This window comes from Hyalangium ruber, from assembly GCF_034259325.1.
Taxonomy (GTDB): Bacteria; Myxococcota; Myxococcia; order Myxococcales; family Myxococcaceae; genus Hyalangium_A; species Hyalangium_A rubrum.
In genome coordinates this window covers 1038090-1268775 of sequence record NZ_JAXIVS010000001.1, presented here as the reverse complement: position 1 = coordinate 1268775, position 230686 = coordinate 1038090, and the positions used below count along the sequence as shown (strand labels likewise).

At 68.2% G+C, this 230686-nt stretch carries 174 protein-coding genes and 2 pseudogenes (1 of these 176 running past the window's edge); 96 read left to right on the top strand and 80 right to left on the bottom strand.

The window, feature by feature from the left end; translation table 11 throughout:
• Nucleotides 1–13: 13 nt before the first annotated feature.
• Complete coding sequence (locus SYV04_RS05100) at nt 14–2626, top strand: hypothetical protein (RefSeq protein ID WP_321544448.1); 2613 nt, start codon at nt 14–16, stop codon at nt 2624–2626.
• Between the two features lie 662 nt (nt 2627–3288).
• Here SYV04_RS05100 and SYV04_RS05095 read toward each other — a convergent pair.
• The 4 genes from SYV04_RS05095 to SYV04_RS05080 all read right to left on the bottom strand — a co-directional run bounded on the left by SYV04_RS05095 (nt 3289) and on the right by SYV04_RS05080 (nt 9767).
• Nucleotides 3289–5106: a DUF885 domain-containing protein gene (locus SYV04_RS05095; RefSeq protein ID WP_321544447.1), complete on the bottom strand. Its 1818-nt coding sequence runs from the start codon at nt 5104–5106 to the stop codon at nt 3289–3291.
• Between the two features lie 271 nt (nt 5107–5377).
• Complete coding sequence (locus SYV04_RS05090; RefSeq protein WP_321544446.1) at nt 5378–7066, bottom strand: potassium channel family protein; 1689 nt, start codon at nt 7064–7066, stop codon at nt 5378–5380.
• 462 nt (nt 7067–7528) lie between these two features.
• Entirely contained in the window at nt 7529–9169 is a 1641-nt protein-coding gene (locus SYV04_RS05085; protein ID WP_321544445.1) for a M14 family metallopeptidase, read from the bottom strand.
• 61 nt (nt 9170–9230) lie between these two features.
• On the bottom strand, nt 9231–9767 hold the full coding sequence (locus tag SYV04_RS05080) for a PQQ-binding-like beta-propeller repeat protein (protein WP_321544444.1): 537 nt from the start codon (nt 9765–9767) through the stop codon (nt 9231–9233).
• A 65-nt stretch (nt 9768–9832) separates the two neighbouring features.
• Between SYV04_RS05080 and SYV04_RS05075 the strand changes: the two genes are divergently transcribed.
• The gene (locus tag SYV04_RS05075; protein ID WP_321544443.1) at nt 9833–10294 is read left to right on the top strand and encodes an AAA-type ATPase lid domain-containing protein; all 462 of its coding nucleotides are present in this window, start codon (nt 9833–9835) and stop codon (nt 10292–10294) included.
• A gap of 767 nt (nt 10295–11061) precedes the next feature.
• On the opposite strand, the gene SYV04_RS05070 is transcribed toward SYV04_RS05075, so the two are convergent.
• The gene (locus SYV04_RS05070; protein ID WP_321544477.1) at nt 11062–12876 is read right to left on the bottom strand and encodes an ATP-dependent nuclease; all 1815 of its coding nucleotides are present in this window, start codon (nt 12874–12876) and stop codon (nt 11062–11064) included.
• 334 nt (nt 12877–13210) lie between these two features.
• On the opposite strand from SYV04_RS05070, the gene SYV04_RS05065 reads away from it, so the two are divergent.
• The 4 genes from SYV04_RS05065 (at nt 13211) to SYV04_RS05050 (ending at nt 18955) form a co-directional block, all read left to right on the top strand.
• Complete coding sequence (locus tag SYV04_RS05065; protein ID WP_321544442.1) at nt 13211–14494, top strand: putative sensor domain DACNV-containing protein; 1284 nt, start codon at nt 13211–13213, stop codon at nt 14492–14494.
• Between the two features lie 192 nt (nt 14495–14686).
• Nucleotides 14687–14887 carry a hypothetical protein gene (locus SYV04_RS05060; protein WP_321544441.1) on the top strand — a complete coding sequence of 67 codons (201 nt, stop codon included), beginning with the start codon at nt 14687–14689 and terminating at the stop codon, nt 14885–14887.
• A gap of 502 nt (nt 14888–15389) precedes the next feature.
• Entirely contained in the window at nt 15390–17789 is a 2400-nt protein-coding gene (locus tag SYV04_RS05055; protein WP_321544440.1) for an ATP-dependent helicase, read from the top strand.
• Nucleotides 17789–18955, top strand: coding sequence for a PD-(D/E)XK nuclease family protein (locus SYV04_RS05050; protein WP_321544439.1), 1167 nt, complete (start codon nt 17789–17791; stop codon nt 18953–18955). Before SYV04_RS05055 ends, SYV04_RS05050 begins: the two co-directional genes overlap by 1 nt.
• Before the next feature lie 181 nt (nt 18956–19136).
• On the opposite strand, the gene SYV04_RS05045 is transcribed toward SYV04_RS05050, so the two are convergent.
• From SYV04_RS05045 to SYV04_RS05030, 4 genes are all read right to left on the bottom strand, one after another.
• Nucleotides 19137–19475, bottom strand: a complete 339-nt coding sequence (locus SYV04_RS05045; protein WP_321544438.1) for a helix-turn-helix transcriptional regulator — start codon at nt 19473–19475, stop codon at nt 19137–19139.
• Between the two features lie 326 nt (nt 19476–19801).
• On the bottom strand, nt 19802–21001 hold the full coding sequence (locus SYV04_RS05040; protein WP_321544437.1) for a serine/threonine protein kinase: 1200 nt from the start codon (nt 20999–21001) through the stop codon (nt 19802–19804).
• Between the two features lie 602 nt (nt 21002–21603).
• Nucleotides 21604–23550 (bottom strand): serine/threonine protein kinase, encoded by a 1947-nt coding sequence (locus SYV04_RS05035; RefSeq protein WP_321544436.1) that lies wholly within the window; start codon nt 23548–23550, stop codon nt 21604–21606.
• Between the two features lie 22 nt (nt 23551–23572).
• A complete protein-coding gene (locus SYV04_RS05030) occupies nt 23573–24478 on the bottom strand; it encodes a DUF2381 family protein (RefSeq protein WP_321544435.1) in 906 nt (301 codons plus the stop codon).
• 833 nt (nt 24479–25311) lie between these two features.
• On the opposite strand from SYV04_RS05030, the gene SYV04_RS05025 reads away from it, so the two are divergent.
• The 3 genes from SYV04_RS05025 (at nt 25312) to SYV04_RS05015 (ending at nt 28414) form a co-directional block, all read left to right on the top strand.
• Nucleotides 25312–25488, top strand: a complete 177-nt coding sequence (locus SYV04_RS05025; protein WP_321544434.1) for a hypothetical protein — start codon at nt 25312–25314, stop codon at nt 25486–25488.
• 1517 nt (nt 25489–27005) lie between these two features.
• Nucleotides 27006–27230 carry a helix-turn-helix domain-containing protein gene (locus SYV04_RS05020; protein WP_321544433.1) on the top strand — a complete coding sequence of 75 codons (225 nt, stop codon included), beginning with the start codon at nt 27006–27008 and terminating at the stop codon, nt 27228–27230.
• Nucleotides 27227–28414: a tyrosine-type recombinase/integrase gene (locus SYV04_RS05015; protein ID WP_321544432.1), complete on the top strand. Its 1188-nt coding sequence runs from the start codon at nt 27227–27229 to the stop codon at nt 28412–28414. Before SYV04_RS05020 ends, SYV04_RS05015 begins: the two co-directional genes overlap by 4 nt.
• A gap of 159 nt (nt 28415–28573) precedes the next feature.
• On the opposite strand, the gene SYV04_RS05010 is transcribed toward SYV04_RS05015, so the two are convergent.
• Nucleotides 28574–29302: a hypothetical protein gene (locus SYV04_RS05010; protein WP_321544431.1), complete on the bottom strand. Its 729-nt coding sequence runs from the start codon at nt 29300–29302 to the stop codon at nt 28574–28576.
• 17 nt (nt 29303–29319) lie between these two features.
• Nucleotides 29320–29973 carry a hypothetical protein gene (locus tag SYV04_RS05005; RefSeq protein ID WP_321544430.1) on the bottom strand — a complete coding sequence of 218 codons (654 nt, stop codon included), beginning with the start codon at nt 29971–29973 and terminating at the stop codon, nt 29320–29322.
• Between the two features lie 711 nt (nt 29974–30684).
• On the opposite strand from SYV04_RS05005, the gene SYV04_RS05000 reads away from it, so the two are divergent.
• The 7 genes and pseudogenes from SYV04_RS05000 to SYV04_RS04970 all read left to right on the top strand — a co-directional run bounded on the left by SYV04_RS05000 (nt 30685) and on the right by SYV04_RS04970 (nt 41437).
• The gene (locus SYV04_RS05000) at nt 30685–32202 is read left to right on the top strand and encodes a 5'-methylthioadenosine/S-adenosylhomocysteine nucleosidase family protein (protein WP_321544429.1); all 1518 of its coding nucleotides are present in this window, start codon (nt 30685–30687) and stop codon (nt 32200–32202) included.
• Nucleotides 32203–33051: 849 nt separating this feature from the next.
• Nucleotides 33052–34573, top strand: a pseudogene (gene istA / locus SYV04_RS04995) (IS21 family transposase).
• A 132-nt stretch (nt 34574–34705) separates the two neighbouring features.
• Nucleotides 34706–35459 (top strand): annotated as a pseudogene (istB, locus tag SYV04_RS04990) (IS21-like element helper ATPase IstB).
• A 591-nt stretch (nt 35460–36050) separates the two neighbouring features.
• Nucleotides 36051–38213 carry a CTQ-dependent glycine oxidase GoxA gene (goxA, locus tag SYV04_RS04985; protein ID WP_321544428.1) on the top strand — a complete coding sequence of 721 codons (2163 nt, stop codon included), beginning with the start codon at nt 36051–36053 and terminating at the stop codon, nt 38211–38213.
• Nucleotides 38204–39304: a glycine oxidase maturase GoxB gene (gene goxB, locus SYV04_RS04980; RefSeq protein ID WP_321544427.1), complete on the top strand. Its 1101-nt coding sequence runs from the start codon at nt 38204–38206 to the stop codon at nt 39302–39304. Before goxA ends, goxB begins: the two co-directional genes overlap by 10 nt.
• A gap of 15 nt (nt 39305–39319) precedes the next feature.
• Nucleotides 39320–40150 carry a DUF4198 domain-containing protein gene (locus tag SYV04_RS04975; RefSeq protein ID WP_321544426.1) on the top strand — a complete coding sequence of 277 codons (831 nt, stop codon included), beginning with the start codon at nt 39320–39322 and terminating at the stop codon, nt 40148–40150.
• 21 nt (nt 40151–40171) lie between these two features.
• A complete protein-coding gene (locus SYV04_RS04970) occupies nt 40172–41437 on the top strand; it encodes a DUF4331 family protein (protein WP_321544425.1) in 1266 nt (421 codons plus the stop codon).
• A gap of 503 nt (nt 41438–41940) precedes the next feature.
• On the opposite strand, the gene SYV04_RS04965 is transcribed toward SYV04_RS04970, so the two are convergent.
• The 3 genes from SYV04_RS04965 to SYV04_RS04955 all read right to left on the bottom strand — a co-directional run bounded on the left by SYV04_RS04965 (nt 41941) and on the right by SYV04_RS04955 (nt 46195).
• Nucleotides 41941–44322 (bottom strand): galactose oxidase early set domain-containing protein, encoded by a 2382-nt coding sequence (locus SYV04_RS04965; protein WP_321544424.1) that lies wholly within the window; start codon nt 44320–44322, stop codon nt 41941–41943.
• 296 nt (nt 44323–44618) lie between these two features.
• The gene (locus SYV04_RS04960; protein ID WP_321544423.1) at nt 44619–44876 is read right to left on the bottom strand and encodes a hypothetical protein; all 258 of its coding nucleotides are present in this window, start codon (nt 44874–44876) and stop codon (nt 44619–44621) included.
• 150 nt (nt 44877–45026) lie between these two features.
• A protein-coding gene (locus SYV04_RS04955) for an IS3 family transposase (RefSeq protein WP_321544422.1) occupies nt 45027–46195 on the bottom strand; the annotation gives its coding sequence in 2 pieces (ribosomal slippage) (nt 45027–45928 and nt 45928–46195; 1170 coding nt in all).
• Between the two features lie 15 nt (nt 46196–46210).
• Between SYV04_RS04955 and SYV04_RS04950 the strand changes: the two genes are divergently transcribed.
• The 18 genes from SYV04_RS04950 (at nt 46211) to SYV04_RS04865 (ending at nt 67382) form a co-directional block, all read left to right on the top strand.
• The gene (locus tag SYV04_RS04950; protein WP_321544421.1) at nt 46211–48658 is read left to right on the top strand and encodes a pentapeptide repeat-containing protein; all 2448 of its coding nucleotides are present in this window, start codon (nt 46211–46213) and stop codon (nt 48656–48658) included.
• Between the two features lie 591 nt (nt 48659–49249).
• Nucleotides 49250–49747, top strand: coding sequence for a glycosyltransferase family protein (locus SYV04_RS04945; protein ID WP_321544420.1), 498 nt, complete (start codon nt 49250–49252; stop codon nt 49745–49747).
• Between the two features lie 506 nt (nt 49748–50253).
• Nucleotides 50254–52599 (top strand): DUF1588 domain-containing protein, encoded by a 2346-nt coding sequence (locus tag SYV04_RS04940; RefSeq protein ID WP_321544419.1) that lies wholly within the window; start codon nt 50254–50256, stop codon nt 52597–52599.
• A gap of 5 nt (nt 52600–52604) precedes the next feature.
• Nucleotides 52605–54002, top strand: a complete 1398-nt coding sequence (locus SYV04_RS04935; protein ID WP_321544418.1) for a DUF1552 domain-containing protein — start codon at nt 52605–52607, stop codon at nt 54000–54002.
• Nucleotides 54003–54503: 501 nt separating this feature from the next.
• Nucleotides 54504–54881: a hypothetical protein gene (locus tag SYV04_RS04930; RefSeq protein ID WP_321544417.1), complete on the top strand. Its 378-nt coding sequence runs from the start codon at nt 54504–54506 to the stop codon at nt 54879–54881.
• Nucleotides 54878–55060: a hypothetical protein gene (locus SYV04_RS04925; RefSeq protein WP_321544416.1), complete on the top strand. Its 183-nt coding sequence runs from the start codon at nt 54878–54880 to the stop codon at nt 55058–55060. Before SYV04_RS04930 ends, SYV04_RS04925 begins: the two co-directional genes overlap by 4 nt.
• A 713-nt stretch (nt 55061–55773) precedes the next feature.
• Complete coding sequence (locus tag SYV04_RS04920) at nt 55774–56862, top strand: MBL fold metallo-hydrolase (RefSeq protein ID WP_321544415.1); 1089 nt, start codon at nt 55774–55776, stop codon at nt 56860–56862.
• A gap of 92 nt (nt 56863–56954) precedes the next feature.
• A complete protein-coding gene (locus tag SYV04_RS04915) occupies nt 56955–57509 on the top strand; it encodes a TetR/AcrR family transcriptional regulator (protein ID WP_321544414.1) in 555 nt (184 codons plus the stop codon).
• On the top strand, nt 57506–58168 hold the full coding sequence (locus SYV04_RS04910; RefSeq protein WP_321544413.1) for a Rossmann-fold NAD(P)-binding domain-containing protein: 663 nt from the start codon (nt 57506–57508) through the stop codon (nt 58166–58168). The genes SYV04_RS04915 and SYV04_RS04910 overlap by 4 nt, the downstream gene beginning before the upstream one ends.
• Nucleotides 58165–58908 (top strand): TVP38/TMEM64 family protein, encoded by a 744-nt coding sequence (locus tag SYV04_RS04905; protein WP_321544412.1) that lies wholly within the window; start codon nt 58165–58167, stop codon nt 58906–58908. Before SYV04_RS04910 ends, SYV04_RS04905 begins: the two co-directional genes overlap by 4 nt.
• Complete coding sequence (locus tag SYV04_RS04900; protein ID WP_321544411.1) at nt 58905–59780, top strand: SDR family oxidoreductase; 876 nt, start codon at nt 58905–58907, stop codon at nt 59778–59780. The genes SYV04_RS04905 and SYV04_RS04900 overlap by 4 nt, the downstream gene beginning before the upstream one ends.
• A 65-nt stretch (nt 59781–59845) precedes the next feature.
• On the top strand, nt 59846–61108 hold the full coding sequence (locus SYV04_RS04895; RefSeq protein WP_321544410.1) for an aldo/keto reductase: 1263 nt from the start codon (nt 59846–59848) through the stop codon (nt 61106–61108).
• A 433-nt stretch (nt 61109–61541) separates the two neighbouring features.
• A complete protein-coding gene (locus SYV04_RS04890) occupies nt 61542–61724 on the top strand; it encodes a hypothetical protein (RefSeq protein ID WP_321544409.1) in 183 nt (60 codons plus the stop codon).
• A gap of 108 nt (nt 61725–61832) precedes the next feature.
• Nucleotides 61833–62603 (top strand): SitA6 family polymorphic toxin lipoprotein, encoded by a 771-nt coding sequence (gene sitA6 / locus SYV04_RS04885; protein WP_321544408.1) that lies wholly within the window; start codon nt 61833–61835, stop codon nt 62601–62603.
• Nucleotides 62604–62609: 6 nt separating this feature from the next.
• On the top strand, nt 62610–63326 hold the full coding sequence (gene sitI6, locus SYV04_RS04880; RefSeq protein ID WP_321544407.1) for a SitI6 family double-CXXCG motif immunity protein: 717 nt from the start codon (nt 62610–62612) through the stop codon (nt 63324–63326).
• Nucleotides 63327–63372: 46 nt separating this feature from the next.
• Nucleotides 63373–65052: an RluA family pseudouridine synthase gene (locus SYV04_RS04875; protein ID WP_321544406.1), complete on the top strand. Its 1680-nt coding sequence runs from the start codon at nt 63373–63375 to the stop codon at nt 65050–65052.
• 87 nt (nt 65053–65139) lie between these two features.
• Nucleotides 65140–66321, top strand: a complete 1182-nt coding sequence (locus SYV04_RS04870; RefSeq protein ID WP_321544405.1) for an epoxide hydrolase family protein — start codon at nt 65140–65142, stop codon at nt 66319–66321.
• On the top strand, nt 66318–67382 hold the full coding sequence (locus SYV04_RS04865; RefSeq protein ID WP_321544404.1) for an alpha/beta hydrolase: 1065 nt from the start codon (nt 66318–66320) through the stop codon (nt 67380–67382). Before SYV04_RS04870 ends, SYV04_RS04865 begins: the two co-directional genes overlap by 4 nt.
• Before the next feature lies 1 nt (nt 67383).
• Here the strand turns inward: SYV04_RS04865 and SYV04_RS04860 are convergent, their stop codons facing one another.
• Nucleotides 67384–68535 carry a phytanoyl-CoA dioxygenase family protein gene (locus SYV04_RS04860; RefSeq protein ID WP_321544403.1) on the bottom strand — a complete coding sequence of 384 codons (1152 nt, stop codon included), beginning with the start codon at nt 68533–68535 and terminating at the stop codon, nt 67384–67386.
• Between the two features lie 289 nt (nt 68536–68824).
• Here SYV04_RS04860 and SYV04_RS04855 point away from each other — a divergent pair, with 289 nt between their 5' ends.
• Both SYV04_RS04855 and SYV04_RS04850 read left to right on the top strand, forming a co-directional pair.
• Nucleotides 68825–69391: a hypothetical protein gene (locus SYV04_RS04855; RefSeq protein WP_321544402.1), complete on the top strand. Its 567-nt coding sequence runs from the start codon at nt 68825–68827 to the stop codon at nt 69389–69391.
• 41 nt (nt 69392–69432) lie between these two features.
• Nucleotides 69433–69843 (top strand): GIY-YIG nuclease family protein, encoded by a 411-nt coding sequence (locus tag SYV04_RS04850; RefSeq protein ID WP_321544401.1) that lies wholly within the window; start codon nt 69433–69435, stop codon nt 69841–69843.
• Here the strand turns inward: SYV04_RS04850 and SYV04_RS04845 are convergent.
• From SYV04_RS04845 to SYV04_RS04785, 13 genes are all read right to left on the bottom strand, one after another.
• Nucleotides 69830–70792, bottom strand: a complete 963-nt coding sequence (locus SYV04_RS04845) for a helix-turn-helix transcriptional regulator (protein WP_321544400.1) — start codon at nt 70790–70792, stop codon at nt 69830–69832. The genes SYV04_RS04850 and SYV04_RS04845 overlap by 14 nt on opposite strands.
• A 38-nt stretch (nt 70793–70830) precedes the next feature.
• Entirely contained in the window at nt 70831–73113 is a 2283-nt protein-coding gene (locus SYV04_RS04840; protein WP_321544399.1) for a sensor histidine kinase, read from the bottom strand.
• Between the two features lie 114 nt (nt 73114–73227).
• A complete protein-coding gene (locus SYV04_RS04835) occupies nt 73228–74295 on the bottom strand; it encodes a sulfate/molybdate ABC transporter ATP-binding protein (RefSeq protein WP_321544398.1) in 1068 nt (355 codons plus the stop codon).
• On the bottom strand, nt 74292–75140 hold the full coding sequence (gene cysW / locus SYV04_RS04830; protein WP_321544397.1) for a sulfate ABC transporter permease subunit CysW: 849 nt from the start codon (nt 75138–75140) through the stop codon (nt 74292–74294). The genes SYV04_RS04835 and cysW overlap by 4 nt, the downstream gene beginning before the upstream one ends.
• A gap of 9 nt (nt 75141–75149) precedes the next feature.
• Nucleotides 75150–75989 carry a sulfate ABC transporter permease subunit CysT gene (cysT, locus tag SYV04_RS04825; protein WP_321544396.1) on the bottom strand — a complete coding sequence of 280 codons (840 nt, stop codon included), beginning with the start codon at nt 75987–75989 and terminating at the stop codon, nt 75150–75152.
• Nucleotides 75990–76003: 14 nt separating this feature from the next.
• Complete coding sequence (locus SYV04_RS04820; protein ID WP_321544395.1) at nt 76004–77038, bottom strand: sulfate ABC transporter substrate-binding protein; 1035 nt, start codon at nt 77036–77038, stop codon at nt 76004–76006.
• Nucleotides 77039–77041: 3 nt separating this feature from the next.
• On the bottom strand, nt 77042–78730 hold the full coding sequence (gene cysI, locus SYV04_RS04815) for an assimilatory sulfite reductase (NADPH) hemoprotein subunit (protein WP_321544394.1): 1689 nt from the start codon (nt 78728–78730) through the stop codon (nt 77042–77044).
• Nucleotides 78731–78744: 14 nt separating this feature from the next.
• Entirely contained in the window at nt 78745–80583 is a 1839-nt protein-coding gene (locus SYV04_RS04810; protein WP_321544393.1) for an assimilatory sulfite reductase (NADPH) flavoprotein subunit, read from the bottom strand.
• A complete protein-coding gene (locus SYV04_RS04805; protein ID WP_321544392.1) occupies nt 80580–82313 on the bottom strand; it encodes a sulfate adenylyltransferase subunit 1 in 1734 nt (577 codons plus the stop codon). The genes SYV04_RS04810 and SYV04_RS04805 overlap by 4 nt, the downstream gene beginning before the upstream one ends.
• Entirely contained in the window at nt 82313–83224 is a 912-nt protein-coding gene (gene cysD, locus SYV04_RS04800; RefSeq protein WP_321544391.1) for a sulfate adenylyltransferase subunit CysD, read from the bottom strand. Before cysD ends, SYV04_RS04805 begins: the two co-directional genes overlap by 1 nt.
• Nucleotides 83217–84011, bottom strand: a complete 795-nt coding sequence (gene cobA / locus SYV04_RS04795; protein WP_321544390.1) for a uroporphyrinogen-III C-methyltransferase — start codon at nt 84009–84011, stop codon at nt 83217–83219. Before cobA ends, cysD begins: the two co-directional genes overlap by 8 nt.
• Nucleotides 84008–84658 carry a precorrin-2 dehydrogenase/sirohydrochlorin ferrochelatase family protein gene (locus SYV04_RS04790; protein WP_321544389.1) on the bottom strand — a complete coding sequence of 217 codons (651 nt, stop codon included), beginning with the start codon at nt 84656–84658 and terminating at the stop codon, nt 84008–84010. Before SYV04_RS04790 ends, cobA begins: the two co-directional genes overlap by 4 nt.
• 19 nt (nt 84659–84677) lie before the next feature.
• A complete protein-coding gene (locus SYV04_RS04785) occupies nt 84678–85418 on the bottom strand; it encodes a phosphoadenylyl-sulfate reductase (RefSeq protein WP_321544388.1) in 741 nt (246 codons plus the stop codon).
• A gap of 290 nt (nt 85419–85708) precedes the next feature.
• On the opposite strand from SYV04_RS04785, the gene SYV04_RS04780 reads away from it, so the two are divergent.
• The 3 genes from SYV04_RS04780 (at nt 85709) to SYV04_RS04770 (ending at nt 90156) form a co-directional block, all read left to right on the top strand.
• The gene (locus SYV04_RS04780; protein ID WP_321544387.1) at nt 85709–86695 is read left to right on the top strand and encodes a PrsW family intramembrane metalloprotease; all 987 of its coding nucleotides are present in this window, start codon (nt 85709–85711) and stop codon (nt 86693–86695) included.
• A gap of 169 nt (nt 86696–86864) precedes the next feature.
• Nucleotides 86865–88169: a porin gene (locus SYV04_RS04775; protein WP_321544386.1), complete on the top strand. Its 1305-nt coding sequence runs from the start codon at nt 86865–86867 to the stop codon at nt 88167–88169.
• 64 nt (nt 88170–88233) lie between these two features.
• Nucleotides 88234–90156 (top strand): potassium transporter Kup, encoded by a 1923-nt coding sequence (locus SYV04_RS04770; RefSeq protein ID WP_321544385.1) that lies wholly within the window; start codon nt 88234–88236, stop codon nt 90154–90156.
• 3 nt (nt 90157–90159) lie between these two features.
• Here SYV04_RS04770 and SYV04_RS04765 read toward each other — a convergent pair whose 3' ends face one another.
• Nucleotides 90160–90609 (bottom strand): SRPBCC family protein, encoded by a 450-nt coding sequence (locus SYV04_RS04765; protein ID WP_321544384.1) that lies wholly within the window; start codon nt 90607–90609, stop codon nt 90160–90162.
• Between the two features lie 118 nt (nt 90610–90727).
• Here SYV04_RS04765 and SYV04_RS04760 point away from each other — a divergent pair, with 118 nt between their 5' ends.
• Nucleotides 90728–93490, top strand: coding sequence for a TonB-dependent receptor domain-containing protein (locus SYV04_RS04760; RefSeq protein ID WP_321544383.1), 2763 nt, complete (start codon nt 90728–90730; stop codon nt 93488–93490).
• A 1-nt stretch (nt 93491) separates the two neighbouring features.
• On the top strand, nt 93492–94769 hold the full coding sequence (locus SYV04_RS04755; protein WP_321544382.1) for a hypothetical protein: 1278 nt from the start codon (nt 93492–93494) through the stop codon (nt 94767–94769).
• Here the strand turns inward: SYV04_RS04755 and SYV04_RS04750 are convergent.
• Nucleotides 94766–96778, bottom strand: coding sequence for a serine hydrolase (locus SYV04_RS04750; RefSeq protein WP_321544381.1), 2013 nt, complete (start codon nt 96776–96778; stop codon nt 94766–94768). The two genes, SYV04_RS04755 and SYV04_RS04750, sit on opposite strands and share 4 nt — an antisense overlap.
• 2221 nt (nt 96779–98999) lie before the next feature.
• Between SYV04_RS04750 and SYV04_RS04745 the strand changes: the two genes are divergently transcribed.
• From SYV04_RS04745 to SYV04_RS04730, 4 genes are all read left to right on the top strand, one after another.
• Nucleotides 99000–101909 (top strand): NACHT domain-containing protein, encoded by a 2910-nt coding sequence (locus SYV04_RS04745; RefSeq protein ID WP_321544380.1) that lies wholly within the window; start codon nt 99000–99002, stop codon nt 101907–101909.
• 130 nt (nt 101910–102039) lie between these two features.
• Complete coding sequence (locus SYV04_RS04740) at nt 102040–103170, top strand: hypothetical protein (RefSeq protein ID WP_321544379.1); 1131 nt, start codon at nt 102040–102042, stop codon at nt 103168–103170.
• A gap of 36 nt (nt 103171–103206) precedes the next feature.
• The gene (locus SYV04_RS04735; RefSeq protein WP_321544378.1) at nt 103207–103746 is read left to right on the top strand and encodes a hypothetical protein; all 540 of its coding nucleotides are present in this window, start codon (nt 103207–103209) and stop codon (nt 103744–103746) included.
• 393 nt (nt 103747–104139) lie between these two features.
• On the top strand, nt 104140–104880 hold the full coding sequence (locus SYV04_RS04730) for a hypothetical protein (protein ID WP_321544377.1): 741 nt from the start codon (nt 104140–104142) through the stop codon (nt 104878–104880).
• A 28-nt stretch (nt 104881–104908) separates the two neighbouring features.
• Here SYV04_RS04730 and SYV04_RS04725 read toward each other — a convergent pair whose 3' ends face one another.
• Together SYV04_RS04725 and SYV04_RS04720 are read right to left on the bottom strand one after the other, a co-directional pair.
• Nucleotides 104909–106462: a mucoidy inhibitor MuiA family protein gene (locus SYV04_RS04725; RefSeq protein ID WP_321544376.1), complete on the bottom strand. Its 1554-nt coding sequence runs from the start codon at nt 106460–106462 to the stop codon at nt 104909–104911.
• A complete protein-coding gene (locus SYV04_RS04720; protein ID WP_321544375.1) occupies nt 106463–108739 on the bottom strand; it encodes a DUF4139 domain-containing protein in 2277 nt (758 codons plus the stop codon).
• 102 nt (nt 108740–108841) lie between these two features.
• Here SYV04_RS04720 and SYV04_RS04715 point away from each other — a divergent pair, with 102 nt between their 5' ends.
• The 5 genes from SYV04_RS04715 to SYV04_RS04695 all read left to right on the top strand — a co-directional run bounded on the left by SYV04_RS04715 (nt 108842) and on the right by SYV04_RS04695 (nt 118480).
• A complete protein-coding gene (locus SYV04_RS04715; RefSeq protein ID WP_321544476.1) occupies nt 108842–113917 on the top strand; it encodes a hypothetical protein in 5076 nt (1691 codons plus the stop codon).
• A 78-nt stretch (nt 113918–113995) separates the two neighbouring features.
• A complete protein-coding gene (locus tag SYV04_RS04710; RefSeq protein WP_321544374.1) occupies nt 113996–114652 on the top strand; it encodes a (2Fe-2S)-binding protein in 657 nt (218 codons plus the stop codon).
• Between the two features lie 15 nt (nt 114653–114667).
• Nucleotides 114668–115654, top strand: a complete 987-nt coding sequence (locus tag SYV04_RS04705; protein ID WP_321544373.1) for an FAD binding domain-containing protein — start codon at nt 114668–114670, stop codon at nt 115652–115654.
• Nucleotides 115651–117867 (top strand): xanthine dehydrogenase family protein molybdopterin-binding subunit, encoded by a 2217-nt coding sequence (locus SYV04_RS04700; protein ID WP_321544372.1) that lies wholly within the window; start codon nt 115651–115653, stop codon nt 117865–117867. The genes SYV04_RS04705 and SYV04_RS04700 overlap by 4 nt, the downstream gene beginning before the upstream one ends.
• A 16-nt stretch (nt 117868–117883) precedes the next feature.
• The gene (locus SYV04_RS04695; protein WP_321544371.1) at nt 117884–118480 is read left to right on the top strand and encodes a GNAT family N-acetyltransferase; all 597 of its coding nucleotides are present in this window, start codon (nt 117884–117886) and stop codon (nt 118478–118480) included.
• A 4-nt stretch (nt 118481–118484) separates the two neighbouring features.
• Here SYV04_RS04695 and SYV04_RS04690 read toward each other — a convergent pair whose 3' ends face one another.
• The 3 genes from SYV04_RS04690 to SYV04_RS04680 are packed head-to-tail and all read right to left on the bottom strand — an operon-like array spanning nt 118485 to nt 121099.
• The gene (locus tag SYV04_RS04690; protein WP_321544370.1) at nt 118485–119225 is read right to left on the bottom strand and encodes an iron-containing redox enzyme family protein; all 741 of its coding nucleotides are present in this window, start codon (nt 119223–119225) and stop codon (nt 118485–118487) included.
• Nucleotides 119226–119228: 3 nt separating this feature from the next.
• Nucleotides 119229–120143 (bottom strand): GNAT family N-acetyltransferase, encoded by a 915-nt coding sequence (locus SYV04_RS04685; protein ID WP_321544369.1) that lies wholly within the window; start codon nt 120141–120143, stop codon nt 119229–119231.
• Complete coding sequence (locus SYV04_RS04680) at nt 120140–121099, bottom strand: DUF3419 family protein (protein ID WP_321544368.1); 960 nt, start codon at nt 121097–121099, stop codon at nt 120140–120142. Before SYV04_RS04680 ends, SYV04_RS04685 begins: the two co-directional genes overlap by 4 nt.
• Nucleotides 121100–121201: 102 nt before the next feature.
• Between SYV04_RS04680 and SYV04_RS04675 the strand changes: the two genes are divergently transcribed.
• Together SYV04_RS04675 and SYV04_RS04670 are read left to right on the top strand one after the other, a co-directional pair.
• On the top strand, nt 121202–122134 hold the full coding sequence (locus SYV04_RS04675) for a fatty acid desaturase family protein (RefSeq protein WP_321544367.1): 933 nt from the start codon (nt 121202–121204) through the stop codon (nt 122132–122134).
• Nucleotides 122127–122987: a phosphatase PAP2 family protein gene (locus SYV04_RS04670; RefSeq protein ID WP_321544366.1), complete on the top strand. Its 861-nt coding sequence runs from the start codon at nt 122127–122129 to the stop codon at nt 122985–122987. Before SYV04_RS04675 ends, SYV04_RS04670 begins: the two co-directional genes overlap by 8 nt.
• Here the strand turns inward: SYV04_RS04670 and SYV04_RS04665 are convergent.
• Entirely contained in the window at nt 122984–124009 is a 1026-nt protein-coding gene (locus SYV04_RS04665) for an isopenicillin N synthase family dioxygenase (RefSeq protein WP_321544365.1), read from the bottom strand. The genes SYV04_RS04670 and SYV04_RS04665 overlap by 4 nt on opposite strands.
• Entirely contained in the window at nt 124006–125319 is a 1314-nt protein-coding gene (locus tag SYV04_RS04660) for a hypothetical protein (protein WP_321544364.1), read from the bottom strand. The genes SYV04_RS04665 and SYV04_RS04660 overlap by 4 nt, the downstream gene beginning before the upstream one ends.
• Nucleotides 125320–125464: 145 nt before the next feature.
• Here SYV04_RS04660 and SYV04_RS04655 point away from each other — a divergent pair, with 145 nt between their 5' ends.
• Nucleotides 125465–126313 (top strand): hypothetical protein, encoded by an 849-nt coding sequence (locus tag SYV04_RS04655; protein ID WP_321544363.1) that lies wholly within the window; start codon nt 125465–125467, stop codon nt 126311–126313.
• A gap of 98 nt (nt 126314–126411) precedes the next feature.
• Entirely contained in the window at nt 126412–129516 is a 3105-nt protein-coding gene (locus SYV04_RS04650) for an alpha amylase C-terminal domain-containing protein (protein WP_321544362.1), read from the top strand.
• Here SYV04_RS04650 and SYV04_RS04645 read toward each other — a convergent pair.
• The gene (locus SYV04_RS04645; RefSeq protein WP_321544361.1) at nt 129500–130687 is read right to left on the bottom strand and encodes a cytochrome P450; all 1188 of its coding nucleotides are present in this window, start codon (nt 130685–130687) and stop codon (nt 129500–129502) included. The two genes, SYV04_RS04650 and SYV04_RS04645, sit on opposite strands and share 17 nt — an antisense overlap.
• Before the next feature lie 60 nt (nt 130688–130747).
• Between SYV04_RS04645 and SYV04_RS04640 the strand changes: the two genes are divergently transcribed.
• Both SYV04_RS04640 and SYV04_RS04635 read left to right on the top strand, forming a co-directional pair.
• A complete protein-coding gene (locus SYV04_RS04640; protein ID WP_321544360.1) occupies nt 130748–131497 on the top strand; it encodes an AraC family transcriptional regulator in 750 nt (249 codons plus the stop codon).
• An 89-nt stretch (nt 131498–131586) separates the two neighbouring features.
• On the top strand, nt 131587–132504 hold the full coding sequence (locus SYV04_RS04635) for an NAD(P)/FAD-dependent oxidoreductase (protein WP_321544359.1): 918 nt from the start codon (nt 131587–131589) through the stop codon (nt 132502–132504).
• A 19-nt stretch (nt 132505–132523) separates the two neighbouring features.
• Here SYV04_RS04635 and SYV04_RS04630 read toward each other — a convergent pair whose 3' ends face one another.
• On the bottom strand, nt 132524–134086 hold the full coding sequence (locus SYV04_RS04630; protein WP_321544358.1) for a hypothetical protein: 1563 nt from the start codon (nt 134084–134086) through the stop codon (nt 132524–132526).
• Between the two features lie 82 nt (nt 134087–134168).
• On the opposite strand from SYV04_RS04630, the gene SYV04_RS04625 reads away from it, so the two are divergent.
• Both SYV04_RS04625 and SYV04_RS04620 read left to right on the top strand, forming a co-directional pair.
• Nucleotides 134169–135110 (top strand): 1-phosphofructokinase family hexose kinase, encoded by a 942-nt coding sequence (locus SYV04_RS04625; protein ID WP_321544357.1) that lies wholly within the window; start codon nt 134169–134171, stop codon nt 135108–135110.
• A gap of 26 nt (nt 135111–135136) precedes the next feature.
• Nucleotides 135137–136252: a hypothetical protein gene (locus tag SYV04_RS04620; protein ID WP_321544356.1), complete on the top strand. Its 1116-nt coding sequence runs from the start codon at nt 135137–135139 to the stop codon at nt 136250–136252.
• A 19-nt stretch (nt 136253–136271) separates the two neighbouring features.
• Here the strand turns inward: SYV04_RS04620 and SYV04_RS04615 are convergent, their stop codons facing one another.
• Entirely contained in the window at nt 136272–137576 is a 1305-nt protein-coding gene (locus SYV04_RS04615) for an SGNH/GDSL hydrolase family protein (protein ID WP_321544355.1), read from the bottom strand.
• A 100-nt stretch (nt 137577–137676) separates the two neighbouring features.
• Here SYV04_RS04615 and SYV04_RS04610 point away from each other — a divergent pair, with 100 nt between their 5' ends.
• Nucleotides 137677–138285, top strand: a complete 609-nt coding sequence (locus tag SYV04_RS04610) for a DUF2378 family protein (protein WP_321544354.1) — start codon at nt 137677–137679, stop codon at nt 138283–138285.
• Nucleotides 138286–138291: 6 nt separating this feature from the next.
• Here the strand turns inward: SYV04_RS04610 and SYV04_RS04605 are convergent, their stop codons facing one another.
• Nucleotides 138292–138975, bottom strand: coding sequence for a hypothetical protein (locus SYV04_RS04605; protein WP_321544353.1), 684 nt, complete (start codon nt 138973–138975; stop codon nt 138292–138294).
• 87 nt (nt 138976–139062) lie between these two features.
• Here SYV04_RS04605 and SYV04_RS04600 point away from each other — a divergent pair, with 87 nt between their 5' ends.
• The 3 genes from SYV04_RS04600 to SYV04_RS04590 are packed head-to-tail and all read left to right on the top strand — an operon-like array spanning nt 139063 to nt 143567.
• Complete coding sequence (locus tag SYV04_RS04600) at nt 139063–141849, top strand: beta-propeller fold lactonase family protein (protein ID WP_321544352.1); 2787 nt, start codon at nt 139063–139065, stop codon at nt 141847–141849.
• Nucleotides 141850–141890: 41 nt separating this feature from the next.
• Entirely contained in the window at nt 141891–143249 is a 1359-nt protein-coding gene (locus SYV04_RS04595; RefSeq protein WP_321544351.1) for a DUF4032 domain-containing protein, read from the top strand.
• Nucleotides 143250–143258: 9 nt separating this feature from the next.
• Entirely contained in the window at nt 143259–143567 is a 309-nt protein-coding gene (locus SYV04_RS04590) for a hypothetical protein (RefSeq protein ID WP_321544350.1), read from the top strand.
• A 6-nt stretch (nt 143568–143573) separates the two neighbouring features.
• Here the strand turns inward: SYV04_RS04590 and SYV04_RS04585 are convergent, their stop codons facing one another.
• Nucleotides 143574–143945 (bottom strand): DUF423 domain-containing protein, encoded by a 372-nt coding sequence (locus tag SYV04_RS04585; protein ID WP_321544349.1) that lies wholly within the window; start codon nt 143943–143945, stop codon nt 143574–143576.
• 102 nt (nt 143946–144047) lie between these two features.
• Between SYV04_RS04585 and SYV04_RS04580 the strand changes: the two genes are divergently transcribed.
• On the top strand, nt 144048–144668 hold the full coding sequence (locus SYV04_RS04580) for an SET domain-containing protein (protein WP_321544348.1): 621 nt from the start codon (nt 144048–144050) through the stop codon (nt 144666–144668).
• A 3-nt stretch (nt 144669–144671) separates the two neighbouring features.
• On the opposite strand, the gene SYV04_RS04575 is transcribed toward SYV04_RS04580, so the two are convergent.
• Genes SYV04_RS04575 through SYV04_RS04560 form a run of 4 tightly spaced genes read right to left on the bottom strand, consistent with a single transcriptional unit; the run spans nt 144672 to nt 149333 of the window.
• Nucleotides 144672–145883: an ABC transporter permease gene (locus tag SYV04_RS04575; RefSeq protein ID WP_321544347.1), complete on the bottom strand. Its 1212-nt coding sequence runs from the start codon at nt 145881–145883 to the stop codon at nt 144672–144674.
• 6 nt (nt 145884–145889) lie between these two features.
• The gene (locus tag SYV04_RS04570) at nt 145890–147281 is read right to left on the bottom strand and encodes an efflux RND transporter periplasmic adaptor subunit (RefSeq protein ID WP_321544346.1); all 1392 of its coding nucleotides are present in this window, start codon (nt 147279–147281) and stop codon (nt 145890–145892) included.
• A gap of 34 nt (nt 147282–147315) precedes the next feature.
• Nucleotides 147316–148008, bottom strand: coding sequence for an ABC transporter ATP-binding protein (locus tag SYV04_RS04565; protein ID WP_321544475.1), 693 nt, complete (start codon nt 148006–148008; stop codon nt 147316–147318).
• Nucleotides 148009–148058: 50 nt separating this feature from the next.
• Entirely contained in the window at nt 148059–149333 is a 1275-nt protein-coding gene (locus SYV04_RS04560) for a TolC family protein (RefSeq protein WP_321544345.1), read from the bottom strand.
• A 231-nt stretch (nt 149334–149564) separates the two neighbouring features.
• Here SYV04_RS04560 and SYV04_RS04555 point away from each other — a divergent pair, with 231 nt between their 5' ends.
• Together SYV04_RS04555 and SYV04_RS04550 are read left to right on the top strand one after the other, a co-directional pair.
• Complete coding sequence (locus SYV04_RS04555; protein WP_321544344.1) at nt 149565–150953, top strand: dihydrolipoyl dehydrogenase family protein; 1389 nt, start codon at nt 149565–149567, stop codon at nt 150951–150953.
• A gap of 50 nt (nt 150954–151003) precedes the next feature.
• The gene (locus SYV04_RS04550; RefSeq protein WP_321544343.1) at nt 151004–151927 is read left to right on the top strand and encodes an acyl-CoA dehydrogenase family protein; all 924 of its coding nucleotides are present in this window, start codon (nt 151004–151006) and stop codon (nt 151925–151927) included.
• Between the two features lie 27 nt (nt 151928–151954).
• Here SYV04_RS04550 and SYV04_RS04545 read toward each other — a convergent pair whose 3' ends face one another.
• Complete coding sequence (locus SYV04_RS04545; protein ID WP_321544342.1) at nt 151955–152671, bottom strand: hypothetical protein; 717 nt, start codon at nt 152669–152671, stop codon at nt 151955–151957.
• 88 nt (nt 152672–152759) lie between these two features.
• Here SYV04_RS04545 and SYV04_RS04540 point away from each other — a divergent pair, with 88 nt between their 5' ends.
• The 7 genes from SYV04_RS04540 to uvrA all read left to right on the top strand — a co-directional run bounded on the left by SYV04_RS04540 (nt 152760) and on the right by uvrA (nt 165494).
• Nucleotides 152760–153542 carry a hypothetical protein gene (locus SYV04_RS04540; RefSeq protein ID WP_321544341.1) on the top strand — a complete coding sequence of 261 codons (783 nt, stop codon included), beginning with the start codon at nt 152760–152762 and terminating at the stop codon, nt 153540–153542.
• 10 nt (nt 153543–153552) lie between these two features.
• Entirely contained in the window at nt 153553–154863 is a 1311-nt protein-coding gene (locus SYV04_RS04535; RefSeq protein WP_321544340.1) for a M18 family aminopeptidase, read from the top strand.
• Between the two features lie 178 nt (nt 154864–155041).
• A complete protein-coding gene (locus SYV04_RS04530) occupies nt 155042–155404 on the top strand; it encodes a hypothetical protein (protein WP_321544339.1) in 363 nt (120 codons plus the stop codon).
• A 53-nt stretch (nt 155405–155457) separates the two neighbouring features.
• Complete coding sequence (locus tag SYV04_RS04525; RefSeq protein WP_321544338.1) at nt 155458–158508, top strand: TonB-dependent receptor domain-containing protein; 3051 nt, start codon at nt 155458–155460, stop codon at nt 158506–158508.
• A 209-nt stretch (nt 158509–158717) separates the two neighbouring features.
• Complete coding sequence (locus tag SYV04_RS04520; protein WP_321544337.1) at nt 158718–158915, top strand: hypothetical protein; 198 nt, start codon at nt 158718–158720, stop codon at nt 158913–158915.
• Between the two features lie 100 nt (nt 158916–159015).
• A complete protein-coding gene (locus SYV04_RS04515) occupies nt 159016–160134 on the top strand; it encodes an MvdC/MvdD family ATP grasp protein (RefSeq protein ID WP_321544336.1) in 1119 nt (372 codons plus the stop codon).
• Nucleotides 160135–160193: 59 nt separating this feature from the next.
• The gene (uvrA, locus tag SYV04_RS04510; protein ID WP_321544335.1) at nt 160194–165494 is read left to right on the top strand and encodes an excinuclease ABC subunit UvrA; all 5301 of its coding nucleotides are present in this window, start codon (nt 160194–160196) and stop codon (nt 165492–165494) included.
• A 7-nt stretch (nt 165495–165501) separates the two neighbouring features.
• Here uvrA and SYV04_RS04505 read toward each other — a convergent pair whose 3' ends face one another.
• From SYV04_RS04505 to SYV04_RS04495, 3 genes are read right to left on the bottom strand one after another with little or no spacing between them, the layout of a single operon-like run.
• Nucleotides 165502–166035 carry a hypothetical protein gene (locus SYV04_RS04505; RefSeq protein WP_321544334.1) on the bottom strand — a complete coding sequence of 178 codons (534 nt, stop codon included), beginning with the start codon at nt 166033–166035 and terminating at the stop codon, nt 165502–165504.
• A 25-nt stretch (nt 166036–166060) separates the two neighbouring features.
• Nucleotides 166061–166585 (bottom strand): zf-HC2 domain-containing protein, encoded by a 525-nt coding sequence (locus SYV04_RS04500; protein ID WP_321544333.1) that lies wholly within the window; start codon nt 166583–166585, stop codon nt 166061–166063.
• Complete coding sequence (locus SYV04_RS04495) at nt 166582–167220, bottom strand: RNA polymerase sigma factor (protein ID WP_422723906.1); 639 nt, start codon at nt 167218–167220, stop codon at nt 166582–166584. Before SYV04_RS04495 ends, SYV04_RS04500 begins: the two co-directional genes overlap by 4 nt.
• A gap of 176 nt (nt 167221–167396) precedes the next feature.
• On the opposite strand from SYV04_RS04495, the gene SYV04_RS04490 reads away from it, so the two are divergent.
• The gene (locus tag SYV04_RS04490; RefSeq protein WP_321544332.1) at nt 167397–167981 is read left to right on the top strand and encodes a TIGR02265 family protein; all 585 of its coding nucleotides are present in this window, start codon (nt 167397–167399) and stop codon (nt 167979–167981) included.
• Here SYV04_RS04490 and SYV04_RS04485 read toward each other — a convergent pair.
• The gene (locus tag SYV04_RS04485) at nt 167978–168436 is read right to left on the bottom strand and encodes a peroxiredoxin (RefSeq protein ID WP_321544331.1); all 459 of its coding nucleotides are present in this window, start codon (nt 168434–168436) and stop codon (nt 167978–167980) included. The genes SYV04_RS04490 and SYV04_RS04485 overlap by 4 nt on opposite strands.
• Nucleotides 168437–168530: 94 nt before the next feature.
• Between SYV04_RS04485 and SYV04_RS04480 the strand changes: the two genes are divergently transcribed.
• Entirely contained in the window at nt 168531–169694 is a 1164-nt protein-coding gene (locus SYV04_RS04480) for a YcaO-like family protein (RefSeq protein ID WP_321544330.1), read from the top strand.
• Complete coding sequence (locus SYV04_RS04475; protein ID WP_321544329.1) at nt 169691–170863, top strand: TfuA-like protein; 1173 nt, start codon at nt 169691–169693, stop codon at nt 170861–170863. The genes SYV04_RS04480 and SYV04_RS04475 overlap by 4 nt, the downstream gene beginning before the upstream one ends.
• Before the next feature lie 8 nt (nt 170864–170871).
• On the opposite strand, the gene SYV04_RS04470 is transcribed toward SYV04_RS04475, so the two are convergent.
• The 4 genes from SYV04_RS04470 to omp85 form a co-directional block, all read right to left on the bottom strand.
• The gene (locus tag SYV04_RS04470; RefSeq protein ID WP_321544328.1) at nt 170872–171282 is read right to left on the bottom strand and encodes a hypothetical protein; all 411 of its coding nucleotides are present in this window, start codon (nt 171280–171282) and stop codon (nt 170872–170874) included.
• Nucleotides 171283–171353: 71 nt separating this feature from the next.
• Nucleotides 171354–172013 carry a TolB family protein gene (locus SYV04_RS04465; RefSeq protein WP_321544327.1) on the bottom strand — a complete coding sequence of 220 codons (660 nt, stop codon included), beginning with the start codon at nt 172011–172013 and terminating at the stop codon, nt 171354–171356.
• A gap of 12 nt (nt 172014–172025) precedes the next feature.
• The gene (locus SYV04_RS04460; protein ID WP_321544326.1) at nt 172026–172619 is read right to left on the bottom strand and encodes a Uma2 family endonuclease; all 594 of its coding nucleotides are present in this window, start codon (nt 172617–172619) and stop codon (nt 172026–172028) included.
• A 95-nt stretch (nt 172620–172714) separates the two neighbouring features.
• A complete protein-coding gene (gene omp85, locus SYV04_RS04455; RefSeq protein ID WP_321544325.1) occupies nt 172715–174130 on the bottom strand; it encodes an Omp85 family outer membrane protein in 1416 nt (471 codons plus the stop codon).
• Between the two features lie 184 nt (nt 174131–174314).
• Between omp85 and SYV04_RS04450 the strand changes: the two genes are divergently transcribed.
• From SYV04_RS04450 to SYV04_RS04435, 4 genes are read left to right on the top strand one after another with little or no spacing between them, the layout of a single operon-like run.
• Nucleotides 174315–175034: an endonuclease III domain-containing protein gene (locus SYV04_RS04450; RefSeq protein ID WP_321544324.1), complete on the top strand. Its 720-nt coding sequence runs from the start codon at nt 174315–174317 to the stop codon at nt 175032–175034.
• Between the two features lie 60 nt (nt 175035–175094).
• Nucleotides 175095–175943, top strand: a complete 849-nt coding sequence (locus tag SYV04_RS04445) for an SDR family oxidoreductase (RefSeq protein WP_321544323.1) — start codon at nt 175095–175097, stop codon at nt 175941–175943.
• 20 nt (nt 175944–175963) lie between these two features.
• A complete protein-coding gene (locus SYV04_RS04440; RefSeq protein WP_321544322.1) occupies nt 175964–176200 on the top strand; it encodes a hypothetical protein in 237 nt (78 codons plus the stop codon).
• A gap of 34 nt (nt 176201–176234) precedes the next feature.
• Nucleotides 176235–177005 (top strand): DNA-methyltransferase, encoded by a 771-nt coding sequence (locus SYV04_RS04435; protein ID WP_321544321.1) that lies wholly within the window; start codon nt 176235–176237, stop codon nt 177003–177005.
• A 4-nt stretch (nt 177006–177009) separates the two neighbouring features.
• Here the strand turns inward: SYV04_RS04435 and SYV04_RS04430 are convergent, their stop codons facing one another.
• From SYV04_RS04430 to SYV04_RS04420, 3 genes are all read right to left on the bottom strand, one after another.
• The gene (locus tag SYV04_RS04430) at nt 177010–178419 is read right to left on the bottom strand and encodes a hypothetical protein (protein ID WP_321544320.1); all 1410 of its coding nucleotides are present in this window, start codon (nt 178417–178419) and stop codon (nt 177010–177012) included.
• 68 nt (nt 178420–178487) lie between these two features.
• A complete protein-coding gene (locus SYV04_RS04425; protein WP_321544319.1) occupies nt 178488–178949 on the bottom strand; it encodes an OsmC family protein in 462 nt (153 codons plus the stop codon).
• A gap of 25 nt (nt 178950–178974) precedes the next feature.
• Complete coding sequence (locus SYV04_RS04420) at nt 178975–179613, bottom strand: 2OG-Fe(II) oxygenase (RefSeq protein ID WP_321544318.1); 639 nt, start codon at nt 179611–179613, stop codon at nt 178975–178977.
• A gap of 94 nt (nt 179614–179707) precedes the next feature.
• Here SYV04_RS04420 and SYV04_RS04415 point away from each other — a divergent pair, with 94 nt between their 5' ends.
• From SYV04_RS04415 to SYV04_RS04405, 3 genes are all read left to right on the top strand, one after another.
• A complete protein-coding gene (locus tag SYV04_RS04415) occupies nt 179708–180988 on the top strand; it encodes a dicarboxylate/amino acid:cation symporter (RefSeq protein WP_321544317.1) in 1281 nt (426 codons plus the stop codon).
• Nucleotides 180989–181130: 142 nt separating this feature from the next.
• Nucleotides 181131–181616 carry an FKBP-type peptidyl-prolyl cis-trans isomerase gene (locus tag SYV04_RS04410; RefSeq protein ID WP_321544316.1) on the top strand — a complete coding sequence of 162 codons (486 nt, stop codon included), beginning with the start codon at nt 181131–181133 and terminating at the stop codon, nt 181614–181616.
• A gap of 61 nt (nt 181617–181677) precedes the next feature.
• Nucleotides 181678–183591, top strand: a complete 1914-nt coding sequence (locus SYV04_RS04405) for an OPT family oligopeptide transporter (protein ID WP_321544315.1) — start codon at nt 181678–181680, stop codon at nt 183589–183591.
• A 3-nt stretch (nt 183592–183594) separates the two neighbouring features.
• Here SYV04_RS04405 and SYV04_RS04400 read toward each other — a convergent pair whose 3' ends face one another.
• From SYV04_RS04400 to SYV04_RS04390, 3 genes are all read right to left on the bottom strand, one after another.
• Nucleotides 183595–185718, bottom strand: coding sequence for a serine/threonine-protein kinase (locus SYV04_RS04400; RefSeq protein ID WP_321544314.1), 2124 nt, complete (start codon nt 185716–185718; stop codon nt 183595–183597).
• A 168-nt stretch (nt 185719–185886) separates the two neighbouring features.
• Nucleotides 185887–186870 carry a hypothetical protein gene (locus tag SYV04_RS04395; RefSeq protein WP_321544313.1) on the bottom strand — a complete coding sequence of 328 codons (984 nt, stop codon included), beginning with the start codon at nt 186868–186870 and terminating at the stop codon, nt 185887–185889.
• A gap of 114 nt (nt 186871–186984) precedes the next feature.
• Nucleotides 186985–187425 (bottom strand): hypothetical protein, encoded by a 441-nt coding sequence (locus SYV04_RS04390; protein ID WP_321544312.1) that lies wholly within the window; start codon nt 187423–187425, stop codon nt 186985–186987.
• A gap of 236 nt (nt 187426–187661) precedes the next feature.
• On the opposite strand from SYV04_RS04390, the gene SYV04_RS04385 reads away from it, so the two are divergent.
• Both SYV04_RS04385 and SYV04_RS04380 read left to right on the top strand, forming a co-directional pair.
• Nucleotides 187662–188042: a TFIIB-type zinc ribbon-containing protein gene (locus SYV04_RS04385; protein WP_321544311.1), complete on the top strand. Its 381-nt coding sequence runs from the start codon at nt 187662–187664 to the stop codon at nt 188040–188042.
• A 138-nt stretch (nt 188043–188180) separates the two neighbouring features.
• Nucleotides 188181–188864 (top strand): hypothetical protein, encoded by a 684-nt coding sequence (locus SYV04_RS04380; protein WP_321544310.1) that lies wholly within the window; start codon nt 188181–188183, stop codon nt 188862–188864.
• 45 nt (nt 188865–188909) lie between these two features.
• Here SYV04_RS04380 and SYV04_RS04375 read toward each other — a convergent pair whose 3' ends face one another.
• Together SYV04_RS04375 and SYV04_RS04370 are read right to left on the bottom strand one after the other, a co-directional pair.
• The gene (locus tag SYV04_RS04375) at nt 188910–189824 is read right to left on the bottom strand and encodes a flagellar motor protein MotB (RefSeq protein WP_321544309.1); all 915 of its coding nucleotides are present in this window, start codon (nt 189822–189824) and stop codon (nt 188910–188912) included.
• Between the two features lie 25 nt (nt 189825–189849).
• On the bottom strand, nt 189850–191472 hold the full coding sequence (locus tag SYV04_RS04370) for an ABC-F family ATP-binding cassette domain-containing protein (RefSeq protein WP_321544308.1): 1623 nt from the start codon (nt 191470–191472) through the stop codon (nt 189850–189852).
• A gap of 216 nt (nt 191473–191688) precedes the next feature.
• On the opposite strand from SYV04_RS04370, the gene SYV04_RS04365 reads away from it, so the two are divergent.
• The gene (locus SYV04_RS04365; RefSeq protein ID WP_321544307.1) at nt 191689–194142 is read left to right on the top strand and encodes an ABC transporter permease; all 2454 of its coding nucleotides are present in this window, start codon (nt 191689–191691) and stop codon (nt 194140–194142) included.
• Between the two features lies 1 nt (nt 194143).
• On the opposite strand, the gene SYV04_RS04360 is transcribed toward SYV04_RS04365, so the two are convergent.
• The 3 genes from SYV04_RS04360 to fusA form a co-directional block, all read right to left on the bottom strand.
• Nucleotides 194144–196078 carry an ABC-F family ATP-binding cassette domain-containing protein gene (locus SYV04_RS04360; RefSeq protein WP_321544306.1) on the bottom strand — a complete coding sequence of 645 codons (1935 nt, stop codon included), beginning with the start codon at nt 196076–196078 and terminating at the stop codon, nt 194144–194146.
• Between the two features lie 15 nt (nt 196079–196093).
• Nucleotides 196094–197572: a DEAD/DEAH box helicase gene (locus tag SYV04_RS04355; protein WP_321544305.1), complete on the bottom strand. Its 1479-nt coding sequence runs from the start codon at nt 197570–197572 to the stop codon at nt 196094–196096.
• A 128-nt stretch (nt 197573–197700) separates the two neighbouring features.
• Nucleotides 197701–199815, bottom strand: coding sequence for an elongation factor G (gene fusA, locus SYV04_RS04350; protein ID WP_321544304.1), 2115 nt, complete (start codon nt 199813–199815; stop codon nt 197701–197703).
• Nucleotides 199816–200031: 216 nt separating this feature from the next.
• Between fusA and SYV04_RS04345 the strand changes: the two genes are divergently transcribed.
• The gene (locus tag SYV04_RS04345) at nt 200032–200394 is read left to right on the top strand and encodes a nuclear transport factor 2 family protein (RefSeq protein ID WP_321544303.1); all 363 of its coding nucleotides are present in this window, start codon (nt 200032–200034) and stop codon (nt 200392–200394) included.
• Here the strand turns inward: SYV04_RS04345 and SYV04_RS04340 are convergent.
• From SYV04_RS04340 to SYV04_RS04310, 7 genes are all read right to left on the bottom strand, one after another.
• Nucleotides 200391–201179: a LamG domain-containing protein gene (locus SYV04_RS04340; protein ID WP_321544302.1), complete on the bottom strand. Its 789-nt coding sequence runs from the start codon at nt 201177–201179 to the stop codon at nt 200391–200393. The genes SYV04_RS04345 and SYV04_RS04340 overlap by 4 nt on opposite strands.
• 110 nt (nt 201180–201289) lie before the next feature.
• On the bottom strand, nt 201290–207145 hold the full coding sequence (locus SYV04_RS04335) for a DUF3320 domain-containing protein (protein ID WP_321544301.1): 5856 nt from the start codon (nt 207143–207145) through the stop codon (nt 201290–201292).
• 40 nt (nt 207146–207185) lie between these two features.
• Nucleotides 207186–208664, bottom strand: coding sequence for a radical SAM protein (locus SYV04_RS04330; protein WP_321544300.1), 1479 nt, complete (start codon nt 208662–208664; stop codon nt 207186–207188).
• The gene (locus SYV04_RS04325) at nt 208652–209443 is read right to left on the bottom strand and encodes a lysophospholipid acyltransferase family protein (protein ID WP_321544299.1); all 792 of its coding nucleotides are present in this window, start codon (nt 209441–209443) and stop codon (nt 208652–208654) included. Before SYV04_RS04325 ends, SYV04_RS04330 begins: the two co-directional genes overlap by 13 nt.
• Nucleotides 209434–210051 (bottom strand): hypothetical protein, encoded by a 618-nt coding sequence (locus SYV04_RS04320; protein WP_321544298.1) that lies wholly within the window; start codon nt 210049–210051, stop codon nt 209434–209436. The genes SYV04_RS04325 and SYV04_RS04320 overlap by 10 nt, the downstream gene beginning before the upstream one ends.
• The gene (locus tag SYV04_RS04315) at nt 210051–210884 is read right to left on the bottom strand and encodes a ferritin family protein (protein WP_321544297.1); all 834 of its coding nucleotides are present in this window, start codon (nt 210882–210884) and stop codon (nt 210051–210053) included. The genes SYV04_RS04320 and SYV04_RS04315 overlap by 1 nt, the downstream gene beginning before the upstream one ends.
• A 48-nt stretch (nt 210885–210932) precedes the next feature.
• Nucleotides 210933–211700, bottom strand: a complete 768-nt coding sequence (locus SYV04_RS04310) for an SDR family NAD(P)-dependent oxidoreductase (protein ID WP_321544296.1) — start codon at nt 211698–211700, stop codon at nt 210933–210935.
• A 28-nt stretch (nt 211701–211728) separates the two neighbouring features.
• On the opposite strand from SYV04_RS04310, the gene SYV04_RS04305 reads away from it, so the two are divergent.
• From SYV04_RS04305 to SYV04_RS04295, 3 genes are all read left to right on the top strand, one after another.
• Entirely contained in the window at nt 211729–212331 is a 603-nt protein-coding gene (locus SYV04_RS04305; protein WP_321544295.1) for a hypothetical protein, read from the top strand.
• Between the two features lie 123 nt (nt 212332–212454).
• Nucleotides 212455–213009 carry a hypothetical protein gene (locus SYV04_RS04300; RefSeq protein WP_321544294.1) on the top strand — a complete coding sequence of 185 codons (555 nt, stop codon included), beginning with the start codon at nt 212455–212457 and terminating at the stop codon, nt 213007–213009.
• 33 nt (nt 213010–213042) lie between these two features.
• Nucleotides 213043–215001, top strand: a complete 1959-nt coding sequence (locus SYV04_RS04295) for an esterase/lipase family protein (RefSeq protein WP_321544293.1) — start codon at nt 213043–213045, stop codon at nt 214999–215001.
• 25 nt (nt 215002–215026) lie between these two features.
• Here the strand turns inward: SYV04_RS04295 and SYV04_RS04290 are convergent, their stop codons facing one another.
• Nucleotides 215027–216616, bottom strand: coding sequence for a radical SAM protein (locus SYV04_RS04290; protein WP_321544292.1), 1590 nt, complete (start codon nt 216614–216616; stop codon nt 215027–215029).
• A gap of 27 nt (nt 216617–216643) precedes the next feature.
• Between SYV04_RS04290 and SYV04_RS04285 the strand changes: the two genes are divergently transcribed.
• Nucleotides 216644–217633 carry a phosphatidylglycerol lysyltransferase domain-containing protein gene (locus SYV04_RS04285; RefSeq protein ID WP_321544291.1) on the top strand — a complete coding sequence of 330 codons (990 nt, stop codon included), beginning with the start codon at nt 216644–216646 and terminating at the stop codon, nt 217631–217633.
• Between the two features lie 37 nt (nt 217634–217670).
• On the top strand, nt 217671–217982 hold the full coding sequence (locus SYV04_RS04280; protein ID WP_321544290.1) for a hypothetical protein: 312 nt from the start codon (nt 217671–217673) through the stop codon (nt 217980–217982).
• Nucleotides 217983–217994: 12 nt separating this feature from the next.
• Here the strand turns inward: SYV04_RS04280 and sthA are convergent, their stop codons facing one another.
• Together sthA and SYV04_RS04270 are read right to left on the bottom strand one after the other, a co-directional pair.
• A complete protein-coding gene (gene sthA, locus SYV04_RS04275) occupies nt 217995–219395 on the bottom strand; it encodes a Si-specific NAD(P)(+) transhydrogenase (RefSeq protein ID WP_321544289.1) in 1401 nt (466 codons plus the stop codon).
• 75 nt (nt 219396–219470) lie between these two features.
• Nucleotides 219471–221258, bottom strand: coding sequence for an alpha/beta hydrolase family protein (locus SYV04_RS04270; protein ID WP_321544288.1), 1788 nt, complete (start codon nt 221256–221258; stop codon nt 219471–219473).
• Between the two features lie 161 nt (nt 221259–221419).
• On the opposite strand from SYV04_RS04270, the gene SYV04_RS04265 reads away from it, so the two are divergent.
• Nucleotides 221420–222139 carry a hypothetical protein gene (locus tag SYV04_RS04265; protein WP_321544287.1) on the top strand — a complete coding sequence of 240 codons (720 nt, stop codon included), beginning with the start codon at nt 221420–221422 and terminating at the stop codon, nt 222137–222139.
• Here the strand turns inward: SYV04_RS04265 and SYV04_RS04260 are convergent.
• From SYV04_RS04260 to SYV04_RS04250, 3 genes are read right to left on the bottom strand one after another with little or no spacing between them, the layout of a single operon-like run.
• Complete coding sequence (locus SYV04_RS04260; protein ID WP_321544286.1) at nt 222096–222386, bottom strand: PilZ domain-containing protein; 291 nt, start codon at nt 222384–222386, stop codon at nt 222096–222098. The genes SYV04_RS04265 and SYV04_RS04260 overlap by 44 nt on opposite strands.
• A 57-nt stretch (nt 222387–222443) precedes the next feature.
• The gene (locus SYV04_RS04255; protein WP_321544285.1) at nt 222444–223292 is read right to left on the bottom strand and encodes a pseudouridine synthase; all 849 of its coding nucleotides are present in this window, start codon (nt 223290–223292) and stop codon (nt 222444–222446) included.
• A gap of 43 nt (nt 223293–223335) precedes the next feature.
• The gene (locus tag SYV04_RS04250; protein WP_321544284.1) at nt 223336–223554 is read right to left on the bottom strand and encodes a hypothetical protein; all 219 of its coding nucleotides are present in this window, start codon (nt 223552–223554) and stop codon (nt 223336–223338) included.
• A 161-nt stretch (nt 223555–223715) separates the two neighbouring features.
• Between SYV04_RS04250 and SYV04_RS04245 the strand changes: the two genes are divergently transcribed.
• Nucleotides 223716–224711 (top strand): DUF1028 domain-containing protein, encoded by a 996-nt coding sequence (locus tag SYV04_RS04245; protein ID WP_321544283.1) that lies wholly within the window; start codon nt 223716–223718, stop codon nt 224709–224711.
• 4 nt (nt 224712–224715) lie between these two features.
• Here the strand turns inward: SYV04_RS04245 and SYV04_RS04240 are convergent, their stop codons facing one another.
• Complete coding sequence (locus SYV04_RS04240; RefSeq protein ID WP_321544282.1) at nt 224716–225438, bottom strand: RNA methyltransferase; 723 nt, start codon at nt 225436–225438, stop codon at nt 224716–224718.
• Nucleotides 225439–225477: 39 nt separating this feature from the next.
• Between SYV04_RS04240 and sitA6 (SYV04_RS04235) the strand changes: the two genes are divergently transcribed.
• The 3 genes from sitA6 (SYV04_RS04235) to SYV04_RS04225 form a co-directional block, all read left to right on the top strand.
• Complete coding sequence (gene sitA6 / locus SYV04_RS04235; protein WP_321544281.1) at nt 225478–226185, top strand: SitA6 family polymorphic toxin lipoprotein; 708 nt, start codon at nt 225478–225480, stop codon at nt 226183–226185.
• A 6-nt stretch (nt 226186–226191) separates the two neighbouring features.
• Nucleotides 226192–226908 carry a SitI6 family double-CXXCG motif immunity protein gene (gene sitI6 / locus SYV04_RS04230; protein WP_321544280.1) on the top strand — a complete coding sequence of 239 codons (717 nt, stop codon included), beginning with the start codon at nt 226192–226194 and terminating at the stop codon, nt 226906–226908.
• A gap of 243 nt (nt 226909–227151) precedes the next feature.
• Nucleotides 227152–230686, top strand: the 5' portion of a protein-coding gene (locus tag SYV04_RS04225; RefSeq protein WP_321544279.1) for an alpha-2-macroglobulin family protein. It continues 2207 nt past the right edge of the window; the window shows 3535 of its 5742 coding nt (coding positions 1–3535); it begins with the start codon at nt 227152–227154; its stop codon lies beyond the right edge, outside the window.

The following is a 230686-nucleotide window of genomic DNA, read 5'->3' as shown; positions in this document are numbered from 1 at the left end:
GTGGCCACAGATCGTGGACCGCCTGCCAGATCAATTCCGCGAACGACTCCAAAGCCGCGCACTGTATGGTGGGCCTTATAAGCCAGAGGAAGGCTGCGCTGCCATCCAACGCCGCGCATATGAAGTAGGCATCGCGCTTTCACCGATGCAAGCGGCAGAGATGGCTTCATCCTTAGGTCAGGACCCACTGCTGATTGCGCTGCACGAGCCAGATAAAGCCGTCAGGTCTGATGCTGTGATTTCGAGGTTCATCACACGGAGTCTTCAACGTACTGCAGCGAGTGTGGAGGATGGTCTCGGACTGTCGAACTTCAAGGATGCTTTATCCCGGCTAGCTAACGTCATGCTGGAGCAGCGAGTGCTCTCCCCTCGCTGGTCGGACCTGCAGCGATGGTTTCCTGACGACAACAAAATGGCCCTGCAGGCGCTCGGCCGCCTTGCGTCTAGGCGGGAATTGATACGGCGGGATCCACAGGGTGACGACGACATACTGGCCTTCCGCCATGACCGTGTCCGCGATCAGCTTTTGAGTGAAGCGATAGCATCCGGCCTGCAGACTGGAACTCTGTCGCACTCTGTCTTGGCGGAGCCATTTTACGCTGAACTGGTGGGTACCGCGCTGCTCGCCGACCGGAACATAGGGCACAGTTGGGTTACGCAGGTTCGAGAAGCTAATCCGCTTGCGCTTTTCCATGCGCTCAAGTTGTTCCGGGAGCCGTCTGTCGAGCTGCACCAAGCTATATTGGCAGAGATTGAAGTCTGGCTCGTGGATCCTGTCACGTTCGATCAAAGAAACAGCCATTTGCTATGGGCCGTTCAGCAGAAACTCGCAGAGACCGACTCGCCGCTGGTGCTTCAGTTGACGAAACGGATGCGTCAGAAATCTTGGCCTGTAGTTCAGGCGCGCTTTCGCAACGGAGATGCTCAAGCTGGAGCTTTGTTTTGCACGATGGTAGGCCCTGGCTCCAAAGCTGAGTGGCGAGATCAGCTAATCGATCATGCCACCGCTCATTATGGTGCGCGAATCATTACAGATCTCGACCAGATGCTGAGAACCCTGCCGCCGGGAGAACAGCGAATAGGCGCACTGAACCTTGCAGGACACCTTGGAATGCCAGTTTTTGCGGCGTCAATTGCGAATGCGTGGACAACCAATACTCATCTGCCCGAGGAGTTGTCGGCTTTTATATGGGCTGCGGCTCGCTGCGGTAGCAACGATCCTGCCTCTCTCCTCGAACCAATATGTACTGCTTGGGCTGCTCTACCAGAAGAACGTAATACCAAGGGAGCCCCTGAATCACGCTATGAAATTGCTGAAACCGAAGTGCAGTGGGCAATGGCTCGAGAAGGCCTTCCAAGCACGGTCATCCACTATTTCATCACGCGCGCAGAGTTAGAGGATCTCGCATCGCCTATCACTTACATGCTCCATGGGCTCGATCACCCAGATGTCATGGAGTTTTTGGTTCGGTCCGCTACCGCGAGGTTGAGGTATGATTTTAGTACACTCTGCGAGCCTTGGGACGTGCATCGTAGGAGGGGGCGCAAGCTTGGGCCTGCCTCGCTAGCCCGGTTGCGAGACATTTGGCTGGATGTCAACCAAGAGGTTGATGTACGCTGCCGCTCCATTTGTCTATGGGGGGGGAGCGCTGAAGTTGCGGATTTGGACACCCTCCGGAAGATCGAGCCCACCAGCCCGCTCTATAAGGACGCCATCCGGATACGTATGCTCTTAGGCGATCCAGATAGCCACACCGGCTTCCAGGCAATGTTGGCCGCAGGCCAACGACGAAGTTACTGGTGGCAGTTCGCGCGGCATGTTTGTTCCCCGGATTTCCTGAGGTCCTTGGACGCAGAATTAGCGCGGCGTGGTCAAGAAACCACACGGGAATGGTACCAAGAGGGGAGCGGGTTGGACAATTTTCTCTCTGAGATTATCCAGCGGTTGCCTTCATCTGAGGCGGAAGTTCTCTTGGATCGGCACTGGGAGCACTTGCGATTCAGCTATTTATTTACTGCCGCTGCTCTGTTCGTGTCGACTCCGCTAACCTGTCAACTTGTGGCGCAGAGTATCAGCAAGTGTCCTGAACCGCGACAACTGCTGCGTTTCCTAGGTGGCCACTATGGGCTTGTTTGGGAAGGTCACGGCCCGCGCGCTGCCCTGAAGCAACTTGAGAGCCTTACCCCATATTTGGAACATTTAGGCGAGGTCGACATCCTGCAACTATGGACCCATTGTAACCGCATGGGCTTCCACGCTTGGCGCCAGAAGCACCTAGACCAATACGTTAGTACTAAGTATCGCATCAGACATGGACTTGATGACGATGCACTAAGCAAGGGGTTGGACGATATTGTTGCTAAGCGACACGGGTACATTCATCACTGGATAGAACAGTTCGAAGAACGCGGTGACTCACCTCGACGCGCAGTAATGGTAGTAACAGCGTGGTTGCGAGGAAGGCAGACTCTTGAAGCGCTGAAGGTAGCGGCCGAAGTCATTGTGTCCCTTGGAGCCAGAGCTGACTTGGGCCTATTAGATCTGAAGGCTATTGAACCTGCGGACGCCGCAGCTAAAGTCCTGGCTGACAGCTGCTTTGCGTTGTTCCGTCGCTCGCTACAATAGCCTTGGTTGTTTTGCTTGGCGGCGGCGGCAATCGAACCCGCCGCTTGGAACTCCTGGCGAGAGCGCTCCAACTCGGTCGAGCTCAGACATAAGTTCCCCCAAGATCCCCCAAGCAGGTGAGGAGGAGGCGAGAGCGGGGAAGGAGGCAGCGGCCAGAACGGGGCGGATGAAGCAGAGGACGCCGCGAGTGGACTGGGCCGAGTTGCTGGGGCGGCTTGGGCAGCAGTGTGCCCTATGGAGGTGCTCGGCCCCCTACACCGGCCTGGCACACAGTTCGGGCGGCTCCCGTCCGCGGCTCTCCTCGGCCCCTTCGCTCCAGCCCTCACCTTCAACCGGCCTCCCATTTTTCTTATGCTCAGAGGATGTCGAGGCTCCGGCCGACGAACGGATGCCCGGTCCCGAGCGCCTTCCGCAGCCTCGCGATGGCCTCGCGCAGAAGCGTGCGCCGTGAGGCGATGGGCGTGCGGCACTGTGAGCGCGGCGGCGGGAGGGGGGCCTCGTCCAGGTGGGGCTGCAGTCGGGGCCAGCGCGAGGAGCGGGCGTGAAGGTGCCTCGTGACGGCGGCTCGTCGAGGCGACAGAGCCTGCTCGGGAGAGCTCCTCACGTCACCCGCGGGAGAAGCCGTGCCCCCGTGCCGTGCCGACCCGATGTGCGCCAAGCGCTCAGGGAAGTCCGAGGTCCGCGGCCACCACGCGCTCGAGCAGCTCCAGCGGGAGGCTCCCGTGCGAGAGCACGGCGCGGTGGAATGCCTTGAGCTCGAACGCCTCACCCTTCGTCGTGCGCACGCGCTCCCGCAGGGCGCGCAGGCGCAGCGCGCCCGTCATGTAGGCGGTGGCCTGACCCGGCCAGGCGGCGTAGCGGATGACCTGCCCGTTCGCGGCACCCTGGGAGAAGCCCACGTTGTCCTGCATGAACTGGATGGCTTGGGCCTGGGTCCAGCGGCGGTCGTGAATGCCCGTGTCCACCACCAGCCGTGCGGCGCGGAACGCCTCCGCCTGCAGCCGGCCCACGTCCCCCAGCGCGTCATCCTGGTACCAGCCGAGCTCGCTCGCGAGGCGCTCCGCGTAGAGGGCCCAGCCCTCCGTGGAGCCCGTGAAGCCCACCACCCGCCGCACGAGCGGCAGCGCGAGGTCCTGCGCGACGCCGAGCTGCAGGTGATGGCCGGGGACGGCCTCGTGATAGGCGAGAGTGCGCATCCCGAAGCGGGCCTCGGGCCGGGTTGCGGCGGCGAAGAAGGCACCGGGCCGCGAGCCGTCGAGCGACGGGGGGACGTAGAAGCCGCCTGCCTCGCCGCCGACCACCTCCACCGCGGCGCTCGGCACGAGGTCGAAGGCTTCACCGAGCCGCGCCTGGGCCTGCTCGATGATGAGCGTGTACGTGGAGACGACCTGGCTTGCCGGGACCGTGCCCCCTGCCTGGGCCGCGCGCTCGAGGCCCTGGGCGATGGTCTCCCCCGCCGGGAAGCCGAGCGCGGTGAAGCGCGCGCGCATCTCCCGGTGGAGCGCCTCGAGTTCGCGAAGCCCGAGCTGGTGCAGCTCCTCCGCCGTGACGTCCGCGGTCACGTGCCGGCGGAGGGTGTGGGCATAGTAGGCCTCACCGTCCGGCAGCTGCCAGACGCCGAGCGCGGTGGGGGCCAGGGGCTCCTGTGCTGCCAGGAGCCGCGCGAGCGAGGCGTACGCGGGCTGTACCGACGTCCGAACGAGCTCCTCTGCGCGCCCGAGGAGGCGCTCCCGGTCAGGCCCGGAGAGAAACGTGCCGCGCTCGAGGAGTGACGCGTAGAAGGGCGTGCTGTGCGGGCTCATGGTGGACAGCGACTGCAGCTGCGGGCGCACGATGCGCAGCAGCGGCTGGGGCAGGCGCACCCCCGCGGCTTCTTGCCTCCGCAGCGTCTCCTCCACCTGGCCGAGCTTCTCCGCGACGCGCCCGAGCCTCCCGACGTAGGACTCCACGTCCGCCACGTCGCGCAGCGGGTGGACGTCCGTGAAAAACAGCTCCATGCCGCCGTTGACCGAGGCGAGGGTCGGGTTGATGCGGTAGTCCTGCGCCTCGAAGCGCGCGTCTCGCTGGCGCTCCTCGAGCCACCACGCGTACACGTCGTACGTCACCTGCTGGGTGCGCGAGAGGGCCGCACGGTCGTGGCCCTTCAGCAGCTCGAGCACCACACCCTGCTGGGCCCGCGTCTCCGCGGCGAAGGCGTCCGACACGTCGTCGAGGAACGTGCGGCCGACGTCCAGCTCGCGCTCCAGGCCGAGCTCCACCACGCTCTCCGGGCTGCGCCTGAGCAGGATGCGGAAGGAGCGCTCCACGAAGGCGTCGAAGGCGAGCGGCGCGAGCTCCTCGCGCACCTCGTCCGCCGTGGGGAGCCGCGGCCGCTCCTCCTCGGGCGGAGCGGCGGTGTCGCGGCACCCCGCGGCGAGGAGGAGCACGAGTGCGAGGTGGCCGATGGCGGCCGGGAAAGAAGCAGTGGAGACGGGACGCATGGAGACCTCGACCGTCCGGCCCTGACGGGGGAGTGGAGGGAGTGAGCAGTGCGTGCCGCACCTCCACGGTGCTCACTCTGATGCAGCAGGCACCCCGCGCTCAAGGGGGGAGGGGCTGATAGAACACCACCTCGCGCGTCCGCAGAGGCTGGCGCCCCGTTGCTCTCAAGCGCTTTCCCTCTGAGAAAGGGGGCGGGGCTTACACTCCTACGAGAAGCCCGGCCCCCCTCCACTCTCCCCGCGTGCCCGAGGTGATCGACACAGGCGTGGCTCAGGTGAACCGCTGCTTGAACCGCCGCTCCCCGTCCGCAGTGCCGACGAGGATGAGCTCCGTCCCTTCCACGATCACGGTCCCGGGCTCCGGGTTCACCGAGGTCCCGCCGCCAGTCGTCTCGAGCGCGATCACACTGCACCCCGTCTCCTCTCGGATCCGGGTGTCCCGGAGTGACCGGCCGATCAGCTCCTTCCCCGCCGGATAGCGGAAGACGTCGAGCCCCTCGGCGAGCATCACCACGTCATCCCTCTCGAGCAGGTTGATGATGGAGTTGGCGCCCATCGAGGCGTAAGACATGACGAAGTCCGCCCCGGCACGATGGAGCGTGGAAACGTTCCGCTCCATCGTGGCGCGGGTGATGATCTGCATGTCCGGACGCAGGCGCCGGCAATAGATGGTCAGGTAGATGTTGATACCGTCATCGTTGGTGGTGATCAGCGCGGTGGGTGCTTCGTCGATCCCCGCGCGCTTGAGCACCTCCAGATCCGCGGCGGAGCCGAGCACCACGTGGTCCAGATGTCTGGCCTGCTCCGGATCCTTTTCGACGATACGATACGGCACCTCCCGCTCTCGGAGGGTCGCGGCTACCGCCTGACCCACACGGCCACCGCCGAGGATCAGCACCGGGCGATCGAAGACGTTGTAGATGACGAACAGGCTGTCGAAGTGCTCGAGCTGGGAGGTGGTCCCGGCCAGCAACAGCACGGTGGTGGGTTCGATGCGGGTGTTCGGGGTGGGCAGGATGAACTGTCCACGTTGCCAGACGCCCACCACGTTCACCCCGGTCACCTCCCGGAGCCGGGACTCGGCCAGCGTCTTGCCCACGAAGGGAGTTCCGGTGACCGGCGCCTCGGCGATGATCAGCTCGCCGAATCGGCCGATCACGTTGGCCCGGACCTCGCCCGCCATGGTCCGCCGCGCCAGCGACCGGCCGAGCATCACCGGCAACTGCACCACATGGTTGGAGCCGGCCAGCTCCAGCACGTCCACCGACTCTGGCTTCTGTGCCATGGTCACGATGGGCACCGTTTCGGTGAGTTCGCGCACCGTGAAGGCGATGTTGGTGTTCAAGAAGTCATCGCCGCCGGCGACCAGCATCGCCGCGCGGTCGATGCGCAGGTTCCGGTACGTCTGCTGATCGTCCCGGGCACCGACCATCACCTTGATCCCCCGATCATGGAGCTCCAGGGCGCGGGCGAGATCTTCCTCCAGCACCACGTAGGCGCGCCCATAGAATTCCAGGCGGGAGATGAGGGAGATCGTCACCGGGCCGTAGTGGGTGAGCACCACGTGCCCGGAGGTCGTCTCTGGCAACTGGCGAGGTGCCCGCTGCTGCTGCTGCGCCTCCATCCACGGGGAGTAGAAGAACTGGATGAAGGTGAAGGGGAGCAACACCAGCAGGAAGATCACCCCCGACAGCAGCACCACGATCGAGAAGAAGCGGCCGAGGTCCGACTGAAAGGTGATGTCCCCGAAGCCGAGTGTGGTCATCACCGTGAGGGTCCAGTACAGGCCGGTGAGCCATGAGTGCTCCTGGCCCTCCCACGCCATCACCACGTGGAACACCACCGTGTAGCTGACGACGAGCACCGCCAGGAGCAGGAGCAGGCGCAACAGCGCACGGATGTTGCGGCGGGCGGTGGCGTCGGCGAAGAAGTACGCGAGCTGAGAGGACAGGAACTTCATCCCCCTGAAGACTGGAGGAGGTTGGCGGAGGCTGTCGAGGGATTCTCGTACCCACCCCAGCGCTACGATGGCGCCGAGTTCAACCACCGCTTCCTCACGGCGGGCCGCGGACGTCCTGCCGCGTCTCTGGTGCAGGACACCCTCAGAAGGGAGTCCAGGAAGGACCTCTCCTCCTGTTCTGGGTTCCCGTGTACGAAGGGCGACACGCACCTCGGCGGTGCGCGCCTGTGAGGCCTCCTCGGTCCGCCCCGCCGCCTCCAGCAGGACCGCCGCGCGCGCGTAGTGGTCCGCCGCCTGCTCCAACGGCAGCACCTGCTCCTCCGAGCGAGTCGCTGCGAGGAGGTAGGGAAGGGCGCGCTCCACCCAGCCCGCCTCCAGCCAGTTCCACGCGGTCGGCCGAAGCCTGGGCATTGAGCGTGATGAGGACCCTGCGCGGCGGATGACGCAGGGCCCCACCCGGGCCTACTGCACGTTCAGGAAGATGGCGGTGGGCACGCCCCAGTTGCCGTTCGCGTCCTGGCTCTCGACGAAGAGCGTGTGCCGGCCCGGCGTCAGCCCCGAGGTGAAGACCGTGGCCTGCACCGACTCGATGCTGCTGCTGAAGGCGCCGTCCACCGGGCTCATCGCGTACGTCGGGATGCTCGGCACCCACGACGGCAGGTCGATGCTGTAGCGCGCGGCGGCGATGGCCTGTGAGGCCTCGGTGCCGCCGTTGGTGCCGTATCGGGTGTCATTGGCCTGAGCCGTGAGCGTCACCGGCGTGCCCGCTGTCACCGTGCTGGCCGACAGCGTGAGGTTGACGGAGTCCGGGCCCGCGGCCACCTGGTACGGCCGCCGCGCCGCCTTGAAGGCGTACCACAGCGCCGGCATGTTCTTCGGGACGATGGTGTTCTCGAAGGTGCTGCAGCTCTCGAAGAACGACCCGCCCATCTCGAAGGTGTATGAAGCGATGCCCAGCCGCCCGTAGGCGAAGGCGTCCGTGGAGCCCGAGGCCGCGTAGAGGCAGCTGGCCACCTGGCAGGCCTGGTAGCCGTTGAAGTAGTTGAACTTGCGCCCCAGCGTGCGCAGTTGCGTGGCGTTCGGCGGGGGCGTGGTGCTCGTTCCCCACGGGTAGAGCACGTAGCCGCCGTAGCTGTGCAGGCTGATCATCACGCCCGTGGCGTCCGCCGGCGCCGGATCCGTGGAGTTCGGCCCGCGCTGATCCGGGAAGATCGACAGGATGTAGTTCTCCAGCGCCTGCGTCTCCGGCTCCGAGCCCGCCGCGCTCCCCCGGTACGTCTCATTGCAGTGGCTGGTGCTCGAGCCCGAGCCGCCCCAGTCGAAGGTGCTGTTGCGGTTGAGGTCCACTCCCCACGTGGTGGTGTTGCAGGCGCCCTGGGTGGTGTTCGTGTTCTTGCGCTTGCTCAGCCCCGTCTCCGCAATGCGGCGGCCGTCCGGGTTGGACTGGACGATGACGTGCAGTTCGTGGTGATCCAACAGCCAAGTGGCGTCCGCGTCCGTGCCGTAGCGGCTGGCCACCTGCTCGGCGAAGCGCGCGGCCATCTCCGCGGTGGTGTACTCGCGCGCGTGGATGGCGCTCATCAGGAACAGGCGCGGCTTGGGCCCCAGGAGCCACTTGTTCGTGAGCACCAGCACCCGCATGTCATCGCCGGGGTTACCGCCGGCCGTCACCTTGTCCCAGCTGTCGCCAATGTCCTGCCACTCGGCGATGTTCGGGTAGGTGGCGGCCAGGTTCGCCATGCTGGTGTACGTCTCGTTCACCGTGCGGTAGCACGGGTAGCCGGAGATGCTCGTGGTGGAGAAGCCGTCGCGCGGTGCGTTCAGTTGCTGGGTCTGCTCCTCGAGCCGCTCCACGCGGCGGCCTTCCTTGCGCAGCACCTCGTACTGCTCGGGCGTGAGCAGCGCCTCCACCGTCTTCTTCTGGTTGTCCACCGCCGCCGTCAGGTCCAGCGTCTCCGCCAGGCGGTTGAGATCCTCGCGGGACTGGAACGAGACCCGCGCGACGATGGTCTCCTGCGTCTCTGGCGAGGGGCCAGCCTGGGCGGCGAGGGGGGAGAGGGACAGCGCTGCAACTGCGAAGACACTTGCGACGGACTTCGACATGGGAACCTCCGTGAGCGCTCGGTGCGGGCGAGGGGGGACACACTAATGCCAGGAATTCTGATTAATCCAGCTTTCTTGTGAAAGGGTGCTCAGCGCAGGCCGTGGATCCACTGTCCTCGGGTGGCGAGCACCGCCATGTCGCCGAAGATGGCGGGAGAGGCCTTGATGAGGCCGCTGAGCTTGGGCGAGTCCAGCTCCTCGCCGGTGCGCCCGTCGAGCAGGGCACGGTGCCGAGGAGGTCGCCCTGGAGGATGAAGGTGTGGCTCTGCTCGTCCTTGCAGGCGGTGGGCGAGGACCAGGCGTAGTTGTCCAGGGGCTTGCGCCACACCTCCTCGCCGGTGGCCTTGTCGAGCGCCACCATGAGCCCGTCGGTGAAGCCTGGGCAGCGCGAGAGGGTGAAGATGACGCGGTCACTCACGTCGCCCGAGCCCACCAGCGGCGTGGCGAACACGCCCGCGTCCACCTTCTTCGGCTCGCGCGCGCCCTGGCACGGATAGGAGCGCTCCCAGAGGACGCGGCCGGTGAGCCCGTCCAGCTTGCGCAGCCAGGACTTGCCGCTGGGGCCCGTCTTGTCCACCTCGGTGCCAGTGTAGAGCACGGGTCGGCCGTCCTCGAGCTCCACGGGGATGCTGGCGTCGGTGTCGTCTCCGGCGGGGAAGGCCCATGCCGCTGGTGCTGCCGCCGCTGCGCAACCGGCGCGGAGACCTCCGGCTGCTGGCGGAGCACTTCGTGCGGGCCCACGCTCCGCGAGCGCAGGCGGTGAAGTTCACTCCGGCCGCCCTGGCCCGACTCGAGCAGCACTCCTGGCCTGGGAACATCCGCGAGCTGCGCAAGGTGGTGTGCCGCGCCCTGCTCGTGCGCCAGGGCCCCAGAATCGATGCCCGCGACATCTCCTTCGATGAGGAGTTGCACCGCGCGCCCGAGGAGACGGCGGTCCCTGCACTGGAGCTGCCGGCGGGAGTCACGCTGGAGCAGATGATGCAGCGACTGGAGCGACAGCTCATCGAGAGCACCCTGCGCCGCTGCCGCAACAACAAAGACCGCGCCGCCCGAGAGCTGGGGCTGGCCCGCTCCTCCCTCTTCAAGCGTCTGAAGGAGTGGGGCCTCGGCCAGGCGGAAGAATGAGAGCCGCGAGGGAGCAGAAGCCACAGGTTCCAAGGGAGCGGGGCTGAGCGCCGCTGGGGACTGGGAAGGCGGCGGGAATCGAACCCGCATCAAGGCGAGAGCAAAACCCCAAGCAGGTCGCGCTGTTACCGGCTAACGCCTTGATCTCTCATAGGTTCGTTCTGCTGCCTCATCCCGTTTCGTCCCGTCTCGTCCCGTTCTCATCCCCGCTGGAGGGGCACACTGGGGGCACATGCGGCTCAACAGGGTAAATTCGCTCACGGATGAGAGCGGCCCGAGTTCCTCGTCTCCCAGGGTTCACAAGAAACTCCGCCCAGCGCCTTTCGCAGCGGCGAAGGCTGAACCGAAGAAGGAGCGGCCGCCGCGACAGGATGGGGCCGGGGTGCTGCGCAGGACGTTCGCGTTGGTCGTCTTCGCCAGTAGCCGGTGTGGAGGCAGGCGCCGGGTGTTGGCGTCCCTGACGGGCCCCACCGCTGGCGTAAGTGCAGGGGCCACCCCAGCAGGCATGGGGATGAGCCTCAACCAGTAACGCTGCCCCAGACGCCCATTCCCTGCTGGCTTTTGGCTGGGTGGGCCCATCGTGTGCCCAAAGAGGACTGCGCCGCCTCTCTACTGGCCTAGCGCCAAGCCCTTGGCTCACCCGGCAGCGGCCCTCCTCGGCCGGGTGCGTCCGCCCGCGCCACTCTCAAAAGCGCCCCCATCTTTTCTAGGCGTCCCAGCACACACCGGCCAAGACTCCCGGGCTCGGGACAGAGCGTATGGCGTGATCAAGCCCTGTCGGCGAGGAAGTCCAAGAACTCCACAATCTCTACTGGGAGCACGATTTTTTGAAATGATTCACGAGGGATCGCATCCAAGAGCTTGGAGACGTTCGCTCCGATGTTGTGCTGCTTGGTCGGCAGGTGGGACCCGATGTGGCGGAGCACGAAGTTGGCGCGGTCCTTTCCCCTTTGCCAAATCTCGGGATTCGCCCGCACGGCTTGCCGCGCCTCTTGTTGCGCAGCCTTTCCATAGTACTTCCGGGTACGGCGGTACACCTCAGCAAACTCGTCCTCCGTAGCCTCGTTCAGCGTAACATCACGATCTGCTGCGGTGATCGCATCTCGAATCAGCCCTTCGAGATCCGAAGGGGTTGCGTCGCCGAGCAGCGCTCTGAAGATAGAGGAAAGGACCGGCACGTCGATAAACAAGGATTCAATGCTGTGGCGATGCCACACCTGTTCGACCCGTTCCACTTGATTCCCGGTGTGCATGCTTCTTCCAGGCTGGCGCTCGTAGTCGCGATCCTTGACATCCACCACCACGAGGGCCTCCGAAGGCCCGAGTGTTGGTAGCAGCGAAGAAGAAACCAGTCGTTCCACAAGTTGAGTGGTAGGCGTGTTCGCCACGCCCTGTAGCGGGATGATCATCCATCTTTCGAAACGCCCATGACGTGCGGGCGCTGAGTGGAAGTGCGCCAGAGCGCACCTTTGCAGAATCGCCTTGTCGCTCTTTCCTTCACAGAACAACACACGGCGGGAGCCCAGGAAGTTGATTGAGGCGAACTGCATGAGGTCATGCGTGTCGGAGAGGGCGCGCAGCAGTTCATGCTGTGAGTCCAGGCGGCGCGGCTTGCTGAAGGGACGTTCGAACGTGAGTACCGCAGTATCCGCACGCCAGGACACCTCGCTGGCAATGTCCACGGAGTGGGTCACAAAAACGATTTGAGCACCTTTCTCCCGGGCTCGATCCGAGAGATGTGCCGCCAGGGCTCTTTGGTTTCTGGGATGGAGGTGCAGTTCAGGCTCGTCAAGGAGGAGGAGCTTTTCTCCGGTTGCAGAGGGCCGAGACAGGAAAGTCTCCATCTCCACCAGCAGGGACACCATGCTGATCAGCGCATGATTTCCGGCACCCAGTTCGTGAGTGCTCCCGTCTCGACGGAAGTGGACGGCCAAGGGCAGGAACGGTGTCGCTTCACCGAGGGCCGGGGGCCTTACGATCTCCGCGTTCGCCAAGGCACGGAGAGTGCGATTGATTCGCTCCAATCCCGCGTCGCCGAGCCGGTGCAACCGGTTCCGTAGGATGTCCGATTGCAAGCCGCTGCGCGAAAGGCCCTCCACCTCCGCCTCTGAGCGAATGGGCTCGTCAATGAGGATCCGGCTGACGTGCTGAATCAGTGCTGCACTGGCCCCCTGCATCGACGCTGGCGGTGAGTCAGGAACCGGCCCAGAGTCCAGGTGCACAGTCAGCGACCCGTTCGCAGAGGGGCGGGCAAGCAGCCGCACATGACCCAAGGTGGCTCTGTCGAAATCTGCCGCCACGGAGAACTCTGGCGCAATCGAAGGTCCCTCGCGGGTCAAGATCGCTTGAACATTGGGAACGGCCGATTCGAGCACGCCAGGCGAAGCTTCCGCCGATGATGGAGTTGCGTAGGTTCCCCCGCGTCGCCTCGAATCATCAAGTGCCGCCATCAGGAAGAGACTTGCCTCCAGCAGCGTCGACTTTCCATAGCCGTTTCGCCCAATGATGACCGTCAAAGGCGCGAGTTCGAGCTGCAAAGAGCGGAACCCGCGGTAGTTGGAGAGTTCAAGCCGAGTGAGCATCAAGGCGGGATATACGAAGGGCCCAGGGCCATCTGACGGACGGAATCCCAACTGTGGAGTAGGCAACCAACCCGACACCGTGTGGCTCACGTACTGTGCGGCAGTATGCAGGCCCCAGCGTGGGAGCCAACCTCCCAGGCTGCCAAGGGAGTCCCAGGTGCTTCAGGATGAACTCCGGCGTGAACTCTCGGCGCTTCCTACGCGGCTTCTTCAGCTTCTCTTCGTTCTCGGACATTCCCGTGCTCCTTCAGCACATCTCAGGTGTCCACGGAACTGGGGCAGTCTCAGGGCTTCAGTTGCACGCTGCCGCAGACATGAGCGGCACGGCGAGCTTATGGCGCCCTCTGAAGCCGGAACGACGTACACTAAGGGCATGGCCAGTCCTCACAAATACCCGCGTGATGTCGTCAAGGCGATGCTCGACGACGAGGAGTTCCTGAGAGAGGTTCGTGAAGAGATGACGGGTACTCCAGAGCCGTCTCAAGGACCTTCTTCCGAGGTGCTGGAACAGCTTGTCGAGACGATGCTGTTTGCGTCAATGGCGACAGAAGAGGGTCGCATCGAGCCGGTGGGAGTCGTCTTTGCGGAAGCGAAAGACGACTTCGAGGCTGGGCCCCGGGAGCGCATGTGGGACCTAATGACCCTCCGTGTGCCGCGGGCATTTACTGTCCCAGAGGTTACGAAGCTTGCATCTATCTGCGACATTCCACGCTCTTTTCTTGCAGTTGTACGAGTAGGAGGAGAACTCAAGATCCTTGGGGTCGCGACTCCTGGAGTCCGCCTGTTCCTGAGCGAGGACAGGTTAGTTCGCGTACTCGCCCCACGCACCGGAACAGTCGTTGTGTACCGAGGGCCCTCGGAGACAGTTCGCTATGAGCGCGGAACGATATACGTCTCTCCCCCGCCCTACCTAGGGACTGCCCAGCGGCGGCGCGAGGAGCAGATGACGTCAATTGCTAGGGACCTGCTCAGCAGCAAGACACGACATTCTCCCTTGAGAATCTTTACAGAATGCAGCCAACTCGTCGCTGGCATGAGCCAGCGTGGCCACGGAGGCATTATTGCGATTCTCGGACCAGATGATGACCCAGCACCTCTGATCGAAGGCTCACGCGAGCTGGCGCAGCCAATTCGGTTTGGCGCAGCCATTCGTGAGCATCAGGATCTTGAGGATGAGGAGAACCCACTCGCCCATGCTGAGCGAGCCATCCATCTGGGGACTGAAATTCTGCTTGCGCTACCAGGAGAGCAATCACGGAGTGAGCGTGTCGCCGACCGGCTTGACCAACTACGCCAGCAGATTGTGCGACTCGCGACCGTTGACGGAGCAGTGGTCATGAGCCATTCGCTCGACGTACTTGCATTCGGGGTCAAGTTGCCCGCTGGGCATGACGCTGCTCCGGAGGTCTGCTCGGTAAACGCCAACGGAGAGCTAGGGGCGAGATGGCCAAGCGAGCGTCACGGGACTCGTCATCGCGCTGCTGCTGCATTTGCGAGCATGTTTCCGAAGGGATTGGCCCTGATCGTCTCGCAGGATGGAGGTGCAGCGGTGTTCCACACCTTCGAGTCCAAGGTCGTCTGCTGGCCGCTGAGCATCTCGGTAGCAGGCAGCAGGTAGCCACACAGCCAGGGCGAGTCTCTAAGGCGTGTCCGGGAAGTACCGAACCCGGACAGACCACCTAGATGCTGCGCGCTCCGAGGGAGGAATGTACAAAACCGGGCTAACTCTTTCGGACACCGAGCGAACTAAGCGCGGGCCGCGCTATCTCCAGCGGGCCCAACCTGTCGGTGGGCGAGCGAGGGGAATCGCATGCCAGTACGCCTCGAAAAAGAGACCGTACAAGATCTCGTAGCCAAGGCAGACGCACAGCCGGAGTCGACGCTCGCGTGGGAGGCGCGACGCATTCTCGCCAACTGGCTCAAAGAACAAGGCCTCGACATGGACGCCGCCACCCGAAAGCTGATTCGCGACACCCTCACGCGGTGGGGCATGCCGCAAACGGTCGAATGAGGAACGCTCCCTCAAGCGGGGGAGGAACCGGGGCTGGAGCGAGGAGAGCCCCGCCTTTGCCGCGACGGCGGAGGAACCAAGGAAGGAGCGCACACCCCGTTTGGACTGGGCCGGGCTGCTGCGCAGGAGGTTCGCCCTCGACGTGTTCGCGTGCGGCAGGTGTGGAGGCAGGCTGAGGGGGCTGAGGTATGTGAGGGCTCCCGGTGGAGTGCGTGCCCTCTTGGAGCACTGAACGTAAGGAGCCAGAGAAGCCGCGCGCAAGGCGAAGTGCAGGGTCGGAAGATGGCTCTCGCTGCGGCTCATCAAAGGCGGGAGTGTCCCCTGTTGGCGCCCTCGTAACCCCTCGAATCACGGCCCTCGGCGCCTTCCGGCGGCTCAGCGGAATCGAATTCGAATCCCGCCCTGGGCACGCCAAAAGAGCCTCCAAGTCCTTGGGATTTGGGGGCTTTTCCCTTTGCCGCGGGGCGCTGGTGTCGTACCGTTGGTGGCCCCCTTCCGTCTGATGCAGACCGTGCTGCCCCTCAACGACTTTATCCCCACGCTCCGCAAGGTCATCCCTCGGTTCGCCTCGCACCCGCCGGATCCCCAGCAGGAGCAGTGTGTCCATCACGCTGCGGACGTTCCGCTCCAGATCGTCGCCGGTCCGGGCAGCGGGAAGACGACCGTGCTCGTGCTCCGCGCGCTGCGACTCGTGCTCGTGGATGGGCTGCTACCCGAACAGATCCTCCTGACGACCTTCACGAACAAGGCTGCGGACGAGATCCGGACTCGGCTCATCGAGTGGGGTTTCCTCCTCGTCGATTACCTCCGGGCGCACGGCTCCTCCACCCTCAAGGCGCACCTAGCGAAGGTGGACGTCAACCGGTTCTTGACAGGAACGCTCGACAGCATCTGCGAGGACGTGCTGCGGAGACTGCGCGCACCCACGGACACCGCGCCGGTCCTGCTGGAGGGCTTCGCGGCGAACACGCTCATGCACCGACGGGGCTTGACCGGAACGGTCTACAATGGCGGCACGATCGCCCCGGATGTGGCGGCGTACCTCTCGGGATTCACCTTCGATCGGGCGAGCCCCACGAACGTGGCCGAGCTCGTCAAGACCGTGCGCCCGCTGTTCGACCGCTTCTCGCACGACGTCATCGACCTGCAGCAATTCCGGACGCTGGCGACGCATACCTCCGCTCGCGATCTCCTCAAGAGCGGTTACGAGGCCTACGTCCAAAACCTGCGCGCCGACAATCGCCTGGATTTCGCTCTGCTTGAGAAGGAGTTCCTCGATCGGCTCTCCGCCAACCGGCTCGATAGGTTCACGGACGGACTCCGCGCCGTTCTCGTCGACGAGTATCAGGATACGAACTTGCTCCAGGAGAGCATCTACTTCCAGCTCTTCCGGAAGTGCACCGCGTCGTTCACCGTCGTCGGAGATGATGATCAGTCGCTGTATCGCTTCCGCGGTGCAACGGTGGAACTCTTCCGGGACTTCCGGAATCGGCTCGCAAGCGCCGTTCCCGGCACGAATGCTCAGCGCATCGACCTGTTCCTAAACTACCGCTCCACTCCCGAGATCGTCACCTTCTTCAACTCGTTTATCGACAACGATCCCGATTTCCGCCCGGCGCGGGTCACTCCCCCGAAGCCGACGATCCAGGCACGGCTTCCCTCGAAGGGCGCACCCGTTCTGGGGATGTTCCGCGACACAGCTGAGACGCTGGCGGCGGATCTCGCGTCGTTACTCAACGATGTGTTCCGGGGGAACGGGCGCGTCGTTCAGGGCCAAGCGGGGCCTGTCGCCATCACCCGGGATCCGAACGGAGGTGACTTCGGCGATGCCGTGCTGCTGGCCCACTCCGTCAACGAGTATCAAGCCGGGTTCAAGGGGAACCCGCCCCGGCCTCGTCTGCCCTGTTTCTTGCGGCAGGAGTTGGTCTCCCGGAACATCCACGTCTTCAATCCGCGCGGTCAGGCCCTGCGCGACATCCCGGACATCCAGCAGTTGATCGGCGCGATGCTTGAGTGCCTGGATCCAGCTGGGACGGTGCAGACCTCGATGCTCCTGCGCCTCGAAACCAAGCAACACCTCACTACGTTCCGGAACGCGTACGCGCAATACGCCGCCACGACCCCGCATCCGACCAACCCTCGAGGCCTCTCGGCATTCGTCACAGCCTGGGGAAGCCGCCAGCCACAGTCCACCGCCACCTGGCCGCGCGAGTGGCCAATCCTCGAATTGTGTTTCAAGCTCCTCTCGTGGTTCCCGCGTCTCCGGGACGATCCCGAGGGGCAAGTGCATCTTGAGGCGGTATCGCGCGCTATCAGTCAGTCCGCGACCTTCTCGCCCTACAAGTCGCTCGTGCTCTTTGGTTCGGGGCCTCACGACCGCCGCAGCGTGGAGAGTGCCCTGCGCGACATCTTTGCGCCGCTCGCCGAGAGCCTGATCGACGTCGACGAGGAGATCATGCCGGCGGTGCCACGGGATCGCTTCTCGATGATGACCATCCACCAGGCGAAGGGGCTTGAGTACCCGCTGGTCATTGTGGACGTCGCCTCCGACTTCAAGAAGGACCACCACAAGAACCGCTTCAAGCGGTTTCCCGACCAGCCGAGCAACGTCGCCGAGATGGAGGACGATCTAGCGTCCGCCTGCATGGTCGGATCACTCCGGCAGCAACGGACGGCCTTGCAACGCACCTACGAGGATCTCATCCGGCTCTACTACGTCGCGTACAGCAGGCCTCAATCGGTGCTCCTCCTCGTGGGCCTGAACCCCTGCTTGAGGTATTCGACCACGATCCACAACATCGCCACGTTCTGGAGACGAGACGGCTCTTGGCCCTGGGCAGCCCCCTACTCAAGCCGGAAGCCCCCCGGCATGGCCAATGCGATTCCCCTGGAGTTGATCTGATGCTGGAGCGACGTCGAGAGCGCGAACTGGTCCCCAACTACTCCCTCACGGGAGATCTCCTCTCGTTCATGCGCTGCGGGCTGCAGTACCGCTACCAAAACGGCAGCGCCCTGCCGCCCTCGCGACCCGTTCAGATGTGGTTCGGCGAGTTCATCCACGGCGTCATGGAGACGGCCTACCGGCTCTGGAAGTCGAGCCCACCGGCGTTCCCCTGGCCTTGCACGAAGACGCCCTACAACGCGAACCCTCCTTCCAACCGTGCGGCCCATGACATCGGCGTCATAGGAGATGTCGTCGAGGCAACGCTCGCTGCGGCGGGGAAGAATCCCAGGAGCAGGGACCTGCGAGATAGCGCCTACGAGCGCGCCGAACGCGCGGTGAACGAGATTGGCCCCCAGCTCTTCCCGCTGGTGCAGTCAGCCGAGGAGCGGGTCATCGGGACGCGCCCGCTCACCATGCCCGCGGGCATGAAGGCGCGCGCCCGGATGTACGAGCTCCACGGGATTATGGACGTGCTGTCCTCGGTGACGGTGGGAGCCACCGGCAACAACGCGCTCTGCGACGCGGTGAGGGCGGTGGTTCCCAACCTGCCGTCCGGTGCCGAGATCATCGTTGACTACAAGGGCGCGGCTCGTCCCTCGACGAATCATCCGTACTGGAAGCAGGGTGACTGGCAGTTGCAGATGTACGCGTGGCTTCGTTCGAAGCAGCCGAACGCGGCTCCGGTCGTGGCAGGCGTGCTGATCTACATCAACGAGCTCGCTCTCGGTCAGGCCGGCCTCGGCGAACTCCAGCGTGACGTCAAGCACGGTCGCACGGACGTGAAGCCCGTGCCGGGGTCTCGCGACGATTACCTACTGAGGACGTGGACTCCCGGCGCGCAGATTCCGGCCTTCTCCCTGGAGTTCCGGATGCAACGCGCCATCCGAGCGGTGCCCATAACCGATCCGAGCATGACTGCGGCGCTCGCCGAGTTCGACAAGGTCGTTGTCGACATCGAGTCGTGCGCCGCGCGAGAGGCCCAGCACGGGAAGATCATGGCCCACTGGCCAGCGGGCGGAGATGATCCGACCTGCGACGCCTGTGACTTTCGTCACTTCTGCCCGTCGCCCGCCGCCGCTCGTGCCAAGCCGGGCTACCAGCCTCCCGCCCCGGATACCCCGTAGGGTCTCTCGCCGTGTTTGGAAAAGGTGACCGCGGGCCCCATCTCCGCGCGCTCCCAAACGGGGGCAGAGCCGAAGCCGCAACTGTGCTCTGAAACTGGGACCGGTGGAGCCCGCGTGTCCAGGCTCCCCTGCTAGCTGGGCAGAAGCCCGCGACGACGGGGGGCTCCTCAGCCTTGGGCGTTCAGCGCACCGGCAGAAGTAAGGCGACCAGCCGCGCCAGTGCCTTGATCCTCAGACTGTCCAAGCGAGCGAGGCGGCGCAAGAGGCGGCGCTTTTCAGGCGTGTCCATCAGGCCAGGCGGCACCGTGTTTACCCCGGGAACGCTTTTCCCCAGTTCCACTTCAGCAAACCCCATCAGTTCATCGGGCCCGCTGCCGAGAATCAGGCACATGCGCAACAGCGTTGGAACGCTCGGCAGCACTCCCCCCCGCTCCATTCGTCCATACACCTCGGAAGCGATGCCGATGCCCTCGGCTGCTTCCGCCTGAGTCATGCCCGCTCGCTTACGTGCCTGCTTCAAGGCCGCGCTCAGGGTGGCGGGTAATCGGCGCTGCCGGATCTCGATGTGTCGCGGCAGTGGGGAGGGCTTGCGGTTGCGCTCCGTGGGGCGCCGGGAGCGTGCAGCGGCGGGAGGTTTCGCGGGGGCTCTTGGCATACGGAACCTGCGGGCGTTGTCCTGTCGGACGGGTGAAGGCCCCAAGGGCCAGAGGCGGACGGCTAGGGTCAGAGGGGGAGACGCGCATAGGGGGCTTGTCTGCCGTCAACCTCGAAGACAAGCCGATCCCATCCTCGGCACGACGCCGAAGCAGGGCCTGCGGGGAGCGTGAGAGAGGGCGCGGCGGGTAGCTAGGGAGTGCTGTCCCGCTCGTTGATGATGTCCTCTTCCGTTACCATGTTGGGCGGCAGCTGGCTCTCGCTCGTGGGCCCGAGAACGCCCCGGCTCATGCTGGCCCCCGTCAGAGAGAGCTGCACCTCGTCTAGCGCCTCCTTGGGCCCGTAGGGGGCTCCCAGCGCAGCAAGGCCCGCCCGCAGATCGGCCTCCACCTCAGCAGCCGACTGATAGCGATCTTCCGGGTTCCGCTGGATCAACTTGCGGACGATGGAGCGCAGCGGATGCGCGAGAGGCTCGGTGATCTCGTCCACTTCTTCCCGGGTGAACGTGGCAGCCCGCAGGATGCAGTCTTCCGCATGGTCCGGTAGCTCTGCCTCCATGGCCGTGATCGCCGCGTCTAGAACCTGCGCCTTGACCTTCGTGGTTAGCTCCTCCTCCAAGTCGTCGGGCCGCACGGTGGCGGTGCTGTAGAGGTGGCGCCACGTGGCCAGTTCCAGCAGCACCAGCCCCAGCGAGAACAGATCCGAGCGCGGATTCGTCTCCTCGCAGAGCAACGCCTCGGGGGAGCAATAGAACACGTCACCATGAGGGCGCGGCAACGTCGATGCCACTCGGCCCGGGAGCAGGGAGCGCGCGCGGGCAAAGTCCGTCAGTATCACCCCTCCCTCTGGCTCCAGGAAGATGCGGGCGGGGTTCAAGTCCCGATGAACGATGCCCAGCGGGGCGCCGTTCTCGTCCTTGCAGGTGTGCGCGTAGTGCAGCGCGCCCGCAACCTCGGCGCCCACGTAGAGGCAGAACGCCGGGGAGAGGAGCTTTTCGCGCATCTGCGAGTAGGTGATCAGAGTGTTGATCGAGGTGCCCTCTACACGGTCGGACACGATGTAGAGGACGCCTTGAACTTCGTAGGGCCCAAGAGTGCGGGCGATCCTCGGATGTTGCAGGTACGTGGCGAGGTGCGCCTCTTCTCGGAGCCGCGCGCGCATCCTTTCCAGCAATTCGGGATCGTCAGACGACGTAGGCGGCAGGCTGCGGACGATGACTTCCCGCAGGCGCTTCTTCTCGGTGCGTTCATAGGCTGGGACGGTCATTTCCCCGAGCCTGGATTGGGCCAACTCTTCGACCAACGGTCGAAACAGATCGACCTCATACGAGAGATCGCCATGAGAGAAGAGAATCACCCCCGGGACGCTCCAGGGTTGGCGAGCAGTGGCCATGTGGGATCGACTCCTGGCAGCGCGAGAAAGGGCGCCACCCAACGGAGGAAACACTACCCGGCATGTACTGGGACATGGAACGACGCTCCAGGTTAGGCGCGGCGCGATCCCTGGCTACAGCGTCAGCGGAACGACCCAGCAGGGCCACCTCGACGCGGGAGGGCTCCACCCGGCCCAACTTCCCCTGTCCGACGCGGCGCGGGCGCTCCACAGGCACAGCAGGCCCGCCTCGACGTGCTCACCGGCCCGCGCTGCACCTGTCCGACGTGCGTGAGCGCTCCACGGGCCCAGCAGGTGAGCCCGGACGCGCGGGGCTCCACCGCGCCCGCTGCACCTGTCCGACGCGGCGCGCGCGCTCACGGGCCCAGCAGGCGAGCCTGGAGGCGCGGGGGCTCCACCGCGCTCGCTGCATCTGTCCGACGCGGCGCGCGCGCTCCACGGGCCCGGCAGGTGAACCTGGAGGCGCGAGGGCTCCACCGCGCCCGCTGCACCTGTCCGACGTGCGCGCGCGCTCACGGGCCCGGCAGGTGAACCTGGACGCGCGAGGGCTCCACCGCGCCCGCTGCACCTGTCCGACGCTCACGCGCTCTATCGGGCCCCCCTCACCGCCACCGCTCAACGGCTCGCGTACTGGACACCTTGTCTCCTACGGTGTGGCCGGGCTTCGAGCCCTCGCGCTTGGCCGAGCCCAGATCGCCCGCGTTCTCCAGTTCGAGGCAGATCGGCACGGTGCGCCCGCCTGGAAGGTGGGCGCGGACGTAGCGTCCGTAGATGCGATCACCCGTCGTCCACAGGTGCCCATCTATCCGCATCCCCGCAGGCGCCTTTCCTTGCGGCTCGATCAGCGCACCCGTCACGGGCCCATCCTTCCAGACGGTCAAGGGTTGCTCGCGAGCCTCTTCAACGCTCCCCTTGGTCACGTCCAGCAGGATGAAGGGCGCATCGTTGCTGCCGATCTTCCACCCTAGCTCTTGCCGCATCGCCTTAACGGCTTCCTCGGGGCATGGCTCGGGATCCGGGCGCGTCTGCATGCCAGTGCAGCCCGCTTCAAGCCATGCGACGGAAGCCACGAGCGCCGCGCACTTCTTGATCAGGGCGCGCCGCGCGCTGCCTCTCTGAGCTTGCTGCGGGTCGGGTACGCCGTTGGTGAGCGTTGGGGAGTTGTCGGGCAGCTTCACGGACAGGCTCGCCTCCTTCTGGGTAGGGAGAGGGGAGGCTAACCGTTCGGGGCGGCTTGTCGGCTTTTCGGCCAGGGTGCTTGAGGCTCGGGGTTGCTCCGCTGGTGCGCTCCTGGCCACGGGGGACGGCTCGGGTTGCGCTGGTATGTGCAGCAGGGAGGCGGCCACGACTGCCGCGAAGACAGAGAGCACCAGCGGCCCGACGAACACCGAGCGCAGCCACGCACGGCGCGCGCTGTGCTGCGCTCCAGCCCCCGCAGCAGAAGGCACGGGCGCCGCATCCGCTGGCGCTGGCGCTACCTGCACCGGAGAAGGCACGGGCGCCGCATCCGCTGGCGCTACCTGCACCGGGAGCGGATGGAAAGGGATCGGCTCCTGCGGGCCCTGGGGTCCTCGCGCTTCGACTGGCACCGGTTCCTCTTCGCCGGGTTCTGGCGGTAGCTGCGCGGATGCCGGGTGAATGCCGCTCTCGCGCCAGTCGTCCCCCTCGAAACGCACCAAGTCCACCAGCGGGCGCCGCGCATCCTTGGCCGTCGCGGGCCGCACCTCCAAGTCGCGACTGATCAGCTTCATCGCGTAGGCGCTCAACTCCACCGGAACGCGCCCCTTGGTTGCCCGGTGCGGGGTGGGCTGCTCGATCAGCGCGTTCCCGAGCAGGGGCCGAGTCTCGCCGCGCGTCGGCGTCGGGTTCGTCAGCACGTCGTACAGGTCCGCCCCGAGCGCGAAAATATCGTCCGTCGCCTTGAACGTGTAACGGGCCCCGGGCTTGAGGCGGTTTTCATCCCAGAAGGCTTGAGCCTCGGGGCTGCGGATGCGCGGCGTTCCAGGGGGAAGCGGCCCATCCGTCAAATCCTCGGCGGTCGCGTGGTCCGCCGCTCCAAAGTCGATGATCACCGGCTCGCCGTCCTTGGTGACCATGATGTTTCTCAGGCTCAAGTCCCGATGGAACACGTTCTTACCGTGCATGTGCTCCAGGGCTTCAAACAGCTTGAGGAACAGGACGACGACTTCATGCGGCGTCGGGTTGGTCCGCTCCACCCAGCGGGCGAGCGTGTAGCCGTCCACGAAGTCTAGAACGATGTAGTGGAAGCCTGAGAGCGTGTCCGGCCACCGGCCTTGTCCCCGCATACGGATGATGTGGCGGTGGTTGAGTAGCTGGAGACAGGCTGCCTCGCGCCGCGCGCGCGCGTCCGTCTGCTTCGGATCAAGGCTGCGCTCTGTCTGACAGGCCAGCTTGAGTGCGAAACGCTGGCCATCCTTCTCCACCTCGTAGACGACGGCATACCCGCCCCTTCCGATGCGTCGGACAATGCGCCAGTGGCTCACCATCTGGCCGGGCTTCAAGTCCAAGGGATCAAAATCCGCGAACATGCTGGGCACCTCTCGCCAGTGGCTACAGCGTCACCTCGGGAACGGACAGACAGCGGCTCGCGTCACCGTTGCACACCCGCACCGCGTGCAGCGCCTCTAGCCATTCTTCGGGCTTCTCACGCGCGGGCATCTCCACCTCCACGGCCACACTCACCACACCGCCCGGGGGGATGCCTGCTTGCCCAGAGAGCAGCGCGCGAGCGCGGCGCGGCTCCCCTCCTGCGGGCGTGACTTCGGCCCACGCGGGCGCCCACGGCTCCCCCCCGGTGTTGCTCACCTCCAGCACAACGACGCTCCACGTTGGCCCCCCGACGCCCCAGCACCTGACGGGGTGAAGCTCACCCCCGCGCGCCTTGAAGCACCCTTGCCTAAACTCTTCTCCCCTCATGCCGTCCTTATCCACGAACCCCGCGAGCGCCACGGTTGCCGGACTCAGCGCTGCGGGCCGTGCCTTTAGCGCTTCCAGCTCCTTGGCTAGCGCTTCGCACCGATCGCGCGTGGCGGACAGTTCCACGCGGCACGCCTCGAAGGTCTGCTGCGGGCGGCTCACGTTGACCACACCATCCGCCGCGCCCGGCTGCCCGGTGAGCAGGAACACGACGCTTGCGGGCGAGCCCTCGCGGTAGGTGACTCGCAGCGCGAGCCGTTCGCTAGTTCCGAGTGCCACGGCAGGCGAGAGCGTCACGCCCTGATCACCCACCACGAACACAGGGAAGCGGGCGCGGCCCTCCACCTGGACAGACTCACGCAGGATCGGCGCGTCCAGCAGGATCGCCGTGACAGTGCCAGGCGCCAGGTAGATCAACGGGGACTCGCCAGCCTTGCCCGTGAGAACGACGGAGCGCCCTGCGGGCACGGCCTGTGCCGCAGCGGTGAAGCCCACCAGCAGAGAGGCGAGCGCAAGACTTGGGGCGAACGGTCGGAGCAAGACGGGGGAACCTCCCAGGTAGGCTCCCAGAGTAGCAGACGGGAGAGGCCCGCCGCGTTGGAGTCAGACGCGCTCCATTCGCCGGGCGCCCGCGTCCTTTCCGCGCGCCCTTCACGGGCCCAGCACACGCGCCACGCCTCCTAGCAACCCCGGCTCGAGAATGGCGCCGCGCTGGCTCCGGGAGCCCTCCGGATTAGCGCCCACCCGCGCGCCCTTTCGCGCTGCGCGCCGTGCCCTTTCGCGCGCCCTTTGGCGCCGTTCGTCGCTGCCCTTGGGCGCCATTCCGCGCGGCGTTTCGCGCGCCCTTCCGGCCTTGCTCGCGCACCCACCGCGGGCGCTCCACGGGCCTAGCAACACCCCTCCGATGCTCGCGCGCTCTACCAGCTCAGCAGGCGACCCTGGACGCGGGCGCCGCATTCGCTCCCGCGCGCCTTTGGCATTCGCTCCCGCGCGCCATTCTCGTAACTGATCGCCGGGCCCCGTCTGAGACGACCCGTGTCCAGCGCGCGTTACACGTGCCCAGCAGGGGAGCCTGGAGGCGCGCGGGGCTGCACCGGCCCAGTTCCCCATGTCTGACGCGCGCGCTGCACGGGGCGAGCAGGCGAGCCTCGACACGGGCCCAACTCCCTATGTCCGACGTGGCGGAGCACGCGAGGCCAGCAGGGGAGCCTGGAGGCGCGCGGGCTGCACCGGCCTAGCTTGCGTGTCCGACGTGGCGCGCGCTGCACGGGCTCAGCAGGCGAGCCTGGAGGCGCGTGGGCTGCACCGGCCTAAGCCCCTGGACATGGATATTGTCCACCCCAGCAATCAGGCCACGTCGGAGTGGAGGAGAGATGCCAGGCAAGAACCGAGACAGAGTGACAGGCGCTGTGAGCGATGTTGTAAAACCCAAGACGAACGCGGACGCCGCGCGCGCCCAGGAAATGCGCAAGGAGGGTAACTCTCTTGCCACGATCGCCAAGGCGCTGAAGGTGAGCGAGTCAAGAGTCCGCGAGTATCTGATGAAGTAGGGCCCAGCAGGCGAGCCTGGACGCGCGAGGGCTCCACTGGGCCCGCTGCACCTGTCCGACGTGCGCCAGCGCTCCATGGGCCTAGCAGGCGAGCCTGGACGCGCGAGGGCTCCACCGGGCCCGCTGCACCTGTCCGACGTGCGCCAGCGCTCACAGCCCGGCAGGCCCGCCTCGACGTGCCCACCGAGCCCGCTGCACCTGTCCGACGTGCGTGAGGGCTCCACGGGCCCGGCAGGCCCCTGGTGGGCCCGGGGTGGCGCCGGGCGTGGCGCCGGGCGTGGTGCCGGGGTGGCCCCGGCCGTGGCGCCGGAGAGAGTCCCGCAGAAGTCCCGTTGTCAGCCCCGCATCAGCGCCGCGCCCGCGACACGGCCACCGATTCCGCTGTGCCGCACGGCGGTTGATCCGCCCGCGCGCATTGGCCCTTGGTTGCCCGTCTGCATGCTTGCCGATCTGCTGTCACGTTTCGCTCGTGGCCTGGACACCCGCCGATGCCCTGTGTCACTTCTGCCCGGGTCATTGTGGGCTGTTCGGTAGGGTCGGGAAAGGGCGGGTTAGGTGATGGTCGGGATCGACTCCCAGGAGGGGCAACCCTCCATGTGCGGCGCATTTATGCGCCGTTGTTGGCTGCCGGGTGACAACGCCGGGAAATCCGGTGACAACGCCAGGAAAAACGCCAGGGCGCGCCGCTGGTCACTCCAGGCGGCGACGGTAGTCACGCCAGGGCGCGCCGCGCGTTCCGGCGCTTTCGCTGTCTCCCTTCTGCTTTGCCTGTGTGCAGGGCTAGCGAGCGCCAACGCTGCCCGCCGTCCTGGCCTGCTCCACGCACCGGAGCGCCCCCTGTCCGACGCGGGCGCGCCCCACGGGCTGATCACTTCCGCCGCGACCATGCCCGCAGTCCTCGCGCACTCCACCGCGCCGCGCTTGTCTGGTGTCCGTGCGTGCTTCAGCATGAAACGCGGAGATTGTCGGGATCCGCCTGGATCCGCCTGGATCCGCCTGGATCCGCCTGATCTTGCCCAATGTCCACGCGCGCCGGTTTTGGGCACCGTGGGCGGCATGAGTCACGCCACACAGAACGCCCCGCAGCGGACGCGATGGGCGCCCGCGCTTCCCGGGCGGGAAGCACGCGCCACCTGTCCAGCGGTGGCCAAACCTGCCCAGGAGTGCCCAACGCGGCCAGTCGCGTTGCTGGTGCTCGGGAGGATGCGAGACAATCTCTCCAGTGCAGTGAGGCACGATGGCGGCCCCCGGTACGTGGGGCGGCTCGACGTGGACAGCACCCGCAGCGCAGCGTTCCCCCTCCGCCCCCCGGATGCGCTCGGGTCGCCGCATGGCTTCCAGCTTCGCGGCTCCCCTCGTCTCACGGCATGGCGCCGCGCGTCCTGGAGACAGGCCCGCAGCGTCGGACACTCGGCAGTCGGGAGCGTTTCACCCATGCAGGGGCAACACGAGACACAGAACCATCAACGAAACAGAGCGACGCGATCCGCCGCGTCGATGCTGGCGGGGGATCAGCTATGAGCGCGCCCCCTCTGACCGCGAGCAACGCGCCCGCCTTTCTCACCGTGGAGGAAGCCGCCGAATTGCTGCGCGTGAACCGGAAGACTCTCTATGAGGCGATCCGGCTCGATCAGGTGCCCGGTGTTGCTCGCCTCGGTCGAATCCTCCGCATCCATCGGGACACGCTGCTAACATGGCGCCCCGGTAACAGCAGGCCTGCGCTCGGAGACAAGAAGCCATGAGCGTCAGACTGCGGCAGTGGAAGACCCAGGAGGGCAAGGTGCAAGAGGCGTGGTGGGTGGACGTCAAGTACCAGCACCCCAGCGGCAGGGTGGAGCGCATCCGCAAGGCTTCGCCCATCAACACCCGCCGTGGGGCTGAAGAGTACGAGCGCCAGATCCGCCATGCACTCCTGACCGGAACCTTCGGAAAGGAGAACGGCGCGGGTCGGGTTCTCACCCTCGGGGAGTTCGTCCCGCGCTTCCTGACGTACAGCGAGAACAACAATAAGCACTCAAGCGTCGTCACCAAGCGGCAGATCCTGGATGATCATCTGATCCCCGCGTTCGGCAACATGACCCTTGATGCCATCGGTCCAGCGGAGATCGAAGACTTCAAGGCGGCCATGCGTAAGAAGCCCTCGGGGGCGCGCGCACGGAAGGAAGCTCCCACGCGGGCGGCCCTCCTCAAGCGCAAGGGCTCCGGTGCGGTGAAGCTGCTCTCCCTCAAGTCGATCAACAACGTTCTGACGGTCCTGCACAAGTTGCTGGCACTGGCTCAAGAACAGGGCGTGCTCCAACACGTCCCGCGCGTCAAGTTGTTCAAGACGGACAAGCCCGCCTTTGACTTCCTCTCCTTCGAGGAAGCCGAGCGCATGAGCAATGCCGCTGAGCCGGAGTGGCGGACGTTGATCCTCGTGGCGCTCAAGACGGGGCTGCGGCTTGGCGAGTTGATCGGGCTCCAGTGGGCAGACCTGGACTTGCAGCGCGGCAAGCTCAACGTGCGCCGAACGATCTGGCGCGGCGTGGTGGGACTGCCCAAGGGTGGACGGGAAAGGACCGTGGACCTGCCCACGTCGGCGGTGGAAGCACTCAAGGCACACCGCCACCTGTGCGGCCCTTACGTGTTCTGCCAGACGGACGGTCGCCCGCTCACCGCTGGGATGACCAAGCACCCGCTCTTGCGAGCGCTGCGTAGGGCAGGAGTCAGCCGCCCGGAGGGTTCCATCGGCTGGCACGACCTGCGGCACACCTACGGCAGCCACCTCGCGATGCGGGGCGTTGCTCTCAAGGTCATCCAGGAGTTGATGGGCCACGCGACCATCGAGATGACCATGAGGTACGCGCACCTGTCGCCCGAGGCGCGCGAGAGCGCGGTGCAGGAACTGGATCGTCCCATCCCCCAGCCGCGCGCCGCTCTGGGCTAGAGACGCCAGAGGGGCACACTGAGGTCACATGAAGAAAACGAGGACAAAGAAAAACCCAGCAACCCGTTAAGATTGCTGGGCTTCTCGGGATGGAGGCGGCGGGAATCGAACCCGCCACCGCTGCGCAGAGGCGTTCACTGCGTCGGGTAGGCCCCTGCGTCAGAAGTTCTCCCGGGCCTGGGCCAGGGTGAGTTCCTCATGCGTGGGTGCTACCGGACCTGACTTCTCCACCAGCCAGGCGGGGGCGCCCTCTGGCAGGAAGAAATCCTCCTCGAAGGGTGCCAGCCCCAGGTGATGCAGGTACTGCTTAAGCATGTCGAAGGTGAACCGGTCCCTCACCCGGCGCGCCTGGTACTGCTCCACCTTCTCGAAGGAGAAGGGCTCGCCGAATTGCTCGAAGACCCAGCGGCCCCCATCATTGGACGCGCTCACAGCCCGCACGTAGTTGAGCCAGGTTGTCTGGTGCGGGCCGTACACCTCGAGCATCACGGCACCATAGCGGCCTTTGGCCTGACGGTAAGTGTCAGGCACGGCCACGACTCGCAGCCCACGGCAACCGAGCGTCCGCGCCATGTGCCGCATGACGCTCGCCGCATCGGTCCCGCCCCACCCGTTCTCGACGTACGCCGTCCAGGAACTGCGCGTCGGAATGAAAAGATCCCGCCGCGTCTCCGGACGGGTCAGCGGCAACAAGGCGGAGAGCGCCTGCTCCAAGCTGCCGTGAATCGGGCGCATCCCCACAGAGATGCCACGTGGCGTCATCAGCTCTGTGTGCCAGGCCGCGAAGGCGCGGGCGGCATACTCCGCGCGGGCCTCCAGAAAGCCCATCTCCGAGGTGACGGGCGCCCAACGGTCATCCAGCAGCAGGCCCTTCAGGTGCTCGGTCATTCGCTGTGCCTTGCCCCTCAGGGCACGATCAAGAGGATGATCTCCGCGTTCGGGTCATTGGACCTGAGGCGCGACTGATGGGCGGAGGCACGGCCTGACATAGGGGTGTCGTACTCCACATGGTAGCGGCGGCCGTTATAGTCGAACTGCATGTCCGGCCGATTGATTCCAACGCGCTGGCCGTCGCGCACCGTCACCTGCTGTTGGTTCACCCGGATGTTCTTGGCGCCCATGCTATCCAGGTATTGGATGTCCACCTGAAGCTGCGCGTTCTGGTTGGGACTGGGACCGATAGGACGGGTTGCGGGTTTCAGCTTGGGCACATTCGGGCTGACAGCGACATCCTGAGGCAGGCGTGGACCTGCTGTCACGGGCCGCGTTGGGTTGTTACCTGTCAGCGCCTGGACCAGGCCTGGCGATGGCGTCAATGCACCCGCTGCGGGAGCAGGCGCCAGCGACTCAGGGGCGGGGGCAGCGGGGCGCGGCCCGGGCTGTCGCGAGGCTGGAGCCTCCCCCCGGTGCATTTCCCCTCTCGCGAGGGGACGCGCCGCTGGCTCCGGGCCCACCCGCACCACTCGCGAGAAGATTCCCTGGAGGATCCGGGTCCCCGTCAGGTTCAGCAACAGCACCTCCAGCTCCCGCTGGGTCGTCTCACTCAGATGCTTGCGCACCTCGAGCATCGTCCGGGCAATGCGCGGGGTGGTGGCCGGAGAGAAAGTTGAAGCACAAGCCGCCACAGCCAGCCAAGAGAACCAGGCCCCTGCCGCGCTCCTCCTGGGAAGGCGGCTGGGCTGGGCAGGCGTGTGTCTGCTGGAGATGAAAGGCTTGTGCGCCGGCCCGGAGTGCGGCTCATGGGCTCCCCGTCAGCGTCCCTCACCTCCCGCTCTGCTCCCGCCCGCTACGTCCAAGAGGGCTCCTGTCCTTCCTATGCTCCACGTCGAGCCCCGCCACCGCGACGCCCACGGGCCGCAGGCCGCCCCCACCGCCGGCGCCGAAGCCCGCACCGTGAAGCGCGGGCCAGAGCAACCTACCTGCAGGAGTTTTCACAGCCCGTGCGGAACGTGCTGGAGTGGACAGTGCTCCTGGAGTCGCGTGCAGCCAGTCTTCCGTCTGCGATGTCACGTCGCGGCTGCTAGCGATACCCATTGAAGAACGACGGAGGACGAGTTCCGCCTGCGGGCTTTTCGAACTTGTCTCTGCATCTGCCGTGCAGGTGGCGGCGACCCCAGGAGCGCTGTGCCCCTCACAGAGCTGCGGCGTCATGCTCGCTGCCGTGAAGCTTCGAGGCTGGACGACGAGCGCCTCTCGTCCCAGTCGGCACCCAGGGCTCTCGGAAGGCTTGCACGAGTGCTCGTTCTCTTGAGTACAGGTAGAGTGGCCCCGTGAATCAAGCTCCTGATGATCCTTCCTTATTGGGCACGGTTCTACCGAGGCTGTTACTCGCTGTTCCGGAATCGTTCGAGAACTGGCCGGGACTGTCGAACGCACTGAGCGTGACTTACGGTGCACACTTCACGGTTCCGAGCCGCGCAGGTCTCAGGAGCTATTCGCTCGTTCTCGACATCCCGCAGTATTCGCTCCTACGGCTCTTGAAGGATGCGGAGCGGGGGCAGCTCGACGCAATGGTGGCGATGCTCGGTGCTCGGTTCGTCCAGGAGATTTGCCTGGGGAGTGAGTGTGTCTACAACCATGTCCCCACCGCGGTTCTGGAACCCCAGCCTCCCTACGAGGACGTCTCCACGGCTGAGTTGAAGACGCTTCTGCAGCGGCACAAGGTCCAGGTGCTCTTGCTGACGTCGACGGACACGGAACGGAAGGCGCTTCACCTGAGGATGGCTCCTCTCGCTGGACGGAAAGGACTGGTCGAAGGAGCCATTCACCGCGTCACCTACCGCCTCGGCCGGCTCGGCCGCTACCCGGTCGCCCATGTGGAGAGCACGGCGGGGAGCCAGGCTCGTCATGGGGCCGCGCTCACGATCCACGATGCCCTCAACGAATTGGAGCCCAAGGTCGTCCTATCCGTCGGGATCGCCTTCGGTCTCGACCCCAAGAAGCAGCGGCTCGGAGATGTGATCATCGCCGAATCCGTCACCCCCTACGAACTGCAGCGGGTGGACATGAAGGTGACTCACCGCGCGCAGCCCATCCTTTGTGGCTCGCTGCTGTCCGAGCGATTCCGGACGCGCAGGGCGGACTGGAGGTTCGCCCGCGGCGAAGAGTTCGTGAATGTCTTCCAAGGAGTGATGCTCTCGGGCGAGAAGCTTGTCGACAGCAAGGAGTTCCTTGGGCGCCTCATCGAGGCTTTTCCTCAAGCGGTCGCCGGGGAGATGGAGGGCGCTGGGCTCTACGCCGCGACAGCTCGCCAGAGCGTTGAGGTCCTCCTGGTCAAGGCGCTCTGTGACTGGGGCGACGGAAGCAAGACGGACAGGGTGCAGGCTTTTGCCGCCCAGGCCGCCGTCTCGCTTGTCGAGCACGTCCTGAACAAGAAGGACGTGCTGGCTCCTCTCATCGTGGATGACGTGGAACGTGAGCCGCGCGCGGAGCCCCCGCCCGCCAACGGACCGGCGGTGCAGCAGCCCCCCACCAGCATCATCACGGACCTACTCTCCATCTTCGAGTCAGGAGAGGAGCGACACTCCTGGAGCGAGGCTGACGATCTCGTCGCCTTCTACCTGTACAGATTCGGTGCGGCGTTGCTCCCGTTCGACCTGGACACCATCGCGGAGCGGCGGGGAATCAAGCCGGGCAGCATGAGGATGCGGATCAGCAACTTCAAGGCGCTCGCGGGAAAGGGCAAGCTGGGAAACATCGCGAAGCAATCCAAGGAAGTCTTCGAGCGATACAAAGACACCCCCGAGCCCGAGCTTCGGAACCTCGCATTCCCTGAACTGGTCCGATGAAGTCGCGGATGATCCGCGGACGGGAGTTCCCCCAAGCAGAGGAGGCGAGAGCGGGGCGTGAGGCAGCGGCGAGGAAGGAGCGGATGAAGGAGAGGACGCCGCGAGTGGATGGGGCAGAGTTGCTGAAGAGGACGTTCGACTTCGACGTGTTCGCCTGCGTGAGGTGTGGGGGCAGTCGGTGGGTGTTGGCGTACGTGAAGGCAGGCAGGGCAGTGCGAGCAATACTGGAGCACCTGGGCTTGCCCACGGCAGGTGAGAGCCTGGCCCCGGCGCAAGAGTCAATCCAGGCCGCGGGGTGTTGAGGCTGACGCCTCCCCAAAGCCAGAAGGCCCAGTCCCCTACCGTGCATCCCATGGGAGGGCGGCCTGGGCAGTCGTGTACCTCAAGGGGCTGCGCGGCCTGTCCACACGCTTGGCGCACGGCTCGGGCGGCCCCTGGCAGCGGTTCTCCTCGGCACCTGCGCTCCCACCCCCACCCGCAACATGGCCTCTATCCGCCTATACGCACCGAGCAGGCGACGGCTGGCGAATGCGACCGACAGCGCCGTTCCATTCGCGCTGGACAGACCGAGGGCTGCTCTCGGCCAGAATGCGTGCTCCGGGCCATGTTGATCACCGATTCCGGGCCAAGCCGAACACCGATTCCGGAGCAAGCCGATCACCTGTTCCGGAGCAAGCCGATCACCGATTCCGACCATGCCGATCACCCGCTTGGAGGGTGACCCAGGCCGGAACAGGGCTGTAGCAAGCTCAGGGTGAAGGTAGAGCCGGAGCGTTGACGACGCTGGACAGAGAGCCGAGCACACCGCCTCCCGAACAAGGAGGGGCTGTGGCGGCAGAGAGGCTGTCCATGCGGAAGCTGAGAGAGATACTGAGGCTGCACCTGGAACTGGGGATGAGCGCGCGGGCGATCGCGCGCAGTTGTTCGCTCTCGCCGAGCACGGTGAGCGGGTACCTGGGCCGGGTGAAGGTAGCGAAGCTGAGCTGGCCGCTGCCGGCGGAGTTGGACGAGGACGGGGCGCTCACGCGGCTACTGTTCTCCACGGAGGGGCACCCGACGCGCAACCGGCCGGAGCCGGACTGGGCGCGGGTGCACCTGGAGCTGCGCAAGAAGCACGTCACCAAGCAGCTGCTGTGGGAGGAGTACAAGACGGAGCAGCCGGGGGTGCTACCAGTACTCGCAGTTCTGCGAGCGGTACGCCCAGTGGGCGAGCACACTGAATGTGACGATGCGGCAGACGCACCGCGCAGGCGAGAAGCTGTTCCTGGACTTCAGCGGGGATGGAGTGGACCTGGTCGATCCGACCAGCGGGCAATGTACGAAGACCAAGCTGTTCCTGGCGGTGCTGGGAGCCAGCAACCTCACCTACGCCGAGCCGGTGCTGAGCGAGGACTTGCCGACGTGGGTGGGCTGCCACGTCCGGGCGCTGGAGTTCATGGGCGGAGTGGCCGAGGTGTGGGTGCCCGACAACTTGAAGAGCGGGGTGAAGAGCCCGGACCTGTACGAGCCGGACATCAACCCCAGTTACGCGGAGCTGGCGCGGCACTACGGCGCGGCGGTGGTACCGGCGCGGGTGCGCAAGCCCCGGGACAAGGCCAAGGTGGAGCAAGGCGTGCTGCTGGCAGAGCGGTGGATTCTGGCCGCCCTGCGCCACCGCACGTTCTTCTCGCTGGAGGAGCTGCGCCAGGCGGTGAAGCCACTGGTGGACAAGCTGAACCAGCGGCCGATGAAGAAGCTGAAGAAGTCGCGCTGGCAAGTCTTCGAGGAGCTGGAGCGCGCGGCGCTGCGGCCTCTGCCCGCTCGGCGCTACGAGTTCGCCCAGTGGGCGCGGCCTCGGGTGCACATCGACTACCACGTGGAGTTCGACGAGCACTTCTACAGCGTGCCCTACCAGCTGGTGGGCAAGCAGATGGACCTACGCGCCACCGCCACCGTCGTCGAGCTCTTCCTGAGCGGACGCCGCGTCACCTCGCACCCTCGCAGCACCGAGAAGGGCAAGCACACCACCCAGCCCGAGCACATGCCCAAGGCGCACCAAGCTCAGGCGGAGTGGACACCCACGCGGCTCATCGAGTGGGCCAAGAAGACGGGCCCTGCCACCGCCGCGCTGGTGGAGGAAATAATGCGGCGCCGGGTGCATGCCCAGCATGGCTTCCGCGCCTGCCTGGGAGTGCTGCACCTGAGCCGCAAGTACGAGACGGCCCGGATTGAAGCGGCGTGCGCGCGGGCGCTGGGGCTGCGGGCATGCAGCTACAAGAGCGTGGCCGCCATCCTGAAGAACAACCTGGACCGAGAGCCGACCCCGGAGCAGCCGCAACTGATGGCCCTGCCTGCGCACGGCAACGTCCGCGGCTCGGACTACTACCACTGAAGTGCTGACTGAGCACCGCTGGTGGCCTCACGGTGCTCAGGGGGCGGCCGTCGCGCAGCGTGCGCGCCGGCCGCCCGCGACGACAACGAGGCCGCACACCCGCAGCCCCTGAAGGCTGCCACGGAGACCCCCATGCTTGTAGAGCAGACCCTCGAGAAGCTCGAGGCGATGAAGCTGAACGGAATGGCCAAGGCCATGCGGCGCTGGCTGGAGCAGCCCCAGGAGAAGGAGCTGGCACCAGCGGATCTGCTTGGCCTGCTGGTGGACGCCGAGCACCTGCACCGGGACAACCGCCAACTGCAGCAGCGGCTCAAGAACGCCAAGCTCAAGCAGCAGGCCTGCATCGAGGACATCGACTACTCGCACGCCCGAGGCCTGTCCAAGACCGTAGTGCTGGACCTGGCCTCCTGCCGCTGGGTGCACAGCCACCAGAACGTCCTGATCACCGGGCCCACCGGCGTGGGCAAGAGTTACCTGGCCTGTGCGCTGGGGCAGAAGGCCTGCCGCGAGGGCTACTCCGTCCTCTACCGCCGCACCTCCCGGCTCTTCGACGAGCTGGCTCAGGCTCGCGCCGACGGCACCTACCCCCACCTGCTACCGGCTCGCCAAGGCTCAGGTCCTCATCCTCGACGACTTCGGTCTGGAGCCCCTGGGCGCCGCGCAGCGCAAGGAACTGCTCGAAGTGCTCGACGACCGCTACCAGCTCGGCTCCACCGTCCTCACCAGCCAACTGGAGCCCAAGGACTGGCATGCCATCATCGGCGACGCCACCTTGGCTGACGCCATCTGCGACAGGCTCGTCCACAACGCCCACCGCCTCAAGCTCGGCGGTGAGTCCATTCGAAAGGCCGAGAGTTTGACCACGGCCAAGAAGGCGGCGAAGTAGAGAACTCCAGCGTCGTCACGCAGGTGATCGGCTTGCCCGGAATCGGTGATCGGCTTGCCGGAATCGGTGATCGGCTTGCTCCGGAACGGGTGTCCGGCTTCGCCGGAATACGCACCCTGGGCATGCAAGGCCTCCAGGGCCCGCGCCAGCCCGGCCAGCACCCGCAGCACCTGGGCGGGGCCCGGCTGCTGCTTTTGCGCCCAGTCGTAGAGCGGCACGCCCTCCACCCACTGCATGGCAATGTACGGATGGAGCGAGCCGGCCGGGTGCCTCCACTCGCCACTGCCCACGAAGCGTGGAATGTGGGGGTGCGCCAGGCCGGACAGCAGCTTCACCTCGCGAGCGAAGCGCGGATCCGCCGGGTACAGGGCCAGCTTGAGGGCGATGGCAGGAGTGTGAGGCTCAGAGAGAGGCACGGCGCGGAAGACGGCCCCGTAGACACCACAGCCAGCCCAGCCCACCACGCGCCAGTGCCCCACCTCGATGCCCATCGGGAGCAGGGCAGGGTGCCCGGCGCTCGAGTGCCCTGTGTCCATCCTGTGCTCCTGTGGCGTGCTCAGCCCTGCCTCCTGTCGCCAGAGCGTACCAAAAATGGTCGATGATTCCTTCCGTGCACCCGGCGGCTCGCCTAAACAGGGAGCCATTCTTTCGGGCATCGATGGAGACAACGCGATGAGTGAGAACGATCCGAAGTCGGGTGCTTCCAACATCAAACGGCGCGACTTCCTGGCGGGTGCGCTTCTCTCCCCGCTGGTGCTGCCGAGGATCGCGCAGGCGGCAGTGGACCGCACTCGCACCGCGGCGCCGGCCGACACCCAGATCGCCCGCCTGGCGGTCTACCCGCCCCTGGGGATCAGCCGCGTGGGCAACAGCAAGGAGTACTTCCTGGCACCCGAAGTCCCAGGGATCTCTCCGGTGCCCGATGGCCGCTACAAAGACGGCTCGCAGAAGATCAAGAAGCAGGTCCAGCGCTTTCGCGTCTATGCCTTCAACAAGGCAGGCGAGGTCATTCGAGAGATCTCCGTGGCCGATGGCCATCGCATCGAGTGGACAGTCCACGTCGCCAACACCAAGGCGGCCTGGTATGGCTTCAACAATCCGCTCGACAACGGCGAGCGGGCCCCGGGTCTCCCAGGCCAGTTGCGCAACCAGTCCATCACGGACGATGCCAGGCGTGCCAGGATGCTGGTTATCAACCCGGGGGCGAAGAAGATCTCTGGAACCAATATCAATTCCAAGGGCAATACACCGGACTTCGACATGACCGGCTGCTTCTGGGAAAAGATGCCGGTCAAGTTGGGCCACCTCCAAACCGACGACGCGGGCCGCCTGCTGGTGTTCCCTGGCGATGGTGTCTCCGCATCGGCCTTGCCGAACAACCCCATCAGCAACTTCTCCGACAACGATGGCTGGCATGACGACTGGTGCGATGGTGTCGTGCAGGCGAAGGTGCATCTGAAGGGCGGCAGCACGATGGATGCGGAGAACGGCTGGGTGGCGTGCTGCGGCCCTGATTTCGCGCCGGACATCCCGCCCTTCATCTCGCTCTATGACGTCATGTGCGATGTCAACATCGAGGCCAACTGGTCAATGCCTCCCGCACTGCCGTTGTCGTTCACCAAGTACATCTACCCGTTCTTCCAGCGCATGGCCCTGATGGAATGGGTGGCCTCCGCCGCCAACCTGCAGCAGGGCTGGATCAAGACCGGTGATTTCTCCGACCCGGCCTATATCGTCAGGTTGGCCGACCCGAGCCCCGAGAACGAGGCGTGCCGGCAGGAGGTGTTCAAGAAGTTTCGCAACCCCCATTCGAAGGAGCTGCAGCAGTACGCGCTCCCCTACATGCTGGGCGATGGCATCAACTACAACAATTCGCCCCTCAGATGGTTCCACATCCCCAAGCAGCAGTACGCGCTTCTCCAGTGCTGGGCGGCCGGACAGTTCATCAACGATTTCAACTCCAACCCGGGTAACGACATCACCCGCCTGAATCAGGTCCCCCTCGCCGAACAGCCCGAGGCGCTGACCCGCGCCGCGCTGGAGCCCTGCTCGGGCGGCGCATTCCACCCCGGTGTGGAGCTGACCTGGCCGCTGCGTCACAAGGAACTGTACCGGGGGCCGTTCCGGATCGCGCTCGCGACCGGCCGAAGCCCCGATCTGATCCAGAACCTGGGCCTGCTCCTGACCCCCGAGAAGGCGTTTGGCGGACACTGTGGCACAGCATCGGCCATCGCCCCGCAGATGCCGGGTGACCTCACGCGCTGGATGGGGCTGCCCTGGCAGTGCGATGCCTTCAGCTGCCAGCAGGTAAACTTCGCCAACAGCGCCAACGACGACTCCTCCCTCGACATTGCCGACGACTTCCCCGTCGCCACCTGGTGGCCCGCGCTCTTGCCCATTGATGTCCTGCCGCAGGACTTCTATGCCTCGGTCCTCAGGACCGAGCTGTCTGCGGCCGAGCGGATCAAGTTCTTCCAGAACCGCGTCTCATGGTCGCGTGGAGTGGCAGGGATTGGCTACCACGCCAATGCGAGCTACACCGACGGGCTCAACCGGATGGTCTACTTGTGGGATCGCATGGGCTTCGTGGTGAAGAAGGTCGCCGCGCCCGATCCAAGCTGGCCCGAGGAGATACCCAAGGTCCTGTATGTCGAGGTGGATCGCGGCTCCATGGATCTGTCCGCCCTCTCGAAGGAGCCACCCAAGGATCCCTCTACCCCCACCCCAGCCCCCAAGAAGTCGGCGTGCCAATAATCGTGCCGACGAGGGTCGATATCGCGATCATCGGGGCGGGGATCGCCGGGGCCGCTGCGGCATTGACGCTCGCTGGCCGGGGCCGCTCGGTGATCATGGTGGCACCTGCCTCGAAAGAGAGCCCCCGGACGGGAGAGTCCTTGTCCCCAGCGGCCCATGGGCTGCTTCGGGACCTGGGGCTCACCGAGGCGTTCCAGGCCGGGCCGCATCGCCCGTCTCACGCCACCTATGCGGCCTGGGGGATGGCGCTGCTCGCCCAGCGCAACTCCATCATTCACACCGAGGGGCCGGGCCATGTCATCGACCGTCGAGCGTTCGAGCGGATGCTGGGCGAGGCCGTCTCTGCTCAGGGGATGGAGACGGTGCCGGACACGCTCGCCGACGCAACCCGCGCCGGGGACGGCTGGTCGCTGACGCTGTCCGGTGGAGCGCGGGTGGAGGCAGGGTTCGTATTGGATTGCAGCGGCCGGGCGGCGGTCTTCGCCCGGCGTGTCGCCCGGCGGCGGCGTGCGGACCGGTTGGTGGCGGCCTATGACTTCGTGACACAGCACGACGAGACGGTGGAGCCGACGCCCGCGACCCTCATCGAGGGGGTGGCGGGGGGCTGGTGGTACGCCACCCTGCTGCCGGATCGACGGCTGAGCCTCGCGTTCTTCACGGATCCCGACTTGATGCCGCGCGAGGTGACGCGTGAGGCGGGCGCGTGGCGGACCCTGGCGGCCGAGACACACTTCATCCAGCGCTGGCTGGACAGTGCGGGGTACGCCATCCGCGAGCCCGCGCGGCTCACCAGTGCGGGCACGGCGTGGCTCGATCCAGCCACCGGGCCGGGCTGGGCCGCGGCGGGCGATGCGGCGGCGGCCTTCGATCCGCTCTCCTCTCATGGGCTGACCTCCGCCTTGTGGGGGGGGAGGCAAGCAGCCCTGGCGGCCCTGGCCTCGCTCGGTGGCGATCCCGGCCCCCTGCGCCGCTACGCAGCGACGCTCGAGAGCGCGGTGCGGAACTTCGTCGTACAACGGCAAGCGGTCTACTCCCAGGAGCGTCGCTTTCGAGGGCAGCTCTTCTGGAAGCGCCGCGCGGCCCCTCCATGACAGGAGATGTGCACGATGAAGAGGACCCTCTGTCTCGCAACGGCCTGCCTGGCGGCACTGCTGTCCGCAGGCGCAGCCCAGGCCCATGACTTCTGGCTCGAGCCGGGCAGCTTCCGCGTGGCCAGGGGGGAGACCGTCGGGCTGTCGTTACACTACGGGGAGGAGTACGAGGCAACCGTCGCCCCGCGTGACAATTTCTTCATCGAGAAGTTCGTGGTGATGGGTCCCGAAGGGACGCAGCCTGTGCCTGGCGAGGACAAGCAGGAGCTGGCTGGCCGTGTGACACCCGCGAAGGATGGCCTCTACCTGGTCGCCTACCGCGGTAAGCGTCGGCCCATCAGGCTGGAGGCCGCGCAGTTCGAGGCCTACCTGAAGGCCGAGGGACTGGAGCACGTCTCGAGGCTTCGTGCCGAGCGGAACGAGACCGGCAGGGGCGTCTCCGAGGTCTACTCGCGCTGCGCCAAGACGCTGCTCGAGGCGGGGAGGGGCGCGACAGAGGGCCATGACCGCATTGCCGGGCTGCGCCTGGAGATCGTCCCGGAGACCAACCCTTACCTCGTGGCCGCGGGCTCGGAGCTGACGTTCCGTGTCCTGTTTGAGGGCAAGCCGCTGGAGAATGGCCTCGTCATCGCGCGTAGCCGCGCCGAGCCGAAGCAGTTCGTCGCCGCTCGCACCAACGCGGAGGGCCGCGTGCGGCTGAGGCTCCAGCATGCGGGCGCATGGCTCGTCAAATGCACCCACATGGTCGCGGCGCCGGAGGAGCTGAGCATGGACTGGGAGAGCCTCTGGGCCTCGCTCACCTTTGAGCTCGCGGCGCCCGCCGGGCCGGACGTTGGGAAACAGTAGCCTCACTCCTGGAGAAGCAACATGAAGAAGGTCTTGAGACGTTCCCTGCGCCGAAGCGGGCTTCGCGCACTCAGCTTGGCCCTTGTCTTGTTGGTGGGGGTGAGCGCCCTCGCCGCCGATCATAAAGATGGGTCCATCGTGACGAACCGTCCGTCGGCGGATGTCACGGACGTCTTCGTCTTCCCAAGGCTGGATCAGCAGAACAAGAAGAGGCTCTCGCTCATCCTGAGCTCTCGTCCATCCGCGGCGCCCAACGAGGTCTTTGATACGGCTTTGAACTACAGCCTCAGGTTCCGCCCCGTGACGGGCTTCACGAGCGCCCCGTTCAGGGCAAGCGTGTCGAACGAGGAGTTCAGGATCGACTGCAGGGCGAAGGGGCGTGAGCCGCAGACCATGAACTGCAAGTTCACGCGTTCGAGCGGAAAAGGGCCGCCCTCGCTTCTGCAGGAGATCAGCGTGAACACCCGGGATCTGAGCGGGGGTGGCAATCCTGACTTCAAGGTCTTCGCGGGGCCCAGGGCTGATCAGCTGTTTACCGACCGAGCACGGGTGAGGATGCCGGTCTGGCGCAACACGGAGCTGAGCAGTGGGACTGACTGGCCGGGCGTGAACACCTTCAACGGCAAGAACGTCCTCAGCATCGTCGTGGACCTGAGTGTCGACAGGTATTTGAGGGCCACCCACCAGACGACGGGTGCCAAAGGCGAAGCGCAGTATTTCGCGGCGGTCGGTGAAGTGGCGGAACTGGACCTCTCGAATCCTGGCGCTGGGGCTATGCGCCGGATTGATCGGATGGGAAGGGTGGAGATCACCGTGTTCATGGTGCGTGAAGACGAGGTGAGGGACCTCTGGAATGCGGAGGATGCCTTTGCGCTCGATCCCAAGAACGTCGAGAAGTACCGGGAGGCCTTGCGCAGAGGGCTGAAGCGGCTGGATGGGTTCGAGATGCTCGAGGAAGGCTCGCCGGAGACCTCCGTTCTCGATTGGCCCGTGCCCCATCCCTGGGTTGATCTCCTGATGGACGACTTTCTCATCTTCGATCTGGCTCAACCGACGAAACCCTCCAGCACGCAGGTGGGCTATCTCGGCATCGAGATCGCTCGTTTAACCAGGGTGGCCGGTGGGGGAGTCGGGGGACGGCTCCCCAATGAAGATGTCATCGAGAGGACGCTGACCGTGTTCATCAACGGCCTTGCGCGTCCGACGCCCCTTCGAGGCGTGGGCGTTCCGGCGCCGGCGCGGCTGACCGTGGACGAATTCCCCTTCGTGCCGCCGCCGTTCGAGTGAGGCCGCTCTTCTTCGGCGAGGATGGAGTTGCGAGCTACCGCCACCAACTCCATCCTTCCCATGCTTCGCCAGGTCGCCGGTCGAGCCGACAGCGGTGATGCGCTGGGTCCCCCAAGCAGAGGAGGCGAGAGCGGGGAGTGAGGCAGCGGCGAGGAAGGAGCGGATGAAGCAGAGGAGGCCGCGAGTGGATGGGGCAGGGTTGCTGAAGAGGACGTTCGAGTTCGACGTGTGGGCCTGCGCGAGGTGTGGAGGCAGGGGGCGGATGTAGGCGTACGTGAAGGCAGGCAGGGGAGTGCGAGCGATACTGGAGCAGTTGGGCTTGCCCACGGCAGGGGTGTGAGCCAAGCTCGTGAACCCGGCTTCTACTGATGCGTCGAACGGGCGAGCACGAGAGCGACACGGCATTTTTTTCTTTTTCAGGGCTGCTAAGTGCTTGAAATCCCTGGCCTTATGGCGAGCGCCGCAAGTTGAGGAGGAGAGGCTCGCGGCGCACTCCTCACCTTTCAAGGCTCCTTTGCGGTGTCGTCGAAGCGCACCATCTGTGCGATCGAAGGCTTGCCCTGACAGTCCACGTAGAACAGCATGTAATAGCCCGGCGGAGCGTTGGCGCTCTTCAGCTCCGGCGTCTGGAAGCGGAGCCGTTGGGGATCGCCGTCGCGCTCCGTGAATGGCAACTCGACGAACTTCTGGCCGTTCTCCCAGCCATGTGTCGCGGAAGGCAGCTTGATGAGTGAGAGCGAGGCCTTCCCCTCCATGCACATCGAGCCGTCCGTACACGCCTGTCCATCCCCGCAGGCCTGGTTGTTCTTGCAGACCCACTGCCGCGCGCAGCGAGGCGGCTGCTTGTCGAGCTCGAGGTCGTAGCCCCGGTTGCCCCGGAGCAGGAAGTAGGGCTTGCCGCCGATCTGCTTGCTGAACGTGTAGTCCACCTTCTGGGCAGGAGCCATCCGCGCGATGCGGACCTGAGGGGCGTCATTGCCGCTGAACATGTAGGGGGGAGAGAAGATCTCCGCCGTCCAGTTCTCGGTGGGCACGACCATCATCCCCTGCTGGCCCTTGGCCATCGGGCCGTCGTCGAAGAAATAGACGTCGGTCTCGACGAGGCTCAGGTCAGGTTTGGGTTGTGAGTCGGCCGGCTGGGGAGCCTGGCTGGTGGAGAGGTGGACCGTCGCGCGCGACGTGTTGCCGCCGGACACGAAAATGCGTCCGTCCGGGAGGAGCATCGCCACGTTGTGATAGAGCCTGGGCTCCACCGCGTCCGCCATCCGCGTCCTTTCATAGCCGAGGAGGACCTTCTCCGGCTCTCCGGCGCCCCGCCCTTTTCGGAACCTGGGCGTCAACAGCAGCGGGTAGTGGACGGGCCCGTAGAAGTCATAGTTCCCGCCGTTGATCATCAGCACCTGCCGCGTCGGAAGGATGATGGCGTAGTGCATCGTGCGGTCGTCTTGCGGCTCGTCCCCGAGGAAGTCCTTGTCGATAGGCATCCACTTTCCATCGGGTGCCGCCGAGGAGATCTGGAACGACTCGAGCTGCCGGCTGCCGCGTCCCCCCGCGAAGTGGTTGTGCTTGACCGAGTTGATGGGCAGCAGCGTCCCTGCGGAGGTCGGCTGACCGCCCAGGATGTGCATCTCGCCGTTGTTGGGGTCAAGGAATGACGTGCCGTAGGACGTGACGTCATGGGCCCGCTCAGGCCCAGCGGCGAACGACATCGTGGGGGCGTCCGGCGTGCCTCCGATGGTCCCCCAGTACGTGTGTTTCGTGCGGCGCATGAACGCGGTGTCACAGGTGCGCAAGCTCACCCAGTCGCCTTCCCCGGTGAAGAAGATGCGACCGTCCGGCATCAGGTAGTTCACCGGATAGAGCTTGAAGGCGTCGAACTTGTTCTCCTGCTGGCAGCGATCACCGCAAGCTTCTGATTGGCCGCGTTTATTGACGCCGGGGGTCGGCTTGAAGTCGGGGTTGATCTCCACCGTGAAGGGGCTGTTCTGGGTCTTGCTGACGTCCACGGACCTCCAGGCCGCCTGGGGCTGCGCAGGGTTGAAGCGGGAGGGATCGAAGAACTCGACGAAGGAGTTGATCTCGAACATGTACATCCGTTCCTTGTCGGACTTCTTCTCCTGCCACTTCTTCAGGTCGAGATCGACGAAGCCGCTGAAGAGCGCCAGCCGGCCATCCAGGAGCGGGACGAGCGTCGGGTACCAGCGCCCCCGCTCCATGAAGCCCGCGAAGGTCCACGGATCGTTCTTCGGCTGAGGCAGTTGCCGCCAGTCGACCTTCGGCCAGGAGATCTCCACTTCCTTGCGCCAGTCGAAGATATAAGTCGAGCGATTCCCCGTGCGGAACGGCGAGTAATACTGCGTGCCCCCGGTGAACAGGACGTTGCCATCCGGCAGGTGCTGATGGCCCGTGCAGAACAGATCGTTGGGTGCGAAGTGATCCTTGCTCTGGGGATCATCCACTGGCACGGGGTGAGGGATGCGATAGAACGTGTTGTTGGCCGGATCATAGATGGCGGCGTTGTTGACGACCTCGTAGTACGCCGCGAGCTTGCTCTTGTTGAAGGGGTCGTCGTACGCGAAGCAGCCGCTCGGGGGCTCGGGGTTTGCGTACTTCGGGTAGTACTGGATGGGGTCCTTTTCACTCCAGAAGTTGCGCCAACTGCTCCCGCTGACCAGGAGGATCTTCCCGGAGGGGAGCATGACGGAGTGCATCGTCTGCATCCCGAGGATGTTGCCGATGGCGGCCCCATCCTGCCTGGGGATGACCGTCTCCCAGGCACCGACGAGCTGCTGGGGAGGGCTGTGCGCGTACTGCCGGAACTGTCCTTTATGGAGACGGCATTCCAGCGCGGGGTCCTCCAACTCCGTCTGAGTCCCAGAGGCCACCAAGACCGCCTGATGCTCGGCAGGGCTTGAAGGAGCCAGTGGCGCCCGCGCGCATCCGGCCAGGGCGGCGAGCGTGACGGCGGCAAGTCGATGAAGCACGCGAGAACGATGCAAGGGATTCTCCTGAAAGGATGAGCGTCTCCAATCATCAGACTTGAAGCAATATGTTCGCGTGGACATGGCCAAGGGCCCCTGTTTGTGTCAGGCGCTCCCCCAAGCAGGTGTCGAGACTTGAGAGCGGCGGGTTACTCTGCGTGGATGCGGGGCGATCGAACCCGCACACAGCCGTGAGCCTCCTACTGGGAGGCCATGCACGTGGCGGCGCGCAGCTGCACGGTGGCGAGGATGCTCTGCAGCGCTTGGGTGAGCGCCTCCCCGCTGTCGGTCGAGTAGTAGAGCCAGCCAGTCACCGCCGCCGTGTTCTTCAAGAGGTTGCTGTTGATGCCGAAGCCCACCGCGTACATCGTCAGGCTCTGCTGGCCCGCGGTGTTGAACTGCCCCACCACGGCGGGCGAGGACATCTGCAGATCCTGGGTGTAGAGCAGCCTCGCCACGACGCATACGCATAGGCGGAATAGAGGGCAAGTTGAGGGTGAGACTGTCCCAGTTCCGTGGACACCCGAGATGTGGTGAAGGAGCCCGGGAATGTCCGAGAACGAAGAGAAGCTGAAGATGGGCTTGCCCCGGTTTAGTGGACACGGGAGTTATGCTGCCAACCTATCAGGTAGTGCGGCCCGTTCATAGTCCCTCGGGCTCAGGTAGCCGAGGCTCGAGTGTCGGCGCTTGCGGTTGTAGAAGACCTCGATGTACTCGAAGAGTTCGGAACGAGCTTGGTGCCGGGTGGCGAAGTCGGTGGGGTAGACGAGTTCCTGCTTCAGGCTGCTGAAGAAGCTCTCCACCACGGCGTTGTCCCAGCAGTTGCCCTTGCGGGACATGCTGCATTGGATACCCCGGGAGGCCAGAGCTTGCCGGTACTCGGCGCTGGCGTACTGGCTGCCGCGGTCGGAATGGTGGATAAGCCCCTGGGGCGGCTGTCGCCCTTCCAAGGCCATCTCCAGCGCTCCAAGCACCAGCTTCGTGTCGATGTGCTCGCTCATGGACCAGCCCACCACCATGCGTGAGAACAAGTCGAGCACCACGGCCAGGTACAACCAGCCTTCGCCTGTCCACACGTAGGTGATGTCCGTGGCCCAGGTGCTGTTGGGCTTGTCGGGGGAAAAGTCGCGCTGCAGCACGTTGGGGGCCACCGGGTTGGAATGGTTGGAGTCGGTGGTGCGCACCGAGCGGCGCTTCTTGCGGGCCGCCAGCTTCTGCTTCTTCATCAGTCGGGCCACCCGCTTTCGGCTCACCTTGCGTCCCCGTGCTCGCATCTCCGCATGCACCCGAGGGCTGCCGTAGGTACCACGGCTCTCCTGGTGCACCTTGGCCACCTCCTCGGCCAGCTGCTTCTCCTGCTGCTGGCGCGCAGACTCCGGACGCTGCTTCCACGCGTAGAAGCCCGAGCGCGACACCTCCAGCTGCTCGCACATGAACTCGATGGGGAAGTGGGCCTTCTGCGCGTCGATGAACTCGAACCTCACTTCGAGTCCTTCGCGAAGAAGGCCGCTGCTTTTTTTAGGAAGTCACGCTCCATCAGCAGTTGCCGGTTCTCTCGCCTCAGCTTCAGCAACTCCTCCCGCTCGGCCTGGCTCAGCGCTCCAGCAGTGCCCTTGCCCTCCGCCTCCTCTGCCTGCTTCACCCAGAGCCTCAGGGCTGACTCGGTCAGATCCAGGTCCTTGGCTACCTGGGGCAGCGACTTCGTCCCCTCTCTCACCAGCCGGACTGCCTCCGCCCTGAACTCGGGCGTGAAACTCCGCCTCTTCCTTCGTCCCATGGGACACATCCTCTCGTGTTTCGACTCATCAGGGGTGTCCACAAAATCGGGGCAGGCTCAGCCCTGAGCACCTCGGAAGGGCAGCCGCTCCAGGAGTACCTGCAGCGCCTGTCCAGCGACTACCTGGGGCGCCTGTTGAGAGAACTGCTCCTCAAGGACATGGCCACCTGGGGAGAGCGCCACATCTTCGGCAATGTGGAGCGGCGCAACTGGCGGGCCGACTCGGGAATCCCCTTCCTGTCCCTGACGCAGCTGTACGTCGAGCCGAACGCCTGGACCACCAGTGCCAGCTCTGAGGACGGGGAGCCGGTGATCAAGCTCATCGAATCCCTGCTGAAGGAGCCGAAGAAACATGTCGTCGTCGTCAAGGCGGACTTTGGAATGGGCAAGTCCCTTACCGCTCGAAGTCTGGCGCAGCGCTGGGCTCAGCAGTTCCTGACGGGGAGGGAGACTTCCTCCGAGCACATCCTGCCCGTCTTCATCCGCTGCGCCGAGGACCTGCCCAGTGACGACTTCGATCTTGAGAAGGCTGTGCGCAGGGCATGGAAGCGGCAGGCAGGCGATCTGGACGTGGGACTGAAGACGAGTGACACGTCATTGGCTCTTCCCGAGAAGGACCAGCGGACGGTCTTCCTGATCGATGGACTGGATGAGGTCATCCTCGATGAGCGGCGCTTGAAGGTTTTCTTCGAGCACATTCGTGATCAAGCCACCCCCAACCATCGCTTCATTCTCCTCTCGCGTCCCGGCGCACTTCCCTCTGAGCAGGACCTGAAGAACATCCCCGTGGTCGAGATTCTGCCCTGGCGTGAGGAGCAGATCGACAAGTGGCTCAGGAACTGGCGTCAGGCCCATGAAGGACAAGGGCTGAGTTTCCAGGAAGTGAAGGCTCGCGGGCTGGACAGTCTTGCGGGCACGCCTATCCTCCTGTTCATGATCGCCCAGACGTGGAGCCGCCATACCCAGGGAGAGGGCACGAGCCAGGCTGCGCTGTACGAGGAATTCTTCTGGCAGATCGCCAAGGGGAAGCACGACGACGCGCGAGAGCACCATCAAAACATCGCCGAGTCGTCCGAGAAGCTGCTCAAGCAGCTGACGAAGCAGAAACTGCTCGATGAGTCCGCCAGCGAGCCCGATGCCATGCTCTGGCTGATGGGCCGGGTGGCATGGGAAGCCACGAAGCGCCAGCAGCGCAGCAAGTACTTCGATCAGGAAGCTCTCGAGGAGCTGACCGAGCGCGAGATCGAAAACCTCATCGAAGATGAGCTGGGACTCCGGTCGGCTCCGGATACCCTCAAGGCGATCCAGGGGGGGCTGCTGCTGAGCATGCAGGCCCACTTGAGAGCAGGGAGGGCCAGCCGACTCCTGTTTGGCCACAAGACCTTTCGGGAGTACCTGGCAGCCCGCTACTGGGCGGACCGCTTGAAGGCGCTCGCTCAGGCGAGAGAGAAGGAGTGGAAGAAGATCGAGGAGCCGCTCCTCGACGGACGACTGCTCAGTCGTGAGGACCGGACCTTCGAGTTCCTGATGGAGATGTTGAACGGCGAGCCTCTGACTCAGCACCCGAATGCACCCTTTGGGCTGGCCAAGGAATATCAGCGGGAACTGCTGGCGTGGGCTCAAGACCGCTTCGAGTCAGAGGAACACCGATACCCTGCGCGCCGTCCCGAGGCGCTGCGAGAGGACCGGATGCCTTGGCTGCGGGAGGGCGCGCTGGCCATTGGGAGTTGCCTCCACGGAAGTCCTGGCATGCAGGTCAAGGACAGCCTCACGGTTCGCGCGATGCTCGCGTGGTTCTGGCTGATGCGAGTCGGTCCCATCCTCATTGCGCCCAAGGCCCGGTGGGAGGGCTCCGTACTGTCGGAACTGAGCTTGCGAGGAGCCAACTTCCGGGAGGCGGACTTGCGGGGAGTTCTATTCACGGGCGCCAATCTCATGCGCCGTCGTGTCGGCAGTGCTGAACCGTGCGATTTTACCAAGGCTCAGCTCGATCGAGCCCGCCTGTTCGGAGCGATGTGCACAGGGAGCCTTTTCGTGGGCGCCTCCCTCAAGAATGCTCTCCTTGACAGGGGAGATTTCGAGTTCGCACAGTTTTCATCTGCTTGCCTTCGTAACGCTTCTTTGGAGAGAGCCAACCTTAGAAGAGCCGTTCTCCACGAGGCAGATTTGACCGACGCCGTGCTGACGTTCGCTAAGCTGGACGGCGCTGATCTCAGGGATGCAAAACTCAGATCCGCAAACCTGTTGAACGCTTCACTTAAAGGCGCTGTGCTGGACGGCGCTTCGCTGGAGGGCGCTTTGCTCCACGGTGCAAATCTCTCGGAGGCCTTGCTCCATGGCGCCAACCTGAAAGGCGCGATCTACGACAAGAGCACGCAGTGGCCCTATGGATTCAACCTCACGGACACGGGGGCGATCTTGGCGGATGAACCTGATACGGACGTGCTTGCTGTACTCTCGTAGATGACCCTGCTTGAAGGCGGGGCGTGGGCTCGGATAAGCACCCCAGCCATGCGAGCCCGGGGGAGGTCCAGCCAGAGGCAGTGCCAGTGAGGGGGAAGCGGCGGGAGTTCCTCCGGAAGGTGGCGCGCGAGGCGCTGCGCCGGCTGCGCGCGGCGCGGGGGCTGGATGGCGGCCCGGTGGTGCCACCACTGAAGGTGGACGCCTCTCGCCGGGCCGGAGCACCCACGGTCTACTACCTGAGCCCGGACTTCGACGAGGCGATCGGAGGCATCCGCACGCTCTATCGCCACGTGGATCTGCTCAATGCGGCCGGAGTCTCCGCCGCCATCCTGCACACGCGCGAGGGGTTCCGCTGCACCTGGTTTCCCCATGACACCCGCATCGCCTACGCCGCCCAGGTCACGCTGAAGGCCTCGGACGTGCTGGTGCTCCCCGAGGTGTACGGCGCCAGCCTGCGCAGCCTCCCCCGGGGCCTCCGCCAAGTCATCTTCAACCAGAACGCGTACCTCACCTTCTCCCGGGCGACGCTGGAGTCCTCGGGGGGAGCGTGCGCCCTACCAGGACAACCCGGACCTCGAGGCCGTGCTCGTCATGTCCGAGGACAACGCCGAGTACCTGCGCTTCGGCTTCCCGCACCTGCGCATCGCGCGGGTACACCAGGGGCTGGACCCCACGGTGTTCCACCCTCCAGCACAGCCCGCCGGGCGCCGCATCGCGCTGATGACCCGGAACTACGCCCGCGACACGGTGCAGGTGGTGCAACTGCTCCGGGCGCGCGGCAGCCTTGCGGGGTGGGAACTGGTCATCATCAAGAACCGCACTCCACAGCAGACGGCGGACCTGATGCGCCAGAGCGCCATCTTCCTGGCCCCGAGCAACCAGGAGGGCTTCGGACGCATAGGCGGAATAGAGGGCAAGTTGAGGGCGAGGACAGGAGAGGAGGGGCCGAGGAGGGCCGGGGACAGGAGCCGACTGAGCAGTGAACCCGGTGGTGAGGGGAGGCCGCGCAGCCCCTCGAGGTACACGCCAGCCCAGGCCGCCGTTGCAAGGGGGGCGCGGTGGGTTGGGGGGCTTGGGCCTGTTGGCTGAGTTGAGTACCGCAACACCCCGCCCGCTGGGTTGGCCCCTGCGCCGGGGCCCGCTTCGCAGGCCGCGAGGGCAATCCCCGGTGCTCCAGAATGGAGCGTACCCCACAGGGAGCCATCAGATACGCCAGCACCTGGCGCCAGCCTCCAGATCTGCCGCACACGAACATGTGGAGCGCGAAGCTCTTGCGCAGCAGCCCTGCCCAATCCAGTCGGGGCGTTGGCTCCTTCTTCGTTTCCGCCTTCGCCGCTGCCTCGGGCGGTGCGCTCGCCTCTTGTTCTTTCGGCTCGGCCTCCGCAATGGGGAGCAGAAATGGCCGGAGCTTCGCAGCACCCGATGGCTCACCACCCTCAGCAACCGCTCCACCTCCCCTTGCGTGGGTCTCACGCTCGCCCTCTGCAACGCCGCATTCAGGCAGCCGCCTGATCAGGATGGGAGCCAGTCCCGGCTGAGCCCGTTTGGCAGAACCCGCTTGCGATTTCACCCGCGGTCCGTGCCAGACTGGCCGGATGAACCGCGTCCTCCTGCTCGCCGGACTGTTGAGCCTCGTTGCGTGCAAGGGCTCCATCGAGCCAGACCCCAACGACGGAGGCCCCAACAACCCAGAGGATCCTGGTGGGCCCGGGGAGCCCGGTGGGCCCGGGGGGAACGTGGGCGCCGCGTGCGTGGTGCAGTCGGTGCTCGCCAATCGCTGCGCCAGCTGTCACGGCGCGCTGCCGACCCAGGGGGCGACGATGCCGCTGCGCACCCTGCACGACATGCGGGTGAGCTCGGCGATGGATGGGAAGCTCAGCAACGCCCAGCGCGCGCTCATCCGCATGCGCGATGACGCGTCTCCGATGCCGCCAGCCCCGCATGAGCGCGCGAGCGCGGCCGAGCGCACCGCGCTCGAGACCTGGATCCAGGAGGGGATGCCCCTCTGCAGTGGCACGGGCGGGCCGCCCGTGACCGCAGTGCCCGAGCCCAACCTGCTCGATCAGTCCGCGCTCTTCACCTGCACCGAAGGCGTGCGCTCGGATGCGCCGACGCGCATCCGCCGCATGAACCGGCGCGAGTTCACCCGCAACGTCGGTGGCTCGGTCGAGCGCAGCTGGACCGGGTTCAGCTTCTACGACAACCCGCTCGATCCCAGCGCCATCGAGCAGTACAGCTCCTGGGCCACGGACGAGACGCTGGACGAGGCCACGGTGGAGCTCTTCCTGCCGGTGGTCAGCGAGGCTGCCGCGCCGTGGACGATGAACTACCCGGACGGCAACCGGATGGAGCGTGTCTTCACCAACAGCCGCTTCAGCTGCATGTTCAACGACGCGAACCCGAGCGACACCTGCAAGCGCTTCCACCTCGGCCAGATGCTCGAGTTCGGCGTCTTCTTCCGCCCGCCCACCGAGGATGAGCTCACCCACCTCACCGCCTTCGCGACCGCGGTCATCGCGCAGGAACCGAGCTACTCCCCACGAAACCGCGCGGACTCCATCACGCGGATCTCCAACGCTGCGTGGATGATGACCGGCGCCATGTTCCGCCGCGAGATGGGCGGCGATCCGGCCGACGGTCGCGTGGGATTGACCAGCCTCGAGTTGGGCTCGCAGCTGGCCTACGCGCTGGCAGGGCGCGCGCCCTCGGCCACGCCGAGCTTCGTGTGGCCGTACTACTCCGCGCCCCTCGAGGGGCATCTGGCGGACGTGGCCATTGCCGCGAAGGATGGCTCGCTCACGCAGGATGCGACGACCACCGCCCTGATCAAGAAGCACCTGGGCGGCGTCGACGCCAACCAGAACGGGACACCGCGCTTCGATCTGGTGCAGGACTACAACGAGGAGCAGCGCTCCAAGCGCGGGCAGTACTGGCTGGGTGACGGCGTCGCGGGCTTCTTCCGCGAGTGGCTCGGCTACGGGCACGTGTCCGCGGTGTTCAAGGAGTCCCCGGCGGCGACCTCGCGTTTCGAACTCGAGGGGCTCGGCTACATCAGCTCGGTCTCGTATGACAACCTGCTCACCAACTTCCATCCGCTGGAGCCGACCTTCATCCAGCAGTTCGACGATCTGATCGCGCGGGTGGTGGTAGAGGATCAGGACGTGCTGGCGAACCTGCTCACCACGCGCACCTTCTACGTGCCCTCCATGCAGAACGCGGCATACGACTCGCATAAGGGCCTCTCGCACCCCTACAACGTCAGCGAGATCCTCCCGGCGACCGTCGCGGGCCGCTGGAAGACGCTGCCTGCCACGGAGCGCGCGGGGGTGCTGACCCACCCGGTGTGGCTGGCCGCGCACGGCGGCAACTTCGAGGACGATCCGTCCATCGTCCACCGCGGCAAGTGGGTGCGCGAGAACCTCCTGTGTGGCTTCGTCCCGCCGCTCAGCAGCGTGCAGGTGGCAGCCCAGGTCGGCGCTCACGCCGCCGACAAGAACGCGCGCCGCCGCCTGCAGGAGGCGACCGCCGGATCGCAGTGTCAGGGCTGTCACCGGCTGATGGAACCGCTCGGCCTGCCCTTCGAGATCTACAACCACGCGGGCTTCCTGCGCGCGCGGGATCACTCGCCCAGCGGAGGCTGGACCGCGCCGGACGGAAGCTCGACGCTCACGTCGATGCCGGACCCCGCGCTGGACGGTCCGGTGCGCGACGCGGTGGAGTTGAGCCAGCGCCTGGCGACCTCGCGGCACGTGAAGCGCTGCTTCGTGCGACAGGCCTTCCGCTACTTCATGGGACGCCCGGAGAACCTGAGCGACGCCTGCACGCTGACGCAGATGGAGCAGGCCTATGATCAGAACAACGGCTCGTTCTCCAAGATGCTGACCACGCTGATGACAAGCGACACCTGGAAGACGCGGCGTGTGCCGCAGGCTGGAGAGTGACTGCCATGTTCTCGCGACGAACCGTCCTGAAGGGCATGGCCGCCGGCCTCTTCGCGCCCTACTTCCACGACGTCTACGCCCAGTCGTCAGCGTTGCCGGCGCGCCTGGTGCTGGTCCTCGAGTGCAATGGCGTCTACCCCCGCGCGCTCCTGAGCACGGGCACCCGCGCGGCGCTGGGGGGACGCGCCAACACCTCCGACCGCCTCTTCTGGGACGCGTACAAGGACACGCCGCTGGTGCGTGAGGGGGACAATCTCGCCAGCGCGATCAGTCTCGGGCCGCTGGCGGCGTCTTCCGGCAACATCGACCTGGTGAACCGCTCCGCCGTGCTGCTGGGGCTCTCGAACCTCATCGCGGGCGGCGGGCACTCCAGCGGGACGGGCGGGCTGAGCTGCGCGGTGAACGGCGCGGGCGGGACCTTCGACGCGGTGATCGCACCTCGCCTGCGCCGGGGGGCACCGTTCGACGTGCTGCGCCTGGGCACCAGCTCCGCGCGCGTGTCGATCGTGTACGAAACCTGCGCGCTCGGACCCCGCAAGCCCGCGGGCATCATCGTCAACCCGTCGCTCGCGTTCGACAGCACCTTCGGCTCGCTGCTCGGCGGCTCGACGAATGGGCGCGATCGCAAGATGCTCTTCGACTTCGCGCTGGCCGACTCGCGCAAGGCGCTGGCGGAGTTCAGGGGCAACTCCAACGAGCGGCTGAAACTGGAGCGCTACCTCTCCTCGCTCGAGTCGCTGCGCACGCGGGAGGATCAGCTCGCGGGCATGGCGGACCGCGTGCGGCCCTACCTGCCGCTGGCGCCGAAGGACAACCCGCTCCTCACCGGCGCGGGCTCACCGCCCGACTCGCTGAAGTGGTTCGAGGCGCAGTTCCAGATCGCCACGGCGGCCCTCCTGGGCGGGCTGACGAACACGGTCGTGCTGGCGACGGGCACCTCGGGCTTCGACGTGGCCTACGGCCCGGACGTGAGCGACATCCCGCGACACAGCTTGCAGCACGGCCTGGATGCGGGGCAGAACTGGGATCGCGTCGCCGAGGTCACCCGCCGCCACGTGCAGTTGGTGGCGAACCTGGCGAGGACGCTGGCCGCCACGCCCGAGGTCGGCGCGAGCGGCTCGATGCTGGATCACACGGCGATCGTCTTCATGTCCGACAACGGCGAGCAGCACCACTCCACCTCGCGTGAGTGGCCGAAGCTCGTGGTGGGCGGCAACGCGCTGGGTCTGAAGACCGACGGGCGCACGGTCGTGTACCCGAAGTACGACGCGGCCCGGAACCGGCAGGTCTCCAACCTCTTCAACACGCTCGGCCACGCGTTCGGAGACGCGGACTTCAACACCTTCGGGCAGGAGGGCAGCACGCGCATCGCGCCGGGACCGCTGGGCGAGCTGTATGGCTGAGCCGCGAGAGCGGGCCGCGGAACCTGTCAATGTGAACGAGACAGGGCATGCATCGGCGGAATAGAGGGCAAGTTGAGTGCGAGGACTGGAGAGGAGGGGCCGAGGAGGGCCGGGGACAGGAGCCGACTGACTGGATGAAAGAGAGGGCTCCGAACCGTCCCCTCCGGCCGCCTGCGCCGGTACTCCCACGGAACTTCGCCAAGCCCACTCTGCCGCTGACGCTGGTACCGTTGCCGCATGAACCTCTGTCGGCTGTTACCCCTCCTGTTCCTCGCCTGCGCCTCGCCCGCAGGCTCCGAGTACCACAGGGGCACAACGACGGCCCGACCTCCACCAGCACCTGTTCGTCCCGGTGTTGGGGCCCCGGTTGTTGGGCAGCCTGGCGCCGCCACCGTTCCCTTTCCTCGTTCGCCCAACACGCGGGTGCTGCCGCCCAGCAACGAGCCGGGCCTGTGGAGCGCTGACACTCCAAGGGCGAGCGGGGCTACCGAGGGAGCGCCAGTGCTCTACGGCATAGAGATGCCTGCACCGGACGAGATGGACGCGGCTGCCCGCTTCCATGCCGCGATGTGCGCTCGCTCCCTGGAGGATGCGACGCAGCAGGCCGGGAAGGTGAGCCTTGTAGCGGGGCTGTCACGTCAGCAGAAGACCTGCCTCGCGCTACAGTTACAGGTGCTCTGCCTCGTCACGGTGCGCAGTGAACTCCCAAGGGCTCAGCGCGAGGCATTGAACGGCCTCGTCGACGCTACCTCGCGCGCCGAGACAGAAGCGTGTATGGGGGTGGCGTACGGCAAGGGTGCGCTGAAGAAGGCGTTTGACGGCATCGCGCCGCAATGGTCGTTTGCGCCCAACACGCAGAGGTGGTGGAGGTCCCAATGAAGGAGGAGGTGAATCCGGAGGACGTAAGCCTGATGGGGATATGGGCTTGGTGGTGGATCAGGTCGCGGAAGCCGGGCACCCGTATCGAGATTCCTCCCATGCCCCCGCTGGAGGAGTGGCCGAAGGAAATCCTCGAGACACTCAAGCGCATCAGCGGGAAGACCATCGTGAAGAAGTAGCACGCCGGGGCCCAGGCCAAGGCGCAAGCGGGCAAGAGAGATGACGTAATCCGCTCCGGCCCGACTGGTATGAACCCTATCCATGTACCTATATTTTCCGCACGGGTGATCGCGCAGTTGATGGACCAGATGGTCTGGTGCCGCCCGGCTCTGTGTAGCTGCAGGAACTGAGGCATCCCCTCATCTTGCGGGCAAGCAGGCAAGCGGCACCCCGGCCGTTTGATGCGATAAGTAGGGTGTAATCCGTACTACTCGGCCGGTGACATCCTCCGCCATTACCCAGCCGCGCTCTGGGGTGGCCCTCGCGCAGGGGCCAGGTGCGCACTCGCCGTGGGCAACCCCAACTGCTCCAGAATCGCTCTCACCCCTCCTGCTCCCTTCACGTACGCCACTACCCTTAAGCCTGCCTCCACACCTCAAGCACGCGAACACATCCAGGGCGAACGTCCCGCGCAGCAGCCCGGCCCAATCCGAACGGGGTGTGCGCTCCTTCCTCGGCTCCTCCACCGTCGCGGCAAAGGCGGGGCTCTCCTCCTCCAGCCTCGGCTCCGCCCCTGCTTGAGGGAGCGGGCTATCAGCGATGCACGCTCGGCCGCTCGGCAAACGAACTCGGCGCGATCCTTGGGGCATTTTGACAAAAAATGCGCTTATTGTCATAACGTCTCCATGTCGTGAGCGGGTGGTCGCCACCGCTCGCCGCTCAGGAGAACGTCATGAAGGTCTTTGGCAGCAAAGCCCGCGGCACTCGCCTCGAGCGCATCCAGTCGTCCCCCCGCTATGTGAACGGCACCTTCCAGAACACCCCGGTCCCGGGGCCGGGGGAGGAGGGAGCGGCGATGCTCCCGATGCTCGCGGAGTACCTGTTCGGGGGCGATCGACGAGTCCCGTCGGCGCCGCTTCCCATGGTCAATCCGCTGGACGGGTGGCGGCGCCCGCCGGACACCGGGCTGAGGGCGACTTGGCTCGGACACTCGACGGTGCTGCTCGAGATTGACGGGACGCGCGTGCTCACGGACCCGGTCTGGGGGCAGCGCGTCTCGCCGCTGTCCTTCGCAGGCCCGAAGCGGTTCCACCCCGCTCCGGTGGAGATTGAGCAACTGCCCGCGCTCGACGCCATCCTCGTCTCTCACGACCACTACGACCATCTCGACTACCCGAGCATTCAGCGCCTGCTCTCGACCGGCGCCCCGTTCGTCACCTCTCTGGGCGTCGGCGCCCATCTGGAGGCGTGGGGCGTGCCGACGGAGCGGATCTTCGAGTTGGACTGGTGGGAGTCCGTTCAGCTCGGCGACCTCTCCATCACGGCGGCGCCCTCGCGGCACTTCTCGGGACGGGGCCTGGTCTCACGCAATCGAACCCTGTGGTCGTCTCTCGTCGTCCGAGGACCTCGGCACTCCGTCTTCTTCAGCGGCGACACGGGGCTCACCCCGGAGTACGCGGAGATTCGCGAGCGGCTCGGCGCCTTCGACCTCGTGATGCTCGAGGTCGGCGCATGGCACCCGGGTTTCAGCCACATTCACCTGGGAGCCGAAAACGCGCTCCGCGCGCACGCGCTGTTGGGTGGAGGCGCGCTGCTCCCCGTCCACTGGGGCACTTTCAATCTCGCGATTCATTCCTGGGACGAGCCCGCCGAGACGCTCGTCAAGGCTGCGTCGGCGGGCGCGCCCCTCGTGATGCCGAGGCTCGGTCAGCCCATCGAACCGGCCAGGGTGGAGTCCGTCGACGCATGGTGGCGCGAGGTGGAGCAGACGGCCATCGCCGCGCCCGTCCCGACCGCGGCCTTCACCCAGGCGATCGACTGACTCCAGCGCTCGCGCTCTCCCTGAACACCGTTCAGCAGTGCCCCGCCCGCGTTTCCCCAACCAGACGTCACGAGGTCCACGTGCCAAGTCCATTGAAAGACGACGAAGCAGCAGCGCGGCGCGAAAAGATTGTGGCCGCCGCGCAGTGGTGCTTCCTCAACTTCGGCTTTTCGAAGACCGCCTTCGAAGACATCGCGAAGCGCTCCAAGCTCTCTCGGACGCTTTTGTACAAAGTCTTCAAGGACAAAGAGGACATCTTCAAGGCGGTCTTTGAGGACTGGCTCGTTTCGCGGCACCCAGCGGCGAAAGCGGCAGCCGCTGGGCCCGGCACCTCTCTCGAGCGGTTGCTCGAGGTCTGCCGCCTGATCGCACTCGATCCATGGGCCGAGATGGTCAGCGCGCCGATGGGCCGAGAATTCTTCGAGGCGTGTGACCGCATTGATCCGAAGCTCGACGCTCGGCATCGGAAGGTCGCGCACGAGTGCGTCGCGACCATTCTGCGCGACGACGCGAGCGCCGAGGTCTTTCTCCTCGCCCTCGACGGCCTGCTCGCGGACGCCCCAACACCGAAAACCCTCGAGAAGCGGACGCGCCTGCTGGCAGCCCGTTTCGTCGCGGCCATCAAGGAAACGGAGAAACAACAGTGAAACTCATCGTCTTCGGAGCGACCGGCATGGTGGGCACCGGCGCCCTCCGCGAAGCCCTGGTGTCGCCCAACGTCGAGGCGGTGCTCAGCATCAGCCGGAGCGCGACAGGGGTCGTGCATCCGAAGCTGCGCGAGTTCCTCGTCCAGGACCTGTTCGACATCGCGCCGCTCGAGCCCCAGCTCATTGGCTACGACGCGTGCATCTGGGCGATCGGAATCAGCGCGGTCGGCCTCGATGAGGCGGCCTACGCCCGGGTGACCGAGGAGCTGACGCTCGCTTGGGCGCGGACGCTCCTGCGGCTCAACCCCGGCCTGTCGTTCTGCTACTGCTCCGCCGGCGGCGCGGGCGGTCCCGGGATGTGGGCGCGCGTTCGCCAACGCGTCGAGGGCGCCCTGCTCGCGATGCCGTTCCGGCACGCGGGCGCGGTCCGCCCCGGCTTCATCAGGCCGGGCCCCGGCATCCGGAGCAAGACGTGGGGCTATCAGCTCGGCGTCATATTGTTGAAGCCGCTGTTCCTGATGACGCCGCTGCTGGTGCGCGCGATGCCGTTCCTCTTCACCACGTCAGAGCGGCTGGGCCGCGCCATGCTCGGCGTTGTCGAGGGACGAGCGGACCGGTTCATCCTGGAGTCCGCCGACATCAACCGGGTCGGCGCATGACCCCGGCGCCTCGCTCGCTCCGAAGCGCACGCATCGCCGCCGTCCTAGTGGTGCTGCTCATGCTCGCCAGCGCCTACCACTTCGGGCTTCTGGCTCGGGTTGATGAGCCGAAGGCCCTCGCCGACGCGCTCGTCGCGATGGGGCCGCTGGGCTACCTCGTCTTCGTCCTCGCGTACGCCGTGCTGCAGCCCTTCGGGGTCCCGGGGACGGTCTTCATCGTCGCGGCGCCGCTCATCTGGCCGTGGCCCACGGCGTTCGCGCTGTCGATGGTCGGAACGATGGCCGCGAGCGTGGTGGGGTTCGCCTTCGCCCGCTTTGTGGCGAGGGACTGGGTCGCGTCGCGCATCCCCTCTCGGCTCCGCAAGTACGAGGCGTCCCTGGAGCGAAGCGCCTTCCGGATGGTCGTCCTCCTCCGGCTCATGCTCTGGATGCCGCAGCCTCTGCACTGGTTCTTCGGGGTGTCGCGGGTCGGCTTCTGGACCCACTTCTGGGGCTCGATAATCGGCTACGCGCCGCCGCTGCTTGTCGTGAGCTACCTCGGCGCCGAGCTCTTCGACGCCTCCGGGAACCTCCAGCCAGGCGCGTGGCCCATCATGGCGGGCCTGCTCGCGGCGTCTATCTCCATCGCCCTGTTGGCCCACCTCGCGGAGCGGCGCCGCAGCTCATCGCGAGCGCGCGACAGCGCCAGCGACCCAACCAGCAGTTCACGCTTCACCAACCCGCAGAGGAGCAACCCATGAGCAAAGACCTCGTAGGCAAAGTCATCCTCGTCACCGGCGCGACCGACGGCATCGGCAAGGCCGCCGCGACCGAGTTCGCGAAGCGCGGCGCCAGCCTCACCATCGTCGGCCGCAATAGGGAGAAGACCGCGCAGGTCCTCGCCGAGCTCAAGCAGGTGAGCGGGAACGAGGACATCGACATGCTCCTCTGCGACCTATCCCGCATGGCGGACGTGAAGCGGGCCGCGAAGGAGTTCCGGTCGAAGCGCGACCGACTGGACGTCCTCGTGAACAACGCGGGCGCGACCTTCAAGAAGCCCACGATGGGCCCTGACGGGGTTGAGCTGACGTTCGCGCTCAATCACCTTGCGTACTTCCAGATGACGTCGGAACTGCTCGACCTCATTCGGGCGACGCCGGGCGCTCGCGTCGTCTCGACCTCGAGCGGGATGCAAGCCCGCGGCAATCTCGACCTCCAGCGGACGCCGACCTCGGTGGAAGGCTGGGGGCCAAGCGCCTACGCGGCGTCGAAGCTCGCGAACGTCGTCTTCACGAAGGAGCTCCAGCGGCGGCTGTCCGGAACCACCGCAACGGCGAACTGCTTCGAGCCCGGCGCCGTCCGCACGCAGTTCGGTGGTTTCGGTTCAGACCAGGGCTTCCTCCTGAACATCGTCTACACCCTGGCGAAGCCGTTCTCGAGCACGCCCGAGCAGGGCGCCGACTCGCTCATCTGGCTGGCCACATCGCCGGAGGCGGCCTCCCTCAAAGGAGAGTACGTCTCTAAGCGCCGTCCGGTGACGCCCAACAAGCAGGCGCTGGACGAGAAGCTGGCCGCCGACCTCTGGACGCTGAGCGAGAAGTTGTGCGCGCAGGCGACCGCGCGCCCGGCGTGACCTTCAAACGAAACGATACCGGCCCCGTGGGCAGCAGCCGCCTCGGGCCGAAAGCGGAGAAACAGATGCGCAAGAACACCGAAGAAAGGCCTGCCATCCAGGCCCCGCTGAAGGCGACCGACCAGCGGCGTCCCGGGCCGAGTCGTCGTGAGGTCCTCGTCGGCGCGGGCGGCATCGCTGGCGCCGCCATCCTGGCGAACATGACGGGCTGCGCGACGTCCACGCGCTCTCCGTCACCACAAGGCGTCGAGACGTCAGCGGATGCGCGAGCCGTCCGCAGCCTTGGGCCGCTTAAGGTTTCGGCCCTGGGGTTGGGGTGCATGAACCTCACCGGCACCTATGGTCCTCGGCTCGAGCGGGCGCAGGCCGTCGCGCTCATCCGCGCGGCGTACGACCGTGGCGTCACCCTCTTCGATACGGCGGAGCTCTACGGGCCGTTCTTCAGCGAAGAGGTCGTGGGCGAAGCGCTTGCGGACCTTCGGCAGCGCGTCACGATTGCGACGAAGTTCGGATACGAAATTGACCCGGTCACGAGGCAGGTCTGCGGCCTCAACAGTCGCCCCGCACAGATAAGGCGCAGCGCAGAGGGGTCGCTTCGGCGGCTCCGAGCGGAGACAATCGAGCTGTTCTATCAACATCGGGTGGACCCGGCTGTTCCGATCGAGGACGTCGCCGGCGCGGTGCAGGACCTTATTCGAGAAGGGAAGGTCCGGCACTTCGGGCTGTCGGAGGCGGGTGCCGCGACCATCCGGCGCGCGCATGCCGTTCAGCCCGTGGCCGTCGTCACGAACGAGTACTCGGTCTGGACGCGAGATCCCGAGCACGAGGTGCTGCCTGTCTGCGAGGAGCTCGGCATTGGCTTCTCGCCCTGGAGCCCGCTCGGCCCGGGGTTCTTGACTGGGACGGTCACGGAAGCCACGCCGCTGGACGCGAGCACCGATATCCGCGCCCGCTACAACTTCCCCCGCTTCACGGTCGAGGCGCGCCGAGCCAATCGACCCATCGTGGAGCTGCTCCGCCGAATCGGTGACCGCCACCAGGCGAGCCCCGGTCAGGTTTCGCTCGCGTGGCTTCTCGCGAAGAAGCCCTGGGTCGTCCCAATCCCAGGGACAACGAGCTTGAAACACCTCGACGAGAACCTTGGCGCCACGCGCGTCCGGCTGGACGCGGAGGACGTCAGGGAACTCGACGCTGCCGCCGCCCGCCTCGGGGTCGTGGGCGCCCGCTTCCCTCCAGAGGTGCTCTCCCTCAGTGACACCGGCGCGGTTCTCGGGACGAGCTCTTTGGGTGGCCACGGCAAATCGCCCCTGCCAGAGCCCGCGCGTTAGTCCGTCAACCGGTCCCCAGACGAGAGCACCGCGACGCGACGCCCTGTCGCGACGACGACTCCAATTTTCACCGCCGCACCATCCGCCGCACCGAAAGGAACAGACATGCATTCACCTCTCAAAGGCAAAGTCGTGCTCATCACCGGCGGAAGCAAAGGCACGGGGCTTGGCATCGCGCGGGCGTTCGTGAAGGAGGGCATCGCCGTCGCTGGAAACGATCGTTGAGGAACGTGGGATTCCGCTCGGAGCAGAGGAAGGACAGGAGCCCTCTTGGGCCCCTGTTGGGCTGCATGTGCCCCAGTGTGACCCACCAGCGCGGAATTGAACGGGACGAGACGGGACGAGGCGGGACAGAGCAGGGGAACGATCTGATGTGAGATCAAGGCGTTAGCCGGTAACAGCGCGACCTGCTTGGGGTTTTGCTTCCGCTCTGATGCGGGGTCGATTCCCGCCGCCTCAAAGCGGAGCAACCCGCCGCTTTGAGCTGAAGATCGGCAAGGCGCACAGCCTCTTCGCCTACGACCGCGAGGTGCCGACGCCCAGGGATGTGGCGGGCAAGCTGTCAATGGGCGTGGGCGGCCTCAACGCCTGCGTTCTCTCGCACGTCTGGCGCTGAGCCTCACCTTCTCTCTTCAGGAGGGGGCAGGGGTGAGAGTGCATGGCCACCCTCTGTACCTCAATCCCTGCGGTATCAGTAGATTCCCACCCAGGGAGCGGAAACCTCATGCGCGGCTTCAAGGAGTGGTGCCTGTTCTTGGCGTGCTGCCTGCTGGCGGCCTGTGTAGCCACCCGGCCCATCGAGGGCACCGACGAGGGCTGCGAGGTGGCTTCGGAAGCAGCCTCGTTCGAGCAGCTCTGTTCCGAAGACGGCACCCTGGGGGTGTTGTGCGATGAGAGCCAGTGTGGCGCGTACCGCTGCCGTGAGGTCGTGGAGCGCCTGACGGCGGGGCAGAGGGTGCTCGCCCGCCATCTACGGCCCCCATTGCCCACCAGCCCGGGACAAGGGGGAACGAGTACCAGGCTTCCCCCGCTGCCCAGTCCGGGGCCGGGAATCGAGCGCTACCGGGGCAGTGCCCAGGAAGTGTCCGGTGATACCCGGCCGGTGTTCATCATCCACTGGGGACCTCAACCCAAGTCCGAGCTGCTGCCCAGCCAGAAACAACTGCTGGCCGAAGCCGAGGCCTACCGCAAGAAGCCCCACGAGGGGCACCATATCTACCCGCAGGCCTTCAGGCAGTGGTTCACCGAGAAGGGCATCGATATTGATGCGTACATCCTTCCGCTGGAGGTGCCAGAGCACCGGCGCATCCACCGAGGCGCGAATGGTGGCCCGTGGAATGCGGCGTGGGACAAGTTCATCAACGAAAATCCCGGGGCCCCAAAAGAGGAGATACACCGGCATGCAGGACAGCTCATCTACGAGTTCGGCCTGTTCGGCGTCATCCTCCCGTACAAGCTTTGGACCCTGCACCCACCGCCATTCCGGAACCCCTGAGACTCCATGCGCTTCTACTGGCTGCGTCGTGTCGAGCATCCCCGCTATTCGGGTGGCTATGACGACGAGCACAAATGGGGCTTGCCTGGCATTCACTGTCCCTTGTGCCAGGCCATCTGGTCCACGGCAGGGCTTGCCTTCCCCTCCGTGGATTTGTCGCATGTCCCGGAGCAGGAGAAGTACTCCGCCCGATTGGAAGAGGACTACTCGGAGTTCGAGCGGCTCCGCGAGCAAGTACGCCCCCTGGCGCCCTCTGGCGTCCAGCTCCAGCCGGGAATCAAGTTCGGTCCTCTCGTAGGTGCTGCTCGGGGAGAGTTCGGTCCGCTTTGCCTTCAGATTTCCTGGATGCTGCTCATCAGGCCCGAGCCGCTGGCGCGCCTGACAATCGAGGGACTCCAGGGCTTGAAGGGCTGCCGCACGGAGATGCGCTTCCGCGGGAAGAACCCGCCAGCGCTCCTGGAGTTGGAACTGCTGCCACGCGGACGCCTTCATCCGGACTGTCTGCCTGCGGATCGTCTTCCCCCCTGCACGAAATGCGGGCGGTTCGGGGTGAAGCGGCCGGACGAGCCCATCCTGGACACGGCCACCCTGCCCAGCCACCTGGACCTGTTCAGAATGGAAGACCTCGTGACGATGATCATCGCCACCGAGCGCTTCGTGGAGGCCGTGCGCCGCCTGGGCTACGAGCAGGACATCCTCTTCCGCGAATTGCCCTTGCGCTGAGCGCTTGAAGGAAGGGTGGCCCGGGTTTCGTGGTAACGAAGAGCCCGTGGAGACGTGGGTCACCTTCTTCGAGCCGCGGCCGGCCCCGCACGAGCGGGACGAGGCCTTCCCGAGCCCCTGGGACGAGCATGGTCCGCAGGGGCTGGCGCGTCGGGCCGCGGAGGAGATGCAGGCGCACCTTCGGAAGGGCTTCATTGCCCCCGGCCTCCCCACCGCCACGCTCGAGGGCCCCGAGGGCGGCAAGATGTTCGGCGTCCTGGTCGTGCAGGCGCCGGACGGACGCATCGGCTACCTGCGCTCCTTCTCCGGCATGCTCGGCGGACGGTGGGAGGTGGAGGGCTTCGTCCCGCCACTCTTCGACCGCGAGGCGCGTGCTCAGGTGGAGCCTCCGGGCGAGCTGACAGTGAAGGGGCTGATCGCCCGCTCGGAGGCATTCCAATCCTCGGCGGAGCTTCGTGAGAGCCGCGCCGCGCATGCGGCACTGGAGGCTCGCCACACCGAACAACGCGCGGAGCTACGGGCTCGCCATGAAGCGAACCGGCGCGCTCGGCACGCCCGACGGGAGGCCCTCGCGTCCGCGCCTGCGCTCACGGAAGCCGGCAGGCGCGAGGCGCTCCATGCGCTCGATCAGGAGAGCCGAGGAGACAAGGCGGAGCGGCGCCGAATGGAGGCGGCCCAAGAGCAGGAACTGCATGCGGTGGAGCAGGGGAGGGCACGGCTCGAGCGGCGTCTGCAAGCCCTCGATCGTCTGCGGCGGATCGTCTGCCGCGCGCTCATGCGGCGCATCCACGACACCTATGTCGTCCCCAATGCTCGGGGCGAGCGCCGTCCCCTGCGGGCCCTGTTCACGTCCGGAGCGCCGCCCTCGGGGACGGCGGACTGCGCGGGCCCGAAGCTGCTCGCCCATGCCTTCACCCACGGCCTGCGCCCGCTCGCGCTGGCCGAGTTCTGGTGGGGTGCTCCCCCGTCCTCGGGCGGCCGCGTCTCCGGCGCGTTCTATCCCGCCTGCAAGGACAAGTGCGGGCCCCTGCTGTCGTTCATGCTGGAGGGCCTGCGGGTCGCTCCCTCCAGGGCCTTCGCGCCGCCGAGCCTCGTGGACGACACGCTGCCCGTCCTCTTCGAGGATGCGTGGATGGTAGTCGTCGACAAGCCCTGTGGCCTGCTCTCCGTGCCCGGGCGCGACGCCTCGGTGACAGACTCGGTGCTCGCCCGGCTGCGCGCCCGGTATCCGCACGCCACGGGCCCGCTCCTGGTACACCGCCTCGACCTGGACACCTCGGGGCTGCTCGTCGCGGCGCTCGATCCGCGGACGCACGCCTCTCTGCAGCGGCAGTTCCTCCAGCGCGAGGTCCACAAGCGCTATGTGGCCTGGCTCGACGGTCCGGTGCGCGGAGAGCGGGGGACCATCGAGCTGCCGATGCGCGTGGACCTCCAGGACCGGCCCCGGCAGATCCACGACCCCGTACATGGGAAGGCCGCGGTCACGGAGTGGCAGGTCCTCGAGCGTCGCGGAGCCCGCACGCGCGTGGCCCTCTTTCCCCGCACCGGCAGAACGCACCAGCTCCGGGTCCACGCGGCACACCCCCTGGGCCTGGGCACGCCCATCGTCGGAGACCGCCTCTATGGGCACCCGGAGGGGCGCCTGCTCCTGCACGCGGAGGCGCTCTCCTTCAGCCACCCAGCCACGGGCCAGCGGCTCTCCTTCGAGCGCCCCGCGCCGTTCTGAGGCCCGTGAGCGCACGAAGCGCACGGAGTGCATCGTCTCCCACACGCTAACCGGGATAACGTGCTTTCCTGTCCATCAGGGGGAGTCATGCACAAGGAACGCTTCGAGATCCACATCCCCGACGAGACCCTCACCGACCTGCGCGATCGCCTCGCGCGGACGCGGTGGCCCGGGGATTTTGCCAATGAAGGTTGGGCCTATGGCACCGAGCAGGGCTACCTGTCCGAGCTGGTGCGCTACTGGCAGGTCCACTTCGACTGGAGGGTGCAGGAGCGCGCCATCAACGCCTTCTCCCACTTCCGCACCCAGCTGGAGGGCGTTCCCGTCCACTTCATCCACGAGAAGGGCAAGGGGCCCAACCCCCTGCCGCTCATCCTCACGCACGGCTGGCCCTGGACGTTCTGGGACCTGAACAAGGTCATCCGCCCGCTGACCAACCCGGCCGCGTTCGGCGGAGACCCCCGGGATGCGTTCGATGTCGTCGTCCCCTCGCTGCCGGGCTTCGGCTTCTCCACGCCCCTGACGAAGACGGGGTGGAACTACTGGAACACGGCGGACCTGTGGTCGCGGCTCATGCGCGAGGTGCTGGGCTACGAGCGCTATGGTGCCCATGGCGGTGACTGGGGCTCGGCGGTGACGACACAGCTCGGTCACAAGTACCCGGAGCAGCTCATCGGCATCCACCTCACCATGCTGCTTCCGCTCGCGGTGCTGACCGAGGGCTTCCCGTCGCCCTCCGAGTACACCGCCGAGGAGCAGGCGGGCCTCCAGCGCTTCCAGGCCTACCAGCGGGAGGGCAGCGGCTACTCGAACATCCAGATGACGCGCCCGCAGACGCTCACCTACGCCATGAACGACTCGCCGGTGGGCATGTGCTCCTGGATCCTGGAGAAGCGTCGGGACTGGAGCGACAGCGGCGGCAATGTGGAGAAGGTCTTCTCCAAGGACGAGCTGCTCACCACGATGACGCTCTACTGGGCCACGCAGAGCTTCGGGACGGCGGCGCGCTACTACTACGAGGCGGCGCACAATCCCTGGAAGCCCTCGCACTCGCGCACGCCGGTCGTCGAGGTGCCCACCGCCGTGGCGGCGCTGCCCAAGGAGATCATCCAGATGCCGAAGCGCTGGGCGGAGCGCTACTTCAACCTCCAGCGCTGGACGCCCTTCCCGGAGGGCGGACACTTCGCGCCCATGGAGCAGCCCGAGCGCCTCGTCGAGGACCTGCGGGCCTTCTTCCGTCCGCTGCGAGGCGAGGAGTCGCCACGATGAACCTCCTGCCCGGCATCGCGTCCCTGAAGCTCACGACGGATCGCCTCGAGACCCACTTGCTCGTGAGCGGCCCGCTCGACGGTGAGCCCGTGGTCTTCCTGCACGGCAACGTCTCGTCCTGTCGCTTCTACGAGGAGACCCTGGCCGCGATGCCCTCGCGCTACCGGTGCCTTGCGCCGGACTTCAGGAGCTACGGCGGTTCGGCTCGGGCGCCCATCGACGCGACCCGGGGCCTGCGGGACTTCTCCGACGACCTGCTCTCGCTCCTGCGCCACCCGAAGGCCCTGCCGTCGCCTCGGAAGGTCCACCTCCTCGGCTGGTCCGCGGGCGGTGGCGTGGCGATGCAGTTCGCCATCGACCACCCGGAGCTCGTGGCCTCGCTGGTCCTCATCGCTCCGGTGTCTCCCCACGGCTTCGGCGGAACCCGAGGCCTGGAAGGGACGCCCTGCTTCCCCGACTTCGCGGGCTCGGGCGGCGGATCGGCCAACCCGGAGTTCGTCAGGCGCCTCGCCGCGGGGGACGCCTCCCAAGAGAGCGACTTCTCGCCGCGCAAGGTGATGCGGCAGTTCTATTTCAAGCCTCCCTTTCGGTTGGACCGCGCGCGCGAGGATGTGCTCGTCGCGGAGATGCTCCAGATGGCGGTGGGGGAAGACGCCTATCCCGGAGGAGGAGTGCCCTCGCCGCACTGGCCGGGAGTGGCTCCGGGGCGCGGGGGGATGAACAACGCCCTCTCTCCTCGCCACTGCGACCTCACCGCGTTCTCGGAGCTCCCCACGCGTCCGCCTGTGCTCTGGATTCGCGGCGCGGACGATCAGATCGTCTCCGACGCGTCCCTCTTCGACTTCGGGATGCTCGGCAAGCTGGGGGCGGTGCCGGGCTGGCCGGGGGAGGCGGTGTACCCGCCTCAACCCATGGTCAGCCAGACGCGGGCGATGCTCGAGCGCTACCAGGCGCGGGGAGGCAAGGTCCGCGAAGAGGTCCTCCCCAGCGTCGGCCACTCGCCCCACCTCGAAGCGTCCGAGGCCTTCCGGGCGCTCCTCCTCGGCTTCCTGCCAGGGTAGGTCAGGCCTTCACGCCGACGCCCGCCGGATCGCCCGAGAGGTCGTGGTAGCAGATGACGTTGCTGGCGTAGAAGTGGCACACCACCGACTTGCGCGAGTGCTGGCGATCGCGCCGCGGCGAGCCGCCGTGGAGCAGGTTGTGGTGCCAGATGAGGACGTCGCCCTTCTTCGGCGTGAAGTAGGCGGGCTTCAGGCCCAGCTCGTCGATCTTCTTCTGGATGAAGGGCTCGTACTTGGCGGTGTACGGGTTGCGGCCCTTCTCCTTGAACTCCGTGGGCCCGATGCCCGCGTCCCTCGAGAGGAAGTAGGGCAGCCGGTGGCTCCCCGGGTAGTAGACCAGCGGCCCCGAGTCCGGGTGGATGTCCTCGAAGGCGACCCAGGCCGCGGACAGGAAGCCCAGCGGGTAGGTTGTCATGTGGATGGCGTCCGAGTGCGGCGGCTGCTCCGAGCCCCGGAACGAGGGGATCGTCTGGAAGGGGATGGCCTCGCGCCCCACCAGCAGGGAGATGCGCTGCTTCAAGCGCTCGTGGAAGAGCAGCTCCGCCATCTCCGGCACGTAGTTGTGGATGTTGAGCACGCGCCCCCACTCGGAGCGGTCCTCACCCGGCTTCTCCGGCTCCAGCGGAACGCGGCCCGACTTGATGTCGCGCAGGAACGCGTCCCAGAGACGATCCAGGAACGCGTCATCGAAGAGCTTCTCCACGACGACGTAGCCATCGCGCGCGAACTTGCGGCACAGCTCGGCCTCGTCGGCGGTGATGAGGCCCGCGCGCAGCTTGTCTTCGATGCGCTGAGCGGCGTCCGGCGCGTCGAGCCACATCTTCGGCCCGTCGTGGGGGAAGTTCTCCCGCCGGAATGACTGGAGCTGCCGGAGCTGGATGCCCCGGGCCGCGAGGATGTCGGTGACGGGGGTGGAGTCATCCTCCACCACGGGACCGGGGGCGCCGATCATGCTCCGGAGGCGCTCCTTGATGGCAGGAGGAATCCGCTCCCGGAGGGCACTGGGGACCATGCCCTTCACCAGCGGGAGGGCCTCTCCCAGGTTGCGCGGAACGGCATCCTTCACAGCAGGGGGAATGCGGTCGATGACGAAGCGCGGGACAACGCTCTTCAGCAGATTGAGTGCTGGGGGAAGCGGTTGTTTGGAGTTCATGTGCTTGGGAGCACGCTCTCCGGCCAGGCGTGCTGAGGCGGGACGTACAGGGAAGCTGGCCCGGGTGTTTGCCCGAGTACGGGGTGAAAGTCCATACACCGGGAGCCTCCATGGAAAAGGCTTGCCAGCTTCCCGCGTCCTTCGTTAGCTCTAGGGCAGGTGCCGAGGGGCGCCTGTACCCGAAAAAGACGACGTCACCCTCGCTTCACTCGGTAGCCCGACATGGTGTTCTCGATGAGTTCCTTCCACGGCCCACAATCGGGTGAGGGCCGGCAACGAGGGACTATTCATGGGAACAGCTCCTGGCGCCGCCACACCCCGCAGCCTCCGCGAATGCAAGGTCCGAGCGTCGTTCCTGCTCAAGGACCTGTTGTCCTCGGATCCGTCGCGCGCGACGCGGGCCGCTGAGCGGCTGCGCGTCTTGCCCGCCTTCGCGCGTCTGTCTCCTGGCGAGCTGCTCAGCCGTAAGGACTCGGTGCGCCGCAAGCACGCACTGGCTGTCATTGCCCAGGAGCAGGGGCATGCCTCCTGGGCGGAGCTCAAGCAGGTGCTGGGCGAGGAGGAGCGGCCCCGCTTCGACGCGGAGGCCTTCTTCGTCCCGGGGACGAGCGTCTTCCTCAACCGCTGGTTCTCCACCTACGCGCAGGCCCTCGCCTCGCTCCGGGAGGAAGGGGGCTACCTCTTCCCCTTCCGCGAGCAGTTCTTCATCGCCGAGCCTGGCTTCCTTGTCTCACTCGGGGTGGACCTCGCCGATCCCGACTGGGCACGGATGGGGTTCAACTGGGTGGAGCCGAGCGATCCGGCCGCCCGTGAACGGCTCGAACAGAAGCTCATCGCGCTCGGCTACGTGAGCTGAAGCGCGCGGTTTTCCCGCACTCCCCAACAGAGAAGGTCCCCATGTCCTCGAATGATCCTGGCGCGCGGCGCGGCAGCTCGACGCGCCGTGCGGAGCTGAAGCAGAACTACAAGGAGAAGCCTCCCCCGATGGGGGTGTTCGTCGTCCGCAACCGGGCCAACGGCAAGGTGATGGTGGGTTCGAGCCTCAACCTGCCGGGCGCACTCAACCGCGTCCGTTTCGAGCTGACGACTGGGATGCACCGCACCTACCCGGCGCTGCAGGAGGACTGGCAGCACCACGGCGCCGATGCGTTCTCCTTCGAGGTGCTCGACGTGCTGCCTCCCCCGGAGGAGCCGGGCGCGGACCTGAAGGAGGAGCTGCGGGTGCTGGAGTCGCTCTGGCTGGAGCGGCTCCGCCCCTACGGAGAGGCCGGCTACAACACCTTGCCGGACGAGGTCACGGCGCGTTGAGCGCCGCCATCCGCGTGCCCACCGTGAACAGGCGCTGGCGCAGGGCTGGGGGGTCGAGGACCACCACGCCCGCGCCCAGGCCCGTGAGCTGATCGGCGGCTACCTCCTCGCTCTCCATCTGGAGCTCCACCGTGCGCCAGCCCTCGGCGTCCGGTGGGCCCGCTTCGGCGAGCATCCGGTGAACGGCCTCATGCGGGAGGAGGCGGGGCAGGTGTCTCTGGGCCTCGGGCGAGAGACGGACGCGACAGGGATAGATGAGCAGCGACTTGTCGAACGCGGCGGAGGATTCGGCCCACCAGGTGGCGAGCTCGAAGCCGTCGGGGCGGAGGAACGTCTCGGCCAGGACTTCCGCCTGGCGGATCCGGCTGAGCCGGTACGTCTTGATGGCCTGTCGGTGCCGCGCCACGAGGTACCAGGTGCCCGCCTTGAGGACGAGGCCGAGCGGATCCACGCGCCGGCTGCCCGGCGGCTCCCCGTAGCGGAACTCCAGCCTTCGCGTCGCCCAGACCGCCTCGGCGGCGGCGGGCAGCGCCTTCAGCGGCTCGGGCCGGCTGAACCAGCCGGGCGCATCGAGCAGGAAGCGCTCGCGGATCCGCCCGGCCCGGCCGCGCAGCTCCGCTGGAAGGGTGGCATCCACCTTGGCCCTGGCGCTCACGGCGACCGTGGCCAGGCCCAGGTCCGTGACGGCCTGCGGAGCTCCGGACAGGAACAGGGCGCTCGCCTCATCGGCGGTCAGGCCATCGAGGCGCGTGCGCCAGCCCTCCATGAGACGGATTCCTCCCTGGGGGCCCGGCTCGGTCCACACCGGCACCCCAGCGGCCAGCAGCGCCGCCACATCGCGGTAGAGCGTACGGACCGAGACCTCCAGCTCGGTGGCGAGCTGCGCCGCCGTGGCATGGCCACGCCGCTGGAGGATGAGGAGGAGGGCAAGGAGCCGGCTGGACCGCATCGCCCTCCACCATGCCAGAAAGTCCCTGACAGGGGCTGTCAGGGATTCGCCGGGAGCCGGACAGTGGCGACGGCGCCGCCGCCCTCTCGGGAGGCGAGGTGGATGGTGCCGCCATGTCGGATGACGATCTCCCGACTCAGGTAGAGCCCCACGCCCAGCCCCTCCACGCGGCTGATGCTGATCAGGTTGCCTCGGCTGAAGCGACCGAAGAGCTCCTCGCTTCCCCCGGGCCCCAGTCCCACGCCGCGATCGCGCACCTCCAGCACCGCCGCGCCTTGCTCGCGCCGCAGCCGCACCTCCAGGGGACCGCCCTCGGGGCTGTAGCGGATGGCGTTGTCCATCAGGTTGTAGACGACCTGCTCCAGGCGCGTTCCGTCCCAGCAGCCCTCCACCGGCTCCAGCGCCAGCTCCAGCCGGTGCTCCGGGGCGGAGTTCGCGCGGGCCTCCGCCACCCGGCGCACCAGCGCGGACAGCTCCAGCGGCATCGGGGTGAGCGCCAGCTTGCCGCCGGCCAGCTCGGACACGTCCAGCATCTGGTTGATCTGCCGCGCCAGCCGATCCACCTGCCGGTCCAGCACCTCCATGCTCTCGGCGCGCACGCCATCCATGCGCAGCCGCTGCAGCCGGAGCTTGAGGGTGGCCAGGGGCGTCTTGAGCTCGTGGCTGGCGATGGAGAGGAAGGCGTCCTTCTCCTGGTTGGAGCGCTCCACCTCTTCCAGGTGTCGCACGAGCCGCTCGGCCATCTGGTCGAAGGCCGCGCCCAATTGCTCCAGCTCCATCGCGCCCGTGAGGTGGGGGCCGATGGAGGCGTGTACGTGGCGCTCACCCGAGGCCAATCGCCCCGCGGCCTGGGAGACGGCGGCCACGGGGCGGGACAGCAATCTCGCCAGCATCCGAGTGGCGGGGAAGGTGAGGACCAGCGCCAGCCCCAGCGTGGCCAGCAGCGCGCGGTAGGCGCTGACGACGCCCCGGTCCAGGTTGCTCAAGGGCTGCTCCACCACCATGCGCCAGCCCGGCTGGAGAAGGGGGGCCACGGCGATGTGGCGCCTGCCCTGCACCCGCTTCATCATGGCCGCCTTCGGCTCCAACTCGTAGGTGCCCGAGCCCCTTCCGGGGTGTGCTTCCAGGGCCACGCCCAGGGGCGTGCCCCGCAGCGATTCCACCTCCAGCGAGGGAGGAGCGGCGGTGTCGAAGGCCACCTGATCCGAGGGGTCCAGCAGCAACGCACGCTCCCCCGGCTCGAGCTGTTGCCGCGCCAGGGCTCGCATTCGGGCCAGGTCGAAGGCCAGCACCGTGTAACCCTCGAACGTGCCCCGGCGGAGCAGGGGAGAGACGGCCACCGCCACGGGCCCGCTCACCGCACCCCGGCCGGAGAAGAGGTTGCTCACCAGGGGTTGGTGCGTGCGGCGCACTTCTTGGAAGTACTCTCGATCGGAGAAGTTCCTGCCCGCGACGGGAAGTCCTTCCAGTCCCAAGGGGGGCCAGGAGGCCAGCACCTGGCCCTGGGCGTCCCCCACGGAGCCGGTGAACGCGGAGGGCGAGCGGCGCACCCAGTCCTTCACCAGCACCTCCATCTCTTCCGGGGAGGGCCGCGCGCCTTGCTGCTCCCAGCGCGCGCGGAGCACGTCCGCCAGCAGCTCGGTATCGGCGACCGTGGAGTTCAGCTCGGCCGACACCGTCTCGGACAGCAAGTGGGCGGTGAACATGCCCTGGGAGTCCATCCGCTGGCGCTCGGCGGCATAGCGCGCTCGGCCCTCGGAGACGCCCACCACCAGCAGCGGCAGCGCCAGCACGAGCACCAGCGCCGAGCCCACCGCCGAGGTGAGCGAGAAGGAGCGCAGCGACGCGGGCAGCAGTGGCCCGAGCCGGGCGCGCCCCGCCGGCGTCATCAGCGCCACCTGGGTCAGCAACGCGGGCAGCAGGCTGTTGAGGGCATATTTGAGGGCGATGCCGAGCGCGTTCTCCAGGGAGACGTCCAGGCCCAGCCAGTAGGTGAGGGCGACGGCGGGGATGCCCGCCAGCCAGAAGAGGGCATCGGCCTGCAGGGGCCAGTAGCGCCGGGTGAGCGCCCCCAGCACCGCCGCCTCCACCATGGTGGTGATCCAGCCCCAGGGATGGCCCCACAGCTCCAGGGTGAACGCCCCAGCGAGTCCAGCCGCCAGCGCCGCCGCCCAGGGCCCCAACAGCAGGGAGGCGGGGATGACGATGAAGAAGCCCAGCAAGATGTGCATGCCGGGCAGGACTTCCACCGGCAGCCGGTTGAGGCCGTAGCCCAACACGCCTACCGCTAGCGCTCCGGCGATCCGTGCGCGCCCGGTCATTGCCTGCGTCTCTAGCGTGGCGCGAGGGGCCCTCCAACCTCCTTTTCGGGAGAGTGTTGGCCGCCCTGCCTGGGCTGTTCGCAGACGGACGATGACGCGGAGGGCTAGGGGCGCCTAGATGGAGAAGTCCCCCACGAAGACGCGGGCCGAGCGCACGTCGGCGTGGACCGAGTCGCCCTCCACCACGCCGAGCTCCTCGAACTCGCCGCGAGGCACCTCGACGGCGACGGTGTCCCCGTTGGGCAGCTTGAGCAGCACCTTCACGTAGCCGCCCACGGACTTGAGCCGCTCCACCCGCACCGCCGCGTTGCCGTTGAGGCCGTTGCCCGCGGGCTTCTTCGCCAGCTTGATGTCGTGCGGCCGGACGAACGCCTGGACGGCCTGGCCCTCCCGCGCGCTCTGCGGCGCCGCGACGATGAGCGCGCCCATCTCGGCCCGGCCCTCGCGGACCTGGCCCTTGAGCATGCTGTTGCCGCCCACGAACGAGGCGACGAACGGCGTGGCCGGCCGGTCATAGATGTCCGCGGGTGCGCCCGCCTGGGCGACGCGCCCTTCGGACATGATGACGACGTGCTGGGAGATCTCCAGCGCCTCCTCCTGATCGTGCGTCACCAGCAGCGTGGTCACCCCCGTGAGGGTGTGGAGCTCGTGCAGCCACTCGCGCAGCTCCACGCGCACCCGCGTGTCCAGCGCGCCGAAGGGCTCGTCCAGCAGGAGCAGCCGGGGACGGATGGCCAGCGCCCGGGCGAACGCCACGCGCTGCCGCTGCCCGCCCGAGAGTTGCGCCGGGGTGCGCTGCCCCAGCTCCTCGAGCTGCACCAGGCGCAGCATCTCGTCGACGCGCGCCTCCACCTCGGCCTTAGACTGCCGGCGCACGCTCAGGCCGAAGGCGATGTTCTCCCGCACCGTCATGTGCCGGAAGAGGGCGTAGCTCTGGAACACCACGCCGATGCCACGCTGCTGCACCGGCAGCTCCGTGCAGTCGGTGCCATCGATGAGTACCCGCCCCGTGTCGGATGTCTCCAGCCCGGCGATGAGCCTCAGGATGGTGGACTTGCCGGCGCCCGAGGGGCCCAGCAGGGTGGTGATGGCGCCTGTGGGGGCCTCGAAGGAAACGTCCGCCACCGCGGGCGAGCCTCCGGCGGTGAAACGCTTGGTCAGCTTCTCGACGATGACGCTCATGATTCCTGCGCCCTCCACTCGACGTACTTCTTGATGGCCAGGGTGATGAGGGCCAGCACCGTCAGCAGTGAGGCGACGGCGAAGGCTCCGACGTAGTCGTATTCGTTGTAGAGGATCTCCGCGTGCAGCGGCAGCGTCGTGGTGACGCCGCGCACGTGCCCGGAGACCACCGACACGGCGCCGAACTCGCCCATCGCCCGCGCGTTGCAGAGGATGACGCCGTAGAGCACGCCCCACTTCACCTTGGGCAGGGTGATCTGCAGGAAGGTGCGCAGGCCGCTGGCGCCCAGCGTGAGAGCCGCCTGCTCCTCGTCGCTGCCTTGGGCCTGCATCACCGGCAGCACCTCACGGGCCACGAAAGGGAACGTGACGAAGAGCGTGGCCAGGACGATCCCCGGCACCGCGAAGATGATCTGCAAGTCCCGCTCGGCCAGCCACGGGCCCAGCCAGCCCTGGCGTCCGAAGAGCAGCACGAAGATGAGCCCCGCGATAACGGGCGAGACGCTGAAGGGCAGGTCGATGAGGGTGAGCAGCAGGCTCCGCCCCGGGAAGCGGAAGCGGGCGATGAGCCAGGCCGCCGCGAGGCCGAAGACGAGGTTGAGAGGTACGGCGATGGCGGCGGCGAGCAGCGTCAGGCGGATGGCGGCCCAGGCCTCGGGCTCCAGGAGCGCGTCGAGGTAGGGCCCCACGCCCTTGGCGAAGGCGTGGTTGAAGACGGCCACCAGCGGCACGACGAGGAACAGGCCCAGGAAGAGCAGGGCGGTGCCGATGAGCAGCCAGCGCACCAGCGGGGTGCTGGCGTGGGCGTGCTTGCGTCGGCGGAGCTGGAGCGAGGAGACGTGCATGGCGGCGTGCTATCCCGGCCGGGTTTCCAGCCGGCGATAGCTCCAGCGCTGGAGCAGGTTGATGGCGAGCAGCATCACGAACGAGGCGACGAGCATGACGATCGCGATGGCGGTGGCGCCCGCGTAGTCGTACTGCTCCAGCCGGGTGATGATGAGCAGCGGGGCGATCTCCGTGCGCATGGGCATGTTGCCGGAGATGAAGACGACCGAGCCGTACTCCCCGATGGCCCGCGCGAGCGCCAGGGCGAACCCGCTCAGCAGCGCGGGCAGGATGCTGGGGAAGATGACGCGGGTGAACGTCTGCCACGGGGTGGCACCCAGGGTGGCGGCGGCCTCCTCCACGTCCGCGTCGATGTCCTCCAGCACCGGTTGCACGGTGCGCACCACGAAGGGCAGTCCGATAAAGGTGAGCGCGACGGCCACGCCCAGGGAGCTGAAGGCCACCTTGATTCCAGCCGCCTCCAGATAGCGCCCATACCAGCCATTGCTGGAGTACAGGCTCGTCAGCGTGAGCCCCGCCACGGCGGTGGGCAGGGCGAAGGGCAGGTCCACCAGGGCGTCCACCAGGCCCTTGCCCGGGAAGCGGTAGCGCACCAGCACCCAGGCCACCAGGAGGCCGAAGACGGCATTGACCGACGCCGCCACGAAGGAGGCGCCGAAGGTGAGCCGGTACGCGGCGAGCGCGCGAGGCGCCGCCACCGTGGCCCAGAACTGCTCCCACGTCAGGGTGAACGTCTTGAGGAACAGCCCACAGAGCGGGATGAGGACGAGCAGGCCCAGGTAGAGCCAGGTCATCCCCAGCGACAGCCCGTAGCCCGGGAGGATGCGGCGTTGTGCGCGCCTGGCCATGGTGGGACTCCGGCTCACTTCGCGCTGGGCGTGTAGATGAGATCGAACACGCCGCTGTCATCGAAGTGCGTGCGCTGCGCCAGGCGCCAGCCGCCGAACACCTCATCGATGGTGAACAGGCGCACGGAGGGGAAGCGGCTCGCGTACTTCGCGGCCACGGCCGGAGAGCGCGGGCGGTAGTGGTGCTTGGCGGCGATCTCCTGGCCCGCCTCGCTGTAGAGGTACTGGAGATAGGCCTCGGCCACGGCGCGGCTACCCCGCTTGTCCACGTTCTTGTCCACCACGGTGACGGGCGGCTCGGCGAGGATGCTCTCGGACGGGACGATGATCTCGAAGCGGTCCTTTCCGACCTCCTCCGTCAGCAGGAACGCCTCGTTCTCCCAGGCGATGAGCACATCGCCCAGGCCGCGCTCGGCGAAGGTGGTGGTGGAGCCCCGGGCGCCCGAGTCCAGCACGGGCACGTTGCGGAACAGGCTCGTGACGAACTCGCGGGCCTTGCTCTCGTCACCGCCCGCCTTGTGCAGCGCGTAGCCCCAGGCCGCCAGGTAGTTCCAGCGTGCGCCGCCCGAGGTCTTCGGGTTGGGGGTGATGACCGAGATGCCGGGCTTGATGAGGTCCTCCCAGTCGCGGATGCCCTTGGGGTTGCCCTTGCGCACCACGAAGACGATGGTGGAGGTGTAGGGCGAGCTGTTGTTGGGCAGCCGCGCCTGCCAGTCCTTGGGGATGAGGCCTGCCTTGTCGTGGAGCATGTCCACGTCGTAGGCCAGCGCCAGCGTGACGATGTCCGCCTCCAGTCCGTCGATGACGGCGCGCGCCTGCTTGCCGGAGCCGCCGTGGGACTGCTTGAGGGTGAGCTTCGTGCCCTTCGTCGCCTCCCAGTGCTTCACGAAGGCGGCGTTGAACTCCTCGTAGAGCTCCCGGGTCGGGTCATAGGAGACGTTGAGCAGGGTGACGCTCTCGGTCGACGCGCCATCCGGCTTCGAGCAGCCTCCCAGGAGGGGGAGCAGGGTTGCTGTCAGCAGCAGGAGCGTGAAGCGCAGGGGGGACATGGGTTACCTCGAAGCGGAGGCAGCGGGGGAAGGGACGTGGCCGGCGCGCACGGTGAAGTCACCGAAGCCCTCGCCGGGGCGACGCTCGCGGGCGTAGGAGGCGAACAGCGGCTCGAGCGCCTCCAGGATGCCGGCCTCGTCGATGTTCTCGCGGTAGAGGCGGTTGAGGCGCTGGCCGCGCACGTCTCCGCCCAGGTGGAGGTTGTAGCGGCCAGGCGCCTTGCCCACGAGGGCGATCTCCGCCACGTACGGCCGGGCGCAGCCGTTCGGGCAGCCGGTGATGCGCAGGAAGATCTTCTCGTCCTGGAGCCTGTGCGCCTTCAGGCGCTCCTCCAGCAGCCCCACCACGCGGGGCAGGTAGCGCTCGGCATCGGCCATGGCCAGGCCGCACGTGGGCAGCGCCACGCAGGCCAGCGCGTTGAGGCGCAAGGGGCTGGCGGTGCGGAAGCCCGCGAGGCCGTGAGCCTCCACGAGGGCCTCGATCGCCGGCCGCGCTTCGGGAGTCACCCCGGCGATGATGAGGTTCTGGTTGGGCGTGAGCCGGAAGTCGCCCTGGTGGATGCGAGCGATCTCCCTCAGCCCCGTCAGCATCGTCGCGCCTGGCCGGTCCGCCACGCGGCCGCTCTCGATGCGCAGCGTCAGGTGCCACTTGCCGTCATGGCCCTGGCGCCAGCCGAACAGGTCCCCGTTGTGCTCGAACTGGAAGGGCCGCGCCGGCTGCAGTGAGAAGCCCAGCCGCTTCTCCAGCTCTGAGACGAACCAGGCGATGCCTCGGTCCTCGATGGTGTACTTCAGGCGCGCGTGCTTGCGGCTGGTGCGGTCCCCGTAGTCGCGCTGGACCTTCACCACGTTCTCCGCGACGGCCAGGAGCTGCTCGGGAGCAATGAAGCCGATGACGTCCGCCAGGCGCGGGAAGGTGGCGGCGTCTCCGTGCGTGGCGCCCATGCCTCCGCCCACCGTGACATTGAAGCCCGTCAGCTGGCCCTGCTCGAGGATGGCGATGAAGCCCAGGTCCTGCGAGAAGACGTCCACGTCATTGATCGGCGGCACCACGATGGCGGCCTTGAACTTCCGAGGCAGGTAGGTGGGCCCGTAGATGGGCTCCTCCTCGCCGCCGGACACCTTCTCCCCGTCCAACCACACCTCGTAGTAGGCGCGCGTCTTGGGCAGCAGGTGCTCGGACAGGCGCGCCGACCAGCGGTACACCTCCTCGTGGACCCGCGTCTCCACTGGGTTGGGGTTGCACATCACGTTGCGGTTCACGTCACCGCACGCCGCCAGCGTGTCGAGCAGCGCCGTGTTGATGCCGGCCATGGTGCTCTTGAGGTGGTTCTTGATGACCCCATGGAGCTGGAAGGCCTGGCGCGTGGTGAGCCGCAGCGTGCCGTTGGCGTACTTGCTCGCCAGCGCGTCCAGCGCGAGCCACTGGGTGGGAGTGGCCACGCCTCCCGGCAGGCGCGTGCGGATCATGAAGCTGTAGTCCGGCTCGAGCTTCTGCTGCCGGCGCTCCTCGCGCAGATCCCGATCGTCCTGCTGGTAGCTGCCGTGGAACTTGATGAGGCTCGTGTCGTCAGGGGCGATGCTCCCGGTCACCGGGTCCACGAGGCTCTCGGTCAGCGTGCCGCGCAGCAGGTGGCTCTTCGCCTTGATGCGCTCCACCTCGGTGAGAGTGGGGGACTTGGGCGTGCTCATGGTGCGTGCTCGTCTCAGTAGATGTCGCGCTGGTAGCGCTGCTGCTCGCGCAGCGTGTCGAGCCAGGCCGCCGCGTCCTCGCGGCTCCGGCCCCCGTGGGTGGAGATGATGTCGATGAGCGCCGCGTGGACGTCCGGCGCCATCTTCTGGGCCTCGCCGCACACGTAGAGGGAGGCGCCGCCCTCCAGCCACGCGTACACGTCACGCCCCGCCTCGCGCAGGCGGTCCTGCACGTAGATCTTCTTCTCCTGGTCCCGCGAGAAGGCGAGCGAGAGCCGGTTCAGGCTTCCCTGCTTGAGGGCCTCCTGCCACTCCGTCTGGTAGAGGAACTGCGTGCGGAAGTGCTGCTCGCCGAAGAAGAGCCAGTTGCGGCCCTTCGCCCCTGACTCCGCGCGCTCCTGCACGAAGGCCCGGAAGGGCGCCACGCCCGTACCAGGGCCGATCATGAGGATGTCGCGCTCGGACTCCCGGGGCAGGCGGAAGCGCTCGTTGTGCTCGACGAAGACGCGCACCTTGTCCGTGTCCCCGTTCCGGGTGGACAAGTAGCTCGAGGCAGCGCCCAGGTGGCGGGTACCGAAGGCCTGGTAGTCCACCACCGCCACGGTCAGGTGTGCCTCGGCGCCCACGCGCTTCTGGCTGGAGGCCAGCGAGTACATGCGCGGCGTGAGGCGGCGCAGCGCGCGCACCAGTTCCTCCGCGCTCCACGGCGCCGACCACTGGCGCAGCAGATCGATGACCTGGTGGCTCTTGAGCAGCGCACGGAACGCCTCGGAGCCCTCTGGCGTGAGCAGGCGCTGGAGTTCCGTGCTGCGAGCCAGCGCCGCGTGGCGCTCCAGGAACGGGCGGCTGAGCTTGGTCAGCTCCAGCTCCTCCGAGAGCCACAGGCGCAGCGGCAGGGTGCGCCCATCTCGGGAGACCTCGGCCTCGCCCTGGAGCTTCAGCTCGGCCAGGAACTCGGCGACCAGCTCAGGCGGGTTGTGGGGCCACACGCCCAGGGAGTCTCCCGGCTCGTAGCTCAGGCCGGAGTCCCCCAGGGACACCTCGATGTGGCGCACGTCCTTGAGCGCCCCACGTCCGGTGATGCGCTGGTTGGCGAGCAGCTCGGCCGCGTAGGGCGCCTCGCGGCTGAAGGTCGGAGCGGGAGGGGCGCTCCGAGGCAGCGTCACCACGTTGGTCGTGGCGCGGGCCTTGAGCGTCTCGGTCGCGTGGTTCACCGCCTGGTCGATCCAGCCCTTCGCCACCGGCTCGAAGTCCACGTCGCAGTCCGCCCGGTCGAGCAGCCGCGTGGCGCCGAGCTCCGCGAGGCGCGCATCGAGCACGCGGGAGACCTCGCAGTACTTGGGATAGCTCGAGTCACCCAGCCCCAGCACCGCGAAGCGCAGCTGCTCGAGCTTGGGAGCGCGCTTGCCCAGGATGAACTCGCAGAAGCCGCGCGCGTCATCCGGCGGATCCCCGTCGCCCTGGGTGCTGATGACCACGTAGAGCAGGCGCTCCTCGCGCAGCTCCTTCACCGGGTACTCCCCGGCGCGCAGGGTGCGCACCGTGAGCCCCGAGGACTCCGCATGGCGCTTGAGACGCTCGGCCAGCAGCCGGCTGTTCCCCGTCTGGGTGCCGTAGACGATGGTGAGCCGCGCATCCGGCACCGCCTGAGGCACCGGAGTGGGCGCGGAGGCCTGGAGCGGCGCCTGGGCGGCGACGCCCGCGAGGTAGCCGCTCAGCCAGTGCAAGGTGGTCGAGTCGAGGCCCTCCACCAGGCGGGACAGCAGGGCGCTGCGCTCCTCGCCCAGCAGGGCCTTCACGAAGGGCGAGGTCTGTGGCGACGGCGCCGTGTTCGAGGCAGGCAGGGACGTCATGACGTCTTCTCCTGCGCCGCCGCGATCTGACCGAGCCAGCCCTCCAGGTTCGCGGAGGCGTCGAGCTCGACCCAGCTGAGGTCTCCGTCGCGAAGCTGCGCGTGAAGGGCCCGCCGGGCCTGGAGCGAGGGCGCGTGGACGATGGCCAGCAGTCCCGCCTCCGCCAGCGCCAGCGCCACGTCGGTGTCACCCCGGACGACCGACACGTGCCGGCCCAGGTCGAACAGGCGGCGCTCCAGGGCGAACGCCTGCTGCTCGGCATTCGGAGCGTCCGGCAGGACGATGACGCCGCCGGTCTGGCCGAGCCGCTCGCGCCGCTCCTTCGTCGTGACGAGGGAGCCCGCCGAGGCCTGCTCCGCCTCCGAGCCCGCCGGCCCGAGGATCATCCCCGCCGCCACCGTGTCGTTGGTGAGCGCGTCGATGACGATGAAGGCGCCGGTGTTCCGGTTGGCCTGGTACGGGTCGCAGACCAGGGGCCGCTTGCACACCAGGCGCACCTTGCCGATGTCATTGAGGCCCAGGGCCTCCGCGGAAACCTCGGTCAGGTTCTCCAGGTCCTTGCGCCAGAGGATCTGCTCGACGTGGGCCGGCACCGTGCGCGTGGAGTGCTTCACCAGGTAGCGGCGCGTGTGGTCCAGGGGCTGCTCGCCGAACCACACCAGCATCGCCTCCAGCCGGTGCAGCACCTGCGGCAGGTGCTCGGGGTGGGCAATCACGTCACCCCGGCTGATGTCGACCTCGTCGGCCAGCAGCAGGGTGATGGAGGAGGGCGCGCTCTCCTCCGCGTGCGAGCCCGAGAAGGTGTCGATGGCCGCCACCCGGCTCCGGCGCAGGGAGGGCAGCACCACCACCTCGTCTCCCAGCTTCACGGTGCCCGAGGCGATCTGTCCCGCGAACCCCCGGTAGTCCAGGTGCGGGCGGAGCACGTACTGCACGGGGAAGCGGAAGGGCGCCTCGTCCAGCCGGCGCTGGTGGGGCAGGGACTCCAGCCACGACAGGAGCGTGCCGTTCTCGTTCCAGGGCGTGCGCGTGCTCGGGCGGGTGATGTTGTCGCCCGCGCGGGCGCTCACGGGGAAGAGCCGGACCTGGGTGAAGCCGAGCTCCTTCGTGAACGTGGTGAACTCGGCGCCGATGCGCTCGAAGACCTCGCGATCGAAGTCCACGATGTCCATCTTGTTCACCGCCACCGCCAGGTAGGGGATGCCCAGCAGCGAGGCGATGTACGCGTGGCGCCGCGTCTGCGGCAGCACGCCCAGGCGCGCGTCCACGAGGATGACCGCCGCGTCCGCCGTGGAGGCGCCGGTGGCCATGTTGCGCGTGTACTGGATGTGTCCCGGCGTGTCGGCGGCAATGACCTTGCGGCGCGGCGTGGAGAAGTAGCGGTACGCCACGTCGATGGTGATGCCCTGCTCACGCTCGGCCTTCAGGCCGTCGGTGAAGAGCGAGAAGTCGATCTCCTCCACCTCGGCGCCCGCCGCGGCCTTGAGCCCCTGGGCCAGCGCCTCCGTGGGTACGCCCTCGCGGGCCGCCGCCGCGCGTTTGGCGGTGGCGCGCCGGACCGCGGAGATCTGATCCTCGAACAGGCTGTCGCACTCGTAGAGCAGCCGGCCCAGCAGCGTGGACTTGCCGTCGTCCACCGAGCCCACCACCACCAGTCGCAGCAATTCCTTGTCCGCGTGCTCGCTGAGGAAACGCTGGATGTCGTTCGCGGGTTGCAGTGCGGTTTCCATCAGAAGTAGCCCTCGCGCTTCTTGGACTCCATCGAGCCCTCTTCGTCGTGGTCGATGAGCCGGCCCTGCCGCTCGGACTGGCGGGCATTCACCATCTCGTCGATGACCGCTTCGACCGTGGTGGCGGACGACTCGATGGCGCCGCTCAGCGGGTAGCACCCCAGCGTGCGGAACCGCACCCGCTTCATCACCGGGCGCTCCCCCGGCCGCAGCCGCATGCGCTCGTCATCCACCATCAGCCACGTGCCGTTGCGATCGATGACGGGGCGCTCGGCGGCGAAGTACAGCGGGACGACCGGGATGCGCTCCCGGAGGACGTAGTGCCACACGTCCAGCTCGGTCCAGTTGGAGAGCGGGAAGACGCGCATGCTCTCGCCCTTGTCCACGCGGCCGTTGTAGAGGTTCCACAGCTCGGGCCGCTGCCGGCGCGGCTCCCACTGCCCGTGTCTGTCTCGGAAGGAGAACACCCGCTCCTTGGCGCGGGACTTCTCCTCGTCGCGCCGCGCGCCGCCGAAGGCCGCGTCGAAGCCATGCTCCGCCAGCGCCTCCAGCAGCGCCTGCGTCTTCATGGCGTGGGTGTACTTCTGGCTGGTGTGGTCGAACGGGTTCATGCCCTCGGCGAGTGCCCGGCGGTTCTGGTGAACCAGGAGCCGGAAGCCATGCTGGGCGACGAACCGGTCGCGGAAGGCGTACATGTCCCGGAACTTCCACGTGGTGTCCACGTGCAGCAGCGGGAAGGGCAGGGGCGCCGGGTGGAAGGCCTTGCGCGCCAGGTGCAGCAGCACCTGCGAGTCCTTGCCGATGCTGTAGAGCATCACCGGGTTGGCGAACTCCGCCACTGTCTCGCGGAGGATCTGGATGCTCTCCGCCTCGAGCACCGCCAGGTGGGAGAGCTTCGGGGAGTTACTCATGAGCCGCCTCCGCGGTCAGGGGCAATGCCGGCTCCGCCACGGGGCGGGCGGCCAGCGAGCGCAGCTGCGAGCGCAGGGAGACGACCTCGCCCACCACGAGCAGCGCGGGCGAGGCCACCTCGGCCTCCTGGGCCCGCGTGGCGATGTCGGTGAGCGTGCCTTCAAGCACGCGCTGGTGTTCCCAGGTGCCAGCCTCCACGACGGCGGCGGGCGTGGTGGGCGAGCGCCCTGCGGAGAGCAGCGCGCGCGTCGTCTCCTCCAACCTGCCGCCCGCCATGAAGAGCACCAGGGTCTCCGCGCCGGCCAGGTGTACCCAGTTCGGAGCGCCCTCGGCGCGGTGCGCGGTGGCGAACGTCACCGAGCCCGCGAGGCCCCGGTGGGTGATGGGGATGGCCGCCGCCGCCGGCACCGCCGCCACGCTGGAGACGCCCGGCACCACCTCGTAGGGAATGTCCGCCGCCTCCAGCGCGAGGGCCTCCTCGCCGCCGCGACCGAAGACGAAGGGGTCCCCGCCCTTGAGGCGCACCACGGTGCGGCCCAGCCGGGCCTGGGTGATGAGCAGGGTGTGGATGTCCTCCTGCCGGACCGACTCTCCGCCGCCCTCCTTGCCCACATAGAGGATGCGGGCGTGGGGGCGCGCGTGCTCCAGCACCCCGGGGTGGACGAGGCGGTCATGCACCACCGTGTCCGCGCGCGCGAGCAGCTGGGCCGCCCGCAGCGTCAGCAGCCCCGGGTCTCCTGGACCCGCGCCCACCAGGTACACACAACCTCTACCGCGTCTGCTCATCGCGTCTCTCCCAACGTCTCGATCTCCGTGCGGAGCCGGGCCCACGCATCCCGGCGCTGGCCTCGGGCCAGCCGTCCGCCAAACTCGTCTTCCACCAGCAGGCGCAGCACCCGGCTCCGACCGGGAGTCCGGGGCAGCCGCTCGCGCAGCCATCCGCTCAAGCGCGCGAGCCGCACGTGGTGGCGCGACACCTGCTCCACGAGCTGCCGGCGCAGGGTGCGCGCCAGGGCCGGTGCCAGGCCCGCCGTGGAGACCGCCACGGTGATGGGGCCACGCCGTCCCACCGAGGGCAGGGTGAAGTCGCACAGGTCCGGCTCATCCGCGGCGTTCAGCCAGATGCCCAGCGCCCGGGTCTCCTCCGCCACCGCCAGGCTCACGCGCCGATCATCCGTGGCCACGAAGACCACGGCATGTCCGGCGACGTCACCGGGGACATAGGCGCGCTCCACCAGCTCCAGGCGCCCCTCGGTGGCCAGGTGCCGGAGCGTGTCGGTGGCGGCGGGGGCGATCACCCGCAGCCGCACGCCGGCCTCGAGGAGCTGGAGCGCCCGGCCCTCGGCGATGCTCCCAGCCCCGATGAGCAGCACGCGCTTGCCCTGCAGGCGCAAGCAGACGGGGTAGTCGATGGCGGTAACGGCGGAAGACATGACTCGGTGCGCTCGTGGCTCAGCCCCGGACGTGCAGGCCGCACTCACGGTTCTCGGCGGACTCCCACCACCAGCGGCCAGCGCGCTCGTCCTCGTAGGGCTTCACCGCGCGTGTGCAGGGCGCGCAGCCGATGGACGGGTAGCCGCGATCGTGGAGCGTGTTGTACGGCAGGCTGTTCTCCTGGATGTACGCCCACACGTCCTTGGAGCTCCAGGAGACCAGGGGGTTGAGCTTGAGCAGACCGCCGTGGTCCGCATCGAACTCCACGGCGGCCACCGAGGTGCGCGTGACGGACTGTTCCCGGCGCAGCCCCGTCACCCACGCCTGGCGGCCGGCCAACGCGCGGTTGAGCGGCTCCACCTTGCGGATGCCGCAACACTCCTTGCGCGCCTCGATGCTCTTGCGAAAGGAGAAGTAGCCCTTGCTCGACTCGAGCGCCTCCACGCGCTCGCGCTCCGGGAAGAACGTCTCCACGGTGAGCCCGTAGCGGTTGCGGAGCACCTCGATGAGCTCATACGTCTCCGAGGGCAGTCGGCCGGTATCGAGCGTGAACAGGCGCAGGCTGGGCGCGTGCTTGCTCGCCAGATCGATGAGGACCACGTCCTCGGCGCCGAAGCTCGAGGCGATGGCCGCCTGCGCTCCGAATCGCTGCTCGGCCCAGGCGAGGATCTGCTCGGCGGAGGCGTTCTTCAGCGACTCCGTAGCGGCCAGGAACTCCACCTGGGACGGGGTTTCAGGGATGGGGCGCGCCAGGGACATCCGGGACTCCAAAGGCAAAGCGAGGCCGCTCCCCTCGAGGGAGAGAGGACGGACCGTGCGGGAAGATTCGTCGGCGCTACGCCTCGGAGCGGAGCGGGCTGCTCCCCCGGTCACCGCAGCGGTGCGAGACGGCGGCGGTGGTCGGAGAGAGGAGCAGCATTGACGTCGTCCGTTATAACGGACGGGTATCTGTCCGTCAACGACAGCACGGTCCAGCCCGTTGGAGCGGCAGAAGGGCCGGGGGCCAGGGGAGGAGGCGTTGAGAGGTGAGGGGCTGTTAGCGTGTACCCATGGAAGTGTTTCTCCTGGGGGGCTCGGCGGTCGTCCCGTCGCTGCTGCTGTTTTGGTACATCCGCGCGCGGGACAAGAACCCCGAGCCCCATGGAATGTTGCTGAAGACATTCCTGCTGGGCGCGCTCATCTGCGCTCCGGTCATCCCCTTGGCGATCGGCCTGGAGTCGATGGGGCAGGGGCTGGCGGTGGGCATGTGGGGCGCGGCCCTGGTGCAGGCCTTTCTCGGCGCCGCCATCCCCGAGGAGCTCTTCAAGTACCTGGTGCTGCGCGGGTACGTGTGGCGCAAGCACCACTTCGATGAGCCGCTGGATGGCGTCGTCTACGGCGCCACGGCCTCGCTCGGCTTCGCCACGCTGGAGAACATCCTCTATGTGAACAAGTACGGCCTGGGCACCGCCGTGGTGCGCGCGATCAGCGCCGTGCCGGGCCATGCCTTCACGGGCGTGGTGATGGGCGCCTTCGTGGGCCGTGCGCGCTTCGCCCCGCCGGAGCAGCGCCTGCCGCTGCTGCTGACCGGGCTGGGCTCGGCCATCCTGCTGCACGGCGCCTACGACGCCTTCCTCTTCACCCACTCCAGCTATGCCTTCCTGGCCTTCGCGGTGCTGTTCCTGGAGATCCACTGGGGACGGCAGCTCTACAAAGCGCTCCAGGTCGAGCAGGTGGCGCTCCAGCCGGTGGCGGTGGCCGGGAGCGTACCCGTGGCGATGACGGTGGACGCCCCGCGCCGAAGCCGGCCCCTGCGGACCTTCGGCTCCTGGTGCAAGCTGGGCATGGGAGGCCTGGGCCTGTCGGCCTGTGGCCTCTGGTGGCTGGCCGTGGCCGCCGCGCTCTTCCTCGACACCTCGGGAACTCCCCTGAGCCAGGGCGAGAAGGCGGGGCTGGTGATCGTCTCGCTCGTCCCCACGGGATTCTTCCTGTGGCTCTTCCGCTCGGGACTGCGCGGTCCCTTCGAGGTGGCTTCATCCGTCATAACGGATGGCTGAGGCTTGTTCAGGAGCGGCATCCGTTATATTGGAGGCGCACATGGTGAAAGCCGGACGCTGTTGTTGCCTCACACCTTGTCAGCAGTGACTCGCCGCCTGGACACGAACTCCGTGTCGGAGCGGCTCGAAGTCCATGTTGCACACCCGCGGTAACCCCTCGAAAGCCTCTATGTCTTCGAACGTCTCCCTGCGCCTCTTTGGCGCCGTCCCTCTCTTTCTCGTGCTGTGGCTTGGAATCGGAACCTCCGCCTGGAGCCAGGAGGTGCCTGCCCCCGCGAGCGAGCCTGGCGCCGCGCCGGCCCCCGAGCCGGCACCGCCGCCTCCTCCTCCTCCAGCACCTCCGCCAGCGGAGGCCCCCGCCAACCCTCAGCCCATCATCACCGTCGAGCCCGGGCGCGGCATCGTGGTGAAGACGCCCGACAATCGCTACTCGTTCGGAGTCCGGGCGCGGCTCCAGTTCCGGGACACGTTCCAGCACTTCGAGGAGAGCAACACCAACGAGATCCAGATCCGGACGGTCCGCCTCATCCTCTCCGGCAACGTGCTGTCGCCGGACCTCCGCTACACCGTGCAGCTCGCCTTCGGCGGCAATGACTTCGACACGGGCAGCAGCTCGCCGATCTTCGACGCGTATGTGGACTACACCCGCTTCCGGGACCTGAACATCCGCGTCGGGCAGTTCTTCGTGCCCTTCGATCGCGCGCGCACCATCCGCGAGTTCGCGCTGCAGATGGTCGATCGGCAGATCGCCGTGCGCGAGCTGAACCTGGACCGCGACGTGGGCGTGATGCTCTCGTCCAACAACCTCTTCGGCTTGAAGGAGCTGCTCGGCTACCAGTTCTTCCTGGGCGGAGGCGACGGGCGCAACCGCTTCACGGCGTATGCCCCCGGAGTGCTCTCCACCCTGCGGCTCACCGTGCGTCCGTTCGGCGCCTTCGATGATGACCAGGAGGCGGACCTGACGCGCTCGGCGAAGCCCCGGTTGGCCCTGGGTGTGGCGGGCGCCTACAACTTCCAGACCTCGCGCCGCAACAGCACGCACGGCACGGCCTTCACCGCCGGGACGGCCACGTACACGCATCTCGCCGCGGACCTGGTCGTCAAATACCGGGGCTTCTCGCTGCTCGCCGAGGGCCTGTGGAGGGATGCGCGGGAGGATGTCCTGGAGCGCGTCATCAACGGCACCCTCACCCGCGAGCAGACCCGCTCGGGGCATGGCTACTTCGTGCAGGCGGGCATGATGGTGAACTCGCAGGTCGAGGTGACGGCGCGCTGGGACAAGCTCTTCGCGCGGGGAGCGACGGACCCGCAGCTGGTGCAGCTCGTGCAGACCCAGGGCAAGCAGCTCGGAGCCGGGTTCAACGTCTACCTGAATGGCCACGCCTTCAAGGTGCAGGCCGACTACTTCCACATCTTCGGCTCCGTGGACGGCTCGCGTCAGTTGGCCCGTGTGCAGCTCGACGCCAGCTTCTGACACTTCTGAGCACTTCGCTGGGGCTCCGTTGCACCCGGCCACGGGTTCCGCCTAAGCGGGAGCCGTGAGCACGACCCTGCCGGCACCGGGTGCGCCTCCGGTGGAGCCCGACATCTCCCGCCGCACAGCGGCGCTGGCCCTAGGGGCCCTGGGTGTCGTCTATGGGGACATCGGCACCAGCCCGCTGTACTCGCTGCGGGAGTGCTTCAGCGGGCCGCATGGCATTACCCCGACGCCCGCCAACGTCATGGGCGTGCTGTCGCTCATCTTCTGGGCGCTGTTCATCATCATCTCGGTGAAGTACCTGCTCTTCGTCCTGCGGGCGGACAACCGGGGAGAGGGGGGCATCCTGGCGCTGTTGGCGTTGGTGATGCAGCGGCCCAAGGGCAGCCAGGCGTCGCGTCCGGGACGACCGCTGCTGGTGATGTTGGGGCTGTTCGGCGCGGCGCTCCTGTACGGGGATGGCATCATCACGCCAGCCGTCTCGGTGCTGAGCGCCGTTGAGGGCCTGAGCGTGGCCACGCCCATCTTCAAGCCCTACATCGTTCCCATCACGCTGGTCATCCTGCTGGCGCTCTTCTTGGTGCAGCGGCATGGCACGGGCGGCATCGGCACCGTGTTTGGACCCGTCATGTGCCTGTGGTTCGTCACCCTGGCGGTGCTGGGGGGGAAGGAACTGGTACACAACCCGGCCGTGCTGGGCGCGCTGTCGCCGGTGCAGGGCGTGCGCTTCTTTCTGGAGAATGGGAAGCAGGGCTTCCTGGTGCTGGGGGCCGTCTTCCTGGTGGTGACGGGGGGCGAGGCGCTCTACGCGGACATGGGCCACTTCGGGCGCCGTCCCATCCGCTGGGCGTGGTTCTGCATGGTGCTGCCGGGGCTGATGCTCAACTACCTGGGCCAGGGAGCGCTGCTGCTGCGTGCGCCGGAGGCCGCGCATAATCCCTTCTATCTGTTGGCCCCGAGCTGGGCGCTCTACCCGCTGGTGGTGCTGGCCACGGTGGCCACGGTGATCGCCTCGCAGGCGCTCATCTCGGGGGCCTTCTCGCTCACCCGCCAGGCCATGCAGCTGGGCTACTGCCCGCGCATGGAGGTGGTGCATACCTCGGCGGAGGAGATGGGGCAGATCTACCTGCCGACCCTCAACCGGATGTTGTTGATCGGTGTCTTCATCGTGGTGCTGGGCTTCCGCAGCTCCACCGCGCTGGCCGCGGCGTACGGCATCGCGGTGACCGCCACCATGGCCATCACCACGGTGCTGGCGTATGTGGTGGCGCGCGAGCGCTGGGGGGCGAGCCGGGCGGTGGCCCTGCCCGTGGCGGGGGTGTTCCTGGCGGTGGATCTGGCCTTCTTCGGCTCCAACGCGGTGAAGATCGTCCACGGGGGGTGGTTCCCGCTGCTGCTGGCGGTGGTCATCTTCACGCTGCTGACGACGTGGAAGCGCGGGAGGGAGATCCTCGGGGGCAAGATGCGCGTCGGCAGCATGGACCTGGGGGACCTGCTGAAGAGCCTCGACGGTGTCCACGCACCGATGCGAGTGCCGGGCACGGCGGTGTTCATGACGGGCAGTCCGTTGGGGACACCGCCCGCGCTGCTGCACAACCTCAAGCACAACAAGGTGCTGCACGAGCAGGTGGTGCTGCTGACGATTCTCTCGGAGGACGTGCCGCACGTGCCACCGGAGGAGCAGTTGGAGGTGGAGACGCTGGAGCAGGGCTTCGTACGGGTGATTGCCCGCTACGGCTTCATGGACAACCCCAGCGTCCCGAACATCCTCCAGCGATGCCGGGAGAGGGGGTTGCAGTTCCAGCTGATGCGTACCTCGTTCTTCCTGGGGCGGGAGACGTTGATTCCGTCGAAGAAGCCGGGGATGGCGATGTGGCGCGAGGCGCTGTTCTCGTGGATGAGCCGCAACGCGCGCAGCGCCACGGCGTTCTTCCGGATTCCGCCCAACCGCGTGGTGGAACTGGGCGCGCAGGTGGAGCTGTAGCGGCTACTTCTCGGCCTCGAGCTTCAGCGCCGCGTTGCGTGTCTCCAGCAGGCGCTTCATGTGGCGCGCCAGGAAGAGGCGATCCGCGAGCCAGCCCAGCGGCCCCAGGGGCGCGCGGTGTTCCCACTCGTCCACCATGCGCGTGCCGCCCTCCGTGGGCTCGAAGATGTGCCGGTGCTCGAAGGCGGAGAACGGACCTCGCACCTGGACATCGGTGAAGCGGTGGGGACGTTCCAGGGAGGTGATGCGGCTGCGCAGTCGCCAGACCCAGCCCAGGTGCCGGGCCTGCCACTCCACCTCTTCGCCCAGCTCGATGAGGCCTCCCTGTCGCCCACCGACGATCTTCTCGCCGGTGTCGGCCAGGGAGTGCTGGTGGAAGTCCAGGTCCCGGGAGAGGTCGAAGACCCGCTCCGGCGGTGCGGCGATGAAGGTCTCCAGACGGAAGCGGGCCATGGACGTTAGGTAGGAGAGGGAACCATATCCTCTCCCGTGCCGGCGCTGTACGGGCTGTGGTGCTCTTTCGTCTACGAGGGAAGTGACAGTTTCTGGCGGGCGTGGTGTTTGCGGGCCCATGTCTTTGCCGCGCCACCTGCCATGGCTCCCGCTCGTCCTGCTCCTGCTGCCCTTCGCGGCGGGGGCCCAGGGCGTTCCCTCGGAGGCCAGCGCGCCCCGCGCCGTGGAGGTCGAGGTTCAGGCGGGCGATGGAGGCACTTCGATCTCCTCCGAGGATGCCCGGCGTCTGGGCCTCGTCACCGATGGGGGAGAGGCCCCGCTCGTTCCTCCCGTGTTGCTGGCGGACTCCCCTGCCGCTTGGCCGGAAGGACTGGAGGGCACGCCCGGCGAGGTGACGCTGGAATTGCTCGTGGATGAGCAGGGCGCGGTGGCCGAGGTGAAGGTGGTTCAGGCTCCCTCCGAGCCACGCCTCGCCGAGGCCGCACAGAAGGCCGCGCCCGGCCTGCGCTTCCAGCCGGCCACGCTGGGCGGCGTGGCCGTGTCGGTGCGCCTGCCCTTCGTCTACCGCTTCGAGCCGCCTCCGCCACCAGCCCCGGTGCGGGTCCGCCTCTCGGGAGAGGTGCGGGCCCGAGGTACCCGGCGTCCGTTGGCGGATGCAGCCCTCTTCATCGATGGCGAAGCCACGCCGGCGGCCACTACCGATGCCCAGGGACGCTTCACGCTGGAAGTTCCCCCGGGCGCCCACCGCATCGAGGTGCGTTCGCCCGGCCATCTTCCCGCCACCTTCGAGGAGACGCTCGCGCCGGGACAGACGCTGCAGGTGGTCTACCGGCTGCAGCCCGGCGTGGTGAACCCATACGAGACGGTGGTGCGCGACGACAAGCCGCGCACCGAGGTGACGCGTTTCTCCCTGCATGAGCAGGAGATCCGCGAGGTGCCTGGCACCCAGGGAGACCCCTTCCGCGTCGTCATGCTGATGCCGGGCGTGGGCAGCCTCGCCTCGGGCGTCAGCTACCCGGTGGTGCGTGGCAGCCAGCCGGCCGCCACGGGCTTCTTCCTCGATGGGGTGCGCATCCCCATGCTGTACCACCTGCTCCTCGGACCAGCGGTGGTGCATCCGGACTTCATCGATACCGTGGACTTCTACCCGGGCACGCCCTCGGTACAGTACGGGCGGCTACTGGGCGGCGTGGTGGAGGGCCGCCTGAGCCGGCCTCGCGAGGACCGGCTGCACGCCACCGTCTACGCGGACTTCATCAACGCGGGCGGCTTCGTCGAGTACCCCTTTGCCTCCACCGGCACCAGCATCAGCGTGGCGGGACGGATCAGCTACACGGCGCTGCTCATCTCCACCATGGCCAACGTGCTGAATCTGGCGGAGGACGCCAACCGCACGCGAGCGGGCTTCTGGGACTACCAGGCCCGCATCGAGCAGAAGGTGGGCAAGGGCCGGCTGCGCCTGTTCGCGCTGGGCAGCTCGGACGATGTGGGCCTGTCTCCGGACGAGAAGGTCCTGGACTCGGCGGGAGGCGGAGTCTTCCAGCGCTTCCACCGGGTGGACCTGCGCGGCACGTACCCGGTGGAGGGAGGCGAGCTGGAAGCGGGCATCACCGTGGGACTGGATGGGGCGGGCCTCATCGGAGATGAGACGCGGGTCATCCAGGAGCAACAGCAGGTGGTACGGGTGGGCGAGTACCGGATGGATCAGGCCCTGGTATCGGCTCGGGCTGGCTGGCGGCAGCAGCTCGGCCAGCGCCTGGAACTGCGGATGGGCGGGGACGTGGAACACCGGCGGGCAGCGGTGGTGCTGCGAGGCACCGGCGTGCCCCCCGGCACCCGCCCGGGTGACCCGAGCGATCCGCTCAAGAGTCCCTCCACGCTGACCACCTTCAGCGGGGCCTTCGCCGAGCTGACGTGGAACCCGAGCGAGCGCTGGACGCTGGTGCCGGGGGTGCGCGTGGATGCCTACCACCTGGTGCCCGGGCTCACCTTCACCGGGGTAGAGCCGCGCCTGACCGTGCGCCACGCACTCTCGGAGACGCTGACGCTCAAGGGTGGGGCGGGCCTGTTCCATCAGCCTCCCACGGTGCTGTTGCACCTGCCCGTGCTGGACAGCGCGGGCCTCCGCTATGGACTCCAGGAGGGCGTGCAGATGGATGTGGGCGCGGAGTGGCGACCCTTCGATGGGCTGGAGCTGAGTGCGGACGCCTTCTACAACCCGCTGTCGCGCACGGTGGAGTTCGACCTGGCCGAGGTGGCGGAGAACCGCCGCCGCGCGAGCGTGTCGAGCGAGGACCCGAGCGAGAGCGGCTATGCCTACGGCTTCGAGCTGATGGCGCGCCACCCGCTGGGGCGGCAGTGGTTCGGCTGGGTGTCCTACAGCTTCTTGCAGAGCAAGCGGCGGGTGCGCTTCGACCGCTACGACGACAACAACCGCGTGCTCTCCTCGGGCGAGGCCACGCTGCCCTTCGCCTTCGAGCAGGCTCACGTCCTCAACACGGCCCTCAGCTACAAGTTTGGCAACAACTACACCGTGGGCGCGGTGGTGCATTTCAACACCGGTCGCCCGGAGTCCGGAGAGATCACCTCGCACACCCAGCGTGTGGCGACGGATCCTCAAGGCAACGTCACCTGGGTACGCGCGGATGGGGACCGGCTGGGGCGGCTGCCGCCCTTCTTCCGCGTGGATCTGCGCGCCGCGAAGTCCTGGGCGAAGGATGACTACACGCTGGACCTCTCCCTGGACATCCTCAACGTCTCCGTTCAGTCCGAGGTGTATGGCTACACCTACGGCTTCGACGAGGGGGGCGGGCTGCCGGAGCGCCGGGCGATCAAGATTCCCCTCGTCCTGCCCATGCTGGGCTTGAAAGGAACCTACTGACATGGCGCCGCGACGCGGTCTCATCCTGATGCTGGCGCTGGCCATGGGCGGGTGCGAGCGTTACCCCGAGGATCCCATCTTCGCGTACGGCGAGGTGCAGCGCGCCGATGGCTTGCCTCTGTCCGGCGTGACCCTGCCGGTGGAGCGGACGGTGGAGCCGCTCAACCCGAGGCGGAACCGGCCCCCACCTCCGTTTCAGCCCTATACGGAGGTGACGCCCGGCGCGGACGGCCACTTCACGGTCGAGGTGCTGTCGGGCGACAGCGGCTACTTCATCCAGGGCACGGAGCAGTTCAAGGCCCGCTTTCGCATGTCCACTCCGATGGAGGAGGGGCGCGCCGCCTTCTTGAGCTTCGAGCCAAGCGATGACGTGGAGCTGCCCGTGCTGCGGACCTGGGCCGCGGGGCTCTCGCGGGTGGAGAGCCCGGACGGTGCGGCGCTGGCGTTCTCCGTGATGCCTGCCGCTCCCCAGCTCCCGCCTTCGGGACGGGTGCTCGAGCTCTACAACCCGGATGGGACGGTCACCGATCTGCTCTCACCCGAGCCCGTTCCCATCGTCCAGCTCCTCAGTGGAGGGCAGTTGATCTGGCAGAGGAAGGGAGCCGCTTCGCCCTGGGCGCCGACACCGTGGATGCTGGAGGACTTCACGGCTCCCGAGATGCAGGTTCGCGCGGTGAGCGCGGGCATCTGGAACTTCGAGCCCCTGGGGGGCTTTTCCGGGGGCCTGGAGTTCCGGGTGGAGTGGCGCAGCGAGCGGCTGCCCTGGACGGCGGGGGCCCTTCGGCCGCTGAGTCGCGGAGCCGCCTGTTGGCCCCCCACCGAAGGTGCCTGTCCGTGGACGGATGGGCAGCTGACCTCCACGCTGTTGCGCAGGGAAGACGCCGAGGAGTCCGTCGAGGAGGTGGGCGTGACACTGGAGGCCCCCGCGCGCGTGTCGCGGGTCGTCATTCGCGGGCTGGGCATTCCCCCGACTTCCGACTTCGAGTCGGTGGATCTCGTGGTGATCGAAGGCAGCGAGGATGGCGAGCAGTGGATGCGTCTGGGGAGCGCGGCGCCGTTCCTGGACGAGGGGGCCGATGCGCGCTCCTTCGTCTTTCCGATCGAGCAATGGGCCGTGGACAGCCCCTTCGACGCCCCGCTGCGCACGGACGAGCGCTTCCTGTTTCTCGATGTGCCGCTGGTGGATGCGCCCCCGGTGCGTCACGTCCGGGTCGCTGTTCGCCCGGCCAGTGGGCGCCTGGTGGCGTTGGAGTCCCTGGCCGAGCTGTCCCTCTATTAGCCAGTTGTTGACCGCCGCGCGATGCCGGGGCCGCGAAGGCCCCACGCCACCTCGACCTGGATCAGATAGGTCCGGTCGGTCGAGGACGAGAACTCGAACGAGGGAGCATTCGCGCCGGGGGTGAACCACACCCGACCGCCAAAGTTGCCCTTGCCGCGGTCCTGCGGGGCGTCGGGATCGAGCTTGAACGCGATGGTGCCAAGCTCTTTCTGGTGAAAGCCGATCCGGTCGCCGGCCTTCACGGCGATGGGGCCAGTGAAGAACGTGTTGACCGAGTACGGGCGCGGGGTCACGTAGTCGGTCTTGGCTTGGAGCTCGTAGCTATTGCCATAGGGTCGGTACACCACCAGCGCCACCGGCTGGTCGGTGAGCGCGACGAAGGTCCACGACCGCAGCATGGCGTCGAATCCGATCACCAGGCTGGTATCGAGAAAGTAGACGTCCTGCCAGGTGTCTGCGACGTAGCTGGGGAGTGCGTCGGACGGCGGGAACTCATTGCCGACGGTGTAGGGCTCGAACAGGTGTTCGATCTCCACGCCGGTGATCGGTCCGTTCGGCGACGACGCGAACGCGACTGCGCTCTGACCGCCGCCGTTCTCGCCTTGCGGCTCGTACAGGAACGTGTCGCCGCCGTAGAGCGCGAGCCGGTTGAGTTGCGGCGTGGCGAGCGGCCCCATCGCGATGTGGAACGCCGAGTGGATGTCGCCCCCCTGCCCGCTGCCGTCGACGGTGAACGGCCCATAGAACGGGTGGGTGTAGGTGCCCTTGTAGTCGTCGGCGATGCGGGCGCCGTGCGACGGGCGCGAGGGGAGCGGCTCGTGTACCTTGTAGATCCCGTCCTGCATCATGGCCGCGGCCGTTTGGAGGATCGCGTCGAAGTCGACGCTGTCCGAGAACGCGTCTTCCATGAAGGCGCGGCAGATCGCCTCGGGCACACCGATCGGCTGGCCGTTGGTGAGCACGACGATGCCGGTCTGGCACTGCGGCAGGAGCATCACGGCGGTCGCCGCGCCCAGCTCGAACGCGCCCGAGTGACTCCAGCGAACAGGCCGAGGCGGCTGGCCGTCGCTGCCGTCGGAGCCGAGATCGACGTTCCATCCGAAGCCATAGCCCGTGGACGACGGAAGGTAGGGCTGGTGGGTCAGCGCGAGTTGGGCGCGGAACGCCCCATCGAAGTGTCCGTCGTTGATGAGCCCGAGCTGGAGCCTCAGCCACTGCGCCAGGTCGCGCGTGGTCGAGCACACGCCACCGGCCGGCGACTGGGCATCGGCATTGCGCACCGGGGAGGTGGCTTGCCAGCTCGGATTTGCGGGCAAGGGCGGAGTGCCGGCCAGCGGCGCGGGCGTGCGCTGGTGCGGGACCGCGGCCGTTCCGGCGCGCAGCGCGGCCTCGAACGCGCTGAACCGCGAGCTGGTCGAGGTCATCCCCAACGCTTGGTAGAGCACGCGCTCTGCCAGGACCGGCCAGTCGCAGCCTCCAGCGCGGGCCACGGCGAGCGCGGCGGCGGTGAATCCAAAGTTGGTGTACGCGTAGCTGCTGACGAAGCGTCCACTTGGGGCTATGTGCCCGGGCGACAGCGGAAGGAGGCTCAGCCTGCGCAGGATCTCCTCGTGGCCGTAGCCCATGTCCTCGAGCAGATCGCCGGCGTGATCGGGCAGGCCGCTACGGTGGGCGAACAGCGCTCCGACGGTCACCGCCTGATTGGCCAGAGAGAAACCGGGCAGTTCGCGGGCGATGGCCGCGTCCCAGCCCCACGTAGCGCCATGGCTGAGCTGCCAGGCCGCGATGGTGGTGGCGATTGGCTTGGACAGTGACGCGAGCTGGAACACCGTGTCGCTATTGATCAGCGTCGAGCCGCCAGCGGTGGTGCTGCCGGTCTGCGCGAAGGCGATGGTTTCGTCTGACACGATCGCGATGGCGATGCCGGGTACGCCGGTCAGAGCTTGTGCGCGGCGGGCGTGACCGGCCACGTTCTTCAGGGCGCGATTGATGTCGAAGGTGAGGGTCATGGACGTGCGAGCCTCCGTCACGGGCTTGGGAGACGCTGGTGTATGCGCGACGCGTTTCACTCAGCGTGCGTCTTAGCATCGGCCCAGCCTCCATGCCGACCTATCGAAACTCGGTCGACTCCGTGCGTGGAGGCGGCGGGAATCGAACCCGCCGCTCGGAACTTCTGTCGAGCGCGATCCAACTTGGTCGAGCGCGGTTTCCGTAAAGACTTCCCAGCACGGCACTCCCAAAGAGGGCTTGGGCCATCAGCCGAGAGGGATGGGCCAGCGTGTCTGGAAAGTGAAGAGGAGGACATGCCCGACCCGGACGGCGAGCAGAGGTTGAGCAGGGCCGTCCGGTTACTGCTGGAGGCAGCCCAGCGCGTCTCGTCGGCACGAGGGATGGGCCCCGGGGCTGCCTCGTGCAACCAGCAGCTCACGCTTGGACAGGCCCTCCCCAAGTAACGACAAGGCAAGGCGAGGGCAGCGTTATCGCGACGGTCTGGCCCTCCTCCGCGACAACCCCAAGAAGGCGCTACTGCGGAGCATCCTTGGGGGGAGCTGCTCCCTTGCAATCAATCGTTATCATCAGGAGCTGCTTCTGTAGGACAAATACCACTCCAGGGTTGAAGACGGATTGCGTCCCAGTGACATCAAGAAGCGTACCCACCGCTTCTGGCCCTGCCCTGACGAAATACCCTGGCTGGGGAGTTTGTGCCCTCTCGAGGCACGGCTTTATCGCCTTGGCGTCGTTGCACGAAGTGAGTGACTGCGCCAAAGGTGTACCTGAAGGGTTCTCCTTCATCTGCAAGCACGGCTTTGTGGCCCCGGGGCTACAGGGCTTGAGTTCCTGTTCCATCCCCATGCGAATCACCATGGGCCCGTAGTAGCGAGTCGTCACTCCAGTCATGCTCTGACTGCTGAATTCCAGGAAGCACTGGGACTCCCAACGGGCCGCTGCAGCCACGGCCAGCGCAGGATCTATCTGGAGATTCTCGCCCGGCTTCACCTCTGGCTTCATCCTTTCGGAGCCGCGCCCACATCTTCGTTCGGGGTCGTGCGCACAACTCATGAGGAGCACGACACTCCCGATCAGGTGCAAGGAACGTAGCACTTGCATCCTCCCTTTGAATTGAATCAGGCAAGGCCTATTCGCCAGTGAGCGGTAAGGATCGACAAGAGATGGCGACCCTGCAAGAGCCCACCCGCAGCCCTGGGGTAGGGAAGCAGCGTCCCCCCGGCGACATCCACTCCGCCATGACTTGGATTCTCCAAGAGCCGTGGGCATCGTCGCTCGGGGAACCTCGGATATCCAAGGAACTGCATGGCCGAAATCGCTGCACGAAGAGCAGGCCGCAAGTCCATTCTTTGGACGCAGCTGTTTCTGGCGGGAGTCTGTGGGCTGATCACCTGCGGACGACAGGTAGCGGACGTGAAGCCCGAGGTGAGCGGCAGCAACTTCTGGCCGGTTCCCGTGGCAAGCACCCGAGCGCACCTCGCTCCCTTCGGCGATGGCGCGCATGCCTGGGTCCTGGACCAGGGCGCTGTCTCCATGATCGATCACAGAGGAAACCGCCTTTTCCCTGGCAGCCTCTGGCCCCAAAAGGGCATCCACGCTTCGGAACTGGTCCGAACGAACGTTCCTGGCAGAGCCTGGGTCATCGGACACACGGCGGATCCGAGCGAAACGCAGGCCCCAGGTCAGGTGTACCTGATCGATGCCACGCAAGATCCTCCCAGAAGGCATGTCGTGCTCGAAGCACATCCACTCCAGCGCATCAGCGAGCAGCCCCCCGCAGCGCTCTACAACGTGTATTGGAACTCAGCCCTTCCACAGGATTGGAGGCCTCACGCGTACCTCTGGGTCCTCTTCCATCGGGCCGGTCGGTCCTTCCTTGCGACAGTCGATGCATCGGGGAGCCTCTCTCCACCCGTTCTGCTCGACATCGACACATGGGGGAGCCCGAACGACTTGGATGCGTTGCGTGTCATTCCTGTCAACGGTGGACAACAGGCCTGGCTCAAGACGAAGGACCGGCTCTTCTTCGTGGATGCCCAAGCCGCCAAACCTCTCGGGAAACCGCTTCTGAGGGCGGAAAAGATTCATTGGGTGCTCCCCAGCCCCCAAGGTACGAGCGCCTGGGTGGTGATGGACGCGCCTGCCCAGACAGGAACGGTCGGCACACGGCAGCTTTATCGGGTCCAAGCAGATTCCTCCTCGGGCCTGCCCCCCATTCTCCTTTTGAAGGGTGAAGAGATCCGACAGGTCGTCCCCAGCGCGGATGGCACTCGCATCTGGGTTGCCGCGGCAGCGTGGAGCAACACGGCGGACTCGGGAGGAGTCTACCTCCTGGACATCGAGGGACGCTCGCTACTCCCCGGCGGGGCACTGCTTCGCGGAGAAGAGGTGCTCTCGGTCGTCACGCGCTCGGGCCTCGTCTGGCTGATGACGCAGTCGGGCAAGGCTCGCTTCCTGGACGAGAATGGAACGGTACTCGGCAGCAAGGACCAGGCGCTCCCCTGGGCCCAGGCCCCTCCCAAGGCCTTCCATGGCATCTTCCCGTTTCTCCTGGGCTCCGATGACATCTTGCTGTGGGAGACCCAGGCCTTCCATGTCCGGGGGGTTCATGGCTCTATTGAAGTGACCCCCCTCCTCAAGGGTCTGGAGCTCTTATCAGCGGATGCAGAGCCCACGGGTGATGGGGCCTGGCTCCAGTCGGCCCAGGACAACAATCTCTACTTCATCTCCCTGCGAAAAGAGCGGTACCTCGAAGAGCACCTGGTGCTGAAGTCAGCGAATGCCGCCTACGTCTTTCCAGCGGGAGATGGTCTGCATGGCTGGATTCAGGGCATTCCCACCAGCTTCGCCTATGTTCCCCTCTCGGAAGTAGGAGCGGCGTTGAAGCTGGAGGGAGGCTCCCTCGAGGTCAAGAACGGGCGGGACGTCACCCTCCAAGGGCGGCTCAACATCCGCGCACCCCTTCGACAGAATGAAGCCTCCAGCATCGAGCTGAGATGGCCGGGCCGTGACCACGCCACCCAGGCCGCTGGAGTTCTGGAGTTCTCCCTCTGGGATGAGCGCACTCCCCACAGGCTCGTCGCTTCCGGCACCCGGCGGTTCAGCCAGGGGGCCCCTCCTCCCCAGCTCCAATGGAACCTGGATGACTTGTTCGTTCAGGACGGCCTCTACCGGATCGTCTTCCGGTATTACGACCAGACGGGGATCGACACGACCCTGGTGCTCCACCACATCCCCTTCCGCACTCCCCTCATCGAACAGGTCTGGTTCCGCACGGGTATCGCCTGCGTGATGGCGACGATGCTCTTGGGGATCCCCCTGGTCCTCCTGCCTCGCACGCGGTCCGCCCGGAGCTGGCTTCCCTTCATCGGATGGACCCTCCATGTCCTGGCGGGCAGCGGACTGGCGTTCTCCGACGTGGCCCACCGCCTGAAGATCCACTTCCCCACCTTCGTCGGGGTGCTCTTCGTGGAGGTGCTCCTCGGACTGCTCCTGGGAGCGTTCTCTCCTCCTGTCTTCCGCTTGCTTGCCGGGATCAAACCCTTTCAATGGCTCACGCCCCTGGCACTCGCCGTGCCAGGAATGCGTCGGCGGCTCTTCGCCAACTATGTCGCGCATGGTTGGCGCAAGCTCATGTCCCAGCGTCGCCAGGCCAACAACGAGCGTTACGTCTCCCTCCCCGCGGACCTGCGCGAAGGAGGAGTCCACCCCGGTCAGCCTGACTCACCCGAGGCACCGCGTCCCCCGGGCCCTGTGACTTCCCCCGAGACACACATCCGCGACTTTCTCACCGTGTCCGAGTGGCACCCGCAGGCCAGCGTCCTCATCGAGTCCCCTGGAGGCAGAGGCAAGAGCGCATTGCTGAGAGAGTCCATACGACAGCTCCTCCTTCGCTTCGAGCAGGATCCTTCAGGCCCCCTGCCCGTGTTCTGTGACGCGCGGAGTGGCACGCTGCTCGAAGCAGTGCAGCGGGCCCTGGAGGCCGATCCACTCCTCTGCGAACTCCAGGAAGCCATGCTGCAGCGAGGGGACTATGTCTTGGTGGTGGATGGACTCACGGAGTCCTTGCTGAGCTCTGAAGCGATCCAGAGCTTCCTCGATGGAAAGTATGGACGAACCGTGAGACTGCTGTGTACCAGCCGCCCGCATGATGGGTTCCGGCACGCCATCGAGAGTTCCTCTCGCTGGTTGCACGTTCAGCCCAGGCGCCTGGATGAAGAGACGTTGGGCTGGTTCATCGACGCTTACCGCCCCGAGGGAGCGCCCGAGCTGCGCGCGGAACTCCTGGCCGCGTGCCGGGGACCGGACGGAACCTACCTGCCCATCCTCGTCCGGCTCGCACTCATGTTCGGCCACGGTCCCGCCAGTAATGTCTCCGAACTCTATGAGGCCGCCTTCCGCGGCCTGCTCCGAAGGCAGGATTCGAGCCTCCACGACGCCGAGGACAGTGAGCTGCTGGCCTGGAGCAGCGCACTCTGCCTGAGGACGTATTGGGCCAATGGGGTCCGCGCGTTGCGCTACCGCAATGCCCCAGAGCGGCCCCAGCTCGAGAAGCTCTTGAAGGCGGGAGTGCTGATCCCCGACGAGCCCTCCCTCGAACGGAGCCAGACGCCCCTGCAAGTGCGGTTCTTCCACGACTCGATGCAGAGCTATCTCACGGCCTGTGGTCTCTTCGCCCAGGAGCACGCCAGGCCCACGTGGGAGGTCCTCTGGCGAGCCGCCGCGGATCCCCTCTTCACCAGCGCCCAGTCCGAGCTCCTCGCGGGGGCCGGGTCCGAGCTGTTCCAGATGTGCCTGGAAGTGTTTGGCCCCGAGGAACGCCTGCGCAGGGAACTCCAGCGGCAACTCCTGGAGTGGAGCCGTCTCTACGATGACTCGCTCACGAAGAGAGACATCATCCAGGCAGTGCCCACGCCCTTGCAGCGGCCGTTTCATCAGCGCCTACAGGACAGCTCCGCCCTCGCACCGCGGGACGTGCTGGGCACTGCCACCGCCGTCTGCGCCCAGGCCGGGCTGCCCATGCTTGGCGTGCTCTACATGCGCATCGCCACGTTGGTCTGGCCCTTCCGAGAGTCGAAGCCACGGGTGGACGAAGGGGGAGTACCTCCGGAGTCCCCGGAAGCGCCGCATTGATGTGCCCACATCAAGACACCGGAGCGCTCCTGGGGGGCGGTAACCGATTGCACACTTCGGTCTCATCCCGATTGTGCGTCCTTCCTTGGGAAGCCCACTATGCGACCGCCTGCTTCAGGGGGGACTATTTATGATGAGCGCGCGTCCAAGCCGCGGCACGCGGGGACTTCTCTTCCATGCGTTCCTGTCTGCCGTTGCGGCTGGAGCCCTGGGCTGTGCATCCGCCAGCGTGTTCGCCCACCATTCTCCGATGCATCCGTCCAGCGCGGAGCCAGTGACTTTCAAGGCAGTCGCGACCGGGGACATCGACAGGGTCATTCTCTCCTACGAGCGCTTCACACTCTCGGAGTCCGCTACCGGAGACCTTGTCCAGGTTCTGGATGGTCCACCCGTGGAAGTGAAGACGTGCCAGGCTTCGGGCGTCAAGTCGTTGGAGTGCATGCACACCATGACTTCGGCGTTCCCCGACAACTCGCTCATCACCTTCACCGCCAAGGTGATCGACACGGGAGGGGGCTCCGAGATGGAGGCCTATTCGTTCGCTGCGGGCGAGTACCCCCTGCGGACAGCTCCCATCCCTATCCGTCTCAAGGGAGGCACGGCGGAAAAACTCGATGTGATCTTCATCCGGGACACGGACATCGCCGAAGCTTCCTTCAGAAGCGAACTGGAGAACCTCATCCAGGGAACTTATTTCAGATACAGCGAAATCAAGACCTGGCGTGGCCTCTACAATTTCTATTACTCGAAGTGGGATGGGGACTACGAGGCGGATTGCCTTTTCACGGCGCCGGGTAACTTCGCCGAGCTGGATGTGTTCGGGGATGCCCTCGTCCTCCTGCATCAGGCCGAGCTGCGTGACTGCCGTGCTGGCAAGTGGATGTCCTCGGAGATTCAATATGACAAGAGCATCCTCCACGAATCGGGACATGTCCTGTTCAACCTCCAGGACGAGTACTGCTGCGATTCCTTCTACTCTCTCCAGAGCTGCAACCAAAACCTCTGGAGCAGCCTGGCCGACTGCCAGGCCGAGGCCTCGAAACTCAAGTATCCGGCGGCGAGTTGCACTCAGCTCTCTTCAGACCAAGGAACACTCGCGCTCTGGCGCATCGATCCCGCGACGAGCGCTCAGGGATGCATCATGGGCCCCTCTCAGCACTCAGACGGCTCGACGTTCGGCAAGGCCTGCGCCCGGCGCATCCACTTCCGCTATGAGCAATGCACCCAGGGCGAGTGCTTCCCATCCCCCGAGTGTCCCTGAAGCGCGGAGGGCCCCATCATGAGAGGAGTGAAGCCCATGTGTTCGAAATCCTTGCAGCCCGTCTTCACCGCGGGACTCGCCCTCCTGTGCGCGGCGTGCGCCACCGCGCGTCTCCCCCAGGAGCAGCCATCTGCCGCGCTGGCGGCCAATCGCACCAGCAACCCCCTGCGGGTCGAGGCGCAAAAGCAGACGCTGCTGGCCGTCAAGGTGGTGATCACGGCGAGTGGCGTTCAGCCCGTGAACTCCACCATCGTGCGAGCACCGCTTCCGTCCAACAGCGCGATCCAGGATCTGAGCGTCAGGACCAAGGCGAACCAGACCGTCTTGTTCGACTACACCATCGCGGATCCCCGGCTTGCGGAGGTGGAGGGACGCCAACCTCTGATCCTGCCGAGTGCTCAAGCCATCCTCTATGCACCTCTCTCGGAGCAGGTGACGACCCTCGAGGTCATCGCCCTACCAGGCCGCCCGAACGTGTCCAAGGGCGGAGCCTTTCCGATCGAGGAACTCGCCAGACGAGCGTGTCGGGAGCGCAGGGTCCTCGAGGAGTGCCAGGCGCTCTTGAATGAACGATAGAGGCCTTGAGTCTCCTGAATCTCCTTACGGAGTGAGCAGCATGGACCGCGGCACAAGTCGGCGGGACGACACGCCATCTCCCAAGGTGTCAGACAGGTTGGAGCCCCAGCCTCTGAGCGTGCCGTCCGAGCGCAGCACCCATGAGCTGCCCGAGCCGGTGGCCAGGACGGCCTGGGCGTTATCCACGCCCTGCACCTGTGCCGGAGTCTTGCGCTGGGTGGTGACAGCACAACCTGGGAGACCAGGCCGCCGTGAAGGGGCCTGGGACCCAGGGTGCGCCCCCGGTGCTCAGGGACGACGTGAGGTGCGGAGTGGGGCAGTGCCCTTTCGTGGCTCGGTGTGTTGCCACGATGCCCCTTGCTCAGGTGGCTCCTTGCGGTAGAGAGAATGCCCATGAGCAAGAGTCGGTGTACCCACTGCAACGCGCCCTTGGCCGAAGGCACTACCTTCTGTGCCTACTGTGACCTGGGCCCGGGAGGGGTCGCGCGTCCTCCTCCGCCTGCGCCCTCCGCGGTGACGGAGGCCGCCAGCAGTGGGGTGACTTTCCTCATCGGCCTCGTGCTGTTCCTCTTCCGCCAGCTCGTGCGCCTGGTCGTGTGGCTCGTGCCGCCTTGGTCCCGGAAGACGAAGATCGCCCTGGGTGTCGTGGGGCTGGTGTTCGTCGGATTCGTGGCAGTCGTGCTGGTGCTCAACGCGACGGTGTACTCCATCCATATGGATGCACCGCGGTACAGCGCCAACCCGCTTCCTCCCAGGCAGCGTCCGATCGAGTCCTTCAATGTGGCGCAGGTGGTCCTGGACATGCGCGACACTCCCGACCGGACCCTCGACCAACGCAAGCAGGCGTGGCGGGAGAAGTATGAGGGCCGCTGGGTGTCCTGGAAGGGCACCGTGGATACGGTGTACCCCAATATCGGGCACCTCAAGTTGCTGACCGTGGACGACCCGCGCATCCAGCTGGAGGTGAAGTTCGACCCCATTCACGCTCCCCAACTGGAGAAGCTCCAGGAGGGGCAGGAGGCCCGCGTGAGCGGCATGCTGTGGGGTTACGACTTCACGCTGAACATGCCCCAGCTCTCGGAGGGCGCGCTGGTGGGTGAGCGCGCACCGGGACACGTCATGGACGTGCCCTGACGTCACCCACCCCGCGGTGGACCTGGAATCAGAGCCCCGCCACCTTCGAGGAGCTGGACACCGTGTAGGTGAAGGAGAGCTCCTGCTGGGAGCGCGGCGAGGCGTGTACCTCGAAGCGGACGATGCCGTCCTGGCTCACCTTCGCTGGCGCGGGCTTCGTCTTGTCCTTGAGCAGCTCGATCTCCACCGCCTCCACCTCGGAGACGGGCATCCGCTCCTCGATGGCGATCTGCTCGGCGCGGTTGCCGGTGTTGGACACGAAGAGCTTCACGAAGTGCGTGCGCGTACGCCGACCGGTGAGCCGGTTGGTGTCGAGCTTGTCGTCCACCTGTCGGGCGATGCGCAGGGTGTCCTCGCTGCCGAAGCCCAGCTTCACCCGCTCGCCCAAGCCCGCGAAGGACAGCTGCGCCCGTCCCACGTAGCCGCTCGTGCGCACCAGATCCACCGGGCCCGCCAGCAGCACCGAGGCTCCCTTGTTCTCGAAGCGCGCCACGCGGTGAACCAGTGGCGAGTGCTCCGGCGTGCCCACCAGCTCCGAGGTGGCCGGCGCGGTGAACTGGAACAGCGGCACGCGGTGCGGCGCGCCGTCCGAGGGCAGGGTGACGCGGTGGAGCGCCTTGAGCGTCAGCGGCTCGCCGCCATCATCCAACCCCGGCATGTCCTGGGTCGGCTGCGCGCCGCCCTCGCCCGTGGTCTGGATGGTCTCCTCGCGGATGGACACCTCCACTACCTGCTTCTCGTGCTGCGTCTTGTCGCGCAGATACAGCCGGTCCTCCACCAGTCGCGGCGGCGAAGCGCCCAGGGTGGGGCGCGCCGTCGAGAAGGCCATCTCCACGTCCTTCCAGTCCTCCTCGGTGCGCTGCCACACCACGGCCTCGCACTCGAGCGTCACGGCTTCGCCGCCCTCCGTCGGCCGCAAGGTGGCCCGGTATGCCGGGCGCCACACCGCGCAGGGCACCAGGTACGCCACGCCCACCGTCACCGCTCCGCCCGTGGGGTGGTTCAGCTCCATCTCCGCCGAGGTGATCAGCTTCGTCTCGGGTTGCTCTCCCTGGGCGAACGCGCTCTGGGCTTCCTCCAACTGCCGCTGTGCCCGGGCCTCGCGTTTGCGCGCCTGGCGCAGTGCCTCCTCCGTGGAGGCGATCTCCGCCCGCACCGCCGCCAGGTTCTGGCGCCACGTGTCCAGCTCCGCCTTGCCAGCGCCTGTTCGCTCCGAGATGGAGCGGAGCACGTCCTGCTGGGCGGCGGTCGCCACGTTCAGCCGTGCCTCCAGGCGCAGCACATCGCCCTCGGCCAGGCGCGCGGCCTGTTCGAGCGACTCGACGCGGCGGCCGAGCTCCGTGCGGTGCTCGCGCAGTCCCTCCTTGGGCTGCTCCTTCCAGACGCGGCTCACCCGCGCGCCGACGAGCGCGCCTCCGGAGAGGGAGATCTGCAGTGAGCGATCCACCGCGAGCGGCGAGAGGCCCTCCACGCGCAGGCGCTGCGGGCCGGCGGGCAGGGTGACTTCGCCTCGGCGCTCCACGAGCGCGCGGTCCTCGAGGACGGTGACCTTGATGACGGGCAGGGTGACGGTGGTGCTCACTTACGTCCTCCGGTTGCCACCCTGGAGCATCTTGCTCGAGGGGATCTTGACGAGCCACGTCGCATCCAACGCCTGCTTCTCTCCCGCCTGCAGCGTTACCCGCCACGCCCGCTCGCCCTCCACCGGTGAGTCTCCGGGCAGCGGCGTGGGCGCGCGCCAGGCGGGCTTCACCTCGGCCTCCTCCACCTTGATGTCCTTCTCGGAGACGGGGACCACGGGCACGCGCTCGCGGATCTCCACCGTCACCGGGCGGCCCAGCCGGTTGGCCACCTCCAGGGAGACGCGGTGCGTGAGCACGGTGGCGCCGCCGAACACGCCGCCCGAGGCCTCATCGAAGCGCGTGTTGCGCGACACCTTGATGGACTCCTCGACGCCCAGTCCCAGCCGCTGGGTGGCGCCGGGGGCAAGCGTGGGCAGGGGCGAGGTCATCAGGAACTCGTCTCCCAGCGTCACATCCACGGGACCGGCGAGCAGCGCGTGGGGCGTGCGGTTCTCCACCTTCACCGTGCGGAAGACCTGCGACTCCATGGACGGCACGCAGAGGTACTCGGCCGTAAGCCCCACCGGCGCGGAGAACACCGACACGGTGTGCCACGCACCATCCGAGGGCACGTCCATCCGCGTCTCCACGTCATAGCGGTAGTCGAAGTACGGGGTGGACTGGCGCGGAGGCACCGCCCAGGTGGGCGGGGAGACATGGTGGACGGCGTCCATGGACTGCTGGCTCACGGCGAGCAGGGTGACGATGTCGACCTGGACGTGAACCGCCGTCAGCGCGACCAGCTCCAGCGAGGAGTAGACGGGGCGGGGCTGGAGCTTGCCGCGGCTGCCCGGTTGGTGGGCGGGGAGCAGCTCCAGCCGGTCGTAGTCGAGCAGGTTGCCCGCGGGCTCGAGTCCAGCGGGTGCCGAGGGCTCCAGCTCGGAGGGCGCCGCTCCGCCGAAGGCGGCTCCATCCAGCAGCTCCTCGGACTCGTCCATCCCCAGGTCTTTGCTGGGCCTGTTACGGGGCGCCGCCTTCTTGGCGCGTTCCAGCCCACCTCCGCCCCGAGAGCGCATGGGCATGGCGGCCGTCGGCGCGGGAGGAGGGGGCGCGCCCGGCGCGAAGAAGCCACCCGAGGACTTGGGCGCGGGTATCGCCTGCATGGACGGAGCCATGGCGTCCTCGTCCATCTCCGGTTCCTCGGACTGGGGGGCCATCTCCGGCACTGCCTCGCGGTACCCGGGCTTGGCGGGAGCGGCGATGCTCCCGGTCGGCATCTCCAGCCGTGGCACTCCGCCGGTGATGCTGCGCCGCTGTTCCCTGGGCGCTGGAATGGAAGGGCTAGGGGGAGGAGGGGGCGGGGGAGGGGAGGCTCTGGCCGCGGCGTCATAGCCGCTGAAGAGCTCATCCAACCCAGGAGGCGGCTCGCGCCAGCCCGAGCGGGCCGGGGGCGGCTGGCGCCGGCCGATGCGCAGGGCCTTCAGCTCGGGCACGTCCGCGCGCCGGTGCAGCTCGGCGGTGGACAGGGCCAGCTTCACGTTCGTCCAGTCCTCGCCGGTGCGCTGCAGCACGGAGGCGCGCATCCGCAGCGTCCCGCCGTCCAGCGAGCGCGGCATCCGCAGCTCGTACCCAGGAACCCAACGGGCTCCGCGCACCGCGTACTCCAGCGCCAGGCGCGTCTCCCCGGCGGCACTGTCCGCCTCGGAGAGGGTGATGATGGCGGCCCGGTACAGGACCGCGCGCTGGCCGCGGATGGACGACGAGCCCTCATTCAGCCGTCGCCGGCGCAGCTCCACCTCGGCGATCGCGTCCCGCTGCTGCCGCTCCAGGTCGAGCTTCCGGGAGTAGAGCGCGGCCAGCTCCTCGTCCACGAAGCTGGCCAGGGTGAGGAGTGTGGAGGGGGAGGCCTGACGCGGCTCCTCTCCCAGCTTGGGCTTGGGGTAGGAGGGCCCGAGGCGCTGGGTGGCCTCGATGTTCTGCTGGATGCGCTGGAGCTCGGCGCTGAGGCGCATCAGGGAGTCCTGGGCCTCCTCGAGCGCGCGGTACTCGGCGGGGACATCCGGCTCGGGAGGCAGCTGGATGTCGAAGCTGGGCCGGATGTCGCGGACCGCGAGCCCCGAGGGCCCTTGGAGCACGGAGGCTCGGAGCGAGCCGGTGTTGAGCCCTAGCGGCAGGCCATTGATGCGCAGCTGCGTGGGCAGCCGGCCGTCGGCGGCGGACACCGTGGCGACACGGGTGCAAAGCGCGCCGTCGGCGTGGACCGTGACCGCATCCAGGACGGACGGGACAACGAGCATGAAGGCCCCCTCCAGTGAGAGGCACACAGGCTAGCGAGCCCTCGCCCAGATCGCGAGGGCTCACTGACGTATGCTCCGGCCCAAGAGGTGCTGGTGAGTCCGATGATCTGCCCTGCCTGCGCTGCGTTCCGTCCCCAGGACGTCGGAGCCGAGTGCCCCACCTGTGGGGTCGCGCTCGTCTCCCCCTCCGAGCCGCACCTGGAAGAGCTGGTCCGCACCCGGCTGCGCCACCGGATCGACGATTGGCGCGAGCGGGAAGTCATTGACGCGCGCACGGCGGTGAAGCTGCGCGCCTCGTTAGAGACACCCCCGGCAGAGAGCCCGGCACCACCGCCGAGGGGCTCGGCCCCGGACGTGGAGAAGTGGGCGGATGAGGTCGCCGGCTCGCTCCAACGTCTCGCGTCCTGGAGGCCGGGCTGGGGCGCGGCGTTCTTCCAGGCCATGGAAGAGGCGGCGAAGGCGGAGCGAGAGGCTGCTGCCCGGCAGGGAGCGCGAGGCCCGCATCCGGGGGGAGACTCCGGAGCGGAGGGTCTGGGCCTGGCGATGAACTCGGGGGGAGCGCTGTTCTCCTCGGCGGGAGCGGGGGCGCTCGGCGCGGGCCTGGAGGCCATGGTGGCCCTCGACGCCTCCGGCGACGCTCGTGGGCGTGAGGGCTCGCTCAAGCTGCATGAGTATGTGTGGTGGTTCCTGGGCGCCCTGCTGGTGCTCGGAGGCTCCCTCATGGGGGTGCGCGAGGCGTGGCGGGCGCTGGGCGGTGTGCCCCGCCAGCTCATCGTCACGGGCGCGCTCTTCGTCTACCACGCGGGGTTCATCGGGCTGGGGGTGTTCCTGGGCCGGCGCTCGCTCTCGGCGGGGCGGGTGTTGGCGGGCATCGGCCTGGCCCTGCTGCCCGTGGTGTTCGTCGCGCTCGCCGCGCTGACGGCCATGGCGCCCGGGGTGGGAGTGGCCGGAGCGTTCCTGGTCAGCGGACTGGGCCTGCTCACCTTGCGAGCGGCTGGGAGGCTGTTGCACGGCGCTTCGGTGGGCTCGCTCGCGGTGGCGTTGTTCCCCTCGCTGCTAGCGGGGCTGCCGCTGATGTGGCTGGGGGAAGAGCCCTGGCCGCGTGTCTTCTGCGCCTTCGCGGGAGTGGTAGCGGTGGCGGCCTCGCTGTGGCGGTCGGAGAAGGCGGGGCAGGGGATGGCGCCGCTGGTCAGCGTGGGCGTGGCGCTCTATGGCGCGCTGGCCCTGGCCCTCTTCGCCATCACGAGCGCGCCCGAGGGCTTCGATTCGCTGGAGCCGGGAAGTCCCACCTTCGCGGGCATGGTGCTGTGGGCAGTGGCGCTCGCGGCGGTGGTCGCGGGGGCGGCCACGCGAGAGGCCATCCGCGAGGCGTATCCGCGTGCCGCGCCCGTGCTGGAGGTGCTGGCGCACGCGGTGCTGGCGGGCGGTGTGCTGGCGGGAGCGGCTTCCGCGTTTGCCCTCGTGCCGGGGGATGACCCTTGGGTGGACCTGGTTTCCGCACTCACTCCGGCAGCGGCCGCGCTGGCGTTCTTCCTGCTCGAGCCCCGGCGGCGCGCGCTGGTGCATCTGGGCGTGTTGGCGGTGACGCTGACGGGCTTCTTGCTCGCGCGCGCGCAGATGCCGGGAGAAGTGGCCTGGTGGTGCGTCGGCTCCGCGGCGGTGGCGTCCGGGTTGATGCTCGTGGCGCGGCAATGCGAGCGCGGAAGTTTGCGACTGTGGCTGCTGGGCTGGGGCGTTGTCCTGTCCCTGGCGTCGATGCCCCTGGTCTCGGTGGCGACGTGGATCTCGGGACAGGGGAGCGCGTGGCCGAAGTTCGTCACGGGCACGCTGGTGGCGGTGGCGGCCCACCTCGCCGCGGGCCATCGGTGGAGGAGCCTGCACTACCTAGGTGGAGTGGCGGTGCCTTTCGCGATGCTCGCGGCCCTCATCGAGTTCCCCCTTTACGGCGGAGACTGGGCGACGGTGGCCGTCTTCACGCTGGGAGCGGCACTCTATGGGGGCGCCGCGCTGCTCCACGGGGGCTGGGCTCGCCGCTCCGGGGGGACGCTGGATCTCTCGCCGCTGGATGACCTCTCCCTGGTGGGGGCCTCGCTCGCGGTCGTGCTCCTGACGGGGCTGACGCCGGTGGCGCCCGAGGCGCTCGGTGTCTCCGGAGTCCTGGGAGAAGGCCTGCTCTCTTGCGCGCCGACCGTGCTCGCCTCGGCGCTGTTGCTGCTCAGGGCCAGGCGGGACCGGAGCCGGCTGGTGTCGTTCCTGGCGGCCTTGGGAGGCGTGGCCGCGGCCATGCAGTTCTGCCGCTTCGCCTGGGATGCCTCCGACGTCCGAATGCTGCTCGTTGCCCCGGCGCTGGTGCTGGGGCTGGCGGTCATCTCCGCAGGGAGAGGGAGAGGCCTGCTCGATGCCTCGGGAGCGGCAGAGGCTCTTCGAGGAAGGAAGATGTTCGGGGGCCTTCCGCTGCCGTTCCCGGAGACAGGGCGTCCGCTCTTTACGGATGGGTTTGCCAGCGCGGCGCTCCTGGTGGCGCTCTACGCCACGCTGCCGCTCATCGCCTGGATCTCCAACCCCGTCGCCACCGAGCGCTCCACGGTCCTGCTCGCCAGCGGCCTGCTCGTGGGCAGCGCGTTGCTGACCTTCTTCTCGCGCGGCTTCGTCGCGTGGCGCCTGCGGGGCTCGGTGGTGGCGCTGGCCGCCAGTGGGGGACTCATCGTCCTGACCTCCCAGCTCAACCGCGCGGGGCGTCCCCTGCCGCCCGACGTCACCGCCTGGCGCCTGCCGCTCATCGGCGTGGCGCTCTGGGGGCTGGCGCTGGTGGCGCGGCGCTTCGGGCCATGGCTGGCGCGCAAGCTGGAGAACGAGCCGCAGGGGCGCCTCTATCACTTCGTGCCGCATGCCGGCGTGGCGGCGCTGATCCTGGTCCTCATGAAAGGCCCCTTCCAGTTGGTGGGGCTCGACGAACCTTCCCGCGCGCTGGGGTTGGTGCCACCGCTCATGCCATTGGGGGCTGCGCTGCTCTCGCTGCTGCTGGCGGCCTCCTTCCGTCGAGTCGGGCTCGTACACCTGGGACTGTTGATCGGACTCCAGGGTGCCGGGCTCTGGGCCGCGCAGCAGGCGCTGCTCGGGCCCGAGCTGGTCGCGATGCCGCTTCCAGACGGCCCATGGGTGCGAGCCGAGGCCGTGGCGACGTGGCCGGGGCTGTGGTGGGAGCAGCCCGAGGCGTGGCTGCCTCCGGGGGCGACGCGCTTCCTCCTGTGGCAGCGGGCGTTCGCCGGAATCGCCGCCGCGGGGCTCGTGTATGCCGCCGCGGCGCTCCTCCAGGTGCGGGCAGGGGCGAGACTGGGCTTCCTCCGGCGCCTGCTGTCTCAGGTACAGGAAGAGCTGCGAGAGGTTCATGCCCAGAGTCTCGATACCTTCCGCGATGCGCTGCCGCGGGCTCTGCGTCGCTGGGCGACCCTGGCGGCGGTGCTGGTCTTCGCCGCGTCGTTCTTCCTGCCGGGAGTCCCGTCGGCCGCGCTCGTCCTGGGAACGGGCGTCGTGCTCTTCCTGAGCGGCGCGCGCTCTCAGGGGAGGATCATCTTCGGCGCGGGAGTCCTGTTGCTCGTCCACGCCGTGGCGCACCTGGCGCCCGTGGTCGCGGCCTGGCCCGGTCCGCTCCTGGCCGCCGTGGCGCTGGCGATGGTCCTCCTGGCACCCTGGGTGGCCCGGAGGCGCGGGCTGAACGCGGATCGGGTTCGACTCAGCGCCCATCTGGCCGCGACGCTCTATGCGCTGGCCGGCACGGTGTATGCCCTGGCCGCTGGAGGAAGGACCGAAAGGGACTTCGCGGTGCCTCGGCTCCTCGAGGAAGCGCTGACCCGGTTGGATGGGCGTTGGATGCTCTCGCCCGCGTTCCCCGTGACGGTGGCGCTCGTGGCCGCGCTCCTGCTCGTGGGCGCGTTCCAGTGGCGGGGGGCGCTGGCCTCGGTGGACGCGCTGGCCGGCACGGTGCTCGCGGGCTTCGCCGCCGTCTGCGGCCTGTCCGTGGTGATGGTGGCGCGGGAGGGCTGGCAGCGGCCTTCCTATGAAGAGCTGGTCACGGCGTATGGCGCGGCCCTGGCGATGGGGGCCGCGGTGAGCGCCACGCTCGTGCATGCCGCGGGGCAGTGGCTCCGCGAGCGGCGCCTGGACGTGACGTTGGGCCTGCGCTGGGGACGGGATGTGTGGCTGCTGGGGTGTGGCGGGCTGCTCACCCTCGTGGCGCTGCTGCTCCAGAGCCCGGAGGCGGACACGCTGCCCCAGGCCCTGGCGGCGCTGGGGCTGACGGTGCTGGTCTGTCTGCACTGTGCCTGGAGTGAGCACACGGGTCGGCACGTGTACTTCGTCCAGGTGGCCGTGGTGGGCGTCTACGCGCTGGTGCGCGCCCTGTTCGCCACGGACCTGCGCCCCGAGCACGACGCGCTCTTCGCGCTGGTGCTGGGCTTCGCGCTGGTGGGCGTCACGGTGCTGGCGCGGCGGGCGGGCATTCCCCCGGTGGCGAACGCGACGCGGAGGTTCGCCGCCCTGCTGCCCCTGCTGGTGTGGGCGGTGCTGCCCTCGGAGGCGACGGGAGAGGCGGCGCTGCTGGCGGGCGGCTCGGGCCTGCTCTACGCGGCGATCGGCGCGGTGGAGCACAGCCGGTGGTTCGGCTCGCTGGCGGCGGCGGCCTGCAACCTGGCGCTGCTGATCGCCGCGCTGTCCTACGGGCTGGACGGGCTCGAGGTGTACCTGGCGCCGCTCGGGCTGTTGCTGTTGATGCTCGCGCAGCTCTTCTCCCACGGCCTGCCCCAGGCGGCGCGCAACGCGGTGCGCCTGCTCGGAGGCTTCCTGCTGTACGTGCCGGCGGCGGCCAAGCTTTCACTCCAGGTGGGGCTGGCGGCGGATGGGACGTATGCCCTCATCTTCGGAGGCGCGTGCCTGTTGGGCGTGGCGGTGGGAATGGCGCTGCACATCCGCGCCTACCTGGCGCTGGGCACGTTGTTCCTCACACTGGATGTGGTGGCCAACCTGGTGCATGCGGGGTTGAGGGACCACCGCGTGGGCTTCGTGGTGATGACGCTCACGGGGCTGGCCATCGTCGGTGGCCGGGTGCTGGCGACGTTGCGGCGCCAACAGTTGGAGGCGCTGATGCGCAGCGTGCGCGTCCAGCTGCGCGGCTGGGACTGAGGCGGCAGCGGAACATGCTGCGCGGTGAATCCCACTCGCGTTAGCTTGCGGGCCGTCGTCTTCTAGGACGGAGCTGCCATGACGGACCCGAAGCAATCCTTACCGGACGCGCCCGCGACTCAGGCGGTCGATGCGAACGAGGCACTCGGTGGAAGCACCCGGCGCGAGTTCCTCGTCACGGCCACGGTAGGCAGTGCCTTGCTGGCGGAGGCCTGCCGTCATGCGCCTCCGGTAGAGGATATTCCTCCGGGAGCGCCCCCACCCTCGGAGCTCGAGGTGACGCTCAAGGTCAACGGTCAGGCGCAGACGGTGAAGGTGGACCCGCGCACCAGCCTGCTGGATGCGCTGCGCGAGCGCATGGGGCTCACCGGCACCAAGAAGGGCTGTGACCACGGCCAGTGCGGTGCCTGCACGGTGATGGTGGATGGCCGGCGCGAGCTGAGCTGTCTGACGCTCGCCGTCATGCAGCAGGGCGCGGAGGTGCTGACGGTGGAGGGGCTGGCGAAGGGAGACACGCTGCACCCGCTGCAGCAGGCCTTCCTCGAGAAGGACGCCTTCCAGTGCGGCTACTGCACCCCCGGCCAGCTCATGAGCGCGGTGGGCCTCATGTCCGAGCCCTGCGGGGCGGCGGACGCGGACGTGCGCGAGGCGATGAGCGGCAACCTCTGCCGCTGCAGCGCCTACCCCAACATCATCGCCGCCATCCAGCAGGTGCGGCGGACCCCGAAACTGTAAGCCCAGGGCACGAACATGAATCCCTTCCACTATGTGCAGGCGCAGGAGGTCGACTCCAGCGTCGACCGCGTCAGCCGCGCGCCGGATGCGAGCTTCCTGGCGGGCGGTACGGGCTTGTTGGACCTGATGAAGCTGGGGGTGCAAACCCCCGCCCAGTTGGTGGACGTGCGCAAGCTGCCCCTGGCGAAGATCGAGCAGCTCCCCGACGGTGGGGTGCGGCTGGGCGCCATGGCGCGCAACAGCGAGGTGGCCCACCACCCGCTCATCCTCGAGCGCTATCCGATGCTCTCCCAGGCCTTGCTGGCGGGCGCCTCGGGGCAGATTCGCAACATGGCCACGGTGGGCGGCAACCTGCTGCAGCGCACCCGCTGTCCGTACTTCCGTGACACGGCCACCGCCTGCAACAAGCGCGAGCCCGGCACGGGCTGCTCCGCGCTCGAGGGCATCAACCGTGGACACGCGGTGCTGGGCGGGAGCGAGGCCTGCATCGCCACCCACCCCTCGGACATGTGCGTGCCGCTGGCGGCCCTGGGCGCCACCGTGCGCGTCAAGGGTCCCAAGGGTGAGCGCTCCATCCCCTTCGCGGACTTCCACCTGCTGCCGGGCAAGACGCCGCAGCGGGAGTCGGCGCTGGAGCACGGCGAGCTGGTGCTCTCGGTGGACATTCCGGCCCTGCCGGCCGCGCGCCGCTCGCTCTACATGAAGGCGCGGGACCGGGCCTCGTACGCCTTCGCCCTGGCCTCGGTGGCGGCGGTGCTGGAGGTGGAAGGCGGCCGCATCCGTCAGGCGCGACTGGCGCTCGGCGGCGTGGCCACCAAGCCCTGGCGCGCCCTGGAGGCGGAGAAGCAGCTCTCCGGGCAGGCCCCCACGCCCGAGGTGTTCCTGGCGGCGGCGAAGGCGGCGCTCCAGGGGGCTCAACCCCGTGAGCACAATGGCTTCAAGGTGGAGCTGGCGCAGCGGCTGATCGTCCGTGCCCTGGCGCGGCTGGGAGGTCAATCATGAGCAGCAAGGTCATCGGCAAGCCCGTAGACCGGGTGGACGGCAAGCTGAAGGTCACCGGCAAGGCCCTCTACGCCGCCGAGCACAACCCGCCCGGCATGGTGCATGCCGTCATCGTCCAGAGCACGGTGCCGCGCGGCAGCGTGCTGCGCATGCAGACCTCCGAGGCCGAGAAGTCCCCGGGCGTGCTCGCGGTGCTCACCCCGAAGAACATGCCCAAGCTGGCCGGGCTGGAGCAGTACGCCGGCGTCTCCGTGCTGCCCCGGCTCACGGCGATGCAGGACAGCGAGGTGCTCTTCAACGGCCAGCCCATCGCCCTGGTGGTGGCCGACACCTTCGAGCGCGCCACGCACGCCGCCTCGTTGGTTCGCACCTTCTATATGGACAAGCCCGCGACGCTGGACATGGAGGCGGCGCTAGGGCGCGCGGAGGCAGCCGTGGGGGTCTTCGGCGGCCCGCCTCCCGGGCACACCCGCGGAGACGCGGCGGCGGCGCTCTCCTCGGCCCCCGTGCGTGTGGAGGCCACCTACCGCACGCCCACCGAGCACCACAACCCCATGGAGCCGCACGCCTGCATCGCCTCCTGGGACGAGGCCGGGAGCCTCACCCTGTACGATACGAACCAGGGCGTCTACTTCATGCGCCAGTTCCTCTCGGTGGCCCTGGGGTTGCCGCCGGACAAGCTGCGCGTCATCTCGCCCTACGTGGGCGGAGGGTTCGGGTGCAAGGCGCTGCCCTGGTCCCACGTCATCCTGAGCATCATGGCCGCCAAGGCCGTGGGCAAGCCGGTGAAGCTGGTGCTCACCCGCCGGCAGATGTTCTCCCTGGTGGGCTTCCGGCCGCGGACTCTCCAGAAGGTGGAGCTGGCGGCCAACGCCCAGGGCAAGCTCACCGCTATCCGCCACACGGGCTACTCGGAGACCTCGGAGAAGGACGGCTTCACCGAGACCTTCACCAACGTCACCAACATGCTGTACGCGTGCCCGAACGTGACGACGTCGCAGCAGCTGGTGCGGCTGAACACGGGCACGCCCACCTTCATGCGCGCTCCGGGCGAGGCCACCGGCACCTATGCCTTCGAGAGCGCGCTGGACGAGCTGGCGCACGCGCTGAAGATGGATCCGCTGGAGCTGCGCCGCATCAACCACGCGGACAAGGACCCCGAGCACGGCAAGGAGTGGTCCAGCAAGTCGCTGCTCGAGTGCTACCGCTGGGGCGCCGAGCGCTTCGGTTGGAAGAAGCGCTCGCTGCAGCCGCGCTCGATGAAGGACGGTGACATCCTCATCGGCTGGGGCATGGCTACCGCCACCTTCCCCGCGTTCCGCCAGCAGGCCTCCGCGCTGATGAAGCTGATGGCGGACGGCACGGCGGTGGTGCAGTGCGCCGCGGCTGATCTGGGCACGGGCGCCTACACGGTCTTCACCCAGATGGCGGCCGAGACGCTGGGGCTGGCTCCGGAGAAGATCCGCATGGAGATGGGCGACACGGCGCTGCCGCCCGGCCCGCTCGCGGGAGGTTCTTCCTCGACCGCCACCGTGTCTCCAGCCATCCATGCCGCGGCCAACGACGTGCGCGGCAAGCTGGTGAAGCTCGCCATGGCGGACAAGGCGTCGCCGCTGCACGGGCTGGCCGAGAAGGATGTGCTCGCGGAGGACGGTCGGCTCTTCTCGCGGCAGGACAAGGCGCGGGGTGAGACGTTCGCCCAGTTGCTGGGGCGGCAGAAGCTGCCGCATGTGGAGGGCAAGGGCGACGCGGCGCCTGCTCCGTCCGAGCAGAAGTACTCCGCGCACGCCTTCGGGGCGCACTTCATCGAGGTGCGCGTGGACGAGGCGCTGGGCACGGTGCGCGTCAGCCGCATTGTCACGGCCATGGGGGCCGGTCGCATCCTCAATGCCAAGACGGCGCGCAGCCAGATCAGCGGCGGCGTCATCTTCGGCCTGGGTATGGCGCTCACCGAAGAGACCCTGCGAGATCCCCGGATGGGCCGTGTCATGACGGCGGATCTGGCCGAGTACCACGTGCCGGTGCATGCGGACGTGCCCGACATCGACGTTCACTTCGTCGAGGAGAACGATCCGCACGTCAACCCGCTGGGCATCAAGGGCATCGGCGAGGTTGGCACCACCGGAGTGGCCGCCGCGGTGGCCAACGCTGTCTTCCACGCCACGGGCAAGCGCGTCCGAGACCTGCCCATCACCCTGGACAAGCTGCTGTAGGAGAGCAAGGAGCCTCATGTCTCGCGCGATGCCGGAACTGCGAACCGAGAGGCTCCTGATCAGGCCCTTCGTCCGCGAGGACCTCGACGCCGTCTTCCGTCTCTTCGACGTCGAGCTCGCGGACGCCAACATGGGGAACGAGGGCCCTCAGCGCCGCGAGGGCCGGAAGGCGTGGCTCGAGTGGACCCTGCTGGGCTACGACCAGCAGGCCCACCTGCTGCAGCCTCCGTATGGGGATCGCGCCATCGTCCTCGCGGACACCGGCGCATTCGTGGGGGCCTGCGGCCTGGTGGCCTGCCTCGACGAGTTCGACCGGATCCCCGGCTTGCGTCCCGCGGGCACCCTGCCCACGGGCAGAGCCTCGGCGGAGGTGGGGCTCGACTACGCCATCTCTCCGGCGCACCAGGGGCGCGGCTATGCCTCCGAGGCGGCCCAGGCCCTGGTCGACTACGCCCTGGGAGAGCTGCGCCTGACCCGGATCATCGCCACCACCTCGCGTGACAACGCCGCCTCGATTGGGGTCATGCGGAACCTGGGGATGCGAATCGAGGAGAACCCCTTCCCGGAGCCTCCCTGGCTCCAGGTGGTGGGGTGGCTCGCGGCGCCGGGGTGAGCGCTCAGCGACGCTCGCTCTCGGGCAGCACCCAGCCATCCGCGAGGCTGTGGGGGCCGGTGACCTGACGGAATACGCGCCGCTTCCGCGCTCGGAAGAGGTCCTCATAGAGCCGCAGGAAGAGGTAGGCCCCGAGCTCCAGGCCTTGCTCCACCTGGTAGGCGGCCCGCTGCTCGGCCCGGGCGAGCGGCTCGACCAGCCGGTAGAACCCCTCTGCATGGCCGACATCGAGCAGCTCGTGCGCGGGGTAGTGCGTCAGCTCCTCCGCGCGAAGCCAGCCGCGCTCCACGATCGATCGGCCAATCCGCGCCGAGATGCCGGAGAACAGATCCTCGATGACGCCGAGCGCGGAGAGGGCCGTGGGGATATCGTCGTGCGCGCAGACGCCCAGGAGCGCGGAGTTGAACGCGCGGACCTCCGGCCACTGCGCGCGCCGGTCGAGCTCGGAGGGACTCATGCCCAGCCGCGCGAGCAGCGTGAGGAAGGTGCGCTCGTGGCTGCCGGTGAGCTCTCCGCCTCCGTGCTCGTCATGCACGTTCTCGAGGAGGCTGAGCCGCTGCTCGGCCCGTGGGAGCCGCGCCGCGAGCACCGCCATGGGACGGGAGAAGTAGGCGACGGCGTGGAGGAACTGAATCTGGGTCTCGACGAAGTCCTCCCGCTCGAAGGAGCCGTCACCCAGGGCGCGGAGGTACGGGTTCTCGAGCGGAGCCACACGAACCTTCAGCGCCTGGAGGTAGTCGCGCATGCTTCAAATCTCGGAGGTGGGCAGATGCACCCAGGTGACGGAGGCTGGAAGCAGCGAGAGTCGGAGTGAGTAGACGGTGCAGACCGCTCCTGGAGTGACGCCCTGCGCGGACAGCCAGGAGATGTGGTTCTCCATGCGCTCATCGATGGCGAAGCAGGCACTGCCCTGAAGGCCCCGGCTCACGATGGCCTCGCCACACCGGCGAAGGTAGGCGCCCCACGAGGGCCGCCAGGCCTCGGGTCCCAGCGGCAGGTGGATGAGCGGCCAGGGCTGACCCGAGGAGACGAGGCGCAGGTCCTTGCTCCCGGCCGTCGAGAAGAGTCCTGGTTCTTCGGTGGGAGTCGCGGGGCCCAGCACCGCGCCCTGCGAGCGAGGGGGAGGGGGTGCCTGCTCGAGATCCAGTCGGGCCAGGGCTTCCGGCGCGGCGAAGTAGAGCCGCAGCCGAGCGTTCGAGCTGCCCAGCTTGAAGGGGTGCGCGCCTTGAGCGCTGCGCATCACATCGCCCAGGGAGCCTCGCATCGCCGCGCCATAGAAGAAGCGCGTCTGCCGCAGGTCCCGGTCTTGAATCACATGCCTGAGCCCGACCTGGATGAGCCTGCGTGACAGGCCCTGGCCGCGCTCCTCGGCCGCCACCTTCAGGTCACAGATGTAGAGGGCGCGAGTCGGGCGGCCCCCGACCGAGACGGTCCGCATGACACCGGCGACGGAGCCGATGACGCGATCTCCGCGAAGCGCCAGGAGGAAGCGAGCCTCGCCGAGGTTCGAGAAGAACGGGTGGTAGCGCGGGCCGTGGTCGATGAAGAAGTGATCGGCTCCATCCGAGATGGGATAGCGGATGGACTGTTCCAGGCGCCGAAGCTCCGGCACGTAGGGAGCGATCCCATTCGGGTCGGTGAGGACGAAGCGGACGCGGCTCATCGAGCTTCTACCTTGGTGCCGATCTCGAATCGCTCGTAGAAGAGGCTGCGATCCCGCTCGAGGAAGTCGGCGCTCAGCGCATCGTCGAACGTGAAGGCGGGCTCGAAGAAGCGGCGCAGGTTGCGTTGGTTGTTCAGCTGGCGGAGGAGGATTCGCGCTCCAGGCTTCGCGTCACGGATGAGCCGCTGGGCCCAGGCCGCGACGAGCGCGTCATCGGACCAGTCGAAGATGTTCGAGAGGTGGATGAGCTCGAAGCGACCGAGGTCCGGCACGTCGAGCAGGGTGCCTTCGCGCAGCGTCACCGGCAGCGCCCGCCCCGCGTGGATGTAGGCGGGGGCATCCTCCGGCCGGTAATGGCCGAGGAGCACGTGCTGGAGGAAGGGGTTTCGGGGACCGTCGCTCCGAGTCAGCCCTCGCTCGAAGGCTCGCTGGAAGTAGCCAGGATAGGAGCCTGGCGCGGCGTGCTGGGTCGCGGCGGGGCCGAACATCGCGTGGAGGAAGCCATCGGCGAAGGTGACGGCGAAGGCAGCGGGCCAGTACGGCGAGGCCTGCCAGCATTCGAGCAGGGCGCACCGGGCCTCACGCGGTGTGGCGGGCGTGAAGAACGCCTCGAGCTCTTCGTGCGTCAGCACGAACTCGAGCAGGAAGGCGCGGAGCGTCCGGAAGAGGCCTTCGAAGTCGCCGCACTGATTCAGGCCCGAGCGCGAGGCGTCTCCGACATTGAGTCTGAGCAGCTCGCCTCGCTCGACGGCCGTGGCCTTCTCCCGCACCTGCGCGAGCTGGAGCGGGTTGAAGTCGAAGGCGACCACGTCGAGCTGTGGGAAGGCGTGCTTCAGCGAGAGCGCGGTGCAGCCACCCGAGGCGACCAGCAGCACGGCCCGAGCCTCGGTCGCGCGCACGAGGTGTGCTTCCAGCTCGGGATCTTCTCGGACGACCGCGAACTTGAGTCGGCCCAACCTCCACTCCTCCCAGCGATTTGAAAGAGGCCACGTCATAGCATGGGGGGACGCTCGACGGACGAGGGGAGCGCGTGCCACCATGTGCGCGGGAGTTCCTCCATGCGCGTGGTTTCACTGCCGGCGGAAGCGCTGAACGAGCTACAGCGAATCGACCATCGGCACCTCACCCGGGTGCTGCTCTTCGCGGTGCTCTACCTCGGTGCCGCTGCGGCGGTGACCGTGTTGGCGGAGCAGGGGAGCGGGCTCTGGAGCTGGCTCGCGCGGGTTCCGCTCTACGTGCTCGCGGCGGCCTCGCTGCACGGCATCAGCCTTTTCACCCACGAGGCGGTTCACGGAGCGCTCGCGCGTCACTCGGGTTGGAACCGCGCCCTGGGAGCGATCTGCGCGTGGCCGGTGTTGCAGAACTTCGCGGCGTACAAGGTGCTGCACCTGAAGCACCACGCGGACCTCGGCGGTGGCCACGATCCGGACCACTACACCAACTACACGCCGCGCCCGTGGCTGGTCTTCCTGATGAACTGGGGCCGGCTGCTGCTGGGCTATCCCGCGTACATCACGATGATCCCCATCCTCGGGTGGCGGCAGGGCACGGCGTCCGACCGGAGGTGGATCGCCTTCGAGGTCGCCTCGGCCTACCTGTTCCTGGGGCTGGCGATCGCGTTCTTACCGGGTGCGGCGCTGCTGCACGGCTGGGTCATCCCGATGATCATCATCAACACCCTGGTGAACATCCGGGGGATGAGCCAGCACACCCTGCTGCCCGAGGCGGACCACCCGATTCGGGGCAGCCGTACCATCCTCACCAATCCGGTGACGACCTTCTTCATGTGCAACGAGAACTACCACCTCGAGCACCACCTCTTCCCTCGGGTGCCTTGGTACAACCTGCCGCGCCTGCACGCGCTGCTGAGGGAGGAGCTGATCGCCCAGGGCGCCCCGTTCATCCCCTCGTACTTCGCGTTCGTGCGGCAGTGGGTGGCGCACTCGCTCGGGCGGAGAGCGCCGACGCAGGGCCTGTCGGCGCATGGCTGAGTCGTCGCGGCTCTGGGTACACGAGCGTGCGCAAGGGCTCCTCGCGCTGGTGCTGTTGGGGTGGCTCCTGGTGGGGGCGGGGCCCCTGCACCCGGCGACGCTGATGATCGCGGGCGTGGCGGCCTTCCAGATCGCGGTGGTCACGGCGCTGCGGAACTCCACGTCCACGTTGCTCCAGAAGCTTCGGCTCGCGAGCTCTTACGTCGTGGCGCTGGCGCTATTCAGCGCGCCCAAGTGGGTGGTGCCTGCGCTCGGACTCACAACGCGGGATGACTTGTTGTTGTCGGTGGATCTCGTGCTCTTCAGTGAGACCCCGGCGCTTCGGATGGCTCCGTATGCGCGGCCGTGGCTCACCGAGCTGATGAGCGCGTGTTACCTCTCGTACCACCTCTACTTTCACGGGGCGCTCGCGTACGCGCTGCTGCAGCCTCTGGAGAAGGCCCGGCGTCTGTTCGAGTGGATGTTCACCGCGCTCCCGGCGGGAGTCGCTGGCTACCTGCTGGTGCCCGCGGTGGGGCCGCTCAAGGCCCTGGCGAGGGACTTCACGCAGCCCCTCGTGGGAGGCCCGATCACAGCCTTGAACGACTGGGTCGTGCGCAACGGGAGCGCGGTCTACGACGTCTTCCCCAGCCTGCACGTGCTGATGACGTGCGTGTTGCTCGACCACGACTGGCGGGAGCATCCGCTGCGCTTCAAGCTGATGCTCCCCGTGGCGGCGGGGCTTACTGTGTCGACGGTGTACCTGCGCTACCACTACGCCATCGACCTGATCGCTGGCGGTGTCTGGTTCCTCGCCGTGCGGCTCTGGTGGAACCGGCGTGAACTCGGGTTGTCCTCCAGGTTCGTGCGCTAGGCGCAGCACTCGGCGCACCAGATGCCGCGCCCCTTGCGCTTCCACTCGGCCTCTCCGAAGACGAACGGCGCCAGGGGGTGCTCGGCCCGGGGCATCCGCTCCAGCGGGACGACTCGGTGTACGTGGGCAGGGTCCACGCAAGGGGGCGCGGCCCATTCATGGGGCACGGGCAGGGGAGTGACTCGGGAGCGCAGGTTGGGGCAGAGGAAGACGGGGATGGAGGTGCGTGCCTTCTCGTGCGAGCGGTTGGTGACCCGGTGGGGCGTGGCTTGGAACACGCCCCGTGTCGCCATCTGCATCAGCTCCCCCAGGTTGACGACCAGCGCGTCCGGCCGGGGTTCCACGTCCACCCACTCGCCGGAGGAACTCCGCACCTGGAGCCCGCCCAGCTCGTCTTGCAAGAGCAACGTCAGCCAGGAGAAGTCACAGTGCGACGCGACTCCCGAGCGGGGTGGTGCCTCCGCTCCCGGCTGGGGGAGGTAGTGGATGAGCTTCATCACCAGGTAGGGCTCTTTCGCCAGCTCCTCGGCGAACGGGTTCCCGGTGAGTCCCAGCCCCTGGGCCAGCGCTTCGAGGAGCTGATGCCCCACCGCTTCCACTGCGTGCAGGTAGGTGAGGAAGACGCGCCGCCAGCGCTCGTCACGAGGCCACGGGTTGGGACCCTGGAGCCGGAGGTACGTGGGCTCCGAGTCCAATCCACCGGGCGGCTCCTCTCGGCCCAGGTGCAGCTGCTCGCGCCAGTCCCGGCCGTTGCTCATGCGGCTGTAGCCCCGGAAGTGCTGGGAGTGCGCGATGTCGAGCGCGAGCTTCTCTTCCAGGGGCAGGGCGAAGAAGTCCCGCGCCGCTTGGAGCGCCTCCCGCGAGAGGCCGGAGGGAAGGGGAGGGTGGAGGAGCTGGAAGCAGCCCGTTCCCCGACATGCCTCCACGAGCTGCGTGACGAAGCGCGCCCGCGCCTCCGGGCCTGCCTCCAGGAGCCGCGCATCCAGGATGGGTACGGCAGCCGTGGGCTCGATCATCCTCATGGACGCAGCTGCCGCGAGAGCCAGTCCCGCGCCTCCGCCAGCCTTCGGGGCACTGCTTCCGTCACCGCGCCCTCGCCGTAGAAGTCCGCCCGGAACTTCGCCTCCAGCTTCACCGGGTGGCGCTCTTGCCCGAGCTGCTCGCGGAGCACCGGATCCTCCAAGGGGAAACCCTTCTCATGAAGGATCTCGAAGAGGAGCCAGCTGGCCGCATCCCCGAGCACCGGATCCGTATCGCTCAAGTGCGCGAGCTTCGCGTCCAGCTGCCGCGCGCTCCGCTCGCGTGCTTCCAGTCGCGCCGGTGCTTCGAGCCCATGGGACTTCACCGCCCCCGCGGCCACGTCGAGCAGGGTGCGGTGCCGGCCCCGCGCCGCATCCCAGGTCGAGGCGGGGGTGTAGGGATCCGCCGAGCGGTACACATCCGGGATGTCCAGCCCTCGGGCCAGCAGCTCCTCCCGCACGAGGAAGCGCACGTGGTCCACGTCGTGGAAGAAGTACTCCGCGGGAGAGCACTGCTGCCCGTCGGCGTACAGCGGGCCGGTGAGCAGTCCCAGCGCATGGAGCGGCACGGGCCGCGTCCTCCAGAAGTACCGCCGGTCCAGGGCCGCGAACGTCGGGAACACGATCACCTCGGGCCAGAGGTGCAGCAGGGGCTCCAGCTCCTCTCGGCACTTGGGGACGAAGACGTCGGGAAGCCCTGGATGCTGGGAGCGCACCTGCTGCTCCAGGACCTCGACGGCGGCCAGCGTGAAGCGCAGGAGCTCCGGGTAGGGCGTCCCACTCGACAGCAGCGCCTCAGCGCGGGCCTCGAGCTCGAGCAGGCGTTCCACCTCCGCGCGCATCCGGGGCTCGCGCATGGCGCGCCTCAGGTGGCGCAGGTACCGCCGCATCCGCTCCACCGTGGGCGCCAGCTCGGGGAAGACGAACGATTGCTCCCTCCGCCGAGCGGCCTCGCGGGCCCGGTGGCGCAGACGCGCGTAGACGACCAGCGGCTCGCGCTTGAGCTCCTGGACGAACGGATCCGATGGAGGCACCCAGCAGTCGCCCACCAGCACGTAGCTCGCGGCTTCCAGCAGCTCCAGCTCCCGGGCGAAGGCCGTCTTCCTCCAGGCCGTGCCGCTGCGCACCCAGAGGTTCTCCGGGGACAGGGGAGAGATGACCCGGAAGCACTGGCGCGCGGCGATGCCCTCCTGGATCCAGCGCGCGTTGAGCGCCTCGGACCACTGCTCGTCCGGCACGTCCAGCACGTCGCACCCGGGCCATGGCCCCGTGGACGCGATGTCCGGACGCCGGCCGATCACCTTGAGTCGCATCCGGCTCCCCTCACGCGGGCTCGTCGCACCTCCGGGCCCACGCCTCTCCCAGTCTACAAGGATCCAAGGACAGGCACTTCAGCCCCTTCCCCTGGCAGTGGGCGGGATGCGGTATCCTCTCCCGCGTCCCTCTTGGAGAACGACGATGGCGTCCCGCCTCCGTGTGTCATCCCCGCGGGCCGCTACGCCGTGGCAGGCGCTGCGGCTGTTCGCGGCCCTGCTGCCCCTGCTGTCCACCGCCTGCGTCCTCGACGCGGCGCGCCTGCGCGCGGACTGCGATGCTGGGCTCACCTCCTCCTGCGGCGAGTGGGGCCATCAGCTCCTCGCGGAGGGCGAGAAGCAGCAGGCCGAGAACGCCTTCGCCCGCTCGTGCGAGGGCGGCAACTCCGATGACTGCGTCTACCAGGGCCAGCTCATGATGGAGCGCGGCGAGCTGGACGGCGCCGAGCCCCCGCTGCTCAAGGGCTACGAAGCGGAGAGCGCGGAGGCCACCTGGGCGCTGGCGGAACTCCACCAGTCTCGCGGCAATCTCCAAGACCTGGAGCGGGCCGAGCACTTCCGCTGGGACGCGCCCGCCATCGACAAGCCGGACCGCGAGTTCATGTTCTGGGTTCGCCCGTCGCTCACCAACGACGTCTCCTACGCCGTGGCCTACCATTTCCAGCCCATGGAGTTCTGGTCCCGCCGGATGGCTCTCGGCGTCCATTCCTCCTTCAACGGGCGTGGCATCGATGAGCTCAACGCCGCCGTCAGCTACCAGTACTTCCTCACCCCCGAGCTCGTCCCCTACGGCACCGTGCTCGTGGGCGGCACCTTCCAGAAGCGCACCGTCAATGCCGGCGCTGAACTCGGGATGAAGTTCTGCCTGGGTCCCTATGGACACCTCAACGCCGCGGTCGGCTCCTCGGTGGGCAGCCCCCTTCATGCCTCCATCGGCATTGGCATCAATTCACTGCCAGTCGACCTGCTGCTTTACATCGCGGCACATCTGTAGCGTCCGGCACTCTTTCTTCGGGGGGGTACGCAACTTCGCGAGCAGCCCATGCGAAGATACGGGCACCGTACATTCTCCCACATCATGTGGAGGCGACCATGAGCGACAACAAGATCCACCGCCCCGGCAGGGCTCCGGCCCCGGCCCCGACTTCGACCAAGGGGGGCACCAGCCCCGCGGAGTCGCGCAAGGAGACCGCCTCGGCGAAGAAGACGCCCTCGGGGACGACGAACCGGGTGCAGGACGGCTTCGAGTCCACCTCTCGGGCGAGCACCCGGGGCACGGATGGCTTCGAGGCCACCTCTCGCGCCGCCTCGCAGAACGTGACGAGCGCGCGCGGCACGACGGCCGTGTCCACCGCGACGGCCACCGCGGCGGCGCCGGCCAAGCGCTCCATCACCTTCACCTATGACGCCGGGCCGCACAGGAACCTCACGGACGTGAAGCTCAAGGGCAGCTGGGACGCGAGCGGCAAGTTCAACAGCGACTGGTCGAACGGCTCCATCCCCATGCGCTCGCTGGGCAACGGCAAGTGGGAGGCCACCGTGGAGCTGCAGGACGACGGCCTGCCCCGCAACTGGGAGTGGGGCGTCACCGTGGACGGCCCCGCGGGCGACGACAAGTGGGGGGTGATGGGCGAGGGCAACCTCAAGCTGGACCTGAGCAAGCCCGCGGCGCGCTACGCGCCGACCACGTACCACGACATGGGCTCGCAGAAGCGCGGCGATGACCTGTCCTTCAAGTTCTGGGCGCCGGACGCGCGCGAGGTCCAGGTCAAGGTCACTGACAAGGAGGGCAACGTCCAGCGCATCCCCATGCAGCGGGCGGAGAACGGCGACTGGGCGGCCGAGGTGAAGAACGGCTGGAAGGGCCTGGAGGGCAAGTCCTACGTCTACGAGGTGGTGGACTCCACGGGCGCCAAGAGCGACCGGCCGGACCCGTACGCCCGCGAGATGATGGGCGAGCAGCGCGGCGTGGACCGGCTGTACCTGGACCCGGTGCGCGGCAAGGAGGAGAACCGCTACTTCCCCGGCGCCACCGAGCTGATGCGCTTCACCATCGACGACGAGGAGGACGCCGACAGCGCCTACCTCGTGCTCAAGGACGAGAGCGGTCGGCAGCTCACCCGCGACGAGCTCCTCTCTCGCCTGGGCGAGATGGACTCCTCGCTCATCGACAAGCTGCACGAGCACAAGCACAACGACCTGTGGTCGGAGAACATCGAGGCCGACGGCCGCATCAAGATGACCAACCAGGGCGGGGCGTGGGTATCGCTCGTCAACAACCCCGAGAAGCTGGCGGGCCTGCGCTACGAGTTCCAGGTCTTCGAGAAGGACGGCAAGGGCGGCCTGCAGCTGCGGGACGACACCAACCGTGACGGCAAGTACAGCGACGTGGAGCGCCGGAACTCCTCGCACAATGACGCGTGGAGCAACCTGCTCACGCCCGAGAGCGGCGTGTCCTTCCGTGGCTCGATCATCAGCGACCCGAGCACCTTCGCGTGGAAGAACGACGCCGCGCCGCGCGAGAAGGACCAGAGCAAGTGGGTGGTGTACCAACTGCACGTGGGCAGCTTCCTGGGCGAGGCGAAGAACTCGGACCGTTCGACGCTCGAAGACCTCATGAAGAAGCTCGACTACTTCAAGGAGCTGGGCGTCAACACGCTGGAGCTTCTGCCCACCAACGAGGTGGAGGGCAGCCGCAACTGGGGCTACCTGGGCGTCAACAGCCTGGCCTCGGAGAGCTCGTTCGGCTTCGAGGACGAGAGCGGCAAGTGGGTGAGCGGTACCGAGGCGCTCAAGCGCTTCATCGATGAGGCGCACGGCAAGGGGCTCAACGTCATTTCGGACGTCGTCTACAACCACGTCCACGGCGACCACAACGGCCTGTGGAACCTGGGCGGCCCGAGCAACCCGTACTTCAACTGGTCGAAGGAGCCGGGCAAGTTCGAGCAGCGTGACACGCCGTGGGGCGCGGTGCCCGCGTACCACAACCCCAAGGTGAAGCAGTTGTTCGTGGACCACGCGGTGCAGCAGGTGGCGGAGCTGAAGTTCGACGGCCTGCGCTTCGACTTCACCGAGCCCATCAAGGGCGTGGGCGGCAAGGACGGCTGGGAGATGCTGCGGGAGATCAACCGCCAGGTTCACTTCCTCAACCCGGACGTGTGGACGGTGGCGGAGCAGTTCGACTACGACCCGTCCATCTCGCGGCCAGCGCAGGCGGACGGCACGGGCGGTGGCTTCGACGCGCAGTGGTACACCGAGTACCAGCACCGGCTCATCAACGACAACAGCAAGCCGGGCCTCATCCAGGCGGCCGCGCGCGGGATGAAGACGGACATGGACGCCTTCGTCGACCTGCTCACCGCGCCGCGCGGGCTGGACGAGTGGAAGAAGGCGCTCACCATCATCTCCAACCACGACGAGGTGGGGAACGCCCAGCGCACGATGAACACGGCCGAGGGCGCGAAGCCCACGGACTTCCCGGAGCAGTGGTCGCGCAACGCGGCGCGCTTCGCGGCGGGCATCGGCTTCGCCTCGCCGGGCATCCCGATGTTCTTCCAGGGTGACGAGTTCGGCGCGCAGAACGACTTCCGCTGGGGCAACCCGTCCACGTGGGACAGCGACTGGAGCTGGGAGAAGCAGGGCCAGGACTGGAAGTGGGACAAGGTGACGTTCAACGACGCGCAGAAGAGCACCTACGAGCGGCTCTTCACGCTCTCGCCGCAGGCCCGCGAGAAGGACGGGGCGTACAAGGCGCTGTCGACCGAGGACCGCAAGGTGTTCAACCACCTGGTGGGCCTGGCGCCCGAGCACCGCAAGGAGGCGATGCTGGACATCACCCAGCGCCAGCAGTTCCAGTTCTTCAAGGACGCCATCGCGCTGCGCAACTCGAGCCCGGCCTTCGCCGCCGACGCCGAGGTGAACCGGGTGTACACGCACAACGACAACTCGGTGATGGCCTTCACCCGCAAGTCCGGCAACGAGGAGTTCCTCGTGGTCGGCAGCCTCAACCGGCAGAACCTGGAGGGCTACAACATGCCGCTGCCTCCGGGGAACTGGCAGGAGGTGCTGAACAGCGACGCCGCGGCGTATGGCGGCGGCAACTTCGGCAACTTCGGCGCCACGCTGAACGGCGGCGGCGGGAACACCAAGGTGAACATCCCCTCCGCGGGCTACGTGGTGTTCAAGAAGGTGTCCTGAGACCGGGTTTGAAGCGGATGGGCAGGTGGGTCGGGCCATGAACGTGGAGCGCCTGGCGGGGTTGCCAGGGCTCCTCGCTCACGAGCTCGAAGTCCGCCATCCGCTCCAGGAGCGCCGAGAGGGCGATGCGGGCCTCCAGGCGTGCCAGCGGCGCACCGATGCAGAAGTGGATGCCGTGTCCGAACGCGATGTGCGGGTTGGGATCGCGCGTGATGTCGAACCGGTTCGCGTCCTGGAACTTCCGAGGGTCCCGGTTCGCCGCGCCGATCATCGGCATCACCATCTTGCCCGAGGGGATGAGCTGACCGTGTAGCGGGACCTCCCGCCTCGTCACGCGCCACATCGCCTGTACCGGCGAGCGGTAGCGCAGGACCTCCTCGATCGCCGAGGGGAGGAGCTCAGGCGCCGCCCGAAGGCGGGCGAGCTGGTCCGGGTTGTCGATGAGGCACAGGACCGCGTTGCTGATGAGGTTCGTGCTCGTCTCGTGGCCCGCCACGAGGAGGAGCTGGAAGAAGCCCAGGATCTCCTCTTCGGTCAGCCGCTCGCCATCCACCTCGGCCTCGACGAGGCGGGTCAGGAGGTCGTCCTTCGGCGTGGCCCTCCGCTGCTCAATCAAGCCATGGAGGGAGGCTGCCATCTCGGTCGTCACGGCGCGGAACTCGCGGTGCGCCCGCTCCGCTTCCTCGCCGCCCGAGGTGGTGGAGCTGAGGGTGAGGATCATATCGCTCCAGCGCCTGAAGCGTGGCAGGTCCTCGATGGGAGCGCCGAGCACCTCCGAGATGACCATCAGGGGCAGGGGGACCGAGAAGTCCGCGACCAGGTCCAGCTCGCCCTGCTCGAGCGTCGGGGCCAGCAGTGCGTGCGACAGCTCGCGGATGCGGCTCTCGAGGCCCGCCACGGCCCAGGAGGTGAAGGCTCGCATGATGAGGGCGCGCAGCTTCGTGTGGCGTGGCGGATCGGAGAAGACGAGCCACTGGGAAGTCTGGGCCGTCGGGGGCGCGATGACGGAGCTGAACGATTCATGGTCGTGGAGCACCCGCTTCGCACCCTCGTAGTCGAAGACCATCCACAGGTCCGCGTTCGGCTCGTGAAGCACGGGGGAGTGGCCACGGATCTGGTCGTAGGCGGGGTAGGGATTGCGGCGCGTGTCGTCGGAGAAGAAGTTCATCATCGCTCACAGCCTCCAGGTCTCGGAATCTCGGGGCGTGAGGAAACGCTACGGTGATGGCGAATGGAGCGCTTGAACGAATCTCGGATTGGGGCCGTGCTCAAGGAGGCGTACGCGGTGCGCGCCGCGACCTCGATGGTCTCGACGCCGCACGCCCAGCACGGCGTCGGGCTCCTCGTCGGGCTGGACAGCGACGTGACCGTGGTGGAGCCGGGCCGTGCGCCCGTGCGAGGGCGTGTGCTCGTGGTGCCTCCCCAGCTGTGGCACTCCGCCTCCTGTCCTGGGCCCAGCCTCGGGTTCCTCTATGACCCGCAGGCGGCGCCGCGACTCGCGGACTACTCGCGCGCACCGGGCGGAGCCTTCCCGCTCGAAGGTCGCCTCGCGGCGCGGCTCGGCGCGGCGATGGCCTCGCACCGCGCCTCCCTGTCCCATCCCGAGGTTCTCGATGGGCTCTCGCGCGAGGCCGAGGGCTGGCTCGGCAAGGACTCCTCCCACCGCGAGCTGGACCGGCGCGTCGCGCGCGTCCTCGAGGCCTTGCGCGATCCGAGCGTCGACCGGCGTCTCGTCCTCGCGCACAGTGGCATCTCCCAGGCACACCTGCAGGCGCTGTTCGTCCGGGACGTGGGCCTGCCCATTCGCACCTTCCTGCTCTGGCGCAGGCTCCTCGTCGCGCTGGCGGCCTTCTCGCGCCTGGATGCGACGAGCGCCGCTCACCTCGCGGGGTTCGCTGACCTGGCTCACTTCTCGAGAACCTGTCGCCGCATGCTCGGCTATTCCCCGACAACGCTGCGCGGCAAGCTCCTCCCGGCGTAGACCTCGTGACCGCGCGGGGGAGCGGCGCTACTGTGCCCGCCCTGGAGTTCTGACGGTGGCGCTCTGGCCACCCCACGCCTGCGGACCCTATGCGCGACGTCATCATCCTCGGAGCCGGTCCGGCGGGATTGTCCGCCGCGCTGTGGTGCGATGACCTGGGGCTCGACGCGCTCCTGCTGGAGCGCGGACAGGAGCCGGGTGGACAGCTTCCGTGGGTCCACAACCCCATCGGCAACTACCTCGGGCTGGAGGCCGCCAATGGGAGCGAGCTGCGGGAGAAGTTCACCGCCCAGCTCGCGCGCAAGAACCTCTCCCCTCGGACGGGGGTTGAAGTCGAGCGAGTGGACCTGAAGACCAAACAAGTGCGGCTCGCGAGTGGCGAGGTCTTGGAGGCGCGCAGTCTCATCCTCGCCACGGGCCTGCGCCGCCGCCGTCTGGGGATTCCCGGTGAAGCGGAGCTCATGGGGCACGGCGTGCTGGGGTCCGGTAGGACGGAGCGCTTCTCGGTTGCGGGGGAGTCGGTCTGCGTCGTCGGAGGAGGCGATGCGGCGGTGGAGAATGCCCTCCTGTTCGCCGAGGTCTGTCCCGCGGTCACCCTCATCCATCGGGGCCCTCGACTGACGGCACGCCGGGAGTTCCTGGAGCGCCTCGCGGCCGAGCCCCGGATCCAGGTCTTCACCAAGGCCGTGCTCGAGCGCGTCATCGGGAGCCAGCACGTCGAGGCGGTCGAAGTCCGGCACGGAGAAGCCCGAGAGCTGCTCCGCCTGGCCGTGCGGAATGTCCTCGTCCGCATTGGCTTCGAGCCGAACAGCGAGCTGTTCGCGGGCCAGCTCCGGACGGACTCGCACGGCTACATCGCCGTCAACCTCGAGCAGGAGACGGACGTGGAGAACGTCTTCGCCGTCGGGGATGTGTCCAACCCGCGCGCGCCCACTGTCAGCAGCGCCACGGGGGCGGGAGCGACGGCGGCCAAGGTGATCGCCTCCCGCCTCAACAGCGGCCTCTGAGGGTTACCCCAGCCCTCGGCTACGGAGCGTGCAGCACGCTGGTGACGGACTCGGCCAGGGCGTAATCCACCAGCGTGTTGAGGCGGTACGGCGTCCGCGTCAGGTCCACGCCCGGCGTGTGCATGGCGCCGATGCGCACCACGTAGGACTCGCCTGTCCGGAGCACTCCCGGAGGCACCCGCACCCGTCGCTGCGCCGTGAGGAAGGTGGCCACGGTCTCCGCGAACGTGACGGTGGGCGCGGTGGGCTCGGTGTACAGCCGGAAGATGCGCAGCTCGTACGCGTCCGCGGTGCCTAGCATGGGCGGCTCCCAGGTGAAGAGCGGCGTCAGCGAGGCCAGATCCTGCTCCTCCTGTGCGTTGCGGCCATTCACCTGGAGGCTGTTGGGAGGCGAGAGGCGCGCCTGCACCGGTCGCGAGAGGAAGGTACCCAGCTCCGCCTGGTCCTTCAGCGACACGCCCACCGTGCCCGTTGTCCCCGGCAGCCGCAGCGGCACCTGGTAGCGGTGGACGACGCTCGCCACCACGCCCCACGTGGCCGGGTAGGGGTTGCCGTACTCCATGGGAATGGAGACGTCCTCATTGCCTGCGGTGATGTTGCCGGACAGCAGCTCGCCCGCGTAGCCCACCGCGCCCTCCGCGGTGCCTCCCACCGCTGGCGCGAGGATGAGGCTCTGGCGCACCGAGGACGCGGTCAGGGGGACCGCCAGGGGATGGGCCGCTGCTCGGTGCGCCTCGAAGCTCGAGCGTCGCCAATCGAGCGTGATCGGCTGTGGAGCGACCGCGCTGAACGTGCCACTCACCGTCGCGGCCTGGCCATCCGCGCGGAACGTCACCTCATTGAGAATCAGGGCCCGGACGACGCTCTGGTAGTTGAAGGCACCCTCGGTGCGCCGCAGGTGCTGGAGGAGGTAGAGGCGGTCTCCCTGCGTGCCGTCGATGACCTCCTGGCGCCCGAAGGCCGAGCGGTACTCCACGCGCTGGCCGGTAATGGCCGTGGCTCCCGCGGAGGCCGCGCTGCCCAGATCCAGGGTGCCGGCCGCGCCCGCGTTCGGCGCCACCACCTCGAGATCCTGGCCGGCGTCCATGGGCGCCAGTCCGTCCACGCTCAGGGTGACGGGGATGTCCGCCGCCACCGTGACGACGCCCTCGCGGCCCAGCACGGACTCATCGAGGTCCAGCTCCCGCTGCTCGGTGATGACGTAAGAGCCCGTGCCGCGCCGCAGGTAGTAGGTGCCCTGGGGCACGTTTTCGAACTTGAAGGTGTCGGCGTCCATGGAGATGACCTGCCGCGTCTCGAAGGTGTCGCCCGTCGGTACGAGCACCGTCAGCGTGCTCAGCACGCCCGTGGCATCCGTGGTGCGCACGTCCCCCGACTCCAGGCGGCGGTGGAGGGTGCGATGGCCGGTGACCGCGTTGGGGTCCTCCACGGGCGGAGACGGGGGCGGGTCATCCTCGGGACAGGCGAGGGACAGCAGGCACAGGGGAACGAGCAGGGCGACGAGACGGCCCGGAGCGGACCAGGGGCGGAGGAAGGACATGGACATGACGGGCCGAGCGTAGCCCACCGGCTGGCCTCCCATTCGCCGAGCCCCACTCACCCGGAGGTGGAACGGCGGGTCACATCCGGGTACACCCTGAGTTCTCAGGGAGGAGCACGCCGCCATGAAGCCCATCGTGACGTTGACCATCAACCCGACGATCGATCTGGCCACCGCCGTGGCCGAGGTGACTCCCGAGCACAAGCTCCGGTGTGATGCGGAGCGCCGCGATCCCGGAGGGGGTGGGCTCAACGTGGCGCGCGTCATTCGCGAGCTGGGTGGGGAGTCCCTGGCGCTCTACCCCCGAGGGGGCTCCACGGGAGAGCTGCTCGAGCGGCTGCTGGAGGAGAAGCGGCTGCGGCGCTGGCCCATCTCCATCTCGGGCCACACGCGCGAGAACTTCACGGTGACGGAGAGGAAGAGCGGCCGGGAGTTCCGCTTCGTCATGCCGGGGCCCACGCTCACCGAGGCCGAGTGGAAGACGGTGCTGGACTCACTGTCCACCGTGGCGGCGGACGTCGAGTTCATCGTCGCCAGCGGCAGTCTGGCGCCGGGCGTGCCCGTCGATTTCTATGCCCGGGTGGCGCACATCGCGCGCGAGCAGAACGCGAAGCTGGTGCTGGACACCTCTGGCGAGCCGCTGCGCGCGGCCCTGGAGGAGGGCGTGTTCTTCGCCAAGCCCAACCGCAAGGAATTCCGGGACATGATGGGCCCCCAGGTGGACGAGCCGGCCGGCATGGCCGCGGCCGCCCGGAGCTTCCTGGAGAAGGGGCGCGCCGAGATCCTGGTGGTGTCCATGGGAGCCGACGGCGCCATGCTGACGACGCGCGAGGGGCAATACCGGGCGGTGCCGCCGCCGGTGAAGACGGCGAGCTCGGTGGGCGCGGGTGACAGCTTCGTGGGAGGCATGACGTTCGGACTGGCGCGGGGCCTGCCGCCGCACGAGGCCTTCCGGTGGGGCATCGCCTCCGGCACCGCGGCGCTCATGTCCCAGGGCACGGACCTGTGCAGCCGCCAGGACGTCGAGCACCTCCTGACGCAGGTGCAGCCCACGCGCCTGGCTTGAGGCCCCCTCGTTCCGGAGAACTCCCCATGCGCTCCTTCCTCATCGTGCTCGCCCTGGTGGTGGCCTCGGGGGCTCGCGCGCAGGAGTCGGCTCCACCCGCTCCGGCCGTGCCCCAGACTTCACCGGCGCCACCGTTGATTCGGGCTCCCGATGAGCCGGAGCCGGAGCCAGAGCCGACATCGCCGACCGCGGCGCCCGTTGCCCTGACGGATGTTCCGATCGCTCTCGTGCCCGGGGCGGACGTGCGAATCGAGACCCGGACCGAGCGCTTCTCCGGGCCGCTCGCGGTGCTGGAGCCCGGCGCGCTCTCGCTCCAGTCGGAGCCTCAGCGGGTGGCGAACATCCTCCTGGAGGATGTGCAGCGGCTGTCCGTGCGGAAGCGCGCCGTCCTCCCGAGCGCGCTGGTGGGAGCGGGCACGGGCGGCGTGGCGCTCGCGCTGCTGGCCTCGGTGGCCTGTGTCGCCTCGGAGGATCTGGGCTCGGTGGCCGCGGTCTGTGGACTGGTGGGAGGGGCGGTCGGGACGGCGTTCGGGGCGGCGGCCGGGGCACTGGTGGGGCTCGCGGTGCCGCGATGGTCCACCGTCTACGAGAGGGAGGCGCAGGGGGGACGCTCTCCGCGCCTGGTGGAGGACGAGACGGAGCAGGACTCGGCGCTGGGGTGGCTCTTGCACCCCGGGCCCCTGGGGGAAGCGGGCCTGCAGGTGGGCTACGGGCGGAGGATCGACAGGGACGGGGCCGCGACGGATGCGGGCATGGGGGTTCGGCTCCACCTGCTGGCGCGGTTCGGCCCCTATGTCGCGTTCGGTCCGGAGGCGGCCGTGTACAGCCACGTCGGCACCACGCGCTTCGTCGGGCCGGGAGTTCCGACCTTCGTCCGGGATCAGCCGCTGTTCCAGCTGGGAGGCTTGCTGCGCGTGGGCGCGGAGTTCGGTCGTGTCCGCCCCGCCGCGCTGCTGGGCCTGGCCTGGTACGAGGGCGATTTCAGCCATGTGGCGTACTCCGTGGGCGCCGAGGTGGCGGTGCGCCTCGTGGAGGACTGGCCGCCCCTGGTCGTCGACGGGCGCTACCACGACAACCTGCAACGGCTGGGGGAAGACCCACGCTACCTGTCGCTGGGCGTGGGCTCGCGCGTGGTGTGGTGAGGCGCCAGCCGCTCGGGCTTCAGGGGCAGGGCAGCGAGGCCTCGTAGTCGGAGAACTCGGAAGGGCTCGCGGGGAGCCCCTCGCGTTGCAGCTTCCAGGTGCCCACGTAGCGATCGTGGTTGCGCGGGTTCTCGTAGCGGGCCAGGCCCACCAGTCCCTCGGAGGTGAGCACCGCTTCGTGCTCCACCGTGCCGCGCCCATTGCCCAGGAGCGGGGTGGCGAAGCGCAGCCGGGAAGGCTCCACCGCGAGCGCCTCGAGCGGGAAGGGGCCCTCCTCCTTGCCGTTGGGGAAGACGATGCGCACGGTGCCGCCCAGGTGTTCGGCCTCCTGCTTCAGCGCGAGGTGGAGCGTGGCGGGAGATTGGCCCGCCTCCTGGGAGTAGAAGCGCAACTGTCCCTGCCATGTCCCCTGCAGCAGCACCGTCCCCAGGGGCTGGCCCTCGGGCAGGGTCGGCAGCGCTGGGGCGGGAGGCTCGACCTCCACATAGCCACCGCTCTGGCGCAGCTCCTCGTAGGTGGTCCAGGCCACGCGTTGGAGGGGCTCAGCCTCCTCGGGAGACAGCGTGGCCAGCTTCACCGTCCTTGCGGGGTTGAGCACGCCTTCGGGCATCGGATGTCCGGTGAGGGTGGAGGCCAGGCCCACCGGGGAGCGCCCCGTGAGCGTCGCGAAGAGCGCGGAGGCGGTGAGGTAGGTGCCCGCGGGTGAGGGGTGGCTGCCGTCCTGGTGGTACAGGGCGAGCTGTGGGGACTCCTGGCGCGCGCGCGCCCAGGCCAGCCCCGCGGGGATGATGGGGGCTCCCAGCTCCCGGGCCACGGCCATATAGGCCTGCGTCAGCCGCGCCTGGGACTCGGGGGTGTCCCGCCGGGCCCAGGTGAGCAGGAAGAGCGGTTGGGCCCCCACCCTGCGGGCCTCCTCGGCGAAGCGCCGCGCGTAGGGGTGGAAGGCCAGCTCGGGATCATTCACCTCGTGGCGGCCTTCGATGAGCAAGAGGCCCAGCGTGCTCTGCTCCTGGAGCACCACGTAGTCCCACCGGCCCTGGCGCAGCGCCGCGAGCGCCTCGCCCCGGTCCCAATGCTGCTGCAACCGGACACCGGGGCGGGCCACGGTGCGCGTCTCGATGGGGACGGGGGGCTGGGCCGAGCGGGCCAGGCCCTCCAACTGGGCCGGGAGGTTGTTGTTGTACGTGTAGCTGTTGCCAATAAAGAGGACGCGGAGGGGACGGGGAGGCGTGGCCGCCGTTGCCGGGGGGGCCCAGGTCAGGCCCCATACCCCGAGTATCAGCAGCAGATGGACGCAGAGGCGAGAATGGGTCAGGGGGTTCATCGCGGTGGCGGCGCGGCGTATCCTGCCAGGATTTGCCATCCCCTGCCCAGACGTGCCTACCCTATAGGTCTCATCCGTGGGAGCAAGAGGTACGGCTGCAATGGACACCCTCCGCGACGCACAGAGACAGCTCGATCAACGCCTCGCCCTCGCAGGGCCAGAGGACACGTGTCGGGGCCTTTTCTTCAACGTCGTTCTGGACGGTCTGAAGGACCTGGCAGGTCATGACGTCGAGTTCATCTGCCGCCGGGCCGCGGGGGAGCGGAAGTTCACCGACTTCTTCAGCTACCCGGTTTCGGGCTTCATCCGGCTGGGGATCGCCGCGCTGCCGCTGGTGGGGGCTCGGCTGGGGGGGGATGAGGCCGTGCTGCGGTGGATGGGGACCCACTCCACACGCAGCTTCCTGAACAGCGTGGCGGGGAAGACGGCGCTGAAGCTGGCGGGCAATGACATCAAGCGCTTCGTCAACCAGGTGCCTATCAGCTACCGGGCGGCGGTGAGCTACGGGGAGCGGCAGGTGGTGTGGACGGGAGAGACCCAGGGTCGTGTCATCTTCAAACGCGACTTCATGCCGCCCGCCTACCACGAGGGGATATTGAGCCAGGTGCTGGAGACGCTGGGCGGGCGCAACGTGCGGGTGCGCGGCCAGGCCACCAGCGCGCTCGACTCGGTGTACGAGCTGAGCTGGGACAAGGCCGCGGGGCGCTGAGGCGCCTCAGAGCACCTTCTCGATGGCGTGATGCAGGTCCTCCCGGGACATCCAGCCGATGGGGGACACCGTCGTCACCAGCAGCAGCGAATGGTCCTGGCGCGTCACTTGCGCGCTCAGGCCCACGAGGAGGCGCACCTTGCGCACGTTGGCGCGCAGCGCCTCCAGCGCCATCAGCTCCCGGGTCAGATCCTCCAGCACGCCCAAGGCCCGCGAGCTGAGCGCTTCGATGGCCGCCAGGGCCTCGGGCTCGGGAGGCAGCCGATCCCAATCCACTTCTACCTCCACGGGGGCGCCCAGCGCCGAGGCCAGCGAGGTCTGGCGCTCGGCCAGCTTGCGCTTCATCACCAGCCGAGAGGGAGGCGGAGGCGTGTCGCGCGGCAGCTGGTAGAGCGAGGGCAGCTCATGCACGGTGAGGGCCTCGATGGAGTCAGTCCGGATGAAGATGGCATCCGGCTCGGAGCGCCGTGCATCCGCGCTCAGCGCGTGCAGCACCACGCTCTTGCCTCCGTTTCGCAGCTCCAGCAGGAAGCCCTGAAGCTCGCGACCGCTGCGCAGGTGGAGCGTCACCCGAGGAGCGGTCACCGGCGTGCCTTTGGCTCGAAGGGCCTGAAGCTCGGCGAGCCTCGAAAGCAGCTCCTCGAGGGTTTGGGCCTCCAGGCCCTTCAGCGCTTTCTCCAGGGGATCCATGGGGTGCTTCCTCCTTGCCCGAATCGTGGCGATACACAGGACGACATGGCGAGCATCCCACAGCTGGTGTGAAGGAGAGTTGCCCCCGTGCGAGCTCCCCTTTATGGACCGGCGATGATGAATGCTCGAGCCGCGTACCTGCTGGGTTCCGCCGTGTTCCTCTTGTTGGGAGCTTGCGGGGACACACTCCCTCCGGAGCCTCAGTGCGCGGAGGCGCCCCTGCCGCTCCAGAACGCCCGCGCCCACACCTTGGGAGAGACGTTCTATCTGCCGGCGACCCTGCGCAATGAGCAGTGCTCCGACAAGCTCGAATGGCGGGTCGCTTCGTCCCCCGAGGGGAGCGACAACTCCGTGTACTCGCAGGGTGGTCCCCAGCCCCGCTTCACCCCAGACGTGCCGGGCGATTACACCTTCCGGCTGGGGGATCTGTCCTCGTCGGTGCTCAACCTGCGGGTGGTGGAGCGCGCTCCGGCCGAGCGCTTCCGCAATCACTACCTGACGCCCCTCTACGGCGCCGCGCGCGTGGGCGACGAGCTGTGGACGGCCAACGGTGCCTCGTACACGGTGTCGCGTCTGGTGCAGGTGGATGGCACCTGGCGCAAGCAGGGCGAAGTGACTGTTGGCTCGTGGCCGGCGGCCCTGGCGTGGCGCGACCCGCTGCCCTACGTCCTTGTCGCTCACCGGGGCAGCGATACCGTGGGCTTCATCAGCCGTGAGCGGGGCGTGCTGGAGGACGCGCTGTGGGTGGGAGATGAGCCCTCGGGGCTGGCGATCTCTCCGGACGGCAAGCGCCTCTATGTCTCGCTGGCCACCATGCGGCAGGTGGCCGTGGTGGACCTGGAGCGGCGCGAGGTGGTGGCTCACGTGAACGCCGGCTTCGACCCGCGCGCCCTGGCGATCTCTCCGGACGGCAAGCGCCTCTTCGTGGCCTCGTACCGCTCGGGCAACCGCGTCAAGGACACTCGCGGCACGTACACGCCGGCGGACGATCAGGACATTCGCGTCATCGATACCGAGACGCTGCGCCTGGACGCCATCGTCGAGGGCGTCTCGACGGACCTGCGTGCCCTGGCGCTCTCCGAGGACGGCGCCGAGCTGTTCATCGCCGCCACCGACGGCGATCCCGAGCCGTCGCAGGCGGAGCCCAACGCGAGGCCCTTCGTCCATGAGGTGGTGGTGGTGGGCGCCGACCCGGCGCGGCCCGGGTATGGCCAGGTGCTGCGGCGTGCGGACCTGTGGCGCAGGACGGGCTCGGCGGGGCCGCTGGTCAACCCTGCTGGCGTGCTCGTGGTAGGCGACACCGTCTGGGTCTCCTCCGAGTCCTCGGATCAGGTGGTCGCGCTCGACAGGGCCCAACTCACCGAGAAGGCCCGCGTTACCGTGGGCCAGGGCGCGCGGCAGCTCGTCGCGCTCGACGCGCAGGGCACGGTGGCCGTTCACTGCTTCCAGAGCTTCGAGGCCTGGGTGGTGGGAGCCGACGGGCAGGTGCGCGCCACGGTGAAGCTCACCGAGGATCCGCGCCCGGCGGATGTGGCGCTCGGCGAGCGCGTCTTCACCCGTCCCGGAAGCAACTTCGCGCAGAACCACGCCTGCTCCAGTTGTCACATCGAGACGCAGAACAATGGGCTGATCTGGCGCTTCGGGCCCTCCATCTGGCACAACGCCCGGCCGCTGCAGTTGCTGTCGGCCACCACGCCGCTCGAGTGGGGCGCCTACGTCTCCAGCGCGGACAACTTCGGCTACCAGGGCCCCGCCTCCATCGTGTCGCGCCCGGCCACGCCCCAGGAGGCGCAGGGGCTGGCGAGCTTCCTTGGCTCGCTGCTCGGCGCGCCACGGGCCACGGGCTACACCCGGCTCGATGGCAGCTACACCGAGGCCGGGCTGCGCGGGAAGGCGATCTTCGAGGGCAAGGCCACCTGCGCCAACTGCCACGCGTCGCCGCTGTACACCTCCCGGGCCTATCTCCCGAGGGGCAAGTCCGGCGAGCCAGCCGATGTTCCCTCGCTCTTCGGCGTCTACCGCCACGGCATCTACTTCGTGGGCGGCAAGGCTCGCTCGCTGGATGCCGCGGTGGATGTGGCGCTCGACTTCGTCGAGGTGGCCCTCTCCGCCGAGGAGCGGGCCGACCTGCTCCAGTTCCTGCGGGAGCTGACGCCCAAGGGAGCCGCCCCGCTGGGCATCTGGCCGGACATCGACAGCAACGAGGGCGTGTACCCGGACGTGCGTCCCTTCGTGGCCTTCGCGGATCCTGTGGATGACAGCATCCCCGACAGGACCATCCTCCAAGTGGCCTCCGAGTATGTGGTGCTGGAGGACGCGCAGGGGCAGCGCGTCCCGGGCCGCGTGGAGGTGCAGGGCGGTCGCATCGAATTCATCCCCGCCGCGCCCCTCGCTCCCGGGGCGCGCTACACCTTCCGGGCGCTGCCGGGCCTGCCGTTCCAGTCGGGAGGGGAACTCTGGGGCGAGCGCTCTACCGCGTTCACCGTGGCGAAGCCCGCCGCGGGCAGGTGGCCGAGGACGATGATGATGACGGTGCAGGTCCCGGGGCGGAACGGGCCCATGTCCATGGACATGCTGCTCGAGGCGAGCGACACGCCCCGGCCGGGAGGGCTCACCCTGCGCATCCTTCCGCAGCTCTTCGGCACCCAGCAGCGCCAGGAGGTGTGGGTGCGCGTGGACGGGGACGTGCTGCGCATGGAGCCCTTCGCCATGCCCGCTGGGCCCACGAGTGTGGCGGACGCCATGCAGGTAACGGGCACCGTCACGCAGGTGGACCCGAGCACCCAGGACATCCTGCGGGTGGAAGGGACGCTGCGCGTCGCCGGGCCTGGAATCGACCTGCCGGGCGTGCCTTTCGTCATCACCCCCCGGTGAAGCGAGGAGGGCATGGCCCTCCATATATGATGGGAGCCGCCATGCCACCCACCGGCCTCACGTCGATCCAGATCCGCCAGGGGCACCCGGACTTCCTGGACATGCCCTGGCACCTGCCGCTCGAGGAGTGGGACGGCAAGAGCCCCCGGCTCGTCGAGGTGCCTCGGGGCCTGTCGCGACATGAGGTGCGCTTCGTCAGCTACGGCAAGGCCATCTACGCCCTCAAGGAACTGCCAACGCGTGTGGGGCAGCGCGAATATGCGGTGCTCCGGGGGCTGGAGGAGCGCGAGCTCCCCGCGGTGGTGGCGGTGGGGCTGGTGAAGGTGCGGACCTCCTCGGAGGAGGAGGGCGGGGAGGAGGGGTGTGTGCTCATCACCCGCTTCCTCGATGGCTCGTTGCCCTACCGCACGCTGTTCATGAACCAGGGCCTGGAGCGCTACCGCGAGCGGCTGTTGGACGCGATGGCCAGCCTCCTGGTGCGCATGCACCTGGGGGGTTTCTACTGGGGCGACTGCTCGCTCTCCAACACGCTGTTCCGACGGGATGCGGGTGAGCTGCAGGCCTACGTGGTGGACGCGGAGACCTCCGAGCTGCACGACCGGCTCTCGGACGGCAAGCGCCTGCATGACCTGGACATCATGGAGGAGAACGTCGCGGGCGGGCTGGCGGACCTGGCGAGCGTGGTGCAACTGCCCGCCGTCCTGGACGTGTTCGAGACGGGGCCCAACATCCGCAAGCGCTACGAGCGGCTCTGGGAGGAGATCAACAAGGAGATCCCCGTGGCGGCCAACGAGAGCTACCGCATCCATGAGCGGATCCGCGCGCTGAATGACCTGGGCTTCTCGGTGGACGAGGTGGACCTGGTGACCAGCGGTCCGAGTGACACCCTGCGCATGCGCACCATCGTCACGGACCGTAACTACCACCGCCACCAGCTCCACAACCTCACCGGCATCGTCGCCGAGGAGAAGCAGGCCACGCTGCTGCTCAACGAGATTCAGGAGCTCAAGGCCACACTCGCGCGCGAGCTCAACCGCAGCACCCCGTTGAGCACCGCCGCCTTCCGCTGGCTGGAGGAGCGCTTCCATCCCACCATCCAGACGCTCCAGCCCGTGGTGGGCACCACCGAGGTGTCCGAGGTGTACTGCCAGGTGTTGGAGCACAAATGGTTCCTCTCCGAGCGCGAGAAGAAGGATGTGGGCCTTCAGCGCGCCATCGAGGACTACATGGAACTACGCAAGCGCCAGAAGGACCCCTCCGTGGCCTCGCTCCTCCTGGGGGGAGCGGTCTCTCCCTCGCTCCCTCGGCCGCCTTCGGCGATAAGTGAAGGCGATGGGACACGAGAGTCGGCGCCCTCGGCTCCGGCCGGTGGCGTCGACAGCCCTTCGGACCCTCGTTAATTTCAGGCCATGTCCTCCCCTCGCTATTCCGTCGATCAGCCGCTGGCGATCGAGGTCCAGATCCGGCAGGAGAAGGCCTCGGCCCTGCGGCGTACGGGCGACAAGCTGGAGAAGCTGATTGTCGAGTTGGCCCGGCTGGAGCGCGAACTGCCCGCGCTCAGCGGCCCCGTGCGCGCGAAGAAGCTGACCGAGTACCAGCAGACGCGCGCCAGCGCCGAGCACGAGCGCTGGTGCCTCATCGTCCAGCGCGAGGCGATGGGCCTGTGGAACCACTCGGAGGTGGATCTGATGTACCGGATCCCCCCGCCGGTGCGCTGAGGGAGTTCAGCTCCCCTGGCGCCAGGCCCCCATGGCCAGCAGCGCCCAGCCCACGAGGAAGCCAAGCCCGCCCAATGGGGTGATGGCGCCCAGCACGCGTACGCCCGTAAGCGCCAGCGCGTACAGGCTGCCGGAGAACAGGACGATGCCGGCCAGCATCGCCCAGCCGGCCCCGGAGAGCAGGGGGGAGGGCCGCGCCTGGGCCACGAGGCCCACGGCGATGAGCCCGAGCGAGTGGTACATGTGATAGCGCGCCCCGGTCTCGAAGATCGTCAGGAGGTCCGCCGAGAGCCGGGCCTTGAGCGCATGGGCGCCAAAAGCTCCCGCGGCCACCGAGAGGAACGCGCTGGCCGCGCCCAGCACAATCCACAACCTCATCGTCGAGCGCCTTTCATCGAGGGTCCAAGTTGCGGCACGCTACACCGCCTTTCATGGAGCGTCTTGCTCCAGGTGTCTTCCCCGTAGTTCTCAATTCGCTCGATGACCGAATCCACCTCGAAGAAACCTGCTTCCTCCTCGCTCCCTCCGCCGTTCGAACTGCGCCGCTCCACCATCCAGGGCACGGGCGCCTTCGCCACGCGCCGCATCCGCAAGGGCACGCGCATCATCGAATACACCGGTGAGCGCATCACCCAGGACGAGGCCGACAAGCGCTACGACGACGAGTCCATGAAGCGCCACCACACCTTCCTCTTCACCCTGGACGAGAACACCGTGGTGGATGCCGCCGTCAACGGCAACGAGGCGCGCTTCATCAACCACAGCTGCGATCCCAACTGCCAGGCGTTCATCGAGGGCAAGCGCATCTACATCTACTCGCTGCGCACCATCGAGGCCGGCGAGGAGCTCTCCTATGACTACGCCTACGAGCGCGCCGAGGGCATGGATGAGGAGTCGGAGAAGCTCTACGTGTGCCGCTGCGGGGCGAAGACGTGCCGGGGCACCATCCTCGCGCCGCCCAAGCCGCCCAAGCGCGCCCGGACGGTGAAGAAGGCCACCTCGAAGAAGAAGGCTCCGAAGAAGGCCTCGCGCACCAAGGACGCCCCGCGCCAGAAGACGAAGCGCGGGGGCACGGCCGCCAAGAGCCGCAAGCGGGCGTAGCGGCTACTCGTAGCGGAGCGACTCGATGGGCGCGAGGCTGGCGGCGCGCCTGGCGGGCCAGAGCCCGAAGAAGACGCCCACGCACGCGGAGAAGGCGAAGGCCAGCATGACGGCCTCCGGCGACACGGCGGTCTGCCAGCCCGCCAGTCGCTGGAGCGCGTACGAGCCGCCCAGCCCCAGCAGGAGCCCCAGCCCGCCGCCGGCCATGCACAGCACCAGCGACTCGATGAGGAACTGGAAGAGGATGTCGTTGGGCCGGGCTCCCAGCGCCTTGCGCAGGCCGATCTCGCGGGTGCGCTCCGTCACCGACACCAGCATGATGTTCATGATGCCGATGCCTCCGACCAGCAGCGAGATGGCGGCGATGCCGGCCAGCAGCAGGGTGAAGGTCTGCGTCGTCTCCTGGACGGTGCTCAGCAGCGAGGCCTGATCGCGGATGTTGAAGTCCGCCGCTTCGCCGGAGCGCAGCCGGTGCTCGCGCCGGAGGATCTGGTCGATCTCGACCATGGCGTTGCCCATGTCCGCCTCGCCCGTGGCCTGCACGGCGATGGAGCGCACGCGGTCGCTGCCCATGACGCGGAACTGCGCCGTCGACAGGGGGATGTAGAGGCTCTCGTCCGGGTTGGAGAAGCCCTGGGAGCCCTTCTCCGCCAGCACGCCGATGACCTCGAAGGGCACGCCGCCGATCCGCAGCGTCTGCCCCACGAGGCTCTCGCTCGTGACTCCACCGAGCTGGGCTCCCACCAGGGCGCCCAGCACCGCGACGCGGCGCCGGCCCCGGTCCTCCGCCTCCGTGAAGAGCCGCCCGTTGGCGATCTGGTTGTTGTTCACGGTGAAGTAGCTGGGCCAGGCCCCCACGACGGAGAGGTTGGCGTTGCTCGTGCCGTGCTCGATCTGGACCCGGGTCTCCATCTCGGGGGAGACGGCCCGGATGTACTGGGGCGCCTGCCGGAGCGCCTCCGCGTCCTCGACGGAGAGCATCGCCTGGCCTCGACCCAGGCCGCCGGCGAACGACTGGCCGGGGCGCACGGTGAGCACATTGGCGCCCAGGGTGCTCAGCCGGGCCTCCACCGAGCGCTGGGCGCCCTCGCCCAGGGCCACCATGGTGATGACGGCCGCGATGCCGATGACGATGCCCAGCATGGTGAGCAGCGAGCGCAGCTTGTTCGCGACGACCGCGTCGAAGGCGACCAGGATGATCTCGCCGATCAGCATGGCCGCTTACCTCCGCCCGCCGCCACTGCTGCCCGCGCCGCCGCCACCACCCCCGCCGCCGCCACCGCCGCGAGCGCCACCTCCCGCGCCGGGGATGATGCCGCCGGTCCGCTGCCGCATCCGGTCCAGGCTCTGCTGCTGCTGCTGCTGGAGCTGCGCCACGGCGACGAGGAGCACCTGCTCTCCGGCCTCCAGGCCGCTGGTGACCTCGGTGTACTCCCAGTCACTCATGCCCAGGGTGACCCGGCGCACCTCGGTGCCGGTCTGACCCTGCACGAAGACGGCCCCAGGGCGCCGGCTCGAGTCTCCTCCCGAGCGCCGCTCGCGGGGGGCGCGCGCCTGGGCGGTTCCTCCGTCGAGGTCTCCGGGAGGAGGGGTGCCCGCGTCGGCGTCGTTCGCCGGGTTCGCGCCGCTGGGGCGCAGGGTCGCGCGCACGGTCGCCTCGTCCAGCCCCACGATGGAGGCGACGGCTGGAGCGTCCCGCAGCCCCAGCACCGCCGTGTTGGGGATGGTGACGACATCCCGGCGGCTGGAGATCTCGATGGCGACCTCCGCGTTCATGCCCGGCTTGAGCAGCCCCTCCGGGTTCTGCATGCGGATGAGCACCGGGAAGAGCGTCACGTTCTGCTCGACGACCGCCTGCGGCTCCACCTTCACGACTTCACCCATGAAGGTGCGACCCGGGTAGGCCTCCAGCGACACCCGGGCTTCCATTCCGGGCTGGATCTTCCCGATGTCGGTCTCATCGATCTTCGCGCGAACCTGCATCACCGACAGGTCCGCCATCTTGAACAGCGTGTTGCCGCCGGACACGTTGGAGGTCGCCGAGGCGATGATGATGCCGGGCTCGATGCCGCGCTCCAGGACGGTGCCGTTGATCGGCGCGCGGATCGTCACATCCTGCCTGCGCTCCCGGGCCAGCTGCAGGTTGGTGTCGGCGCGGACCAGCGCCGCACGGGCGCTGGCCGCCGAGTCGATCGCCGTCTCGTACTCCTGCTGGGTGACGACCCCCGAAGCCCGCAGTGCCTCCATTCGGCCTTTCTGGGCGTCCACGGTGCTCAGGCGCACGCGCGCGGACTCCAGGTCCGCCTGGGCCTGCGTCAGGGCGTTCTGCACGTCCCGTGGGTCGATCTCCGCCAGCAGCGTGCCTTGCTCCACCTGGCTGCCGGTCTCCACGAGGACGCGCAGGACCTCACCGGAGGCCTTCGACTTCACCTCCACCACCCGGATGGGCTCCAGCAGCCCGGCGGCCTCGGCCATGACTTCCAGGTTCCTGCGCTCGGCCACGGCCACGGGCAGTGTGTTCTGGGGTGTCTGCTTCTGGGCGCGGCCGCGCACGAAGTACACCGCGGCTCCGATGACGAGGAGCGCTCCAACGATGAGGGCGACCTTCTTCATGTTGCGATTCTCCCGCCGTGCGAGGTTGCCCCACTCACGCCGGCCTCCGTTGATCTCGCTCGATCACGCCGTCCTTGAGGTAGAGGATCCGCCGCGCGTGCTCGGCGATGTCGGCCTCGTGGGTGACGAGCATCAGGGTCTGTCCTTGCGTGTACAGCTCCTCGAAGAGCGCCATGATCTCCGTGCCCGTCTTGCTGTCGAGTGCGCCCGTGGGCTCGTCCGCCAACAGCAGGGCAGGGTGGGTGACCAGGGCGCGGGCGATGGCCACGCGCTGGCGCTGGCCGCCCGACAGCTCGTTGGGCCGGTGGTCCTTGCGCGAGCCCAGGCCGACGCGATCGAGGAACACCGCGGCCCGCTCGCGGCGCTCTCGCCGCTTGACGCCCGCATAGATGAGCGGCAGCGCCACGTTGTCCAGCGCGCTGGCGCGGGGCAGCAGGTTGAAGCTCTGGAAGACGAAGCCGATCTCCCGGTTGCGGATCCGCGCCAGGGACTCCTCGCCCATGCCCGCCACCGGCTGCCCGTTGAGCCAGTATTGGCCGCCGCTGGGGATGTCCAGGCAGCCAATGAGGTTCATGAAGGTGGACTTGCCGGAGCCGGAGGGCCCCATGACGGCCACGTACTCGTTGCGGCGGATCTCCAGATTGACTCCGCGCAGCGCGTGGACGGTCTCCGAGCCCACCCGATAGTTCTTGCTCAGCGCCTCGACGCGGATGACGACGTCTGCCAGCGTTCGCCCGCCTGGGGCGCCCTGGGGAGCATCTGGCGGTGGGGCAGCGCTCACAGCTCCCTCCCGGCGATGGCTTCGAGCTCGGCGCGCGACAGCTGGTAGTCGAAGCGCAGGCTCACGAGGTTGTTCTCCGCCTCGACCAGGGCGGACTGGGACGTCAGCAGCTCCAGGATGGTGGTGGCACCGAGGCGGTAGCGCTCCTGCTGGACACGCAAGTCCTCCTGCGCCACCTGCACCGCCTGCCGGGCCAGGGAGATACGCTCCTCGGCCAGCTTGAGCAGGCTCAGCACCCGCTCGGCTTCGGCTCGGGCCAACCGCCGCACGTCGGCGAGCTGGGACTGGGCGATCTCCGCCTGGGTCCGGGCGCGGATCTCGTTCGCGTCCCGCTGGAAGCCGTCGAAGATCGGGTAGGACAGGCCGAGCCGGACGGACCAGCTCGTGCGTCCTCCGGCGGGGACCGGATCGTCATTGAACCAGTCGTAGCCCGCCGAGAGCCGGACGGAGGGCAGGTACTGGGCGCGCGCCACGCCGATGCTCGCCTCGGCGGCTACCACGATCGCCTCGGCCGCCCGGACGGAGGGCGCCGCGGACACGAGGGAGGCCACCAGCGCCGCGCCCGACTCCTCGAGCGGGGTGGGCTCGGTGGGGCCCGAGGGCGCGGGGTCCACGGGGCCCTCCACGCCGACGAGCCGGCCCAGGGAGAGGCCCGCGGTGTAGCGCTGGTTCTCGAGCTGGAGCAGGGACTCGCGGGCCGTGTTGAGTTCGAGCTGGGAGCGCAGCACGTCCGAGCGGGTGGCCGAGCCCACGGCCAGGCGGCGCTCGGCGGCTCCAACGCCCTCCTGGGCTCGCTCGATGCGGGCGCGCGCCACGACCATCAGTTCCTCGGCGCGCAACCCATCGAAGAAGGAGCGCTCGACGGAGAGCGCCACGCTGAAGCGCTGCTCGACGAGCTGGGCCTGCGCGGCATGGGTGTTGGCCTCGGCCTGCTTCTTCGTGTTGCGCCGGCGGAAGCCGGTGAAGACATCCCAGCTCGCCGAGAGCCCCGCGTTGTAGGAGTCACTGGAGCCGGTGACGGGGGTGTTGGTGTCCGGGTTGAAGCGCTCGCTGCTGGCCAGGGAACTCCCCGCGGAGACGGAGAGGCTGGGCAGGTAGGCGCCGAAGGCGGTCCGCTCGGCCGCCTGGGCGGTGCGGATGGCCCCGGAGGCCTGGGCGATCTGGGGGCTGTACTTGAGCGCTCGAGTGCGAGCCTCCTCGAGCGACATGCTGACCCAGCCGGGCTCCTGCTCTTGCTGAGCGGCGCTGGTGGCGGGCGTGAGGGCCAGCACCAGGAGCCCCAGGGAGAGGGAGGCCAGATACCCTCGTTGACTCAGAGTCCAGGATGAGGTGGGCATCTTCTTTGGAGGTGGTACCACAAGAGGAAAACCCCGGAAGTGACTAAAGGTTAAAAACGCCTCGGCAGAGGCATGTGTCTGTCGTCCTCATCTCAGTCGCTCTCGACGCGCCTTGGCGAGGCGTCCGGCGCCGCGTAGGCAGGGCGTACGAGGGGGGCAACACCCATGGCTGAGACGTTCGATGTGGTGGTTATCGGCGGAGGTCCCACAGGAGAGAACGTGGGGGCACGGGCGGCGGCGGCGGGGCTCTCGGTAGCGCTGGTGGAGCGGGAGCTGCTCGGCGGCGAGTGCTCCTACTGGGCCTGCATTCCGAGCAAGGCGTTGCTCAGGCCCGCTGAAGCCCAGTGGCTGGCGAGGCACGCTCCTGGAGTCGGGGAGACGGTGAAGGGCGCGATCGATGCGCGAGCGGTGCTCGAGCGCCGGGACGCCATGGTCCAGGGCTACAAGGACGACTCCCAGGTGAAGTGGGCCGAGGGCGCGAAGCTCACCGTGGTGCGAGGGCACGGGAGGTTGAGTGGCCCGCGCACGGTGCGTGTAGAGGGCAGCGGCGGTGCTCGCGAGCTGATGGCGCGCAAGGCGGTGGTGCTGGCCACGGGCAGTCGGCCGCGCCTGCCGGACGTCCCGGGTTTGAAAGAGGCGCGGCCCTGGGACAACCGCGAGGGCACGGCGGCCAAGCAGGTGCCACGGCGGCTGGTGGTCCTCGGGGGCGGAGCGGTGGCGGTGGAGCTGGCGCAGGCCTGGCGCTCGCTGGGCGCCGAAGTGACGTTGGCGCAGCGCGGCAGAGGGTTGCTCTCCCGCTTCGAGCCCTTCGTGAGTCAAGAGGTGGAGCAGGCGCTGCGGGACAGTGGCGTCACCGTGCGATTGGGCACCCAGGCCACGCGTGTCGAGCGGCCCGGCGGACGGGGGGAGGTGACGGTGACACTCTCCACGGGGGAGGTGGTGCGCGCGGACGAGCTGCTGGTGGCCATGGGCCGCGTGGCGAACACGGCGGAGCTGGGGCTGGAGACGGTGGGGCTCACGCCGGGCAAGCCGGTGGAGGTGGATGATCAGCTCCGCGCGAAGAGCGTGGAGGGCGGGTGGCTCTATGCCTGCGGAGACGTGAACGGGCGCAACCTGCTCACGCACATGGGCAAGTACCAGGCGCGGTTGGCGGGGGATCACATCGCGGGCAAGGAGGTACGGGCCTGGGCGGACGCGAAGGCCACGCCGCAGGTCATCTTCACGCACCCGCAGGTGGCCTCCGTGGGGCTCACCGAAGCGCAGGCCCGCGAGCGGGGGCTGAATGTCCGCACGGTCCTAACCTCCCTGGGAAGTGTGGCGGGCACGTCGCTGCTCGGGCCAGGGCTCGGCGGGACGGCGATGCTGGTGGTGGACGAACGCCGCCGGGTCATCGTCGGAGCGACATTCACGGGGCCGGGGATTGGCGAGCTGCTGCACGCGGCCACCATCGCCGTGGCGGGCGAGGTGCCGCTGGACACGCTCTGGCACGCGGTGCCCTCCTTCCCTACGGTGAGCGAGGTGTGGCTGAGGTTGCTGGAGGCCTACGGGCTCTGAACGCCAATCCAAAGCCTCCCGCGCGCCTTCCCAGCGCTTAGAGTGACCCTGTGGACGACCTCCTCCGCTTCCTGCTCACGACGCCTCCCACGCCCGCGCCCCTCGCTTCCCTCGAGGATTGGTGGCGTCAGCACCAGGGCCTCGCCTCGCGCTTCGCCACGCCGGTGGACCTGGCGCTCGCGGGAGGCTTCATGGCCGACCGGCTCGGCTTCGCGTTCGCCTCGGGCTACCACGCCGCCCTCCGCTCGCTCTTTCCCCGCCTGTCGCCGGACCATCGCGCGGCCCTCTGCGCCACCGAGGCGGGAGGCGGTCACCCCAGCGCCATCCAGACCCGCCTCATGGGCGGCGAGGGCGCGCTTCGCCTGACGGGCTACAAGGCCTTCGTCACCCTGGGCACGGCGGCCGATACCCTCTTCGTGGTCGCCACCGAGGGACAGGATGAGCAGGGCCGCAACCGGCTCCGGCTGGTGATGATCGACGCGCGCCGCCAGGGCCTCACCTTCAGCGCGTTGCCACCTCCACCGTTCATTCCGGAGATCTCCCACGCGGAGTTACGGCTGGACGACGTACACGTCTCCCCGGACGAGGTGCTGCCTGGGGATGGCTACACGCGCTACCTCAAGCCGTTCCGCACGGTGGAGGACTGCCATGTCCACGCGGCGTTCCTCGGCTGGCTGCTGCAGGTGGCCCGCCGCTCCGGCTGGCCCGAGTCCGTGCAGGACGAGGTGCTCGCGCTGGCGGTGACGTTCCGAGGGCTGGCGCTGGCCGACCCCACCTCCGCCGCGGTGCATGTGGCGCTCGGCGGAGCGTTGGACCTGAGCCAGCGGCTGGTAGGCGGGCTCAACGAATGGTGGCCGCGCGCGGATGCGACCACCCGTGAGCGCTGGGAGCGCGACAAGGGACTGCTCGGCGTGGCGGGCAAGGCTCGCGCGAAACGGCGCGAGGTGGCCCGCCAGCGGCTCACCAGCGGATAAGGGCGTCCGGCAAGTCCGAGCCGAGGCTCAGTACCGACCGCCGCCGAGGGCGCTGACGGCCGCCGAGAGGACGCGGTTCTCCACGCCCCACACGGCCTTGTTCATGCCCTTGACGCCGGCGCCGCGCAGGTAGTCCGTGAAGTCGTGCAGGGCGGTGGAGCGCTGCATCCGCTCGGTCTTCGCGGCGTAGAGCAGCGGGGTGCCCGGCGCGCCCGTCAGGCCCAGGTCGGGGCAGGCCTCGGACAGCGCCTTGGGGTCGATGCCCGTGGCGGCGGCGAGCATGCCCACGGTGAACTTGTGGACCGGCAGCTCCCGGGCGTTGGGCACCTTCTTCAACACCTTCGCGCGATCCTCGGGGCTGGTGGCCAGCTGCTCCAGCTTCACGTTCGCGATCTCAAGGAGCTGCTCATTCGTCACGTGCTTGTTGTCGAGGATGGCGCGCGTGAAGAGGCTCTCCATCGTGTCGCCCTTGATCTGGATGCCCGAGGCATCCGAGGCGCGCATGCGCTCGATCATCCCGGCGATGGCCTTGCCCACCGGGGTGTCCGGTCCGCCGCGCCAGGCGCCGGGAATCGGCTTCGAGGGGGCCGCCTGGGTGACGGGCGCGTCGAAGCTGCTGCGCTGCACGTAGCCCACGGCGTTGGCCGGAGCGGTGCGGGGGGTGTTCGCCGTGGGGCGGGTCTCCGCCTGCGCAGGAGTGGAGGAAGGCCGGAGGGTCGAGGGTCGGCGGCCGATGGGATCCATGGGGGAACTCCTGTCAGGAAGGGCTCCCCGGGCAAGGGGAGAGAGAGACACTGACACCATTATCTGCCACTCTGGGTGGAAGTTGCATATGCCCGCTTTTCCTACCGAATTCGCCGATCTGCTCACCCCCAAAGGCCTCCGGATTCTCAGAGGACGAGACCCCGAGGCCTGTGGTGCGCTGCTGCGGGTGCCTCCCCAGCGCTTCATCTCGCTGACGGGCGTCATCAATGTCCGGAAGGCGGTGGCGTGCCGGGACGCTCTAGAGGAGGAGCTGCGCCCGACGCTCACGCCCATGGAGGATCCGATCCCCCCGGAGAGCATCCTGGGGATGACGGAGAACTACGCGGAGCTGCTGCCCAAGACGGTGCGGGTGCGCACCGCGCTGCTGGAGAGCCGGCGTTCGCGCTCGTGGCACGCGGCCGAGCGGGTAGGGCTGACCGCCATGCTCCGCTCGGAGAGCTTCGCCGCCTTCGCCTCGGCGGTGAGTGGGCGCACGCTGCGGCGCAAGTGGGGCATCCAGGTGCTGTGCTACGGGCCCGGCGACTACTCGGGCCCTCATAATGATCACCACCCCGAGGACCTCGAGGCACGCGACGGCTACGTGGACATGCACGTGAGCCTGGCCACGCCGGCGGTGGCGCACCAGTGGCTCATCTACGCCAAGGGGGGCCACTTTTCGGAGATGACCCCCGTCAACACCGTGGGAGGGGTGACCGTGTACCGGCTGCCCTTCTGGCACTACACGACGCCGCTGATGGCCCGCCCCGGCGCGGAGGCGGACGCGCGACGCTGGGTGCTGCTGGGTACATTCCTGGACGCACCCCGAAAGCCCGAGCGGGTTTCCCCTGGCCCTCGGGCCCAGGGGCGCTAGCCTGGGGGCGATGAGCCCCACCGACATCGACACGACGGCCAAGGACCTGCTTGCCTTCATCGACGCCTCTCCCACGCCGTACCATGCGGTGCGGGAGATCGCCCGACGCCTCACCCAGCACGGCTACCGCGCGCTGGACGAGGGCGAGCCCTGGACGCTCCAGCCGGGGGACAAGGTCTACGTCACCCGGGGCGACACGAGCATCGCCGCCTTCCACCTGGGCACCACGTCGGTGGAGCGCGCCGGCTTCCGGCTGGTGGGCTCCCATACCGACTCACCCAACCTGCGCCTCAAACCCAACGCCGCCGTGGCGCGCAACGGCTACCACCAGCTCGGGGTGGAGATTTATGGCGGCGTGCTGCTGAGCACCTGGATGGACCGGGACCTGTCCCTGGCCGGCCGCGTGGTGCTGCACTCCGGGGGCCGCCCCCAGTCGCACTTGGTGGATTTCCGCCGCCCGCTCCTGCGGGTGCCCAACCTGGCCATTCACCTCAACCGCACCGTGAACACCGACGGCCTCAAGCTCAACGCCCAGGAGCACCTGGTGCCGGTGCTCGGCCTGGAGAGCGCGGGGCCGGCGGATCTGCGCGCGCTGCTGGTGCGCGAGCTGGCCTCGGCCAACGTGCGCGCCGAGGTCGGGGATATCCTCGGCTATGACTTGTGCCTCTACGACACCCAGCCCTCGGCGCGCTCGGGCCTGAACGGCGAGTTCCTCCACGCGCCGCGCCTGGACAACCTCGCCAGCTGCCACTCGGCCCTGAGCGCGCTGGTAGCGATGGGCGGGGCCGGCGAGGCCACCTGCGGCGTCGTGCTGTACGACCACGAGGAGGTGGGAAGCCGCAGCGCCCAGGGCGCCGCGGGCAGCTTCCTGCGCGACTGCCTGGAGCGGCTCGTGCTGGGCCACTCCGATGGGCGGAAGGATGCGTACCACCGCGCCATCCGCCACTCGTACCTGGTGTCGGCGGACATGTCGCACGCCGTCCACCCCAACTACGCCTCGCTCCACGAGCCGAAGCACCAGCCGCTCATGGGCGGCGGCCCTGTCATCAAATCCAACGTGAATCAGTCCTATGCCACCGACGGCGAAACATGGGCGTACTTCGCGTCCCTGTGCCGGGAGGCCAACGTGACGCCGCAGCACTTCGTCACGCGTACGGACCTGGGGTGTGGCAGCACCATCGGCCCCATCACCGCCGCGGAGCTGGGTATCCGCACGGTGGACGTGGGCAGCCCCATGCTTTCCATGCATTCCATTCGTGAGCAGGCCGCTGCTTCGGATGTGGCGGCGATGATCGCCGTGCTGCGTCGATTCTTCACCTGAAGCGTGTCCAGAGGGGCACGACCTCCCGGGTCGGAAAGAAAAAGGCCCCCGTCAGGACCCTCCCGAGTTGACGCGAGGGTCAAGTAACGACAACATGGCGCCGCGTCCGTTTCCGGACATCCTCCTGAGGAGGGGGTTCAGCGTGAGAGTAGTGCTTCTTTCTGCGGGTCTGGCGGCCATGATGACGCTCATCACGGGCTGTTCCAGCAAGTGCGAGGCTGTCTGCTCCGAGGCCAATGCGTGCGGTATCACGGAGCGGTCAACGGATGTGGACTGCCCCGAGTTCTGCAACGACGTCGAGGAGTTCAATTCGCGCGCGGTAGCTGCGGGTCAGCAGAGCTGCGACGCCCAGTTCCAGGCCCACCTGGACTGCTGGGAGAGCAACTCCAGCCAGATGTGCAGCACGGAATTCAAGGGCTGTGAGGAGAGCGGTACGGCTTGGACCGAGTGCATGGCGGCGCACTGCGCGGCCGTGGCCGAGGACGAGAACGCGACCGACCCGAACTGCTTCGGTGCTGATCCGGCTCTCTATCCGTTCTAGTCACATCCCAGGAACCCGAACCCATGTCTTCCCAATCCCGTAGGGGGTCCAAGGTGCCTAAGCACTCAGCCCGCAAGAACAAGAACACCGCATTGGCCGTGGCAGTCCTCGTCAATGGTGCCTGGGGCGTCGCCGCCGCGCAGGAGGCAGCTCCTCCGGCTCCGGTGCCCACCGCTCAGGAGACCGCGCCCGCGGCTCAGGAGCCTGCCGCCACCCCCGTGCAGCAGCCCGTCGAGGCCACCCAGCCCGAGCAGGCCGTGCCGGCCGCCCCCGCGGCTCCGGCTCCTGCTCCCGCTCCGGCGGCCCGCCCCGCGGCGCAGCCCGCCGCCGAGGAGCCGCCCCCCGAGGAGTTCATCGAGGACATCGTGGTCACCGGCTCGCGCATCCCGCGCAAGGAGCTGACCACGGCGGCCCCCGTCACCGTGCTCGACAAGGCGCAGATCGAGGCCACCGGCCGTACCTCCATCGGTGAGATCCTCCAGAACCTGCCCGAGCAGTCCAACGCCATCAACACCCAGTTCAACAACGGCGGCGATGGCGCCACGCGCGTGAACCTGCGCGGCCTGGGTTCCATCCGCACCCTGGTGCTCCTCAACGGCCGCCGTCACGTGGCCGGTGGTACGGGCGCCGACGCCACGGTGGACCTCAACTCCATCCCGACCGTCGCCATCCAGCGCATCGAAATCCTCAAGGACGGTGGCTCGGCGGTCTACGGCTCGGACGCCATCGCGGGCGTGGTGAACATCATCACCCGCAAGGACTACTCGGGCACCGAGCTGCGCGGCTTCACGGGCATCTCCGGCCGCGGCGACGGTCTGCTGTATGACCTCAGCCTGACGACGGGCCAGAGCACCGAGCGCGGCAACATCCTGTTCACGGCCGGCTACTACACCCAGAAGGACGTGTTCGCCGGGGACCGCAGCTTCAGCAAGTACGACACGCTCTACGACTGGAACGAGCGCCGCCTCTACACCGAGGGCAGCTCCTCCACCCCCGAGGGCTACGTGGCCGCGGGCGGCACGGGCGGCAACGCCGAGTGGACCGCGCTGCGGGCCAAGTACCCCACCGCGACCCGCTTCACCGTCGACCCGGGCACCGGCGAGTGGCGGCCGTTCAACACCACGGGCGTCCAGGACGCCGGCGGTGACCTGTACAACTACCAGCCGGACAACTACCTGGTGACGCCGCAGCAGCGCGCGCACGTCTACTCCACCGGCGGTCTGCGCCTGGGGTCGAGCTCGCGCGCCTTCTTCGAGGCGTCCTACACCAACCGTCAGTCGTCGCAGCAGCTGGCCGCCGAGCCGCTCTTCACGCTGACCGAGGGCCTCGAGGTCTCCGGGAGCAACGTCTACAACCCGTTCGGCCGCAACTTCAGCGACGTGCGCCGCCGTCTGGTTGAGTTTGGTACCCGCGACTACACGCAGGACCTGACGACCTTCCGCGTGGTGACGGGCGTCGAGGGCAAGTTCAACGAGGACTTCGGTCCGCTGAACGGCTTCGTCTGGGATATCGCCTACAACTACGGCCGTACCCAGGGCGTGAGCACCAAGGAAGGCCTGCTGCAGCGCAGCCGGCTGGCGGCCGCCATCGGCCCCAGCTTCCTCGATCCGGACACCGGCGTGGCCACGTGCGGCACGGTGGAGTCTCCGGTCGACGGGTGCGTGCCGCTGAACCTCTTCGGTGGTCAGGGCAGCATCACCAAGGAGATGGCGGACTACCTGAGCTACCGCGGCACCGCTCGCGGCCTCAACACGCAGACCGCCATCACGGCCAACTTCGCCGGCGAGCTGTTCAAGATCAGCTCCAACGCGAACCCCACGGGCGTCGCCGTCGGCTATGAGCACCGCCGCGAGGGTGGCGCGTTCATCCCGGACCCGCTGACGGCCAAGGGTGACACCACGGGTAACAAGGGCGAGCCGACCGAGGGTCGCTACTACGTGAACGAGGCCTACGCCGAACTCTCGGTGCCGGTGCTGGGCACGACGAACGCGGAGACGGGCGAGAACCGCGACCTGCTGGAGTTCACCGGCGCGGCGCGCGTGTTCGACTACAACACGTTTGGTTCGGACTTGACCTACAAGTTCGGTGGTCGCTTCAGCCCCATCCCGGACGTCACGCTGCGTGGTACCTACTCCACCGCGTTCCGCGCTCCGGCCGTGGGCGAGCTCTTCTCGGGCTCGGCTGACAGCTTCCCGTCTCTCCAGGACCCGTGCTCCGATCGCGAGCAGGGCTCGGCGATCGACGCGGCCTGCGACGCCGCGGGCGTTCCGGACACCCTCTCCGACGAGCGCTCGCAGCAGCGGGCGATCGTCGGTGGCAACATCAACCTGAAGCCTGAGACGGCCAAGATCCTCACGTTGGGCGTCGTCTTCCAGCCGCGCTTCCTCAACGACGTGACGGCCACCGTTGACTACTACAACATCAACGTGACCGACGCGGTCTCCAGCATCGGCTCGGACGTCATCCTGAACTCCTGCTACCCGCGCGAGGCGGGCCAGGCTCCCCAGTACTGCAGCAACATCGAGCGTAACGCGGACGGCCTCATCACCCTGATCCGTGACCCGCTCGACAACGTGGGCGGTGACGCGACGAGCGGCATCGACCTGTCGCTGCGCTACCAGCCGCAGACCGCGTTCGGCCGGTTCGGCTTCAGCCTGGATGCGACGTACCTGGGCAAGTTCGACCGTACGCTGGCCGGTGGCACCATCATCCAGGCGAAGAACACCTACGACCTGGGCGGCGTCTACACCGACTGGAAGGCGAACCTGGGCGTGAGCTGGGCGCGCGAGGCTCTCAGCGCCTCGGCCAACATGCGCTTCATCAACGGATTCAAGGAGTGCGAGTTCAACTCCTGCTCCGTCCAGGATGAGGACGCTCCGCCCCCGATCGCCCGCGACGTGAAGGACTACTACACCTTCGACGCCAACGTGGCGTACGACTGGGAGACGAAGATCGGCACCGCGACCGCGCAGGTCGGCGTGAACAACGTCTTCGACGCGGCTCCGGCCATCGTGGTCAACGGCTTCCTCGCGTCCTCCGACGCGGCGACCTACGACTACCTGGGCCGTTACTTCTACCTCCGCCTGTCCTACAACTACTACTAGGCCAGACTGAGGTTTGAAGTTCGAGAGGCCGTCACGCACTGCGTGGCGGCCTCTTTGTTTTCTGGGGTAGGCGCCCGGGCTGGCGTCGGCCGTCTGCCCTGAGAGGGAAGCAGTCCCCGGACCCGGGCTGACTCGGACACATCCACCCCGCATGAGGCCTCCGTAGACCTCATTGGCTCCTGACGGAGCCTTCACCACGGAGGCAGCACATGAAGCGGGTTGGAACGCAGTCGAACGAGAAGCAGCACCCCGGGCGCGTGCTCGGGCGGGTGCTCGCCGAGGAGTTGGAGCAGGTTCGTGGAGGCACGGGGCTCCCCCTCGCGGACGCGACGGCGGGGCAGACCGTGGATCCCCATGGTCACCTGGATCTCACGGGTGGCCGAAGGGGGCAGACCGACGGCGACTGAGGAAGCGAGACCGTGACCCTTCTCCCTGCAGACGCTCGGCCGGAGAGCTTGCCCTCTCCGGCCGGGCGCCACCTTGGACACCCTCCCGAGAGTCGCCACCATGAAGACCGTCCTCCTCCTCTCCCAGCCGGACGACATCCACGCCGCCGCTGTCGCCGAAGCACTCGCACGCAAGGGCGTGGAGTCGCTGCTCTTGCACACCTCGGACTTTCCCACGCGCGCTACCGAGACGGTGCGCTTCCAGCAGGGCCAACGCTCGGTGCGCTTGCGCGGTCCAGGGCTGGAGCTTGCCGAGCACTCCATCGGCGTCGTCTGGAATCGCAGGCCCACGCTCGTCATCGACGAGGAGCGGATCCATCCCGCGGACCACGACTTCGTGGAGCTGGGATGTGACACGTTCCGGCGCTCGCTGCTCGACACCCTGGCGCCCGAGGCCTTCTGGGTGAACCCGCAGCGCGCGGTCGAGCGGAGCAGCAAGCTGCGCCAGCACCAGTTCGCCCTCGACGTGGGGCTGGAGGTGCCCGACACCCTGTACACCAATGATCCGGCGGAGATTCGCGCCTTCCTCCGGGAGCACGGAGGGCAGGTCGTCTACAAGCCCTTCAAGATGACCGCGTGGAGGGATGACGCGAAGCACTACATGACCTTCACCAGCCTGCTGACCGAAGCGCAGCTCGTGGAGGACGAGCTCCTCTCCGTGGTGCCTGGCATCTACCAGGCCCGGGTGGACAAGGCGTACGAGCTGCGCGTGACGATGATGGGGCACCGCGCGCTCACGGCGCGGGTGCGCTCCCAGGAGACGCGCACGGGACAGCTCGACTGGCGCAAGGCCTACGGCGAGCTGAGGATGGAGCCCTTCGCGCTGCCCACAGCGGTGCTCGAGCGGTGCAAGGCGCTGATGCGAAGGTTGGACATCGTCTTCGGCTGCTTCGACTTCATCGTGCGTCCGGATGGTCGCTACGTCTTCCTCGAGGTGAACCAGGCCGGCCAGTTCCTCTTCGTGGAGAACTACTCGGGCCTGCCGCTGCTGGACGCCTTCACGGAGTTCCTGCGGCAGGGGAGCCCCGATTTCGACTGGCGTCATGAGCGTGTCGCCATCCGCTACTCGGATGTGAAGGAGGCGGCCCTGCGGAGGCTCGAGCGGGACCGGGCACTCCATGTCACTGAGCCCGAGGCCACGTGGTACGAGGGACCGAGCAGGCCATCGCTCACTTCCTGATCCAACCTGTCAGATACTCTTGGCGAGAGCCAATCCGGCCGTTAAATGACGCGGCCTCCATGCACAAGACGCACCTCGTTGGCGCCCGCACCCACAACCTCCAGTCCCTTTCGGTAGACCTCACGGAAGGGGAGTTCGTCTGCATCACCGGTGTGTCCGGTGCGGGCAAGTCCAGCCTGGCGCTCGACACCCTGTATGCGGAGGGCCAACGCCGCTTCGTGGAGAGCTTCAGCCCGTACGCTCGCCAGTTCCTCGAGCGGCTGGAGCGACCGCCCATGGATGCGCTCGAGCCGGTGGCGGCTGGCGTGGCGGTGGATCGCCGGGCCCCCGTGAAGAGCTCGCGCTCCACGGTGGCCACGCTGGCGGACGTGGAGGCGTACCTCTCGGCCCTCTTCACCCGAGAGGCCATGCCGGTGTGTTCCGACTGTGGCGTGGAGGCGGTGCGCACCGATGCGCGCGTGGCCGCCGCAGCTACCATCGCCGCGCACCCGGACGCGCAGGCCATCATCACCTGGCCCGTGCGCATCGCTGGCACCGCGGAGTTCCTCGATGTGCGCGCCCGGCTGCTTCGAGACGGCTACCACCGGCTGATGGTGCAGGGGGAGGTTCGGGAGCTGGAGACGCTGCGGCCGAGCGAGGCCACGGACTCCGCGGGCATCGCCCAGGTGGTGGTGGATCGGGTGAAGCTGACGGACGGCCAGCTCTCGCGCGTCACCCAGGCGGTGGAGGACGCATGGGCCCGGAGCGAGGGAGACGCCATGGTCTTCCTCCCGGGCGGCGCGACCCGACGCATTCGCCGAGGGCTCGTGTGCCCGAAGTGCGCGCGCGAGTTCGAGCCCGCGCGGCCGGGCCTCTTCAGCTACCAGTCCCCCACGGGGGCCTGCGCCACCTGTCGCGGCTTCGGGCGCACCATCGGCATCGACTGGGCCAAGGTCATCCCCGACGCCTCGCTGAGCCTGGCCAAGGGGGCCATCCGTCCCTGGACGGGGAAGACCTCGGACTGGGAGCGCAACATGCTCCACCGCTACGCCAAGGCCATGGGCATCCCCCTGGACCAGCCCTGGAGCGAACTCACCCCGGCGCAGCGGGAGATGGTGCTGGAAGGCGAGGGTGACTACCACGGCGGGCGCTCCTATCCGGGCGTGCGCGCCTGGTTCCGGTGGATGGAGAGCCGTACGTACAAGATGCACGTGCGCGTGCTGCTGTCGCGCTATCGGGCCTATTCGCTGTGCGAGAGCTGCCAGGGGGCACGGCTGAACGAGAAGGCCCTGGCGTACCGCGTGGGCGGGTTGGATCTGGCGGCGTGGCACCGGCTGGAGCTGTCCGACGCGTGTGAGCGCCTGGAGGCCCTGCGCACCACCACCGGCCAGGGAGAGCTGGCGCGCAAGGAGCTGGCCAGTCGGTTGCGCTACCTGCTGCGGGTGGGGCTCGGCTACCTGACGCTGGACAGGCCCGCGCGCACGCTCTCGGGAGGAGAGGCGCAGCGCGTGTCCCTCACCGCTGCGCTGGGCACCTCGCTCACCGGCGCTCTCTTCGTGCTGGATGAGCCCACCGTGGGCCTGCATCCACGGGACGTGGGGCCGCTCACCGAGGCCATGGCGGAGCTGGCGGACCGGGGCAACATCGCCCTCGTCATCGAGCAGGACGCGCACGTCATTCGCTCCGCGGACCGCATCCTGGAACTGGGGCCCGGAGCGGGCCGGCATGGCGGCACGCTGTGCTTCGACGGGCCCCCACAGGCGCTCGCGAAGCGCACGGACCTGCCGACAGGGCAGCTCCTCGCGGGCACGAGCGGAGCGCCGCGCAAGCCGCGCCAGCGCACCGGAGAGCTGGTGGTGCGCAATGCCCGCGTCCACAACCTCCAGGGGCTCAGCGTGCGCGTGCCGCTCGGGGTGCTGTGCGCCATCACCGGTCCCAGCGGCTCGGGCAAGAGCACGCTGATGGACGAGGTGCTGTACCGGCACCTGGCACGCCGCCTGGGCGAGAAGGATGTGGAGGCGCCCGGCGATGTGGAGTCGTTGGAGGGCGCCGAGGCGGTCGAGTCCATCACATTCGTGGACCAGTCGCCGCTGGGGCGCACCTCGCGAGGCAATGCCGCCACGTACACCAAGGCCTGGGACCGGTTGCGCGAGCGCTTCGCCGCCGAGCCCGAGGCCCAGGTGCGGGGGCTCACCCCCGCGCACTTCTCCTTCAACGTGGACAAGGGCCGGTGCGAGGCCTGCTCGGGAGAGGGCTACGAGACGGTGGAGATGCAGTTCCTGGCCGACGTGGCGCTCCGCTGCGCGGCATGCCGGGGACGGCGCTTCAAGGAGGAGGTGCTCGCCGTCCAGCACCAGGGCTTCAGCGTGGCGCAGGTGCTGGAGCTCACCGTGGACGAGGTGCTGAAGCATTTCGGCGCGGACGACACCGTGCTCCAGCGGACCCTGGGGCCCGTGGCGCGGCTCGGCTTGGGGTACTTGTCCCTGGGGCAGGCCCTATCCACGCTGTCGGGCGGCGAGGCGCAGCGGCTGAAGCTGGCCCGCGCGCTGGCGGGGGATACGAAGGGCGCCCTCTTCCTGATCGACGAGCCGAGCGCTGGCCTCCACGAGTCCGACGTACGCCATGTGCTCACCGCGCTGCACGCGCTGGTGGAGCGGGGCGCCAGCGTCATCGTCGTGGACCATGACCTCTCGGTGATGCGCGGCTCGGACTGGATCATCGATCTGGGGCCGGGTGGCGGCCGCCATGGCGGGCGGCTGGTGGCCGAGGGCACGCCGGAGGAGCTGACGCGGGGCCCGGGTCTCACCGCGGCGGCGCTGCGGGGGGAGAACACGCCGGCCCGCCGTCCGGCGAAGTTGCGCAAGGCGGGGGCGGAGGTCCCGGCCATCGAGGTGGAGCATGCGCGCGAGCACAACCTCCAGGACATCTCCTGCCGGATCCCACTGGGGAAGATGACCGTGGTGACGGGACCCAGCGGCTCGGGAAAGAGCTCGCTGGCCTTCGACGTGGTCTTCGCCGAGGGGCAGCGGCGCTTCCTGGAGACGCTCACCCCGTACGCGCGGCAGTTCCTGCCCACCATGCCTCGCCCGGACGTGGAGCGCATCAGCAGCGTGCCGCCCACCGTGGCGCTGGAGCAGCGCACCTCGCGCGCGGGAGCCACGAGCACCGTGGCCACCGTCACCGAGGTGGCTCACTACCTGCGCCTGTTGTTCGCCAAGCTGGGCCAGCCCCACTGCCCGAACGATGACGAGCCCATCGCCGCCACCACGCCAGACGCGCTCTACGCGCAGCTCACGGCCATGAAGGGGGATGGCACTCTGCTCGCTCCCGCCGTGCGGGCGCGCAAGGGCACGTACCTGGATCTCTTCGCCGCCGCCGCTCGCTCCGGCATCACCGCCGCCATCGTGGATGGTCAGACGGCTGGCACCGACAATCCGCCTCGGCTGACGAAGACGCGCGAGCACGACATCGATCTCGTCATGTACGAGGGCAAGCTGGCGAAGCTGCCGCGTGCCCTGTTCGATCGGGCCCTGGGCTGGGGGCAGGGTGCCCTGAAGGTGCGCAACGGCAAGGGCGAGACGCTGCTGTCCTCCGAGCGGACGTGTCCCAAGTGTGGCACGGCCGTGCCGGAGCTGGACCCGCGCTGGTTCTCCTTCAACACCAAGCAGGGGCGGTGCGAGGCCTGCGAGGGCACCGGCGTGCAGGGCGGCGCCGAGGCCATCGCCGAGGGCCATACCGCTCCGTGTCGCTCCTGCCAGGGCTCACGGTTGGCTCCGGTTCCGCGCGCGGTACGGCTGGAGAGCGCGCGTTACCACGAGGTGGTGCAGGCCTCCGTCACCGCCACGCTGGCGCGGGTTCAGGGCTGGAAGTTCCGTGGGGACCGGGCGCTCATCGGCGAGCCCTCTCGGCAGGAGCTGCTCCGGCGCCTCGAGTTCCTCGAGCGCGTGGGCCTGGGCTACCTCTCGTTGGATCGCGCCGCCGCCACGCTCTCGGGGGGCGAGATGCAGCGGCTGCGGCTGTCCGCGCAGCTCGGCGCGGGCCTCACGGGCGCCCTCTACGTGCTGGATGAGCCCACCATCGGCCTGCACCCGCGTGACACCCACCGGCTCCTGGCCAACCTGCGGGCGCTGGTGGACACCGGCTCCACGGTGCTCGTGGTCGAGCACGACACGGACACCATCCGCGCGGCCGACCACCTCATCGATCTCGGTCCCACGGGTGGACGCGGCGGCGGGCGCATCCTCGCCGAGGGCACTCCCGACGGGGTGCTCGAGCGGGAGGACTCGCCCACGGCCAAGGCGCTGCGTGCCTCGCAGATCCGCCCGCCCTCCTCGCGGGGAGAGCCGTCGCGGTGGATCGAGCTGAAGGGCGCTCGCGCCAACAACCTCCAGCGCGTGGACCTGCGGCTGCCCGTGGGGCGCCTCAACGTCGTCTCCGGTGTGTCCGGCTCGGGCAAGAGCACGCTCATCCGTCAGGTGCTCTATCCGGCGATGCGCGAGGCGCTGGACCTGGTGGCGGCCAAGCCAGGGCCTTTCGACGCGCTCCTGGGCGCGGACGCGGTCTCTCGCGTGCTCGCCGTGGACCAGTCTCCCATCGGTCGCACGCCGCGTTCGGTGCCGGCGACGTTCCTGGGCATCTGGGACGAGCTGCGGCGCACTTTCGCCGCTACCCCGGAGGCGAAGATTCGCGGCTTCAGCCCGGCGCGCTTCTCCTTCAACACCGCTGCCGGTGGACGCTGCACCGCCTGTGAAGGGCAGGGCGCCATCTCGCACGAGATGTCCTTCCTCCCAGACGTGGTGACTCCGTGCGAGGTGTGCGGCGGGGCCCGCTTCGACGCGGCCACGCTGGAGGTCCGCTATCACGGGCTCACCATCGGTGAGGTGCTGCGCCTGTCCGCCGACGAGGCCAAGGAGGTGTTTCGCGCGCTGCCCAAGGTGTCCGCGCCGCTGGAGTGCCTGTCGGACCTCGGCGTGGGGTACCTGCAGCTTGGCCAGGGCTCCAACACCCTGTCGGGCGGCGAGGCGCAGCGGTTGAAGCTGGCGGCGGAGCTGACGGCCTCCGCGCGCCACGAGCCGACGCTGTACGTGCTGGACGAGCCCACCACGGGGTTGCACCTGGGCGACGTGGAGCGGTTGATCACGTTCCTGGGCCGGCTGGTGGACCGTGGGGACACGCTCGTGGTCATCGAGCATCACCCTTCGGTCATCGCCGCGGCGGACCATGTGGTGGAGCTGGGGCCCGAGGGCGGCGAGGCGGGCGGCCGCATCGTAGGGGCGGGCACGCCTCGGGAGCTGGCGAAGCTGAAGACGCCGACGGGGCGGGTGCTCAAGGCGCTCTTCCAGGGAGGCGAGGAGCGCAAGCCGCGCGCCGCGGCGCACTGAGGGACGATCAGCCGCGGTCGTCCCGATCGCGCAGCTTCAGCATCTTCTGCTTCATCTGCTCGCGCCGCTGCTCGCGGAACTTGTGCTTGAACTTCATGAGCTTGTTGTCGAAGCGGGCCATGAAGAGCGCCAGCTTCGCGCGCTTCTGCGGAGGCAGGTCCCGGGAGAGCTCCTGGAACATCTCCCGGTCCAGCGAGGCGAGCTGGGCCCGGGCGTCGAAGGCGCGCTGCGCGGCCTGGTCGCTCTGGGACAGCGCCGCGGTGTCGCCGTCCGCGGCGCGCTCGAGGATCTGCGCCGACTCGCGCACCTGCTCGCGCAGCGGGCGGCGGCGCTCGTCGAACTTGCGCAGGGTCTCGTCCAGCTTCAGGGCCTGAGCGGAGTCCAGATCCAGCTCCGCCGAGAGCCCCACCACGCGCGCCACGCGGGCCTGCTTCTCGGCCTCCTGCGAGGCCTCCTTGTCCGCGTCCGCCTGGGGAGACGCGGCGAGCGCGCCCAGGGGCAGCAGGGCGACGGTCAACACAGCCAGTCGAATCCGGTTCATCACGGCGTTGCTCCAGCGTTCGGGTTCAGAACAGGTCGTCCTCGGAGAAGTCCAGCTCGGCGTCCTCGTCCCAGGCGCCTTCGTCGTCCAGCAGCAGCTCCGGGTCGAGCACCTCGGTGAGGGGATCGGCGGAGGCCCACTGCTCGAATTCGGCCGCCACCTCGGACTCCGAGGCGAGGGCGGCAGGGGAGGAGGGCGACGCCACGGAGCGCGGTGCGTCCCGGCGCACGAGCGAGGGCACCACCATCAGCATCAGCACGGCCGCCGCGGCCGCAATTACGCCCACGGTGCGGCCGCGGAGCGATTGACGCACCTGCTCTCGCCTCCAAGCGCCCATGACACGCCGGGGCAGGGCCTCGAGCCGCTCCCTCTCGGCGGGCGAGGGCGGGGGCAGCGCCACCTGGGCGAGCACTCGCGCGGTGGACTCCGCCTCGCTCCGGCACGCGGCGCAAGTCTCCAGGTGTACGCGCACGCGGGCCTCTTCCTGAGGCTCCAGCGCTTCCGCGGCATGGAGTGTCAACAGCTCTTCGTAGTCCTGGCACGCGCTCATCCGCGTTCCTCCTCCAGGGGGCCCGTCATCTCCGCCTTCAGACGTTTGACGGCGTGGTGGAACTGCACCTTGGCGTTGTTCTCGGTAATGCCGAGCGTCTCGGCGATGTCCTTGAAGGGCAGGCCCCCGTCCACCCGCAGGGTGAGCACCTCTCGCTGGCGGCGGGGCAGGGCGAGCACCGCGGCGCGGATGTGCCGCTCACGTTCCTGTCGCTCCAGGGACTCCTGGGCGGACTCGTGCGGGTCTGTCGCCGCGTCCTCCACCTCCGTGAGCAGGGCCGGGCGCCAGCGCTGGCCCTGGCGCGCGTGGTTCTTCGCCAGGTTGAGGGAGATGCGCACCAGCCAGGAGCGAAAGGGGGTGGGGCTCGCCAGCGTCCATCGGGAGAAGACGCGCTCGGAGGCCTCCAGCGCCCGCAGGAAGGCCTGCTGCGCCAGGTCCGCCGCGTCCTCGGGCCGTGGCGCGAAGCGTCGTACCAGGGAGAAGACCAGCGTCCGGTAGCGCTCCACCAGCGTGCCGAAGGCCGCTTCGTCTCCCCCCAGGAAGGCCTGGCACAGCTCCTCGTCCGTCGGAGCCGGAGCGGTCGCCAGCGCCAGTCGGGGGCGATTCGAGGCGCCCTCTGTGTCCCATGCCTTCACGGTGACAGGAACACCGGGCGAGCCAAAAGGTTACATCCGCTCTCGGAGCACATTCGGTTTCACCGGGCGGGGTAGCAGAGAAGCGCCCACTGGCAGGCAGGGTGTGACAGAAGGTTGCTCCCCCAGGCGGGCCGCTGACAAGATGCCGCCCTTGGTCCCTCTGAGGACTCCGACACATGGCGACGGCAGGCTCCCCTCCCAGTTCCCGCATCAAGGGCACGGTGATCATCTCCCGGCTGAACATGGTGCGCCAGCACGGTGGCCAGGCGAGCGTGGACGAGGTGCTCAAGCGGCTGCCGCCCGCGGATCAGGCCCTGCTGCGGAAGATGATCCTGCCCATCAACTGGTACCCCATCGACGTGAACATGCGCCTGGACGCGGCCATCGCCGACGTCCTGTCCCCCGAGGACCGGGTGCGGGCCTTCATGGAGATGGGGCGCGCCTCCGCCGAGGAGAACCTCAAGGGCGCCCAGCACGTCTTCGTGCGTCAGGGAGATCCGCAGTTCCTGCTCAGCCAGGCACCGCAGATCTACCGCTTCTATTACGCCGTCGGCTCGCGTACGTACGAGAAGACGGGCCCCAAGTCCGCCGTCCTGCGCACCTTCGGCGCCGAGAACGTCACCGAGTCGGACTGCCTCACCATCGTCGGCTGGCACCAGCGCGCCATCGAGCTGTCCGGAGGGCGCTCGGTACGCGTCACCCACCCTCGCTGTGTGGCCAAGGGCGCCCCGCACTGTGAGTACGCCTGCGCCTGGGATTAGGCGGGCAGCGGGTGCTCCTGGAGGTAACGCAGCACGTCATCCAGGTGCCGGTAGACGCGCACCTCATGGCGGATGATGGACTCCACCGTGCCGGCCGGGTCGATGATGAAGGTGACGCGCCGGTCCACCTTGAGCACGGGCCAGAGCACGTCATAGGCGCGGCTGATCGCGCGAGACTCGTCCCCGAGGAGGGCGAAGTGGATGTCCTCCTGCGCGGCGAAGTCGCACTGGGTGCGCACCGAGTCCACCGAGACGCCCACCAGCTCGGCGCCCAGCTCCTGGATGAGGGCGTGGTTGTCTCGGAAGGCCCGTGTCTCGAGGGTGCATCCGAGGGTGAAGGCCTTGGGGAAGAAGAAGAGCACCACGCGCCGCCCTCTCAGGGAGGCCAGGGAGACGGGGCGCCCCTGGCAGTCGGTGGCGGTGAAGTCCGGTGCTGGCGCTCCGACCTGAATCATCCGGGGTCCCCTTGAAGACAACCCACCCCTAACATGCTTCCCGCAGACGATGGATCGATTGCGGGTGTGAATTTTCAGGGTAAGGTTGGGTGCCGTGGATCCTACCAAGCAGGTTGTTTCCCAGGTTTTCCAACAGCGGCTGGCCCAGGCACTGGGCGTCACTCGGGTGGCGCGGGTGACGGGGCTGGACCGCACGGGCGTGGAGGTGGCGTGCGCGGTGCGCCCGGGGGGCCATGTGCTCCAGGTGTGCAACGGCAAGGGGGCCTCCTTCGAGCAAGCGGCCCTGGGCGCGCTCTTCGAGACGGCGGAGCTGTGGTCCGCGGAGCACGTGTCGCCCGGGCAGCTGGCGTGGGGCTCGCGCGCCGAGCTGCACGGGCGCCCCATCGCCGCCTGGAGCGCCGAGGCGCTGGGCTCCGCGGGCCGGTTGGTGGATGGGCGGCTGTGGACGGACTCGGTGCGGTGCGCGTGGCGGGAGGCCACGGAGCTGCACTCGGGGCGCAAGGTGTGGGTGCCCGCCCAGGGCGTCCACTGCCCGCCTTCGGACGCGGTGGCGCTGGGGCCGGTGAGCGTGGCATGGACGAGCAACGGCTCGGGGGCACACCCGGATGCGCGGCGCGCCCTGCTCCATGCGCTGCTGGAGGCCACCGAGCGGGATCAGCTCGCCCGCGCGCTGCCGGGAGGGTGGACGGAGGAGGCGGTGCGACGGCGGCTGCTGGGCCCGGTGGTGCTCGGCCGAGGGGCTCCCCGCGCGGCGGCGCTGGCCCGCTCGCTGCGGGAGCGCGGCTTCGAGGTTCACCTGTTCGACGTGACGCCGACGACGCGCACGCCGGGCACGGTGGGGCTGCCCGTGGGCGCGGCGGTGCTGGTGGACGTGGAGGAGGGGCCGGTGCCGCTCACGGCGGGGTATGCGTGCGCGCTGGGCAGGGACGAGGCGCTGCTCAAGGCCCTGCTGGAGGCGGCCCAGTCGCGCCTCACCGACATCCATGGCGCGCGGGAGGACGTGTCCTCGGCGGACAAGGCCGCCGCGCGCGCCTTCGCCCAGGCGTGCGCCTCGGTGCGGCCCAAGCGTCATGCGGAGGACATGCCGGACTTCTCCGCGGATGCCTCTTCCCCGGTGCGGGGGTTGCAGCGCGTGCTGAATCAGCTTCGCCGCGCGGGCTTCACCCAGGTGGCCGCCGTTACGCTCGACCCGCCCGTGCCCGGACTGCACGTCCGGCGCGTGGTGGTGCCGGGCATGCGCATCTCGGAGCTTCTATGAAACGCCGCGCCGAAGAGCTCGTTGTCTTCCTCGGGCCGTCCCTTCCTGCGGACGAGGCCCGCAAGCTGGCGCGGTGTCGCGTGCTGCCGCCGGCCCGCCAGGGCGATGTGTGGCGGGCGCTCGCCCTGAGGCCTCGGGCCATCGCCCTGGTGGACGGTGTCTTCGAGGCCCAACCCTCGGTGTGGCACCACGAGCTGCTCACCGCCATGGAGGCGGGGGTGGCCGTCTTCGGTGGCGGGAGCATGGGCGCGCTGCGCGCGGCGGAGCTGACCGCCCACGGCATGGTGGGCGTGGGGCAGATCTTCGAGTGGTACCGGGACGGGGTGCTGGTGGACGACTCCGAGGTGGCGCTGCTGCACGCCGACGCGGAGCATGGCTACCGGCCACTCACCGTGCCGCTGGTCAACGTGCGGCACGTGGCGTTGCGCGCGCGCGCGGCGCGGGTGCTCGCCCAGGGGCAGGCGCGGGCGATGGTGGCGGCCGCCGCGAATCTCTTCTACCAGGAGCGCACCTGGCGCCGGGTGCTGGAGGCCGTACGGCCTTCCTGGCCCGCCACCACGCGCGGAACGTGGGAAGCCTGGTGGTCCAAGGGGGTGGAGGACCTCAAGCGCCTGGATGCCATCGCCTGCATCCAGGCCGCGTCGGAGTTCTTGTCCTCCCCGGTGCCGCCGCTGCCCGCGCGGAGCCCCTCGCGGTCGCCGCCCTCTTCGCTCGTGCGGAGGCGGATGTTGGTGGATGGGGTGTCCGTGGTGCAGGGCGCGGAGGTGTCCTCCGCCCAGGTGGTGGCGGCGCTGCAGCGGGAGCCGGACAGCGTGGAGCTGGCGGAGGCGGGCCTGCGTCGGGCGTTGCTGGCGGGGTGGGCCCGCACGCTGGGGCTGGTGCCCACGGTGGAGGAGGTGAAGGCGGCGGAGGCGGAGTGGTGGCGCCAGCACGGGGTGCGGCCCACGGGGCGGGAGGAGTTCCTGCTGGCGTGCGGCTTGGACGCGCCAGGGCTGCGTCGGCTGTGCGAGGAGCTTGCCCTGGAGCGGCTCGCGCTCGCGCATGCACAGCGCCTGTTGCCAGACGGCTCTTCCTGGGAGGAGGCCTTGGCCTCCGAGGCGCGCGTGCGGGGCCGCTGGGTGCAGGTGGCGCGGGGGCTTCGCAAGGCGAAGCGCTCCCGCGCGCGGTGAAGGGGGGCCTACCGGGCGGTGAAGCCCAACCGGCGGCGGGCCTCGCCGAAGAGCTTGTGCGCCTCTTCGATCGAGACGACGTTCACCGTCACGTCGTCTCCCGGTGAGTTCTCACGGGCCAGCCGTGCCGCCTGCAGCTTCTGCACGGTGGAGGTGGAGAGGTGGGCGCAGCACGCCACGCCCTTCTGCCGTGCCGAGCCGATGTACTCACCGAAGAGCTTCGAGACCTCGATGCTGGCGATCTGCATGCCTCGCATGTCCGCGAGCACCAGGTGCGGCTGGCCGCCATAGGTGTCGGTCGCTTCGAGCGCGACCTTCGAGAACTTCCGCATCTCCTCCTCTTCGAAGAAGCCCTCCATGCGGATGTAGATGGTCCGCTCGGACGGCTCGTTCTTCACGGTGTAGCGTGCGGCCTCCATGTCATTCCCCCTGATGAACGGTCTGCTACAGGGGAAGCCTATTCTCCCGCGCCCCCGCTTGTGAATGCGCCTCAGGGCGAGGCTTGCTCCTCGGAGACATAGATCTCCAGGAATCCCTTCAAATCCTCACCAATCGGGCCGATCTCGCGACCGTCCGGCTCGAGCACCCAGAACCAGTCATACGTGCCGCCTCCCAGGAAGTACTTGTGCATCTGGACGATGAGTCGGCCCTGGTACTCGCCTCGGGGGATGACCTCGAGGCTGTTGCCGGGAGAGACGAACTGCTCCTTGCCGGTGGCGACGTCGACTTTGTGGACGGCGCTCGAGGTCGTCCAGGCCGCGCTCATGAAGAACACCGTCTTGCCATCCGGAGAGAACTGGGGCGTCTGGAGCGCTCCGAGGAACTTCTTGGGGTCGTCGCTCGCGGCCGAGCGCACGAGCCGACGGGGCTTGCCTCCGGTGGTGTCCATCCACCAGAGCTCATTGGCCTCCACCTCGCCCGCGGCGGACTCCAGCTTGGCGCCCGAGCCTCGGCGCACGAACACGACCGCCTTGCCATCCGCGGAGAGGCTGGGCTGCGAGTCCTGCCCCGAGGAGGTCAGTTTGCGCTTCTTCCCGCCGGGCTCCACGAGCACGAGGTTGCCCTTCTCCTCGACGACGCTCGCGCCGCGGGCATGGGCGGGCAGAGCCAGCACGAGGACCAGCAGCGGCACCATCCAGACTGTCTTCATGGTGAGACCTCTTCAGCGCTCGGTGTCGGGCGAGGAGGGAGGGGACTCCTCCAGCCACAATGCGCCGAGCTCCAGTTCTACCGCTTCGAACGGCTCGGCACGCACCTTGTCGTCACCCGCGAAGGCAACGAGCAGCACCCAGCGTTCATGCTCCTGACGGAAGACCTCGAGCGTCCGATGGATGGGATCGACCACCCAGGCATGCTCCACGGCGGCGCGTGCGTACCGGGGGAGCTTGCGGACCAGGTCGAGCTTCGCGGTGGAGGGGGAGAGGACCTCGCAGAGCCAGTTGGGAGCCAGGTCGAAGTAGGGAGTGTCCGGGAGCTGGGGGAGGCGTTCCTTCTTCCAGCCAGCGAGGTCTGGAACAAGCACGTCCTTGCCAAGGTGCAGCTCTGGCTCATCGATGATCCACCAGCCACCGGGGCCTCCTCGGCCTCGCTGAAAGGGACCGCCCAGGTCCATCCCCAGCGTGGAAGACACCTTGGCATGACGGATGGCTGGCCTGGGTGAGGCGTACAACTCGCCGTCGATGATCTCCCCGACCCGGTCTTCGGGCAGCAGGATCAGATCGTCATAGGTCGCGGGCTTCCGGCCGGGGGCTCTCATGGCTCACCTTCTGCGTCTTCAACAGTTTAGCCATCCCGGGCACCCCAAGGCAGCAGGCCCTCAGGCGGTTGCCCGGTAGTCCTCAACGGACGCGGTCAGAACATGTGACCGAAGTCCAGGTAGAAGCCGGTGGTGGGCTCGGTGATGCCGACGCCGTAGTCCAGGCGGATGACGAACTCACGGTTCCAGGCGATGCGCAGCCCTCCGCCCGCGGACGTCTTGAACCCGCCACCCTCCGAGAACTTCAGGTCGCTCCACACACGCCCCGAGTCCACGAAGCCCGCCAGGGTGAAGTCGAACTGTTGCCCCAGCGGCTCGATGGACAGCGGCGTCCACCGCAGCTCGCCGTTGAGCAGCAGCTTCACCGGGCCCTGATAGCGACGCAGGAGGATGCCTCGCGCGGAGTAGACGCCGCCGTGTCCATCCTTGCCGTCCAGCCCGCCATAGAGGGGCAGCAGGGAGATGGGCACCTCGCCTCCCATCACGTCCAGCAGGCCGCGCCACGAGGCCACCAGGCGGCGATACCCCGGCACCACCGGATGGAAGAAGCGGGCGTGCATCGTGGCGCCCCAGTAGTTGAACTGGCTGCCGATGGGCGCGGCGCCGCCGCGCAGCGACAGCTCGTGGAACATGCCCAGCGTGGGCCCCGACTCGACGTCCCGCGTGTCGTACTGGATGCCGGCGGTCAGCTCCGAGGTGCGCTCCGTGAGCGGGTTGCTCAGCCCTCCCGGGTAGATGTCGAACACTCCCGCCGCCGCGTCCTCGAGGATCTTCGAGTCGCCGCTCTGGCCCAGATCGTCCGCAGAGTAGCGCAGTCCCAGGCGCTCCATCCGTAGGCGGTAGCCCAGGAAGAGCACCCAGTCGTCGGCGAGCTCCCGGCGGGCGTTGAGGCGCACGCGCGGCAGCGTCCGCTGGTCATAGGTGTAGTAGCGCAGGCCTCGGAACTCGGGGTTGCCCGGGCAGACGTCGGGGTTCGCCTCCAGCGCGTCCCGGTCGTCGCACGTCGCCCACTCGGGGATGCGCTCGGCCGTGTTGCCCAGCCCGTAGTAGGGGGAGTAGCGCGTCCGGATGTAGCCAAGGTCCAGGCCCATGCGCCACTGGGACTCGAGGAAGCGGGGCGCATCGATGTTCAGCAGGTGCGAGGCCACCTGCCGCGTCGTCTGGAAGAACTGCAGCAGCACCGAGTAGCGGTAGGGCTCGTAGGTGCCGTCGGCGCGGTCAATCAGCATCGCCAGCGCGCCGTAGCCAAACCCCTCGTCGGTATTGAAGTTGAGGATGGGCACGCCCTGGAAGTCCCAGCCCTTGCGGCGCGCGGGCGCATCCGCCGGGTCCGAGGGCGTCACCGGAGGCGCGGGAGAGGGCTCCACCGGAGCCGGGGTGGGGGTGGGCGGCGGCTCGGCGGGATCCTGGGCCCAGGCGGCACAAGGGACCAGGGCGAGGCTCGCCAACAGGACGGGGACAGCGCGGCGCCAGGAGAGGGCAGGCGGGACGGGGAGGCGGTTCCAGCTCATGGGGACTCGTGCGCTCGTTGGAATGGCAGACGCTACGCCAGAGGTAGGCAGGGACGCCAGGGACCCGTGCGGCAGTCAACGCCCGAGAAGGCATTGTGTCCCGAGGGGCTGGGCGGACGCGGGCCCGATGCCCACCTGTCAGGTCACATGCGCGCCTCACCACCCGTGGGGCAGGGAGGTGGACATGGAGACCGTTGGAACGTTGTCGCTCACACCGGGGGAGAAGGCGCTGCGGGTACACGAGCGCCTGTGCGTCGCCTACGGCTGTCCCATCGCGTTCTTCCACGAGCTGGACCCGTTGAGCGAGCTGGTCTCCGCGCTGCTGTCGCACCGCACGCGCAACCGGGACACGGGGCGCGCCTTCCGACAGCTCCGGGCGCGCTTCCCGACCTGGCAGGCCGTTCGGGACGCGCCCACCGCGGAGGTGCAGGAGGCCATCGCCCCGGTCACCTGGCCCGAGCAGAAGGCACCGCGCATCCAGGCCATCCTCCGGGAGCTCACCGCGCGCAGGGGAGGGGACATGGCGCTCGACTTCCTCGGGGAGCTGAGCGTACCTCAGGCGCGCGCGTGGCTGGAGTCGCTGCCGGGCGTGGGGCCCAAGACGAGCGCCGCCGTGCTCCTCTTCAGCCGACTGCGGATGCCGGCCCTGCCCGTGGACAGCCACCACTACCGCGTGGCGGTGCGCCTGGGGTTGATCTCCGCCCGCATCCCCGTGGGCCCCGCGCACGCGCTCCTCACGGCGCTGCTGCCGCCGAGCTGGGACGCGCAGCAGGTCTATGATCACCACGAGGTGCTGATGCTGCACGGCCAGCGCTGCTGCTACTACCAGTCGCCCGCTTGCGAGCGCTGCCCGGTGTTGGACCTGTGCCCCTTCGGCCAGGAGCGGATGCAGGAGGTGAGCTGACGTCCAGGGCGCCGCCGTGTCATGGTGAGAGGGTCGTTCAACGTGACACGGGAGAGGCACATGATTCTCGTAACGGGGGCCACGGGCACGATCGGCTCATCGACGGTGAAGGCGCTGAAGGCCCGGGGCGCGCGCTTCAAGGTGGCCTCGCGCTCACCGGAGAAGCTCCAGGGCTCTGGAGTCGAGGCGGTCCTGTTCGACTGGGACAAGCTGGAGACGTACGGCTCGGCGCTCCAGGGTGTGGAGAAGCTCTTCGTGTTGACGCCGACGACGGAGAAGCAGGCTGAGTACACCCAGCGCCTGGTGGACGCGGCGAAGAAGTCGGGCGTGAAGCACATCGTGAAGCTGTCGGTGATGGGCGCTGACGCCGAGCCGGGCATCATGCTGGGGCGTCTGCACAAGGCTGGCGAGAACGCCATCAAGGCCAGCGGCATCGCGTGGACGATGCTGCGTCCCACCTTCTTCATGGAGAACTTCATCAACTTCTACGGAGCGGATCCGAAGAAGGACAGCACCGTGTACCTGCCGCATGGCCAGGGCAAGGCGGCATGGGTGGACGGACGCGACATTGGCGAGGTGGCCGCGGTGGTGATGACCACGCCGGGGCACGAGGGCAAGACGTACGACCTCACCGGCCCGGAGGCGCTGGGGGCTCAGGAGGCGCTCGACGCGCTTGGCCAGGCGGTGGGCCACAAGTACACCTACGTGGACGTGCCCGAGGCGGCGGCACAGAAGGCCATGACGGACATGGGCGCCTCCAAGTGGTCGGTGGATGGCCTGATGGAGCTGAACTTCATCATCAAGCAGGGCTGGTCCGCGGCGCTGGGCACGGGGGTGAAGGACGTGCTCGGCCGGCCGCCGCGCAGCTTCAGCCAGTACGCGAAGGACTTCGCCTCGGGTCAGCGTTAGTCCTGGAGAAGGAGGCGCGGATGACTCGGATGTGCCAGGACGAGCTGGGGCGGTGTGACTTCCTCGACGTGCTCGAGGAGGCCGTGCTCCGGCACCGGCCCGTGGCCGTCGAGCTCCGGAGCGGGGAGACCTTCATCGATCGGGTGGTGGATGTGGTGACCGAGCAGGGAGACGATTTCGCCGTCTTCCGCTCGCATGACCGGGTGCCGGTGGGAGAGGTGCTCGCCGTCACGCGCGCGGAGCCATCCACGCCTTGAGCGTGGCGCCGTCGGGTGTAGGGTACGCGCCGGGATGAGCATCGACCTTCCACCCGAAGTCCTGCGCTGCCACCGTGCCGACGCGCGCGAGCCCGAGGGCTACCGCGCGGCGCTCGGAGACACCCGCGCGCACCTGCTGCTGACCGACCCGCCGTACTGCCTGCTCACGCGCAGGCGCAAGGGCGGGGACGAGCGCGACCCTCGCGCGCACAAGAAGATCGACCGCAACCCCATCGTCCGCTTCGAGACGGTGCGCGACTACCGCGTCTTCACCGAGGCATGGATGACGCGCGCGGTGTCCTGGCTCACGCCGGAGGCGAAGCTGGTCATCTGGACGAACCTGCTGGGCAAGGAGCCCATCACCACGGTGGCGCGGGGGCTCGGGTACACGCACCTGCTGGGCGAGTACACCTGGGGCAAGCGCACCACGGACAAGAACGCGAATGAGCAGCTGTTGCGGGTGTACGAGGTGGCGCTGGTCTTCTCCCGCACGCTCCCGCCGACGCCCGGCCTAGGGGACCTGCCTACCACCTGGGCGGTGGTGAGCGGCTACGACGATGACGCGGAGGCGGGCCGCTGGGGCAACCACCCGCACCACAAGCCCTTCTCGGTCCTGGAGCCGCTGGTGCGCACCTACAGCCGCCCGGGAGACACCGTGCTGGATTCGTTCGCGGGCAGCGGCTCGACTCCAGCGGCGGCGATCCGCCTGGGGCGGCTGCCGGCCTGCATGGAGATCGAGCCCGAGTGGGCCGAGCGGGTGACGCAGCGCCTGCGGGAAACGGCCCGCGAGCACGCTCCGGGCTGAGGACTCAGTTCTTTTTCCGGAACGTGTACGTGTTCGACTTCTCGTCGTAGCGCTGCAGGGTGTACTGCACACCGCTGGCCAGGAGGCTGGTGTAGTCGCCGTCGGGGAGCCGTCCCGTTTCATCCAGCGTGCGTTCCTGCTCCTCGGTGAGTTCCATGAGGTACGGGGCTTCATCCGCGGCGAGGGTGTACTCCGTCGGCAGCTGGGAGCTGAAGTCGGTCACCGTGGCCTGCTGGATCGGCGGCGCGTCTGGCGCGAGTTCTCGCATCGTCCTGTGGCGCACGTCCGCCCACTGGGGCGACGCCGTCGCAAGAAGGGCCAGGATGTTCTGGATGATGGTCTCCGGTCTGGCCGGTGACAGGTTGAGCCGGTAGGTGATCTGCGTGTTGCGCCAGTGCGGCTCGGCCATGAACAGCTCCAGCTTTCGCGATCTGTCGTCCTCCGTCATGGTCGTCTGGAGCAGCGAGATGAAGTTGCGGAACGAGAACTTCCTGCCCTGCTTGACGGAGAAGGCCAGCGTGTACTTGCTGAAATAGCTCTGGTAGACGCGCACCTCGCCCGAGCGGTACTCGATGAAGAACGAGTGCGGCTCGCGGGTGATCCGGCAGCACCAGTAGGTGCGGTTCGTCTTCGCCGCCAGCTCCAGCGCGTTGATGAGCCCTTCGACCGTGGTCGGGGTCATCGGGCCCATGGTGCCGTCGGTCGACGTGACGGCGTCGAGGATCGCCGAGGTGGCACCGCACGAATTGGAGAGCAGGTTGCACCGCAGGATCAGGTCGACGAAGCGCTCCAGCGTCAGGTCGCGGATCTGCGAGATGGTCAGATCGGGGTAGCTCGTCTCCAGCACCAGCTGCGCGTCACTCAGGCCGGCCTCGGACCCGGTGTTGATGACGAAGTCGGGCGTCCCAACGTAGACCTCCAGCTGGGACAGGCTCATCCCGGCCCGCTCCGCGGCGAGCTTGAGGATGCCACCGAGCGTCTTGAGCAGGCGCTTTCTCCGGGCCTCCCGCTCGGCCTGGAGCTTCTCCATGATTCTGCGCTCCGCGGCCCTGCGCTCCTCGAGCTCCAGGGCGGCCTTGGCGGCGATGCGCTGGGACTCCGCCCGCACCGCCGCCGCGAACTTGGGGTCGGCGCGCATCAGGAGTTCGAACTTTGGCAGGTAGCCCGTGGTCAGCAGGATGTAGAGCACGTACTCCCGCGCGCGCTGGCGCATCGCCTCCTGCTCCTCGCGCCAGCGATCCTTGGGGAGGACGAGGGGCTTGATGACCACGGGCGAGGGGAGCACGACCGTCGGTCCCTCGCCGGGCTGGGTCTTCGGCCCCAGGTTCGAGCCAAAGCCGCGTTTGAACGGAAGATCGTCGGAGGAGCCGCGATTCGCATCCGCCAGCGTGGGACCGAGTCGGGAGCCTGGCATGGGGAAGCCTCTCTGCTGACGGTCTGCGTCAGCCGTCCGAGGATAGAGCCCCCGCCCCGCGTTGCCAGTTACGCGCCTCCCGTCGCGTCGGCGACCTCCACGGTCAGCTCGATGCGGGGCTCGGCCTTGAGCGAGGCGCCGATGAAGCAGCGCCGGGGGACATCCTGGAAGAGGGCGCGCACCACCTCCGCGTCCGCCTCGCTCTTCACCCGCACCACCGGGCGGATGATGACCTCGGTGAAGCGGATGAGCCCCTCGCTGTCCGCCGCCAGCGTCCCCACCGCGCTGCTGCGGTAGGCCGAGCACTGCACCCCCTTGCGGCGAGCCATGGAGAGGAAGGTGAGCAGGGTGCATGACTCGGCGGCGCCCAGCAGGAGCGTCTCCGGTCCCCAGCGCCCCGCCTTGCCTCCGAACTCCGGGGGGGAGCCAAAGGTCAGCCCTGGCAGCCCGGTCGAGGCGAGCTCGCCCTCCAGCTCCTGGCTCCAGCTCAGGCTCGTGTCGTAGGTCCAGCTCTTGGTCCGTATCGGCATGGTCTTCTCCTGGCTACTCGCGGGCTCACACTCCCAACGCCCGGTAGATTCCTGTCTCCGCCCACGTGGGCACATCCGTCGGGCGCGAGGTCCACCAATTCAGTGGAATGGTGCGTCGCTGTCGCACATGGCCCGGGAGCCGCCCGTCCGGGATCTGGTTGTTCGCATCCAGCACCCCGTGCGTCAGCTTCCCGTCGAAGAGGACGAAGCGGTTGGGGCGCGGCGCCACCAACGTCAGGTCATCCAGCCTTCGCGGTGCCAGCGAGGGGTTGTCGGGATCCGGAGGCTGCCGGGTGACGGCCAGCGCCCCGCCCCGGGCGCGGTTGAGGAAGAGCACGGAGGACAGGCGCGGGTGTACGAGCTTCCCGGTGCGCAGCGCCAGCTTCTCATCCCGGTCCTGGTGGAAGTCCACGCGCACGTCCGTGGTGGACATGCGGCTGAGCCACCACTCCACGCCCGCGATGCGGCGCCGGCCCACCACGCGGGGATGCAGGGCGAGGATGGCCTCCTCCACCACGTTGGTGGGCTCGCCGAAGTCGTACCAGAACGTCGTCTGATAGGTGTTTCGCAGGCGTTCGGTGCCCAGCGCCCCCACGCGCCGCAGCAGGCGGCGGAAGAGCGGCTCGGGCAGGGCGCCATCTGTGAGCTGGACGAGGGGTTCCACGGCGAGGAGGAGCTTCCGCCGAATGGAAGGTAGGCGCCACTCCCATTCGCCGCTAGGCTGCGCCACCCCTTTCCACGAGGCACGAGAACCCCGGATGAAGGCACACCAGAAGATGCTCGTGGGCATTGTCCTCGGCACCGTGGCCGGGCTTCTGGCCCACTGGCTGGCCGGGGACTCCGCCTGGCTCTCGTGGACGGTGACCAACATCACCCAGCCCGTGGGGCGGATCTTCATCCGCCTGCTGCTCATGCTGGTCGTCCCGCTGCTCTTCTCCGCGCTCGTCATGGGCGTGTGTGAGCTGGACCTGAAGCAGCTCGGCCGGCTCGGGGCGAAGACGTTCGGCTACACCGTGGTGCTCTCCGCCATCTCCGTGCTCCTGGGACTGGTGCTGGTCAATGTGCTCCAGCCCGGCGCCGGCTTCAGCCAGGAGGCCATCGCCGCCGCTCGCAGCAACCCCTCGGCGCTCAAGTCCGCGCCCACCCCGAGCAACACCTCGCCCGCCGCGCTCATCGTCAGCATGGTGCCGGACAACCCCATCCGCACCGCTGCTGACGGGGACATGATCGGCCTCATCGTCTTCGCCCTCATCTTCGGCGCGGGGCTCGCCGTCACGCAGACGCCCGCCGCGCTCAAGCTGCGCGAGGTGCTACAGGGGCTCTATGACGTGATGATGCGGCTCATCGAAGGCGTGCTGAAGCTGGCGCCCATCGGCGTGGCCGCGCTGCTCTTCTCCGTGATGGCGCAATTGGGCGTGGAGGTGCTGGGCTCCATCCTCTCCTACGTGGCCGTGGTGCTGCTGGCGCTCGGGCTGCACATGTTCGGCGTCTACTCCCTGGCCATCCGTTTCCTGGGAGGCCGCAACCCCATCTCCTTCTTCCGAGACGTGCGCCTGGCCATGGTGACCGCCTTCTCCACCGCCTCCTCCAGCGCCTCGCTGCCCACCGCGCTCAAGGTCGCCGAGGAGAACCTCAAGCTGCCGCGCCACGTCTCGCGCTTCGTCCTCACCGCCGGCTCGGCGATGAACCAGAACGGCACCGCGCTCTTCGAGGGCGTCACCGTGCTCTTCATCGCCCAGGTCTATGGCGTGCCGCTGAGCCTCGGTGACCAGGCCGTCATCATGTTCATCTGCGTGCTGGCGGGCATCGGCACCGCGGGCGTTCCCGCCGGCTCCCTGCCGGTCATCATGATGATCCTCGGCCTGTTCAAGATTCCGCCCGAGGGCATCGGCCTCATCCTCGGCGTGGACCGCTTCCTGGACATGTGTCGCACCACCCTCAACGTCACCGGCGATCTCGCCGCCGCCCTCTACGTCGCCCGGGGCGAGCCGGACGATCCCGAGCCCTCCACCGCTCCCGCGGAATCGTCCGCATCCTGACGAGGCCCACGCGAGTCATGGGCAGCCGAGGAGACGAGCGCTATACGCTCCCTTGTCTCACCCTGCGCGCGGCCCCGAGCGCTCGCATCCTTTCTGTGAAGCAGTCCTACCCGTAGCCAGCAGCACCCGAGGAGTCTCCTCAATGAAAGTCGCCAAGGATCGAGTCGTCGAACTGGAGTACCGGCTGCACCTGGGAGACGACCAGGTCGTTGACGAGAGCGAGCCTGGCAAGCCTCTTTCCTACCTGCATGGGCGCGGGCAGATCGTCCCCGGGCTGGAGGGCCAGCTCGAGGGCATGGGCATCGGTGATGCCAAGAAGGTGGTGGTGCCTCCCGCCCAGGGCTACGGCGAGCATGACGCCCGGGGCCTCCAGGAGGTGCCGCGCACCATGTTCCCGGCCGATGCCGAGCTCAAGCCGGGCATGCGCCTGGCCGCGCAGACGGACGGGGGCGAGGTCATCCCCATTGGCATCCACGAGGTGAAGGGGCAGACCGTGGTGGTCGATCTCAACCACCCGCTGGCGGGAAAGACGCTGCACTTCGATGTCACCGTGCGCGGCGTGCGGGATGCCACCGCCGAGGAGCTCACCCACGGGCACGCGCACGGCCCGGACGGCCACGACCACTGAGCGTGAGATTCGGGGAGAGCGCTCGTTCCAGCGGGGCCGTTGAACTATCTTTGCGGCCCCAATGAGCCACCCCGTCCCGAACGAGCCGACCCCCCACGTCTCCTCCGCCACCGTGGCGGGCTCTTCGCCTTCACCGGCGCAGGACCCCGAGCGCTACTGGCTGGAGAACGTCTACCAGGGTGGGGCGCGCCAGCTCACCGTGCGTGCCGTCATCTCCGGCATGCTCATCGGTGGGGTGATGTGCCTGTCCAACCTGTACGTCATCCTCAAGATGGGGTGGAGCATGGGGGTGACCATCACCTCCTGCATCCTCGCCTACACCGTGTTCAGCGTGCTGCGGCAGCTCAAGCTGCTGCGCACGGAGTTCACCCCTCTGGAGAACAACGCCATGGGCTCGGTGGCCTCGGCCGCCGGGTACATGACGGGCGGCGGCAACATGATCGCCGTGCCCGCGGTGCTCATGCTCACCGGGGTGCTGCCCAGCTCAGGGTGGTTGATCCTCTGGTTCACGGTCGTCGCCATGCTGGGCGTCTTCGCGGCCATCCCCATCAAGCGCCAGCTCATCAACATCGAGGCGCTGCCGTTCCCCACCGGCACCGCCACCGCGGAGACCATCAACGCGCTCCACGGCCACGGGGAAGTGGCGCGCCAGAAGTCGCGGCTGCTCGGGCTCGCGGGGTTGATTGGCGCAGTGATTGCCGTGGCCCGTGACGCCCGGAGCGCGTGGATGGAGGTGCGCTTCCCGGAGTGGCTGCGCCTGCCCTGGTTGCCCGCGGAGTGGAGCCTGCCGTTCACCCTGCGGGGTCGCCCCGCGGGAGATTGGACCCTGGCCATTCAGCCGAGCCTGCTACTGGTGGGGGCCGGGGCGCTGATGAGCTGGAAGACGGGCTGGTCCATGCTGCTGGGGGCGGTGCTCACCTACGGCTTCCTGGCGCCGGCCATGGCGGACCCGTCCGTGGGGGCCATCACCGTCATCTCCTATAAAGGTATCAACGGGTGGATGTTGTGGACGGGGGCCGCGGTGCTCATCACCTCGGGCCTGCTGTCCTTCGCGCTCGAGTGGCGCAGCGTGGTGCGCTCGTTCCGGTCCCTGTCGGGGCTGTTCGGCAAGAAGGAGGAGGCGCCCGTGGATCCGCTGGCCGGCATCGAGTGCCCGCCCGCCTGGTTCCCGATGGGCTTCGCCATCCTGGGCCCCATCGTCGTGGTGCTCATGGCCTACCTCTTCAAGATTCCCCTGTGGGCGGGAATCATCGCGCTGCCGCTCGCGGTGCTGATGGGCATCATCGCCTCGCGCGTCACTGGAGAGACGGACAACACGCCCACCAAGGCGCTGGGGCCGGTGACGCAGTTCATCTACGGGGGCATGGTGCCCGGCAACATCACCGCCAACCTGATGGCCGCCAACGCCACGGGCGGCGTGGGCCTGCACTCGGCGGACCTGCTCACGGACCTCAAGTCCGGGTGGTTGCTCGGCGCCAACCCCCGTCAGCAGTTCTTCGCCCAGCTCTTCGGCGTGGTGGCCGGGGCCCTGGTGGTGGTGCCGGCCTTTCACCTGATCATCGATGACCCGAAGCTGCTGGGCTCCAAGGACTTCCCCGCGCCGGCTTCGCTGGTGTGGGCGGGCGTGGCGGAGATGCTCTCGAAGGGGCTGTCGTCGCTGCACCCGACCGCCCGTGTGTCCGCCGCGTGTGGCGCGGTGCTGGGCATCGCGCTGGTGCTGCTGGAGCGCCTGGCCCCCAAGCGCCTGAAGCCCTTCATTCCGTCGGCCTCGGGCTTCGGGCTGGCCATCGTGTTGCCGGCCTCCAACTCCTTCAGCTTCTTCATCGGGGCGGCCACCGCCGAGGTGCTCCGCCGCTTCAAGCCGAAGCTGTCCGAGGCCGCGGTGCTCCCGGTGGGCTCGGGCTTCATCGCGGGCGAGAGCCTCATGGGCATCGCCATCGCGATGCTCAAGGCCCTCAAGTTCATGCCCAAGTAGGCGTTACGAGCGCCCCGGGGGGCGGCGGCCGTCCTTGGGGCCGTTGGGGGGCGGGGTGGGCTTGGCGCCGCGCTGCTTGAGCGTCCAGTAGCGCTGCTGGAGCGAGAGGTTCAGCGGGTTGGCCGTCAGCGCCTTCTCGTACTCGGACAGCGCCAGCTCCCACTTGCCCTGGGACTCCCAGGCCGAGGCGGTGGTGGCGTGGATGCGCTCCTTCGTCTCCGCGCCCGGGTGCGCCTGCACGAAGCGCACTCTCAGCGCCTCGATTTCAGTGGCCGTCATGCCGCTGGCCATGCAGCGCGCCACGCCCGCGTAGTTGCCCCGCCACGCGTCGTGTTCGATCCGCTGGCGCGGCTGGCCCAGCGTCTCGGCGGCCTTCTCCACGCGCGAGCGCATCTCCCCCAGGTCCTTCGCCTGGCGCGCCGACAGCGGCCGGGCGGCGATGGTGTCCAGCGCCGTCATCGCGGCGCGGGCGTGCTGGCGGATGTCGTCGAAGGTGGCGTTCTGCGGCAGCGACAGCATCACGTAGGGGTCGCTGTTCATGCGCTGCAGCAGCATGGCCAGCAGCGCCTCGGCCTGGGGATCATCCTGCGCGGCCTTGGGCGCGGCCGGGGGCGGGTTCTGCCCCTGGGCCATGCGGTTGAGCACGTCGCGCACCTCGGTGGACAGCTCCACGAACTGCACGGCGAAGCCCGCGCGCATGCCCCAGGAGGCGGCCTGGGCCGGGGTGACGTGGCGCACCACCTCGCCCGTGCAGGGCAGGTTCCGGTTGCTCAGCTCCAGGGTGAGCGGCAGGCGCGCGCGCAGCGGGGGCAGGGTGTTGTCGGTGCAGAGGAACACTCCCGCGCGGCTCAGGTCCGTACACGCCAGCCGTACCGGCTCGGCCCCCGGCGAGAGGGTGACGCGGGCGATGACGCCGATCGCCATGATGGCGCCGGAGGCTCGCGCGGGCGCCGGCGCGGTGGGCGCGCTGCCCATCATCGTGTCCGAGGCCCCGCCGGAAGCCGGCTGCACGGCGCGCATCTGGGTGGAAGGGCGAACCGGGGGCTGCGGCGGCGGTGGCCGGGCGATGAGCGCCTGCTCCAGCGCGGTGCGCATCTCGGAGGCGCTGCGAAAGCGGTCCTCCGGGCGCTTGGCCATGGCGCGCATGACCACCTGCGAGAGCACCACCGGCACCGAGGGGTTCGCTTCGTGGGGCGCGGCCGGCATCTCCTGCAGGTGGGCGTGCAGCAGGCTGCCCAGCCCGCCCTTGGCGAAGGGGGTGCGGCCCGTGAGCAGCTCGTAGGCGATGATGCCCAGCGCGTACAGGTCCGTCCGCCCATCCGAGACCTTGCCGGACCACTGCTCGGGCGCCATGTACTCGGGGGTGCCGATGATGGTGCCCAGCGAAGTCTGCCCGTTGGGCTGCGAGCCGTCGAAGAGCTTGGCGATGCCGAAGTCCAGCACCTTCACGAAGTGCGGCGTGCGGTCGTGCCGCACCAGGAAGATGTTCTCCGGCTTGAGGTCGCGATGCACCACGCCGTTGACGTGGGCCGCCTGCAGCGCGTCGCACACCTGCGTGAGGATGGGCACCACCACCGCGGGCGTCTGCGGGCTGCCCGTCATCGATGACAGCGGGCTGCCCTCCAGGTACTCCATGACCAGGTAGTGCCGGCGGGGCGGCACCACGTTCATGTCGAAGATGTTGATGATGTTCTCGTGGCCGATCATGTTGACCGCGCGCGCTTCGGCCAGGAACCGCTGCACCAGCGCCTCGTTGGAGGCGAAGTGCTCGTGCAGGAACTTCACCGCGACCTTGGAGCCGATGACGGTGTGCTCACCCAGGTAGACGGTGCCCATGCCGCCTCCGCCCAGCTTACGCACCAGGCGGAAGCTGCCCACCACCGCGCCGATCAGCGGGTCGGTGGGGGGAGGCGTCGGGGCGGAGCCGCCCTCCAGCGCGGGCTCGGACTTGGGCGGAGCCCACCACTGCTCGGGGCTCTTCGCGTCCGGACGCAGGTTGGTGGGCGACAGGGAGTCCTGAGGAACGGGGGCGGGGCTACCCATGAACGCGGTCTTGTCGGACCGCTCGGAAGCGCCCGCCTCCGACTCGCTCGGGTGGTCCTTCGGCTTGGAGGAACTGGGATCCACGCCTGGTACGCCCTTCTCCCCGCTGAATGGTACGCCCAACTTACAGTGCGAAACCCGCGCACGGTGGTGTGTCACGTACTCGCAACACGGGCAGCTTAATTGTCTCTCTCTTTAAGAGAAAAGAAAGCCCCCCGTGCAAACGTTTCGTGACGGTGTACGGGGGCCGGGTCAGCGCGGAGGCGTCAACCCTTCGGGTAGCCGGCGCAGCAGGTTCAGCAACCGCAGGGAGGAAGACATGCTTCCCTGGATTTCCCAGGGATCGATGCGGTCTCCCCCGTTGGTGAACTGCGGCGAGAGGACGAAGACGCGGACCCGGGCGCGGGCGAGCATGGCCTGGAAGCGCTCGTCCCGCAGCAAGCCCCGGCTCACCCGGAGCTGAGGGGCGGGCTGGAAGAAGTCCAGGTCCAGGGAGACCCAATCGGCCTGGGTGGCGGAGGGCTGGTCGAGCACTTGACGCCAGCCCAGCTGCTCGGTGTCCAGGGTGGAGGGGACGAGGCAGGAGACGCCGATGTCCCGGCCGCTCATGCGGGAGGTGCGCGTACCGGTACCGGTGGTGAAGAAGATGTCCGGGTCTGCCAGGACGGAGGCCCCCGTGTCCGGCCGCTTCAGCCCCTCGAAGAGCTTCCACCACGTGGCGGCTTGCTGTGGCGTCCGGGCCTCGAGGTAGCTGTCCTTGCACCAATCCGAGTGCCGGTCCGCGTGGAAGAGGGCGCGGGGCAGCTCGCCAGTGGTGCGGTAATGGTAGAGCGCCACGTCCAGCATGTGGTGGTCGCGCAGCACGTAGTCGGCCTGCCCCGCGCGGCCGCGCAACACCAGGACGGTGCCCCGCAGCACCGTGTCGAGCGCCTCCCGGCGCAGCGTGTCCTGCCAGGGGGCCTCGGCGAAGGTGAGCTGCTGGCCCTCATAGGGCTTCTGGCCGGCCTCGCCCACCACGTCCTCGGGGCCGGACCAGCGGCGCACCTTGGCCTCGAAGCGCTCCGCCTCGCCGTCGGCGAGCACCTCGCGGGCCACGTCGCGGATGTCGCTCCGGGTGCCGGGCTCGGGGAGCGCGGGGGTGAAGCCTCCGGGCGTGCCTGGGCCTGTCACCGCGCGGAGCTGGAACGCGTAGGCGGCGTCCGTGGGCCGCTTCCAATCGGAGTACCGGATGAGCACGTGCGAGTCTCGGGGAGCGCCTGCCCGGTTGCTCCCGGGGAATGAAGGGCGAGCAGTCAAGGGAGGTGAACGGCCAGGGCCCCGCGAAAATGCCACCCCGAGGGGCCGGGCGCCTCACTTTCCCTTCGTCAGCTCCGTGGCGAGGAAGGCGCCCGCTTCGGCCAGTCCCGCCGCCATCATCTTCTGGCCCTGCTCGGTCTCCATGACGCGCCGGGCGGCGTCTCCGGCGGTGCCGATCTCCAGGTCCAGCAGCATCATGAAGGCGCTCCAGGCGGGGTTGGTGTCCAGGGCCTTGCCGTAGCGCAGGGGCCGTTCCTGGAGCGTGGTGGCCACCTTCTCCAGCAGCTTCTCCTCGTCGAGCCGCTTCACCCGGCCCTTCATCGCCTCCCAGGTGGCCGCCAGCAGGTCCTCCCAGATGTGGCCGGCCAGGGCTCGCGTCAGCCGCTGGGAGGCCTCCTGCTCGTCGATCTGGTGGGCCCGGGCGTAGGTGGGCACGAGGCGGTTCACCACCACGGGGCGGTTGGCGAGGTGGCCGAGTCTGGGGGGATATCTCACGGGGAGTCTCCTCTATCTCAAAAGGGGGACCGGCCCTACTGGAGCGGGAGGCAGGCGCACGAGCAGATCCAGCACCCGGTCCAGGGGATCGCCATCTTCCGCCTCCACGCCGAACGCGGAGGGGGGCACGCCTTTCCGTGTGGCTTCCACGAGACCTCTCGAGAGGGCCCGGCAGTGTAGTCCAGGTGTGTCCGTGCGAGCCTCCGCCGCGCGGGCTTGGTACCCTCGGCGGCGCGATGAACTGCCCACGTTGCGACAAAGTGATGGCCGAGGAACAGCTGGAGCCCGAAGTGCGGACCCTGCGGTGTCCCCAGTGCCAGGGCCGATGGGTGGAAGGCCAGGACCTGCGGGTGCTGGAGCAGACGGTGGACATGCGGGTGGTGGAGTGGCGCCGGCTGCCTTCCGAGGAGCTCCAGGTTCGGGAGATTGCCTGCCCTCGCTGTCAGCCGGCTGCCATGCTGAAGAAGGTGAAGAGCGAACGAGATCGCCGCGTGCTGCTCGACGTGTGTGAGCGGTGCCAGGGCGTCTGGCTGGACAAGGGCGAACTGGAGGCCATCCAGCAGATGGGGCTCGTGGCGGCGATCGTCGACGCGGTGCGCTTCATCGCCAGGACGTAACCCCCGGTTCGCGCAGGGGAAAAAGCCACGTCCCAGGTCTTCCCGCGCCAGGGGCGGAGGGCCGGCGCGCGCTCCGAGGAATGTCAGACCCGACCGGTAGTCTCTCCTTATTCCCGCAACGGCAAGGAAGGGTCGACCATGGCTGAAATCCGTGAGAATCCGTGCGTCTCGGTCAACAAGCTGGGCCAGTACCTCACCGCGACGCCCGCGCTGCGCAAGCGCATCATCCACGCCCAGAAGAACCCGCCGGACCCCCAGTACCTGCGCTACCCCGAGGCCGCCCAGGCCATCGTCGAGTACCTCTGCGGAGGCCGCGACGAGGTGATTCTTCGCTACCACCAGCGCCGGCTGCTCAACGCCGCGCCCGAGTCGGACTTCGACGCCCACCGGATGGCGCTGTGCGCCGAGGCGCTCCAGCACTTTCTGGCCTCCGCCAACGAGCTCTCGCTGACGAACGCCGTGGCGAGCCCCGCGGACGTGGAGCTGCCTCCGCTGGAGATGGCCGGCGTCACCATCAACGTGCGGCCGGAGATCATCCTGCGCAGCGTGGACCGCCACGGGGAGATGCACTCGGGGCTGCTGAAGCTCTACTTCGCCAAGCACAAGCCGCTGGATGAGCAGGCCGGGCAGTACATCACCACGGTGCTGCAGCGGTACGCGGAGCAGCACCTGACGCAGCGTGGACCCGTGGACCACCGCCTGGTGCGCGTGTTCGACGTGTTCGCGGGCAAGGTGTTCGTGGCGCCCAAGGCGCAGCAGCGTCGGATGGGTGACCTGCAGCTGGCGTGCGCGGAGATCTCCGCGCTGTGGCCCATGAACTGAGCTGACGGCTGCGGGGAGGGGGAGTGGCAGGACTCCCTCTCCCTGTCAGTCGATTTTGACGCTGGAGAAGGAAGCGCCGGCGATGACGCGGAAGGTGGGCATGTCCATGGCCCGACCCAGGCCCGGCCCGCCGAGCACGTAGAGGTCCAACCACGGCAGCGCGTGGCGGCGGATGGCCAGCAACACCTCGCCGCCCACCTGGCCGCCCGACAGCGGAATGCCCACCAGCGCGCTTACCTCGCCGCGCGTCTTCTTGCCTCCCAGGGAGGTGACGGTGGCGCCCACCCGCAGCTCGTTGCCCAGCACGTCGTGCTCTCGCTGTGAGCGCTCCGAGAAGTCCTTCCGGGAGCGGAGCAGCACCCCCAGGTCGGCGCCCATCTGGAAGCCCTCCGACTGGAGGCCCGCCTGGAGCCGGGGCAGCAGCATGAAGCCCTCGCGGGCGAGCGCCGAGGAGCTCCCCACGGGCAGTCCGCCCGAGACGTCCACCGCGAGGTTCAGCGGCGCTCCGTTCTGGGCCTGGAGCAGCCCCGCGCGCACGCCGAGCCACGGGGTGCCCAGCCCGGCCTTCGCCGGCGGGACCATGTCCAGCACCCGAGAGCCGGACTGGTTGAGGATGAAGGGCAGCTGGGCCCCCACCTGCAGCCAGGGCAGCACGCCGTAGGCCGCGGTGACGTGGGTGGAGAACTTGCCCTCCACGACTCCCAGCCCCGCCTGGGGATCCCACCCCTCCTCGAAGGAGAGGGGCATCTGCTCGTACTGGAGCTGCACCGAGGCTCGGAAGACGCCCTGTCCCAGGGTTCGCCCCGTGCCCACCACGAGCGAGCCGAGCGCCCCCGGGTCGAACTGCAGCCGCTCCAGCTCGAAGCCGGGCAGGGGGCGGTGCTCGTACTGGGCGAAGGCCCCCGTGGGCAGCAGGGCCAGCGCCAGCAGGCAGAGGGCGGACAGAAGGGGGCGGAACATCGGCGCCTCTTTCATCGAGGGTGTGTCAGTTGCGCAGGCCGGGGGCCTCCTGGCCCGTGCGCGCCACATACTCCGTGTAGCCGCCACCGTACTGGTGGATGCCCTCGGGCGTCAGCTCCAGCACCCGGTTGGACAGCGCCGCCAGGAAGTGCCGGTCGTGGCTCACGAAGAGCATGGTGCCCTCGTAGTTCGCCAGCGCGGTGATGAGCATCTTCTTGGTGGCCATGTCCAGGTGGTTGGTGGGCTCGTCCAGCACCAGGAAGTTCGGCGGGTCATAGAGCATCTGCGCCAGTACCAGCCGCGCCTTCTCACCACCGGAGAGCACCCGGCACTTCTTTTCGATCTCATCGCCCGAGAAGCCGAAGCAGCCGGCCAGCGCCCGCAGCGAGCCCTGCGAGGCGCGGGGGAAGCGGTTCACCAGCGAGTCGTACACGGTGAGCTCCGGCTCCAGCACCTCCATGGCGTGCTGGGCGAAGTAGCCCATCTTCACGCTCGAGCCCACCGTCACCGCGCCGTCATCCGGCCGGGACTCGCCGGCGATGAGCTTGAGCAGGGTGGACTTGCCGGCCCCGTTCACGCCCATCACGCACCAGCGCTCGCCCCGGCGCACCAGGAAGTCCAGCCCGTCGTAGATGCGGCGCTTGCCGTAGCCCTTCACCACCTGCTCCAGCTTGGCCACGTCATCGCCCGAGCGCGGCGGCGGCTGGAAATCGAAGAGCAGCGTCTGCTGGCGCTTGGGCGGCTCCACCTTTTCAATCTTCTCCAGCTTCTTCACCCGGCTCTGCACCTGGGCGGCGTGCGAGGCGCGCGCCTTGAAGCGCTCGATGAACTTCAGCTCCTTGGCGAGCATGGCCTGCTGGCGCTCGAACTGGGCCTGCTGCTGGCGCTCGTTCTGGGCGCGCTGCTTCTCGTAGAAGTCGTAGTTGCCCGAGTAGGTGGTCAGCGTGCCGCCGTCGATCTCGATGATCTTCGTCACGATGCGGTTCATGAACTCGCGATCGTGGCTGGTCATCAGCAGCGCGCCCTCGTAGCCCCGGAGGAAGTTCTCCAGCCAGATGAGCGACTCGATGTCGAGGTGGTTGCTCGGCTCGTCCAGGAGCATGGCGTCCGGACGCATCAGGAGGATGCGGGCCAGCGCCACGCGCATCTTCCACCCGCCGCTGAGCGCGCCCACGTCCCCGTCCATCATGTCCTGGGAGAAGCCCAGGCCGGCGAGGATCTCCCGGGCGCGGCCCTCCAGCGCGTAGCCGCCCATCTCCTCGTAGCGGCCCTGCACCACGCCGAAGCGCTCGATGAGCTTCTCCATCTCATCCATGCGCTCGGGGTCGGCCATGGCGGCCTCGAGCTCCTTGAGCTCGGCGGCGACCTTCGCCACGGGGCCGGCGCCCTCCATGGTGGCGGACACGGAGCTCATGCCCGACATCTCGCCCACGTCCTGGTCGAAGTAGCCGATGGTGACGCCCCGGTCGACCGAGACCTGGCCTTCGTCCGGGTGCTCCTGCTGCATGACCATGCGGAAGAGGGTGGACTTGCCGGCGCCGTTGGGGCCAACCAGGCCGACCTTCTCGCCCTTGTTGAGCTGGGCGGAGGCCTCCACGAAGAGGATCTGATGGCCGTGCTGCTTGCCGATGTTGTCGAGGCGAATCATGCGAGCTTCCTGGGAAGGGGGCGCCTACCTAACACAGGCCCCAGGCGCTTGGGGGATGCCCTGAAACCCCCCAGGTGACACGGAGCTTCCCTCCATGCAATCGGGATTCCGCTTGCCCGTAAGGCCGCTCCCCGGGGCAGGGGGTGCGCTTCCGCTCCGGGCCATGCCATCGTCGCCCCGGCTGCTCGCTCGGGAGCTCATCGGGGAAGGGGATGTATGACTGAGGTGCGCGACGATCTGCGCTTCGCCGCCAGACTCCTGCGCAAGAGCCCTGGCTTCACGGTGGTGGCGGTGCTCACGCTGGCGCTGGCCATCGGGGCCAACACGGCCATCTTCAGCGTGGTGAACGGGGTGTTGCTGCGGCCCCTGCCCTTCCCGGAGTCGGAGCGGCTCTTCTGGGTGTCGCGGCGGGACGTGGCGACCAACGTCTGGTCTCCGCTGTCCGTGCCGCAGTACGCGTTCTTGAGGCAGCAGGAGCAGCTGTTCTCGGAGCTGGCGGCCTACCCGCTGTTCACCGGCGGCTTCAACCTGAACGAGGGAGCCGTCCCCGAACGCGTGCAGGGGGCACGGGTGACGCGGTCCTTCTTCGAGGTGTTCGGGTTGCGGCCCGCGCTCGGCCGGGGCTTCCTGCCCGAGGAGGACCTGCCGGGCGGGCCCCAGGTGGTGGTGCTGAGCCATGAGCTGTGGCAGCGCCGCTTCGGAGGCCGGCGGGAGGTGCTGGGCCAGTCCGTGACCCTCAATGGCGAGAGTCATACCGTGGTGGGCGTCGCGCCACCGGGCTTCCGCTATCCGGAGACCGCGCAGCTCTGGACTCCGCTGCGGCTGGATCTGGTCGCAGCGGAGAACTCGCACTACCTCGTGGTGGTGGTGCGGATGAAACCCGGGATATCCCTGGAGCGTGTGGACGCGCTGGTGCGGGAGCAGGGTGAGCAGCTTCGGGCGAGCCAACCCGACTTGCTCCGTCCCCAGACGGTCTTCCAGGTCCACGCGCTCCGTGAAGCCATCGCTCGGCAGACGGGACCGGCGCTGCTGGTGCTGCTGGGAGCGGTGGTGCTGCTGCTCCTCATCGCGTGTGTGAACCTGGCCAACCTGCAGCTTGCCCGCGCCACGGGCCGGGAGCGGGAGCTGGCCTTGCGCACCGCGCTGGGGGCCACGCCGGGCCGCATCGCGCGACAGTTGCTCACCGAGAGCGTCCTCCTCTCCGGCGCGGGAGGCGTGCTGGGGCTGCTCCTGGCGGTGGTGGCCCTGCCGGGGCTGCTGGCGCTGTCGCCCGACAGGCTTCCGCTGCAGGAGGAGATCCGCATCGACGGCGCGGTGCTGGCGTTCACCCTGGGCGTGTCCATGCTCGCGGGGCTGTTCTTCGGGGTGCTGCCCGCGTGGCAGGCCTCCCGGATGGAGCCGCGGGGCTCACTCCAGGTCAGCGCCATGCGCGCCACCCTGGGGGTGAAGGGGAGCCGCACACGCCAGGCGCTGGTCGTGGGGCAGATGGCGCTCGCGGTCATCCTGCTCATCGGCGCCTTCCTGATGGTGAAGAGCTTCTCCCGGCTGAGGGGCGTGGACCCAGGCTTCGACCCGACGGGCGTGCTGACGATGAAGCTGTCGGTGCCCGAGGTGCGCTACCGCCGGCTCGAGGACTTCCAGCGGTTCGTCCAGCGCGTGGTGGAGCGGGGGCAGGCCGTGCCGGGCGTCGAGGCGGTGGGCTTCACGCTGACGCTGCCCTTCGAGGATGGACCCGGGACGGATTTCGCCCTTCATGGCGCCTCGCGGGACGGGGAGCGTTCGGGAACCGGATTCGCGCTCTACCGGGCGGTGACGGGGGGCTACTTCCGGGCGCTGAAGCTCACGCCGGTGCGCGGGCGGCTGCTGGATGACCTGGATCGGCATGGGAGCCGGCCGGTCGCGGTCATCAACGAGGCCGCGGCGCGGCGCTACTGGCCCGGGAAGGACCCGATCGGACAGTTCGTCACCCTGGCGTCCTCGCTTCCGCTGATGATGGACCCGGTGCCTCGGGAAGTCATCGGCGTGGTGGGCGACGTGCGCGAGCGGGGGCTGCATGAGGAGACGCCCGTCGTCATCTACCTTCCGCTGACGCAGATCTCCGAGACGTTCCATGCGCGGTACATGACCCTGATCCCGCTGAGCCTCCTGGTCCGGGGCTCGGGGGAGCCGGGAGCGCTCGCGGCCGCCGTGCAGCGCGAGGTCCAGACGGTGGACCCGCAGCAGCCCGTCTCCGATGCCGTCTCGATGGAGACGCTCGTCACCCGCTCCATGGGCCCACGGCGCTTCAGCACGCTCTTGATGGGGCTGATGGCGGGGCTGGCGCTGGTGCTGGCCACCCTGGGCACCTATGGCGTGCTGTCCTATCTGGTGAACCAGCGGACCCAGGAGCTGGCGGTGCGGCTGGCGCTGGGAGCCACGCGCTCGCAGGTGGTGTGGCGGGTGATGCGCCGGGGGCTGTTCACGGTGGGGGCGGGGCTGGTGCTGGGCGTGGCGGGAGCCTTCGGGCTCACCCGCCTGCTGTCGCACCTGCTGGTCCAGGTGAGCGCGCTGGACCCGGTGGCCTTCATCGCGGCGCCGGGCGTGCTCCTGGCCGTGGCGCTGGTGGCCACGTGGTTGCCGGCGATGCGGGCCTCGCGCGTGGACCCGATGGTGGCGCTGAGGGAGGAATAGCTCAGGCGCCGCTGACGAGGTTCTGCAGGTCCTGCCAGCGTGTGTACAGCCGATCCACCTCGGTGGTCGCCGTCTCCAGCTCGCGCTGCAGCTCGGGCACCTTCGAGGCGCTGCTGTAGACGGTCGGGTCGGCCAGCTTCGCCTCCAGCTCCGCCTTGCGCGTCTCCGCCGCCTCGATGGCCGCCTCCATCCCGTCCAGCTCCCGCTGCTCCTTATAAGAGAGCTTGCCGGGCTTGCGCGCGGGCTTGGACGCCTCGGACGGGGCAGGGGCGGGGGCCTCCTTCTTCGGCGCGGACGCGGGAGCCGCCGTCGCCGCCTGGGCCGCCTCGGCCTGCTCCTTCAGGCGCCGGTACATCGCATAGTTGCCTTCGTAGCGGACGACGCGCCCCTCGCCCTCGAAGGCGAGGATAGAGGTGGCCACCTTGTCCAGGAAGTACCGGTCGTGCGTCACCAGCAACACGCTGCCGGTGAAGCGCAGCAACAGCCCCTCCAGGATGTTCAGCGTGACGATGTCCAGGTCGTTGGTGGGCTCGTCCAGCACCAGCACGTTGGCGCCTTCCAGGAACAGCCGCGCCAGGAGCAGCCGGTTGCGCTCACCGCCCGACAGTGCGCGCACCTTCTGTCGCTGCATGGGCACCGGGAACAGCAGGTCGTCCAGGTAGTCGCGCAGGGCGATCTTCTGGTCTCCCATCTCCACCCAGTCCTCGCCATGCGAGGCCGCCTCGTACACCGTCTGTTCCGGGTCCAGCGAGGCGCGGGTCTGGTCGTAGTAGGCGACCTTCGTGTTCTTGCCGATGACGAGCTTGCCGTCATCCGGTGGCACCTCGCCCAGCAGCACCCGGAGGAACGTCGTCTTGCCCACGCCGTTGGGTCCCACCAAGCCCACGCGCTCGCCGCGCTGGAGCCGGAAGTCCACGCCCTGGAGCACCTTCCGCTCGCCGAAGGACTTGCGCACCCCTTCGGCCTCGATGACGGTGTGCCCCAGCCGGGGCGCCGCCACGGTCTGCAGCGCCGCCACCTTCGGCCGCTCGAAGCCCTTCTCCGCCATCAGCTTGCGCGCCCGATCGATGCGCGCCTTGCTCTTGGTGCGCCGCGCCTCGGGGCCGCGCCGCAGCCACGCCACTTCCTGGGCAATCCACCGCTCGCGCTTGTGCTGGGCGATGGAGGCCTGCTCCTGCGCCACCAGCTTCTGCTCGACGTAGGCCTCGTAGTTGCCGGGGTAGGAGACGACGCCCTCGCCGGGCTGGATCTCGACCATCCGGTCCACCAGCCCGTCCAGGAAGTAGCGATCGTGCGTGACGAGCAGCAGTGAGCCGGGGAGCTTGTCCAGCTCCTCCTCCAGCCAGTCCACGGTGTCCGCGTCCAGGTGGTTGGTGGGCTCGTCCAGCATCAACAGGTCCGGCCGCGTGAGCAGCGCCCGGGCGATGGCCACGCGCTTGCGCAGGCCACCGGAGAGCTGCGCCACCGGCCGGTCCCAGTCCTTCACGCCCAGCCGATCCAGCAGCGTCTTCGCGTGGTGCTCGGTGTCCCACCCGCCCAGGTGCTCGATGCGGTCGGACAGCGCGGAGAACTGCTCCAGCAGCTTGGCCTGTCCTTCCGCGGGCGTGGACTCCAGCTTGCGGCTCAGCTCCGCGTGCGCCGCCAGCGCCTCCTTCAGCGGCCCCTGGGAGACTGACAGCTCCGAGGCCACCGTGGCGCCCTCGGCGAACTCGGGCTCCTGCGGCAGGTACGTGACACGCGCGCCGCGCCGCAGTTGCAGCTCCCCGGTGTCCGCTCGCGCCACCCCCGCCAGGATCTTCATCAGCGAGGACTTGCCGGAGCCATTCACCCCCACCAGGCCCACGCGCTCACCCTCCTCGATGGTGAGGGTGAGCCCCTGGAAGACGGTACGACTGCCGAAGGAGAGCTGGACGTTGGCGGCGCGGAGCAGGGTCACGGGGCCCTCTTTACCTCAGAGCCACTTCGGTGCGGTGCGAACCGGAGGGGGAGGCGGCCGGGAAGCCTGGGGGGCCGACGCGGGAGCCGCACCGCGTCCCTCCGAGCTTCGCTGCTGCCCGTGCCCCTGGCGGGAGCCTCCCGCGGAGGCACCCGGACGCCCGCCACTCCCGCCACTCCCGCCACCCCGCCTGCGCCGACGCCCGTCGCCCCGAGGGCCCTGCCCACCACCGCCCCGAGCGTCGCCGGAGCGCTGCTGGCCGCCCTGAGACCGCTGTCCGCCGTGGGGACGGCCGCCGTGCTGCTGCGCCGGCCGGGCCTGCGCCGCGCCGGGCGTGCCCGCCACGGGAGCGGGGGTGCCGGAGCGGTACGGGTGGTCGTTCACCACGGGCACGGCGCGCCGGATGGTGCGCTCGATGTCCCGGAGGTACTCGCGCTCCTCCATGTCGCAGAAGGACAACGCGGTGCCCGAGGCCCCCGCGCGCCCCGTGCGGCCGATGCGGTGGACGTAGGACTCGGGGATGTTGGGCAGGTCGAAGTTGATGACGTGGGTGATGCCGTCGATGTCGATTCCGCGCGCGGCGATGTCCGTGGCAACCAGCACCCGGCAGCTGCCGTCCTTGAAGGCGTCCAGCGCACGCTCGCGCGCGTTCTGGCTCTTGTTGCCGTGGATGGCCTCGGCGGAGATGTGCGCGCCCATCAACTGCTTCGTCACCCGGTTGGCGCCGTGCTTGGTGCGCGTGAACACCAGCGCGCGCCGGATGTTCGCGTCGCCCAGCAGGTGGACCAGCAGGTGGCGCTTCTGCTCCCGTTCCACGAAGTACAGCCGCTGCTCCACCTTCTCGGCGGTGGTGGACTGCGGCACCACCTCCACGCGCACCGGATCCTTCAGCAGGCTCTTGGAGAGCGCCTGGATCTCCGGCGGCATCGTCGCGGAGAAGAAGAGCGTCTGGCGCTTCTGGGGCAGCGAGGCGATGACGCGCTTCACGTCGTGGATGAAGCCCATGTCCAGCATGCGGTCGGCCTCATCCAGCACGAACACCTCGAGCGCTTTGTACGAGACGAGCTTCTGGCTCATCAGGTCCAGCAGGCGGCCCGGGGTCGCCACCAGCACGTCCACGCCGCGCCGGAGCGCCTGCTCCTGGGCGTTCTGGCCCACGCCGCCGAAGATGACGGCCCACGTCAGCTTCGTGAAGCGGCCGTAGGCCTGGAAGCTCTCGACGATCTGGCTGGCCAGCTCGCGGGTGGGGGTGAGGATGAGCGCGCGGATGGGGCGGCCGTGCGCGGGGGGAGGATTGCCAGCCGCCAGCCGCTGGAGGATGGGCAGCGCGAACGCCGCCGTCTTGCCGGTGCCCGTCTGGGCGCAGCCGAGCACGTCCCGGCCCTCGAGCGCGGGCGGGATGGCCTGCTGCTGGATGGGGGTGGGGGTGGTGTAGCCCTCGGCCTTCACCGCGCGGAGCAGCGGCTCGGCGAGCTTCAAATCATCGAAAGTCATGAGTCCCTATCGCGGGTGCGTGTGGACGCCCGCGAAAGCAGGGCCCGGAAAAAAGGAGGAGGGCGCCTCCACCCGCGAGGCGCCCTCCCGGAACTGCATGGAACTGCTTTAACGTCCGCGCGAACCGCTTACTTGCGCGCGGCCTGCTCGGCCGCCAGCTTCTCGCGGTAGGCCGCCATCAGGGCCTCCGCCTCGTTCTTCGGCATCGGGGAGTACTTGGCGAACTCCATCGTGTACTCGCCCTTGCCCTGGGTGGCGGAGCGCAGGTCCGTGGAGTAGCCGAACATGTTGTTCAGCGGCACCTCGGCCACGGCCACCAGGTAGCCCTCGCGGTTCTCCGTGCTGAGGATGGTGCCGCGGCGCTGGTTCAGCTGGCCGACGACGGAGCCCTGGAAGTCCTCGGGCGCCTGCACCTCCACCTTCATGACGGGCTCGAGGATGACGGGCTTGGCCGCGGCGTAGCCCTCACGGAAGCCCATGATGGCCGCGGTCTTGAACGCCATTTCGCTCGAGTCCACCGCGTGGAACGCACCGTCGTTGATGACGACGCGCACGCCCACCACGGGGAAGCCGATGAGGCTGCCCTTCTTCACGGCCTCCTGGAAGCCCTTGTCGCACGCGGGGATGAACTCGCGGGGGATGGAGCCGCCCACGATGTCATCCACGAACTCGTACTGCTGCACCGCGTCGGACGGAAGGGGCTCGAGGTAGCCGCACACGCGCGCGAACTGACCGGAACCACCGGTCTGCTTCTTGTGCGTGTAGGCGAACTCGCCCTTCTGGCTGATCGTCTCGCGGTAGGCCACCTGCGGCTTGCCGGCGATGACTTCGCAGTTGTACTCGCGCCGCATGCGCTCGATGTAGATCTCCAGGTGCAGCTCGCCCATGCCGCTGATGATCGTCTGGGCGCTCTCCTCGTCGCGGTGAACGCGGAAGGTCGGGTCCTCCTTGGTGAACCGGTTGAGGGCCTTGGAGAAGTTGGCCGTCGCGGCGCGCTCCTTCGGAGCCACCGCCAGCGCGATCACCGCGTCCGGCACGTGCATGGACGTCATCGTGTACTGCACGGTGCCGTCGGTGAACGTGTCGCCCGAGGCGCACTCCACGCCGAACAGGGCGATGATGTCGCCAGCCTGACCCTCGGTGATGTCGTTCATCTCGCTGGCGTGCATGCGCACGATGCGGGGAACCTTCACCTTCTTCTGGTTGGACTGATTGAAGATGAAGTCGCCCTTGGACACCTTGCCCTGGTAGACGCGCATGTACGTCAGCTGCCCGTAGCGCCCGTCCTCGAGCTTGAACGCCAGACCCACGAAGGGCTTGGCCGGATCCGACTCGAGGATGACCTTGGCCTCGTTGTTCTTCTGGTCGAGGGCCTCGTTGGTGGCCTCCTTCGGGTTGGGCAGGTAGCTGCACACCGCGTTGAGGAGCAACTGCACGCCCTTGTTCTTGTAGGCCGAGCCGCACATGACCGGCGTCATCTTCAGCGCGATGGTCGCCCGGCGGATGGCCGCCACGAGCTGCTCCTCGTTGATGGCCGCGTCCGCCAGGAACAGCTCTCCCAGCGAGTCATCCACCTCGGCCACGCCCTCGATCATCTGCTGACGGCGCTGCTTGGCCTCGTCGAGCATGTCCGCGGGGATCGCCTCCTCGCGCACGTTCTCGCCGCTCTCGCCGTCGAAGTAGAAGGCCTTCATCTTGACGAGATCGACCAGACCCTGGAAGCGGTCCTCGGCGCCGATGGGGTACTGGAGCTTCACCGGGTGGTGGTTCAGCTTCTCCTTCAGCTGAGCGGCCACGCGGTCATAGTTGGCGCCAGCGCGGTCCATCTTGTTGACGAACGCGATGCGCGGAACCTTGTAGCGCTTCATCTGCCGGTCCACGGTGATGGACTGGGACTGAACGCCCGACACGGAGCACAGCACCAGGATGGCGCCGTCGAGCACGCGCAGGGAGCGCTCCACCTCGATGGTGAAGTCCACGTGTCCCGGGGTGTCGATCAGGTTGATGTTGTGGTCGCCCCACATGGCGTACGTGGCGGCGGACTGGATGGTGATGCCCTTCTCGCGCTCGAGATCCATCGAGTCCATCTTCGCGCCGACGCCGTCCTTGCCACGGACCTCGTGGATCTCGTGGATCCGGCCCGTGTAAAAGAGGATGCGCTCAGACAGCGTCGTCTTGCCCGAGTCGATGTGGGCGGAGATGCCGATGTTGCGAATGTTTTCGATGGGTACGTTGGAGGCCACGATCCGGTCCTTCTTCTTTTAAAAAACGCCTGTGGGAACAGGGCAGGCGGGGCCTCTACTTCCCACAGGTTCAAGTTTCCAGCCAAATCCGCATGACGGTGGGGACCTACGGCCACCCACCCCCGCCTACCGATCGGGCTGCCCTTCTTATATAGGAGGAGCCTTGCTTCCGCAGGACCGGGACCGGCACCGCGGATTTCCGAGGCTTTAACAACAATGAGCGCGTCCGAAAACTTCTCCCTGGCGCGGGCCTGGCTGCGCGCCTTCAACGCCCATGACGTGGAGGCCCTGGTGGCGCTCTATGCCGAGGATGCCACCCACACCTCGCCGAAAATCCGGGTCTTGCACCCGGAGACGGGGGGCCGACTGGTGGGCAAGCAGGCGCTGGCCCAGTGGTGGCGGGAGGCGATCGCCCGGCTGCCGGGGCTGCGCTACGAGGAGACGGCGCTGACGGCGGACGGGGACCGGGTCTTCATGGAGTACATGCGCCATGCGCCCGGGGATGCGCCCATGCCCGTGGCCGAGGTGCTGGAGGTCAAGGGCGGGAAGATCGTCGCCTCGCGCGTCTACCACGGCTAGGGACGGTCGCCTGCTCGGCAGGCGTCGGGGGAGAGCTTCATCAGCCGTTCGAGCTCCTCGGCGGACAAGGCCCGGTTGAACAGGACGACGTCGTCGATGAGCCCGGGGAAGTGGCGGCTGCCGAGGCGGAAGGAGTCCTTGCCGATGAGCAGGGGCTCCGTGTGGGTGCCCAGGCTGGCGGAGTAGGGCATGCCGCCCCGGGAGACGCCATCGATGAAGACCCGAGCGTCGACCCCGCTGAAGGTGCAGGCCACGTGGTGCCAGCCGTCATCGGCGAGGGCAGTGCCCGAGAGCACGGTCGCGAAGCGCCGGGCCTGCGAGTCGCTGCCGAGGTCACAGCGCACCCGCCCACCCTCATCGATGCTGAGCAGGTAGCCCGAGCGGGGCTCCTGGGCGGAGATCTTTCCGACGATGGCCCGGAGGCGCCCTGTCGGGGTCGTTTTGATCCACGCCGCCACGGTGAGGGCCCGGGTGGGCTCCAGGGCCTTCAAGCTCATCGATTGGATCTCGACGTAGTCGTCGGAGCCATCGAACGCGAAGGCCTGGCTCGACTCGGTTCTCGGGGAGAGGGTGGGGTCGCCTCGGGGAGCGCCTTGCCGGCCGCTGATGGCATCCACCGCCACGCCCTTCTCCAAGTCCGGCTCCCACCAGTGGATGATCCCCAGCGGGCATTTCTCCTGGGGCGTGGCTGGCGCGGCCGAGGCGGTGGTCTCGGGGGCGGGGGAGGTAGGGGGCTGCGCGTTCCGGACACAGGCCAGGGGGGCCAGTGCCAGCGCGGTGATCAAAGTGCAGGCTCTCATCAGGGGGGGCATAAAGGGGTCCTTGGGCGTGCCCAGCACGACAAACCTGTCTGACTGTCAGACAGGTTTTACAAAAGGGCGCTGGTGAGGGCTGGTTAGCGCTTCCACACCACACGCTCGCCTTCGTAGGCACATCGCCCTGTGCGCTCCAAGTGATGGATGCCGGCTTCCAGCACGGGGCGCACAGTACGTGTCAGCCGCTGTACGCCGAACAGGTAGCCCGTTTCCCGGCAGAGATCGTCCTTCCCCAGTGACAGCGCCTGGGCGAGCACCGAGGCCGCCGCGTTGGCGACCTCCTCAGGTGGCAGCTGCGAGGCCTCGCGTTCCTCATGTGGGCCTCTGAACTCCGTGTATTGCGCTGGGTTGCGCTCGGCCCACCAGAGGAACTCATTCTGCGCGAGTACCGCGCCCCGCTGGACGAGCTGTCCGAGTTGCTCCTCGAGGCGGGCCCGGACTCGCGGCGTCAGCTTGCTCAACCCCCACGCCTCCAGGATGCGCCGTGCGAGCAACTCTTCATGCAGGGGAGCCTCCTGTCTCAGCACTGCCTCCAGTTGCTCTCGGAGACGCAGGGTCGACGTGGGCGCGAAGAGGTCGGCGCCATCGCGAACCGGTGGGAGTTTCGCGGGCACATAGGGCTTTACGGGCGAGGCGGGTGTGGAGGCGGGACTCGCCGCGTTCGTGGGGTGCTCCGGTGCTGGGGCTTCTCCGTCGGACAAGTGGGTGGCTGGTTCCACCGAAGCCATGTCGAGCGATAGGGCGCGGGGCGGCGGTTCTTCACGAGCGGCCTTCAGGGCTTGTTGGATCGCCTCGGTGAGCTGTTTGACCTGTCCTTCCCGGTCCGTGCTCCATTCGGGCGACCACACCCGGTGGAGCCGCCAGCCCAAGCCGCGCAGCACATCGGCCCTCAGGCGGTCGCGGTCCCGGGCACTCGCGGCCGAGCCGTAGTGGGGCCCGTCACACTCCACGCCCAGCAAGTACTCTCCAGGGCGCTCAGGGTGCACGATCGCCAGGTCCACTCGGTAGCCGCCACATCCCACGTCCGAATGCACCGTGTGGCCCAGTCCGCGCAGGGCCGTGGCCACCTCTCGCTCCAGCATGCCCGAGGGCTCACGATCAGCCGCGGCAGCCGAGGCGCTGCCCGCTTCCGCGGCCCGTCTTAGAAACTCGCGTAGGTGTCGCGCACCCACGGAGGAGGTGCGCGACAGGTCGATCTGGTCGTGCGTCAGCGTGGAGAACACGCGCAAGGCGCAGCGTGCGCGGGTGACCGCGACGTTCAGCCGCCGCTCCCCGCCCGCTCGGCTCAGCGGGCCGAAGTTCATCCGCAGTTTTCCGGACGCATCCTTCGCGTAGCAGATGCTGAAGAGGATCTCGTCCCGCTCGTCACCCTGCACATTCTCCAGGTTCTTCACGAAGACGGGCTCGGCAGACGTGAAGTGCGCCTCCAGCTCTGGAGCCTTGGCGCGCTCCGCGTCCAGGAGATCCAGGATGAGCTGCTGCTGCACCACGCTGAAGGTGACGACGCCAAAGGTGCGCTCTTGAGGCGTGTAACGGCGCAGGGCGCGCACCAGTTCCGCTACCAAAACCTCCGCCTCGCGTGGGTTGATGGCCGCGGTCTTGCCCGTCGTCTTGGATTGATAGACACCGTCCGGCACGGGGTGCCACTTGATACCGAGGTCCTCCACATGAGCCCGGGCCGCGGGGAAGACGTGCAGTCGCCCCTCGTAGTATTGCCGGTTGCTGAAGTCGATGAGGCTGTCGTGCCGGCTGCGATAGTGCCACCCGAGCATCTGCTGCGGGAGCTGTTTGGCCAGCGCCTCCTCCAAGATGCTCTCCAACTCGACGATGTCGTTCTCATCGGGCATGGCCTCGGAGTCATCGCCTCGGGTGAAGAACGCCGTGGGTGGCAGCTGCTTCGAGTCGCCAACGATGATGACCTGATTGGCCCGTGCGATGGCGCCGATCGCGTCGTGGGTGCCGATCTGTGAGGCCTCGTCGAAGACGAGCAAATCGAAGCGTTGGCCCTCGGCGGGCAGGTACTGGGCCACCGACAGCGGACTCATCAGGAAGCAAGGCTTGAGCCGCCGTGCGAGATTGGGAACGGAGCCCAACAGCTTGCGCAGCGCCATCTGGCGCGTCTTCTTGCGCAGCTCGCGCGCGAGGATGCCAGGCTCGGAGGTCTCCGCCGAGAGAGAGAAGCCCGTGGGAAGCTGCCGCTCCAAGGCCGAGATGACCTTGCGACGGGACAGCGAGAGATGGTCGGCATCCAGTTGGCGGAAGCGCTCGATGCGTCCCGAGTGGGCAGTGCCTTCAAAGTCTCGCAGCGCGGGCTCCGCGTCTTGGAGGGCGCGGGTCCACGCGGAGAGCACAGCGCGCTCGAAGGTCTCCCCCAGCCGATCCGCCGAGAGTCCCTGGGTCTCTACCGCCTCCACGAATGGGCCGTGGCCTAGTGCCCGGAGTCGCTCCGCCTGTGCCTGGTAGAGGCACCAGGGGCGAAACGCCTTGAGCCCCTGACGCCACGCATCGAGCTGGCGTCGCAGAGAGGGACGGTGGTCCGAGGCTGTCGCTGGCTCCCAGGGGTGGGTTTTCAGCAGCCCAGCGAGAGACTCCTCGGCGCGGGCAAGGCGATCGAGGGCGGCACGCAGCTCCCGGGTCTTGAGCGCCAATGCCTCGAGCTCAGCGGGACTGGAGGGGAGCTGCACACGCGGTACACCGAGTGCGTCTCGGAGCTCTCTTGCCTGCGCGGAACGCTGGACGAGCAACTCCAGCGTCTCCGGTCTCTCGATTTCCGCGGCGGGCAGGCCCCGCAGCGTGCTGGTGAGCAGTTGGGTCTGCTCGGCAAGCCGGGGCCGCTGCTCGAGCACCTTCAGGGCGGCGTCGAGGTCTTTGGCGATGTCTGGATTGCCTGGCAGCTCGCGGGCAGAGAGTTCCTTGAGCAGCCGGCGCGCGCTCCAGAGGAAGATGAAGGCCAGGAGCACGAACGCCCCCGCCCACTTCTGGAAGCGCAGCTGGAGCCCAGGCAGATCCTGGGTGAAGAGTTCGGGTTTCCATCGAGAGGCGAGATGGGACTCGCGCAGGGACTGCTCGCGCAGCGATAGGGCGTGTGCTTTTACCTGTCGCACCGTGTCGGGCCAGGCATCGTCCACGAATGCCACGGAGGGCAGCGGTCCCGTGGAGAGCACCTCGCCTAGCTCCGTGAGGGCGCGCAGTCCCTGAGTGGAGTCTGGCACGGCGATGCCAAGCGTCGCGGCAAGGGAGGGAGCCTGCTTCTCCACATGCTCGAGTGCCGCGTGCGCTTCGCCGAGGGCGAGGTGGATCTGCTCCTCGAGGGCGTTGGTCCAGGTGAGCCCTCGCACCGGACTCCAGGGGTGGGCGCCGAAAGTGCGCACAGCGGAGAGTTTGCGAGAGAGTTCGTTCACCTCGGCGAGCGCTTCGCGGAGTCGGGCCTCGGTGAACTCTTGGGGGGTGGAGAGCGGGAGGCGCACTTCGGGCAGGTTGCGCAAGGCGAGCAGCCGGCTGGTGGCTCCATAGATGCTCATTCCCAGGGGCCAGGGCTTGTGGAGCGCGAGGACGTAGGCGTTGAGCACCTCACGCGAGGCTCCCAACTCGGCCGAGCGCTCCTCCCATCGTGGCTCGGGGGTCCGTTGGGTGCGTTCGAAGGCTCGGGCAAAGGAGGCCAGCACCTCCTTCTTGTTGCTCTTGTGGCTATGCAGTTCCAGGCAGAAGTCCTCGAGCCCCACGTCCTTGAGCCGCCGGTGAACCACGTCGAGCGCGGCCATCTTCTCGGAGACGAAGAGGACGGTCTTTCCCCGGGCGAGCGCAGCGGCAATGAGCTGGGTGATGGTCTGGGACTTGCCGGTGCCGGGGGGGCCCTGGAGGACGAAGGAGCGGCCCGAGAGCGCCGAGGCTACCGCGGCTGTTTGCGTGGAGTCAGCGTTGACGACGCAGGGCAACTCGGCGGGTGCCACCTCCCCATCGATGCGATCAGGAGCGTACTCCTTGCCATTGACCGGAGGTGTGGATGCCCCGGCAGCGGCGATGTGGCGCACGAGGGGGTTGTCCAAGAGGACGCTCTCGTTGTCCTCCAGGTCCTTCCACATGAGGAAGCGAGAGAAGGTGAAATGGCCCAGGTGGGCCTGGTCCAGGACCTCCCACCCCGCACGGCTCTGGATGGCCTTGCGCACGGCCTGGAGGATGCCGGCCACGTCCAGCCCGTTCTCGTCGCTCTCTAGCGTGGTGAGCGCGCTGGCATCCAACCCATAGTCACGCTTGAGCTTCTCGGAGAGGGTCACGTTACCGATGGGATCCTCGGCCTCCCGCACCAGACGCACGCGCTTACGGTCGCGATCGAGGCGGAAGGCAGCGGGGTAGAGTAGCAGCGGCGCCAGACGCTCCGTGGGGTCGCCCTCCTCGAACCAGCGCAGCATTCCGATGGCAAGGTAGAGCGTGTTGGCTCCGCCCTCCTCCATGTCGGTGCGTGCGGTCCGATCCAAGTGCCGCGCGCGGGACCACAGCTCGGCCTGTCGCAGTGACGAATGGAGGAGGCCTTTTGCAAGGTCTTGTCGGCGCCGCTCGGCCAGTTCCTCCTCGGTGCTTCGCGCCTGCTGAAGCCTCGTGGCGCGTGCGTCCCGGCCATCCTCCTCGGGGGCGGGGAGCAGCTCGTAGGCATCTCCCGCGGAGAAGACATCCTCGAAGGCCGCCAGATCTGGGACGTGGAGCGGCAGCGCTCCCCGGGTGTCGAGCCGGAAGTTCAGCAGCCGGTTGCGGAGCGTGAGGTCGAGCAGTTTCTCCTTCCATCGCTCGAAGCGAGACTTGAGCTGGGCCGATGGGGGCTTCGTTTCAACGGGCGGCGGGGCGGCCGCTGCACTCTCCAGGATGGCGCGGATGCGTGCATGAGCGGGTTCGGAGGAGGCGCGCTCTGGCGCGGGAGCCTCGACCGTACGCAAGGGAAGGGGCTTGTAGCGATCGAAGCGCAGGACATTCACGTCGAGGGCAACGACAAAGCGTGAATCGTCCGCGAGATATTGCTGAGCCACTGCGTGCGCCCGCTCGAAAGCAGGCCTACCGGCACTGACGGCAGTGGAGACATCGAACGGGAGCAGGTGGCCAAGCGCGACGAGGTTGCGCAGACGCGCGGCGTCTTCCACGCTTCCCTCGGGGAAGCGTTCATCGATGAGCCACACCGCGGGCAGGGCGTGGCCTTCAACGAGGAGCAGGAGCGGGTAGAGGCCCATGGCCTCCAGTGCGGAGGCGCACAGAAGCGTCAGATCCAGGCAGCACCCCATCCGCTCGCGGAGGAGCTGATCTGGCAGCCGTACCTTCTGGCCATGTTTCTCGAAGCTTGGGGGCACCTCCGCATAGCCGAGGTTGAGTGCCTGGAGTGCCTCGTAGAGTGCGGCCACCATGGTGCGCACGTGGGTGGGGTTGCGCTTCTGGTAGCCAGAGAGGCTGCCATCGCCCACGGCTTGCTCCAGCAGTACTCGCACGTCCTTGAGCAACTCTGGAATGACGGGATGGTTGGGCGTGACGAAGGTGGCCAACAGCCCCCAGGGAGCACGCGCGCCGGGCCAGTGGTTGTAGGGGAGGACTTCAACGTCCACGGCGCTCTCGGCGATGACGCTGTCCCCATGGTGAAGCGCCCATCGGAGCCGGGCCCGCTCGCTCTCCGTCACGGTGCGCAGGCGGCCCGCGGGTAAGCGCAGATCGATGACTCCGAGGCTCAATTCCTCACCCGCAGGGAGTTCGGGAACGGGAACTCGGACCGCATCGCCCAGGTCGGGGAGGAGTTGCACCTCCAGCACCAAGGGGCCGAGCGCGGCTGCGCCGGTGTTGCGCAGGAGCACATCCCTGACGAGGGGGACTCCGCTCTGTTCCATCGCGAAGTTGAGCGTGGGCGCGGCGGTGAACTGCACCTGGAGCGAGGCCCAGGGCGAGGCAGGAGCGAGTACGGTCATGGTTCCTCGGGAGGCAATGACAGCCCCGGGTTTCGAAGTGTCAATAGCCGCGGTACTTGCGGCCCGCGAGCTGGCGGAGCTGCATGGCCTCATCCAGCTCGCGGCGGTCTTCTGGCAGGTAGTGCTGCGGAATCATCTGCTGGTGTACCAGCTTGCCGAGAGGGGTCAGGCTGAAGGTGCCGAGCAATCGGTTCTCCTCGCCTAGTCCCAACTCCAACCATCGATCGAGTAGCTGGCGGTGCTGGACCATTGTCTCCGCGCCGTACTTCTTCGCGCGGGAGCGCACCCGGGTGAAGGGGCTATAGAGGATGTCGAACGTCACGTCCCGGGTCGCCCGCTGTGAGTCGTTGAGCGTCCTCCAGTACGCGATGCCCAGGCCGCCTTTCTCCACGGCCGCGATGTAGTCGTTCACGTCGCGGTGGTTCAGGAACGTGGCCTTGTCGCCAATGGAGAAGCTGGAGTTTCCCAGCCCGTGGTACAGCACTTCGCCGTAAGCGGGGTTGACCCGTACCTTCGCCAGCTCGAGCAGCTCGCGCCGCACGTGCCGGGGAGACCGGTAGAAGCGCGCGCCCAGCTCCTTCCAGCCCAGGCGGGTGAACAGGGCCCGCGCCTGCGCTTCACTGTGCGCGGTCTGGATGAAGGACGGCACCGCGCCGGGTTTGCCGTACGTGCCGCTGCGCGGATCATCGTGGTACGGGTAGATGAAGACGCTGTCCACCGCGCCGCTCGTCGCCAGCCGCTCCAGCTCTGCCAGCGTCTTCCGCCAGGACTCGGGCGTCTGCCGCTCCAGCCCCGTCATGACGTCGATGTTGACGAACTCGAACCCGCACTTGCGCGCCCGCTCGATGGCATCGAGGGCGACGCGCAGCTCCTCCTTCTGGTGGTGGAAGGCGTAGAGTTCCGGGTCCAACGTCTGCACCCCGAGGTTGATGCGGCGGAAGCCCGCCTGCACCAGCGCCTGGAGCTTGTCGTTGGAGGCGGTGATGGGCTTCGCCTCGACGGTGCTCATCGACGTCATCGGCGGGCCGAAGTTCGACAGCAGGCGCGAGAGGAAGCGCTCCAGCAGGTGTACCGGCAGAGCCGTGGGGGTGCCGCCCCCCAGGAAATACAGCGCGCGCTTGAGCTTCGGCGTCAGCTCGCGGACGAGCGCCATCTCTTGCGACAGCGCGTCCACATACCGCGTCATCAGCTCGTCCTGGTGCTTCGTCAGCAGCTCGTAATGGAAGCAGTAGCGACAGCGGTATTTGCAGAAGCCGAAGTGGAAGTAGTAGCCAGCGGCGCTGAACGGGCCCAGTGCCTCGCGCAGGTACTCCTCGTCGGTCGGCGCGCGCCGATACTCGGGCCGCTTCTCCATCTGGACCGCGGGCGGATACGTGAGCTGGTAGTCGTGCATCTCCGGCCGTGGCCGCAGCGCCGGCTCCTTGTCCCAGAGTTGCTCCAGCCGTGCCCCGAGCTCGCTCTCCGTCGCGGTGCCCACGTCCAGCGCGTCGCCGATCCTGAACAGCTTCATCCGATCCATGGGAAGCGTCGCTCCTTCGCCAGTTCGTCCGCCGCGCGCTGCATCGATGCTCGCACACGGGCGTCAATCGCGTCGATGTCCTCGCCCTCCGGGAAGATCGGAGGCAACACCCGCACCTGAATCTTCGTCGGCAGGGGCACGTAGCCCGGCAGCGGCCCCAGCCACAGCCCCCACGGCAGGCTCAGGGAGAGGGGAAAAGTCTTTAGGCGGAAGCGGCGGTCGAGCCCGAGCTTCCTGGCGAGCCCCGCTCCCTCCGAGAGGATGATCAGCGCCTCGTGCCCGCCCACGCAGACCACGGGCACGATGGGAACACCCGCCTCCCGCGCCAGCTCGACGTAGCCCTTCCGGCCTGCGAAGACGATCTCGTTCCTCCGAGAGAAGCTCCGGCACGCGTCGTGGTCGCCTCCGGGGTACACCTGCACCGCGTACCCGCGCCGGAGCGCTTCGAGGGCGAGTTCCTTTCGGGCTCGAATGGCGCTGAGCTTGGACAAGGCGCGCGCGAGCGGTCGCGGGTAGGCGTCGAACATCCCGTCATGGGCGAGCACCACCATCGGAGGCTGGCGGCCCGACGTGTGGTACGCGCCGACCCAGACCAGCGTGTCCGGAATCATCACGCCGCCGCTGTGATTGCCCACGCCGACGAAGGGGCTGGAGGGCAGGTGCTCCATTCCCTGGATGTCCGCGCGGAACCAGGTGTGGAGCACCTGCGTCAGCCACCCGGCGTGGCGACGCAGGAACTCCGGGTCGAGCGCCTCGAGGTCTCCAGGCCTTACTTCCATCGTCCGATGATCTTCTTGAGGTCGAAGCCGTAGAACTCGCGAGCAGGCCAGTCGGGCAGCGTGTTGCAGAACTTCGCGAAGCCCACGAGCGAGGAGAAGCGCGGATCCAGATCGAGCATGTCCGGGTACTCGAAGCGCTCGGCGGCCTCCGCCAGCTCGATGAGGCGCGCGTGGTAGCCCGGCCAGCCCACCAGCTCTCGCAAATAGGGCGCCCAGCGCGTCTTGCCCTCGACGATCTTCGAGGCCTCCTCTCGCAGCAGCGCCAGCCCTCCTGGGTGAGACTGCAGCACCTGCAGGTCGTAACCGAGGAACGCGTCCTCGTGGTACACGCTGACCACGTGCCGGATGAGCGCCGCCGCGGTCTGGTAGAGGCCGGTGTCCACCATGAGCTGGCGCGGGTTGTAGAGCAGCTGCAGCGGGACGCGGATCGGCACCTGACCCATCAGCGTGCGGCGGCTGCGCTCCCGCTCGCGTTCGCTCTCTCCCAGGATGATGGGCAGCATCGCCATCCAGCCCACCTTGACCTGCCACGACGAGGGCACGCGGTCGAGGTAGCCATGCTTCACGAAGAAGCCGATTCGATCCTGCAGGGCTTGATCGCTGCCCATCACGCCCCCTTCAACGGAGCAATGCGCGTCTCGAGCCCGAGCTGCCCGATGCGCAGGTTCAAGTCCTCGATCAGCCGCCCGCAGACCGCCTCGCCGTCCACGCCGATTCCGTACACGAGGTCCGGATCCCTCGCTTGCTCCAGCACGCGCTCGCCCCAGTGCGCCACCCGCTCCTCGAGTCGCTGCCGCGCCGCGGGAGCCAGTCGTGGGATGCGCTGGCGCAGGGCATGCAGTCCGAAGGCGATGTGGCGGCTCTCATCTCGTGCCACCAGTCGGGGCATCCACTCGCCCACCACCGTCTTCATGGCGCGGAGCGGACTGTCGAGTCCGTCGCCGTCGTCCGGCGTACCCACCAGGCGCGCCCCCTCCAGGACCAACGAGTGCGCGGCGCCCTCGATGAGGACCTGCATGCCCAGCATCAGCTCCTCGGGGGTTTCCGCCCCCTGCACCTCGTGCATGAGCCGCTCGACGGAGGGCCGAACGCGGCCCTCGCACCCGAGCAGGCGGATGACCTGCTCGAAGAAGGCGACGTGGCGGGCCTCATCCGTTCGCTGGGTCGCGACGAACGCGCGCGCGGGGCCGTCGGGCAGCAGCTCGTGCAAGCGCGTCGTGACGAAGTGCGCGGTCCGCTCGCCCCAGAGGAGCTGAGCGAAGCCATCGGCCGCGACCTGACGGATGGGCTCCGGGAGGGCCGAGACATCGAGCGAGGCCCAGTCGAGGTCCTCGAGCTTCCATTGATCGCGAGCCGCCAGCTCGCACAGACGTTCGAGGTAGACGTCCACGGGAGTGCCCGAGGAGGAGTCCGCCTCAGGCCGCCCCCCTGAGTTCGTCATGAGCTCCAAGCCCTTCATTTTCCCGGACTATGCCACGGGGAAGTTCCGCTAGTCGCCCGGGGTCCCGAAGCCGCGCACCGCGCGATCCCACAGCCCGTTCGGCAGCAGCCGGGACAGCTTCGACACCGTGGCGGCCTGCCAGGGGAAGGAGAAGTCCGAGGCCCCTCGGAAGATGGCGCGGCCGATGCGGTCCACCGCGTCATCGACTTCGAGCAGGAACGGCATCTTGAAGGCGTTGCCCGCGGTGCCCGGTGTCCGCACGAAGCCTGGGTGGATCGCGGTGACCTTCACTCCCCGGGGACCGAGGTCCACTCTCAGTCCCTCGATGAAGTTGGAGAGGAAGGCCTTGGAGGCGCTGTAGGCGACATGGCGCGGCAGCCCGCGCCCCGCGGCCTGCGAGGAGATGCCGACCAGGTGGCCAGAGCCGCGCGAGACCATCCGGTCCGCGACCGCGCCAAGGGTGGCGGCCGCGCCGCGCACGTTCACGTCGATGATCTGCTCCACCGTGTCCCACGCGAGCGCGTGGCCTGGCGTCTCCGGGGCGATGGCGGCGTTGGCCACGACGAGCTCCAGCCCTCCACAGGACTCATCGATCGAGCGGATGACCTCGAGCGTCGACCGGGCGTCCGCCACGTCCAGCTGCACGGGGACGATTTCGCCCTCGCTCTGGACCTCGCGCGCGAGCGCCTCGAGCTCTTCCAGGCGGCGGGCCGCGCCGAAGACCCGCACCCCACGGCGAGCCAGCCACGCGGCGAGTCCACGTCCGATCCCGCTCGAAGCGCCGGTGATGAACGCGGTCCTGTACGTGCCTTGCATGGCGCCTACTGTAGACTGGGAGGTACCCATGTCATCGAGACGAGACTGGTGGCTCGCGCTGGGGCGGAAGGTGGGACTGTGGCCGGGCCATGGCTGGCAGGCCCGGTTCGAGTTCTTCGTCACGCATGGCCTGCTGGAGAGCGTGCCCCATCCCCGGCAGATCGAGACCGCCACGGTCGAGATGATGCCGTTCGCGTTCAACGAGACGCCCATCGAGTACGCCGCCAACCGCACGAGCATCTGGGGCCACATCCCCCTGCGCGTGCCGCTGCAGCTCCTCTACTGCCCGCAGCAGGCGATCGTCTGGAACGGGCTGCTCGCCACCCCCCACACCCTGGTCAAGCACCTGCTGTCTGCCTTCCACGAGGACGGGGTGATTGCCTACGACCTGCAACTGCTCCAGTCGCACCCGGGAGGGCTCGAGCTGCTCGAACGCTCGGCGGAGGAGGTCGCCTCGGGGGAGCATCCGCTGGCGCCCATGCTGAGCGCGATCGCCGGCGGCTATCACGCTCACCTCGCCGAGCTGGCGCGTGCCGCTCGCCGCTTCGAGTACCCGGCGGATCTGGATCCGCGCTTCAGCTCGTTCGTGGGCTTCTCCCGGTACTGCCTGCAGCTGCCCATCCCGCCGTGAGCTGACTGTCATGCGCTGTCATGGGCCGTAATGGTCCGGTTCCCGGCCAGACGGCATCTTCCCTCGTGTTCCCGGGGCGCTTCACCGCGCCTCGGGCCCACCCACACCGAGAGGAAGACACCCATGTCCGCTGATCTGACCCAGCTGCTCCCCACCCTGACCCAGGGCGCCACCGGCCGCTTCGATGGCCACACCGACAACAGCCTCGATCCCTGGCACAACCTCAACAACGAGGGCGGCCAGCCCGCCGTGACGACGCTCACCGCGTCCCAGCTGCTCCTGCAGGGCGCCTACTCCTACTCCCATGAGTCCATTGGCTCGGGCTCCGGGAGCATCACCCTCAGCATCGCGCTGGCTGGCTCCAACGCCTGTGTCGTCTCGCTCACCTTCACCGGCGCCTTCGGTGGCGGCACCACGTTCACCTCCTCTGGCACCTACAGCACGACGCAGGATGGGGACTACACGCAGGTGACCTACGCGCTGAACGATGGTTGGAAGCTCGTGCAGACGCCGTTCGGCTCGAGCGCCCTCTGGTACCAGGGGGTGGAGTTCCAGCTCTCCAACGGCCAGGCGTTCTGCTTCGAGAACATGTCGAGTGACTCGGCCAAGGTGGCGGCCCGCTCGCAGCGCAACGTGAGTCGTCGTCAGGCTCCTCGTCAGGCCCTCCAGGCGCGCTAGCCCGAACAGCCCCAGCCCCGTTCGAGGACTCCCATGACGAGCACGACACTTCAGAACGCACGCCAGAACGCCACGCGCATCCAGCAGCTCCAGCAGCGGTTGAAGCAGCTGGCCAGTCCGACCACCGTGCCGACCGGCATCCTCTACGGGGCCACACTGTCCCCGTTGCGTCTCGGCCAGAGTGAGGGCGGCGCCGCGCCCGTCCTGAGTCAGCCCCAGTGGAAGCAGTTCTACATGGAGCTGACCCAGGGCGCGCTTCCGGGCACGACGCTGCCGCCGCTGTCGGAGGTCGAGGCGCGGGCGGCCCGCCACCGGGAGCAGGGCGTCATCCCGCTCGCGCTGGGCCACTTTCGCTACCAGGCGCCGGGCAAGCAGCTCGCTGCCGTCATGGGTACCTACGTCCGGGAGGGCGGACAGTTCCCCGAGGCGGAGTTCTCCCAGCCCGGAGGAGGGCTGGAGGAGCAGACGGCGTTCTTCGCCTCTCCGCTCTGCAAGGACGAGTACCGCGTCCTCGAGCTGCTGCCGCACGTGAATTACGGCCGGACCGTGCGCTACCTCGTGCCTTCCGACCTGGTGCTCACCAACCCCGGCGCTGCTCCCGTGGCGGTGGAGATCGACTTCGGCGACGGCGGCGGCTATCGGCCGGTGACACTCGACCAGCCCATCGCGGTCACCTATTCGTCGGCCGGGGACAAGGTGATTCGCGTTCGCGCCCGGCCGGAGCAGCCCGCCCTCGCCGCGAGCTGCCGCCTCACGGTGGCCGAGGCGTCGGCTCCGGGCGCCAGTGACATCTGGGCGCTCTCCTCGCCCATCTCCTTCCAGAACGTGACCGCGACCGGCTACGCCTACGTCCTCTACGGGGCTGGCCACACCCAGCTCACCAACCCCCTCATCATGGCCGAGGGCTTCCCGGGGGGATATTCGCTCGACACGCTCTGGAACATCTTCAACGAGCAGAACCTCGCCACCAACCTGTTGGCGATGGGCTACGACCTGGTGCTGGTGGGCTTCGATGATGGCACCAACTACCTGGAGGCCAACGCCGGGGTGATGATCGCCGCCATCCAGCAGGCCATCTCCCAGACGTCCTCGAGCACGAACCTCGTCGTCGGCGGCGCGAGCATGGGCGGGCTGGTAGCGCGCTATGCCCTGGCCTACATGGAGCAGAACAACCTGCCGCACCAGACGACGCACTACGTCTCCTACGACACCCCGCACCTCGGGGCGAACGTCCCCGTCGGGGTGCAGTACTTCGTCCAGGTGCTCTGGGAGAAGACGCAGAGCGCCGGGCTCCAGCAGCCTTCCCAGCTGCTCCTCAGCAAGGCGGCGCAGGAGATGCTCATCTCCTGGGTGCCGGGTCCCTCCTCGAGCCAGGAGATCTCTCCGCTGCGCACTAACTTCCTCGCCAACCTGAGCGCGCTGGGCGGGTTCCCCAAGCAGCCCAAGCTGCTGGGCGTCTCCAACGGAGCGACGGATGGGACGCTCAACGGCACCCCGCCCGCGTCCCAACCGGTGTACGAGGTCAATGATCCGTTCTTCCAGTTCTACATCGCCACCTCGCCGGGCATTTATGACTCGCAGGCCGGCGGCTCGGGCGAGAACTATGTGGTCTTCGCCACCCAGGTCGCGGGCTGGGTCGACTACGTCTCCTGGGGAGGGCAGTCCCCCGCCTACGACTCCGCGCCCGGTGGAACCTCGGCCTTCTTCCAGACCATCTCGAGCGCGGTGAGCCAGGCCGGCTACGACGCCACGATGCAGTATGCGAACGGGTGCTTCGTGCCGACCATCAGCGCGCTGTCGATGAGCTCGCTCAGTGTGTACAGCGCCACGCAGTTGGTGCAGAACGTCACGCAGACGCCGTCGGACCTCGATGCCTGGATTGGCTCGGCGAACGACCCCCACGTGACCATCACGGCGGACACCGCCCAATGGCTGCTCTCGCAGCTTCCGAGCCCCTCGCAGCTCGCCGTGCGCAAGGCGGCGGTGGGGTAGACGCTCCCGGAGTGGCGGGCCTCCTTCAGGAGGCCACGCGCTCCCGGGGCACGGCTCCGGCGACGGGCTCGCGGAGCGTGAGCACGGCGGCTTCGGCGGAGGCGCGGAAGGACTCGGCGTAGCGCTCGGGGGAGAGGAGCGCTTCGGGCAGCAGCTCCTGGTAGGGGCCGAGCTGGGTCTTCACCTCGTCCATGAAGGAGGTGGGCGGCGCCTCGCGCTCACCTTCGTAGAACGCGCGCAGCTCGCGGTCTTCCTCCAGTCGAGCGCGGGTGCGCTTGTGGAAGTCGATGAAGCCTCGTCCTTCGTCCACGCTGCGGCCGAAGTTCACCAGCTTTCCCCAACCCCCGGGAGTCACCCGCGTGCGGCGGAGGACGGCGCGCCACGAGTAGGCGAATTCGTAGAGCCCGATGAGCCGGTCGTAGAGCTCGACAGGGGAGTAGTGCAGAGGGCGCACGTTGCCGAAGCAGTTGGTGTCGAGCAGCGAGAACGGCATGGCCAGCGTGCGTCCGGAGGCATGCAGCTCGCGGCTGAGCGGCGCGTTGTAGAAGTTCGTCACCAGGAAGTAGGTCGGGTAGATGCCGGGGGAGAGTTCCACGAGCCGCTTCGTCAGCTCCCAGGGCAGGTCTCCCTGGTCCGTGTCCAGCCCGACGATCATGTTCGTCTGGATGTGCTGCACCTCGGCCTGGACGACGTTCAGGGCCTGCGCCACGTGCTGGACCTTGGCCTCTCCCAGCAGCCGCGCGCGCCCCGACTTGTCGGAGAAGTCGAACCATGACTCGATGCCAGGCCCCAGCAGCCCGAAGCGGGCCTTGCCCAGCCGGCGGACGTTCGCGGCGCTCATCAAGGACAGGCTCATGTGGGCGCAATGCACCAGGCGTGTGCCCGAGTTCTCGATGGCGCCCAGGTATTCATCGAAGCGGACGCCGAAGTTTGGATCGTGCCACCCCACCAGCGTGTCGGCCCCCCAGCGGCGCTCGATGAAGCGCAGGTCCTCGATGAGCGGCTCCACGGGCAGGCCCTGCCACCGCGTGGGGGCGTCCACGCAGAAGCTGCAGGTGTACGGACAGCCCAGGCTGCCCAGCATGGGCACCAGCCGTAGGACGTGGGTACCCTTCTGGAGGCAGTGCTCGATGAACCGCGCGCGCTGGGCGACGCTGGGGAGCGTGGTGGGCCCTTCCTTGGCGGAGAGGATGACACCCCGCGCCTGCCGCTCGGGCGCTCCGAGGAGCCCGGCGATCAATGCGCGGTCCGTGGTCTGGCAGATGTAGTCGAAGTGCTCGCGCGCGTGCTCCGCGAACGACTGGGCGTGTGGACCTCCGAGGACGGTCACTACGCCTCGCGCGCGGAGGGAGCAGGAGAGCGCGTACGCCACGAAAGAGGCCCGGGTGAACGCGGAGATGAACACGACGTCCAGACCGTCCGGGAGCAGGCGCACGAGGTCTTCCTGTGCCGTCCAGACGGCATAGTGGACCTCGCAGCCGAGCTCCTCCGCCCAGACCGCCACGGCCTGCGGCATCACCGACGCCGTCCCGGGCGCGATGACGCGGCGGCGCAGGAGTGGCGTGGTGACCGAGTGCGCCAACAGCTCCACGACGCCGACCTTGAGACGGTTCACCGCTCGAAAATACCGTAACGTGGAGGCGTGAAGCACGACCTGGTACGGGCCTACGGCTCGGATCCCATCTCGTATTCGACGCTCCAGGGGGGGCTCTCCTATTTCGAGACCTCCTTTGGCTACGTCGCCTACCAGCGTGCCTTCGGGTTCGAGCTGACCCTGGGTCCTCCCGTCTGTGCCAGCGGCGATCGGGCGGAGCTGCTCCAGCGCTTCCTCCGGGACAGCAGGCGCCCGCTCTTCTTCTACCTCCCCCGCGATGTCGCGATGCTCGCAGCCGGGCTGGAGGAGCGACGTTTTCGCGTCAGTGGCATGGGCGTGGACAAGGTGATGGCGCTCGATGCGCCGGAGCGAGAGGCCAGCGCCAAGGTGCGCGGTGCGCTCAAGAAGGCCGCCCGGGCGGGCTTCGAGGTGCTCGAGGTGCGTCCCTCGGAGCTGAGCGCTTCGGAGCGCGAGCGGCTCGGGGCCATCACCCGGGCCTATCTGCGCAAGAGCGCGGTACCCGTGGAGATGCACTTCCTCAACCGCCCGCTCTCCTTCGACGACGATGGGCTCGCGCGGATGTTCGTCCTGCGGCAGGGCGAGGAGGCCCGCGTTTTCGGCTATGCGGTGCTGGACCCGTACTTCGACGGTGGCCGCATCCAGGGTTATCTGCTGAACCTCATCCGCTTCGAGCCGACACGGCTGTGGGGGGTGTACTACTCGGCGGTCGCCACGCTCGCCTCGCGCCTGCGAGCCGAAGGCGTCCGGCAGCTCTCCCTGGGGTTCTGTCCGTTGGTGGACGTGGACACGGAGGGCTGCTCGCCCGTGCTGGCCCGCCAGGTGCGCTGGCTGGAACGCCAGCTCGCGGGGGTCGGGTACTTGGCACGGCTCCGGGAGATCAAGGGCGAGTTTCCCGGGCTGACGCCCCAGCGCTACTTCGTCACCCCCTCGCCATTGGCCGTGACGACCCTGGTCGCACTGTTGCGTGCCTGCCGTGTCCCTTTCTCGGAGATCCTCCGCCGAAGTATTTCCGAGTAGGGTAGGGTGCCGAGGCGACTGTTGCGTGGAGGCACTCGTGGCGAACCCTGGCGCGTTCGACAAGGACTTTGGCTACCTGATGCCGTTCCTGGACAAGGTGGCGGCCGCGGCCAGCGAGCTGACGGACCCGGTCGCGCGCGAGGAGCTCATCCAGCTCATCGCCGAGGAGAAGGTGCGCTGGGAGCGCGCGCGCGAGCTGCTGCGCGGTGCCTCGGGCAGTGCCGCTCCTCCCAGCCCTTCCACGTCCGCCGCCGCCCCCCTGCTGGCCCGCTCCTCGGCGGATGGCATCAACCGCGTGGCCCCGCTCACGACGGGGCTCACGGTGGGCAGCCTCAAGCAGTCCCGCTGAGCCGCGCGCCGCTCAGCGCGTCCAGGCCTTGAGCTGGTGCAGCGCGTCGTAGGTGGCCGCCTTGTAGGTCTCCGACAGCGTCGGGTAGTTGAAGCACGTCTCCACGAAGAGCGAGGCGCCCGCCCCGGCCACCAGGGCCGTGAGGCCCACGTGGACCAGCTCCGAGGCCTGCTCGCCCAGCACGTGGACCCCCAGCAGCTTCTGGCTCTCGCGGTGGAAGAGCAGCTTCAGCAGCCCGTGCGTCTCGCCGATGATCTGCCCGCGCGGGTTGGTGGAGAACGAGGCGCGGCCCGCCACGTACGGCACGCCCCGGGTGCGCAGCCCCTCCTCCGTCTCCCCGGCCATGGAGACCTCGGGGATGGTGTAGATGCCATAGGGCAGCACCGGCGAGGGCGTGTGGGGATCTCCAAAGGCGTGCAGCACCGCCACGCGCGCCTGCTCCATGGAGGTGGAGGCCAGCGCGGGAAAGCCGATGACGTCCCCCACCGCGTAGATGTGTGGCACGGACGTCTGGTAGGTGCGGCCCACCTCCACCTGCCCTCGGGCGCCGAGCTTCACCCCGAGCGTCTCCAGCCCCAGGCCGGCGGTGTTGGCGGAGCGGCCCGAGGCCACCAGCACCTGGTCCACCTCCAGCTGCTCTCCGCCCGAGATCGTCAGCCGGATGGGCTCGGATTGCTGCTCCGGCACCTGGACGGTCTCCACCGTGTGTCCGAAGCGCATCCGCACGCCGAGCGCCTCCATGCGCTGGCCCAGCAGGGCGGAGAACTCGTCATCCAGGAAGGACAACAGCTCCTTCTTCACCTCCACCAGCGTCACGGGGATGCCCAGCGCGGCGAACATGCAGGCGTACTCACAGCCGATGACGCCGCCGCCCACCACCACCATGGCGCTCGGCAGCGCGTGTAGATCGAGGATCTCGTCCGAGTCGTGTACGCGCGGATCGCCGAACGGGTAGAGCGGCGGCCGGAAGGGCGTGGAGCCCGTGGCGATGAGGACGTGGTGGGTCGTGAGCCGGCGCTCGGGCAGGCCTTCCGCGCGCACCACCACCGTGTGCGCGTCCGCGAGCGCGCCCTTGCCCTGGATGACCTCCACGCCGTGGCGCTGGAGGTTCTGGGCGATGCGCAGGCGCTCCTGCTCCTTCACCCGGCGCTCGCGGTAGAGGAAGTCGGACACCGTGGCCTCGCGGCGCAGGCTGCTCTCCACGCCGTAGAGGCCGCGCGCGCGGTAGCCGGACAGGTAGAGCGCCGTCTCGCGCAGCGTCTTGGAGGGCAGGGTGCCGGTGTTGGCGGCGGTGCCACCCAGCACGGGCTCGCGCTCCACCACCACCACCCGCTTGCCCAGCCGCGCGGCCTGCACCGCGCCCTGCTCGCCCGCCGGCCCGGAGCCAATCACCACCAGATCGAAGTCAGCCATTCCCGACGCTCTCCTCCCGTGCGCGAGCGCAAGGTACGCGAGTGGCGCCGGGCTTTGAAGCGCTCGCGGTGGGTGTCAGGGGCCAAGCTGCTGATTGAGGAAGGCCCCCGTGCGGCGCATGGCGTCCCGGCTGCTCTCCACATCGTCGGTGAACTCGAAGGCGTGGTGCGCTTCCGGCAGCTCGATGAGGGTGAGCGGCGCCTTCTTGCGCCTGGCCTCCTTCACGAAGGCGTCGATGCTGGCATTGAGGGCGGGGTTGTCCCGGCCCGCACGCACCAGGAGCAGGGGCAGGGGCTTGCGGGAGGCGCGCAGCAGCTCCAGGGGCACCAGCTCCTTGGGCTGCGCGGGCTGGGTGGCGAGCATGGGGTAGTAGGCCACCGCGCACTTGAGATACGGCGGCGGGTTGCTCAGCACGGGCTTCAGGCCCCAGAGCCCGCCGCCGGAGAACACCATGAGGCACAGCTTCTCCGGATCGATGGCATGGGTGGTCGCCTCGCGGCGCACGAAAGCGATGGCGTCCTCGACGTTCGCTACCAGGTCCTGCGTGCCGGCGAACCACTGCTCGGGTTGGGGGCCTCGGGCGGGGGAGCCCAGCTCTGGCATCACCACGATGAGTCCGTGGGCCGCCAGCCAGCGCGCCTCGCCGGCAAAGGCGGTGGTGTCCTTGAGGAAGGGGGCATGGGCCGGCGGCACCAGGCCGTGGACCAGCACCACCGCCGGCACGGCGCGCCGCTTCGCCACTTCCGGGATGTAGAGGTCGAGCTTGAGGTCGCGATTGCCCGCGCGCTTGTAGACGAGGTCCTTGCGGACTTCGATCTCCTCCATTCCGGGGATGGTGAGGACAGGGCGCAGCTTCGAGAACTCTGGAGGCTGGGCAGCCTTCCACTCCGGACTCGAGATGGGTGAGTCGGCGACCATGGGGAGGCCCATCGTGGGTACCGAGGCAAAGCCCAGGTGCGTGCGGAGCCACTGGGCCCGGTCTCGGCGCGCGGCCTCGTTCAGCTCGTGACCACCCTCGTAGATCTTGAGGAGCTTGGCTGGGGGCGCTGCCTCGAAGTACTTCCGCGTCCGCTCATAGGGGACATATTGGTCCCCTCGCGGGTACTGGAAGAGGAAGGCGGCGGAGGCGTTGCGGACTCCGACGATGCCGTCGAGCGGTTCGATGGAGGCGAGGAACTCCTCAAGCTCTTCCGGTGGGGTGCTCTTCCGCCACGCCGTCTCCATCGGGCCGGTGCCATGGCGCATGCCGTGCGTGAAGTCGCCCATGCCCGCCATCAGCACGAAGGCGCGCAAGCGGGGCTCCACGCCGGACAGCCCACCGCCGATGCTCGCGCCGAAGCTGTGTCCCACGTAGGCCAGGCGCTGGTCGTCCACCTCCGGGCGCCGGGTGAGCACGTCCACCCCGCGTCGCAGGTCGATGATCGCCTGTCGCCAGGTGTCGCCCATCTGCGGACCGACCATCGGCCGGCGCCAGGGTTCGGGTCGGACGAAGGGCGCGTCCACCAGCAGGCTCACCACGCCCGCGCGGGCCAGGGAGGTTGCCTCGTCGAGGAACTCGTTCTTGGTGCCCTCTCCCCAGTGCTGGAAGAGGACGGCGGGGAAGGGGCCCCGGCCCGGCGGGAGCACGAGCCAGGCGGGGACAGGGCCTCCGAGGGGGCTCGCGTAGGTCAACTCGGTGACGGTGACGTCGCCACGCCGCTCCGAGCGCACCTCTTTGACGTCCAGCGGCTGTTGGGCGTCGTAGGCGGTGAGCCGTTGCAGCTCGGGGAGGTGGGAATCAGGAGTACTGGCAGCGAGCGCGGGTGCAGCGAGGACGAGCGCTCCGAGCAGGGAGAGAAAGGAGAAGTGGTGAGGCCTCCGCATCGTCTGGCTCCTCGGGGAAGGCGGGCGGGGAACGGCGGAGGCATAGCCCAGCAGGACCGGCACCTGTCCAGCGACGCATCCGCGCGACTTGCTGCCCTGTTGTCCCCGGAGCGTTCTGCCATTTTGTCGCACGGCCCCGAGTGTCCGCAGGGAGAGGCCCCGTGGTGTGGGGTTTGCAGTGCCACGCGGTGATGTCACGCAAGGAGCGGCTGAGACTTCGGGTGTGGCCCCTGTTGTGGACGCGCTACCACGTCAGGCTCGCGGATCGTGCCTGGCGGGGGAAGCTGGCGCGGTTCATGGAGAAGCGCCTGCACGGCAAGGTTCCGGAGGGCGCCTGGGGAGTGCGCTGTGTGGTCCGGGGGGCCTATCCCGCCGAGAAGCACATGGGGCCGAACAGCGCCGTGAAGAATCACTTCGACGTGGTGTGTAGCTGGTGGCGCGGCTGGCGGCTCTGGGAACGCGAGTCCTGCCGCACCGCCGTGCGCTATGTGCCTGCCAGCGGCGAGTTCCTCTTGCGGTCCGAGGAGTGGAGCACGCGAGAGCTCCTCGAGGTGAAGCAGCGCCGGAAGCAGGCGGTCTCCGCGATGCTCGATCGAATCATCGCGGGCTGTCCGCTCTCGGAGGTGGAGTCCTTCTCCTGCCCGGTCTGTGGGGCGCCGATGTCCGTGGACTTCGCGCCGGAGCGCGAACCCGTGGACTTCGAGATGGAGTGCGAACCCGTGGACTTCGAACTGGAGCGCGAAGGAACGCGCTTCCTGCTCTCGTGCTCCGAAGATGCACGGCATGTGCATCAGGAGGCCATCACGGAGCATTCGCTGGACTGGTGGACGGAGGCTTCTACGCCTGGAGGAAGCCGCTCGCCTCGGGAGCCACCTCGGTGAAGCGCACCCCCATGCGGCTCGATGCCTGCGGCTGGCTGGCGGGCTGGGCCCATACCACCTCGCCGCGGAAGCTCAGCGTGCGGCCGTCCACCTCGAAGCTTCCGTGGAGCAGCGAGCCGGGCAGGAAGACGAAGGGCGCCTCCATGCTGAAGCCGGTCGCGGAGACATCAGCGGTGTGGCCGGGGAGGCGGTTTCCGAGCAGAAGCGGGAGGTGGCGCGCGTTACGGGCGGAGCGGGAACGGAGCATGGCTCCATGGTGATACAGGCCCGTAGCCGCACAAGTTTCCTGCCCGTGGTGCCGTGATCAGGCCTCGTGCTCGGAGGAGGAGGTCGCCTGCTCCGAGGCCGTGTGCCGCCCCGTGTAGCGCAGCCCCTGAGCTACCTCCTCGGGGGTGAGCAGGCGGAAGCCGCTCTCCGGCACATCGAGCTCCACGCCGCCCACCGCCTCGCGGTGTAGCGCGCGTACGGGCAGCCCGACCGCACCGAGCATGCGTTTCACCTGGTGGTGGCGACCCTCGGTGACGGTGACCTCCACGGTGTGGGCGTCGCGTACGTGTACCTTGGCGGGCCGGGTGGGGCCGTCCTCCAGCGTCACGCCTTTGCGCAGCGGCTCCACCTTCTCCTCGTCGGCGGTGCCCTGCACGGTGGCCACGTAGCGTTTGGGCAGGTGCGTCTCCGGGGACGTGGCGTGGGCTACCAGCTTCTCGTCATTGGTGAAGAGCAGCAGCCCCGTGGTGCCTCGATCCAACCGGCCGATGGCGTGCCAGGTGTAGCGGGCGAGGTCGTCGGGCAGCTGGGGCAGGAGCACGTCGTACACCGTGTTGGTGCGGTGCTGGCCCACGGTGGAGGTGAGCAGGTCCGCTGGCTTGTTGAAGGCCAGCACCCGCGTCTCCGGCTCGCGCTGGACCTCGATGCCGTCCACGCGGAGCACGGCGCCCTCGGGCACCGGGGCGAGCGGCTGGCGCACCTGGCGCCCGTTGACGGTGACGCGGCCCTCGCGGATGGCCTCCTCCGCCTCGGGCTGGGGGAGGACACCGGCTCGGGCGAGCGCCCGGGACAGCCAGTCGGGCTTCGCCTTGCCCTCCCATCGGCTCCGGCTCGGGGGCTTGTCGTGAGAGGCCGGAGACCGGCGGGCAGGGGGCTTGCGGGGCATGGGACAGGGCACTGTACCTGCCGTGGCGCGCAGGGGAAGCGCGTCAGTGCCTGGGAGGCTCGGAGACGATGCTGAAGTCCTCGCCCTCGGCCGAGCCGGGCGTCTTTCCGGGCTCACCGCCGGGCACCTTGCGCTCCTTGTCGGGGCCCTCGGCGGAGTGGGGCGTGCGGCTCGGCATCTCGCGCATGGGCTCCTCTCGCTTCGGATGGTGCTCGTCCTGGTGGGCTTCCAGGCCCGTGTGCTCGTAAGGCATGTGGTCCATGTCGTGGTCCTCGTGGAAAGCGCTTCCTCCAAGGTAGGTCTCCCCGCCGGGATGGCGGTCCGGTGCGGCCTCCCTGCCTGCTGAGGGGACATGGAGGGAAGGGCTTGCGGCGGCTGAGTGGGTCGAGCAGCCTCCGGGCCCTTGTTGCCCTGGGAGAAACCATGTCGCGCCTTGCTCTCTTGCTCGCCCTGATGGCTGTTCCGGCGCTCGCCTCCGAGCCGCCCCTGCCTCGCCGTCCCGTCAACACCTACTCCATCGTGGCGAGGGATCCCGCGACAGGGGAGCTGGGCGTCGCGGTGCAGTCCCACTGGTTCTCCGTGGGCGCTGTCGTTCCGTGGGCCGAGGCTGGAGTGGGGGCCGTGGCTACTCAGTCCTTCGTGGATCCGTCCTACGGAAAGCTCGGACTGGAGTTGATGCGCCTGGGCCGGGCGGCGCCGGATGCGCTCAAGGGGTTGCTCGTGGCGGACAGCGGCAGCGCCGTGCGGCAGGTGGCGATGATCGACGCCCAGGGCCGCGTGGCAGCCCACACGGGTGAGCGCTGCATCGTCGCCGCTGGCCACATCGCCGGGGAGAACTTCTCCGTGCAGGCGAACATGATGGACAAGGACACCGTGTGGCCGGCCATGGCCAAGGCGTTCCGGGAGACGAAGGGAGACCTCGCGGCGCGCATGATGGCCGCGCTCGAGGCCGCCGAGGCCGCAGGAGGGGACATTCGTGGCAAGCAGTCCGCGGCCCTCATCGTCGTCTCGGGCAAGTCCACGGGGAAGGCCTGGGTGGATCGCAAGTTCGACCTTCGCGTGGATGATCACCCCAAGCCCCTGGAGGAGCTGAAGCGGTTGCTCACGCTCCAGCGGGCCTACAACCTGATGAACGAGGGAGACCTCGCCATCGAGCGCAACGACACGAAGGCCGCCTTGGAGGCCTACTCCGCCGCCGAGGCGCTGGCTCCGGGCAACGCGGAGATGGTGTTCTGGCACGCCGTCTCACTCGTTAACGTAGGCCGGGTGGACGAGTCGCTGCCGCTCTTCCAGAAGACGTTCAAGATGGACGCGCGCTGGCGCGAGCTGCTCATGCGTCTGCCCAAGGCGGGGCTCTTGCCGGACGACCCAAAGCTGATGTCCCGGCTGACGGGCTCAGGAACTCCGGGCAAGAAGTAGGCGGTCAGCCCGAGGTCAGGCGCTTGCGCAGGGTGTGGAGTGCCGCCAGCCACAGCCGGGCCTCGTTGCGCGTCAATCGTGAGCGCCGCAGCGGGGCGAACAGGTCCCTCAACCCTGTCCGTCCCGGGTGTTCGTCGACCAGGAAGCCTCCGGCCTTCAGCGTTTCCGACAGTGTCTCCTCCACCCGCGCCAGCTCTGTGTCCGAGGCAGCTACCGGCAGCGGTGCCGGAGGTGGAGGCGCCGCCGCGAGGGAGGCCATCCGCACCTCATAGGCGTACAGCAGCACCGCCTGGGCCAGGTTGATGGACGGCTGCGAAGGGTCCGTCGGCACCGCAGACAGATCGTGGCACCGCTCCACCTCCGCGTTCGTCAGCCCGCTGCGCTCATCCCCGAAGACGACCGCCACGGGGCCCTGGGCCGCGCGGGACACCAGCTCTTCTCCTACTGCCCGGGGTGACAGCCGCCGCTTGCCCTCCACCTTGCGCGAGCTCGTTCCCACCACCCACACACAGTCGGCCACCGCTGCGTCCAACGTGTCCGCCCGTCCAGCGCCGTCCAGCACGTTCTCCGCGTGGACCGCCAGACGCCGTGCCGGGCCCAGGTCTTCTGCTTCGGGCCGTACCCAGGTCCACTCGGCCAGGCCACAGTTCTTCATCGCCCGCGCGGCGGCGCCAAGGTTCTCCGCGTTGCGCGGACGCATGAGGATGAAGCGGATGGGCAGCACCATGGATTGCTCGCCTGGGCAGAGTGTTACGTTCGGCTGCCTATGAGCAAGCTCCATCGCCTGTGGCCGTTGGTATGCGGCGCGTTAGTTGCTTGTGCGACGACGCAGCCTCTCGTGGATGAAGGGGGCGAAGCGTCAGTTCCGCTTCTCTCCTTCGAGGAGGCGTGCGGGGAAGAGGGGAGTCTGCTGGCGGTATGCGGCGCGGAGCAATGCGCGGTGTACCGGTGCCGGGACGTGGCCGAGGAACCGCTGTCGGGCCGGGTGGTGCGCGCAAGGGGGACGGGCTTTGGCCGAGGCTCGGGCTTGGCCAACAGGTATTGGGGGAGCGCGCAAGGGCCGCTGAAGAACACACAGGCGGTGTTCATCATCCCGTGGGGTCCGAGATCTCAGCAGGAGCTGTCTCCAGGGCAGAAGCTGCTGCAGGAGGACACGAAGACAAAGCGCACCCAAGTCTACGAAAGGCACCACATCTTCCCGAGGGAGTTCGAGGAGTGGTTCGAGGAGCGGGGCATCGACATCGACCAGTACACGCTGCCGCTGGAAGTCGAGAAGCACAGAGACATCCACCGAGGCGCGCAAGGTGGGCCGTGGAATGCGGCGTGGAGGAGGTACGTCGAGAAAAACCAGGGTGCATTGAAACCCGACGTCATGAAATACGCGGGTCAGCTCATCTACGAGTTCGAGCTGTTCGGCGTGGTCGTTCCGTACAGGCCTCGGGGGATTCCGCCCCCGGCCGTCGGAGGGTACTGAGGAGCGATGCGATTCTTCTGGCTGCGTGATGTCCAGGCTCGACGCTACTCGGCCTCCTATACCGCCAGGCACAAGTGGGGCCTGCCCGGGGTGCATTGCCCCAGGTGTGAGGGCACCTGGTCCATGGCTGGAGATGCCTACCCTTCCGTGGACTTGTCCCACTTGCCCGGCTCAGAGAAGTACGCAGCGCGGTTGGAGGAGGATTATGCGGAGTTCGAGCGGCTGCGCGAGCAGGTGCGGCCGTTGGTGCCTCAGGGCGTCCACCTCTGGCCGGGAACCAAGTTCGGTCCCATGGTGGGCACTGCCCAGGGGGAAGTCGGTTCCATCCTCCTGCACAATCCGTGGGAACTGTTGATGCGGCGCGAGGCACTGGAGCACCTCCAAGCGGAGGGTGTGCGAGGTCTCAAGGGCATCCGCACGGAGCTGCGCTTCCGCAAGAAGAGCCCACCTGAGTTGTTGGAGCTGGAGCTGCTCCCTCGGGGTTGGCTACATCGGGACTGCCTGCCCTCGGATCGTCCACCTCCATGCGAGAAGTGTGAGCGGGACGGTCTCAATCTTCCAGAAGAGCCCATTCTCGACGCAGCCTCGCTACCCCAGGACCTGGATGTGTTCCGGCTGGCGGGCTTCCTGACGATGATCATCGGCACGGAGCGCTTCGTGGAGGCGGTGCGAAGCTTGGGCGACGCGCAGGACGTCGTCTTCCGCGAACTTCCCCTGAGGTAGCCCTCAGCGCGCCTACCCGGTGTGCCCGGTTGACCACTGGCAGTACGGGCGCCTAGCGTCCGCCGCCGGTCATCGCCCGAGCGGGGTGGGGGGCTGTGTGTGGCTCCCCAGACACCGTGCGGGCCCTGAGACGCGCGGGGGGCGCCCTCGGGCCGTGGGCATGTGGCCACACCTTCCCCTCGCTCGCGGCGCCGGGCCTCCGGCACGCGGCGTGAAAAGTCGATGACGTCCTTCGGAGGAAACATGGGTCCGCAGTCAGTCGTGACGCCGAGTCCGCTTCGCTCCGCCCGTGCGCGGTGGCTGGTCGCGGCGCTGTTGGTGGGCACCGCGCTCGCCGGTTGTAAGAAGGAAGAGCCAGGGGGCTCCACCCCCGCAACGCCCACTCCGGGCACTTCCACGTCCACGCCCCCCGCGCCCAGCGGGAGCACCCCCCAGGGGCCGCAGGCGAGCGTGGAGCCCCCCAAGCCCGAGTCGTTCACCCCCTCCATCAAGGAACTGGGCCCCGAGGGTGTCGTCCCCGAGCAGGTGGTGTTCGAGTTCACCCGCAACGTCGACTACTCCGACGGCGAGGGGAAGAAGGGCACCGTCATCACCTTCTCGCCCGAGGTCTCGGGCCGGATCGAGCACTACCGCACCGCCTCCGTGCTCGTCTTCAAGCCCACGGACAGCTTCGAGCTGGGCAAGACGTACACCGTCACCCTCGAGTCCGTGGAGACGCCCTCGGGCCTGGTGAAGGCTCCCTCTCCCGAGGCGTGGCGCCACACCTTCACCACCCCGAACTTCGCCTTCGTCCGGATGGCCCCGCAGCAGGTGGACACCGTCAAGGGCCAGGTGTCCGTGGAGCTCGTCTTCTCCGGCCCGGTGGACGTGGCCGCCGTGAAGCGCTTCGGCAGCTTCCAGGTGGAGGGCAAGCCCCTCTCCGACGTGAAGTTCAGCACCCACGCCAACAGCCGCTACATCATCAACGCGCAGCTCTCCAATTCGCAGCTGCGCCCGGGCGCTACCGTGCGCTTCGCGCTCAAGCCGGGGCTGACCTCGCCCAAGGGTGGAGGTAAGGCGCCCGCGGCCGAGGACACCTTCGAGCTGCTGGGAGGCAAGCGCCTGGACATCACCGGCGTCGCCGTCAGCGAGGGCAACACCGGCTTCTACCTGGAGGTGAGCTGCCGCGACGTGGAGATGGAAGCGCCGCCCAGCCCGGACCAGGACGAGTACGACGACTACTACTACGACAACAGCAACCAGGGTTGCACCCTGGATGATGGCGTGGCCGCCGACGCCATCCGCTTCACCCCGGCCGTGAAGTTCTCCACCTCCCCGTCGCGGCGCGGCTTCCGCATCTTCGGAGACTTCAAGCGCGGCACGTACACGATGAAGCTCGCCGCGGGCACCCTCTCGGAGGGTGGGGGCCGGCTGCTCTCCAACTTCGAGAACCGCTACTCCATCAGCCCGCGCAAGCCGCAGGTGGGCTTCACCTCCGCCGGCCGCTACCTGCCGCGCAACGCCTGGCGCAACCTGCCGCTGACGCACCTCAACGTGGACTCGGCGGAGCTCGTCATCCGCCACGTGCCGCCCGAGAACCTCGTCTTCTGGATGAGCGACGACAACCGGGAGGCCGCCGACGAGCGCACCTCCAACGTCCTCATCAAGAAGACGATCCCCCTCAAGGGCGCCGATGACACGCTGACCACCACCTACCTGGACGTGGCCAGCATGGTGCCGGCCACCACCAAGGGTGTGGTGGATATCTCCGTCAGCCGGGACGAGGCGAAGGCCGGCGCGCGCATTCTGCTCACCAACCTGAGCCTGGTGGCCAAGCGTGGAGGAATCGTCACCGGTTCCCAGCCGCAGGAGGAGATCCGCGTGTGGGCGCTCGGCATGGAGTCCACCGAGCCGCTGTCGGGCGTGGAGGTGACGGCGGTGAAGAAGAGCGGGCAGGTGGTGGCCCGCTGCACCACCAGCGGCGCGGATGGATGCCAGCTCCAGGTCCCCGCGCAGACGGTGGACGCGAGCGCCCCGTTCGCCCTCATCGCGCGCAAGGACGAGGAGCTCACGTACCTGAAGTACAGCGAGCTGAAGACGGAGATCGCCAACTCGGACGTGCAGGGCGAGCCGTACCGCGCCCAGGCGGCCTACCGCGCCTCCATCTACTCGGACCGGGGCGTGTACCGGCCGGGGGACACCGCCCACGTGGCGGCGGTGCTGCGCGACGCGGAGAACAAGGCGCCGGCGTCCGGCATGCCGGTGGAGCTGCGCGTGATTGATCCGCGTGAGCGCGAGTTCAAGAAGGTGACGGTGAAGACGAACGAGGCGGGCCTGGTGGCGCTGGATGTGCCCTTCGAGGCCTTCCAGGACACGGGCAGCTACCGTGTGTCGCTGCGCGTGGCGGACCGCGAGGTGGCCTTCTACGGGCTGCAGGTGGAGGAGTTCGTCCCCGAGCGCATGAAGGTGACGGCGAGCGTGGACAAGCCCGGCTACGCGCAGGGCGCTCCGGTGCCGGTGAAGGTGGAGGCGGCGTACCTGTTCGGCGGCTCGGCCGAGGGCAGCCCGGTGGAGGTGACGTGCCGGCTGGAGCCCTCCGACTTCAAGCCGAAGGAGAACGCGAACTTCACCTACGGCGTGTGGCGGCAGAAGGCCACCGAGGCCAAGGCCGTCACCCTGGGCCAGGTGAAGGCGGACCTGGATGCCAAGGGGCAGGGGCTGCTGGACTGTCCGGCGCAGCAGGCCACGGGTGGCTTCAAGGGCCCGGCGAAGCTGGTGGCGCAGGTCAGCGTCTTCGAGGCGGGCAGCGGCCGCTCCACGTTCGGCGAGGCCACGGTGCCCATGCACCCGGAGGCCTACTACGTGGGGCTCCAGTCCGGCGTGCAGAAGGTGACCGCGGGCAAGCCCTTCACCGTCACCGGCGTGGTGGTGGACTGGGAGGGCCGGCCCGTCATCGACGCCAAGAGCGTCAAGCCGCTGGACGTGGAGTACCTGCGGCTGGAGGAGGAGTACGGCTACTACTATGACGAGTCGGAGGGCTATGAGCGCTACCAGCGCTACCTGCGCCCGGTGCGCGAGGGCCGCGGCGTCGCGAAGGTGGAGGGCGGCAAGTTCCAGCTCCAGGTGACGCCGGCGCAGGACGCCGCGGGCTACATCGTCCGGGTGCGCTCCGGCGGGGCGCAGACGGACCTCCAGCTCGAGGGCCAGGGTCGCTATTACTGGTACGGCGAGGGCGAGGCGCGCGTGGACCAGACGCCGCGCCCGCTCAAGCCCTCCTCCATCGCCCTGGAGCTGCCGCGCCTGGGCAAGGTGGGCGAGGCCGTGAGCGTGAAGTTCAAGGCTCCGCACCGGGGCCGGGTGCTGCTCACCGCGGAGACGGACCAGATCATCGCCGCCGAGTGGAAGGCGGTGGAGCCGGGCGAGGTGACGTGGAGCTTCACGCCCAAGGCCTTCGCTCCCAACGTCTACGTGAGCGCCTTCCTGGTGAAGGATCCGCACCTCGAGTCGGCCGAGGCCTTCATGCCGGACCGGGCCTTCGGCGTGGGCAACGTCATGCTGGAGCCCACCGAGTTCACCCAGGCGGTGAAGATGGACGTGCCCAAGGAGGTCCGCTCCAACAGCGCCCTCACTGTGAACCTGGACCTGGGCCCGGTGGAGGGCCCCACCTTCGCCACGGTGGCGGTGGTGGACGAGGGCATCCTCTCGCTCACGCGCTTCCAGAGCCCGGATCCGCTCAAGGAGCTGTTCGCCAAGCGCGCCCTGGGCGTGGAGACGTACGAGACCATCGGCTGGACGCTGC

Coding starts and splice junctions, on each gene's coding strand:
- SYV04_RS04575 (WP_321544347.1), bottom strand. CDS start 145,883: ATGCTGATCGGCGAGATCATCCTGGTCGCCTTCGACGCGGTCGTCGCG.
- SYV04_RS04610 (WP_321544354.1), top strand. CDS start 137,677: ATGGACACCCTCCGCGACGCACAGAGACAGCTCGATCAACGCCTCGCC.
- SYV04_RS05035 (WP_321544436.1), bottom strand. CDS start 23,550: ATGTTCGCGGATTTTGATCCCTTGGACTTGAAGCCCGGCCAGATGGTG.
- SYV04_RS04740 (WP_321544379.1), top strand. CDS start 102,040: ATGATGAGCGCGCGTCCAAGCCGCGGCACGCGGGGACTTCTCTTCCAT.
- sthA (WP_321544289.1), bottom strand. CDS start 219,395: ATGGCTGACTTCGATCTGGTGGTGATTGGCTCCGGGCCGGCGGGCGAG.
- SYV04_RS04365 (WP_321544307.1), top strand. CDS start 191,689: ATGACTGAGGTGCGCGACGATCTGCGCTTCGCCGCCAGACTCCTGCGC.
- SYV04_RS04945 (WP_321544420.1), top strand. CDS start 49,250: ATGTCCGAGGACAACGCCGAGTACCTGCGCTTCGGCTTCCCGCACCTG.
- SYV04_RS05020 (WP_321544433.1), top strand. CDS start 27,006: ATGAGCGCGCCCCCTCTGACCGCGAGCAACGCGCCCGCCTTTCTCACC.
- sitI6 (WP_321544407.1), top strand. CDS start 62,610: ATGCGCTTCTACTGGCTGCGTCGTGTCGAGCATCCCCGCTATTCGGGT.
- SYV04_RS04640 (WP_321544360.1), top strand. CDS start 130,748: ATGGAGCGCTTGAACGAATCTCGGATTGGGGCCGTGCTCAAGGAGGCG.
- SYV04_RS04755 (WP_321544382.1), top strand. CDS start 93,492: ATGGCGCCGCGACGCGGTCTCATCCTGATGCTGGCGCTGGCCATGGGC.
- SYV04_RS04435 (WP_321544321.1), top strand. CDS start 176,235: ATGAGCATCGACCTTCCACCCGAAGTCCTGCGCTGCCACCGTGCCGAC.
- SYV04_RS04475 (WP_321544329.1), top strand. CDS start 169,691: ATGAAACGCCGCGCCGAAGAGCTCGTTGTCTTCCTCGGGCCGTCCCTT.
- SYV04_RS04410 (WP_321544316.1), top strand. CDS start 181,131: ATGAAAGTCGCCAAGGATCGAGTCGTCGAACTGGAGTACCGGCTGCAC.
- SYV04_RS04935 (WP_321544418.1), top strand. CDS start 52,605: ATGTTCTCGCGACGAACCGTCCTGAAGGGCATGGCCGCCGGCCTCTTC.
- SYV04_RS04545 (WP_321544342.1), bottom strand. CDS start 152,671: ATGGATCCCATCGGCCGCCGACCCTCGACCCTCCGGCCTTCCTCCACT.
- SYV04_RS04450 (WP_321544324.1), top strand. CDS start 174,315: ATGGAGACCGTTGGAACGTTGTCGCTCACACCGGGGGAGAAGGCGCTG.
- SYV04_RS04605 (WP_321544353.1), bottom strand. CDS start 138,975: ATGGATCCCCTGGAGAAAGCGCTGAAGGGCCTGGAGGCCCAAACCCTC.
- SYV04_RS04530 (WP_321544339.1), top strand. CDS start 155,042: ATGATGACGCTCATCACGGGCTGTTCCAGCAAGTGCGAGGCTGTCTGC.
- cobA (WP_321544390.1), bottom strand. CDS start 84,011: ATGAGCAGACGCGGTAGAGGTTGTGTGTACCTGGTGGGCGCGGGTCCA.
- SYV04_RS04695 (WP_321544371.1), top strand. CDS start 117,884: ATGTCTCGCGCGATGCCGGAACTGCGAACCGAGAGGCTCCTGATCAGG.
- SYV04_RS04820 (WP_321544395.1), bottom strand. CDS start 77,038: ATGTCCCCCCTGCGCTTCACGCTCCTGCTGCTGACAGCAACCCTGCTC.
- SYV04_RS04765 (WP_321544384.1), bottom strand. CDS start 90,609: ATGGCCCGCTTCCGTCTGGAGACCTTCATCGCCGCACCGCCGGAGCGG.
- SYV04_RS04760 (WP_321544383.1), top strand. CDS start 90,728: ATGTCTTTGCCGCGCCACCTGCCATGGCTCCCGCTCGTCCTGCTCCTG.
- SYV04_RS04860 (WP_321544403.1), bottom strand. CDS start 68,535: ATGAACTCCAAACAACCGCTTCCCCCAGCACTCAATCTGCTGAAGAGC.
- SYV04_RS04810 (WP_321544393.1), bottom strand. CDS start 80,583: ATGACGTCCCTGCCTGCCTCGAACACGGCGCCGTCGCCACAGACCTCG.
- SYV04_RS04690 (WP_321544370.1), bottom strand. CDS start 119,225: ATGCGCGACTACCTCCAGGCGCTGAAGGTTCGTGTGGCTCCGCTCGAG.
- SYV04_RS04465 (WP_321544327.1), bottom strand. CDS start 172,013: ATGAAGACAGTCTGGATGGTGCCGCTGCTGGTCCTCGTGCTGGCTCTG.
- SYV04_RS05070 (WP_321544477.1), bottom strand. CDS start 12,876: ATGCTCACTCGGCTTGAACTCTCCAACTACCGCGGGTTCCGCTCTTTG.
- SYV04_RS04305 (WP_321544295.1), top strand. CDS start 211,729: ATGTCATCGAGACGAGACTGGTGGCTCGCGCTGGGGCGGAAGGTGGGA.
- SYV04_RS04260 (WP_321544286.1), bottom strand. CDS start 222,386: ATGCTCCGTTCCCGCTCCGCCCGTAACGCGCGCCACCTCCCGCTTCTG.
- uvrA (WP_321544335.1), top strand. CDS start 160,194: ATGCACAAGACGCACCTCGTTGGCGCCCGCACCCACAACCTCCAGTCC.
- SYV04_RS04855 (WP_321544402.1), top strand. CDS start 68,825: ATGGGAACAGCTCCTGGCGCCGCCACACCCCGCAGCCTCCGCGAATGC.
- SYV04_RS04490 (WP_321544332.1), top strand. CDS start 167,397: ATGGCGACGGCAGGCTCCCCTCCCAGTTCCCGCATCAAGGGCACGGTG.
- SYV04_RS04595 (WP_321544351.1), top strand. CDS start 141,891: ATGCCACCCACCGGCCTCACGTCGATCCAGATCCGCCAGGGGCACCCG.
- SYV04_RS04645 (WP_321544361.1), bottom strand. CDS start 130,687: ATGATGAACTTCTTCTCCGACGACACGCGCCGCAATCCCTACCCCGCC.
- SYV04_RS04730 (WP_321544377.1), top strand. CDS start 104,140: ATGAGCAAGAGTCGGTGTACCCACTGCAACGCGCCCTTGGCCGAAGGC.
- SYV04_RS04330 (WP_321544300.1), bottom strand. CDS start 208,664: ATGGATCGGATGAAGCTGTTCAGGATCGGCGACGCGCTGGACGTGGGC.
- SYV04_RS04790 (WP_321544389.1), bottom strand. CDS start 84,658: ATGTCTTCCGCCGTTACCGCCATCGACTACCCCGTCTGCTTGCGCCTG.
- SYV04_RS04445 (WP_321544323.1), top strand. CDS start 175,095: ATGATTCTCGTAACGGGGGCCACGGGCACGATCGGCTCATCGACGGTG.
- SYV04_RS04630 (WP_321544358.1), bottom strand. CDS start 134,086: ATGGGAGGCCAGCCGGTGGGCTACGCTCGGCCCGTCATGTCCATGTCC.
- SYV04_RS04585 (WP_321544349.1), bottom strand. CDS start 143,945: ATGAGGTTGTGGATTGTGCTGGGCGCGGCCAGCGCGTTCCTCTCGGTG.
- SYV04_RS04840 (WP_321544399.1), bottom strand. CDS start 73,113: ATGACCGGGCGCGCACGGATCGCCGGAGCGCTAGCGGTAGGCGTGTTG.
- SYV04_RS04735 (WP_321544378.1), top strand. CDS start 103,207: ATGTGTTCGAAATCCTTGCAGCCCGTCTTCACCGCGGGACTCGCCCTC.
- SYV04_RS04505 (WP_321544334.1), bottom strand. CDS start 166,035: ATGAACCGGATTCGACTGGCTGTGTTGACCGTCGCCCTGCTGCCCCTG.
- SYV04_RS05085 (WP_321544445.1), bottom strand. CDS start 9,169: ATGTCGAAGTCCGTCGCAAGTGTCTTCGCAGTTGCAGCGCTGTCCCTC.
- SYV04_RS04320 (WP_321544298.1), bottom strand. CDS start 210,051: ATGGGCAGCGATCAAGCCCTGCAGGATCGAATCGGCTTCTTCGTGAAG.
- goxA (WP_321544428.1), top strand. CDS start 36,051: ATGGTCGATGATTCCTTCCGTGCACCCGGCGGCTCGCCTAAACAGGGA.
- SYV04_RS05015 (WP_321544432.1), top strand. CDS start 27,227: ATGAGCGTCAGACTGCGGCAGTGGAAGACCCAGGAGGGCAAGGTGCAA.
- SYV04_RS04780 (WP_321544387.1), top strand. CDS start 85,709: ATGGAAGTGTTTCTCCTGGGGGGCTCGGCGGTCGTCCCGTCGCTGCTG.
- SYV04_RS04775 (WP_321544386.1), top strand. CDS start 86,865: ATGTCTTCGAACGTCTCCCTGCGCCTCTTTGGCGCCGTCCCTCTCTTT.
- SYV04_RS04245 (WP_321544283.1), top strand. CDS start 223,716: ATGTCGCGCCTTGCTCTCTTGCTCGCCCTGATGGCTGTTCCGGCGCTC.
- cysW (WP_321544397.1), bottom strand. CDS start 75,140: ATGCACGTCTCCTCGCTCCAGCTCCGCCGACGCAAGCACGCCCACGCC.
- SYV04_RS04710 (WP_321544374.1), top strand. CDS start 113,996: ATGACGGACCCGAAGCAATCCTTACCGGACGCGCCCGCGACTCAGGCG.
- SYV04_RS04685 (WP_321544369.1), bottom strand. CDS start 120,143: ATGAGCCGCGTCCGCTTCGTCCTCACCGACCCGAATGGGATCGCTCCC.
- SYV04_RS04335 (WP_321544301.1), bottom strand. CDS start 207,145: ATGACCGTACTCGCTCCTGCCTCGCCCTGGGCCTCGCTCCAGGTGCAG.
- SYV04_RS04665 (WP_321544365.1), bottom strand. CDS start 124,009: ATGAGGATGATCGAGCCCACGGCTGCCGTACCCATCCTGGATGCGCGG.
- SYV04_RS04385 (WP_321544311.1), top strand. CDS start 187,662: ATGAACTGCCCACGTTGCGACAAAGTGATGGCCGAGGAACAGCTGGAG.
- SYV04_RS04325 (WP_321544299.1), bottom strand. CDS start 209,443: ATGGAAGTAAGGCCTGGAGACCTCGAGGCGCTCGACCCGGAGTTCCTG.
- SYV04_RS04635 (WP_321544359.1), top strand. CDS start 131,587: ATGCGCGACGTCATCATCCTCGGAGCCGGTCCGGCGGGATTGTCCGCC.
- SYV04_RS05090 (WP_321544446.1), bottom strand. CDS start 7,066: ATGAAGTTCCTGTCCTCTCAGCTCGCGTACTTCTTCGCCGACGCCACC.
- SYV04_RS04570 (WP_321544346.1), bottom strand. CDS start 147,281: ATGAAGAAGGTCGCCCTCATCGTTGGAGCGCTCCTCGTCATCGGAGCC.
- SYV04_RS04615 (WP_321544355.1), bottom strand. CDS start 137,576: ATGAACCCCCTGACCCATTCTCGCCTCTGCGTCCATCTGCTGCTGATA.
- SYV04_RS04720 (WP_321544375.1), bottom strand. CDS start 108,739: ATGCTCGTTGTCCCGTCCGTCCTGGATGCGGTCACGGTCCACGCCGAC.
- SYV04_RS04870 (WP_321544405.1), top strand. CDS start 65,140: ATGCACAAGGAACGCTTCGAGATCCACATCCCCGACGAGACCCTCACC.
- SYV04_RS05040 (WP_321544437.1), bottom strand. CDS start 21,001: ATGGCCACTGCTCGCCAACCCTGGAGCGTCCCGGGGGTGATTCTCTTC.
- SYV04_RS05065 (WP_321544442.1), top strand. CDS start 13,211: ATGGCGCCCTCTGAAGCCGGAACGACGTACACTAAGGGCATGGCCAGT.
- SYV04_RS04405 (WP_321544315.1), top strand. CDS start 181,678: ATGAGCCACCCCGTCCCGAACGAGCCGACCCCCCACGTCTCCTCCGCC.
- SYV04_RS04675 (WP_321544367.1), top strand. CDS start 121,202: ATGCGCGTGGTTTCACTGCCGGCGGAAGCGCTGAACGAGCTACAGCGA.
- sitI6 (WP_321544280.1), top strand. CDS start 226,192: ATGCGATTCTTCTGGCTGCGTGATGTCCAGGCTCGACGCTACTCGGCC.
- SYV04_RS04925 (WP_321544416.1), top strand. CDS start 54,878: ATGAAGGAGGAGGTGAATCCGGAGGACGTAAGCCTGATGGGGATATGG.
- SYV04_RS04500 (WP_321544333.1), bottom strand. CDS start 166,585: ATGAGCGCGTGCCAGGACTACGAAGAGCTGTTGACACTCCATGCCGCG.
- SYV04_RS04555 (WP_321544344.1), top strand. CDS start 149,565: ATGGCTGAGACGTTCGATGTGGTGGTTATCGGCGGAGGTCCCACAGGA.
- SYV04_RS04700 (WP_321544372.1), top strand. CDS start 115,651: ATGAGCAGCAAGGTCATCGGCAAGCCCGTAGACCGGGTGGACGGCAAG.
- SYV04_RS04650 (WP_321544362.1), top strand. CDS start 126,412: ATGAGCGACAACAAGATCCACCGCCCCGGCAGGGCTCCGGCCCCGGCC.
- SYV04_RS04920 (WP_321544415.1), top strand. CDS start 55,774: ATGAAGGTCTTTGGCAGCAAAGCCCGCGGCACTCGCCTCGAGCGCATC.
- SYV04_RS04535 (WP_321544340.1), top strand. CDS start 153,553: ATGAGCCCCACCGACATCGACACGACGGCCAAGGACCTGCTTGCCTTC.
- SYV04_RS04890 (WP_321544409.1), top strand. CDS start 61,542: ATGCGGGGTCGATTCCCGCCGCCTCAAAGCGGAGCAACCCGCCGCTTT.
- SYV04_RS05010 (WP_321544431.1), bottom strand. CDS start 29,302: ATGACCGAGCACCTGAAGGGCCTGCTGCTGGATGACCGTTGGGCGCCC.
- SYV04_RS05060 (WP_321544441.1), top strand. CDS start 14,687: ATGCCAGTACGCCTCGAAAAAGAGACCGTACAAGATCTCGTAGCCAAG.
- sitA6 (WP_321544408.1), top strand. CDS start 61,833: ATGCGCGGCTTCAAGGAGTGGTGCCTGTTCTTGGCGTGCTGCCTGCTG.
- SYV04_RS04240 (WP_321544282.1), bottom strand. CDS start 225,438: ATGGTGCTGCCCATCCGCTTCATCCTCATGCGTCCGCGCAACGCGGAG.
- SYV04_RS04940 (WP_321544419.1), top strand. CDS start 50,254: ATGAACCGCGTCCTCCTGCTCGCCGGACTGTTGAGCCTCGTTGCGTGC.
- SYV04_RS04620 (WP_321544356.1), top strand. CDS start 135,137: ATGCGCTCCTTCCTCATCGTGCTCGCCCTGGTGGTGGCCTCGGGGGCT.
- sitA6 (WP_321544281.1), top strand. CDS start 225,478: ATGAGCAAGCTCCATCGCCTGTGGCCGTTGGTATGCGGCGCGTTAGTT.
- SYV04_RS04515 (WP_321544336.1), top strand. CDS start 159,016: ATGAAGACCGTCCTCCTCCTCTCCCAGCCGGACGACATCCACGCCGCC.
- SYV04_RS04310 (WP_321544296.1), bottom strand. CDS start 211,700: ATGCAAGGCACGTACAGGACCGCGTTCATCACCGGCGCTTCGAGCGGG.
- SYV04_RS04805 (WP_321544392.1), bottom strand. CDS start 82,313: ATGGAAACCGCACTGCAACCCGCGAACGACATCCAGCGTTTCCTCAGC.
- cysD (WP_321544391.1), bottom strand. CDS start 83,224: ATGAGTAACTCCCCGAAGCTCTCCCACCTGGCGGTGCTCGAGGCGGAG.
- SYV04_RS05075 (WP_321544443.1), top strand. CDS start 9,833: ATGCCGCTGGTGCTGCCGCCGCTGCGCAACCGGCGCGGAGACCTCCGG.
- SYV04_RS04895 (WP_321544410.1), top strand. CDS start 59,846: ATGCGCAAGAACACCGAAGAAAGGCCTGCCATCCAGGCCCCGCTGAAG.
- SYV04_RS04865 (WP_321544404.1), top strand. CDS start 66,318: ATGAACCTCCTGCCCGGCATCGCGTCCCTGAAGCTCACGACGGATCGC.
- SYV04_RS04540 (WP_321544341.1), top strand. CDS start 152,760: ATGCCCGCTTTTCCTACCGAATTCGCCGATCTGCTCACCCCCAAAGGC.
- cysI (WP_321544394.1), bottom strand. CDS start 78,730: ATGAGCACGCCCAAGTCCCCCACTCTCACCGAGGTGGAGCGCATCAAG.
- SYV04_RS04900 (WP_321544411.1), top strand. CDS start 58,905: ATGAGCAAAGACCTCGTAGGCAAAGTCATCCTCGTCACCGGCGCGACC.
- SYV04_RS04415 (WP_321544317.1), top strand. CDS start 179,708: ATGAAGGCACACCAGAAGATGCTCGTGGGCATTGTCCTCGGCACCGTG.
- SYV04_RS04375 (WP_321544309.1), bottom strand. CDS start 189,824: ATGTTCCGCCCCCTTCTGTCCGCCCTCTGCCTGCTGGCGCTGGCCCTG.
- SYV04_RS05055 (WP_321544440.1), top strand. CDS start 15,390: ATGCAGACCGTGCTGCCCCTCAACGACTTTATCCCCACGCTCCGCAAG.
- SYV04_RS04300 (WP_321544294.1), top strand. CDS start 212,455: ATGTCCGCTGATCTGACCCAGCTGCTCCCCACCCTGACCCAGGGCGCC.
- SYV04_RS04970 (WP_321544425.1), top strand. CDS start 40,172: ATGAAGAAGGTCTTGAGACGTTCCCTGCGCCGAAGCGGGCTTCGCGCA.
- SYV04_RS04295 (WP_321544293.1), top strand. CDS start 213,043: ATGACGAGCACGACACTTCAGAACGCACGCCAGAACGCCACGCGCATC.
- SYV04_RS05095 (WP_321544447.1), bottom strand. CDS start 5,106: ATGCGTCCCGTCTCCACTGCTTCTTTCCCGGCCGCCATCGGCCACCTC.
- SYV04_RS04485 (WP_321544331.1), bottom strand. CDS start 168,436: ATGATTCAGGTCGGAGCGCCAGCACCGGACTTCACCGCCACCGACTGC.
- SYV04_RS04270 (WP_321544288.1), bottom strand. CDS start 221,258: ATGCGGAGGCCTCACCACTTCTCCTTTCTCTCCCTGCTCGGAGCGCTC.
- SYV04_RS04785 (WP_321544388.1), bottom strand. CDS start 85,418: ATGTCCCTGGCGCGCCCCATCCCTGAAACCCCGTCCCAGGTGGAGTTC.
- SYV04_RS04520 (WP_321544337.1), top strand. CDS start 158,718: ATGAAGCGGGTTGGAACGCAGTCGAACGAGAAGCAGCACCCCGGGCGC.
- SYV04_RS04750 (WP_321544381.1), bottom strand. CDS start 96,778: ATGACCCTCACCTTCGACATCAATCGCGCCCTGAAGAACGTGGCCGGT.
- SYV04_RS04670 (WP_321544366.1), top strand. CDS start 122,127: ATGGCTGAGTCGTCGCGGCTCTGGGTACACGAGCGTGCGCAAGGGCTC.
- SYV04_RS04835 (WP_321544398.1), bottom strand. CDS start 74,295: ATGAGCGTCATCGTCGAGAAGCTGACCAAGCGTTTCACCGCCGGAGGC.
- SYV04_RS04430 (WP_321544320.1), bottom strand. CDS start 178,419: ATGCCAGGCTCCCGACTCGGTCCCACGCTGGCGGATGCGAATCGCGGC.
- SYV04_RS04975 (WP_321544426.1), top strand. CDS start 39,320: ATGAAGAGGACCCTCTGTCTCGCAACGGCCTGCCTGGCGGCACTGCTG.
- cysT (WP_321544396.1), bottom strand. CDS start 75,989: ATGGCCAGGCGCGCACAACGCCGCATCCTCCCGGGCTACGGGCTGTCG.
- SYV04_RS04850 (WP_321544401.1), top strand. CDS start 69,433: ATGTCCTCGAATGATCCTGGCGCGCGGCGCGGCAGCTCGACGCGCCGT.
- omp85 (WP_321544325.1), bottom strand. CDS start 174,130: ATGAGCTGGAACCGCCTCCCCGTCCCGCCTGCCCTCTCCTGGCGCCGC.
- SYV04_RS05025 (WP_321544434.1), top strand. CDS start 25,312: ATGCCAGGCAAGAACCGAGACAGAGTGACAGGCGCTGTGAGCGATGTT.
- SYV04_RS04440 (WP_321544322.1), top strand. CDS start 175,964: ATGACTCGGATGTGCCAGGACGAGCTGGGGCGGTGTGACTTCCTCGAC.
- SYV04_RS04250 (WP_321544284.1), bottom strand. CDS start 223,554: ATGGACCACATGCCTTACGAGCACACGGGCCTGGAAGCCCACCAGGAC.
- SYV04_RS04655 (WP_321544363.1), top strand. CDS start 125,465: ATGGCGTCCCGCCTCCGTGTGTCATCCCCGCGGGCCGCTACGCCGTGG.
- SYV04_RS04345 (WP_321544303.1), top strand. CDS start 200,032: ATGAGCGCGTCCGAAAACTTCTCCCTGGCGCGGGCCTGGCTGCGCGCC.
- SYV04_RS04470 (WP_321544328.1), bottom strand. CDS start 171,282: ATGGAGGCCGCACGCTACACCGTGAAGAACGAGCCGTCCGAGCGGACC.
- SYV04_RS04355 (WP_321544305.1), bottom strand. CDS start 197,572: ATGACTTTCGATGATTTGAAGCTCGCCGAGCCGCTGCTCCGCGCGGTG.
- SYV04_RS04715 (WP_321544476.1), top strand. CDS start 108,842: ATGATCTGCCCTGCCTGCGCTGCGTTCCGTCCCCAGGACGTCGGAGCC.
- SYV04_RS05050 (WP_321544439.1), top strand. CDS start 17,789: ATGCTGGAGCGACGTCGAGAGCGCGAACTGGTCCCCAACTACTCCCTC.
- SYV04_RS04425 (WP_321544319.1), bottom strand. CDS start 178,949: ATGCCGATACGGACCAAGAGCTGGACCTACGACACGAGCCTGAGCTGG.
- SYV04_RS04660 (WP_321544364.1), bottom strand. CDS start 125,319: ATGCGACTCAAGGTGATCGGCCGGCGTCCGGACATCGCGTCCACGGGG.
- SYV04_RS04315 (WP_321544297.1), bottom strand. CDS start 210,884: ATGACGAACTCAGGGGGGCGGCCTGAGGCGGACTCCTCCTCGGGCACT.
- SYV04_RS04460 (WP_321544326.1), bottom strand. CDS start 172,619: ATGAGAGCCCCCGGCCGGAAGCCCGCGACCTATGACGATCTGATCCTG.
- SYV04_RS04625 (WP_321544357.1), top strand. CDS start 134,169: ATGAAGCCCATCGTGACGTTGACCATCAACCCGACGATCGATCTGGCC.
- SYV04_RS04845 (WP_321544400.1), bottom strand. CDS start 70,792: ATGCGGTCCAGCCGGCTCCTTGCCCTCCTCCTCATCCTCCAGCGGCGT.
- SYV04_RS04705 (WP_321544373.1), top strand. CDS start 114,668: ATGAATCCCTTCCACTATGTGCAGGCGCAGGAGGTCGACTCCAGCGTC.
- SYV04_RS04255 (WP_321544285.1), bottom strand. CDS start 223,292: ATGCCCCGCAAGCCCCCTGCCCGCCGGTCTCCGGCCTCTCACGACAAG.
- SYV04_RS04380 (WP_321544310.1), top strand. CDS start 188,181: ATGGCTGAAATCCGTGAGAATCCGTGCGTCTCGGTCAACAAGCTGGGC.
- SYV04_RS04370 (WP_321544308.1), bottom strand. CDS start 191,472: ATGATTCGCCTCGACAACATCGGCAAGCAGCACGGCCATCAGATCCTC.
- SYV04_RS04580 (WP_321544348.1), top strand. CDS start 144,048: ATGACCGAATCCACCTCGAAGAAACCTGCTTCCTCCTCGCTCCCTCCG.
- SYV04_RS04590 (WP_321544350.1), top strand. CDS start 143,259: ATGTCCTCCCCTCGCTATTCCGTCGATCAGCCGCTGGCGATCGAGGTC.
- SYV04_RS04905 (WP_321544412.1), top strand. CDS start 58,165: ATGACCCCGGCGCCTCGCTCGCTCCGAAGCGCACGCATCGCCGCCGTC.